At 49.7% G+C, this 230,686-nt stretch carries 212 protein-coding genes and 6 tRNA genes (1 of these 218 running past the window's edge); 99 read left to right on the forward strand and 119 right to left on the reverse strand.

Going from position 1 to position 230,686, the window contains the following annotated elements; all coding sequences use genetic code 11:
* Positions 1–72: 72 nt before the first annotated feature.
* Complete coding sequence (gene ald / locus JTN23_RS11170) at positions 73–1,209, reverse strand: alanine dehydrogenase (RefSeq protein WP_247234909.1); 1,137 nt, start codon at positions 1,207–1,209, stop codon at positions 73–75.
* 187 nt (positions 1,210–1,396) lie between these two features.
* On the opposite strand from ald, the gene JTN23_RS11175 reads away from it, so the two are divergent.
* Positions 1,397–1,855, forward strand: a complete 459-nt coding sequence (locus JTN23_RS11175) for an Lrp/AsnC family transcriptional regulator (RefSeq protein ID WP_247235203.1) — start codon at positions 1,397–1,399, stop codon at positions 1,853–1,855.
* A gap of 87 nt (positions 1,856–1,942) precedes the next feature.
* The gene (locus tag JTN23_RS11180; protein WP_247234910.1) at positions 1,943–2,179 is read left to right on the forward strand and encodes a hypothetical protein; all 237 of its coding nucleotides are present in this window, start codon (positions 1,943–1,945) and stop codon (positions 2,177–2,179) included.
* A gap of 26 nt (positions 2,180–2,205) precedes the next feature.
* Here the strand turns inward: JTN23_RS11180 and JTN23_RS11185 are convergent, their stop codons facing one another.
* Positions 2,206–3,330 carry an NAD(P)/FAD-dependent oxidoreductase gene (locus JTN23_RS11185; RefSeq protein WP_247234911.1) on the reverse strand — a complete coding sequence of 375 codons (1,125 nt, stop codon included), beginning with the start codon at positions 3,328–3,330 and terminating at the stop codon, positions 2,206–2,208.
* A gap of 372 nt (positions 3,331–3,702) precedes the next feature.
* On the opposite strand from JTN23_RS11185, the gene JTN23_RS11190 reads away from it, so the two are divergent.
* The 6 genes from JTN23_RS11190 (at position 3,703) to lepB (ending at position 9,355) form a co-directional block, all read left to right on the forward strand.
* Positions 3,703–4,725, forward strand: coding sequence for a radical SAM protein (locus tag JTN23_RS11190; protein WP_247234912.1), 1,023 nt, complete (start codon positions 3,703–3,705; stop codon positions 4,723–4,725).
* Between the two features lie 163 nt (positions 4,726–4,888).
* Positions 4,889–5,686 carry a ParA family protein gene (locus JTN23_RS11195; protein ID WP_247234913.1) on the forward strand — a complete coding sequence of 266 codons (798 nt, stop codon included), beginning with the start codon at positions 4,889–4,891 and terminating at the stop codon, positions 5,684–5,686.
* A gap of 35 nt (positions 5,687–5,721) precedes the next feature.
* Positions 5,722–6,645 (forward strand): ParB/RepB/Spo0J family partition protein, encoded by a 924-nt coding sequence (locus tag JTN23_RS11200; RefSeq protein ID WP_247234914.1) that lies wholly within the window; start codon positions 5,722–5,724, stop codon positions 6,643–6,645.
* An 83-nt stretch (positions 6,646–6,728) separates the two neighbouring features.
* Complete coding sequence (locus tag JTN23_RS11205; protein WP_247234915.1) at positions 6,729–7,316, forward strand: DUF5683 domain-containing protein; 588 nt, start codon at positions 6,729–6,731, stop codon at positions 7,314–7,316.
* Between the two features lie 45 nt (positions 7,317–7,361).
* Positions 7,362–8,081 carry a 4-hydroxy-tetrahydrodipicolinate reductase gene (gene dapB, locus JTN23_RS11210; RefSeq protein WP_247234916.1) on the forward strand — a complete coding sequence of 240 codons (720 nt, stop codon included), beginning with the start codon at positions 7,362–7,364 and terminating at the stop codon, positions 8,079–8,081.
* A gap of 122 nt (positions 8,082–8,203) precedes the next feature.
* Positions 8,204–9,355, forward strand: coding sequence for a signal peptidase I (gene lepB, locus JTN23_RS11215; protein WP_247234917.1), 1,152 nt, complete (start codon positions 8,204–8,206; stop codon positions 9,353–9,355).
* Between the two features lie 133 nt (positions 9,356–9,488).
* Here the strand turns inward: lepB and JTN23_RS25915 are convergent, their stop codons facing one another.
* Complete coding sequence (locus JTN23_RS25915; RefSeq protein WP_310586717.1) at positions 9,489–10,280, reverse strand: hypothetical protein; 792 nt, start codon at positions 10,278–10,280, stop codon at positions 9,489–9,491.
* Positions 10,281–10,708: 428 nt separating this feature from the next.
* Here JTN23_RS25915 and dprA point away from each other — a divergent pair, with 428 nt between their 5' ends.
* Entirely contained in the window at positions 10,709–11,836 is a 1,128-nt protein-coding gene (gene dprA / locus JTN23_RS11225; protein WP_247234918.1) for a DNA-processing protein DprA, read from the forward strand.
* Positions 11,837–11,842: 6 nt separating this feature from the next.
* Complete coding sequence (locus tag JTN23_RS11230) at positions 11,843–12,481, forward strand: RNA-binding domain-containing protein (RefSeq protein ID WP_247234919.1); 639 nt, start codon at positions 11,843–11,845, stop codon at positions 12,479–12,481.
* A gap of 52 nt (positions 12,482–12,533) precedes the next feature.
* On the opposite strand, the gene JTN23_RS11235 is transcribed toward JTN23_RS11230, so the two are convergent.
* Together JTN23_RS11235 and proS are read right to left on the reverse strand one after the other, a co-directional pair.
* Positions 12,534–12,965, reverse strand: a complete 432-nt coding sequence (locus JTN23_RS11235; protein WP_247234920.1) for an FKBP-type peptidyl-prolyl cis-trans isomerase — start codon at positions 12,963–12,965, stop codon at positions 12,534–12,536.
* A 76-nt stretch (positions 12,966–13,041) separates the two neighbouring features.
* Entirely contained in the window at positions 13,042–14,517 is a 1,476-nt protein-coding gene (gene proS / locus JTN23_RS11240) for a proline--tRNA ligase (RefSeq protein WP_247234921.1), read from the reverse strand.
* A gap of 179 nt (positions 14,518–14,696) precedes the next feature.
* Between proS and JTN23_RS11245 the strand changes: the two genes are divergently transcribed.
* Positions 14,697–16,037: a hypothetical protein gene (locus JTN23_RS11245; protein ID WP_247234922.1), complete on the forward strand. Its 1,341-nt coding sequence runs from the start codon at positions 14,697–14,699 to the stop codon at positions 16,035–16,037.
* 138 nt (positions 16,038–16,175) lie between these two features.
* Positions 16,176–17,720, forward strand: coding sequence for a hypothetical protein (locus JTN23_RS11250; protein WP_247234923.1), 1,545 nt, complete (start codon positions 16,176–16,178; stop codon positions 17,718–17,720).
* 96 nt (positions 17,721–17,816) lie between these two features.
* On the opposite strand, the gene JTN23_RS11255 is transcribed toward JTN23_RS11250, so the two are convergent.
* The 3 genes from JTN23_RS11255 to JTN23_RS11265 form a co-directional block, all read right to left on the reverse strand.
* Entirely contained in the window at positions 17,817–18,323 is a 507-nt protein-coding gene (locus tag JTN23_RS11255) for a shikimate kinase (protein ID WP_247234924.1), read from the reverse strand.
* 8 nt (positions 18,324–18,331) lie between these two features.
* Positions 18,332–19,426, reverse strand: a complete 1,095-nt coding sequence (locus tag JTN23_RS11260) for a BT_3928 family protein (protein ID WP_247234925.1) — start codon at positions 19,424–19,426, stop codon at positions 18,332–18,334.
* A gap of 80 nt (positions 19,427–19,506) precedes the next feature.
* Positions 19,507–20,052, reverse strand: coding sequence for a DUF1599 domain-containing protein (locus JTN23_RS11265; RefSeq protein ID WP_247234926.1), 546 nt, complete (start codon positions 20,050–20,052; stop codon positions 19,507–19,509).
* Between the two features lie 13 nt (positions 20,053–20,065).
* Between JTN23_RS11265 and folP the strand changes: the two genes are divergently transcribed.
* The 6 genes from folP to JTN23_RS11295 all read left to right on the forward strand — a co-directional run bounded on the left by folP (position 20,066) and on the right by JTN23_RS11295 (position 28,520).
* On the forward strand, positions 20,066–20,941 hold the full coding sequence (gene folP, locus JTN23_RS11270; protein ID WP_247234927.1) for a dihydropteroate synthase: 876 nt from the start codon (positions 20,066–20,068) through the stop codon (positions 20,939–20,941).
* Positions 20,942–20,982: 41 nt separating this feature from the next.
* Positions 20,983–21,792 carry a diadenylate cyclase CdaA gene (gene cdaA / locus JTN23_RS11275; RefSeq protein WP_247234928.1) on the forward strand — a complete coding sequence of 270 codons (810 nt, stop codon included), beginning with the start codon at positions 20,983–20,985 and terminating at the stop codon, positions 21,790–21,792.
* Between the two features lie 169 nt (positions 21,793–21,961).
* Entirely contained in the window at positions 21,962–22,219 is a 258-nt protein-coding gene (gene rpsT / locus JTN23_RS11280; protein ID WP_247234929.1) for a 30S ribosomal protein S20, read from the forward strand.
* 95 nt (positions 22,220–22,314) lie between these two features.
* Positions 22,315–25,113 (forward strand): S9 family peptidase, encoded by a 2,799-nt coding sequence (locus tag JTN23_RS11285; protein WP_247234930.1) that lies wholly within the window; start codon positions 22,315–22,317, stop codon positions 25,111–25,113.
* Positions 25,114–25,258: 145 nt separating this feature from the next.
* A complete protein-coding gene (locus JTN23_RS11290; protein ID WP_247234931.1) occupies positions 25,259–26,533 on the forward strand; it encodes a lactonase family protein in 1,275 nt (424 codons plus the stop codon).
* A gap of 361 nt (positions 26,534–26,894) precedes the next feature.
* Complete coding sequence (locus JTN23_RS11295) at positions 26,895–28,520, forward strand: ABC-F family ATP-binding cassette domain-containing protein (protein ID WP_247234932.1); 1,626 nt, start codon at positions 26,895–26,897, stop codon at positions 28,518–28,520.
* Between the two features lie 53 nt (positions 28,521–28,573).
* Here JTN23_RS11295 and JTN23_RS11300 read toward each other — a convergent pair whose 3' ends face one another.
* From JTN23_RS11300 to JTN23_RS11310, 3 genes are all read right to left on the reverse strand, one after another.
* A complete protein-coding gene (locus JTN23_RS11300; protein WP_247234933.1) occupies positions 28,574–29,974 on the reverse strand; it encodes a T9SS type B sorting domain-containing protein in 1,401 nt (466 codons plus the stop codon).
* A 154-nt stretch (positions 29,975–30,128) separates the two neighbouring features.
* Entirely contained in the window at positions 30,129–30,764 is a 636-nt protein-coding gene (locus JTN23_RS11305; protein ID WP_247234934.1) for a gluconate 2-dehydrogenase subunit 3 family protein, read from the reverse strand.
* Between the two features lie 37 nt (positions 30,765–30,801).
* Positions 30,802–32,544, reverse strand: coding sequence for a GMC family oxidoreductase (locus JTN23_RS11310; RefSeq protein WP_247234935.1), 1,743 nt, complete (start codon positions 32,542–32,544; stop codon positions 30,802–30,804).
* 397 nt (positions 32,545–32,941) lie between these two features.
* Here JTN23_RS11310 and JTN23_RS11315 point away from each other — a divergent pair, with 397 nt between their 5' ends.
* Positions 32,942–33,220, forward strand: a complete 279-nt coding sequence (locus JTN23_RS11315) for a hypothetical protein (RefSeq protein ID WP_247234936.1) — start codon at positions 32,942–32,944, stop codon at positions 33,218–33,220.
* A 248-nt stretch (positions 33,221–33,468) separates the two neighbouring features.
* Positions 33,469–34,425, forward strand: a complete 957-nt coding sequence (locus JTN23_RS11320) for an L-threonylcarbamoyladenylate synthase (RefSeq protein WP_409049447.1) — start codon at positions 33,469–33,471, stop codon at positions 34,423–34,425.
* Positions 34,426–34,449: 24 nt separating this feature from the next.
* Here the strand turns inward: JTN23_RS11320 and JTN23_RS11325 are convergent, their stop codons facing one another.
* Complete coding sequence (locus tag JTN23_RS11325) at positions 34,450–35,877, reverse strand: ATP-dependent DNA helicase (protein WP_247234938.1); 1,428 nt, start codon at positions 35,875–35,877, stop codon at positions 34,450–34,452.
* A gap of 144 nt (positions 35,878–36,021) precedes the next feature.
* Between JTN23_RS11325 and JTN23_RS11330 the strand changes: the two genes are divergently transcribed.
* The 4 genes from JTN23_RS11330 to coaD are packed head-to-tail and all read left to right on the forward strand — an operon-like array spanning position 36,022 to position 38,435.
* Complete coding sequence (locus JTN23_RS11330; protein WP_247234939.1) at positions 36,022–36,462, forward strand: CBS domain-containing protein; 441 nt, start codon at positions 36,022–36,024, stop codon at positions 36,460–36,462.
* Between the two features lie 60 nt (positions 36,463–36,522).
* Positions 36,523–37,020 (forward strand): NUDIX domain-containing protein, encoded by a 498-nt coding sequence (locus JTN23_RS11335; RefSeq protein ID WP_247234940.1) that lies wholly within the window; start codon positions 36,523–36,525, stop codon positions 37,018–37,020.
* 18 nt (positions 37,021–37,038) lie between these two features.
* Positions 37,039–37,947, forward strand: coding sequence for a DUF3822 family protein (locus JTN23_RS11340; RefSeq protein WP_247234941.1), 909 nt, complete (start codon positions 37,039–37,041; stop codon positions 37,945–37,947).
* Positions 37,948–37,964: 17 nt separating this feature from the next.
* Positions 37,965–38,435 carry a pantetheine-phosphate adenylyltransferase gene (coaD, locus tag JTN23_RS11345; RefSeq protein ID WP_247234942.1) on the forward strand — a complete coding sequence of 157 codons (471 nt, stop codon included), beginning with the start codon at positions 37,965–37,967 and terminating at the stop codon, positions 38,433–38,435.
* Here the strand turns inward: coaD and JTN23_RS11350 are convergent.
* The 3 genes from JTN23_RS11350 to JTN23_RS11360 form a co-directional block, all read right to left on the reverse strand.
* Positions 38,432–38,839, reverse strand: a complete 408-nt coding sequence (locus JTN23_RS11350) for a DUF983 domain-containing protein (protein ID WP_247234943.1) — start codon at positions 38,837–38,839, stop codon at positions 38,432–38,434. The genes coaD and JTN23_RS11350 overlap by 4 nt on opposite strands.
* Before the next feature lie 64 nt (positions 38,840–38,903).
* Entirely contained in the window at positions 38,904–39,212 is a 309-nt protein-coding gene (trxA, locus tag JTN23_RS11355) for a thioredoxin (protein ID WP_247234944.1), read from the reverse strand.
* 92 nt (positions 39,213–39,304) lie between these two features.
* Positions 39,305–39,997 carry an NUDIX hydrolase gene (locus JTN23_RS11360; protein WP_247234945.1) on the reverse strand — a complete coding sequence of 231 codons (693 nt, stop codon included), beginning with the start codon at positions 39,995–39,997 and terminating at the stop codon, positions 39,305–39,307.
* Positions 39,998–40,096: 99 nt separating this feature from the next.
* Between JTN23_RS11360 and JTN23_RS11365 the strand changes: the two genes are divergently transcribed.
* Both JTN23_RS11365 and pyrE read left to right on the forward strand, forming a co-directional pair.
* Complete coding sequence (locus JTN23_RS11365) at positions 40,097–41,401, forward strand: hemolysin family protein (RefSeq protein ID WP_262918507.1); 1,305 nt, start codon at positions 40,097–40,099, stop codon at positions 41,399–41,401.
* Positions 41,401–42,054, forward strand: a complete 654-nt coding sequence (gene pyrE, locus JTN23_RS11370; protein WP_247234946.1) for an orotate phosphoribosyltransferase — start codon at positions 41,401–41,403, stop codon at positions 42,052–42,054. The genes JTN23_RS11365 and pyrE overlap by 1 nt, the downstream gene beginning before the upstream one ends.
* 85 nt (positions 42,055–42,139) lie before the next feature.
* Here the strand turns inward: pyrE and JTN23_RS11375 are convergent, their stop codons facing one another.
* A complete protein-coding gene (locus JTN23_RS11375) occupies positions 42,140–43,162 on the reverse strand; it encodes an aldo/keto reductase (RefSeq protein ID WP_262918508.1) in 1,023 nt (340 codons plus the stop codon).
* Positions 43,163–43,325: 163 nt separating this feature from the next.
* Here JTN23_RS11375 and ppk1 point away from each other — a divergent pair, with 163 nt between their 5' ends.
* Complete coding sequence (gene ppk1, locus JTN23_RS11380; RefSeq protein ID WP_247234948.1) at positions 43,326–45,467, forward strand: polyphosphate kinase 1; 2,142 nt, start codon at positions 43,326–43,328, stop codon at positions 45,465–45,467.
* Positions 45,468–45,487: 20 nt separating this feature from the next.
* The gene (locus JTN23_RS11385) at positions 45,488–46,225 is read left to right on the forward strand and encodes an SOS response-associated peptidase (RefSeq protein ID WP_247234949.1); all 738 of its coding nucleotides are present in this window, start codon (positions 45,488–45,490) and stop codon (positions 46,223–46,225) included.
* Positions 46,226–46,296: 71 nt separating this feature from the next.
* Here the strand turns inward: JTN23_RS11385 and JTN23_RS11390 are convergent, their stop codons facing one another.
* Positions 46,297–47,223 (reverse strand): ROK family protein, encoded by a 927-nt coding sequence (locus tag JTN23_RS11390; RefSeq protein ID WP_247234950.1) that lies wholly within the window; start codon positions 47,221–47,223, stop codon positions 46,297–46,299.
* Between the two features lie 118 nt (positions 47,224–47,341).
* On the opposite strand from JTN23_RS11390, the gene JTN23_RS11395 reads away from it, so the two are divergent.
* Positions 47,342–47,809 (forward strand): redoxin domain-containing protein, encoded by a 468-nt coding sequence (locus JTN23_RS11395; RefSeq protein WP_247234951.1) that lies wholly within the window; start codon positions 47,342–47,344, stop codon positions 47,807–47,809.
* Between the two features lie 169 nt (positions 47,810–47,978).
* Positions 47,979–48,572: a TetR/AcrR family transcriptional regulator gene (locus tag JTN23_RS11400; RefSeq protein WP_247234952.1), complete on the forward strand. Its 594-nt coding sequence runs from the start codon at positions 47,979–47,981 to the stop codon at positions 48,570–48,572.
* A 38-nt stretch (positions 48,573–48,610) separates the two neighbouring features.
* Here the strand turns inward: JTN23_RS11400 and epsC are convergent, their stop codons facing one another.
* Positions 48,611–49,435: a serine O-acetyltransferase EpsC gene (gene epsC / locus JTN23_RS11405; protein ID WP_247234953.1), complete on the reverse strand. Its 825-nt coding sequence runs from the start codon at positions 49,433–49,435 to the stop codon at positions 48,611–48,613.
* A gap of 433 nt (positions 49,436–49,868) precedes the next feature.
* Between epsC and JTN23_RS11410 the strand changes: the two genes are divergently transcribed.
* Positions 49,869–50,768 carry an alpha/beta fold hydrolase gene (locus JTN23_RS11410; RefSeq protein ID WP_247234954.1) on the forward strand — a complete coding sequence of 300 codons (900 nt, stop codon included), beginning with the start codon at positions 49,869–49,871 and terminating at the stop codon, positions 50,766–50,768.
* A gap of 158 nt (positions 50,769–50,926) precedes the next feature.
* Here JTN23_RS11410 and JTN23_RS11415 read toward each other — a convergent pair whose 3' ends face one another.
* The 7 genes from JTN23_RS11415 to JTN23_RS11445 form a co-directional block, all read right to left on the reverse strand.
* The gene (locus tag JTN23_RS11415) at positions 50,927–52,135 is read right to left on the reverse strand and encodes a glycosyltransferase family 4 protein (RefSeq protein WP_247234955.1); all 1,209 of its coding nucleotides are present in this window, start codon (positions 52,133–52,135) and stop codon (positions 50,927–50,929) included.
* A 147-nt stretch (positions 52,136–52,282) separates the two neighbouring features.
* Positions 52,283–53,029, reverse strand: a complete 747-nt coding sequence (locus JTN23_RS11420; protein ID WP_247234956.1) for a glycosyltransferase family 2 protein — start codon at positions 53,027–53,029, stop codon at positions 52,283–52,285.
* Complete coding sequence (locus JTN23_RS11425; RefSeq protein ID WP_247234957.1) at positions 53,026–53,592, reverse strand: WcaF family extracellular polysaccharide biosynthesis acetyltransferase; 567 nt, start codon at positions 53,590–53,592, stop codon at positions 53,026–53,028. The genes JTN23_RS11420 and JTN23_RS11425 overlap by 4 nt, the downstream gene beginning before the upstream one ends.
* A complete protein-coding gene (locus JTN23_RS11430; RefSeq protein ID WP_247234958.1) occupies positions 53,549–54,475 on the reverse strand; it encodes a glycosyltransferase family 2 protein in 927 nt (308 codons plus the stop codon). The genes JTN23_RS11425 and JTN23_RS11430 overlap by 44 nt, the downstream gene beginning before the upstream one ends.
* A 36-nt stretch (positions 54,476–54,511) precedes the next feature.
* Positions 54,512–55,663 (reverse strand): glycosyltransferase, encoded by a 1,152-nt coding sequence (locus JTN23_RS11435; protein ID WP_247234959.1) that lies wholly within the window; start codon positions 55,661–55,663, stop codon positions 54,512–54,514.
* Positions 55,664–55,669: 6 nt separating this feature from the next.
* Positions 55,670–56,827 (reverse strand): glycosyltransferase family 4 protein, encoded by a 1,158-nt coding sequence (locus tag JTN23_RS11440; protein ID WP_247234960.1) that lies wholly within the window; start codon positions 56,825–56,827, stop codon positions 55,670–55,672.
* Positions 56,827–57,750, reverse strand: coding sequence for a hypothetical protein (locus tag JTN23_RS11445; RefSeq protein WP_247234961.1), 924 nt, complete (start codon positions 57,748–57,750; stop codon positions 56,827–56,829). Before JTN23_RS11445 ends, JTN23_RS11440 begins: the two co-directional genes overlap by 1 nt.
* Positions 57,751–57,898: 148 nt before the next feature.
* Here JTN23_RS11445 and JTN23_RS11450 point away from each other — a divergent pair, with 148 nt between their 5' ends.
* Positions 57,899–59,596, forward strand: a complete 1,698-nt coding sequence (locus tag JTN23_RS11450; RefSeq protein ID WP_247234962.1) for a hypothetical protein — start codon at positions 57,899–57,901, stop codon at positions 59,594–59,596.
* A gap of 63 nt (positions 59,597–59,659) precedes the next feature.
* Here the strand turns inward: JTN23_RS11450 and JTN23_RS11455 are convergent, their stop codons facing one another.
* The 14 genes from JTN23_RS11455 to JTN23_RS11520 form a co-directional block, all read right to left on the reverse strand.
* On the reverse strand, positions 59,660–60,961 hold the full coding sequence (locus JTN23_RS11455; protein WP_247234963.1) for a hypothetical protein: 1,302 nt from the start codon (positions 60,959–60,961) through the stop codon (positions 59,660–59,662).
* 42 nt (positions 60,962–61,003) lie between these two features.
* A complete protein-coding gene (locus tag JTN23_RS11460; RefSeq protein ID WP_247234964.1) occupies positions 61,004–62,344 on the reverse strand; it encodes a hypothetical protein in 1,341 nt (446 codons plus the stop codon).
* Between the two features lie 308 nt (positions 62,345–62,652).
* Complete coding sequence (locus JTN23_RS11465) at positions 62,653–63,627, reverse strand: hypothetical protein (protein ID WP_247234965.1); 975 nt, start codon at positions 63,625–63,627, stop codon at positions 62,653–62,655.
* 22 nt (positions 63,628–63,649) lie between these two features.
* On the reverse strand, positions 63,650–64,378 hold the full coding sequence (locus JTN23_RS11470; RefSeq protein ID WP_247234966.1) for a DUF5672 family protein: 729 nt from the start codon (positions 64,376–64,378) through the stop codon (positions 63,650–63,652).
* The gene (locus JTN23_RS11475) at positions 64,378–65,364 is read right to left on the reverse strand and encodes a glycosyltransferase (protein ID WP_247234967.1); all 987 of its coding nucleotides are present in this window, start codon (positions 65,362–65,364) and stop codon (positions 64,378–64,380) included. Before JTN23_RS11475 ends, JTN23_RS11470 begins: the two co-directional genes overlap by 1 nt.
* Entirely contained in the window at positions 65,361–66,581 is a 1,221-nt protein-coding gene (locus tag JTN23_RS11480; protein WP_247234968.1) for a glycosyltransferase family 4 protein, read from the reverse strand. The genes JTN23_RS11475 and JTN23_RS11480 overlap by 4 nt, the downstream gene beginning before the upstream one ends.
* A 68-nt stretch (positions 66,582–66,649) precedes the next feature.
* A complete protein-coding gene (locus JTN23_RS11485) occupies positions 66,650–67,309 on the reverse strand; it encodes an acetyltransferase (protein ID WP_247234969.1) in 660 nt (219 codons plus the stop codon).
* Between the two features lie 2 nt (positions 67,310–67,311).
* Positions 67,312–68,010 (reverse strand): WbqC family protein, encoded by a 699-nt coding sequence (locus JTN23_RS11490; protein ID WP_247234970.1) that lies wholly within the window; start codon positions 68,008–68,010, stop codon positions 67,312–67,314.
* Between the two features lie 35 nt (positions 68,011–68,045).
* Complete coding sequence (locus JTN23_RS11495) at positions 68,046–70,076, reverse strand: glycosyltransferase family 39 protein (RefSeq protein ID WP_247234971.1); 2,031 nt, start codon at positions 70,074–70,076, stop codon at positions 68,046–68,048.
* 9 nt (positions 70,077–70,085) lie between these two features.
* The gene (locus JTN23_RS11500) at positions 70,086–71,162 is read right to left on the reverse strand and encodes a DegT/DnrJ/EryC1/StrS family aminotransferase (protein ID WP_247234972.1); all 1,077 of its coding nucleotides are present in this window, start codon (positions 71,160–71,162) and stop codon (positions 70,086–70,088) included.
* The gene (locus JTN23_RS11505) at positions 71,155–72,411 is read right to left on the reverse strand and encodes an ABC transporter ATP-binding protein (protein WP_247234973.1); all 1,257 of its coding nucleotides are present in this window, start codon (positions 72,409–72,411) and stop codon (positions 71,155–71,157) included. The genes JTN23_RS11500 and JTN23_RS11505 overlap by 8 nt, the downstream gene beginning before the upstream one ends.
* Before the next feature lie 17 nt (positions 72,412–72,428).
* On the reverse strand, positions 72,429–73,256 hold the full coding sequence (locus JTN23_RS11510) for an ABC transporter permease (RefSeq protein WP_247234974.1): 828 nt from the start codon (positions 73,254–73,256) through the stop codon (positions 72,429–72,431).
* Positions 73,257–73,266: 10 nt separating this feature from the next.
* Complete coding sequence (locus tag JTN23_RS11515; protein ID WP_247234975.1) at positions 73,267–74,340, reverse strand: GumC domain-containing protein; 1,074 nt, start codon at positions 74,338–74,340, stop codon at positions 73,267–73,269.
* 6 nt (positions 74,341–74,346) lie between these two features.
* Complete coding sequence (locus JTN23_RS11520) at positions 74,347–76,869, reverse strand: polysaccharide biosynthesis/export family protein (protein WP_247234976.1); 2,523 nt, start codon at positions 76,867–76,869, stop codon at positions 74,347–74,349.
* Between the two features lie 252 nt (positions 76,870–77,121).
* On the opposite strand from JTN23_RS11520, the gene JTN23_RS11525 reads away from it, so the two are divergent.
* Both JTN23_RS11525 and pheA read left to right on the forward strand, forming a co-directional pair.
* A complete protein-coding gene (locus JTN23_RS11525) occupies positions 77,122–78,996 on the forward strand; it encodes a DNA topoisomerase IV subunit B (protein WP_247234977.1) in 1,875 nt (624 codons plus the stop codon).
* Positions 78,997–79,035: 39 nt separating this feature from the next.
* The gene (gene pheA, locus JTN23_RS11530; protein WP_247234978.1) at positions 79,036–80,109 is read left to right on the forward strand and encodes a prephenate dehydratase; all 1,074 of its coding nucleotides are present in this window, start codon (positions 79,036–79,038) and stop codon (positions 80,107–80,109) included.
* Positions 80,110–80,121: 12 nt separating this feature from the next.
* On the opposite strand, the gene JTN23_RS11535 is transcribed toward pheA, so the two are convergent.
* The 8 genes from JTN23_RS11535 to JTN23_RS11570 form a co-directional block, all read right to left on the reverse strand.
* Complete coding sequence (locus tag JTN23_RS11535; RefSeq protein ID WP_247234979.1) at positions 80,122–81,051, reverse strand: bifunctional riboflavin kinase/FAD synthetase; 930 nt, start codon at positions 81,049–81,051, stop codon at positions 80,122–80,124.
* A complete protein-coding gene (gene truB / locus JTN23_RS11540; protein ID WP_247234980.1) occupies positions 81,051–81,773 on the reverse strand; it encodes a tRNA pseudouridine(55) synthase TruB in 723 nt (240 codons plus the stop codon). The genes JTN23_RS11535 and truB overlap by 1 nt, the downstream gene beginning before the upstream one ends.
* 2 nt (positions 81,774–81,775) lie before the next feature.
* Entirely contained in the window at positions 81,776–82,555 is a 780-nt protein-coding gene (locus tag JTN23_RS11545) for an undecaprenyl-diphosphate phosphatase (protein WP_247234981.1), read from the reverse strand.
* Positions 82,552–82,767: a DUF3098 domain-containing protein gene (locus JTN23_RS11550; protein ID WP_247234982.1), complete on the reverse strand. Its 216-nt coding sequence runs from the start codon at positions 82,765–82,767 to the stop codon at positions 82,552–82,554. Before JTN23_RS11550 ends, JTN23_RS11545 begins: the two co-directional genes overlap by 4 nt.
* Before the next feature lie 52 nt (positions 82,768–82,819).
* Positions 82,820–83,701, reverse strand: coding sequence for a cell division protein FtsX (locus JTN23_RS11555; RefSeq protein ID WP_247234983.1), 882 nt, complete (start codon positions 83,699–83,701; stop codon positions 82,820–82,822).
* A gap of 183 nt (positions 83,702–83,884) precedes the next feature.
* Entirely contained in the window at positions 83,885–84,481 is a 597-nt protein-coding gene (locus JTN23_RS11560; RefSeq protein ID WP_247234984.1) for a bifunctional nuclease family protein, read from the reverse strand.
* A gap of 222 nt (positions 84,482–84,703) precedes the next feature.
* Positions 84,704–85,672 (reverse strand): electron transfer flavoprotein subunit alpha/FixB family protein, encoded by a 969-nt coding sequence (locus JTN23_RS11565; RefSeq protein WP_247234985.1) that lies wholly within the window; start codon positions 85,670–85,672, stop codon positions 84,704–84,706.
* A gap of 42 nt (positions 85,673–85,714) precedes the next feature.
* Positions 85,715–86,452: an electron transfer flavoprotein subunit beta/FixA family protein gene (locus JTN23_RS11570; protein WP_247234986.1), complete on the reverse strand. Its 738-nt coding sequence runs from the start codon at positions 86,450–86,452 to the stop codon at positions 85,715–85,717.
* 95 nt (positions 86,453–86,547) lie between these two features.
* Between JTN23_RS11570 and JTN23_RS11575 the strand changes: the two genes are divergently transcribed.
* The 4 genes from JTN23_RS11575 (at position 86,548) to JTN23_RS11590 (ending at position 89,205) form a co-directional block, all read left to right on the forward strand.
* Positions 86,548–86,877, forward strand: a complete 330-nt coding sequence (locus JTN23_RS11575; RefSeq protein ID WP_247234987.1) for a tetratricopeptide repeat protein — start codon at positions 86,548–86,550, stop codon at positions 86,875–86,877.
* A gap of 58 nt (positions 86,878–86,935) precedes the next feature.
* Positions 86,936–87,661 carry a DUF3891 family protein gene (locus tag JTN23_RS11580; RefSeq protein WP_262918509.1) on the forward strand — a complete coding sequence of 242 codons (726 nt, stop codon included), beginning with the start codon at positions 86,936–86,938 and terminating at the stop codon, positions 87,659–87,661.
* 76 nt (positions 87,662–87,737) lie between these two features.
* Positions 87,738–88,697 carry a YihY/virulence factor BrkB family protein gene (locus JTN23_RS11585; protein WP_247234989.1) on the forward strand — a complete coding sequence of 320 codons (960 nt, stop codon included), beginning with the start codon at positions 87,738–87,740 and terminating at the stop codon, positions 88,695–88,697.
* A 154-nt stretch (positions 88,698–88,851) separates the two neighbouring features.
* On the forward strand, positions 88,852–89,205 hold the full coding sequence (locus JTN23_RS11590; RefSeq protein ID WP_247234990.1) for a hypothetical protein: 354 nt from the start codon (positions 88,852–88,854) through the stop codon (positions 89,203–89,205).
* A gap of 63 nt (positions 89,206–89,268) precedes the next feature.
* Here the strand turns inward: JTN23_RS11590 and JTN23_RS11595 are convergent, their stop codons facing one another.
* Complete coding sequence (locus JTN23_RS11595) at positions 89,269–90,573, reverse strand: Gfo/Idh/MocA family protein (protein ID WP_247234991.1); 1,305 nt, start codon at positions 90,571–90,573, stop codon at positions 89,269–89,271.
* Positions 90,574–90,794: 221 nt separating this feature from the next.
* On the opposite strand from JTN23_RS11595, the gene JTN23_RS11600 reads away from it, so the two are divergent.
* Entirely contained in the window at positions 90,795–91,124 is a 330-nt protein-coding gene (locus tag JTN23_RS11600; protein ID WP_247234992.1) for a hypothetical protein, read from the forward strand.
* 74 nt (positions 91,125–91,198) lie between these two features.
* Here JTN23_RS11600 and JTN23_RS11605 read toward each other — a convergent pair whose 3' ends face one another.
* From JTN23_RS11605 to JTN23_RS11620, 4 genes are all read right to left on the reverse strand, one after another.
* Positions 91,199–92,020, reverse strand: coding sequence for a purine-nucleoside phosphorylase (locus JTN23_RS11605; RefSeq protein ID WP_247234993.1), 822 nt, complete (start codon positions 92,018–92,020; stop codon positions 91,199–91,201).
* Positions 92,021–92,071: 51 nt separating this feature from the next.
* Positions 92,072–93,394, reverse strand: a complete 1,323-nt coding sequence (locus JTN23_RS11610) for an acetylxylan esterase (protein ID WP_247234995.1) — start codon at positions 93,392–93,394, stop codon at positions 92,072–92,074.
* A 106-nt stretch (positions 93,395–93,500) separates the two neighbouring features.
* Positions 93,501–94,730 carry a BaiN/RdsA family NAD(P)/FAD-dependent oxidoreductase gene (locus JTN23_RS11615; RefSeq protein WP_247234996.1) on the reverse strand — a complete coding sequence of 410 codons (1,230 nt, stop codon included), beginning with the start codon at positions 94,728–94,730 and terminating at the stop codon, positions 93,501–93,503.
* Between the two features lie 89 nt (positions 94,731–94,819).
* On the reverse strand, positions 94,820–95,695 hold the full coding sequence (locus JTN23_RS11620; RefSeq protein ID WP_247234997.1) for an HAEPLYID family protein: 876 nt from the start codon (positions 95,693–95,695) through the stop codon (positions 94,820–94,822).
* A gap of 239 nt (positions 95,696–95,934) precedes the next feature.
* Here JTN23_RS11620 and JTN23_RS11625 point away from each other — a divergent pair, with 239 nt between their 5' ends.
* A complete protein-coding gene (locus tag JTN23_RS11625; protein ID WP_247234998.1) occupies positions 95,935–96,990 on the forward strand; it encodes a DNA/RNA non-specific endonuclease in 1,056 nt (351 codons plus the stop codon).
* An 83-nt stretch (positions 96,991–97,073) separates the two neighbouring features.
* On the opposite strand, the gene JTN23_RS11630 is transcribed toward JTN23_RS11625, so the two are convergent.
* Positions 97,074–98,357 (reverse strand): asparagine synthetase B, encoded by a 1,284-nt coding sequence (locus JTN23_RS11630; protein ID WP_262918510.1) that lies wholly within the window; start codon positions 98,355–98,357, stop codon positions 97,074–97,076.
* A gap of 75 nt (positions 98,358–98,432) precedes the next feature.
* On the opposite strand from JTN23_RS11630, the gene JTN23_RS11635 reads away from it, so the two are divergent.
* Together JTN23_RS11635 and JTN23_RS11640 are read left to right on the forward strand one after the other, a co-directional pair.
* The gene (locus JTN23_RS11635; protein ID WP_247235000.1) at positions 98,433–99,677 is read left to right on the forward strand and encodes an ABC transporter permease; all 1,245 of its coding nucleotides are present in this window, start codon (positions 98,433–98,435) and stop codon (positions 99,675–99,677) included.
* Between the two features lie 76 nt (positions 99,678–99,753).
* Positions 99,754–99,837 (forward strand) — tRNA-Leu (locus JTN23_RS11640).
* A gap of 122 nt (positions 99,838–99,959) precedes the next feature.
* Here the strand turns inward: JTN23_RS11640 and JTN23_RS11645 are convergent.
* Positions 99,960–101,168: a hypothetical protein gene (locus JTN23_RS11645; protein WP_247235001.1), complete on the reverse strand. Its 1,209-nt coding sequence runs from the start codon at positions 101,166–101,168 to the stop codon at positions 99,960–99,962.
* 368 nt (positions 101,169–101,536) lie between these two features.
* Between JTN23_RS11645 and JTN23_RS11650 the strand changes: the two genes are divergently transcribed.
* The 3 genes from JTN23_RS11650 (at position 101,537) to JTN23_RS11660 (ending at position 103,579) form a co-directional block, all read left to right on the forward strand.
* The gene (locus JTN23_RS11650; RefSeq protein WP_247235002.1) at positions 101,537–102,277 is read left to right on the forward strand and encodes a dioxygenase family protein; all 741 of its coding nucleotides are present in this window, start codon (positions 101,537–101,539) and stop codon (positions 102,275–102,277) included.
* Positions 102,278–102,350: 73 nt separating this feature from the next.
* Positions 102,351–102,848, forward strand: coding sequence for a hypothetical protein (locus JTN23_RS11655; RefSeq protein ID WP_247235003.1), 498 nt, complete (start codon positions 102,351–102,353; stop codon positions 102,846–102,848).
* An 8-nt stretch (positions 102,849–102,856) separates the two neighbouring features.
* Positions 102,857–103,579 (forward strand): pirin family protein, encoded by a 723-nt coding sequence (locus JTN23_RS11660; RefSeq protein ID WP_247235004.1) that lies wholly within the window; start codon positions 102,857–102,859, stop codon positions 103,577–103,579.
* Here the strand turns inward: JTN23_RS11660 and JTN23_RS11665 are convergent.
* Together JTN23_RS11665 and JTN23_RS11670 are read right to left on the reverse strand one after the other, a co-directional pair.
* Positions 103,565–104,263: a LytR/AlgR family response regulator transcription factor gene (locus JTN23_RS11665; RefSeq protein ID WP_247235005.1), complete on the reverse strand. Its 699-nt coding sequence runs from the start codon at positions 104,261–104,263 to the stop codon at positions 103,565–103,567. The two genes, JTN23_RS11660 and JTN23_RS11665, sit on opposite strands and share 15 nt — an antisense overlap.
* Positions 104,264–104,332: 69 nt before the next feature.
* Positions 104,333–105,436, reverse strand: coding sequence for a sensor histidine kinase (locus JTN23_RS11670; protein WP_247235006.1), 1,104 nt, complete (start codon positions 105,434–105,436; stop codon positions 104,333–104,335).
* A 301-nt stretch (positions 105,437–105,737) separates the two neighbouring features.
* Between JTN23_RS11670 and JTN23_RS11675 the strand changes: the two genes are divergently transcribed.
* On the forward strand, positions 105,738–107,183 hold the full coding sequence (locus JTN23_RS11675; protein ID WP_247235007.1) for a S41 family peptidase: 1,446 nt from the start codon (positions 105,738–105,740) through the stop codon (positions 107,181–107,183).
* Between the two features lie 66 nt (positions 107,184–107,249).
* Here JTN23_RS11675 and JTN23_RS11680 read toward each other — a convergent pair whose 3' ends face one another.
* Positions 107,250–108,740, reverse strand: coding sequence for a hypothetical protein (locus JTN23_RS11680; RefSeq protein WP_247235008.1), 1,491 nt, complete (start codon positions 108,738–108,740; stop codon positions 107,250–107,252).
* Between the two features lie 142 nt (positions 108,741–108,882).
* Between JTN23_RS11680 and JTN23_RS11685 the strand changes: the two genes are divergently transcribed.
* Positions 108,883–109,854 (forward strand): ABC transporter ATP-binding protein, encoded by a 972-nt coding sequence (locus JTN23_RS11685; RefSeq protein WP_247235009.1) that lies wholly within the window; start codon positions 108,883–108,885, stop codon positions 109,852–109,854.
* A gap of 14 nt (positions 109,855–109,868) precedes the next feature.
* Here JTN23_RS11685 and JTN23_RS11690 read toward each other — a convergent pair whose 3' ends face one another.
* The 7 genes from JTN23_RS11690 to JTN23_RS11720 form a co-directional block, all read right to left on the reverse strand.
* Complete coding sequence (locus JTN23_RS11690) at positions 109,869–112,382, reverse strand: DUF5686 and carboxypeptidase-like regulatory domain-containing protein (protein WP_247235010.1); 2,514 nt, start codon at positions 112,380–112,382, stop codon at positions 109,869–109,871.
* A gap of 53 nt (positions 112,383–112,435) precedes the next feature.
* Positions 112,436–113,074, reverse strand: a complete 639-nt coding sequence (locus JTN23_RS11695) for a SanA/YdcF family protein (RefSeq protein ID WP_409049446.1) — start codon at positions 113,072–113,074, stop codon at positions 112,436–112,438.
* 84 nt (positions 113,075–113,158) lie between these two features.
* Positions 113,159–115,879, reverse strand: a complete 2,721-nt coding sequence (locus JTN23_RS11700) for a DNA gyrase/topoisomerase IV subunit A (protein ID WP_247235012.1) — start codon at positions 115,877–115,879, stop codon at positions 113,159–113,161.
* Positions 115,880–116,005: 126 nt separating this feature from the next.
* A complete protein-coding gene (locus tag JTN23_RS11705) occupies positions 116,006–116,635 on the reverse strand; it encodes an NUDIX hydrolase (RefSeq protein WP_247235013.1) in 630 nt (209 codons plus the stop codon).
* A 67-nt stretch (positions 116,636–116,702) separates the two neighbouring features.
* Positions 116,703–118,289, reverse strand: a complete 1,587-nt coding sequence (locus tag JTN23_RS11710) for an NAD(P)/FAD-dependent oxidoreductase (protein ID WP_247235014.1) — start codon at positions 118,287–118,289, stop codon at positions 116,703–116,705.
* Positions 118,290–118,361: 72 nt separating this feature from the next.
* On the reverse strand, positions 118,362–118,703 hold the full coding sequence (locus JTN23_RS11715; RefSeq protein WP_247235015.1) for a DoxX family protein: 342 nt from the start codon (positions 118,701–118,703) through the stop codon (positions 118,362–118,364).
* Positions 118,704–119,663 (reverse strand): tryptophan 2,3-dioxygenase family protein, encoded by a 960-nt coding sequence (locus JTN23_RS11720; RefSeq protein ID WP_247235016.1) that lies wholly within the window; start codon positions 119,661–119,663, stop codon positions 118,704–118,706.
* Between the two features lie 114 nt (positions 119,664–119,777).
* Here JTN23_RS11720 and JTN23_RS11725 point away from each other — a divergent pair, with 114 nt between their 5' ends.
* Positions 119,778–120,941 carry an acyl-CoA dehydrogenase family protein gene (locus JTN23_RS11725; RefSeq protein ID WP_247235017.1) on the forward strand — a complete coding sequence of 388 codons (1,164 nt, stop codon included), beginning with the start codon at positions 119,778–119,780 and terminating at the stop codon, positions 120,939–120,941.
* Here the strand turns inward: JTN23_RS11725 and JTN23_RS11730 are convergent.
* Positions 120,934–121,854 carry a sterol desaturase family protein gene (locus JTN23_RS11730; RefSeq protein WP_247235018.1) on the reverse strand — a complete coding sequence of 307 codons (921 nt, stop codon included), beginning with the start codon at positions 121,852–121,854 and terminating at the stop codon, positions 120,934–120,936. The genes JTN23_RS11725 and JTN23_RS11730 overlap by 8 nt on opposite strands.
* 228 nt (positions 121,855–122,082) lie before the next feature.
* Positions 122,083–123,579: a helix-turn-helix domain-containing protein gene (locus JTN23_RS11735; protein WP_247235019.1), complete on the reverse strand. Its 1,497-nt coding sequence runs from the start codon at positions 123,577–123,579 to the stop codon at positions 122,083–122,085.
* A gap of 197 nt (positions 123,580–123,776) precedes the next feature.
* Between JTN23_RS11735 and JTN23_RS11740 the strand changes: the two genes are divergently transcribed.
* A complete protein-coding gene (locus JTN23_RS11740) occupies positions 123,777–124,739 on the forward strand; it encodes a DNA/RNA non-specific endonuclease (RefSeq protein ID WP_247235020.1) in 963 nt (320 codons plus the stop codon).
* Positions 124,740–124,792: 53 nt separating this feature from the next.
* On the opposite strand, the gene JTN23_RS11745 is transcribed toward JTN23_RS11740, so the two are convergent.
* On the reverse strand, positions 124,793–125,320 hold the full coding sequence (locus JTN23_RS11745) for a collagen-like triple helix repeat-containing protein (protein ID WP_247235021.1): 528 nt from the start codon (positions 125,318–125,320) through the stop codon (positions 124,793–124,795).
* 138 nt (positions 125,321–125,458) lie between these two features.
* Between JTN23_RS11745 and JTN23_RS11750 the strand changes: the two genes are divergently transcribed.
* Positions 125,459–125,992 (forward strand): dihydrofolate reductase family protein, encoded by a 534-nt coding sequence (locus tag JTN23_RS11750; protein WP_247235022.1) that lies wholly within the window; start codon positions 125,459–125,461, stop codon positions 125,990–125,992.
* 5 nt (positions 125,993–125,997) lie between these two features.
* On the opposite strand, the gene JTN23_RS11755 is transcribed toward JTN23_RS11750, so the two are convergent.
* Both JTN23_RS11755 and JTN23_RS11760 read right to left on the reverse strand, forming a co-directional pair.
* On the reverse strand, positions 125,998–126,297 hold the full coding sequence (locus JTN23_RS11755; RefSeq protein ID WP_247235023.1) for a hypothetical protein: 300 nt from the start codon (positions 126,295–126,297) through the stop codon (positions 125,998–126,000).
* A gap of 159 nt (positions 126,298–126,456) precedes the next feature.
* Positions 126,457–126,996, reverse strand: coding sequence for a collagen-like triple helix repeat-containing protein (locus JTN23_RS11760; protein ID WP_247235024.1), 540 nt, complete (start codon positions 126,994–126,996; stop codon positions 126,457–126,459).
* 373 nt (positions 126,997–127,369) lie between these two features.
* Here JTN23_RS11760 and JTN23_RS11765 point away from each other — a divergent pair, with 373 nt between their 5' ends.
* Complete coding sequence (locus JTN23_RS11765) at positions 127,370–127,570, forward strand: hypothetical protein (RefSeq protein ID WP_247235025.1); 201 nt, start codon at positions 127,370–127,372, stop codon at positions 127,568–127,570.
* Positions 127,571–127,657: 87 nt separating this feature from the next.
* On the opposite strand, the gene JTN23_RS11770 is transcribed toward JTN23_RS11765, so the two are convergent.
* Positions 127,658–127,957: a hypothetical protein gene (locus JTN23_RS11770; RefSeq protein WP_247235026.1), complete on the reverse strand. Its 300-nt coding sequence runs from the start codon at positions 127,955–127,957 to the stop codon at positions 127,658–127,660.
* 305 nt (positions 127,958–128,262) lie between these two features.
* Between JTN23_RS11770 and JTN23_RS11775 the strand changes: the two genes are divergently transcribed.
* Positions 128,263–128,598 carry a hypothetical protein gene (locus JTN23_RS11775; protein WP_247235027.1) on the forward strand — a complete coding sequence of 112 codons (336 nt, stop codon included), beginning with the start codon at positions 128,263–128,265 and terminating at the stop codon, positions 128,596–128,598.
* Positions 128,599–128,725: 127 nt separating this feature from the next.
* Here the strand turns inward: JTN23_RS11775 and JTN23_RS11780 are convergent, their stop codons facing one another.
* The 8 genes from JTN23_RS11780 to JTN23_RS11815 form a co-directional block, all read right to left on the reverse strand.
* A complete protein-coding gene (locus tag JTN23_RS11780; RefSeq protein WP_247235028.1) occupies positions 128,726–129,403 on the reverse strand; it encodes a glycoside hydrolase family 19 protein in 678 nt (225 codons plus the stop codon).
* Between the two features lie 448 nt (positions 129,404–129,851).
* A tRNA-Ser gene (locus tag JTN23_RS11785) sits at positions 129,852–129,938 on the reverse strand.
* 48 nt (positions 129,939–129,986) lie between these two features.
* Positions 129,987–131,060 carry an asparaginase gene (locus JTN23_RS11790; protein WP_247235029.1) on the reverse strand — a complete coding sequence of 358 codons (1,074 nt, stop codon included), beginning with the start codon at positions 131,058–131,060 and terminating at the stop codon, positions 129,987–129,989.
* A gap of 27 nt (positions 131,061–131,087) precedes the next feature.
* A complete protein-coding gene (locus JTN23_RS11795) occupies positions 131,088–131,861 on the reverse strand; it encodes a TatD family hydrolase (RefSeq protein ID WP_247235030.1) in 774 nt (257 codons plus the stop codon).
* A 39-nt stretch (positions 131,862–131,900) separates the two neighbouring features.
* Complete coding sequence (locus JTN23_RS11800; RefSeq protein WP_247235031.1) at positions 131,901–132,905, reverse strand: glycosyltransferase; 1,005 nt, start codon at positions 132,903–132,905, stop codon at positions 131,901–131,903.
* A 50-nt stretch (positions 132,906–132,955) separates the two neighbouring features.
* Positions 132,956–133,579: a polysaccharide deacetylase family protein gene (locus JTN23_RS11805; protein ID WP_247235032.1), complete on the reverse strand. Its 624-nt coding sequence runs from the start codon at positions 133,577–133,579 to the stop codon at positions 132,956–132,958.
* Between the two features lie 31 nt (positions 133,580–133,610).
* Positions 133,611–134,747: a glycosyltransferase gene (locus JTN23_RS11810; protein ID WP_247235033.1), complete on the reverse strand. Its 1,137-nt coding sequence runs from the start codon at positions 134,745–134,747 to the stop codon at positions 133,611–133,613.
* Positions 134,740–135,744: a lysylphosphatidylglycerol synthase domain-containing protein gene (locus JTN23_RS11815; protein ID WP_247235034.1), complete on the reverse strand. Its 1,005-nt coding sequence runs from the start codon at positions 135,742–135,744 to the stop codon at positions 134,740–134,742. The genes JTN23_RS11810 and JTN23_RS11815 overlap by 8 nt, the downstream gene beginning before the upstream one ends.
* On the opposite strand from JTN23_RS11815, the gene ruvC reads away from it, so the two are divergent.
* Positions 135,743–136,366 carry a crossover junction endodeoxyribonuclease RuvC gene (ruvC, locus tag JTN23_RS11820; protein WP_247235035.1) on the forward strand — a complete coding sequence of 208 codons (624 nt, stop codon included), beginning with the start codon at positions 135,743–135,745 and terminating at the stop codon, positions 136,364–136,366. The genes JTN23_RS11815 and ruvC overlap by 2 nt on opposite strands.
* A 100-nt stretch (positions 136,367–136,466) precedes the next feature.
* Here ruvC and JTN23_RS11825 read toward each other — a convergent pair whose 3' ends face one another.
* Both JTN23_RS11825 and JTN23_RS11830 read right to left on the reverse strand, forming a co-directional pair.
* Entirely contained in the window at positions 136,467–138,491 is a 2,025-nt protein-coding gene (locus tag JTN23_RS11825; RefSeq protein ID WP_247235036.1) for a thioredoxin domain-containing protein, read from the reverse strand.
* Positions 138,492–138,519: 28 nt separating this feature from the next.
* Positions 138,520–140,166, reverse strand: coding sequence for a T9SS type A sorting domain-containing protein (locus tag JTN23_RS11830; RefSeq protein WP_247235037.1), 1,647 nt, complete (start codon positions 140,164–140,166; stop codon positions 138,520–138,522).
* Positions 140,167–140,270: 104 nt separating this feature from the next.
* Here JTN23_RS11830 and JTN23_RS11835 point away from each other — a divergent pair, with 104 nt between their 5' ends.
* The 3 genes from JTN23_RS11835 (at position 140,271) to JTN23_RS11845 (ending at position 142,215) form a co-directional block, all read left to right on the forward strand.
* Positions 140,271–140,720: a hypothetical protein gene (locus JTN23_RS11835; protein ID WP_247235038.1), complete on the forward strand. Its 450-nt coding sequence runs from the start codon at positions 140,271–140,273 to the stop codon at positions 140,718–140,720.
* 86 nt (positions 140,721–140,806) lie between these two features.
* The gene (locus JTN23_RS11840; protein ID WP_247235039.1) at positions 140,807–142,120 is read left to right on the forward strand and encodes an MFS transporter; all 1,314 of its coding nucleotides are present in this window, start codon (positions 140,807–140,809) and stop codon (positions 142,118–142,120) included.
* Between the two features lie 20 nt (positions 142,121–142,140).
* Positions 142,141–142,215 (forward strand) — tRNA-Val (locus tag JTN23_RS11845).
* Positions 142,216–142,286: 71 nt separating this feature from the next.
* Here the strand turns inward: JTN23_RS11845 and JTN23_RS11850 are convergent.
* The 3 genes from JTN23_RS11850 to JTN23_RS11860 form a co-directional block, all read right to left on the reverse strand.
* Positions 142,287–142,565 carry a hypothetical protein gene (locus JTN23_RS11850; RefSeq protein ID WP_247235040.1) on the reverse strand — a complete coding sequence of 93 codons (279 nt, stop codon included), beginning with the start codon at positions 142,563–142,565 and terminating at the stop codon, positions 142,287–142,289.
* Between the two features lie 115 nt (positions 142,566–142,680).
* Positions 142,681–142,986, reverse strand: a complete 306-nt coding sequence (locus tag JTN23_RS11855; RefSeq protein WP_247235041.1) for a hypothetical protein — start codon at positions 142,984–142,986, stop codon at positions 142,681–142,683.
* Positions 142,987–143,073: 87 nt separating this feature from the next.
* On the reverse strand, positions 143,074–143,307 hold the full coding sequence (locus JTN23_RS11860) for a hypothetical protein (RefSeq protein ID WP_247235042.1): 234 nt from the start codon (positions 143,305–143,307) through the stop codon (positions 143,074–143,076).
* A gap of 257 nt (positions 143,308–143,564) precedes the next feature.
* On the opposite strand from JTN23_RS11860, the gene JTN23_RS11865 reads away from it, so the two are divergent.
* Positions 143,565–143,906 carry a hypothetical protein gene (locus JTN23_RS11865; protein WP_247235043.1) on the forward strand — a complete coding sequence of 114 codons (342 nt, stop codon included), beginning with the start codon at positions 143,565–143,567 and terminating at the stop codon, positions 143,904–143,906.
* Positions 143,907–144,050: 144 nt separating this feature from the next.
* Positions 144,051–144,770: a hypothetical protein gene (locus JTN23_RS11870; RefSeq protein WP_247235044.1), complete on the forward strand. Its 720-nt coding sequence runs from the start codon at positions 144,051–144,053 to the stop codon at positions 144,768–144,770.
* 11 nt (positions 144,771–144,781) lie between these two features.
* Here JTN23_RS11870 and JTN23_RS11875 read toward each other — a convergent pair whose 3' ends face one another.
* The 9 genes from JTN23_RS11875 to rpe form a co-directional block, all read right to left on the reverse strand.
* Entirely contained in the window at positions 144,782–145,843 is a 1,062-nt protein-coding gene (locus JTN23_RS11875) for a hypothetical protein (protein ID WP_247235045.1), read from the reverse strand.
* Positions 145,844–145,848: 5 nt separating this feature from the next.
* Positions 145,849–148,533 carry a hypothetical protein gene (locus JTN23_RS11880; RefSeq protein ID WP_247235046.1) on the reverse strand — a complete coding sequence of 895 codons (2,685 nt, stop codon included), beginning with the start codon at positions 148,531–148,533 and terminating at the stop codon, positions 145,849–145,851.
* A gap of 5 nt (positions 148,534–148,538) precedes the next feature.
* The gene (locus JTN23_RS11885) at positions 148,539–149,288 is read right to left on the reverse strand and encodes a glycosyltransferase family 2 protein (RefSeq protein ID WP_247235047.1); all 750 of its coding nucleotides are present in this window, start codon (positions 149,286–149,288) and stop codon (positions 148,539–148,541) included.
* 71 nt (positions 149,289–149,359) lie between these two features.
* Positions 149,360–150,484 carry an acyltransferase family protein gene (locus tag JTN23_RS11890; protein ID WP_247235048.1) on the reverse strand — a complete coding sequence of 375 codons (1,125 nt, stop codon included), beginning with the start codon at positions 150,482–150,484 and terminating at the stop codon, positions 149,360–149,362.
* A gap of 8 nt (positions 150,485–150,492) precedes the next feature.
* Positions 150,493–152,187, reverse strand: coding sequence for a hypothetical protein (locus JTN23_RS11895; RefSeq protein ID WP_247235049.1), 1,695 nt, complete (start codon positions 152,185–152,187; stop codon positions 150,493–150,495).
* A gap of 493 nt (positions 152,188–152,680) precedes the next feature.
* Positions 152,681–154,423: a glycosyltransferase family 39 protein gene (locus JTN23_RS11900; protein WP_247235050.1), complete on the reverse strand. Its 1,743-nt coding sequence runs from the start codon at positions 154,421–154,423 to the stop codon at positions 152,681–152,683.
* Positions 154,424–154,512: 89 nt separating this feature from the next.
* Entirely contained in the window at positions 154,513–156,591 is a 2,079-nt protein-coding gene (locus tag JTN23_RS11905; RefSeq protein ID WP_247235051.1) for an OmpA family protein, read from the reverse strand.
* Between the two features lie 98 nt (positions 156,592–156,689).
* Positions 156,690–158,036: an apiosidase-like domain-containing protein gene (locus JTN23_RS11910; protein ID WP_247235052.1), complete on the reverse strand. Its 1,347-nt coding sequence runs from the start codon at positions 158,034–158,036 to the stop codon at positions 156,690–156,692.
* Positions 158,037–158,195: 159 nt separating this feature from the next.
* Complete coding sequence (gene rpe, locus JTN23_RS11915; protein ID WP_247235053.1) at positions 158,196–158,855, reverse strand: ribulose-phosphate 3-epimerase; 660 nt, start codon at positions 158,853–158,855, stop codon at positions 158,196–158,198.
* Positions 158,856–158,982: 127 nt separating this feature from the next.
* Here rpe and ligA point away from each other — a divergent pair, with 127 nt between their 5' ends.
* The 14 genes from ligA (at position 158,983) to JTN23_RS11985 (ending at position 177,464) form a co-directional block, all read left to right on the forward strand.
* Positions 158,983–161,070, forward strand: a complete 2,088-nt coding sequence (ligA, locus tag JTN23_RS11920; protein ID WP_247235054.1) for an NAD-dependent DNA ligase LigA — start codon at positions 158,983–158,985, stop codon at positions 161,068–161,070.
* A 74-nt stretch (positions 161,071–161,144) separates the two neighbouring features.
* The gene (dapA, locus tag JTN23_RS11925) at positions 161,145–162,038 is read left to right on the forward strand and encodes a 4-hydroxy-tetrahydrodipicolinate synthase (RefSeq protein ID WP_247235055.1); all 894 of its coding nucleotides are present in this window, start codon (positions 161,145–161,147) and stop codon (positions 162,036–162,038) included.
* An 83-nt stretch (positions 162,039–162,121) separates the two neighbouring features.
* Positions 162,122–162,646, forward strand: a complete 525-nt coding sequence (locus JTN23_RS11930) for an ABC transporter permease (protein WP_247235056.1) — start codon at positions 162,122–162,124, stop codon at positions 162,644–162,646.
* Between the two features lie 64 nt (positions 162,647–162,710).
* Positions 162,711–163,193 carry a hypothetical protein gene (locus tag JTN23_RS11935; protein WP_247235057.1) on the forward strand — a complete coding sequence of 161 codons (483 nt, stop codon included), beginning with the start codon at positions 162,711–162,713 and terminating at the stop codon, positions 163,191–163,193.
* A gap of 284 nt (positions 163,194–163,477) precedes the next feature.
* Positions 163,478–165,136 carry a TldD/PmbA family protein gene (locus JTN23_RS11940; RefSeq protein WP_247235058.1) on the forward strand — a complete coding sequence of 553 codons (1,659 nt, stop codon included), beginning with the start codon at positions 163,478–163,480 and terminating at the stop codon, positions 165,134–165,136.
* 20 nt (positions 165,137–165,156) lie between these two features.
* Positions 165,157–166,473 carry a TldD/PmbA family protein gene (locus JTN23_RS11945; protein WP_247235060.1) on the forward strand — a complete coding sequence of 439 codons (1,317 nt, stop codon included), beginning with the start codon at positions 165,157–165,159 and terminating at the stop codon, positions 166,471–166,473.
* A 237-nt stretch (positions 166,474–166,710) separates the two neighbouring features.
* Positions 166,711–168,351 carry a TldD/PmbA family protein gene (locus tag JTN23_RS11950; protein WP_247235061.1) on the forward strand — a complete coding sequence of 547 codons (1,641 nt, stop codon included), beginning with the start codon at positions 166,711–166,713 and terminating at the stop codon, positions 168,349–168,351.
* Between the two features lie 27 nt (positions 168,352–168,378).
* Positions 168,379–169,716, forward strand: coding sequence for a TldD/PmbA family protein (locus tag JTN23_RS11955; RefSeq protein ID WP_247235062.1), 1,338 nt, complete (start codon positions 168,379–168,381; stop codon positions 169,714–169,716).
* A gap of 149 nt (positions 169,717–169,865) precedes the next feature.
* The gene (locus JTN23_RS11960; protein WP_247235063.1) at positions 169,866–170,483 is read left to right on the forward strand and encodes a DUF4159 domain-containing protein; all 618 of its coding nucleotides are present in this window, start codon (positions 169,866–169,868) and stop codon (positions 170,481–170,483) included.
* A gap of 2 nt (positions 170,484–170,485) precedes the next feature.
* Complete coding sequence (locus tag JTN23_RS11965; protein ID WP_247235064.1) at positions 170,486–171,460, forward strand: AAA family ATPase; 975 nt, start codon at positions 170,486–170,488, stop codon at positions 171,458–171,460.
* Between the two features lie 16 nt (positions 171,461–171,476).
* Entirely contained in the window at positions 171,477–172,343 is an 867-nt protein-coding gene (locus tag JTN23_RS11970) for a DUF58 domain-containing protein (protein ID WP_247235065.1), read from the forward strand.
* The gene (locus tag JTN23_RS11975; RefSeq protein WP_247235066.1) at positions 172,343–173,584 is read left to right on the forward strand and encodes a BatA domain-containing protein; all 1,242 of its coding nucleotides are present in this window, start codon (positions 172,343–172,345) and stop codon (positions 173,582–173,584) included. Before JTN23_RS11970 ends, JTN23_RS11975 begins: the two co-directional genes overlap by 1 nt.
* Entirely contained in the window at positions 173,581–175,788 is a 2,208-nt protein-coding gene (locus JTN23_RS11980; protein WP_247235067.1) for a DUF4175 domain-containing protein, read from the forward strand. The genes JTN23_RS11975 and JTN23_RS11980 overlap by 4 nt, the downstream gene beginning before the upstream one ends.
* Entirely contained in the window at positions 175,785–177,464 is a 1,680-nt protein-coding gene (locus JTN23_RS11985; RefSeq protein WP_247235068.1) for a hypothetical protein, read from the forward strand. Before JTN23_RS11980 ends, JTN23_RS11985 begins: the two co-directional genes overlap by 4 nt.
* 3 nt (positions 177,465–177,467) lie before the next feature.
* Here JTN23_RS11985 and JTN23_RS11990 read toward each other — a convergent pair whose 3' ends face one another.
* The 4 genes from JTN23_RS11990 to JTN23_RS12005 form a co-directional block, all read right to left on the reverse strand.
* Positions 177,468–178,250 (reverse strand): LytR/AlgR family response regulator transcription factor, encoded by a 783-nt coding sequence (locus JTN23_RS11990; RefSeq protein WP_247235069.1) that lies wholly within the window; start codon positions 178,248–178,250, stop codon positions 177,468–177,470.
* Positions 178,231–179,280 (reverse strand): sensor histidine kinase, encoded by a 1,050-nt coding sequence (locus tag JTN23_RS11995; protein ID WP_247235070.1) that lies wholly within the window; start codon positions 179,278–179,280, stop codon positions 178,231–178,233. Before JTN23_RS11995 ends, JTN23_RS11990 begins: the two co-directional genes overlap by 20 nt.
* Positions 179,281–179,355: 75 nt before the next feature.
* Complete coding sequence (locus JTN23_RS12000; protein ID WP_247235071.1) at positions 179,356–179,880, reverse strand: hypothetical protein; 525 nt, start codon at positions 179,878–179,880, stop codon at positions 179,356–179,358.
* 193 nt (positions 179,881–180,073) lie between these two features.
* The gene (locus JTN23_RS12005; RefSeq protein WP_247235072.1) at positions 180,074–182,587 is read right to left on the reverse strand and encodes a M14 family zinc carboxypeptidase; all 2,514 of its coding nucleotides are present in this window, start codon (positions 182,585–182,587) and stop codon (positions 180,074–180,076) included.
* A 266-nt stretch (positions 182,588–182,853) separates the two neighbouring features.
* On the opposite strand from JTN23_RS12005, the gene JTN23_RS12010 reads away from it, so the two are divergent.
* The 4 genes from JTN23_RS12010 (at position 182,854) to JTN23_RS12025 (ending at position 185,413) form a co-directional block, all read left to right on the forward strand.
* Positions 182,854–182,925, forward strand: a tRNA-Glu gene (locus tag JTN23_RS12010).
* A gap of 450 nt (positions 182,926–183,375) precedes the next feature.
* On the forward strand, positions 183,376–184,422 hold the full coding sequence (locus JTN23_RS12015; protein ID WP_247235073.1) for a hypothetical protein: 1,047 nt from the start codon (positions 183,376–183,378) through the stop codon (positions 184,420–184,422).
* A gap of 241 nt (positions 184,423–184,663) precedes the next feature.
* Positions 184,664–184,735, forward strand: a tRNA-Glu gene (locus JTN23_RS12020).
* A 201-nt stretch (positions 184,736–184,936) separates the two neighbouring features.
* Positions 184,937–185,413, forward strand: coding sequence for an FKBP-type peptidyl-prolyl cis-trans isomerase (locus tag JTN23_RS12025; protein WP_247235074.1), 477 nt, complete (start codon positions 184,937–184,939; stop codon positions 185,411–185,413).
* Between the two features lie 110 nt (positions 185,414–185,523).
* Here JTN23_RS12025 and JTN23_RS12030 read toward each other — a convergent pair whose 3' ends face one another.
* Positions 185,524–185,727 carry a hypothetical protein gene (locus tag JTN23_RS12030; protein WP_247235075.1) on the reverse strand — a complete coding sequence of 68 codons (204 nt, stop codon included), beginning with the start codon at positions 185,725–185,727 and terminating at the stop codon, positions 185,524–185,526.
* A gap of 298 nt (positions 185,728–186,025) precedes the next feature.
* On the opposite strand from JTN23_RS12030, the gene ubiG reads away from it, so the two are divergent.
* Positions 186,026–186,829 carry a bifunctional 2-polyprenyl-6-hydroxyphenol methylase/3-demethylubiquinol 3-O-methyltransferase UbiG gene (gene ubiG / locus JTN23_RS12035; protein ID WP_247235076.1) on the forward strand — a complete coding sequence of 268 codons (804 nt, stop codon included), beginning with the start codon at positions 186,026–186,028 and terminating at the stop codon, positions 186,827–186,829.
* An 89-nt stretch (positions 186,830–186,918) separates the two neighbouring features.
* The gene (locus JTN23_RS12040; RefSeq protein ID WP_247235077.1) at positions 186,919–187,968 is read left to right on the forward strand and encodes a ScyD/ScyE family protein; all 1,050 of its coding nucleotides are present in this window, start codon (positions 186,919–186,921) and stop codon (positions 187,966–187,968) included.
* A gap of 259 nt (positions 187,969–188,227) precedes the next feature.
* Here JTN23_RS12040 and JTN23_RS12045 read toward each other — a convergent pair whose 3' ends face one another.
* Positions 188,228–188,650, reverse strand: a complete 423-nt coding sequence (locus JTN23_RS12045; RefSeq protein WP_247235078.1) for a response regulator — start codon at positions 188,648–188,650, stop codon at positions 188,228–188,230.
* A 368-nt stretch (positions 188,651–189,018) separates the two neighbouring features.
* Between JTN23_RS12045 and JTN23_RS12050 the strand changes: the two genes are divergently transcribed.
* Positions 189,019–189,090, forward strand: a tRNA-Glu gene (locus JTN23_RS12050).
* 198 nt (positions 189,091–189,288) lie between these two features.
* Entirely contained in the window at positions 189,289–189,519 is a 231-nt protein-coding gene (locus tag JTN23_RS12055) for a hypothetical protein (RefSeq protein WP_247235080.1), read from the forward strand.
* 15 nt (positions 189,520–189,534) lie between these two features.
* Here JTN23_RS12055 and JTN23_RS12060 read toward each other — a convergent pair whose 3' ends face one another.
* The gene (locus tag JTN23_RS12060) at positions 189,535–190,272 is read right to left on the reverse strand and encodes an SDR family oxidoreductase (RefSeq protein ID WP_247235081.1); all 738 of its coding nucleotides are present in this window, start codon (positions 190,270–190,272) and stop codon (positions 189,535–189,537) included.
* Between the two features lie 229 nt (positions 190,273–190,501).
* Between JTN23_RS12060 and JTN23_RS12065 the strand changes: the two genes are divergently transcribed.
* Positions 190,502–190,720, forward strand: coding sequence for a hypothetical protein (locus tag JTN23_RS12065; RefSeq protein ID WP_247235082.1), 219 nt, complete (start codon positions 190,502–190,504; stop codon positions 190,718–190,720).
* 97 nt (positions 190,721–190,817) lie between these two features.
* On the opposite strand, the gene JTN23_RS12070 is transcribed toward JTN23_RS12065, so the two are convergent.
* Complete coding sequence (locus tag JTN23_RS12070; RefSeq protein WP_247235083.1) at positions 190,818–192,824, reverse strand: hypothetical protein; 2,007 nt, start codon at positions 192,822–192,824, stop codon at positions 190,818–190,820.
* A gap of 233 nt (positions 192,825–193,057) precedes the next feature.
* Here JTN23_RS12070 and JTN23_RS12075 point away from each other — a divergent pair, with 233 nt between their 5' ends.
* From JTN23_RS12075 to JTN23_RS12085, 3 genes are all read left to right on the forward strand, one after another.
* Entirely contained in the window at positions 193,058–193,441 is a 384-nt protein-coding gene (locus JTN23_RS12075; RefSeq protein ID WP_247235084.1) for a hypothetical protein, read from the forward strand.
* Between the two features lie 28 nt (positions 193,442–193,469).
* Positions 193,470–193,754 carry a hypothetical protein gene (locus JTN23_RS12080; protein ID WP_247235085.1) on the forward strand — a complete coding sequence of 95 codons (285 nt, stop codon included), beginning with the start codon at positions 193,470–193,472 and terminating at the stop codon, positions 193,752–193,754.
* Between the two features lie 1,001 nt (positions 193,755–194,755).
* Positions 194,756–195,001 carry a hypothetical protein gene (locus tag JTN23_RS12085; RefSeq protein WP_247235086.1) on the forward strand — a complete coding sequence of 82 codons (246 nt, stop codon included), beginning with the start codon at positions 194,756–194,758 and terminating at the stop codon, positions 194,999–195,001.
* 88 nt (positions 195,002–195,089) lie between these two features.
* Here JTN23_RS12085 and JTN23_RS12090 read toward each other — a convergent pair whose 3' ends face one another.
* The 4 genes from JTN23_RS12090 to JTN23_RS12105 all read right to left on the reverse strand — a co-directional run bounded on the left by JTN23_RS12090 (position 195,090) and on the right by JTN23_RS12105 (position 199,445).
* Entirely contained in the window at positions 195,090–197,237 is a 2,148-nt protein-coding gene (locus tag JTN23_RS12090; protein ID WP_247235087.1) for a hypothetical protein, read from the reverse strand.
* A 75-nt stretch (positions 197,238–197,312) separates the two neighbouring features.
* Positions 197,313–197,972: a hypothetical protein gene (locus JTN23_RS12095; RefSeq protein ID WP_247235088.1), complete on the reverse strand. Its 660-nt coding sequence runs from the start codon at positions 197,970–197,972 to the stop codon at positions 197,313–197,315.
* 30 nt (positions 197,973–198,002) lie between these two features.
* Positions 198,003–198,638 carry a DUF4136 domain-containing protein gene (locus tag JTN23_RS12100; protein WP_247235089.1) on the reverse strand — a complete coding sequence of 212 codons (636 nt, stop codon included), beginning with the start codon at positions 198,636–198,638 and terminating at the stop codon, positions 198,003–198,005.
* 42 nt (positions 198,639–198,680) lie between these two features.
* Complete coding sequence (locus tag JTN23_RS12105) at positions 198,681–199,445, reverse strand: SDR family oxidoreductase (RefSeq protein ID WP_247235091.1); 765 nt, start codon at positions 199,443–199,445, stop codon at positions 198,681–198,683.
* A gap of 97 nt (positions 199,446–199,542) precedes the next feature.
* On the opposite strand from JTN23_RS12105, the gene JTN23_RS12110 reads away from it, so the two are divergent.
* The 3 genes from JTN23_RS12110 (at position 199,543) to JTN23_RS12120 (ending at position 201,363) form a co-directional block, all read left to right on the forward strand.
* Positions 199,543–200,445, forward strand: coding sequence for a histone deacetylase family protein (locus JTN23_RS12110; RefSeq protein WP_247235092.1), 903 nt, complete (start codon positions 199,543–199,545; stop codon positions 200,443–200,445).
* 61 nt (positions 200,446–200,506) lie between these two features.
* The gene (locus tag JTN23_RS12115) at positions 200,507–200,875 is read left to right on the forward strand and encodes a hypothetical protein (protein ID WP_247235093.1); all 369 of its coding nucleotides are present in this window, start codon (positions 200,507–200,509) and stop codon (positions 200,873–200,875) included.
* Positions 200,876–200,937: 62 nt separating this feature from the next.
* Entirely contained in the window at positions 200,938–201,363 is a 426-nt protein-coding gene (locus tag JTN23_RS12120) for a PPC domain-containing DNA-binding protein (protein ID WP_247235094.1), read from the forward strand.
* A gap of 51 nt (positions 201,364–201,414) precedes the next feature.
* On the opposite strand, the gene JTN23_RS12125 is transcribed toward JTN23_RS12120, so the two are convergent.
* On the reverse strand, positions 201,415–201,969 hold the full coding sequence (locus JTN23_RS12125; RefSeq protein ID WP_247235095.1) for a DUF6580 family putative transport protein: 555 nt from the start codon (positions 201,967–201,969) through the stop codon (positions 201,415–201,417).
* Positions 201,970–202,235: 266 nt separating this feature from the next.
* Here JTN23_RS12125 and JTN23_RS12130 point away from each other — a divergent pair, with 266 nt between their 5' ends.
* From JTN23_RS12130 to JTN23_RS12150, 5 genes are all read left to right on the forward strand, one after another.
* The gene (locus tag JTN23_RS12130) at positions 202,236–202,793 is read left to right on the forward strand and encodes a DinB family protein (protein ID WP_247235206.1); all 558 of its coding nucleotides are present in this window, start codon (positions 202,236–202,238) and stop codon (positions 202,791–202,793) included.
* Positions 202,794–203,138: 345 nt separating this feature from the next.
* The gene (locus tag JTN23_RS12135; protein ID WP_247235096.1) at positions 203,139–203,816 is read left to right on the forward strand and encodes a response regulator; all 678 of its coding nucleotides are present in this window, start codon (positions 203,139–203,141) and stop codon (positions 203,814–203,816) included.
* A gap of 50 nt (positions 203,817–203,866) precedes the next feature.
* The gene (locus JTN23_RS12140; protein ID WP_247235097.1) at positions 203,867–205,177 is read left to right on the forward strand and encodes a HAMP domain-containing sensor histidine kinase; all 1,311 of its coding nucleotides are present in this window, start codon (positions 203,867–203,869) and stop codon (positions 205,175–205,177) included.
* A gap of 86 nt (positions 205,178–205,263) precedes the next feature.
* Positions 205,264–205,968 carry a sensor histidine kinase gene (locus tag JTN23_RS12145; protein WP_247235098.1) on the forward strand — a complete coding sequence of 235 codons (705 nt, stop codon included), beginning with the start codon at positions 205,264–205,266 and terminating at the stop codon, positions 205,966–205,968.
* A 290-nt stretch (positions 205,969–206,258) separates the two neighbouring features.
* Complete coding sequence (locus tag JTN23_RS12150) at positions 206,259–206,591, forward strand: hypothetical protein (RefSeq protein WP_247235099.1); 333 nt, start codon at positions 206,259–206,261, stop codon at positions 206,589–206,591.
* Between the two features lie 118 nt (positions 206,592–206,709).
* Here the strand turns inward: JTN23_RS12150 and JTN23_RS12155 are convergent, their stop codons facing one another.
* The 5 genes from JTN23_RS12155 to JTN23_RS12175 form a co-directional block, all read right to left on the reverse strand.
* Positions 206,710–207,795, reverse strand: a complete 1,086-nt coding sequence (locus tag JTN23_RS12155) for a mechanosensitive ion channel family protein (RefSeq protein WP_247235100.1) — start codon at positions 207,793–207,795, stop codon at positions 206,710–206,712.
* Positions 207,796–207,817: 22 nt separating this feature from the next.
* Positions 207,818–208,636 carry an N-acetylmuramoyl-L-alanine amidase-like domain-containing protein gene (locus JTN23_RS12160; RefSeq protein ID WP_247235101.1) on the reverse strand — a complete coding sequence of 273 codons (819 nt, stop codon included), beginning with the start codon at positions 208,634–208,636 and terminating at the stop codon, positions 207,818–207,820.
* 57 nt (positions 208,637–208,693) lie between these two features.
* On the reverse strand, positions 208,694–210,934 hold the full coding sequence (locus JTN23_RS12165; protein ID WP_247235102.1) for a bifunctional alpha,alpha-trehalose-phosphate synthase (UDP-forming)/trehalose-phosphatase: 2,241 nt from the start codon (positions 210,932–210,934) through the stop codon (positions 208,694–208,696).
* A gap of 471 nt (positions 210,935–211,405) precedes the next feature.
* The gene (locus tag JTN23_RS12170) at positions 211,406–212,950 is read right to left on the reverse strand and encodes an MFS transporter (protein WP_247235103.1); all 1,545 of its coding nucleotides are present in this window, start codon (positions 212,948–212,950) and stop codon (positions 211,406–211,408) included.
* 12 nt (positions 212,951–212,962) lie between these two features.
* Positions 212,963–214,708, reverse strand: coding sequence for an alpha-amylase family protein (locus JTN23_RS12175; RefSeq protein WP_247235104.1), 1,746 nt, complete (start codon positions 214,706–214,708; stop codon positions 212,963–212,965).
* Between the two features lie 193 nt (positions 214,709–214,901).
* Here JTN23_RS12175 and JTN23_RS12180 point away from each other — a divergent pair, with 193 nt between their 5' ends.
* The 5 genes from JTN23_RS12180 (at position 214,902) to JTN23_RS12200 (ending at position 221,093) form a co-directional block, all read left to right on the forward strand.
* Positions 214,902–216,833 carry a glycoside hydrolase family 13 protein gene (locus tag JTN23_RS12180; protein WP_247235105.1) on the forward strand — a complete coding sequence of 644 codons (1,932 nt, stop codon included), beginning with the start codon at positions 214,902–214,904 and terminating at the stop codon, positions 216,831–216,833.
* Positions 216,834–216,969: 136 nt separating this feature from the next.
* Positions 216,970–217,551: a DinB family protein gene (locus tag JTN23_RS12185; protein WP_247235106.1), complete on the forward strand. Its 582-nt coding sequence runs from the start codon at positions 216,970–216,972 to the stop codon at positions 217,549–217,551.
* A 197-nt stretch (positions 217,552–217,748) separates the two neighbouring features.
* Positions 217,749–218,189 (forward strand): Xre family toxin-antitoxin system antitoxin, encoded by a 441-nt coding sequence (locus JTN23_RS12190; RefSeq protein WP_247235107.1) that lies wholly within the window; start codon positions 217,749–217,751, stop codon positions 218,187–218,189.
* A gap of 3 nt (positions 218,190–218,192) precedes the next feature.
* Positions 218,193–218,642 (forward strand): RES family NAD+ phosphorylase, encoded by a 450-nt coding sequence (locus JTN23_RS12195; RefSeq protein WP_247235108.1) that lies wholly within the window; start codon positions 218,193–218,195, stop codon positions 218,640–218,642.
* A 366-nt stretch (positions 218,643–219,008) separates the two neighbouring features.
* A complete protein-coding gene (locus JTN23_RS12200; RefSeq protein ID WP_247235109.1) occupies positions 219,009–221,093 on the forward strand; it encodes a tetratricopeptide repeat protein in 2,085 nt (694 codons plus the stop codon).
* A 10-nt stretch (positions 221,094–221,103) separates the two neighbouring features.
* Here JTN23_RS12200 and JTN23_RS12205 read toward each other — a convergent pair whose 3' ends face one another.
* Entirely contained in the window at positions 221,104–221,961 is an 858-nt protein-coding gene (locus JTN23_RS12205; protein ID WP_247235110.1) for a TspO-related membrane protein, read from the reverse strand.
* A 323-nt stretch (positions 221,962–222,284) separates the two neighbouring features.
* Here JTN23_RS12205 and JTN23_RS12210 point away from each other — a divergent pair, with 323 nt between their 5' ends.
* Together JTN23_RS12210 and JTN23_RS12215 are read left to right on the forward strand one after the other, a co-directional pair.
* The gene (locus JTN23_RS12210; protein WP_247235111.1) at positions 222,285–222,944 is read left to right on the forward strand and encodes a porin family protein; all 660 of its coding nucleotides are present in this window, start codon (positions 222,285–222,287) and stop codon (positions 222,942–222,944) included.
* Positions 222,945–222,986: 42 nt separating this feature from the next.
* Positions 222,987–223,676: a YiaD family glycine zipper/OmpA-like lipoprotein gene (locus JTN23_RS12215; RefSeq protein WP_247235112.1), complete on the forward strand. Its 690-nt coding sequence runs from the start codon at positions 222,987–222,989 to the stop codon at positions 223,674–223,676.
* 457 nt (positions 223,677–224,133) lie between these two features.
* Here JTN23_RS12215 and JTN23_RS12220 read toward each other — a convergent pair whose 3' ends face one another.
* The 8 genes from JTN23_RS12220 to thrS all read right to left on the reverse strand — a co-directional run.
* Positions 224,134–224,958: an SDR family oxidoreductase gene (locus JTN23_RS12220; RefSeq protein WP_247235113.1), complete on the reverse strand. Its 825-nt coding sequence runs from the start codon at positions 224,956–224,958 to the stop codon at positions 224,134–224,136.
* Between the two features lie 2 nt (positions 224,959–224,960).
* Positions 224,961–225,170, reverse strand: a complete 210-nt coding sequence (locus JTN23_RS12225) for a hypothetical protein (RefSeq protein WP_247235114.1) — start codon at positions 225,168–225,170, stop codon at positions 224,961–224,963.
* Positions 225,171–225,334: 164 nt separating this feature from the next.
* Positions 225,335–227,254 (reverse strand): molecular chaperone DnaK, encoded by a 1,920-nt coding sequence (gene dnaK / locus JTN23_RS12230; protein ID WP_247235115.1) that lies wholly within the window; start codon positions 227,252–227,254, stop codon positions 225,335–225,337.
* Positions 227,255–227,680: 426 nt separating this feature from the next.
* Positions 227,681–228,310, reverse strand: coding sequence for a hypothetical protein (locus JTN23_RS12235; RefSeq protein ID WP_247235116.1), 630 nt, complete (start codon positions 228,308–228,310; stop codon positions 227,681–227,683).
* A gap of 148 nt (positions 228,311–228,458) precedes the next feature.
* Positions 228,459–228,803, reverse strand: a complete 345-nt coding sequence (rplT, locus tag JTN23_RS12240) for a 50S ribosomal protein L20 (RefSeq protein WP_247235117.1) — start codon at positions 228,801–228,803, stop codon at positions 228,459–228,461.
* Between the two features lie 109 nt (positions 228,804–228,912).
* Entirely contained in the window at positions 228,913–229,110 is a 198-nt protein-coding gene (gene rpmI, locus JTN23_RS12245) for a 50S ribosomal protein L35 (RefSeq protein ID WP_247235118.1), read from the reverse strand.
* A gap of 127 nt (positions 229,111–229,237) precedes the next feature.
* Positions 229,238–229,789, reverse strand: a complete 552-nt coding sequence (infC, locus tag JTN23_RS12250) for a translation initiation factor IF-3 (protein ID WP_247235119.1) — start codon at positions 229,787–229,789, stop codon at positions 229,238–229,240.
* A gap of 99 nt (positions 229,790–229,888) precedes the next feature.
* Positions 229,889–230,686, reverse strand: partial view of a threonine--tRNA ligase gene (gene thrS / locus JTN23_RS12255; protein WP_247235120.1) — the final stretch only. 1,158 nt of this gene lie beyond the right edge of the window; only the last 798 of its 1,956 coding nucleotides appear in the window; its start codon lies off the right edge, out of view; the stop codon is at positions 229,889–229,891.

Consider the following 230,686-nt stretch of genomic DNA (forward strand, 5'->3'; position numbering starts at 1 on the left):
TATTTTTAGAAAATAAAAAAGCGGCCAGGTCCAGGACCGGCCGCTTTAGCTTGCTGATATGAAGTGAAAAATCTATTCGGTTACCGCAGTAGGTTTGTTAAGTACACTGGTAACGTCTGTATAGGGCAGATTGAAAGCATCGGATACGCCTTTGTACACCACCTGTCCCTGTACTACATTGAGCCCTTTGCGTAGCTCTTCGTTGGTGAGGCAGGCTACCTGCCAGCCCTTGTTCGCCAGTTGCAGCGCGTAGGGGAGGGTGGCGTTGGTAAGGGCCAGGGTAGAGGTATAAGGTACGGCCCCCGGCATGTTGGCTACACAGTAGTGTACAATGTCATCTACTACATAGATAGGATCCTGATGGGTAGTAGGGTGCGACGTCTCAAAACAGCCTCCCTGATCAATGGCAACGTCCACCATTACAGTACCGGGCTTCATGAGCTTGAGCATATCTCGCGTAATGAGCGAAGGAGCCTTGGCGCCGGGTATCAGTACTCCACCCACGATCAGGTCTGACGTCTGGATGAGCTGGCGAATATTGTACTCATTGGACATTACGGTATCCACATTGGCGGGCATGATGTCTTCGAGGTAGCGCAGGCGCGGCAGGCTGATATCTACTATAGTTACGTTGGCGCCCAGACCGGCGGCCATCTTGGCGGACTGAGTACCTACTACACCACCGCCCAGTACCAGTACATTAGCGGGCTTCACACCGGCTACTCCACCCAGTAGTATGCCACGTCCACCCATGGGTTTTTCGAGGTACTTGGCACCCTGCTGGATAGCCATACGACCGGCCACTTCGCTCATAGGTACCAGCAGGGGCAGGCTGCGATCCGCTTTTTCTACGGTCTCGTAAGCCAGACACACCGCCCTGCGCCCGATCATGGCGTGGGTAAGCGCCTCTGAGGACGCGAAGTGGAAGTACGTAAAGAGTAGCTGGTCTTCCCTGATCAGGGCATACTCTCTCTCGATGGGCTCCTTTACTTTGATAATCATTTCGGCGATAGCATATACTTCCTCAATGGTAGGAAGTACTACGGCTCCGGCCTGTGTATATTCTTCATCCGAAAACCCGCTACCCTGTCCGGCAGTGGCCTGTACATAGATGGTATGGCCCTGCTTTACAAATTCGGTAACACCAGCCGGGGTGACGGCTACGCGGTTTTCGTTATTCTTGATTTCCTTCGGTACGCCTATAATCATGATCTATGATTGGTTTAGGTAGTGACTTGGGTTGCTATGCATTTGCTCTGTACAAATTTACCAGTTGTAGTAAAATTTGTTTGGATGAGCTGGAATAACAGCAAAGTTTCCTGCTGAAAGTACTAGTGTCAAAAAATATTTCTGTTTACGGCAGTTGAGTTTACCTTTGCTAAAAAAAACTTCTGCCATGCATCTGGATGCTACGGATAAAAAAATACTGGGCCTGCTCCAGAACAATGCTCAGCTTACCATGAAAGAGATTGCTTCCCGGATCAATCTTTCGCTTACACCCGTACATGACCGGATCCGGAAGCTGGAACGGGAAGGGTACATAGAGAAGTACGTGTGCCTGCTCAGCCGGCGCCGGTTGGGCAAGTCATTGCTGGTGTACTGCAACGTCACGCTGGATAAGCAGCGCAAGGAAAGTTTTGAGGAGTTCAACGCGGCCATCAGTAGTATGCCGGAGGTGCTGGAGTGCTGTGTGGTATCGGGTAATTTTGACTACCTGCTGAAAGTAGTCGCCAACGATGTAGAAGCATATAACCAGTTTTACCAGCAAAAACTCTCAGTACTTAATAGTGTACTTCACATTAGTAGTTTCTTCGTAATGTCTGAGGTTAAAAGCACTACGGAGCTTCCCCTTTGAGCAGATCGCTATTATTAGGGCCTGAATGGTATGCTTTTTTAGCTGTAGTAGGGGAAGTACAAGTTTTTTCACTAACCCAAAACTACTATGGCTTATAAAGCGAAAAATTTGGGAGGTGCCAATAAGGGGGCCCCTACACAATCAGAGAAGTCGAAAGCGGAGGTGAAGGTTGTTGATAGTGACACCCTGGACCAACGTCAGGAGATAAGCGACAAATATACCATTGATGATGCCGAACCAGATCCACGGGTAGTACCGGTATCACATCCAAATCGTAACCTCAACAAAGAGCATACGGACAGACCCGGCTACGGTGGTACCTGATAAGTAGGTACCTTTGAATACGTATATTAACTAGTAATAAAAGGTTTTCCGTGGGTATTACGGATAACCAGCCGCAATAAGGGAGGAAGGAGCCCAAAGAAGTGAAGTGCAAACTCCGAGAGGGTTTCGTTGCCAAACATTCGCTGTACGTTCCTTCCTACCCACAAGCGGGTCGAAAACTGCTCATTCCACCGCCGGGTATACCCATCTTCCAACCGCTTCCGGTTCCGGTGCTTCTTATAATATTCTATAATTTCCTGTGCTGCTATCCAACCGCCATGTATGGCCATGGCCATTCCGTTTCCACATAGGGGTGTAATAAGGCCGGCTGCATCGCCCGACATGAGTATATGATTTACTACGGCTTTCTTGGGAGCAAATGATATCTCATTAATTACCTCCGGGCTATCGTACAGAAATTTGGCTTCTTTGAGTATGGTATAAATGTGCGGATTCTGAGCCAGTACCTGTCGTTCCATCTCGGGTATACTCCCGTACATCTTCACATTGCTCCGCTCCGTCAGGTAGCACATACAGTACTTATCATCTTCAATAGCCGATATACCACAGTAGCCATTCCGGAAATTGTGCAGCGCTATGGTATCTTTAGGAAAGTCATACTGAATATGGTACTTCACCCCCATGTAAGGAGAGGTCTGCTGCATAAAATCACGGTGCAGCTCCCGGTCCAGACGGGCCCGCTTTCCGTAGGCACCCATCACTACTTCGGCCTTATACTCATCACCCGCTGCGGTTTGTACGGTAAAATGGTCCTCGTTCCAATGTACTTCCGAAACGGAAGTATTCAGCAGGAACTCCACACCCGATGCCTTTGCCAATTGGTACAGTTGATCATCAAACAGGTACCGGCTGAGGCCAAACCCACCCAGCGTCAGGGGCGAGTCAAGTATATGCCCCCTGGGGGAGGTAAACCGGAAAGAATTGATTTCGGCCGCGCCCAATAGCGTTGGGTCAAGTCCTAGTTTTTTTAAATATGGCCTAACTTCGTTGGATATGTATTCACCACATACTTTGTGATGCGGGTAGTTTTTTCGCTCAATCAAGAGTACCCGAATACCTGCCCTGGACAGTTCGATACCAGTGGTGAGTCCGGCCAAACCACCACCTATAATTAGGACAGGGTACGTCATTCTGCTGGGATTTGCTTAGTTTCGCATGTATTAAATAAAGCATTCTGCTACCCAAATGTTTGAAAATTGTCTGTCTGGATTTGTCAGCAGCGTATTGACTGTGATTCTCTGCAGCATAGATAAATGGACCTGGGGGTGTATAAGGGGCTGGATATAATTCTCTTAGTAAGCGGAAAAGGGTCCGGTAGCTCAATCGTTGATCTTACTGTTGAGGCGTAGGGGGAGGTTTGGTGCCAGCTCATACTACTAAACAGTTTGTGGCCTGCCTTGTTGCTTTTGCAGTTGTGAACCACAAATGGGGCAGAGTGGGTGAGGGCACGATAAATAAATACTACATAGAATAAATACTACATAGAAATAGAATAAGTACTGATGAATAGAAACTGGAAGGATGGATTGAATCTGATGTCGAAGGTGACGCCCCGCCGGGCCTGGAATGCCATGCAGATACTGGGGAGCTACTTTTATTCCCGCTATTCGGGCAAAGCTACGCACTGGGGCATGCCGGTAGCCATTTCCTTCGAGCCTACTACTTCCTGTAATCTGCGTTGTCCAGAGTGCCCGAGCGGGTTGCGATCATTTACGCGACCAACGGGTATGATGGAAGAAGACCTTTATAAAAAAACCATTGACGAGCTGGCCGAAACGCTGCTGTACCTGATCTTTTACTTTCAGGGCGAGCCTTACCTGCACCCCAAGTTTTTTGATCTGGTACAGTATGCCCATAACAAGGGCATCTATACGGCTACCTCTACCAATGCCCACTACCTGACCGACGAAAAAGCCCGCCGCACCGTAGAGTCCGGCCTCGACCGGCTGATCATCTCCATCGATGGTACTACGCAGGATGTATACGAGCAGTACCGCATCGGAGGCAAGCTGGAGAAGGTACTGGAAGGGACCCGTAATATTATCAAATGGAAAAAGACCCTAAAATCCAGCACGCCCCATACGGTATTCCAGTTCCTGGTTGTGAAGCCCAACGAGCACCAGATCGATGAGGTGAAGAGGCTGGCTAAGGAGCTGGGAGTAGATGAAGTAGGACTCAAGACCGCCCAGATCTACGACTACGAGCAGGGATCTCCTCTGATCCCTACCATTGATAAGTACTCACGGTACAAGCCTGAGGAGGGAGGTACCTTTTCGATCAAGAATGAACTGCTGGATCACTGCTGGAAAATGTGGCATTCGTGTGTCATTACCTGGGATGGCCTGGTAGTACCCTGCTGCTTCGATAAGGACGCCCACCACCGCCTGGGCGATATGAAGCGGCAGAGCTTCCGGGAGCTGTGGCGGGGCAGTGACTACCACCAGTTCCGTGAGACACTGATCCGCTCCCGTTCGGAAATAGAAATGTGCAAGAACTGTACCGAAGGTACTAAAGTGTGGGCGTGAAACATCCCGACCCCAAATGCTTCCGATCGGAGCTTTCAAAAAAATAATATGGAGCAACTGTCTGATTTACAGATGCGAAATATTATTATCAAAAACTCCGTGGAACATTTGTTGTGTATTTGAGGCGAATACCTGAAATTTGGAACTGGTAACTCAAAGAACAATGGGCAAAGTAATTGCAATTGCAAACCAAAAAGGTGGAGTAGGCAAAACAACCACGGCAATAAACCTGGCTGCCAGTTTAGCCGCTCTCGAATTCCGAACCCTCATCGTTGACGCTGATCCTCAGGCTAACTCTACGTCCGGCCTTGGCTTTAACCCCAAGGAGATCGAGTACAGCATATATGAGTGTATGGTCGAAGGGATTCGTACCCGGGACATCATCATCCAGACCGACTTCCCTAATCTGGACCTGCTACCTTCTCACATTGACCTGGTAGGAGCGGAGATCGAAATGATCAACCTCAAAAACCGCGAGGATCGGATGAAGGAAGCCATGGAGGGCATTCGGGACGACTACGACTTTATCATCGTAGACTGCTCACCTTCGCTGGGTCTGATTACGATCAATAGCCTCACGGCGGCCGATTCGGTCATCATCCCGGTACAGTGTGAATACTTTGCCCTTGAAGGACTAGGCAAGCTGCTCAACACCATTACGATCATCCAGTCAAGGCTGAATACCAATCTGGCTATCGAGGGTATTCTGCTGACTATGTACGATCTGCGTTTGCGCCTGTCCAACCAGGTAGTCAATGAAGTAACTACCCACTTCCAGTCGCTGGTATTTAATACCATCATTCCTCGTAATATCCGTCTTAGCGAGTCGCCCAGCTACGGCTTGCCCGTACTGGCTCAGGATGCTGACAGCAAAGGTGCCATCAGCTACCTCAACCTGGCCCGCGAGATACTTACCAAAAATGGCCTGCTCTCACAGGATCAACCCGTTGGGATTAGCTAGTGCCGAGTCAACCCTTAGATTTACACTTGTGCAGTATGGAAAATAAAAATAAAAAAATGGTGGGGCTAGGCCGCGGCTTAGGTGCTTTGTTACAGGATTCTGACTCAGTAAATGCTCCACGGACTCCCACCGCCCGTCCAACACCTTTTGAGACTATAAGCGCCATGAATGAGATTGATGTCAATCTCATTGAGGCCAACCCCTTCCAGCCCCGTTCCAAGTTTGACCAGGAGGCTCTTCAGGAGCTCGCTGACTCAATCCGGGTACAGGGCATTATACAGCCTATTACCGTAAGGCAAATCAGTAAGGATAAGTATCAGTTGATTTCGGGAGAGCGTCGTCTGCAGGCTTCCAAGTCAATTGGTATGGGTAAGATCCCGGCCTACATCCGTACGGCTAATGATCAGCAGATGCTGGAAATGGCGCTGATCGAGAACATCCAGCGCGAAAACCTTAATGCCATCGAAATCGCCCTCAGCTATCAGCGGCTCATGCACGAGTGTAGCCTAAAGCAGGAGGAACTGGGTGAGCGGGTAGGCAAAAACCGTACTACCGTTAATAACTACATCCGGCTGCTTAAGCTGCCTCCGGTGATACAGGCTGCCCTGCGCGACAACCAGATCAGTATGGGTCACGCCCGGGCCATCATCACCATCGATAGCCCCGATATCCAGCTGAAAATCTTCAAGAAGATCATTGAAGAGGGCTGGTCGGTACGGAAGGTAGAAGAGGAGGTACGTAAGCTATCTCTCGTAGCCGAAACACCCGAAAAGGAACGTCGCCCCCAGACAATCAAGCAGGAGATCCGGTCGTTACAGTTTAGGTTATCATCCTTCTTTGGATCAAAGGTATCTATCAAAAGTGATGACAGCCACAAAGGTGAGATCAAGATTCCTTTCACTTCACAGGAAGAACTTGACCGGATATTGGATACTCTGAATTTCGAAAAGAAAGCTTGAACAGGTGGCTTTGGATAGGGTTAATGGCTCTGAGTATCGGAGGGGCCCAAGCACAACGTGTTACTACGGATAGCTTAGGGAAAGTGGTATTGCCCATTGTAAAGGGTGATACCATCAGTCCTGTGGCTGGTACTACCCTGTCTGTTGATTCACTGCTAGTTCCAAAGGAAGAGAAATTCAGACCTGTTCCTCGCAGAGCTACCATTTTTGCCATTGCTTTTCCGGGTGGTGGTCAGATCTACAACCGTGACTACTGGAAACTACCGCTGGTATACGGTGCCTTTGGAAGTGCTGTATACGCCATACGCTGGAATACTCTGCGCTACAACGATTTTCTTACTGCCTATAAGGCATTCTATGATTTATCAACGGGGCGGCCACGTACTGATATCACCACGTATCCGGTATATCTGCGTGGAACCGGTGAAACCCGGGAGCTTACCCTGGATCAGGTAAAGCGGGGGCGCTCAGCCTACCGTCGCTACCGCGACTACTCATACGTAATATCGGTGGCGGTGTACGCGCTGGCGGCCGTCGAAGCCAACGTTGCGGCCCACCTGAAGACATTCGACATATCCGAAGACTTATCCTTACGCGTTGAACCATCACTTTACCAGCCCCATGTGCCTGGCCCCACGGCTGGTGTCAGGCTGGTATTCGGGATAAGATAAACCCAATAAATAAGCTGTTTATACTTTTACTTTTATTTACGATTTATGAATATCCTGCTGTTAGGGTACGGCAAAATGGGCCGGACTATTGAACAGATAGCTCTGGAAAGGGGGCATCGCATCGTTGGAAAGATAGATGTGCAGAACCGGAACGAAATGGACACGCTTACCAGAGAAGATGTAGACGTAGCCATTGAGTTTAGTTCACCGGAGGCTGCCTTTGACAATATCACCTATTGCCTCCGCAAAGGCTGGCCCATCGTGAGTGGTACTACGGGCTGGCTCGAACACAAAGCCGAAATTGAAGCTCTTTGCCGGCAGCAACAGGGGGCCTTCTTTTACGCTTCCAATTACAGCATTGGTGTTAATCTGTTCTTCCGTCTGAACCGCTACCTGGCTCGCCTCATGAAGGGACAGCCGTATGATGTGTCGATGACAGAAATCCACCATATCCATAAGCTGGACGCTCCCAGCGGAACCGCCATTACTCTGGCCGAAGGTGTCAGTGCGGAGAATGATAGCATCCAGGGCTGGACTTTGGCACCTGATACCAAAGAAGGCTACCTGCCCATTACATCGGAGCGGGAAGGCGAAGTGCCAGGTACCCACATCATCCGCTACGACTCAGAAATCGATACCATCGAGATCAGCCACACCGCGCACGGCCGCAAAGGCTTTGCTTCGGGGGCGGTAGTATCTGCCGAGTGGTTAGTAGGCAAGGCCGGAGTTTTTGGCATGGACGATCTGCTCGAGAACCTGGGATAGTAGGGAAAGAAAAGACCGGTTGAGGAGAAACTTCATTCTGGAAGCTTAAATTTTATTAAATTAAGAATAAAAAGTAGTAAATAGTTGTTTCAGTTACATTATTACTTATCTAAAATTCTAAAATGACCACTAAAAACAGGACATTTGAAAGGGAAGTAGAGCGAAGAAATACACCTAATGGCAAAAAGAAATCTGCGGCACGCGAGTGGTTTGATTCAGTACTGTTTGCGGTAGTAGCTGCCACTCTTATTCGCTGGCTGTTTTTCGAAGCCTTCACCATTCCCACGCCCTCGATGGAGAACAGCCTGTTGGTAGGCGACTTTCTGTTCGTGAGTAAGCTCCACTACGGTACTCGCACACCCAAGACTCCTCTGCAGGTACCTTTGACCCACCAAACTATCTGGGGAACTAACCTGTCGTCCTATTCAGACGCAGTTCAACTACCGCAGTACCGCTTACCGGGTTTCTCGGAAGTAAAGCGGGGCGATGTGGTGGTATTTAACTATCCTCCCGAGCTGCAGCATCCGGTGGACCTGCGTACTAACTATATCAAGCGTTGTGTAGGCTTACCGGGTGACTCATTGGTAGTACGTGATGCACAGGTATACGTCAACGGGCAGGCTATGGAGAATCCCCCTCGCATGGAGGATGAGTACTTTGTAGCTACTACTACGGCGGTGAATGAGGACAAGGTGTTCCGCGAAAATGGTATCTCGGAGTTTTACAGCTATTCCGAAACCTTTAATGACTCTATCCCTGGTAATGACGAAACGGGTTACATTGTATATACTACCACCGCCATTGCCGCCAAGCTCAAAGAGTACGACTTTGTGAAGGATGTGCGGGTGGTGAAGGCTTCCAGCGGATACGTTGAGCCGGGTCTGTACCCACAGTCAGCGCTCTTCAAGTGGAACCGCGATAACTACGGGCCGGTAGTGATTCCTGCCGAAGGAATGACTATACAGCTGACCCCGGAGAACGTAGCCCTGTATAAAGATGTCATCAAGAACTACGATGGCAACGAAAATGTAGTAGTTGACGGCAACCAGATCACTATTGGTGGTAAGGCAATTACGTCTTATACTTTCAAGCAGGACTATTATTTCATGATGGGAGATAACCGGCACAACTCCGCCGACTCACGCTACTGGGGTTTTGTACCCATGGATCATATTGTAGGGAAAGCGGTATTTGTATGGATGTCAATTGATCCTAATCCGACCAGCGTTGCCAATAAGATTCGCTGGAGCCGCCTGTTCCGGGTAATCGAGTAAGAGAATACTCTTGTATGAACGCATAAAAAAAGAGTCGCCATTCGGCGACTCTTTTTACTATCAGTCAGTTGAAATGGGCTGGATTATAAAAGTCGTCTACTTTCTGGATCCTGCCTCCAATTCATAAAGACTGTTAGTATCTATCTTTATCTCTGTCAGTAGTACCGAAACGGTCGCTATCTGTGTTACCGTAGCGGTCGCTGTCGGTAGAACCCATTGAACCGGTAGAGCCGGTAGTTCCCGAGTAGCCGGTAGTACCTGAGCTGGTATATCCAGTTGTACCAGTTGATCCGGTTGTGCTGGTATTTCCGGTATTACTCCATGAGCCGCTGTCCCAGCCGGTGTGAATATTTTCACCACGGTATGATCTCCACTGATCGGAGATAGTCATTCCTTCTTCGCGGCTGCGTGGTTTAACACCCACTACAATACCACCTTCCTTGATGCTGCTTTCGTACATTTCGGCACGATCCTTAGGAATACCTGATCCAACCAGTGCACCAATGATACCGCCCGTCAGACCACCGGCACCTGCACCGGTAAGGCCAGCTACGATAGGACCTGCTACAACCAATCCCAAACCGGGAATAGCTACTGCTGTACCAAGTGCAGCAATGGCGCCAATGATAGCACCCGCAGTACCACCAATCGCAGAGCCAATACCTGCTTTCTCCATAGCTTTGTTGCCAAGCTCTGACCGGTCGTCTTTGTCAACACCTTTAAAGTGGTTGTCACGGGTATCGTTCGACATCAGAACGGAAATTTCATCCCGCGAATAACCCATATCAATCAGTGACTGATAGGCTCTCTCAGCGTCATCTTTGTCTCTGAACACGCCCGTAATGGTACCCGTTTCGTGATTGAAGTCCGAATCGTGGTGGGATGTTGATCTGTAATCGCGGTCTGAATCTCTTAAATTTTCCATAACAAAAAAGGTTTTTGGGATTGTTTATTGTAAATAATTCCGTCAGAAGAGAGTCAAATAATCATACCAAGAAGTCACCACTTATAGGTACAAGAGCCCCGGACCAGGTACTGGCGACTACTGTACCGTATACTTGTTTAGTACTTTTTAAACTATGGTAAGGCTTTAAAGTGAGCAACTTAAAGGTGGTATTGGAAATAATATTGATGTTACATTTTGGTTACTATTTTTCAGTGGATAATGAGGTGCTGTGCGGTCGGTTACAATTTCTCACTCTGTGAGAAATTATATGCACAGATAGGGCTATGCCCCATTGATACTACCATTGAGCAGGTTAGGAGCAGTAGTTGTTATACTAACAAGTGTTATCAGCGACTCCGAAAAAATTGCCTAACTTGCCTTAGCTAAGAGAAAGGAAAGTTTTCTGTATGCAGGAAAAGGAAGAGGATTACATACACACGCTGGCCCTGGTATTTACGCCCGGCATTGGATCAGTCATGATCAGGCAACTGATCAGCTACTGCGGTGGGGCTACCAACGTATTCAGGGCTGATTATAAAAAGTTAATAAAGATACCGGGCATTGGCGATAAGGCAGCGCGGGCTATACTCCTGAAGCAGGGCGTAGAGCTGGCTCAGAAAGAATGGAGCCGATGCCAGCGCGAAGGGGTACGTCTGCACTTTTATACGGATGCTGATTTTCCCCGCCGCCTGAAGCCACTGTATGACTCACCACTGGTGCTGTATAGCCAGGGGCAGATGGAACTGAATGCACACCGGACGGTAGGTATAGTAGGCACCCGGCAGGTAACCGACTACGGCAAGACGATCACGGAGTCGATCATCAGAGACCTGGCTCCTTACCATACGCTGGTGGTGAGTGGACTGGCTTATGGGGTGGACATCACTGCTCACCGGGCTTGCCTGAAGCACCAGATCCCCACGGTGGGGGTTATGGCCAGTGGTCTGGATGTGATTTATCCGGCGGTACATAAGCGAACGGCTCAGGACATGCAGCAGAATGGCGGCATCCTGACTGAGAACCCCCTGGGTACCAAACCCGATGCCAAACGATTTCCGGCCCGTAACCGAATCATAGCCGGCCTGAGTGATGTTACCATTGTGGTAGAGTCCACCCGTAAGGGAGGGAGCCTGATTACCATTGAGTATGCGATGAATTACCACCGGGAGGTATTTGCGGTACCGGGGCCGCTGACAAGTCCACAATCGGAGGGCTGCCATCAGTTGATCAAAGACAACAAGGCGGCGGTATTTACTACGGTGGACGAAATGGCCGAGGCGTTGGGCTGGAAACGGGGTGAAATAGCAGAGGCAGATACATTACCTGCTCAGCCAGATGCCACACCCATCTTTGATGGTTTTACGCAGGAAGAAGGGCAGGTACTTTCATTACTAAAGCGCCAGGGTGATATGCAACTGGACGAGCTAAGCTGGCAGAGTGGGATACACCTAGGAAAGCTGGCAACTTTATTACTAAATCTGGAATTTCAGGGTATGGTGCGATCATTACCCGGCAAAAAATACGCACTGGTTTAACAATCTATGGCAAATGCTTCTAAAACAACACTGGAACTGATCCAGATGGGGGAGGGACTCACTATCGAATTCAAACGTAGTATTGATAGTCCCTTCCGAATTGCCCGTACCCTGGCTTCTTTTGCCAATACGTCGGGGGGAACCCTGCTCGTAGGAGTGGCTGACAACAGAGAAGTGATAGGGGTACTTTCGGAACTGCGGGAAATGCAAAAGCTGGAAAAAGCCTGTACGCAGCTGGTCGATAAAGAACTGATTATTCAATACAAAGCCATTCGGTTAGGTACTAAGCTGGTACTGCGGGTAGAGATTGAAGAAAGTGAAGATAAGCCACACTATGCTATTAATGAAAAAGGGGAGCGAATCATTTACATCCGGACCAAAGACAAAAGCGTACCTACCAACCGCCTCATGTTACCGGGCGAAGGGGATGTGGATACGGACAAGCTGCTCGCGTCCAAACAGGTCAAAAGTATCATTCAGTACCTGAAGCAGAATGACCTGATCACGGATAAGATTCTTTCGCAGATGATCAATATATCAGAGAAGAGAGCCTCCCGGATGCTGAATGATCTGGCCGAGAAGAATATACTGATTCGCCTGGGCCATTACAAGCCCATTGCTTACAGTCTGAAGCTGGCTGAATAGCAGAAAAGGGAGGCTCATAGAGCCTCCCTTTTCTGCTGATGATTATTATATGCTACTGGATATCTACGAGTTCCAGTTCGAATATCAGGTCCTTACCAGCCAATGGGTGGTTAGCGTCAAGTACCACAGTTTCTGCGGTAACTTCTCTTACAACTACAGGAATCACCTGACCATTTCCTTCCTGATGCATGTTCAGGGTAGTACCGATTTCCAGAGGAATTTCGGCAGGAATCTCCTTACGATCAAAGTTGATTACCAGATCTTCATTTATATCTCCGTAGGCTTCGTTGCTTGGAATATGAATGGTTTTCTTTTCACCCACTTCCATACCAGTTACGCCTTCGTCAAATCCTTTGATTACTTGTCCGCTTCCCAGTTGGAATGAAAGAGGATCACGTCCGGCCGAAGAATCGAACAGTTGACCGTCAGGTAGTGTGCCCGTGTAGTGCACTTTAACGGTGTCACCGGATTGTGCTTTTTTCATGTTGTTTTTCTTTTGAGTTGTAAAAAACTATAAACAATAGGTAAAGCCTAAATTGTTCACCATTGTTCTGATAAAATTAGTAAGAACGTGCAAACATAACCCGTCGGCTGGAAGGCTTACCGGTATAGATACAGGTACCTTCTTCTTCGGGAGCATTGAGAGGTATACAACGAATGGTTGCCTTGGTCTCTTCCTTGATCTTCTCTTCGGTTTCAGGAGTACCATCCCAGTGGGCGAGCACAAACCCAGCTTTCCCGTCCAGTACTGCTTTAAATTCCTCGTAGGTATCAACCTTAGTAGTATTCTCCTCCCGGAAGGCCAGCGCCTTGTTGTAGATAGACTGCTGAATGTCATCCAGCAGATTGCTGATGTAGGTAGAGATACCTTCCAGTGATACCGTCTCCTTGGTTTTGGTATCGCGGCGGGCCACTTCAACGGTACCATTTTCCAGATCGCGCATACCCATCGCCAGGCGCACAGGTACTCCACGAAGCTCGTACTCGGCAAATTTCCAGCCGGGCTTGTTGGCGTCGCTGTCGTCAAACTTCACACTGATGCCCATCTTCTTGAGCTCCTTCCGGATCTCGTCGGCCTTCTTGCGCAGTTGGCCCAGTTGTTCGTCATTCTTGAATATAGGTACGATCACCACCTGTATGGGAGCCAGCTTGGGTGGCAGTACCAGTCCGCTGTCGTCGGAGTGAGCCATGATGAGTGCCCCCATCAGGCGGGTACTTACACCCCATGAGGTACCCCACACGTGCTCGAGCTTACCGTCGCGGTCCTGGAACTTCACATCAAATGCCTTGGCGAAGTTCTGGCCCAGGAAGTGGGATGTACCGGCCTGCAGCGCTTTGCCGTCCTGCATAAGTGCTTCGATGCAGTACGTTTCCAGTGCGCCGGCGAAGCGCTCGTTAGGCGTTTTTACGCCACGCACCACAGGTACTGCCATCCACTCTTCGGCGAAGGTAGCGTATACCTCCAGCATCTGCTCCGTTTCGGCTATGGCCTCCTGAGCAGTAGCGTGCGCTGTATGGCCTTCCTGCCACAGAAACTCCGCCGTCCGCAGGAACAGACGCGTGCGCATTTCCCAGCGTACGACGTTGGCCCACTGGTTGATAAGTAGCGGCAGGTCGCGGTACGACTGGATCCAGTTTTTATAAGTACTCCAGATAACGGTCTCCGATGTAGGCCGCACAATTAATTCTTCTTCTAATTTTGCATCAGGGTCTACAACCACTCCCTTGCCTTCGGGGTCATTCTTCAAACGGTAGTGGGTAACGACGGCACACTCCTTGGCAAAACCCTCCACGTGGTCGGCTTCTTTGCTAAGATAGGATTTTGGGATAAAAAGAGGAAAGTACGCGTTGGTATGGCCGGTCTCCTTGAACATGTCGTCCAGAGCCCGCTGCATTTTTTCCCAGATTGAGTATCCGTAGGGTTTGATAACCATGCAACCGCGTACGGCTGAATTTTCGGCCAGGTCGGCCCTTCTTACCAGTTCATTGTACCATTCGGAGTAGTTTTCGCTACGAGAAGGTAAGGCTTTACTCATGAGTAGTAGTAGTTAGTATACAATAGGTGACGTATTGCCAGGCAAATACAGTTAAAGGTTGCAAAGATAGTTTTTTATGCTATATTTGTACTTAGCGAAGTTCCTCAATCGTTGAGTAAAAAACAGGAACATATTTAGGAATTTTATAGTTAATTAATAGAATATAACCCGATTGTGCCATGACTACCTTACGAAATGTGAAGTACTTGTCGGTGGTTGCTCTCATAGGGGTTTGGGGTTGTTCCTCCAACCAATATGCATCGCGCTCCGGGGTAGAGTATGATGACCTCTACGGCAACTCATCTGATGTTGAGGTAGCCGTGAGAAATCGTCCTGCCAACGAAGCCCGTAGTCGCTACGACAATCCTGATTTCCAATCTACTGATGGTGTTGCCGCTAACGAAGGTACCACCGATTACTATGATGAAAACTATCTGTCATCTCGCAAGGTGCAGCGTCCTGTTTCGGATGAAGTAGGATATAACGCTGGTTTCCGCGAGGGCTATATAGCCGGACAGACTGCCGTTTTTGATCCATTTTTCATGAATTCCTACGGAGGCTTCTGGCCCGGTAGCAGTGCGGCTTTCCGCATGGGCTTCCAGGTAGGTGTCAATCGTTCTATGCGCCTCGGATTTAGTCCGTTTATCGGCATGGGTGGCATGTACGGTATGGGCCGCATGGGGTATAGCCCCTGGGGTATGTATCGTCCGTGGGGCTTTGATCCGTTCTGGGGGTCTTCAATGGCCTATGGCGGATTTGGTATGCCTTATGGCTATGGCATGTACGGAATGGGTGATCCTTTCTGGGGCATGAACAGCTGGGGTAGTCCATTCGGTGGTATGTATGGAGGCATGTATGGGTATGGTTTTAACCCATGGGCCTACAACCGTCCGGTGGTAATTGTAAACAATAACAGCGATCGTAACGAGTATCGTCGTACTTACGGACCCCGTGGAAGTGCCACCGGCCGCAGTACTGATACCTACAACCGTGGCTTTGTAAACACCACCCGTAGCAGCCGTAACGCTAACGCCAATGCCGCCGGTCGTCAGGGAGCCAATGCCGGATACGATAATTCAGCAGCTACCAACTCCCGTGGTACTACCAGCAGCGATGCTTACTACGCTCGTCCTAGAAGCAACAGCAGCGGAACCTACTACGGAGGTAACAGCAGCACAGGACGTTCAAGTGCTGAAGGTACTTCTACCTACTCAGGCAGCGAGTCCCGCAGGTCTTCGTCCAATGGTGATTACTACTATTCACGTCCTCGCTCCAACAGCAGCGGAACCTACTCGGGAAGCACCGGAACGAGCCGTAGCTACGGTACCAGCAGCCAGCCATCGTCCAGAACCTACGATAGCGGAACGCGCAGTAACTCTACCTACCAGGCTCCTTCGCGTCAATCTTCTCCTTCGTGGGGAGGCCAGAGCAGCCCGCGTAGCAGTGCACCAGCCTCTATGCCATCCGGTGGCGGCGGCGGTGGTGGAAGCAGTGCTCCGCGATCACGTGGTCCAAGATGATAAGAGTTGAGTGAAAATAGGTGAAACAAGATTCACCGAAGTGAGTTATATACAAAGACCCCGTAGAATGTGATATTTTGCGGGGTCTTTCGTTTTTATATCAAACAGCTTTTTGAACTACTATACTAAATAAGGTCCATGAAAAAAAAAGGAAAATGGCTGGGAGGTCTGGCGGCGCTGCTGCTGTCTCTGCCCACTCAGGCACAATATGCGTACGATGCGTTACGGTTCTCCGAAATGTTTCAGACAGGTACGGCGCGCTTTCAGGGAATTGGCGGTAACCAGGCCTCACTGGGTGGAGACGCCAGCTCAATCGCAGGAAACCCGGCAGGTCTTGGGTTTTACAATCGCTCAGAGTTGAGTATAAGTCCGGCCTTTACCAACATCAACACCCGCGGTAGCTACATCGGACAAACTACTACCGATGGAAAGACCACACCTAATCTGGCTCATGCCTCGCTCGTTATAGCCGGCAACCCCCAGAGCTATAACCGTAAGTGGAAGCGTACCTCTATTGGTATATCCTTCTCCCGTCAGCAGTCATTCCAGAACCTGTTTACGTACCGGGGAACCAATAACCGCTCGTCTTTCGGCGACTACGCAGTAGAGCAGGCCAATGCCCGTAACATCTCGGCGGAGCGTCTGGATGCCGACGATTACAATCCTAACGTCAATGAGGCTTACTCGCTGGAAGGTGCCTACTACCAGCTGTATCTTCTCAATCCCTCTACGGCAGTAGGGCCACCGTACTTCCGCTATGACCGCAATAGCCCCACCGACCAGATGGGTACTTTTGAGTCAACCGGCGCCCATTCGCAATGGAACTTTGCCTACGCCGGTAACTACGCCGATAAGCTGTATATTGGACTTTCGTTAGGATTCAACCGGATCAACTACAGCTACACGCATACCCTGAATGAACGCTATACGGCGGGACAAGTATTCAGGGGGCTCACCCACAGTGAAGACCTGAACGTGACCGGCAATGGATTCAATGGTACCCTGGGAGTTATTTACCGGGCTACACCAGCCTTACAGCTCGGTGGATCGATTACATCACCTACCTTTATGGGATTGCGCGAAACCTTCAATGAGGTGGCCTCAGTGGATGTAATAGGTATACCTGCGGATAATCAGACAACCTTTGTACCGGATATCACCCGGATCCCACTGGCTCCCAACGATTTTGAGTATAATATCACCAGCCCGCTACGGGCATCGGGTGGAGCTACCTACTTCTTTGGTACCAATGGCTTCCTGACCGGTACCGTTGAGTACGTTGGCTTCCGGGGCATGCGTGTCAACTCGCGTAACCTGAGTGGGATTGATAACACGAACTTCCGTAATGAGAACAACAACGAGATCAGAAACACGTTCAACAACACCGTCAATGTACGGTTGGGTGGAGAGGCTCGTATGAATCAGTTCCGGGCCCGCGCTGGAGTGGCTTACCTGGGTGATCCGTATCGTACCATGCTGGATGGTCTGGACCGGAGCAAGCTGCTGTTCTCGGGTGGAGTGGGTTTCCGTAGCGAACGCTTCTTTATTGATGTTACAGGTACCTACTATACCTTCAAGTCGACGTTTACGCCTTACGTGCTGAACAACCCCAATGACTATGCATCGGTAGACATCAGCAATCGTAATACCAACATCATAGTGACACTGGGTACGTTCTTCTGAGAACAAAGTAACTTTGATAAAGTATAAACAGGAAGGGCTCCCGCCATACGGGAGCCCTTCCTGTTTATCGTAAGATTGTATAACGATAGTAAAAAGCTACTGTAAGTACGGCCTGATCAGGTACAGGAGCGTGTCAATGTCCGTTTCGCCCGATACGGTGAGGTCGGCCCGGGAGTAGTAGGGGAGCCGGGCTTCGTACTTCTGGGAAAGCTCATTTTCCAGTGACGAAACCCCTGACAGCAGCGGGCGATCGTCCTGACCGTGGCTTTCAATCCGCCGGGCCAGTACAGCAGGCGGTACATCCAAGAATACGCTTACTCCGTTGTCTTTGATAAAATCCATGTTGTCAAAAAAACAGGGTACTCCGCCTCCGGTCGCTATTACTAATCCGCGGTTGGGTAAGGTAGCTTTGAGGATGCGGCTCTCCACCTCCCTGAAGTACCCTTCTCCCTTCTGAGCGAAGATCTCGGGGATACTCATCTGCTGATCTTTGACGATGAGCTTATCCATATCTACAAACCGGTACCAAAGTTCCTTGGCCAGCTTTTTGCCCAGAGTAGATTTGCCCGATGAAGGCATGCCTATCAGAAAAATATTCTTCATCGACGCTATTAGCTGTTTGCTTTCTCTACTACTTCTTCCGTGGTAGGCGTATCGTTGTAGTGCCACTTGCCTTTGACGGTACCCTCGCTGAGCAGCCATATGCCCGGGTTTGAGCGGGAGATGGTCTTCAGTACGGTAGCATCCGCATAGTAGTAAGGTACATTGAGTTGCTGCGCTTTGATGAACTTCTCGATATCGCTACCACTGGCCGAGGTCAGGATAACTGGCTCGATACCCTGCGCTTTTACTTCTGTCACCAGCTTGCGAAGATCCGGGAATGCCGCCAGGTTCAGGTCTTTCAGGTTCTTGATAATGATAAACAGCTTCTTGCCTTCGAAGGTAGCCTGCGTAAAGTCTCCTTCGTCGTTCCAGGTGCGGTAGTCGGTAATCTTGGGCTTGGCGTTCTCGTTCAGCACTACCATCTCCTTGAACTTGTAGGTAGTATCCGACGGGAACTGCTCGTACTCGTATTCCTTACCATCCTTTTCAAATACATACTTGTAGCGGAGTGGCTCCGAGGGCTGCATCTGCTGCGGGATGTTAGCTCCCACCTTGTAAGGAAGCAGGTCCAGAATGGGCAGGTGCCGGATGGCATAGAAGGCAATACCCAGCGAGAATACCGTAGCTATAACGACTATTATACCCGTAGGGAGCGCCCTGAACTGGTGGCGTTGCCAGAGGATCAGCAGGATCAGGGCCAGCAGGAATATATCCTTGCCGAAGGAAGTCCATGGTTTGAGCTTAATGGCATCCCCGAAGCAGCCACAGTCGGTGACCTTATTGAAGTAGGCTGAGTAGAACGTCAGGAACGTAAAGAACACGATAATGATCAGCAGCAGCCAGGATACCGTTTTGGGCTTGTAGCTGACCAGCAGGGCTACGCCCAGAATCACCTCGGCCGCGCAAAGGAATACGGAGAGGTACAGGGCATAGGGTACGAGCGCTATGAAAAAGTCATGCAGGGCAGGTACATCGGCCGCAAATACTTCAAAGTACTCTTCCAGCTTGATCTGGGTACCAACGGGATCGTTCAATTTGATCAGTCCCGAGAAAATAAATATGACTCCTACTACTATGCGGGCTATTTGAGCAACAATCTTCATGATAGAATCAAAGAGGGTTTATATAGCAAAGTACAAACCGGCTGATTTATTGCCGGAGGTGTTCAGAAATCTGTAGCTGTTCAATTCGTGTGCAGCGCGTTGGACTTGATCAGACAGAATACTGAATAGTTGATGATATCCTGGTAGCCCGACTTAACCCCCTCCGATACCAGCGTATGCCCCTGGTTGTCCTCGATCTGCTTGATGCGCAGCAGCTTCATCAGGATGATGTCCGTCATGGAGCTCACGCGCATATCCCGCCAGGCCTCACCGTAGTCGTGGTTTTTGTTGAAGAGTAGTTGTTTTACTTCTTCTACTTGCTCGTTGTACAGGCGGCTGAGTTCATCGGAGCCAAGTTCGCCGGGCTTCTGGTCCAGGGCGATCTGGATCAGGGCCATCACGCAGTAGTTGATGATGCCGATAAACTCCCCCGAGATATTATCCTCCACTTTCTGGACTCCTTTTTCCTGAATGGTGCGGATACGCTGGGCTTTGATAAATATCTGATCGGTGATAGATGGCAGGCGCAGGATCCGCCACGAGGTACCGTAGTCTTTGTTTTTCTTTTCAAAAAGGTCTTGGCAATGTCGGATGATCTCCTGATATTCCGCTTCGGTAGATTTCACAGCAGTTAAAAGTATGAGTAGCGATTTAAAGATTAATACGTCGCAAGATATAAAAAAAACGCTCAATGTAGGGGGACGACTGGTGGAGCTTTCACCACCTCTGATCATGGGTATTCTTAATATTACACCTGATTCGTTTTTTAAGGGAGGCCGGGTCAGCACCAGTCCGGATGAGGTACTGCAACGGGCAGGAGGGACGTACGAGCAGGGCGCTGCTATTCTGGATATAGGGGGCTACTCCACCCGCCCCGGTGCGCTGGAGGTAAGCCAGGCCGAAGAGCTGGACCGGGTACTGCCGGTGATCCAAAGCATCCGTAAGCATGTACCGGATGCGCTTATTTCGGTGGATACCTTCAGAGCGGGCGTAGCCCTAGAGGCGGTACGGGCCGGTGCTGATATCATCAATGACGTGTCGGGAGGTACTCTGGACGCGGCTATGTTTGATACCGTAGCGGCCCTCAAAGTACCTTATGTATTGATGCACATGCGGGGTACTCCCCAGACCATGACCAAGCTTGCCAACTACGAGCGGCTGGTACCTGATATCCTGAAAGAGCTACAGCAAAAACTGGTGGAACTACGGCAGAAAGGAGTGGCCGATATCATCATTGATCCGGGCTTTGGATTTGCCAAGACCGTAGCGCAGAACTTCAGACTCATGCGGAGCCTGAGCGAGTTTCATCAGCTCGGGTGTCCGCTGCTGGTGGGCGTTTCAAGAAAGTCAATGGTATGGCGTACGCTGGGTGTAACAGCCGAAGAGGCCCTGAATGGTACTACTGTATTGAATACCCTGGCTTTGCAGCAGGGGGCGGATATATTGCGGGTACATGATGTGAGAGAAGCCGCCGAAGCCGTTAAACTTTGGCAGCTGACAGTGTCTAAGGATTAGAAAAATGATAATTTAGGCCCATAATTAATTTCCACATCACTATGCGCATTGGCTTTCTGTCTGTTCAATGGACCGACCTGCTTGATATACTACTAGTTGCATTCTTACTTTATCAGATTTACGACCTCGTTCGGGGCAGTATTGCCAGCCGGGTATTCCTGGGGTACCTGCTGGTGTATATCTTTTACCTAATTGTCAAAGGGTTGGGGCTGGAGCTGCTGACGGCCATTCTGGAATACTTTATGGGAGTGGGAGCTATTGCTCTGATCGTGATCTTCCAGCAGGAGATCCGGCGCTTTCTGCTGATTATCGGCAAGTCTACGGTATTTTCTAACAACCGACTGCTCGCCAGAGTATTCGGAGCCGCCGAAGCCAGTGTACACACCCAGACCCTGAAAGAAGTAGTAGACGCGAGCCGTAACATTTCGGCTGACTTTAGTGGTGCCCTGATTGTCATCAAGAAGAAAGACGACCTCGAGAAGTTTATCCTGACCGGGGAGCAGCTTGATGCCCGGGTGTCCAAGCCGCTGCTGATCTCCCTATTCAACCAATATAGCGCACTGCACGACGGTGCCGTTATTATCGAGGAGGGGCGGCTTAAGGCGGCACGCTGTGTACTGCCTGTGGCTGATGGCGACGATGTACCGTCGGCACTGGGATTCAGGCACCGGGCTGCCATCGGTATGAGCGAAACAACCGATGCGGCCGTGGTGGTTATATCGGAACAGACCGGACGTATTTCGCTGGCGGTAGAAGGGGAATTGTACAACAACATCCCGCCCTCTGAGCTGGAGATACGACTGAAAGAATATCTGCTGTCAGACACACAGCGTCCGCCCACTAAGAACTAGCCAGGATAAGCCGCTGAGATATAAAGGCCTTAGGAGAGGGGAGGTCAGAGGGGAAGCAGCTGGGGTAAACGTTGAAAATAGAATATAATTGCAATCAAAATTTTGCATTTAAGGTAGATATGCCTATTTTTGCAGACCTTTTCAAGAATAGAAAAACATCATTTTAAAAATGGCAAATCATAAGTCTGCATTAAAGCGTATTCGTGCCAACGAAACCAAGCGTCTGCGTAATCGTTACCAGCACAAAACTACTCGTTCTTATATCAAGAAACTAAAGGGAACTCACGAGAAGGAAGCTGCTTCAGTACTATATAAGACAGTATCTTCTATGCTGGATCGTCTGGCTAAGAAAAACGTGATTCACAAGAATAAGGCTGCTAACCAGAAGTCGAAGCTGGCTAAGTTCGTAAACTCACTAGCTGCTTAATACAAGCACTACCAGATAAAGAAATTTGGACCCCGACGGCTTATTGCTGTCGGGGTTTACTGTTTTATTCATTCACCAACCCAAAGACCAATACCATGAGAGTTGTTTACCTGCTTGTGCTACTCCTGCTCGGCTCGGCTGTGGAGGCACAAGTTGCGAAGCGAAGTTTAACCCACGCTGACTATGACCACTGGAAAACCGTACAGCGGAGTCAGTTATCCCAAAAAGGAAACTGGGTATCCTACGAGATAAACCCCCAGGAAGGTGACGGTGTACTCGTTGTAGAGTCGCCGCGACAAAACCGTAAGTATAGGATTGAAAGAGGCCATTCGGCTCAATTCTCCCCGGATGAAGCCTACCTGATAGCCCGGATCAAGCCTAAGCATGAAGACAATCGTCAGGCGAAAAAGAAGAAACTAAAGGCGGATCTGATGCCTAAGGATAGCCTGCTGGTACTCCGCCTCGACAACGACCAGCGCCGCTACTACCGCCATATCAAGTCGTTTGCCCTGCCCAAAGAAGCAGGTAACTGGCTGGCCGTACTTGTCGACGCCAAAGCACTGACGGCAGCTGATACCACCAAAAAAGCAGCCAAGGCTCCAAAAGGCAAAAAGGCACCCAAGGGCGACCGCCTTACCCTGATGCAGTTGGATGGAACGGGCGCAACCCATTTTGACTTTGTCAGCGAATACCGGATGGCCGAGCGGGGAGGCGCGGTGGTGCTGGCGCGCGAAGCGCTGCATGACTCGTCACAGGTTAGGGGGGTATTTGCTTTCCGGACCGGTAACAAGTCCCTGGTGCAGCTGGATACCAGCTCACGCTTTAAGCAGTACAAGAATCTGGCGGTAAATAAGGCCGGTGATCAGGCTGCCTGGATGGCCTCGGCCGATAGTGCCAATGCCGAAGTAAAGAAGTTTGCCCTGTACTTCCGCCGCTTGCAGGATGCCACTGCACTCCTGGTCGCCGATACTACCACCAAAGCCTATCCGGCGGGATGGTCGGTATCGGAGTACCGCGAGCCGCGCTTTTCGGATGATGGCCGACGGCTGTACTTCGGAACGGCTCCGCTGGCACTGGCTTCGCTGAAAGATACTACCCGATTGGACGAGGAGCTTTCGCGCGTGGATGTATGGAGCTGGACTGACCCTAAGCTACAGCCCATGCAGGCAAAGCAGAAGAAGCAGGAAAGTGAGCGCAGCTTCGTGGCCTTTTATGATATCACCTCCCGCAAAATGGTACAGGCCGGTAGTGCGGAGGTACCTACCGTGGAGGTGGATTACAGGAACAACCATCCTTACCTGCTGGGTACCAGCAACCTGAGCTACCAGCGCATAAGCTCATGGGACCTGGGGCATACCGACTTCTACCTGATCAATACCAATACCGGCACCACTACGCTGATTGCGCAGGATGTGGTGGGACAGGCCGAACTATCGCCTGCTGGTAAGTACGTGACCTGGTTTAGCGAGCGGGATACCGTATGGAAAGCTTACGACATAAAGTCACAGAAGACCATTGAACTAACGCGGGGGCTGCCGGTGGCATTCCAGGACGAGGAGCACGATTCCCCCAGCTTTGCCAGCGCCTACGGTGCCGCCGGCTGGACCAGGGACGACCGGTACTTCTGGGTATATGACCGCTACGATATCTGGCAACTGGATCCTACCCAGAAGGAGAAGCCCAAAGTCATTACAGGAGACTACGGACGTAAGGAAAGAGTAAAGCTGCGCTATGTACATCTTAATGAAGAAAATCCCACCATTCCGGCTGATCAGGAGCTGCTGCTGGCGGGAATCTGGGAAAAGGATAAGCAAACGGGACTGCTGAACTTTAAAGCAAATACGGCACCTGCTCTGATCGTGAAAGAAGCTTTCTACTACCAGCCCAGCTCCATAAGCAAGGCCAAAGAAGAAAAGGTGTACCTGTTTCAGAAAGGAAATTACAATCAGGCCAACGAACTGTACTACGTGGGTAAAGACTGGAAGCAGCCCCAGAAGCTAACCGGCCTGACCGCCCAGATGGATAGTATCCGTTGGGGGAACGTGGAGCTGGTGTCGTGGCTCAGTGCGCAGGGAACCCGGCTGGAAGGTCTGCTCTTCAAGCCCGAAGGCTTTGACCCTGGTAAGAAGTACCCCATGCTGGTGTACTACTACGAGCGTAACGCCGAGACGCTGCACATGCCGCGTAACCCTTCGCCCAGTCGCTCTACCATCAATATACCCTATTGCGTATCGAACGGGTACCTAGTATTTGTGCCGGATATAGTATATAGTGGCGGTACACCCGGCAAGAACGCCTACGATTGCATCGTTACCGGAGTACTGGACCTGATCAATAGGGGCTACGTTGACCGGGAAAGAGTAGGTATTCAGGGGCAAAGCTGGGGCGGGTACCAGACCGCCTACCTCATTACCCAGACCAACATGTTCAAAGCTGCTATGGCCGGGGCTCCGGTAGCCAACATGACCAGTGCCTACGGCGGTATACGCTGGGGTACCGGTATGAGCCGGATGTTCCAGTACGAACAAACCCAGAGCCGCATAGGTGGTACCCTCTGGGAGAAACCCATGTACTACCTGGAGAACTCTCCCCTGTTTTATGCGGACCGAATCCAGACCCCGTTGCTCATGATGCATAACGATGCCGACGGAGCAGTACCCTGGTACCAGGGGATCGAGTTTTTCTCAGCCCTGCGTCGGCTTAACAAGCCGGTTTGGATGCTGGTATACAATGAAGAAGACCATAATCTTACCAAACGGCCTAACATGAAAGACCTGAGCATCCGAATGTATCAGTTCTTTGATTACTACCTCAAAGATGCGCCTCAGCCAGCCTGGATGAAGCAGGGACGAACCGTGCTGGATAAGGAAAGATGGGACATGAAATACGAGTAATTGTTGGTTTTTAAGAGCTTTTTTTGATAGATTGCAATAATGACAGCCTTGTAGTCGTGTAACTAAAGCGACTACAAGGTTTATTTTGAGTGGCTAACGTAGCTTTAATTCTTTACACAATTAACACTAAACCATTCCTGATTGTATGAAAAAAATTGCAATGCTAGCAGGTCTTGTGGCAATGGGAGCCGTCCCGGCAGCTGCTCAGACTTCGCCGATTACTTTTAATGCCCGAGGCATGGTGGCTATATCCGATGCGGATATGGCAGCTTCGGCTTTTATTGATGGTAAACTTCTTCGGGATAACGCCGTAAAAGACAAACTGACCTCGATCAAGTTTCCTTTACAAAGAGGAGGTAAAACCTTCGAAAGTATCATAGTTTCCAATTCAGCACTGACTTATAGCAAGAGTATAGCAGTACCCAAAACAGGAGGCTTAGCCTTTGTTCTGGATGCTCGCGTGAGTCCTTCAGAAGATGTTTCTGAGTACAAAGATGCCATGAAGGAGTTTCCGGAAGGTCAGAAACTCACCGTAGTGGATATCGTCAATCTGGCAGCTCCCAAGCAGAAGTTTGCGTTTGCCGTGGGTAAAAATCCTACTGCCATTGACATCAACAAAAATGAGCTGATGGTAGCTACCAGCGAAGCCGGTAAAGAACTGGTATTCCTGGAAGTAAACGATGACGGAAAACCAACCCGTCTGGCGCACCTGCCGGCTCAGCTTGATAGTGCCCGTATCATTGACCTGTCGTTCCATCCGACCGGAAACTACCTGGCCGTGACCCTGGATCAGACCAAAGAAGTAGGTCTGTACCGTATTGTTCGTGATGGTGGTAAGCTGAAGAACATTGAAATGGTAGGTAAGCCTTTCAAAGCGGGCGATAATCCTGCCACTGGTAAATTCTCTGCTGATGGCAAGCACTACTTTGTACTGGATACCAAAGGCGCGGTAGGCAAAGCCACCGGCGAAGGTGAACTGATGGTTGTTGAGTTCTCACTGGATGGCTCGGCTGAGCATAAGGTAGTTAGCAAAACGCCCGTTGGGCTTAACCCCGGAGCATTCGCGATCAATCCGGAAGGTAATATGATCGTAACGGCTAACGTGGGTAAGAGTGTCCAGCCCTGGACCGAAGCCAACGCAGGTGGAGGTAGCTCACTGACACTGCTGAAAGTAGGCGCTGACGGAGCTATGACCAAAGTAGCCGACTATCCCGTAGAAGGTATCATGCCGCAGAGCATTGCCTTTGATAAGGACGGGTCTAACCTGGCGGTAGCTATCTACGAATACCTCGACTTTGGTGACCGTACCGGTGGTATCGAGTTCTGGAGCGTAAGCAAGGGCGATAGCCCCAAGCTGACCAAGCAGCCTGGCAAAATCAGCGTAGAGCGCGGATGTCACACCATTCGTGTGATTCCCTGATCTGATCAGGATACTTTATATAAAAAGGCCGATGGATCATCCATCGGCCTTTTCTGTTTCATACTGGCAGTACCGCCTTATTAGGTTATAGGTATGTTAAACGATAGCGATTTGTATGCTTTTTGGAGCTGTTGTTGCAGTACTATGCTTCACCGGATATAAGGGAGGATATAACTCATTTACGCTAAGTTTCGGCCTGATACTGAACCTTATTTTAGTGAAAATTGCTACATATAAGGAGTACTTTAGACCCAATTGTATATCATCTTCTTAAAGAAAGGTTTAGGATAGATAAAGGCTTATTTTTTACTCCAGTTTTTAGTAAATTTGCACTTTCATACATTAAAAAATACAACTATACATGATCACGGTTCAGAACGTATCGCTACGGTACGGAAAACGGGTGCTTTTTGATGAAGTAAATATAAAGTTCGTCCCGGGCAACTGCTATGGTGTTATCGGAGCCAATGGGGCGGGTAAGTCTACCTTTTTGAAAATATTATCAGGCGAGATAGAAGCGCAAACGGGCACAATAAGCATGAATCCGGGTGAGCGTCTGGCCGTTTTGAAGCAGGACCAGTACGGGTATGATGAGTATACCGTTATGGATACGGTGATACTGGGGCATGAGAAGCTGTACCGCATCATGAAGGAACGCGAGGCCATTTATGCCAAAGAAGATTTTACCGATGCCGATGGTGAGCGTGCTGCTGAACTGGAAGCTGAATTTGCGGATGTAAACGGCTGGGATGCTGAGAGCGAAGCGGCTCAGTTACTAAGCGGGCTGGGTATCTCCGAAGAGTATCACTACACCATAATGGGTGACCTTAATGCAAACGACAAAGTAAAGGTACTTTTGGCGCAGGCCCTGTTTGGAAATCCTGATGTACTACTCCTGGATGAGCCTACCAACAACCTGGACATCGATACGGTGCTCTGGCTGGAAAACTTCCTGGCCGATTTCAGAAATACAGTAATCGTAGTATCGCACGACCGTCACTTCCTGGATCAGGTGTGTACGCACATTGTGGATATTGATTTCAGTAAGGTACAGATGTACACCGGTAACTATACCTTCTGGTACGAGTCGAGCCAGCTGGCTCTGAAACAGCGCCAGGATGCTAACAAGAAGGCCGAGGATAAGCGTAAGGAACTCGAGGAATTTATCCGTCGATTCAGTGCCAATGCTTCCAAGTCCAAGCAGGCTACGTCACGTCAGAAGTTGCTGGAGAAGATTTCGGTGGATGATATCAAGCCTTCATCGCGGAAGTACCCTTACGTGGCGTTCAAGCCTGAGCGTGAGGTAGGAGACCAGATCCTGCGGGTGGAGGGCCTGTCTAAGAAAGCCGAGGACGGAACGTACCTGTTCAAGAATCTGAGCTTTACCGTAAATAAGGGGGACAAGATTGCTTTCACCGGCCGTAATATGCTGGCGGTAAGTACCCTGTTCGATATCATCATGGGTGAGCAGAAGGCTGACTCAGGTACCTTCACCTGGGGGGTGACCGTAACCAACGCCTATTTCCCGAAAGATCCTACTGAGTTCTTCCAGACTGACCTGAACCTGGTTGACTGGCTGCGTCAGTACTCAACCGAGAAGGACGAGAGCTTTATCCGTGGCTTCCTGGGACGTATGTTGTTCTCAGGCGAAGAATCCCTTAAGAAGGCAACGGTACTGTCAGGAGGTGAAAAAGTACGTTGTATGCTGTCACGCATGATGCTTTCGGGTGCCAACGTGCTGGTAATGGACGACCCTACCAACCACCTCGACCTGGAGTCAATCACGGCGCTTAACAACGGCCTGATTGACTTCTCTGGTAATGTACTATTCTATTCACATGACCACCAGTTCATACAGACCGTAGCAAACCGTATCATCGAGATCGCGCCTAAGGGTATGCTGGATAAACTGATGAATTACGACGAGTTCCTGCAGGATGCTACCGTGAAGGAGCAGCGTCAGGCGCTTTATGGCGTACCTGCCTAAGGTACGGCTGATACATTATCTAGCAGAAAGGGGACCTTGTAAGGTCCCCTTTTTTATTTTATGATCAGTACAGTACCCGTTCTTCGGTAGTCATTCCCTTTGGCATCTCTGATCCGGATCACGTAAGGGTACTGGCCGGGAGGTAGGGGAGTATCCTGACTCTTGCCGTCCCAGGAGTTAGCCGGATTGGTCGAGTGATATATGATAGTCCCCCACTGATTATAAACCGACAGATGGAAGTCGGCAGGTAGTTCGCCCTTGATCTCAAAGTAGTCGTTGACTCCGTCGTTGTTGGGGCTGAATGCTTCCGGAATGTATAAAGTGGATGTACTACAAAAGGAAGTAGGCGTCCTGCGACAGCGGATGGAAGAAGTTATAATGGAAGTGGAGCTTACGATCCGTAGCTGGTAGCAATGTTCCTTACCACAGCTAAGATCTGTGTCATCTACTGTACGGGTTGCTCCCGCTGACGTGACCTCCTTCCAGAGAGCACCATCCTTCATCAGTTCCATTCGCTGATTTGTAGCCGCCTGTCGGGTTTGCCAGGATAGCTGGGTATGCTCCGGTTGTTCGGTAAGATCAAGTACCGCTGTACATACTACTTCGGATTGGTAGGTACCGGCCAAGCAGGCATCGGATGCTTCCAGACGAAAGCAGGTACTTTCTAAAGCATTAGTAACACTCACCTTCACTTGATCTTTCTCCCTCCGCGTCTTTACCCCCGTTGATGCAAAGGTACCATCAGGCCTTTCCAGCATTACCGTCACCTCGGTAGCCAGCGGATTCTCAATTACCAGCTCCGCTTGGGTACTGCTGGCGGTACTTAGCTCCTTGATTAGGGGTGGAGCAATGGGTTGAGAGGGCGAATACTGTAAGAAGGCCATGCTGCCTTTACACATCCCGAGCCGCTGCACTCCCCATGCCGCGATGGTGTAGGAACGGTTGTTGCTGTATCGATGGCTGGTAGTCTTATGCGAGCCGGGTACTTCCGAAATGGTACCATCACCCCAGTCTACCCAGTACGCGTAGTACTGTGAGGGCTGGTTGGCATCGAACAGGACCTGTACCGTACCATCTGTACAGGCGGATAGCCGTACCTTCGGGGACAGGGTATCGTTGACTACTACTTTGGCACATCCAATCAGTTTAACGCCCTCTTTCTCCGACAGTTGTACCAGGGTGTAGGTTCCGGGGCGGGTATAAGTATGGATGGAGTCCGTTTTGAGATTTTCCGGACGCAGGGGGCCTCCCTGGTAGTCGAAGATGGTTCTGACGTTGGTAACGCCCTCCAGGGTAGGTCTGGCTTTTATCTTGCGCGGCAGACACTCCTCTATATCTATGACGGCAGTAGTACCGGTACCGTAGGTGAATAAATCGGGGATAGTACTTGGGCACTGGGCATAGCCGTAGGAGGCTCCCAGTTGCAGGCTGGTCAGGAAAATGAAGATAACCATGAGTAGTCGAATTGACCACTCCCGATGTGTATAGACCCTCCCCGTCACTTGTCTCCAGTTCAATACTAGCTCATCCAGAAATAATAATTGAAAGTAAATAAAAAAGCGGAGAATAATTATTCTCCGCTTCTGATATAAGTAGGATTGGCTTTACCTATGAGTCGTAGCTAACGCCGTACTGCTTCAGAACGTCGGCAGGTACACCTTCCCACTGGTTAGGCGTATTTCCCATGTAGCCGATATCCTTGATACCCATCTGGCTGGTGTAAAAGCCAGTAGCCGTAAAGTTGCGCATCAGGCTAAAGAAAGCTACTCCCTGGCTCATCTCGGGCTTGGCTTTTCCGGGGTAGGCTATATCATCAACCAGTTGAATCTGCTGGGCCTTGGTAGCTCCCGTAAAGGGTTTGTTGAAGCGCTTACGCGACTCCACATCCAGCCAGCGCAGACCTCCGCGCATGGGCGTCTGCCACTGGGGGAGGTCCTTCATCATGAACTCGATAAAGGCAGGTACACCCGCCTGTGAGGCACTACCTGACTTGCTATCAGCCGGAATAATGATATCAGCGAGTACAGTTACCGTAGCCAGCTCCTGAGGAGTAAAAAACTTCTCCTTCATGAGTTTGGCATCCCGGATTGCCTCTTCTTTCTGACGGCCACCGGGTACTTTTATGGGATCGTCAGGAAGCGAGGTTTCCAGCTCTCTTCTTTCAGCCAGTGTCTCCTGAGGATTGAGCCCTACCACGCCCAGCGAGCTGATAGTAAGGGCTTTTAATGAATCTCTACGTTTCATCTTTTATATGATTTAGAATAGCTCAACCAACGTGATATTACAAGTTCTTCTGCTTTACCTGATCGATGATGTAATCGGAGGCACGCATTGACAGGGCCAGGATCGTCCAGGTTGGGTTCTTGTCAGCCTGTGATACAAACGAGCCACCATCCACTACGAACACGTTTTTGGCGTCGTGAGCCTGCGAGAACTTGTTCAGGGCTGATGTCTTGGGATCGTTACCCATTCGTGAGGTACCTACTTCGTGGATAATTCGTCCCGGAGCAGCCAGACCGTAGTTGCTTTCAGGACCCGGTTTGCTGCCTGATAATATTCCACCCATGGCAGTAAGGATTTCCTCGAAAGTATCCTGCATGTGCTTGGCCTGCTTTATTTCGTAGTCAGACCACTTGTAGTTGAAGCGCAGTACCGGGATACCGTATTTGTCTACTACGTTAGGATCGATCTCACAGTAGTTGTCGGCAGACGCCACCGCTTCACCACGGCCCGACATACCTACGTAGGCACCATAGAAACGGCGGTAGTCTTCTTTCAGCGAAGCACCGTAACCACCGGCTGGTTTCATGGTACCATCAGGCATGGGGTACTTACCATTCATGCCTTCGATACCCCAGCCAAATCCGTAGCTGGGCATTCCCATACCACCCCAGTACTCGATGTGGTAACCACGGGGGAAGTCCAGCTTTTTGTTGTCAAGCCACCAGGGCGAGTATACGTGGGCTCCACCTACACCATCTTCGTTGTACCGCTTGCGGTTCATGAGGTTAGGCATGAAGGCGCTGCGTGAGGCACCGGTAGAGTCGTGCAGGTACTTACCAACTACTCCGCTTGAGTTGGCCAGACCATTCTGGTGGTAAGCCGACTTGGAGTTCAGGAGCAGACGGGCTGATTCACCGGCACTGGCCGCCAGGATAACGATTTTAGCCTTAACGGTATGCTCGGTTAGTTTTTCTTTGTCAACGTATGATACACCCGTTGCCTGTCCGGTGGTCGGATCAGTAAGTACCTCCCTGGCCATGGCATTGGTAAAGAGGGTAACGTTACCCGTCTTCAGTGCAGGTATCACCAGTACTGACGAAGAGGAGAAGTCGGCGTAGGCCTGACAACCGCGGCTACACTGGCTACAGTAGAAACACTGTCCCCGTTCGTTATTAATAGCTTTAGTAAGGATAGAAAGACGCGAAGGTATTACAGGTACATTGACCTTCTTGGCGGCATTCTTAATGAACAGCTCGTGCAGACGGGGCTTGGGCGGGGGTAGGAATATTCCATCGGGCTCGTTACGCATATTTTCGATGGAACCGAATACCCCAACCAGCTTATCTACCTGGTCGTAGTAAGGTTTTACGTCGTCATACGTGATAGGCCAGTCTTCTCCCAGGCCATCAATGCTTTTGCGACGGAAGTCATCAGGTCCGAAGCGTAGCGAAATACGCCCCCAGTGGTTGGTACGGCCACCGAGCATACGTGAGCGGAACCAGTCAAACTCGGTTCCGTTTTTACGCGTATAAGGCTCGCCTTCGATTTCCCAGCCACCCCAGGCAGCGTCAAAATCACCGAAGGGACGGGTTGTGCTCGCACCACGACGTGGCGACTCCCAGGGCCATTTGAGCTGTGTGATGTACTTAGGATCGGCCGGGTCGAAGTACCCGCCTGCTTCAAGTAAGGCTACTTTTGCACCTGCCTTCGAAAGCTGGTAGGCGGCCATACCACCTCCCGCGCCGGAGCCAATGATGCATACATCAAAAACAGTTGGCTGTTCTTTTATCTGAAAACTCATAGTGATGGTTTATGAATATAGGATTTGACTTTGAGCAATAAATATAAGTTGCCACATAAGTATATCTACTATTGTGGAAGAGTTTTTTAAAAAATATTAATAAGGTATGGACTGTTCTATCTGAAACTTGCTCCTCCCTTATAAAAGGGGCTGTAATGGCTGTTAATACCGCCTCATCTTCACGCATCGTCATTACTAATCAGGGGAGACTGGATAAGTTATGTGCCTGAAAAGAGCTGAGGAGTTAAATCCCTATGTTGTGATATTTTGCCGCGCTGCAAATTACAAAAAAATGCTTGTATAGTACTAGTTATATAGAGGTATAGGTTTTGTAGCCTCTGCTGCGGGTATTTAAAATGCCCATATACTTATTATTTCACAACAAACCTTTATTACAATGGCAACTAACCAAAACAGCGGAAACCGCGGTGGAAACAGCGGTCAGCAAAACCAATCGGGACAAAGGTCAGGCCAGCAAAATCAAGGCGGTGGACGTCAGGGATCACAAGCCGATCAGAACCAGCGCGGTGGGAGCCAGCAGGGATCAAGAGATCAGGGAATGGACGATGACATGATGAATCGTGACATGATGGAGGACGATGATATGCAGCGGAGAAGTGGTGGATCACACGGCGAAGATCTGGGTACAACAACATCCGACCGGAACTCATACTAGCCTTGGGCTGATATATATCTGATACTAATCTAAAAAAGCTCAGTACACGCTCTAACTGTGTACTGAGCTTTTTTTATTGGAGCATCTATCACTGACAGATAATATACTATACATAGATGTACCCACTACCTCCACTATAAATTCAATTATCACAACGGAGAAGCGACTTCAGTAAGCTGCACTAGTATCTGAGTATAGTAAGAGAAAAGCTTTTACTTACCTTTGTAGCCCAAAATGCTCTGATGACCTTGGCTATCACTGGAAAAGATACTGAATTAGCAAAATCCTATCTGGAAAAGGGGCAGTTAGTTGCCATACCTACCGAAACTGTATACGGACTGGCCGGCAATGCGCTGGACCAGCAGGCGGTACTCTCTATATTTCAGGTAAAGAACCGTCCTTCGTTCGATCCGCTTATTGTTCATATCGATAGTTTCGAGAAGCTGAGCCTGGTGGTAGCTGAAGTACCCGAGCAGGCGCGACTGCTGGCCGAAGCTTTCTGGCCCGGCCCCCTGACGCTGCTGCTACCTAAGCAGCCGGTTATACCTGATCTGGTCACATCGGGGCTGGATACCGTAGCCGTTCGCGTTCCCAATCATCCGCTTACTTTAGAGCTATTACAAAGTCTGGATTTTCCGCTGGCGGCTCCCAGTGCCAATCCGTTTGGGTACATAAGTCCCACGCAGGCGCAGCACGTAGAAGCGCAACTGGGTGATAAAATCCCTTACATACTGAATGGAGGCGAAGCCGGAGTAGGGATTGAATCCACCATAGTTGGATTTCCGGAGGGAAAGCCGCTGGTATATCGTCTGGGAGGATTAGCTGTTGAGGAAATAGAAAAAGTGATCGGCCCGGTACAGTACCTGCCGCACTCTACCTCCAATCCGCAGGCACCGGGTATGCTCAAAAGCCACTACGCGCCCCGTAAGCCGTTCCGGTTGCAGGAGAAAGTAGATCAGGCGGCACCAGTAGCCGATGGACATACGGGCTATCTACTCTTTGACAAGTACCTGGATGGAGTTCCTGAGAAATACCAGCGGGTACTATCCCGGGAAGGTGACCTGCTGCAGGCGGCGCATCACCTGTTTGCGTACCTGCGGGAGCTGGATACCCTGAACGTGCAGGAGATCCGGGCCGAGATGGTACCCGATACCGGATTGGGCAGAGCCATCAATGACCGCCTCCGGAGAGCCGCTGCTCATTAGGTACTATAGCCTGATCGCTTCTACTTACTTAAAGAAGTGCGGGTGAAAGTTCATCAGGAATACTTCGTCAATAGAGCGGGTAATTGCCGTGTACAGCCAGCGGATAAATTCGTTGTTGACCTGCTCTTCGGGTAAGTACCCCTGGTCTATGAATACCGCGCTCCACTGTCCACCCTGTGACTTGTGGCAGGTAAGAGCATACGCAAACTTCACCTGTAGGGCGTTGAGGTAGGGGTCCTTTTTGAGGGCTTCGGTACGGTCTTTCTTCGATTTAATATAGAAGTATTCCTCCATCACACTCTCGTACAGCTGTCGGTTTTCGTCATTGGTAAGCGAAGGGGTAGCCGAGTGGAGGGTGTTCAGGATGATCTTGGCGTCAAAAGAGGGCTGATCTTCGTAGTCAGTAAGGCGAAGCGTGGCATCCGCAAAACGAAAGCCGTGGATCTCCTCAATCTTTTTTATCTTCAGGAGTTCAACAAAATCACCATTGGCAATGAATCCGGCGGGAGAGTCCTCTTCCAGTACCGAGTAGTTATTACGGACTACCATCAGGCGGTCGCCGGCATCCAACTCTTCTTCACTAAAATTGATCGTACGCCGGATATACTGGTTGTACTGTACCGCGGCCTTATTGGAGCGCGTAATCACAATGGTATTCTCGGTGCCGTACTTGTTGTAGGCATAGCGCAGACCTTCCTCCAGTTTATCTCCCGTCATCTTATAGATATCCCGGTAGGTTCTGGTGGTAATATTAATTTCGGGCTTTTGCAGGCGTATCTGATCCCTTAGTCCGGTAGCGTTGTGCAGGATACCCGACTGCTCGTCCTGACGCATTACCTCGGTCAGTTCTTCCTGCATGACCGACATGTAGAAGTTTTTTTCGAGGTAGTCTTTATCAAGCGCGGGGCTGAGGTCTTTACCAACGGGTGGTAGCTGAGCCATATCCCCCACAAACATCATCTTATTACCGGGATTCTCGTAGACGTACTCGATCAGGTCAGCCAGCAGGCTGCGGCTGCCAAAGTCAGCGTCGTCGCTGATCATGGAGGCTTCATCTATGATAAACAGCGTGTACTCGTGGTAATTTTTCTGCCGCTCAAATACAAAGTTGCCCGAGTAGGAGTCGGAGGTTTGCTTGTAGATTTTTTTGTGGATCGTAAGCGCCGGCTTTTTGGAGTAATTAGACATTACCTTGGCCGCCCGCCCGGTAGGAGCCAGCAGTACGGCCTTGTAGCCAAACTTCTTGACTACCTTGATAAGGGTACTTATAATGGTTGTTTTACCGGTTCCAGCGTATCCTTTCAGGATGAAGCAGTCACGGTATCTTTCCAGGCCATCCTCTTCCAGCAGAAAGCCATCCATCTTCTCAAACAGCCGTACCTGACTCTCAGTGGGCTTGAACGGAAACCTTTTAAGGAGATATTGTGAGGGTGTTACTTCTTCAGCTTTCATAACTACGAATCTACTCTAATAGAGTATAAAAAAAAAGCTGTTAAAATAGTTCTGTCTATACTTGCTCCGGGGGCTGGACTTTTACAAATCTATCCGATATATTAGATTCGTCGATTGTCCCCAATCCTAAACCCCGTCAATCTTATGCTCGTACACCAGATCCTCTCCCAGAAGAGAAGCGCCACCATTTGGTCGGTCGCACCCGACACCACCGTGTATGCGGCTCTTGAACTCATGGCCGAAAAAAATATTGGTGCTGTACTGGTACTTGAAGGTAGCAGGCTGGCGGGGATATTCTCGGAGCGTGACTACGCCCGGAAGGGGATTCTGAAAGGTCGGGCCTCGCAGCATACGCTAATCCGGGAGGTGATGACGAGTGAGGTCATAACCGTTGAAACTGAGCAGCGAATCGAGGAGTGTATGCAGATCATGTCGGACCTGCACATCCGCCATTTGCCCGTAACGTACCGGGGCGAGCTGGTCGGAATCATCTCTATCAATGATATTGTAACGGCCATTATCACCGAACAGAGGCACCTGATCCATTCCCTCGAAAACTACATTTCGGGGGGTACTTACCAGTAAAAATACCTGGGGTATCCAACTGTATCTTATTCGTTGGTTATATTTGCACTCCAAAAACGAATGAAATCATTGGATCCCGCAAGAGAGGAAGTTTTCAGACTCTACGGTAATCGTCTCCGTACCAGAGTCTGCGGTATTTGTATCATAGATGACCGCCTGCTGATGGTCAGACATAAAGGTATAGGCCCTACCGATACCTTCTGGTGTCCGCCCGGCGGAGGTATTCAGTTTGGCGAAAATGCACTGGATGCTCTGAGACGGGAGTTTCTGGAAGAGACCGGACTGGTAGTAGAACCCGGTGAGTTACTGTTTGTGAATGAGTTTATGCAGCCTCCGCTGCACGCCATGGAGCTGTTTTTTACGACCCGAATCCTGTCTGGTGATGTGAAGCTGGGGATAGATCCGGAGATGACGGATGGCAACCAGATTATCTATGAAGTAAAGCTCATGACGATGGAGGAGATCAAGTCGTTTCCCCAAAAGGAGGTACATCATATGTTTACGTACTGCAACACGATGGAAGATATCTTCCATCTGAAAGGATATTTAAAACACTAATTTTTAACAATACCCCCATTGGCACTAACCGAAACCATAGCTAAGGAGATACAGCCCACTGTAAAAGTGGCTGATGAGTCGTTTGGAATTAATGATACGCAGCTATGTACACTGAGTATTGAGATTGACGAGCTGAGGTTCCGCTTTTGTGCGGTTCAGGATGACAACAGGCAGTGCCGGTGGCTGGAAGACTACGCGTCAGATACTTTTCTGAATAAGGGCGAACTGCTCGAAAAGCTTAAGCAGATTACCGTCGAGCACCCTTTCCTGGGGGCTGACAGCTGGAAGAGCATCAGCGTTGCCGTCAATACCAACGCCTTTACACTGGTACCCGCTCCGCTTTTCCGGAAGGAGTATGCTGCCGAGTACCTGCACCTGGTACTGGGCCGGACTGTACAGCCCGAAGACCGGGTCATGCACCACTACCTGGCCCAGGTTGATGCCTATAATGTATTTACGATACCGTCGGAGTGGTCGGAGTGGCTGATGGGGCAGTACCCTTTCCAGACCATTGAGTTCTGCCACCTGACCAGTCCTTTGATTACCGGCGCACTGGCCAGCCATAAGGAGTACAACGAGCCCCGTATCCTGTCGGCCTGCTTTGAGGAAGAGTACGTGACGCTGCTGTTTTCCGAAGGCGGAAAGTTACTCTTCTGCAACCGCTTCCGGTACAGCAATGCGCAGGAGCTGACTTACCTTATACTCTTTACCCTGAATCAGCTCAACTACCAACCGGAGAACGTCAAAATGTATCTGTACGGCGAGATTACCCCCTACGCCGATACCTATACCGAGCTGGCGCGTTTTATCCCTCACCTCAATTTCGGGCAGAATCCCGGAGCCCTGCGGTATACCGCTGATTTTGAAGATATACCCGGACACCGTTACTTTGGGCTGCTGAATACCTGCCTGATGCCCCGCCAATAACCGCTTTTGCCTATCCCATGAAGAAAATTGCTTTGTTCCCCGGTTCCTTTGATCCTTTTACCAAAGGACATGAAGATATCGTTCTGAGAGGATTGAATATATTCGACGAGGTAGTGATTGGGATAGGGAAAAACGCCAACAAGAAGCGCTACTTCCCGCTGGAGACGATGAAGGAACTCATAGAAGGTACATTTTCTAATCGTGAAAATGTCAAAGTCATTACATATGAGGACCTGACGGCTCGGATAGCGCGGGAAGTAGGAGCTAAGTTTCTGTTGAGGGGGCTCAGAAACACCACCGATTTTGAATACGAAAACGGTATATCACAGGTGAACCGGTATGTATACGAAGAAATAGAAACGGTATTTCTGATCACCTCCCCGCAGCTAGCTCCCATCAGCTCGAGCATTATTCGAGACCTGCACCGGTACGGGCAGAACGTGGACGATTTTCTGCCCTATAACCTGCCTAAACCCAGTATCGTCTAGGCTACTTCCGGCTTTCTTTGCCGGGCCTGCTGAGCCCTCTGCCGGTTGTATCGCACGAATATATTGATCCAGATCAGGCGAGCGGTGCGGAAAGATACCGGCAGAAGGAAAACGAACGCTGGTAGAAGTACGTAGAGAACCGAAAGTACATCACATCCAAGTAGCACCACAAACAGCACAAACGTCACGACAGTCAGCGCCGTGGATAAAGCGTAGCTGATGTACATGGAGCCGATATAAAAGCCGGGCTCTCGTACGAAGTTTTCGTCGCAGCAGGGACAGCGGTCATGAAGCTTGTCAAAGTTTTTGAGATCATACGGGTTGCGAATTTGAAAGAAGTCGCCCTCATGGCACCGGGGACACTTGTTGGCCAGGATGCTGTAGATCTTTGTTCCTTTGAGCATGTCGTGACTATGTTACAGATAGAGGTAGGGTAGTACTGATCAGATCACTAAGAACCGTCACTCGTTACTGGGCAGTAGCTGTGACCTTCTGTATGACCTGGTTGAGCTGCCGGGCATCCATGTATCCTGACTGTCTCCACTTGATCTGACCCTTCTGGAATATCATCAGGGTAGGTACGCCTTGTATGCGGTACTGAGCGGCTGCTTTGGGATTCTTGTCTACGTCTACTTTAAGTATACGTATCTTATCCCCCCATTGCTTCGAGAGATTCTCGAGTACCGGCTTCATCATCTTACAGGGACCGCACCATTCCGCAAAAAAATCAACCAGCACGGGCTGATCGGATTCTATTATTTCTTTAAAGTTTGCCATATCGATCGTTGTTTATCATCATTGGTACTTCTACCAGATAAACAACGAAAAGGAGCCTTTTGTGCACTTAGGCCCGTAAAAGAGTAGTACTACTACAGGCGCTCGGTGACGTTCTGCATCTTCTGCAGGCACTCTACCACATAACGTATCGAACTGTACGAGTTGATTAGTACGGACTGGGCCTCCCGCGGAGAAAGCCATTCCAGTTTCTCGATATCTTCTTCTGCCTGTGGTGCCAGTCTGGTATCGTCGGTGCAGTCCAGCAGGTACCATTTGGTCCGCTTCAGGATGCGGCTGTTATTGAAGGTATAGGTATGCCAGGTGGTACAGATTCGCTCCCGCAGTACGGCCTTTACGCCGGTTTCCTCCTCAATTTCCCGGATGGCGGCATCCCGTGACTTTTCACCCTTGTCGAGCTTTCCCTTGGGTAGGTCCCACTTCTTGCGGCGGTACATGAGCAGCCACTTGTCTTTCTTCACAACTACTCCTCCGGCGGCCTTGATAACCTTATAAAGGCCTTTGATCTTTTCGACTACCGCGGTTTTATCGCTCGTGGCTATCGTGATGGAGAGCAGTTCCTTCGGTGGCTCTGTCTGCAGCATTTCGATGATCTGTAAAGCCACTGAGCTGGTCGTGTTGAGCAGCAGTACGTGGCCGGTCAGGTACACCGAGCGCAGCTTAGTGAGGCGGATATCAATGATATGGTCAAAATGGGAGGTATCAGATTGAGTAAGTTCGTTGGTACGAACAATGGTAACCGGACGGTCGTCAAAAAATATAATCATGTACAATGCAGGGGTTGCGGTTGACAAAATTAAGTAAAGAGTTTATTTTAGACAGTAAGTATTATTGATAAATTTGTACCCACATCAATCCATGATTACTTGGAACTAATCATCATACTAGTATTGGTGCTCCTCAATGGCGTGTTTTCAATGTCGGAGATTGCACTGGTATCTTCCCGGAAGTCCCGCCTTGAGGCATATCTGCGTAATGGCAACAAGAAAGCCAAAGCCGCTCTTGACTTAGCCAACTCCCCCAATCGTTTTCTTTCTACTGTTCAGATTGGTATAACACTGATCGGTATCCTGACCGGTGTGTACAGCGGGGACAAACTCACTTCGGACCTGGAGGCCTCGCTGGCTGCCATACCGCTGATTAGTCCATACAGCCACCCGATCGCCGTAACGCTGGTCGTGCTGCTGATCACGTACCTGTCACTGGTACTGGGCGAGCTGGTACCCAAACGCATCGGAATGGCCAATCCTGAGGTCATAGCCATGAACCTGGCCAAGCCGATGAACATCCTTTCCAAGATTACCATGCCGTTCATTGCCTTGCTGAGCTTTTCGAACGACCTGATCATCCGGATCCTGAATATCAAGCCCAGCGAGAGTTCGGTGACGGAAGAGGAGATCAAGAGCCTGATCCAGGAAGGTACTACCGGAGGGGTATTCGAAGAGATAGAGCAGGAGATCGTACATAACGTGTTTCAGCTGGGCGACCGAAAGGTGACCTCCCTGATGACCAACCGGCAGGAGATCGTGTGGCTCGACATCGAGGATAGTGTAGAAGTGAACAAAGCCAAGGTATACGAAACTAAGCACGCCATATACCTCCTGTGCCGCGAAACGGTTGATGATGTGCTGGGACTGATCTACATTAAAGATCTTATCGGTGATAACATTGACGAAAATCTGGCTAATCTGAACGCCATCAAGCGTGAGCCTCTGTTCCTGCCCGAAAACAACCGGGCGTATCAGGCCCTGGAGCGGTTCAAAGACCAGCGGGTATACTTTGGTATTATTGTAGATGAATACGGCGGAGTAAAGGGCGTAGTGACGATGTACGATATCATGGACGTGCTGGTGGGGGATATATCCGAAGCCGATGAGTTCGAAGCCGAAATTACCCAGCGTGAGGATGGCAGCTACCTCATTGATGCGCAGCTTGCCTTCGACGACTTCCTGCACTACTTTGATATTACGCTGCCGGAGTCGGAGCGGAAGGAGCTGGTAGGATTTAATACTTTGGGAGGCTTTGTGCTGCATGTCCTGGAGGATATTCCGGTAACGGGAGAGAAGTTCAGCTGGAAACAGTTCGGCTTTGAGGTGGTTGATATGGATAAAAGCCGTATTGATAAGCTTTTGGTAACAGTAAATAAAGACGCAGATACCGACGACTACTAATGATTGAAACACAAGAAACTACAGCCCGGAAAGTGGCTGAGATGCTTCTGGAAGCCAAAGCCATTAAACTAAGCCCTGATCAGCCTTTTCAGTGGAGCTCCGGCTGGATGTCACCTATTTATTGTGATAACCGGGTGGCCCTTTCGTACCCTGACATTCGTACCTATATCAAAGAAGCACTGGCCAATCTGGTACGTGAACACTACCCTAATGCCGAAGCCATTGCCGGCGTAGCTACGGCCGGTATAGCGCAGGGAGCTCTGGTAGCTGATCTGCTGGATCTGCCCTTTGCCTACGTTAGGCCTGAGCCCAAAAAGCACGGTATGGGCAATCAGATAGAAGGCCGCCTGGAAAGGGGACAAAAGGTAGTACTGATGGAAGATTTGATCTCTACGGGTGGTAGTTCGCTGAAAGTGGTAGATGCCCTGCGTCAGGAGGGGGTAGAAGTAGTAGGTATGATCGCCATATTTACCTACGGATTTGATACCGCAGTGGCTAATTTTCAGGACAAAGGCGTGTCGTATAAAGTACTTAGTACCTACAACCACCTGATCAATGCCGCGCTGGAAAAGCAGTACGTTACCGAAGATCAGCTGCTCAACCTCTCTGACTGGCGGAAAGCCCCGGATACCTGGGGACGTGTAGCTGGTTAAAGTAGAATCCTATATAAGTAGTTAAATAGCAACAAAAGCCTGAGCATCAAGCTCAGGCTTTTGTTATCAGGTACATGTATGATTATTACTTCCTGTGGTTATCCAGGCTGTAGTACATGCTGCCAAAGGCATTCTCCTTCACTCCGTCGGAGCTGAGGAAGTCATGGGGGAAGCCCATCTCGATCTTGCTTACTTCATTTAGCTTTTGCATGTGCTCATCTGGTAGCTGGAACGACAGACAGCCCAGTGAGTCGTTGAGCTGGGTAGTGGTGCGGGCACCAATAATCGGGACCATCACCTGATCGCGCTGGCGGGTCCAGTTGATGGCTACCTGAGCCGGAGTTACGCCCAGTTCGGTGGCAATATCTACGACGGACTGCGCAATCACCATACTCTGCTCGCTCCGGCGCGCGCTGCCTTCGGTGATACGGCCGGTTTCGCCTTTCAGGTACTTTCCGGTCAGTACACCGCCTCCAATGGCTCCCCAGGGAGTCACCGCCAGATCCAGCGCTTTAGCCATCGGTAGCAGGTCACGCTCCGGCGTCCGTTGAATGAGTGAATATTCAATCTGCAGGGCTACGAAGGGATTCCATCCCCGGAAGTCGGCGATTGTATTGGCTTGAGATACGATCCAGGCCGGCGTATCCGAAATACCTATGTAGTGCACCAGCCCCTGGCTGATCAGATCATCCAAGCCCCGCATGACTTCCTCGACGGGCGTTGTAAAATCCCACATATGTACCCACAGCAGGTCCAGATAAGAGGTCTTGAGTCGCTTGAGGCTTTCCTGAACCGAGCGGACCAGGTTTTTGCGGTGGTTGCCCGCGAAGTTAAGGTCGTTGTTGCGGTCTTTGAGGGTGTACTTGGTGGCCAGTACCCAGTGGTCGCGGTCGGCTTCAATAAAATCCCCCAGAAAACGCTCCGAAGTACCTCCCGTATAGAAGTTAGCGGTGTCAATAAAATTACCTCCGGCGTTACCGAATGCTTCAAACATCTTGAGGGATTCCTCCTGATCGGCCCCCCAGCCCCATTCGGTACCGAAAGTCATCGTTCCCAGGCATAGTTCCGATACTTTTAATCCAGAACGCCCAAGTAGCTTATATCTCATAAGAAGTAAAAAGAGTAGATTGGAAATAGCGATTACTCCACAGTTAACAGATCAACCCCTGAAGTAGTTTGCGAATTTTTTTTACGTTCGTCAAGTTAAGTTGCCTTAGCCGCCAATTGTGGTTATATTGGATGAAATTTCCGTTAAAGTTTTGGCCTAACCCATGATCGACGTATCCCATCCATACTTTGATAATAACCTTAGCTGGCTTTCCTACAACTACCGGCTGCTGCTTGAGGCCAAAGACGATACCGTACCCGCCCGTGAGCGGCTGCGATTTCTGGCCATTTACTCCTACCATATCGATGAATTTTTTCGGGTGCGCATACCCAGCTTACTCGCTATGCGGGAGGTGAGTGCCGATATACTCGAAAAATTGAATCTGTATCCGGAGCCACTGCTTGAGCACATCAACGAAACGGTCGAAAATCAGCTAAGTGAGTTTGGAGATGTACTGGCCTCCATGGTAGTACCTGACCTGAGGCAGCATGGGGTACACCTGTATTTCAAGGAGAACTTCAGTCCCGAACATCAGGAGTACGTTCGTAAATATTTTGTCGATAAAGTTTACCGGTACATTCAGCCAGTATTCCTGAATGGCCGCCGGAGCTCCAAGATTACCCTTTTTGAGCCCAACCACCTGTACTTTGTGCTCAGGCTGGTAAGGCGGAGCGAGCCTAGTGAAGTATGGTATGCCTACGTCAATATCCCCTCCAAGCAACTGGGGCGCTTTGTAGAGCTACCCGATCAGGACGGGGCCAAGCAGGTAGCGTTTCTGGACGATATTGTCCGCTTCAATCTGCCGGATCTGTTTCCGGGCTACGAGGTCCTTGACTGCTTTGCCGTCCGGACGGAGCGGGATACGGAGCTGTCTTTTGAAGATGATTACCCACCGGCCATTGCTCAGAAAATAGCTAAACAGCTGGAAAAGCGTAATTTTATTCAGCCTCATCAGTTCTTCTATGAGATGGGCATGCCCCTCGAAATGAAGGAGTACCTGGCCGCCCGCGTAGGGCTGATGATGTCCGAATTTCACGAGCGTGGTCGGTACCTGTACTACCAGGACCTGGCTACCTTCCCGACTATATTCAAGAAGCTGGATTATCCGGCTCAGAAGGCCGTTAGTCACGTTGAATTGCGACGGGGCGAATCGGTATTCGAAACGCTCCAGCGTAATGATCAGATGCTGCACTTGCCCTACCACTCATATGATCCGGTCGTGCGGTTTTTTAGTGAGGCCGCGGTAGATCCCTACGTGAGGGAGATTTTTGTTTCGTTGTACAAAATAAGCGCAAACTCGTTTATCGTCAACTCCCTGATTAGTGCGGCCCGCAACGGTAAGCGGGTAGTGACGTTCGTGGAGCTGAACGCGAAGTTTGATATTCAGGAAAGTCTGCAGTGGGCCCGCAAGATGAAGGAGGCCGGGGTGAAGATTATATTCAGTATGCCCGGACTGAAGGTACATGCCAAGATAGCGCTGGTGAAGCGTAAGGTCAAGAAAGGGTGGGAGCGATACGCGTACCTGGGTACCGGGGGATTCTACCGCCTAACTTCCCGCGAATTTGTGGATCACGCGCTCCTGACCAGCCACCGCGACATTACCAATGAACTGGAGCTGCTGTTTGGCTACCTGAGTACCCGTGAAGAGCCCAAGAAATACAAGTACCTGCCCTTTAACTACCTGCAGGTTTCGCAGTTTAACGGTATTAAAAAGATCGTTGAACTCATAGATCGTGAAATAGCTAATAGCAAAGCCGGACTAAAGGCAGCCATTACCATCAAGCTCAACCAGCTACAGGACCAGATGCTGATAGGAAAGCTGTACCAGGCGGGCAGGGCAGGGGTAGAGGTCAATATCATCGTCAGCGATTGCTGTTGCCTGATCCCCGAGCTACCAACGATCAGTGACAATATCACTGTTATACGGCTGGTGGACCGGTACCTGGAGAACACCCGCATTCTCCATTTCTTTAACCGGGGCAAAGATGAGATTTTCCTTTCGAGCGGTGACTGGACCTACCGTAACCTACACCGGCGCATTGACGTGACGTACCCTCTCCTGGATGAGTACCTCAAGTCGCAGATAAAGCAGGTACTTAAAAACTACCTGACTGATAACCAGAAAGCAGTGCGGCTGGATACCTACCAGCACAATGTACAGCTTACAAGTGAGGGTACCGGTACCAAAGTACGGGCGCAGGAAGCCAACTATCGCCTCACCGAGCGCCTGGAACACCGTACCCCTAGTCTTTTTCCGGAGGTAAGCACCGGAAAGGCAGTGGCTACCGTACCGGAAAATGTATAGCGACTAAAACCCGCAAGGCCATGTGTTACCATAACTCCTTAGATGCTACAGTCGAAGAACTGGCCAAACGATACAAGGCTGAGGTAGCAGGTCTAACAGACTACCAGCCAGCCTACCATACCAGTGGATTTGAGTTTGGTAAGTGGCCGGTCCTGACATCGGCCCGACCCGATCAGTTACAGTACCTGCGGTGGGGGCTCCTGCCGCACTGGGTCAAGGATGCTACCAAAGCGCGCCAGCTCCAGAGCAGTACCCTGAATGCCCGTTGTGAGTCACTTCACGAAAAGCCGGCTTACCGGGAGTCGTACCGGAAGGCCAGACGCTGCCTCATTCCCTCCACCGGATTTTTTGAGTGGCAGAAGGTGGGGAAGAAGAAGTACCCCTATTACGTATCGCTGACCAGCACCAGGATATTCTCGATGGCGGGGCTTTGGGATGAGTGGACAGACCAGGAAACAGGAGAGGTTATACAGACCTATACCATGATTACTATTCCGGCTAATCCGCTTATGGCTCGTATTCATAATACCAAAGAGCGAATGCCGGCCATACTGACACCCGAAAACGAAAGTAAGTGGCTGAACCCGGATACAAGCGACGAAGAGCTTAAAGAGGTGCTACTGCCTATATCGGACACTGTCATGCAGGCTTACACTGTTAGTCCGCTGGTAACGTCACATACTGCTGATAGTAACACAAGGGCTGTGATCCAACCGTATTCCTATCCGGAGCTTACCCATCAGCAATCGTTGTTTTAAATAGATGTACCTCATCAAAAAGGGCAGAAAGCTTCGTGCTTCCTGCCCTTTTTGATGAGGTTAACGCTGTACTATTTGAAAGTAAGCATCGCCGCACCAAACACTCCGGCTGAGTCACCCAGCTTGGGTCGCAGGATGGGAGTTTCGAAGCTATGGTTAAAGACGTACTTCGCTGCCCGTTTGGGGCCTTCGGTATAGAGTAGATCAATGTTACCTACGCCACCACCCAATATAATTGCATCGGGATCCAGCACATTTACTATCACAGTAATGGCCTGTCCAAAGTACTCCAATAAACGCTCAATAGTCTCGGTAGCATGGGGATCGTTGCCTTCGTGGTATCTTTCTACGATCTGGGGGAGTTTGAGCGCTGTACCGCTCTTTTCCTGGTAGTAACGCTGTAAGGCCGGTCCCGATAGTACTTGTTCAACACAGCCGCGCTTGCCGCAGTAGCAGTCGTAGCCGTCCGGCTCAAGTATATTATGTCCCCATTCGCCACCAATCCCCTGCATCCCGTTCAGCACGAAGGGCTGGCCATCGTTGCCACGGAGTACAATACCTCCCCCGACGCCCGTACCCATGATCACCCCAAATACCGATCTGAAATTAGGAGCCACGTCTTTTACGCCTCCCATCAGCGCTTCGGCCAGGGCAAAGCAGTTGGCGTCGTTGGCAATGGCTATCGGCATGCCCAGTTTGGCCTCAAGGTCTTTATGCATGGGCATCCCGTTGAGGGAGGTAGTGTTGCAGCCCTTCATTGTCTGGCGACCGGGATCCACCGTACCGGGAGTACCAATGCCCAGCAGGTCAGGTTGGTAGCCTGTTTCGGCTTTCATGATGTCTACCAGCGTAGCAATACGCCCCATGATATGTTCATACCCTTTATGAGATTCGGTGTCAATGCGGTGACGGAATACAACCGCATCGGGCGATGGACTTGATAGTATTACACCTTCTACTTTGGTACCCCCCAAGTCAATTCCCCAGTAAGTTTGCATATGTGTAGTAGTTCAAAAAATAAAACGAATCTAATCATGAAGAAACCATAGCCGGGTAGGGCTGGTTCTTGCATATAAACATACGAATCATACCCAAAACACAAAAATCATTTCTATAATGGCACTCAAAAAGGGCGAAAAGGCCCCTTCCTTCAGACTTTACAATACAGACAGAAAAGAAATAACCCTGGAAGATTTCCGGGGCAAAAACCTGATCATTCATTTCTTCCCTCTGGCATTTACCGGTACCTGTACCACCCAGCTTTGTACCATGCGGGACAATCTTTCGATTTATCAGAACCTGAATGCAGAGGTAATAGGTATCTCGGTTGACTCTCCCTTTGCCCTGGCGCGATTCAAAGCTGATCAAAACTATAACTTTGATTTACTGTCAGATTTCAACCGGGAGGCATCCCAGGCTTACGGGGCTTATTATGAAGAATTCGTATTAGGTCTTAAGGGAATATCCAAACGGGCGGCCTTTGTAGTAGATAAAGAAGGAGTAGTACAATATGTAGAAATTTTAGACAATGCCGGAGAACTTCCGAATTTCGGTGCTCTTAAGGATACATTAGAAGCTATATAGCTAATATGTAGATGGTTAGCAGGCAGGTGGGCTCCTTTACATGAGCTTATCAGTGTTAGACGCAGCAAAATAGCTTGAAAATAAAGGTTAACAGCGTTTGGAAAGCCCACCTGATTTTTTATATTTGAAAGCAATTACTCTAATCCATCAAAAATACGAGAATTGCTGAATGGGAATCATCGAACGCCGCGAACGCCTTAAAAAACAGGTACGTTCTGACATTGTTAAGACGGCAAAAGAAATTGCCCGTGAGGATGGCTGGCAAGCTGTCTCCATCCGAAAGATCGCCGATGTTATTGAGTACAGCCCCCCAATCCTTTATGAGTATTTTGAGAGTAAAGACAAATTACTCGAAACGATACGTGCCGAAGGTTTTGCCGCGCTACGGGATGAATTTGAACGGATTAAGCATGTGTATCGTCAGCCTGAGAAACAACTGGCTGAAATCGCCCAGTGTATCTGGAATTTTTCGGTAGAGCAGCCTGAAGTATTTCAGGTAATGTTCAATCTGGAAGGGGCCTACTGCCAGTCCAAGCAGGTGTACATTCAGGAAATGAACATTATCAAGAACCCTGTGTGGGAGATGATCGCGACGCTTCGGCCCAAGTCCGGAGAAATGGTAACCAAGACGTATTACGAGTGGTGGTGCCTGACGTATGGTTTTATTAGTATCACAATGACAACACAGCCGCGCCATGCGATACCTCACGCTGAACCCATCTATATGGAAGGTGTAAGGCGATTTATTCGCAGCGTAATGTAATAAAGAAAAAGGGACGCCTCCGCGTCCCTTTTTCTTTATTAAGCTATCTGTTGTTTTACTTCTACTTTGCTCTGGTGGTATACCTGTGAGTATGGCGGTACGCTCTTGGTAAGCCAGGCATTACCACCTATCACTGAGTCATGCCCGACTATGGTATTACCACCCAGGATGGTGGCATTGGCGTACACCACTACATTATCTTCAATCGTAGGATGGCGCTTGTGTGAGGCCAGTGATTTGGCTACGTAAGTAGCCCCCAGCGTCACCCCCTGGTATATCTTCACATTGTTTCCTATGTGGGTAGTTTCTCCAATAACTACACCCGTACCATGGTCTATAAAGAAAGACTTACCGATGGTAGCACCCGGGTGAATATCAATACCGGTTTGGCCGTGGGCAAATTCAGTCAGCATACGCGGCAACAAGGGTACCCCGCAGGACATGAGCAGGTGAGCAATCCGGTAAGATGCGATGGCCATGAAGCCCGGATAAATAGCAATGACCTCTTCAATACCTACCGAAGCAGGGTCATTATCCGTAATAGCCTGAGCATCCATCATCAGCAGATCGTACGTGTCCGGTAGCTGTGAATAAAAGTCTTCAACGATTTCCTCCCGTTTGCGCTCAAGCTGGGGTTCCAGGGGTTTGAGAAGGCAATCAAGCTGCTTCTGTAACTCCGTATAGGCTACAGGTAGTCGGGCTGAATTATAAGACTCCTTACAATCCTGGCAGATTGGGAAAAGAAAGTTGATCAAACGCTGTAAAAAATGACCGCAATCGTGCCGGGAAGGCAATCGGTAGCGGTATTTTTGATTCTGATCGGCTAATCGCTGAAAGAAAATCTCTTGCTGTTCAATAGTCATCGGGTGGTGCTGTGTAATGATACTAACCAAGTCAGCTACTGTTTTTTTTGTTAAACAAAGATAGCTGCGAAAAGATTGTTTAAAGCTACTACTTTATCAGGCATTCCCACAATTTTCGAAGCCCCCTCACTATTTCCTGAATCTTGTGGAAGTGCATTGTCCAGAAACTGTACCAAAATTTACCCACGTGCCTCAATTCGTGGACTTTCTAAAGTTGATTTTGTACTCTTCACTCAGTCGAAACGTACCGTTCACGAAAAGAGAACCTATCTGAAACAACAGCAATGGGTTGAATTATAGCTAATTGGTCTTTTTTTATTGATCAGAAGGTATGAATATTTAACATATGACGTTAAGTATTTGTAAGCCAGCCTACTTATCTATATATTGTTGTTGATTGCGAATAGTATGTGCTTATAAAACCTAAACCTGTATGAAGTTTATTAAGTCTCTTTCATTATACATCCTGTTACTCTTCGTTCCAGTATTTTTTACATCCTGCTTTTCGAAGTACCGAACAACCGCCAGGGAAGTAAGGAGGCACTATGCCAATAAAGAAGTAAAGCCTACGGTAAAATGTATAGAGAATGATACCATATGTGTACAGGTAGCAACCGTAGGAGCCGATACATTGCCGATGTTGTTGCTGATACACGGTGCTCCCGGGGCGTGGTGGGGATACATGAACCTGCTGGATGACCCCGATCTTCAGAAGCGCTTCCATATTGTGTCAGTTGACCGGCTGGGCTATGGCAAGTCCAGGTGGAAAAAGCAAAGACATGTCACATCTATTGAGATGCATGCCCGTAGTCTGCTGCCGGTGCTGAAGCTTAATAAATCCAAGGAAAAGGTAATAGTACTCGGGCGGTCATATGGCGCCCCTATTGCGGCACACCTGACTGTATTGGCTTCGGAGGAAGTAAAGCAGTTGATCATGGTGGCGCCCGTCATTGATCCGGATCGGGAACGCTTCTACTGGTTTTCGAAGTGGGGAAACAATCGACTTGTACAGCTTTTTCTGCCCCGCGAATTCAACGCAGCTACTGCTGAGAAGTACTCGCATGCGGCTGAGCTGAGACGGATGGTACCCATCTGGCAAAACCTTACGGTACCTACTACCGTCATTCAGGGGGGCAATGATTGGATTGCTGATCCGGCCAATATTGAATTTGCCAAGAAGCATATACCCAGTACCCAAGCTCAATATATATTTCTACCCAAGGCAGGTCATATGATCACGCACTCCCACAAGGATATGATCAAGGAAATGATCCTGAAATCCAGCATGTACGTGGATCGAAACATTACCGTTGATTTTGCATCGGGTAGATAATACTTATAGCCCTACAAGCAGAAAAGCCAGGTCAAAGTACCTGGCTTTTTGTATTCTGAGGTAATGGTATCTTTTTTTACTCTTGAGCTTTTACTTACTACCTTGATGGCTGTTCATTAAATGAGCTTAAGGAGTACTAAAGGCTGCTCCTGTGTATCTTACAGATCCTTCAATATCTTCTTTGTCATTGAGATATTCTGATCAGAGAAAGATGCCGTTTGTACCAACTTCTTTTTCTCCCTTTGTTCAGTCGCTCTTTTCTTAAGCACATAGGCCACTCCCATGTAGACGAAGAAAAGGCCAATGTAGATGTACAGGGATACTGTATTAGAGTAGTCGCCGTGAAACAGGAAAAAAAGTGTAGTATTGATGATGGTAACCATCCAGAGTGAAAATGAAGCCTGGAAGTGGGTAAGTCCATTATCAATGAGTATGTGGTGCATGTGGTTGCGGTCAGCCACAAAGGGTGAGCCTCCCTTTACGATGCGTACGATAAAGACCCGGAGCGTATCGAAAATAGGTACAATGAGCATTACCATCACTACGATGGGAGCATTGAAGAAGGCATTGGGGTCATTGCGGTAGCTGATATTGAGGCGCAGGAAAGCAATGGCAAAAAAGGATAGTAAGAACCCAATGACCAGTGAGCCGGTATCGCCCATGAATATTTTACTGGTCTTTGAGAAGTTGAACCGTAAAAAGCCTAGCAGTGAACCTGACATCGAGAACGCCAAACATGCAAAGGTATAGTGCTGGTTGAGCAGGAACCAAAAGCCTAATCCCATACCCGCAATCAGACTTATTCCTCCGGCGAGGCCATCAATACCGTCGATAAGGTTGATGGAGTTAATAAGGGCTATAAATATAAAGATAGTCAGAGGTACACTGGCCCAGTCGGGTATGTAGTACCAGCCAAATATGCCGTACAGATAATCAACTTTGAAGTCGCCCATCACGACCAGCGTCAGGGAGGCACAGATCTGGACCAGGAGCTTCTTGGTAGAGTCCAGCGCCAGAATATCATCTTTCAGGCCCAGGAAAAACAGGATCGTAAGACCCACCATGGAGAGGTTGGTCAGGTTAGAATCTTTGATTTCGGCAGCGTGAGGCCACAAAAAAAACGCGATCAGGGTAGAAGCATACAAAGCAATACCTCCCAATGTAGGAGTATCGGTATGGTGGGAACTTCTGAAACCTGGCTTGGCGGTAAGATTGAGCAGGGCCGAAAGGTTGATGATAATGGGTATGGATACAATGGAAAGGAAGCAGGCAATCAGGAAAGATAATGCGCACTGGTAAACCTCATGGTCAAGTAGGCTTACCGAAAACCCTCCAAATAATGTATCTGCTAGTATGATATGATTCATGGCCGAACGGATGTGGTGCTATGCTTGAGCATAGTTATAGAAAACGTATTTCTATACAAGCTCAAATATCGTACTTTTTGTGTGTATAATTGATAAAATTCCTCCTTATGATCTAAAAAGTTAGTGAACGGTTGCGACAACATCCTGTTATTTATTTACGAACTGCATGACTTTCCGGATTGGTTTCAGCCAAAGCGTAAAGAAATAAGGCTTCAGCTCATTAACCACCCAGGCTTTCCGGTCACTTTTATTGGCTTTGATACGATTCAGAATACTCTGGTTGCTTACGCCTCCTATTCGCATCTTTATCATAACTCGCGGGATATAGCTAAGGTTTGCCTGTTGTTTATGAATCATTCGTAACATCAATTCATAATCGGCGGCGCTGCCCATATCCAACCGAAAGCTACCGTACTTCTGGTACCACTCTTTTCTCAAAAAGAAGGTAGGATGAGGTGGCATCCAGCCCCAGCTAAACATATTTTTCCTGTACTTGCCGGATATCCACCTTCTCCTGATTTGAGTCAGGGTGGGATCCACGTACACCAGGTCACCATAGGCCCCGTCGGAACCTTCACGACTAATGGCCGCCACTACATCCGAAACAGCACTATCATACGCATAGAGATCATCGGCATTCAGGATACCTATCAGGTCACCGGTGGCATAGCTGATGCCTTTGTTCATGGCATCGTATATACCTTTATCGCGCTCCGAAACTACCTTTGCAATTTTTGAGCCATACGAACGAATAATATCTACTGTTGTATCCGAAGAACCGCCGTCTATTAGTATGTATTCAATATGGGGGTAGTCCTGCCGGAGTACCGACTCAATACTATCCCGGATGGTCTTTTCGCCATTATATACTACGGTGATTATAGATACCTTCACTTTTTGAATACTCTGGTTTTTATAAATTCGGCTGGATTGCCACGATAAATGCTATACGCTTTCAAATCTTTGGTAGCTACTGAGTTGACGGCCAGTACCGCATGCGAATGAACAGTTACACCCGGAGCGACAACTGACTTGGCTCCAATCCAGGCACCATCTTCCAGAACGATGGGTCTGGTAATCAGGTCAAAGGTGGTACTTGTGAAGTCGTGGTTGCCGGTAAGTAACATGGCTCCCTGCGATAAGCATACATTTTTACCCAGCCTGACATCAGTTAGATTATCAATCCACACGTGTTCGCCAATCCAGACATAATCTTCAATCGTCAGAAACCAAGGGTACTTGATATTGACTTTGGGCTTGATGGTCACGTGATGACCAATGCGAGCCCCAAATAACCTAAGTACCAGCGCTTTCAGCGACATGGGGATCGGGAGATAAGTATTGATAAACACCCGACCGCATATATACCACAGGAGTCGCTTGATACCACCACCGGGCTGGTACCAGCTGTTATCATACTTTGACAGATCTGTTCGCGGCGCGAAGGTCTTTTCCATATTCTGTCATAAAGTGAGCAATAATATCTTCTTTGTTTCTGCCGGCTCGCTGGTATACCTCGTACACCTTGGCGTCGACCAGGAAGCGGTACCAGAATCCCTGCAGAAAGTGCCAGATGATGCCTTTCTTCCCGTCGAGGAAGCCTAATTTTATAAAGTACCTGAACAAAAAGTACATGACCGGCCGGGTGAACAGCGGGAGGGAGGCATATTTTACCTTAAGATACCGCTTGCGTTGTTCCTGGGTACCCCAGAACGCCGGCGTAACGGTCTCCTTTTCATCAAAGTTATACTTAATGTTCAGCAAGTCAATGACCTCCCGTATTGCATAATTGTTATGCTTTTGGGTCCACCAGGTCAGGTTGTTCAGGTTATGATCCACCAGGTCGTGATCCAGGTTCAGGGTTTGACCCTGGGTCAGTTTGATGTGTTCATCCATCCACAACTCTTCGCAGATCCCCTGTCCGTTTCGCCAGACCCGCAGGAGCCAGGTAGGGTAGTAGCCCCCGTTTTTGATCCACTTGTTCATAAAAAACACTCTTCGCTTAACGTACAGGCCGGAGACGTCGGCGGGAAGGCTGCCAAGCTTCTGATTTAGTTCGCTGGCCAGCTCGGGAGTGATGTACTCATCGGCATCCATGCGCATGAGCCACTGGGTCCGGAATGGGTTCTGCTGAATGCCGTAGTTGAACTGAAACGCATACGAAACCCACGGATTCTGCACGACTACCGCCCCCAGCTGCGTAGCGAGCTGCACGGTGTTGTCAGTGGAGTAGGAGTCGACAATGAATATCTTATCGGTAACAGGAAGCAGACTCCGTATGCATCGCTCGATGTGCAGAGACTCGTTGTGGGTAAGAATTATTACCGATAAATCTACCATACCAGGTTCTTAGTTCGGGTGGGATTGGCTACAAAGTTATTGAGCCCTGCTTATTTTTACATACTCATCCAGTAATCGTTTTGCTACTACCTGGATGTCAAAGTTCTCTTTTACCATATTGAAGGCCTTTCCGGCAATCTCGGCGCAGTACGTACTATTTTGAAGGGTTTTGAACAGTCCCTGAGATACACCCTCTACTGTCAGCGGGGTAATGCAGGCTGAGTCGTACTGCCGGAGGTAGTCACCAAACCCGATACGATCCGAAACCAGAGTAGGTACGCCAGCCGTCATGGCTTCGAGTACAGCTATCGAAAATCCCTCGGAATAGGAGGGTAGCACAAACAGGTCCGCATCGGCCAGAGCGGCCTTCTTAACCTTATCCGTCAGCATACCTACCATCCTGATGGATGATTCCATTCCTTTTTCCCGGATAAAGGCCTCTGTTTTTTCCTGGTAGCCATCGTCGGGGCCCGCCAGGATCAGGATAGTGTCCTGGTGCTGGCGGTTGTATTCTTCAAATGCCGGAAGCAGCAGGTCCAGGCCCTTCTTGATGTTGAGCCGACCCATAAAGAGCAGCAGCTTCTTGTTGGCCGGTACTTTAAACTCGCTACGGAAGGTACCTTTGGTTGGAAGGTTTGTATAGTCAGCCATTTTCATCCCGTTGGGGACAATGACCATATTGCGCGGACGGTACCCCAGGTACTGAATTACATCCTCTTCTTCGTCCGTATTGTTGATCTGAATGAGATCAGCTTTGCCCAGTAGTTTTTTCTGGTAAAGAAAGGTCACCAGCTGTTTCTTCCACTGGCTATGGCGGATAGCCCACCGATCCAGCAGACCGTGGATGGTGATGACCTTGGGCACTTTGTTTTCGATCAGAAAAGGAGCCAAGCTTCCAAAATGCCAGATACCATGGATATGGATAACATCGTAGCGGTGGATGTTCTTTTTGAGGTAGTCGTACAGCTCTGTCGAAAACTCACGGTAAATCTTACTCAGGAACGGGGTGCGCTTACACTCAATAAGACGTGCCCCCTCGGGTACGGGATAAGACTTCTCACCGGGAGTCATCGGACTCAGGATATCTACCTGATGGCCGTATTTGAGTACCTCTGTTGTATGATCGTAGATAATTCGGGCAGGACCACCAATGGCCCAGGTATAAGCGCAAATATTCAGAATTCGCATAAAAGCCTACTTTGTTTCGGATAAGCTGCGGTAGGTGTTGACCATTTCGCGCGCTATTTTGGTAGATGAGAAGGGGGCAATAATAGCCCGGGATTGCTCACCCATGGGTTTAAGTTTATCGGGATTCTTGATATAGTACGACATGATTTCTTCCAGCTCTGCCTGATTAGTTGGGTCAAACTGATGTCCATTCACCCCCTGCTTCACCAGATCGTCGGCACAGCCGCATTTCTGGGAGACAATCACTGGCATCCCACATACCATCGCTTCATTGACTACCAATCCCCAGGGCTCCGACAAGCTGGGCAGTACCAACACAGTACTCTGCGCTAACCACTCGGGTACTTTGTGCCAGGGAAAACCACCGGTGAAAGTAACTCCGGAAACCTCATTTTGGTTAACGTATTCGGCTAAATTATTCTTTTCGGTACCGTCTCCTATGAACATCAGCCCCCAATCTACGGCCCCTGCCACCGTGTTTTTTACTTCCTTAAAAGCTTTAGTCAGCAGCAGCAGGTTCTTCTCGGGAGCAAGGCGCCCGACGTACACAAAGTGGTAGCGGGGCAGATTGGGTAGCATTGGACGTAGCTCCGTACCGCGCTGGTAGGCATTCAGGATAACCTGCTCGTCTATCACCGCCGCCTGCCTGACCGCAATTCGGGAGTCAGGTACTCCTAATGTCTTGAGGTACTCCGCCGAAGAGCTGCCAAAGCAGAAATAGGCATCGGCTGAGTTGACAATAAGAGCCTTCAGACGTTCTTTGATACCGGAGCGGGGCCGGTCCATGCTGGATGACTCCGACGATAGCACAATCTTTACGCCCTGTGCCTTGGCGTACAGCATCAGCAGGATCTGCGCCCAGTCAAAGTAGCCGGTAATGTTAAGTACCGTAGGCTTATAGGCGTGGTACGCCTTCATTAAACCTTTCAGACGATCCGCAAAACCCACCGAATCCAGACTGGTTTGGTACAACACCTCGTACGGGTACTCGTACCGGATGCTCTCGTCATCCTTCATTACGGCCCGGCTGGCCTCATGCAGGGCTATGTGCACTACTTTAAAGTCAGCTTTGGGGTGGTTGGCCCTCAGGTTGTTATAGATTTCGCTGAAAAGCTTGGATTTGTAGTGAGCCCACAGCTGATTATGTATAATAAGTACACGCATCAGTGAGAGGGGCTTAGGTGGCTAAGGAAAAGGGGATACAACTGATTGGCCAGGAATAGCTGTCCGCTGGAGTTGTAATGGACCAGATCGCCCCGGCGGTAGTACACTTTGGAAGCACCTACCTCTAATTCTTTGATCAGGCGAATCCCATTTTGCTGGGCAAACTGAATGATCTCCTGTCCCTGACTATTATAGTTACCCTGCTCAATCTCTAAGGTCTCAGGGTGCAGAAATATGAAGAAGGGTATTCCGTTCTGGCGTGCGATCTCGGCCAGCTCCATAAAGCCCGGATTAAATCCCTCGCCGTTTTTTACAATGCCGGTAGTCGGGCGGTCCTTCTCGGGTAGGGGAGCAAAGTTGGCACTGCCTTCTATGTATCTCAGCAGGTTCTTTAAATTTACCTTGCTTTCCCACATGTATTCAATCATCCACTCGTACCGTACCCATAGTTCCTGCAACGCCCAGTCAAATTGCTTGTCCGGCAAGTTGGGGTCTATGCCTACTACGGGCTCATGCCCCATAATATCATGGGCATCGTGGCTACTCGCTACCAGGCACATCAGATTCGCGTTGAAAAGGCCGTGCTTCCGTAGGTAGGCCGCAACATTATCAGGGCCCCATGATCCAGCCGAGATGTTAAGTACCCGCACGCGCCGGCCCAGCGTCTGGGTCAGCCGTTTTTCCAGCATAGTGGAGGCCAGGCTATCCTGATCGGTAAGACTACCGCCGTTTACGACTGAGTCGCCAACTAGAAGTATGACGGTGGTGTCAGACGGATTGACTGGATCATTGCGCATGGAGAAGCTGTTGGTACGGATAGTATTACCAAACCGTTCGATTTCCTGATTGGGAGCATAGATGTATTCATAATCAGGATTAGCTACGTACAAAGGCGCACTAAGAAAGCCATATTTGTAGCGCAAAACCAGTTCTGCCGCTACCACGGCAAGGATTAAAAAAATAATAATTCCTAAAACAATTTTACGCATCAAGCTTTTCTAATTTTGTGCCTTCAACACCGCAAATTTATAATTACTTTTGGTTTAAGTAGCCTGGCCTGAAACTTTCCCTATGTTAAATACAAAAAATACTCAATTACTGACCTTTCTTGTACTTTCCGCAATTTGGATTTATACCTTCTACGTCAGTGTTGTTTCTCCTCCCTTTTTTTCCTACTACACCGTTGATGAGAATTCTGTAGCTGATTCAGGCGTTTTTCTATGGTATGGCATTACGCCGCGCTGCCTCGACTGGCCTGCTACACCTACTGCCCTGATATTCTTTCTGATCTATGGTGTAGATGTACTTATCACCCTTTTAAGTAGCATTGGTACGTACGATAGTCTGATCGGAGTATTCGAAAAGTTTGATTTTGCCGCGTATCAGTACCTGATCAACCGCGAACCGTATATACTCATAGCCCGTACCATTCAGCTGGTAGTCATTGGGCTTTTTCTGTTTCTGACGGTGCGCTTTATTTACCGGCAAAACCACCCCCTGCTTACTCCGGTCGTTCAGGCCTGTCTCTCTATACTTATTGTTACTTCCTACGTAGTCTGGTTCAATGCGCCGGTCCTTCGTCCGGAGGCTATTTCGGGATGTATATTCCTGTATATATTAGTACAACTCGTTTTCTCCTCCCAGGTTACAGCGCATAGAGCCCGGGAGCTGTCCATACTCTTCGCTGTCGTAATAGCTGAACGGCTGCTGTTCCTGTTTGTTTCGCCGATTTTCTACCTGAGTTTATTCTTCCTGCTGCCAAAGCAGGAGCGCTGGCGGGTAACCCTCAATTCCATGGGTACTACTTTATTGGTCTTTGTAGCGCTCTGTCCGTTCCTACTAACTGACCCGCTAGTAGTTGCCAAATCGTTTGTGGGTGGGATCATCGCCAAGATGAACGATAAGCCCATGGAGACCTTATTCAATCAGGAATACATCGGGAGTTATTTTGATAACCCTACGAGCTATCTTATTATAATCCTGTCATCGCTGGGCACGTATGTACTGCTCAGGCAGAAGAAGATTCAGTACTGGGTAGTTGTTTTTAACTGGTTATTCTTTCTTTTTCTGGTACTGCGCTCGGCCAAGATATACGATACCCATGTGCTACCTGCCGGAGTCATAACGCTGGTGATGGCCGGATTGGGAGTAGGCTTTGTGTACCAGCAGAGCCGTAAGGCAGGAGGTGTGGTCAGCTTGGTACTGGTGCTGGTTATTGCAATTTCAAATCAGTGGCAATACTATACATTTCAGGAAGGAGGACATAAACGTATCAATGTGTTCTCGGCCTACGATTGGGTACAAACGTTACCAACCGACTCAAAGCTCCTGGTACCAATTGACTTTGAATTTTATCTCAAAAAATCGGGACAGGCCCTACTACGGAATCAGGAGCAGCGGAAAGATACTACCCTGATGGTCCGTAAGCTGAACTACCTGTTGGGCAATAAGGAGGGCAACGAAGTGAACAATGCGGGGCTAGCCGTGGTAGCTAAGTCGTTTGCCTTTGAAGATGAGGGACTCTATGACATCCAGTACCAGATATTGCTCCGCTACAGCGACCGCAAAGATGTGCCAAAATACGATTATGACGTGTATATGGATAATGTACTCCTGACCAGCCACAGCGTAGAGTGGGAGAAGAGTCTGCAGGACTTCAAAGCAGGCAAATACAAGTACCTGATTACTGATAGGGCAGTTGATGGGTACAGCCCGATCAAAGAGTTCAAAGGAGAAGAAGGCTCAGAAATGAGAGTGTACCAAAATTAAAGGGAGCTTTTACAGCTTCATGTACCTCGGTACTGATACGTAAGACAGAAATGAAAAAGGGGGTTAAGCAACAACCCCCTTTTTTAGTATCCATAGCTGGAAGGCTTTTCGGATCACAATGTAGTAGAACACAATACAGTACCCCAATACAAACAGACTGCTGAAAAAGGCATACTCGATGGTATCGTCAATGAAATGCTTGTAGGCCACCGGAAAGAGCATAAGAATACCAGCTATGCCGTAATACCAGCCAAGTATCATCCCCTCTTTCCTCCATCGCATAGCCATGTACACGATGAGAGGCTGCATAGCCATATTGTTACGGTCAAGCGAGCCGGTAAGAAGGGCCACACACAGGAACAGCAGCAGGATCGAAAGCAGGAAAATGTCCGCAGGGATCAGGTTTTTCAGGAAAGCTGCCAGCAGTATCACCGTGATCAGGCATAGAATGGTAGTACGGATAGTTTGCCAGTTCTCCGGAAACGTCCGGTAGAACACAATCCAGAGGGAAGAGTGGTTGGGGGCATTGTCTATATCGTACAGGATCCGCTCATTTATGATGCGGGCAAAGTCACTGGCATAAGGTAGGTAGATGACCAGAAACAGGCCAACCGTAGCCAGGGTGTATAGAATAGTCTTTCTGAGCCGATCAGCCGGGGTGAATAGCTCTTTGACCACCGTTTGCCATTCTCCGGTCTGCAGGAAGTGGTCCTTGCCCAGTACATAGTAAGCCAGACATATGGGCGCTACGAGGGCACCTATGGCCTTAAATCCAATGGAAAAAGATAGGAACAGACAGGCCCAGAAGAAGCGGCGGTGAATCGAAAACCATAGTGACAGCAGGATCAGCAGGACCTGAAAGCCCTTGTCTTCGGGAATAAAGGTACCATTGAGCAGGAGGGCGGGTGAAAGGCTGCTCACCAGTAGTACAAACACAATGGATAGAAGATTAATGGGCAGGCTCATCAACTGGAAAAAGAACAGGGTAGTGATGTACCCAATGCAGGAATCCAGAAAGGCGTAGGCATACCGGTAATAGTACACGTTACCATCAAAGAAAAAGTCCAGGAATCCGTTGAAAAGCAGGTTGAAGGGAAGGTTGTTGGCACTATGGTAATTCCAGATGTGCTGGTATGAACACAGCCAGAAGTTGTCGCCAATGGCATCCAGCCGTAGTTTCTCCCTCAATTCTACATTATCTTCAAAATCATACGGGTTGATGCCGTTGCTTATCATCTGGCCTCCATTGACCAGGCAGGATATATCTGCGAAGCTATTGGAACCGGGGGTGAAGTTAATGATTATAACACGAACGATGAAGCTTACCAGGAACACAAGTAAAGCAATCTGTTGAACTCGTTTCATGTACTAAAATAGGTAATGCTGGGTATAATGGTAAATTATAGATCAGGCGGTTGCCGTTGCCAACTTAGGTTGTTTGGGAGCTACATCCAGGTACTTTATACCCAGGAACCGCACCATCAGGATGAAAGAAAACCAGTAGGTAATGTCGTAGGGACGCCCACCCGTTGCCATCTGTGGTATGGTATAGACGTACAGGTAGGCCACAAACAGAGCGATACCCGTAGTTTGTCGCATCACCTCTCTGTAGGTGTATATAAACAGATAGAACAAGAAGCCATCAAAGAACAGGAAGCCTAGTATTCCGTGGTTGATAAGGGCTTCCAGGAAGGGTACATCCAGGAAGGTCGCCTTATATCCAAGACCCAGGAGCATGATTTCCAGGTTGCCCAGTGAGTTGAAAAACAGCTCAAAACTAGTAACACGTCCCATCGAAGAAGCATCAATGGTAGACTCAGCTTCTAGTTGTACGCCGGTAATAGTATAGTATACGTTGTAAAAACGAGCGAAGAGTACGTCACCATAATTCAGGATGATGGCGTAGATGTCGTAGTACTTGCTGAGGAAGTAATTAGCTACCAGTAGTATGATGATACCCACCAGGAGGGTCTTGAACGAAAAGAAATTATAGATGGTACTTCCGATTTTCTTGAGCGAGAAGTTGGCGTATACATAGAACATCACCATCAGGATCAGCGCCAGGAAGGTTGACTTAGTCTGGGTCAGAATGATAATGGCTACACTGAAAATAATCGAAATGTAGAACAGGGTTTTCAACAATATACTTCGGCTTTGCCAGATCAGTACTCCTGATGAAATAATACAGACAATGGCATTACGAGCGGCAGCATGCGGATTACCCCCCGACTGCGCATTCTCATTAGCAAAGGTGATCGCCGCTCTCATACCCAGGGTCCAGTTAGGATCGACCATGAGCGAGTAGATCAGGGAGAAGTTTGAAAGCAGAGACATGATATAGATAACAGGTATCAGAGTCTCTTTAACTGTATTAGGGATCTGAACAATCAGGATCAGGTAAGCAAAAATAAAGAAGTAGTTACCGAGCTCTGTTACCATGCCAGCCCCAGATGAACCAGGAAGCATGTAGTAAAAGAAAGCCAGCAACAAAAACATGACACTCAGGTTGAAGAGGACCGCATTGGGCCGGTATATGCGCAGAAAGAGGTTAGCGGGAAGCATAAACACCAATCCGAGCATCCAGAAAGCAGCTGTCCATGTACTTGAAGCAGGACCAATACCCAATGTATCACGAACAAAGAAAATAATCGGGAATCCATTGAATAGCATATAGATACCAATGGAATACCTAAGGTTATTAAAGTTTTTGAGTGGATTAAAAACGGCTAAGAATTGTGAAACATCCATGTTTTATCTTTTCAACCTTTTATTCTTTCGTAAAAGTAACAATACTGTAAGTGATAGTATACTTCTGATCCGATTACAAAGATACCTTTTTTAACTTACTGAGTGATAGTGACAGTAATTATTGTACTTTATTGTAGTACTGTAAGATACTGACTATCAGTAGGTGCTTAGATATCAGTACTAATTAAATACTATTTCTTTACATATTTGCCCCAGACCTTACCACACAACGTCCTGATTCACATTTACCATATACGCCTTTCCGACTTTAGCCTCTGCTTGGGCCGCTCACTTGTTGCTACACAGGATCAGGAATTAGCTCCCTGACCTATCTCATACCTATCGATCTGGCTGAGTACCTTTTTCAGGTTGGATACCATCCCCTTTCTCATTGTCCTGTTTCCTTTGATAGCTGGTGTCTGACCAAAGGCCGGAGCATTCTTGATCCTGTACGTTTTGTATTGTTCCAGGTACTGAACGTATTGGCGGTAGAGCTGCTCAAATGACCGGTTGTGTTTCAGCAGACGCTCATGATCCGACCATACGGGGTGGTAACTGGGCAATCCGGCAAAATCAGCCGATATAAGCGGAGCTCCATTAACCTGGAAGGCTCCATTCGCTACGGTAAGGTCTCGCTGGGTGATGGAGTGCAGTCCCAGGTGCCAGCCGGGCAGACTGAGACGGGAGGTGTTGCGGACCCAGATGGGGGCAAAATTGAGCCACAGCTGATCCATGCACATGCCCTGGCAAAGGTCAAAGTGAGCCCGATCAAAGGTTCGCAGCTTCCACCAGATCAGTAGCTGCTCGGTTTCGGTACCTCGGCGAAGCATCCAGGCGCCGGCATGGTACATACCTATATTCAGAATTCTTTTATCATCCAGCTCAGTACCTACGGGCAGCGGCTGAGTCATGTGTGGAGTCAGGAGCAAGTCTGCGTCGGGTAGACTCTCAAAAGGGACCGCCTGATACAGAAACGTAGTAGGTGCTAAAAAGATGAGCCGACTGCAGTCAAGGTTGGTCTGCAAAATATAGTGAGCAAACCACGGACGACAGGCTGCTACTAGTTCAAAGTCATAGTAGCGCTCATACATGGTCGCCCAATTAGGGATGGCAACGACCTTCACCGACAACCGCAACATATCCTCGGGTAGGGAAGGGACGGGTGCTTCATCTACCCATCCAATGATCATCTGAGCTTCCGGATGGTATTTTTTTACTGTACTCCCCAGCGCAATGGCGTTGGGCAGTTCAGTGCGATTACAAATGGTAAAAAATATATTCATGTAACTGTAATAGGCAAGGAGGCTAACTCAGGTGGTAGGTATCATTTTCGGTCAACCCCGTTAGAGCGAACGGCTTTATGGCCTCAATTGTTTTGGAATTTGCGTATAAGGCGAAGCGATCACGTACAATGGGTGTTGGTAGCTGCAGGTAAGGCCACACCTTATTGACTTCTGTTTCCCAGAATAGAGAATCATTTTGGGCGGATTCTGGTCTTTTCCTGAACTGATAGGCTTCCCGTTGGTACTTTTTCAGTGCTTTCTGCAGCTTTTCCACTCTCCTAAGTGATATACCGCTCGTTTTCAGCTCAGCCACCGCAGGGGCAGACAGGGCTTTGGGCTTTATAATATTCAAGGCGGGTTGCCAGAAATTGGGCGAGCGATCCAGGTCGGCAGGCGCTGCCTGGATGAGGTCATACCCCTGGTGGCACCAGTAACGCAACTCATTCCGGTATATGTAGCTGTTGCACTCAAAGAGCAGGATGAACTCACTCCAGTCGAAGCGTTCGTAGAAGTCTTCCCTCAATAACAGACTGGATAAGGTAGTACGGTTCTGGAAATACTTGCTGTCAAAGGTATAGTGCGTACAGTCGGGATATTGGTCTTTCAGGGCCGAAAGGTCGAGCCCATCTCCACTGATGAACAGGAGCGGAAAGTCTTCGAGTGTAGTGGTACACTGCGCCAGCATTTTCTCCTTAAAGGGCGTTAACTGGCTGTTGTAAACAGGTACCACCACGGTCACAAGTTCTTTCATCAGATGGTATCTATTTTGTCAATCAGGTACTCCACCGGCTTTTTCAGCCATTTTCGCACCCGCTGGTACCGAAGTACCTTAGGCGGCTTGATGTAGCAGCAGGGAAACTTCCGGTAGTACTCATTCCCGTTCCGGATCAGGCTGTTGCGGTAAATATCAAAAAGGGGTGTCAGATCCGGCCGTTGCGATAGTTCGAACCGGTCCTGGTACTTGGAGAGTACAGCAGGTTTGGCCGGGTCATAGCCACTGTAATGGAAAAATACCAGGGGATGATCCGTGTTGACCAGGTGGGTACCATCCGGACCCACCGAGAACTGCCGTTCGTGCAGGTTCCAGTACGCGGCATTATAGCCGGGATCGCGCTCGATGTAGGTATTTTCGACAAAAAGCGGCAGAAAGTTCATCCAGTTCTGATCCACGAACAGGCCGTCGCAGAGCGCGATCAGGCACTCGTAGCGGAGCTTTTCTTCCCACCACTTGATGTACTGCCGCGTCTGATCTGTCTTCCGGAAAGCCACAAATCCCAGATTATAGATACCTGTATTCAGGTGATGCAGTTCGTTGGGAGTTTGACGGTCCTCAATCGGAGTACAAACGTGCGGCGTCAGTACGGCCTCGTGTGTATCCAGTGACTGCAGCAGGTGCGTAAGCGGCTGATAAACAATAATGTCGGGGTCAAAGTAGATGACTTTATCAGCCTCAGGGTACTTGTTAAAGAAATACGTAAAATAAAATGGCTTTACGGCCGTATTCAGCTCCGTGATATTGTACCGCTCACACATCTCCTCGAATCCTTCAATGCCAATGGCATGTATCTCAACCAGCGGGAAGTCTGGGCGGTAGGAGTCATCAAAGCTAACACCTTCGAGGCGATCTACTAAGCCTACAAAATACTTGATATCCGGATTGGTAGCTGCCAGCGAGTCACCTAAGGTGCGTGCCTGAGCCAGGTAATTAATGGAGCAAATTGTAAAAGCAATGGTCATTGATCATGGGTTTCGGACAGCGGCAAAGTTAGGTACCTTTGTAATATTGATAGTACTTTCTTGACGCTGGTACGTGTATCATGTCTTTTCAGGACTTTTTCGCGGGCTTTGCGTCCCATCGCCTGACGTTGCGCCGGATCTACAATGAGCTGAATAACGGCCTCCGAAGCCGCCGAAATATCCATGTAGGGTACTACAAATCCGGCATTGTGCTCAACCAGCTCAGGAGCTCCACCGGCCTTATCAAAGCACACGATGGGTGTTTCGTTAAGAGCGGCCTCCAGTACTACCAGCGGATAAGGGTCTTCCCGCGAAGTAAGCAGCAGTAGATCAAACCGGCTGATCAGATCGAGTGCGTTGGGGGTAGGAGGTATAAGAATAATCTTGTCCTGCAGTTCCATGCGCTGAATATCGCTGATGAGCAGGTTGTAAATCTCATGTTCCGGACCGGCACCTACCCATACGAAGTACACCGGGAGCGGTGCTGTTTTCTGGAGTACGATCCGGGCAATCCAGTTAAATATATCGTTGCCTTTGCGTAATTCGGCGTTGCCGCAGCCACCAATGACTATTGCATCCCGGGGGATGTTGTATTGGGTTTCCAGCAGGTGATGGTCCGCTACCTTCAGGCATTTGTCAATAGCCTCGTGGTCGATGAGGGTAAAGGTACTTACCTCTTCTTCCGGAAAGGCAAATTCCCTCGTGTAGTAGCTGGATACCGCGTGGGAAACGGCAATCAGATGGTTGGTCTTCTGGATAAGGAAAGACAGGTCGGGCCGTTCGGTATACATTTCAGCCGACATCTGCAGCTCGTGTGCAAAAAGTACTACCGGGAGGTGGTGCAGGAAAGTAAGCTGCCGGTGGTACAGCTCGGCATTGGCGATCGAATTCACAAATACCAGACCTATATCCAGCCCTTTCAGCTCTGCTTCAAACTGCTGCTGCTTTTTCCGTTGTTTTTGCTGCTTCAGCCTCCGGAATATACCTGCCCTTGAGAGTACCTTATCAATACGTGCACCCAGCAGCACATCCTGGCTACCCGGTACAACGGTGGTAGGTACTACCTCTCTGAACTCCGATTCAATGCTGCCTCCGTCGCATAGCAGCAGGTGCATAGGTACTCCTTTTTTCTTGAGTAGCCTAAGCAACTGGAGCAGCAACAGCTGGCTACCGGCCCGGTTGGCATCGTGACTTATAAACAGTACTTTCTTGGACATTTCTCCTCTTCTTACAGGGCGCACTAACTACTATGACAAGTAGAAAGACCTACTTGTTATAAAATATACTAATAAGCTTCGTGGCTTAGCTTACCAGGTACTTTCTTGGCGGGGTTTCCGATATAGATTCCCCACTCTTCAGTATCCTTGGTGATAGCGGCGGCCATACCTACCAGCGTACCCTGCGCGACATGGGTATAGTCGCGGATAGTACTGTTGACTCCAAAAAATGAATAAGATTCGATCACACAGTGGCCCGACATCACTACGTGCGAGGTAAAGAACACGTGGTCCTTGATCTGCCCGTGGTGGCCGATGTGGTTACCGCTCCAGAGTACTACATTGTTTCCAATGGTCGTAAACGGCTGAATGGTGTTGTCTTCCAGAATAAAACAGTTGTCGCCCACGACACTTTTATCCAGAATGGTGGCATGGGAACTTATGTAGGAAATAAAGCTATACCCTTTGGCCTTGACTTCGTTATATATCTTCTCCCGATTGCGGTTCATGTTGCGGCCGGTCATGGGCGCAAAGAACTGGTACTCTTGGGGGGGGAAAAGGGTCTCTACATCTTCAAAAGCCACCAACGGAAGTCCTCTGAATGACTCTTCCCGCAGGTACTCCCGATTGACGGTAAAGGCTACAACTTCGTGTTCCGAGTCGTGCTGAAGGTAGTAGTGGGCCAGTTCGGCCGTGTCCATTATTCCGAATATGATAACTTTTGCCATTCCTAGATAAGTTCGTATGCGGTTAGTAGTTCGTGTATGGTGCTTACTTCATTGAACATCAGCACGTCCAGCATGGACAGCCAAGGTACAAAGTCATTCTTGAACTGAGGGTATGTAACGGATGAAGATTTTATAAAGAATAACTCAATGCCTTCATTAGCAAACTTCTGTCTGTCGTACAGCTCCATACCGCCAATGGGATTAATGTAGCGGGTGGCTTGCTCCTGCTGACAGATGTCCAGTATACGATCCTGCGCTTTCAGGTCTGCATTAGTATAGACGGTAGAAGAGGGAACAATCTCCGTATCTATACCCAGGTACTCATTGACCTGAATCAGGCTCTGAAGAGCCAGTTCAGAAATGGTATTGGTATCGTATTGGACTATACTCTCTATCACCGGGAATACACTCGAATAGCAAGGCGCCTTCTGGTACGACTGCTGTATGGTTTTCAGTAGCTTCTTGCGCCATTGAGCATCATCCGCCAGTGTTACTTCATGGATTAGTTTATTCTGGCTAGCATCTTTCAAAGGAATGGTAAACAAGTGCGCTTTACCACCTACCAGGATGTTGTTCCGGTTGATCCAGCCCCGGTTGATGTAGTTGACATCATCATACATCACAAACTTATCAACTGCTTTGATGAGTTGATAATACCCGATGTAGGGTAAAAAGTAAGGCTGCATGATGGCTATGGTCATAGTATGTCCGATTAGTTAGGTAATAGGTAAGCTGGCTACTTAAGCTTACGCAGGTAATAATCTTCTCCTTTGACAATCAAGTCTGTCATCGTGGTGTCTGATCCCAATCTGATATCGCCCGGCTGTGGCTTGATAACACTCTTCGCAAAAAACAGATAATCAGCCTCGGGGGGAATGGGTTGAACGCCCTTCTCAAAAGGATTGATCGTAATCAATCGGCGAGTCAGCTTCTCTCCATAGAGAGGGTACTCAAAGTCGTCGTTGATGGTACCTAAGGCTACGGTAGCATCCTGAGGTACGATGGAGTCATAGGCAAGGTAGGCGGGTGTAATGTCAGGACGCGCAAAGGTCATAAAGCGAATGCGCTCCGCTGTAAACGCCGACTCGTACCCATACGCCGAAAAGGGTAGTGCACGTGTGTTGAGAAACACCGACATCAGTGCCGATATTGAGCCCAGTACCACGATCAGCCCGATATACCCCTTCCATAGCCAGCGGTGTGGCTTGAGTATTGATAACCGGTGGTGCGTGAAAAGGAGCACTAAGAACAGGACTCCAAAGAGACCCGTCTCGATAAAGTACCTGCCTTTGAATGGGTCGTAGGGAGCCGAGTAGGAAATGGCTATAAAATGTAAGACAATAGCCAGTGCCAGGAACCAGTGGGGCCGCGACCAGATGATCCTGAAAAAGACCAGCAGTACCAGTGGGAGGGTCAGGGCAAACCCGAACACGCCCCAGTAGGGATTGGCATTATAAAACTCAAACCGGCGCTGGAAAGCAAAGGGAACAATAGAGAAATCAGTCTCCTCGTCCAGTCGCATATGCAGTTTGTCTTCCAGCATCACGATCGGCTTCCTTACCAGCGTATTGAGTTCGTAGCCCCACTGCGCGTTACGGATACCATCCAGGTTGAAGAAGTCGTAACTGTACCGGACTACATTGCGGCTGCCCTGTTCAAACAGGTTACGCAAAGTACCTGCCCGTTCTACGGACTGGTGCTTCAACGCTGTAGGAGGACCAATCGGGTGACCAAATACCTGGATGTTGCGGATATAGCCGGTAGGCAGGGTATAGATGAGCATGGCAACTACTATAGCCACACCCAACCGCCAGACCCGGTTAAAGAAGGTCTTAAAATCCTGCGCAATGAACACCGTGTACAGCATCACCGCAAACACCGAGGGGAGCAGCAGCGTAAAGGTGATCTTATGCCCATATACGACACCAAAGGCCAGGCCAGCCAGGTACAGATACTTGTTCTGACGGGTAGCGTGGTACGAAAACAGGAAGTACAGCAGGCAGCTCAGGTAAGCGGTAAGTACTATATCCGTCTCGGTGGTAATGGCCTGCATCAGGAAGTCGAGGAACATGCTGTACGCCAGGGCACAGAAAATACTCGCCGAGAGGTTACGGCTGATCCGCTGACTAATCCCGAAAATAGAAATGATACTGATCCAGTAGGCAGAATGATGAATTAGCTTCATGGCATTCTCGATCTTACCACTGATGAGGTAGGTATATATCTGTATGGCCGTAACACTCTTGGGATAGGTGTCCATGTTCCAGTTAGTACCTCCAAAGTGCGCCATGGTACCATGCTGGATGTAGCGGATCACCCGGTTGAGGTGGCCCGTCATACTATCCCACTCATTGGGCACTGTGAACAGGACCAGCAGCAGATTGGTAACCGCAATGATCCCCAACGTGCCGAGCATGGTTATGAACAGAAACTTCAGGTAGGGGGTAAGATCCCGCATCCAGTTTTTTAGCGTCTGTATACGGTCACGAAACAGGGACCTGACAGAGTAGGCTGGGGGAGCAGGTACCAAACGAGGCCACACCAGATTATAGATGGCCAGCGCTATAAATACGCCAATGATCCAGGCCCAGGGAGTAGCGGTCAGATGCAGACCTGAAAGTATGAAACCTGTAGGTATAATGCACCCTACAAAAAAAAGAAAGGAAACAATGATCCACTCCGTTAAAGAGGAGTCAGCGACCTTTTTTGCAGTAAATCCAACACCAATTACAAACGCAAGAAATGAAATCCAATAAAGTATGGCCATGACGGGGGGTCACAGGTTTTTGTTGATGATCTTACTTATACGTTCTATGTCATCCTGAGGCAGGCCAACGTACAACGGTAAGCTTAGAACACGCACAGATATATCTTCGGATACCGGGCAGGCGTATGTACGTGGCATAAAGGACAGGGAATTCAGCGAAGGATAAAAGTACCGGCGTGGTATGATATCTTCGGCTACCAGGGCTGCCTGCACCTTCTTGAGTACCGCTTCGGACTGGAACACTACCGGATAGTACGCATAGTTGTACTCAATGTCCTGGCTTAGCTCAGGTTTGAACAGTAAGTCCCAGTTGAGTAGCTTGTCATACAACTCAAACACCTCCTTACGAGCCTGAATAATAGCAGGTACATGGGGAAGATTACAAAGCCCCATAGCCGCGTGGAATTCGGAGTTCTTTCCGTTAATACCCGCGAAACGGTACTCTTCATCGCCTCGGTGTCCAAAGTGACGCAGCAGGTGTAGCTCTTCGTGCAGCTCCGGTATATTGGAGATAATAGCTCCTCCTTCGATAGAGTGGAATACCTTGGTCGCGTGGAAGCTGCATGTACTTACATCCCCATAGGAGAACAGAGAGCGGCCTTTATAGGTCACACCAAAGGCATGCGCGCCATCATAGATCACGCGCAGGTTATACTTTTGGGCAATGGCTTCTATCTTTTCAACATCGCACGGATTCCCATAGACGTGCGTAGCCATGATGGCGGTAGTCTGTGGAGTGATGGCCTGCTCGATAAGGTCAGCGTTGATATTGAAGGTCAACGGATCTATATCAACAAAAACCGGCGTGCAGTTTTCCCAGATGATGGAGTTGGTCGTTGCACAGTAGGAAAATGGAGTCGTGATTACATCTCCGGATATTCTCAGAGCTTTGAGAGCTATCTGCAGAACTACCGTACCATTGGTACAGAAGTAGAGATGCTGTACATCCAGAAACTCCTTAAGTTGCTTTTCGAGCTCCTGCAGTAAAGGGCCATTATTTGTCAGTTGTACCCTATCCCATATTTCATGGATGTATTGTATGTATTCGGCCTTATCTGGGAGAAAGGTCTTAGTGACATTAATCATTCACTACGGGTTCTGTTTGACGAATAGAAAAGTTAAGTTGAGGACGAATAAAGCCAGGCCACTTGCCGTACCAGGTTACCCCTTCGCGGTAATCTTCCACGTCGAAGCTCAGAGCTTCTTCCATGTTGTAGACTACGGTGCTGGTATCCTTCACGATCATCATAGATACCACGTAGGAACCATCATTAAGGAAGTGCCCGGGTATTTCGCAACTGCCCGTTACCAGCCCTTTCGCAAAGTTTTGTGAGGTAGTACCTACATTGAAGATACACTCGCCAGTGTAGGAGTACAGGTGCATGCTCAGGTTGAGGTTGGCCTCTTCTTCCAGATTCCAGAATTCAAACTGAAACTGCATGGGTGTACGTACATCGATATGCATCAGGTTGTCCTGGTATTCCGGAATCAGCTTGAAGCTTTTGATTCGGACCTGATCGTTGCCCGGTGCTTCGTTGAGGCTTTCCCACTGGCGCTCCAGGTTTTTCTGTGATATCTTGCTGAGGTAGGTAGTTACGATGTGTGTCGTATCGCCCTGATCCACCAGGGTACCTTTTTCGAAGAAGAAGGCTTTGTTACAGAGCGCCTGTACCGCCACCAGGTTGTGGCTTACAAACAGGATCGTGCGGCCACTGTCCGATACATCCCTCATTTTGCCGAGGCACTTTTTCTGGAATTCGGCATCCCCTACGGCCAGTACCTCATCGATGATCAGGATCTCGGGTTCCAGGTGGGCCGCAATGGCAAAGCCCAGGCGGACGTACATACCCGAAGAGTACCTTTTAACAGGAGTGTCCAGAAATTTTTCAACACCGGCAAAGTCTACTATGGCGTCAAAGGATCTCCGGATTTCATCCTTATTCATTCCAAGGATAGCACCATTGAGAAAAATGTTCTCACGGCCGGTCAGTTCAGGATGGAAACCCGTACCTACCTCCAGAAGGCTGGCTACTCTACCGCTGATCTTTACCTGTCCGGTGGTAGGGTTGGTAATACGGCTTAATATCTTCAGAAGGGTGGATTTTCCGGCACCGTTATGTCCGACTATACCTACGCGGTCTCCCTGCTGAATCGAAAAGTTAACATCGCGTAGTGCCCAGAACTCCTCTTTACCCTTGCTGTTTTCCTCTTTGTTAGGTTTGAAAATACTATCAAATGTGTCTGACACCAAGTCACGGATACTGTTCGAGCGTTTTGAGCTCTTGTGATCTATGATGTATTTCTTACTAATATTTTCGGCAGTAATTACAGACATGCTAATGGATGTGGTTTCTATATGTGGTCAACGAATGTATTTTCCTTTTTACGAAAGTACATAACCGATATGGACAAAGCTATCAGAGAAACAATAATAGTAGAATACAAACTGGCTGGATTGAAGAAGGCCTGGTCACCCAGTAAACACCAGCGGAACCCATCAATAATACCAACCAGCGGGTTCAGATTGTAGTACTTATACCACCAGGAGTCTTCAACCAGTCGGCTGCTGTAAGCAATAGGGCATACATAAAAACCAATCTGAATGATGAAGGGGACCAGTTGACCTATATCTCTGAACCTAACATTAACTACTGCAAAGAATAAGCCAAAGCCCAGCGAAGTCATAAATGTCAGGAAGATAAATAGCGGCATAAAGACAATCTGCCAGCCCGGTGCATACTGGTACCATACGCAAAGGATGATAAACAGTACCAGTGATATCAGAAAATCTATAAAACCAACAGCTACTGCACTCAACGGCATGATCAGCCGGGGAAAGTATACCTTCGTGACCAGATTAGAGTTAAGCGTAATGCTACTGCTTATCTGCGAAAAAGTATTTGCAAAGAACAGCCAGATGGTAAGTCCACCCAGTACCATGAGTGGGTAGGGGACCCCTGGATCAGGTCTGAGCTTGGCTACAAAACTGAACACAAACACCATTATAAGCATGGTCATCAAAGGGCGTACAACGCTCCATGCCATACCTAGTAATGTCTGCTTATACCGTACTGATATATCCCTTTTGGAAAGGATCCACAGGAGTTGCTTGTTTCTCCACAGATCCTTCCAATAATCTTTTTCTGATCCGTCAGCCTTTATCGTTACTGAATGAGACATAAGTTATAGGTTAGACGCGTGGATCTGCCATAACGTTGGCATAGACATCCTTGATGTAAATAAAGAATAAACCAAATACAAAGCCAATGAGCAGACCGACTTTCATGCGCTGGCCGGTGTCGATGTTCATGTCCAGCGGGCTTTTAACGGGTTCAATGATTGTAAACAGTGGTGCCTCTCTGATCAGCGAAACCCGGGTATTCTCCACGTTTCTCATGGTCTCCATGTAGAGTCCCTGGATGAAGGTCGTATTACGTTCCAGCTTGTTGACCGATACTTTTCCTTCAGGTACTACGATCTGAGTACTATAATCCATTTCGCGAGCCAGTCGAGCCTCTGTACGTCCCAGAATCACCGCCAGAGAGTCCGCACGTCTTTGTAATAGCCGAAGCGTTTTACGGGTCTTGAAGGTCTGGTTTTCGGTATAGACTTCCTCTACTGTTTCCAGAAGCGTATTGGCCCAGGTTTTGGCCAGCGTGGAGTTCTGAGAATTGGTTGTAAGCTGTGTAAACGACGACTTGCGATCAAGGGAAGCTACGGTGGTTGCTCCTTTGGTCCGTTCTACAATCTGGTTTAGTACCAGTCTTTCCTGAAGTGAAAGCTTTTCCAGGTCATTGGTCGTAAAACGAAAGTTGATCAGATCTTTGGCTTCTGCTTCTTCCCAGTCTTTCTTGATACCACTTGAATCAATGTAGAAGTTGGCGAAGAGTATTTTTTGACCATACACATCAACTTCCTTCATCAGGGCTCTTTCAATTACAGGCCTTGAGGTAACAAAGTAAAAGAAGTTTTCGCCGGTAAAGATATTCGCATCGGGTGCTCCACCACCAAGTCCCAACAATCCAGCCATTTCATTGGCAGGGCCTGAACTTCCACCTCCAAGATTGAAAACTACAGTAGCTTCGTACGTGGCAGGCTTCTTCATGTAGATATCTAGTACATATCCTATACCTGCCCCTAGCACAATGAAAAGTAGCAAGATCTTCCAATTGCGGAGAAGGGTATTTTTGAAGGCTACTACCTTCAAGACTATCTCCTTGGGCGAGATCTGATCTTCAGGAACTGTCTGGATTACTTGTGACATAAATTCTTATCGGATATTACGGAAAGCTAGTACTGAAAGGATTAGTGTGAATAGAGTAGATGTAATACTTACACCCTGCTGTAAGGCCTGCTGAGCAGTGATTTCGTTGCCAACTTTCATAGGAACATAGATTTCAGAACCTGGCTCCACTTTGGGATACACATTAAAGGCAAGGAACTTGCGGGTTCTGTCCACTGATCCGTTGGGATACTTCACATAGGCGCTTCTCTTCAGAGATTTTCTGGTAAAGCCACCAGCCTGCGAAATATAATCAATGAACCGCATACCACGTGTAAACTTCACCGTAGTAGGGTAGAGAAGTTCTCCCTGTACCTGTACGGTCTCAAGTCTTTTAGGAATACGGATCAGGTCACCTTCCTGAATGATCAGGTCCTCGTTAGAACCGGGGTTTCTCAGGATCTTCTGTAGATTAATACCGATCAGCTGCTCAGATGACTCCTGTACCTGTACATCCAGGGATCCTTTCTTAACATCACTGGCAATGTTCTGCAGAGTTTCGTTCTTCTGCTGAGCCTCGCTCTGCGATATCACTACCTGTCTTACCAGCGTAGCTCCGTCCGGGTAAGCCAGATCAGTAAGTCCGCCGGCGCGCTGAATGATGTCAGAGATCTTTTCGTTCTTGGCGATAATGCCGTAGAAGCCGGGGTTAAGTACTTCACCCTCGATGGCCACAAAAGTCTGCTCACGATAGTTGGGAGCCCGTCGTACGATTACCTCGTCGTAAGGCTGAAGGGCAAACTCCTGACCATCCTGACGGAGGTTAAGGTCACGGCTTACATCAAAAATATAGGTTTCAGAGATCTTGGCGTCGGCAGCCAGTATATTGATATCACGCTTTCTTCTTACTACTTCTACCTGGGAAGCCTTGGCTGATTCTTTAAAACCACCAGCCTTCAGGATGAGGTCTTCCAGGGTCATATTGGCCATATAGGGATAAGTACCGTCTCCGGCGCCCGTGTTGGGGCTGTTAACTTCACCCTGAATACGTACGAAGGCAGGTTCAGCCAGGTCAAATTTTGATGTAATCGACACTACATCCATTCTCTTTAACTTGATATCTTCGGCCGTCCCGTTAATGATATCGGCTACATTGAATGAGATATTCTGAACTGACAGGTCATCGTTGGTCCGGATTATGCTCCCACGGCCGGTAAAGGCATCTTCTCTCAGACCATCAGCATTTTGGATCAGTGACTTAAGGGTAGGGTTGCTATCGATTGAGTACTCACCGGGGCGCATTACCGAGCCCTGGATGCTTACAAGGTTCTCGAAGCGATCCAGTACCACCTGTACCTCTACTTCATCGCCTGACTTAAGATCAAAGCTGCTGAAGCCTGGTTCGCGAACTTCAATGATGCGGCGTTCTCTGGGAGTTACACGGTATACCCGTACACGCTCAGTATAAGCATTGTCTGAGAATCCTCCGGCATATTCCAGCAGGGTAGCCAGGTTTTCTTCGGGCAGTAGTTCAAACAGCCCTTGTCTTTTTACCTCACCTGTCAGGTCAACTCTTTCTTTGTATACACCTACTATGATATTATCATTATCCTGCAGGCGGATATCACCTCTGGCGGTACCATTCATTAGCAGTTCGTAGAGGTCCATACGACTTGCTACTTTACCATTTCTGACAACCCGTACATCACGGAAGGTACCCAGTTCATTAGGACCACCAGCCAGGTACAGCGCGTTGAAAGCCGAGCTGAGCGAAGTAAGCTGATAACTACCTGGATTCACCACTTCACCGGTTACGAATACGTTGATACTGCGTACCCGACCCAGCGTAACAGTTAGGGTACTTTGAGCGCGTCCGTTCGTACCTAGCAGGCCAGGAATAAAGGCGCTTAATTTATCTATTAATATTTTACGTACTTCCTCAATAGTCTTGCCGCTCACATAGATAGAACCGGCCCGAGGTAGGGTGATGAAGCCATCCCGGTTAACCAGGATGTTGTTGTATGTGATCTGGGCGTAGCCGTATACATAGATATCCAGTTCATCTTCCGGCCCTACGGTGTAATCGCGTGGAGTAGCGATGTTCAGGTCGGGGTTTGGCTGGAAAGTCTTGTTGGCGAAGATGGAATATCCAAAGATTCGCTGGCGAAGGGCCAGTCTTTGCTGCTCAGCCTGAGTCAGCTTTTGATTAGCTTCGGCTTCGGCCTGAAGCTCAGCATTAATTCTTTCCTGATTCGCATTGGATTTAGTGTCCTGTAGCACTTCTCCCTGCTGATTTGTGTTATTAGTAGGGGCGTTGTTGGCATTGGGAGTGTTTCCCTGCGTACCAGCGGCTCCTCTATTGGCTGGGGCTCCTTGCTGAGTACCGGTTGTACCCGTAGTACCTGTTCCGGTCGTTCCGGCGCCGGTGGTACCTGCTCCTGTTGTTCCTGTTCCTGTTCCAGTGGTGGGTGCGGGGGCTACTTGAGATAGAACGGATGATAAAGGTGTAGAGACAATCAGAAAAGAAATCAATACTATTTTACTGATTTCCATCAGTTTCTTAGTGTTCATAGAAAATGATTTATACTTGGAAGTTGTCTGTTAAGGATTATTTCAAAAAAATCCCTAAATTGTGCTCACTCTAATAAAAGTACAATAAGGTAAAACGGGCCTATCGAAGAGCAAAGTAACGTAGATTTTTCATTTTTTTTGACAGAATCTATTTTTTTTGGAATTTTTAATGATATGGTTTATCCGTTTTCTAAACGAAGCCTTCACTAAAACATTATATATACAGTATTGTTAAAAAATTGGTAGTTTTTTATGGCAGATAATGCAAATGTACAATACGACGAGAGTAGTATCCGCTCACTGGACTGGAAAGAACATATCCGGCTAAGGCCAGGTATGTACATTGGTAAGTTAGGTGACGGAGCCTCCGTTGACGATGGAATATACGTACTTGTCAAGGAAATCGTCGATAACTCTATTGACGAACATATGATGGGTAATGGAAAAACCATCGAAATAAAGATTTCTGAGCACCGGGTAGAGGTACGTGACTACGGTCGGGGTATTCCTTTGGGCAAGGTAGTTGATTGTGTTTCAAAAATCAATACCGGAGGAAAGTATGATTCCGGGGCATTCCAAAAATCCGTTGGACTTAACGGGGTAGGTACCAAAGCGGTTAATGCCCTTTCCAATTACTTCAAGGTTCAGTCATTCCGGGATGGTAAAACCAAGTGGGCTGAGTTTGCCCAGGGTGAGCTGGTGAAAGAATCGGTGGAAGAAGATACCAATCAACGAAATGGTACTTTAACGATATTTGAACCTGATAATCTCATCTTTAAAAACTTCCGGTACATACCTCAGTACCTGAATAACATGATGTGGAATTACTGCTACCTCAACGCAGGTTTGACGGTTAATTTCAACGGGCAAAAATATTTTTCGCAGAATGGTCTGCTCGATCTGCTGCGTAGTAAAACGGATGTGGATGCAATCAGATATCCGATTATTCATATTAAGGGAGATGATATTGAATTTGCTATTACGCACGGTAATCAGTACGGTGAAGAGTACTATTCCTTTGTGAACGGTCAATATACAACGCAGGGAGGTACGCACCTATCGGCATTCAGAGAAGGAGTAGTAAGAGCGGTACGCGAGCATTTCAATAAAGAATATGCACCCGAAGACGTACGCTCATCCATTATCGCGGCGGTAGCCATCCGGGTACAGGAGCCTGTGTTCGAATCGCAGACCAAGACCAAGCTTGGCTCTACTAACATTTCTCCTGATCCTAACAGCCCAACGGTACGTACCTTTGTCAACGACTTCGTCAAGGAGCGTCTGGACAACTACCTCCACATGCACCCCGAGTCGCGCGATGCCCTCAAGAAGCGCATTGAACAGTCGGAGCGGGAGCGTAAGGAACTGGCGGGTATCAAGAAACTGGCCAACGACCGGGCTAAGAAGGCCAACCTGCACAACCGTAAGCTCCGGGACTGCCGGCTGCACCTGGCGGATGTAAAGAACGAGCTGCGCCTGGAGACTACCCTGTTTGTGACGGAGGGGGATTCGGCCAGTGGATCTATCACCAAGTCCAGAGATGTACAGACTCAGGCAGTATTCAGTCTGAGGGGAAAGCCGTTGAACTGCTTTGGACTGAACAAGAAGGTAGTATACGAAAACGAGGAGTTTAACCTGCTGCAGCACGCGCTGGATATCGAAAACGGCATCGAGGGTCTGCGCTACAACCGGATTGTAATTGCTACCGACGCCGACGTGGATGGTATGCACATTCGCCTGCTGTTGATGACATTTTTCCTGCAGTTCTTTCCGGATCTGGTGCGTAATGGCCATCTTTACATCCTCGAAACTCCTCTGTTTAGGGTTCGGAATAAGAAAGAGACGATCTATTGCTACTCCGAAGAAGAAAAGAAGCAGGCGGTAGCTAAACTGGGAGGTAAACCTGAGATTACCCGATTTAAAGGATTAGGTGAGATTTCGCCCGATGAGTTCGGGAAATTCATTGGAGAGGACATGCGCCTTGAGCCCATCATCCTTCAAAAGGAAATGTCGATTCAGAAGCTGCTGACCTACTACATGGGCAAAAACACGCCGGATCGTCAACGCTTTATTATCGATAATCTCAAAATCGAGAAAAACGTTGAGGAACTGGCTCTGGTGAGCTAGTTTTGCAATCCGATCAATTACCATACCCACTTACCTTCTGTGGATTTACAAGATTTAAGAAAACACATTGATACCCTTGATGACCAACTCCTCCAGCTCCTCAACGAGCGGATGGAGTTGGTCAAAAAAGTAGGTGAGCTTAAGCGAGCTAACAAGACGATCATCTATCGACCCGAACGGGAAAAGCAAATTCTGGATCGCCTCGAGAAGCTAAATAAGGGACTGCTGAGCCGGTCGGCCATTGAGGCTATCTTCCTTGAAATATTTGCTGTATCCCGCAATCTGGAACTTCCCGAACGTATCGCCTACCTGGGACCCGAGGGGAGCTTTACCCACCAGGCCGCCGAGAGCCGCTTTGGGGGTATGAGCGACTACCTGATGCTTCCTACCATCCGATCCGTTTTTGACAGTGTAGATACCGGTCGTGCGCGCTTTGGGGTAGTACCTATCGAAAATAATCAGGAGGGTGTAGTAAGTGAAACCATGGATTTGCTCCGGGAAAAAGAGCTGCTTATAGCCGCCGAGGTGTTACTGCCTATTCATTTTACCTTTGCTTCCCAATCGGACTCTGTACACGAGATCAAGCGTATTTATTCGAAAGATATAGCCTTCCGGCAGTGTAGCAAGTTCCTGAGGGAGTACTTTGAAGAGTTGAATGTAGAGCTAATACCGGTAGAGTCAACCTCCAAGGCTGCGAAGCTAGCCGCTCAGGAGCCCGACGCCGCGGCTATCTGTTCGCACATAGCGGCGCGGTTGTTCAGTGTACCTGTGCTATTTGATAATATCGGGGATGGAGATCAGAACCGAACGCGTTTTGTAATCCTGTCCAAAGACTTTGTCAACCAGAAGAGCCAGTCTGATAAGACTACCATCATCGCTAACTTACCGAATACGCACCGGCCGGGTGTTCTTTTTGAATTCCTGAAAGACTTCAATGACCGCGGTATCAACCTGACCAAGATCGAGAGCCGTCCGCTTCGGGATGGATCGACTTTTAAGTCATGGTTCCTGATTGAATTTGAAGGCCACCACGACGACCAGCCCGTGCAGGAGATATTCCAGAAGTACGGTACCCACCTCAAGTGGCTGGGCAGCTACGTCAGAATAGCTTAATCAAAGCATGCGTTACTTATTGAGGTAGGCAAGGGACTTTTCCTTGTCTGCCTTAATCTGCTGCATCAGACTATCCAGGCTGTTGAACTTTTGTTCGGGCCGCAGGTAGTGAAGTAGTTCTACCTGTAGCTTCTCCCCGTAAATTTCCTTGTTAAACTCAAACAGATTGGCTTCAATGGTACGTGTAGTGCCGTCTACCGTAGGCCTGGTACCAATATTGAGCATACCTCCGTATAAAGTACCGGCATGCCGGGCCTGAATGGTATATACGCCGTTGGCCGGTATTAGCTTATAGCTTTCCCTAACCAGTACATTGGCCGTAGGAAAGCCAATGGTACGTCCAATTTGTTTTCCTTTTACGACGGTACCCGAAAACTCATACGGGCGCCCCAGCAGCTCATTGGCTTCCTTGACGTCACCTTCCAGCAGTGCGTTGCGTATCCTCGTTGAGCTGATTGCCAGCTGGTCGATGTCCTGACGGGAGATCTCTTCTACCTCAAAGCCATACTGACTGGCATTCTGCTGCAGAAAGTCAAAACTCCCTTCACGATTACGGCCAAACCGGTGGTCGTAGCCAATAACCAGTTTTTTGGTACCTATGCGGTCTACCAGTACCTGGCGAATAAATTCATCCGAGGAGAGTTCAGAAAAGGAGCGGGTAAAGGGTACTATCACCAGGTGCTGTATACCCAGATGCGCCAGCAGCTCGGTTTTTTCGTCAATGGTTGAAAGTAATTGAAGCCCCTGACTATCTTCCGACACCACCATGCGCGGATGTGGCCAGAAGGTCAGTACTACGGTTTCGCCGCCGCTGTTGGCGCTGATTTCACGCAGGCGTGACAATATTTTCTGATGCCCCAGATGTACTCCATCAAAAGTACCGCTTGTCACGACGGCGTAGGGGAGCTTTTCAAACGACTCGATGGAGTTATAAACTTTCATTATTCATTAGGTAGGTCAAGCTGGGCTCTCTTTTGCTGAATATAATCAGATAATGACCAGGCATCCGCCAGCAGAAAGTTGCCGATACGGGTGCGGCAGAGCGAACTGAGGTAGGCGCCGCTTCCCACCAGTTGTCCAAAGTCCCTTACGATACTCCGTATATAGGTACCCTTGGTGCACACGATCCGGAAGTGGATTTCGGGAAACTGATCAGCATCTATCTCGAATAACGAAATAGTAACCTGACGGGTTTTGATTTCGGCTGTTTCGCCACGGCGGGCTTTTTTGTACAGCCGCTCACCATCCACGCGCACAGCGGAGTAAATAGGGGGGATTTGATCGATAGTGCCGGTAAGAGCCTGACGGGCTTTATCGAGTAACTCAGTAGTTATATGGTCAGTAGGGTACTCCGCGTCAAACTCTGTCTCGAGATCCACGGAGGGGGTAGTTTTCCCAAGTACCAAGGTACCGGTATACTCCTTTTCCTGGGCCTGATAGGTATCTATTTCCTTGGTCTTTCTGCCCGTACACAGAATCAGCAGGCCCGTAGCCAATGGGTCCAGGGTACCGGCGTGGCCAATCTTCTTGAACTTACAGGCTCGCTTGAGCTTATTGGCCACATCAAAGGAGGTCCAGGTGAGGGGCTTGTCAATCAGGATTACTTCCCCATCGTCTGCCGGCTGATTCTCTTGTTGGGGTACTTTGGTAGTACTGGTAGTCATTCTTACACGATATCAAGCTTGTAGCCGGAGGCCAGTAAGCCGAGTAACACCAACCCTAGTATGATACGGTAGTAACCAAATACCTTGAAACCATAGCGGGTTAGAAAATTAATGAAAAAGCGGATGGCCAGCATGGCTACAATGAAGGCTACCAGGTTGCCTACCAGTAAGGTTTCGATGTCTTCGGGCTGGATGCTTTGGTAAGTTTTCAGGAATTTATAACCACCCGCGGCAGCCATGGTAGGCACCGCCAGGAAGAACGAAAATTCGGCTGCCTGTTTACGGGTAAGTCCCTGAAACATACCCCCGATAATAGTAGCCGCTGACCTTGACACACCGGGGATCATGGCTATGCACTGAAAGAATCCTACCTTCAGCGCTTCGGGATAAGTGATTTCGCGGTCCTTGGGGTACTCGTTGGCAATTTTGTCAATAAATACCAGTACAATGCCCCCTAGCAGCAGCGAAATAGCCACGACCCAGACATTCTCCAGCATAGCATCGATGAAGTCGTTGAGCAGGAAGCCAATAACAGCGGCCGGTAAGAAAGCTACAAATAGTTTGTAGTAGAAGTCACGCGTCTGCAGGAAGCGACGACGATACAATACAAGCACAGAAAGAATAGCACCGAACTGAATATTGACGGTAAACATCTTAGTGAATTCCAGGTGGCTGATCCCCATCATAGAGGATGCAATAATCATGTGACCAGTTGAAGAAACTGGTAAAAATTCGGTAATACCCTCGACAATGGCGAGTATTACGGCTTGCCAAAAAGTCATTTGTCAGAAGGTTTGCGTAGAATAGCCCAGAACTCAACAATAAATCCACTGATGGCAATAAGAGGGCCAATAGTCAGGCCCAGCAGACCAAAGCCAAACTCTTCTGTGTCAAGATTCATAATAAAAAAGCCTCCCAGAATCAGCGCCAGGCCTATGAGCATCCAGCGGTAATTGGCTGATGAGAAAGGTAATGGATTTTTAGTTGTACTCATTGCAAAAAATCTTTTGTATAAATAGGTATTTAGAATATTCAATGCGTTAGTCTCAGTACAGATCGTCGAGTGACATCCGCAGGTACCTCGCTATGGACTGATAGGTACTGGTGATACCTATCATAAGGCCCAGTATCAGTACACACACCATCAGGATGATCAGCTTGTCGTACTCCTGTAACATGTATAGTCCCTCCACATTCCGGACAGCCACCTGCTGTAACAACACCAGCAGGCCACAGGCCAGTATACTACCTAACAGGCCCTGCAGCGCCCCCCGCAGTATAAAGGGTTTCTGGATAAATCCGTTGGTAGCACCTACCAGTTGCATACTTCTGATCAGGAAGCGCTGTGAATAGATAGCCAGCTTGATGGTATTGTTGATCAGCAGTACAATGATGATCAGCATGATGAGCGCGAAGCTGGACAGGATGATGTATATTTTGGTAATGTTGCGGTTGATATTATCCGCCAGGTTTTCCTGGTACACGGCTTCGTACACATTATCCATTTTTTCCAGATCTTCCCGGATCTGCTTGAGCTTTGCCTCTTCAAAATAATCTTCCTGTACCTTTACGCGGTAGCTGTCTCGCAGGGGGTTTTCGCCCAGAAAGGTCGTAAAGTCCTCTTTGGTACCCTCAATGAATTCCTTGGCGGCTTCCTCCTTGGATACAAATATGATAGCTGGCCCCTCAGTACTTGCCTGTAGGTAAGGCTTTTTCTGGATGGCCTGAAGAAGGGAGTCGCGCCCGGCTTCGGTAATCGTCTTCTCCAGGAAGACCCGCACTTCAATGTTCTGGCGGATGATGGATACCATCTTCTTTGACTGTATGACCAGCATTCCACAAAAACCAATCAGGAAGAGAGCGGCCGTCAGGCTGACTACAATCATGGTATTAGGATAACTACCAATCTTCTTCTTCTTTCTGGGCATACGCAGGAGTAAATAGTAAGGTTACTTGATGAGCCTCTAGATGGCCCGGGCTTTGACAGCACTCGCTGCAAAAATAAGGATAAATACCATTAGTAGGGTCTGGCGGGACCCGTGTTAAGGATTTTTAACGAAAAAAGCGTCCGGAAATCCAGACGCCTGTATAGTAATGAGGCAATAGCTATGTTAGTTACGACGGCCCAATTCATCCCGGATTTTAGCCGCCTTTTCGTACTCTTCGTTTTTTAGAGCTTCGTCCAGCAGTCTTTGCAGCTCGTCATTAGGTAGTTCTTTGAGCTGCTCAGTCAGGGTACCTTTGGGACGTATAGTCTCACGTACCAGGTCATCATCTTCGTCTTCCTCTTCCGACATGGCGCTTGATACGATACCGGCCTCCGAAAGTATAGTTTCGTAGGTATAGATCGGGGCGTTGAACCGCAGTCCGATAGCGATGGCATCCGAAGGACGTGAATCAATCTCTACTTCGCGCAAATCATCACTGCAGACGATCTTAGCGTAGAAGATACCTTCCCTGAGGTCCGAAATAATGATCTCTTTAAGTTTGAAGTTCAGGGCATTGGCAAAAGATTTGAACAGGTCGTGCGTCATGGGCCGGTTAGGGACAATGTTCTCGATCTGAACCGCTATGGCCTGAGCCTCGAATACCCCAATGATAATAGGCAGCCTCCGGTTTCCCATCTCTTCGCCCAGTACCAGTGCAAAAGAACCCGATTGGGATTGACTGGGGGATAGTCCTAATATTTCAAGCTTTATTTTTTTCACGTTATTTTACTAGTTTTCTTTCAACATGCTCGACTTACTGGCGATGCCATGGGGTAGCTTTGGTGGCATACGTATCCACTTGCGCCAACAATTTTTCTACTAAATTTATTCCAGAGCTGCTGTGGCAGGTGGTATTTAGACAGAAATAGTTTTCAAAAATACAAAAATAAAAACCTGCCCTGTATAAAAAAACACAGAGCAGGTCTACAAAAGGTATCATCACTACTTTGAGGCCTCTATTGCTTTGGTAAGACGGGGCAGAACTTCAAAAATATCGCCCACAATACCGTAGTCGGCGGCCTTGAAGAAAGGAGCCTCGGGATCTTTATTGATGACTACGATACACTTGGAACCGTTTACTCCGGCCAGATGCTGTATAGCTCCCGAGATACCGCAGGCTATGTACAGGTTAGGCGCTACTTTGATACCTGTCTGGCCTATGTGCTCGTGGTGAGGGCGCCAGTCGAGGTCCGATACAGGTTTGGAGCAGCCGGTAGCTGCACCCAGTGCCTTGGCCAGGTCGAGCAGGGGTTGCCAGTTTTCGGGGCCTTTCATACCACGACCACCCGACACGATAATATCTGCCTCGGTCAGTGAGAGTTCAGCGTTGGACTTCTCCACATCGGTAACCTTAGCCGTAAAGTTAGCGTCGTTAAGTGCCGGTGAGAATGTCTCTACCGTAGCCATGTTGCCCGTTTCGGTGGCTTCTACGGCATTCTTACGGATAGCCAGTATCTTTATTTCGGAGCGTATGTCTACTGTAGCAAAGGCTTTGCCCGTGTAGATGCTGCGGGTTACCTTAAAGCTGTTGCCATTAATCTCCGGCAGGCTTGTTATGCCTGAAATCACACTGGCTTTCAGCTTGGCCGCGGCGCGTGCCGCTACGGCATCCCCCAGTCCGGACTTGGCCACTATGATCACCTTGCTACCTTCCTGATGAGCAGCCTGTACCAGTACATCGGCGTAGGCCATGCTGTTTTCGTGGGTCAGCTTCGGGTCAGAGGCATGCAGTACCTTGGTAGCACCAAAGCTGCCAGCCTGCGCCAGCGCCGACTCATCGGCTGCCCCCAGGGCTAGTACTGTGGCCGTGGCATTGATCATGCGGGCTACCTCGGCTCCGTAGGTAATGGCCTCTTGGGATAATTTCTTGATAGAACCGTTATCTATTTCTACAAAAACTAGTACTGACATAGTTTTTAGGGAAGTTAATAGTTAATAAATACGTCGAAAGGCTTACAGCACCTTGGCTTCGGTACGTAGCAGTGTGATCAGCTTTTCGACCTCTTCCACCGGAATCATCTTGCACTGGCCCTTAGGGGCAGGCTGTGAGTACCTTTCGTTGATGGCCAAGTCTTCGACGGCTACGGGCTCCACTACCTGTAAGGGTTTGGTACGGGCCGTCATGATTCCGCGCATGTTGGGTATCTTCCACTCGGCAATGGGCTCTTGGCAACCCAGTACCAGGGGTAGGGGGGCTTCCAGGTACTCTTTGCCACCATCTATCTCGCGGGCCAGTTTGGCCGTTGTGCCTTCGATGTCCAGCTTCATCACCGGCGAGAACGAAGGTATTCCCAGCATCTCACCAACCAGTCCGTGTACTACGCCACTGTTATAGTCGATGGACTCGCGGCCCATCAGGATCAGGTCGTAGTTATTTTGCTGGGCTATATGAGCGATCTGAGCAGCTACGAAGTAAGAGTCGGTGGGCTCAGCGTTGACACGTATGGCGTCGTCGGCACCGATGGCCAGGGCTTTCCGGATCTGGGGTTCGCCTTCGGCTTCTCCTACGTTGAGCACCGTGACAGTACCTCCGTGTTGTTCTTTGAGTTCTACGGCACGGGCCAGTGCATAGTCATCATAGGGCCCTATTATAAATTGAATACCCGTTTTGTTGAGTTTGGTATCGCTGTCGACAAAAGCGATCTTAGCGGTAGTATCGGGTACATTCGTAATACAAACAAGTATTTTCATAGTAGTTTCTGAATGTTGATTCTAACTTTTCAGCAAATGCTTTGTTTTGCGAATATAAAGAAATTAGTAAATAGTATGCAAGCATAATAATATTTATGGACAATCCTCTACTCAAAAACCTCCTGGACTTTTACGAAGAAGATCCCCATGATCCCTTCAATATCTACGCATTAGCCCTTGAATACAGAAAAACCGATATCGGTAAAGCAGAGGCCTTGTTCCGGAAGCTGCTGGCAGAGCATCCCGACTACCTGGCGGCCTACTACCACGCCGCTCAGCTGTTTGGGGAAGTAGGCAAGTCGGAGGAGGCACACGCTACGTACCAAAAGGGGATAGAGCTGGCGCAGCAACAGGGTAATACCAAAACGCACCAGGAGCTGGTACGGGCCTATCGGATGTTTCAGGATGAGGAAGAGGAATGGTAAAATGCCGCAGATGGCAGAGTTAAGCAAGACACTAATCAGTTAATAAAGTAAGGGGCAGATGATCGTAAAAACAATACCAGAAGGTTGGGAGGTGATTTATCAGAGAGCCCACGGACTTCTGGCCGCTCAACTGGCCAATCAATGGAAAGTAGTCGATCGCCCTCCCTACTGGACGCATACTCTCATCGCTATCGCTGAGCATGATGATGGAATGGCGGAGTCGCAGTCGCAGGAGAATCTGACCGAAGCAGGTGCGCCCAAGCACTTCCAGCTCCTCAAGTATAGTGCTACTCAGTACCGCAATGTGATGGAGATAGCCGCTTCAAAGAGCCGCTGGAACGCTCTCATGACCTCACTGCACATGTCCTTCCTGTACGAAGGGATCAAACATGAGGATAAAGAACTGGAGCAATTCATAAAAGAGCAGGACAGGTATCAGAAGCAGCTCCTGAAAGAATTACTTATTGATAGGAAAGTAGCGGAGCAGGCCTACCAGTTTGTGGAGTGGTGCGATGCCCTGTCGCTGCTGCTGTGCATGGACCAGGTACAGTCAGACCAGCGGCGGATGGATATAAGTAAAGGCCCCGACGGTATTATGTACCAGATTTGGCAGGATACCAAGGGTACTTTGCGAGTAGATCCCTGGCCTTTCGAAGCCGGCCAGTTCGAGGTGGAGGTCGAGTACCGGCACCTGCATCAGTTACAATTCAAAACGGTGGAACAGTTAAACCGGGCTCTTAATGAGGCAGAAGTACAGGCCAGGAGCTGGGAATTTAGAAAATAATGTGTGGTGCAAGTAACTGGTGGCATGGTACTTTAGTAAAGCCTTAGTGAAACCAAAGGATTACTAATACCACACTATGAAGAAGATTCAACTCAAGGACTACTGGTCCATGGTCAAAGATTCGGCATCTGAATTTATAGAGGATAATTGTGTAAAACTTGCCGCCGCACTTTCATACTACACTGTTTTTTCGCTTGCTCCCATGCTGCTGGTTATCATTTCGGTAGCTAGTATTTTCTTAGGGAGAGAAGCCATCCAGGGCGAATTATTCGGGCAGATCCAGTCTCTGGTAGGGCAGAGTGTAGCTGTTCAGCTACAGGAGATAATCAAAAATGCGGAGCTTTCCAATAAATCAGGGCTTGCTGCAACCGTAGGTATTGGTACCCTGGTAATAGGTGCCACCACGCTATTTGCCGAGATGCAGGACTCAATCAACTTTATATGGTCCATTAAGGCGAAGCCCAAGCGTGGGTGGCTCAAATTGCTAAAGACCAGGCTTATATCGTTTTCCCTGATTTTGTCCCTGGGTTTTCTGCTGATCGTTTCACTGGGTATCAACGCCCTAGTCGAACTACTCAGCAACCGACTGGAGACTTATTTCTCGGAAGTATCAGTTGTGATTTTCTATATTGTTAATCAAGTCGTTGTACTAGCTATTATTACGCTGCTTTTTTCAGTTATTTTTAAAGTTTTGCCCGATGGTGAACTGCGCTGGAAAGAGTGTCTGGTAGGAGCCGCCTTTACCGCGTTTCTGTTTTTGATCGGTAAGTTCCTGATTACGTTCTATCTAGGTCAGTCCGACCTGGGCGCTACCTACGGTGCTTCTGCTTCCATTGTAATTCTGCTCACCTGGGTATACTACTCATCCATTATCCTGTACTTCGGTGCGGAGTTTACCAAAGTATACGCTCGCTACGACGGATCGGCCATTATACCTCACGGTCATGCCGTTATGATAGTGAGACAGGAGCGGGATATACATACGGGCGAAGTAATCTCACATAAAGACATGAAGGAGACTCAGAAAACTGATTAGGTAGTACGGGAAGATTTTCGTATCTTGCATCTTTATGTGAAAGATGAGGGGGCAATTTTTACCTTTTGATCCTCCAGCCTCCATTCAAATAAATCTTCCAACCTATTCTTTACGTCTTTCCTGGAAGCAGGAGAGTCCAAACTATTCTTATATCATGGAAAAAGCAGGATTGATTCCACACGTTATAACCTGGGCCAGGAGCCACGGCTTCGACAACATCAAGGCCAATATAGAAGGCTACGAAAAGCCTATATCATACGAAAGATCGCAGGACAGCGAAAAGTTTACACCGGATGTAACAGCTGTTAATATGTATACTAATCACTACCTCGAAGTGGCCATGAAATCGGACTCTAACCGAAGTAGTATATCCAAGTGGAAACTTCTGAGCGAACTGGCCGGCATGAAGGGCGGGAAGCTGTACCTGATGGCTCCACGCGGACACGTGAGATTTGCCCGGGATATGGTATCGCAGTACAATATACAGGCAGAGGTAGTTCAGATGTAATAAAAGAAAAAAGACGTGATGACTCACGTCTTTTTTTGTATCGGTACGGGGGAGGTTAGGTACTTATACCTGTGGGTATTTCCATTCACCCCGGTACTCTCTCGACAGCAGCTTATTGGCTTCCGGATCATTAGCGATAATTTCCTTCTCTCCATCCCATACAATACTGCGTCCCAGCTTGTACGAAAGCATGCCCAGCAGCGCCATATTAGTTGATCGCTGTCCTATCTCAATATCACTTACCGGTAATTTGTTGGTCCTGATCGAGGTCAGGAAGTCGGCCCAGAGCTGTTTGATGTTCTGGTCGTCCGGCTTGTTCAGGACGGGGTCCTGGTGGATAATGGGCTTATTGGGATTGGTGGGGTAGAAGGTCCAGCCGTCCAGCCAGCCCATATGGAAAGTACCTTCGGTACCGTAAAAGTAGGCCCCTACCGCCTGCTGTGGATGTGTCTTCTCGGCGTTGTTGCCGGCAAACTGGCGGTGCTCCCATTCTACCGTAAAGTCTTCGAAGTCATAAACGGCTACCTGATGGTCAGGCGCATTGGTATTGTCGCGGCGAATAGCGCGGCCACCGGTTGAGTAGACTTTCTTGGGATGCTTCTGCTCGGTCCACCATAGTACCTGATCCAGCCAGTGAATACCCCAGTCGCCTAGGGTGCCGTTGGCATATTCAAGGTAGGAGCGGAAGCCCCTCGGATGAATGGACTTGTTATACGGAACCATGGGAGAGGGACCACACCACATATCCCAGTCGAGGCCTTTGGGGGGCTCTTCGGTAGGTACCATCTGACCGGCGCCTCCTCCGTAGTGTACAAAGGTACGTATCATACCAATCTTACCGGCCTTACCGGATTTCAGAAACTCCATACCCGATACATTGTGCGGCGAAACGCGCCGGTGAGTACCTACCTGTACCGTACGACCGTGCTTGCGGGCCGCGTTGACCATGGCGCGTCCTTCCCGGATGGTGTGGCTGATGGGTTTCTCCACGTACACGTGCGCACCCGATTCGATGGCAGCTATACAGCAGAGAGCATGCCAGTGATCAGGAGTGGCTACTATCACGATCTCCGGTTTCTCCCGGGTAAGCATCTCACGGTAGTCACGGTATACCTTTGGGCGGTCAGAGGTAAGTTTACCAACCTCTTCATTGGCTTTCTTAATCTGGTTCTCGTCCACATCACACAGCGCTACTACCTTGGATTCGCCCGCCGCGATGGCTTCGCGCAGGATGTTCATTCCCCACCAACCCGAGCCAATCAGGGCGGTACGGTAGGGGGCTACCCGCTTAAACGAACTAAGCAGGGGCAGAGCCGAAAAGGCGGCACCTGTTACCGCCGCATTTTGTATAAAGGTTCGTCTGTCCATGAAAGGAAATATATCTGATTTTTTATAAAAGTGAAATGTAGCCTTGGTTTACTAATGTTTTTCTAATCGTGATTAGTTGGGGGGGCAGGCCTGTTACTCTATTTTTGTATACATGACGTATTAGAAAATCCAAAATTGTAATTACCAGGGAGAAGCATCAGCAATTGTTTTTCAAAAATATACTAACGAGTGGTTGTGGTAAAATATGAAAAACAGCAGGAATGAAAGATAAACTACATCAGTCGGTCAACAAGGCCTTATTTCGGTTTTGGGTAGAAACAGATGTTGTATTAGTTGAAGACTTGAGAGGAGAGGTTTCCGTCACGGTCGATGCTTTGCAGGTATACAAGTATGTAGAAAAGCAGCTGGGCTCCCTGGAAGGTAAAACCGTAATATGGCAGGACCTGATGGGGGAGTGGGATGGCATGGAAATGGAGAACGGTGAGATACTCTTTTTCCCGATTGGGTGTCGATGTCACGTAGAGGCAATTGAAAAAGTAAATCAGATGGAGGCGTTAGGGCAGAGATCTGATCATGGTTCAGGAGAATAAACCAGTCCTGGGGTGAAACCAGGACTTAGGATATAACAGAGCAAAGGCAACTCCAACGAGTTGCCTTTGCTGTTTTACAGGGTACTGAGCAGATCTTTTATAATTGTAGTCATGCCTGGTTCGGCCTTCATGGCCGCGGCTATGATCTTTTGAATATCTGCCTTTTCGAGCGTTTCAGGTATACCCATATCAGTAATAACGGACAAGCCAAAACAGGTCAGGTTCATCTGCCGGGCCACGATTACTTCCGGTACGGTACTCATGCCTACGGCATCGGCTCCGACCTGGCGCAGCAGCCGGTACTCGGCGCGGGTTTCGAGCTGCGGGCCCGGTACGCTGGCATACACACCCGCGTAGGCTTTCATCCCGCGCTGCTGGGCTATGTCCAGCGCTTTCTCTACCAGCTTCAGATCATACGGATCACACATATCGGGAAAGCGGTCGCCGAGGGTATCCAGATTGGGGCCGGTGAGTGGGTTATGAGGCAGGAAGAAACTGATGTGATCGTTGATGATCATCAGGTCGCTTACTTCATAGGCGGGATTCATTCCACCGGCGGCGTTGGATACAAACAAGGTATGGATACCCAGCAGCTTCATCACCCGCACCGGGAATGTGACCTGCTGCATGGTGTACCCCTCGTAGTAGTGAAACCGCCCCTGCATACATACGACCCGCTTACCCGATAAGGTACCGAATATGAGCTTGCCTTTATGAAACTCCACCGTCGACACCGGAAAATGCGGGATAGCTTCGTACGGAACGGTATAGGCTACCTCTATGTCGTTGGCCAGTGACCCCAGCCCGGTACCTAGTATAATGCCAAAGTCAGGCGCGTAATTATGGGTTTGTTGTTGTAAGTACTCAGTAGCTTCCTGTATTTGCTGTAATGTCATGTGTAAATCGGATGAGTGTATAATGGCCGCCAATATGCGTATTTATACCATTTACTTCACACTGGTAGCTTGTTTTTTTGCGTTCAGGCGGCTTACCAGCCATTCATTCATCTTGTCACGCTGCTCAGGGTAGGTCCAGTGGCCGGTGTCCAGGGCCAGGTACAACTCCTTAGGTGCTTTGATAACATTGTACGAGGCGTACATGGAGGTAGGTGGGCAGGTTTCGTCATTGAAGCCCCATGAGTAGTTGCCCGGTACCTTCACCCGCTTGGCAAAGTTGACTACGTCGTAGTAGCCGGCAGTCTCAATCTTTTCCTTTTTGTTGTTAAAAGCCAGGTTGTTGCCGGTAAAGTAGTGAGGCCAGCCACCCGCGCGGCCATTGAGGTAGCCTGTTACATCGCTCAGGGCCGGATAGAAGGCACCCAGCCACTTTACCCGCTCGTCCAGTCCGGCGGTAACGATGGAGAGAGCTCCTCCCTGGCTTCCTCCGGTAACGGCCAGGTTGCTGCCATCGTACTGCGGCAGGCTCACCAAGAAGTCGTTGGCCCGTACACAGCCCAGGTACACCTTCTTGTAGTAAAAGCGGTCTTTGTCGTCGAGGTTGTAGTTCCAGTACTGGTCCAGTCCGGCGGCCCGCAGGTCGTTGTATACGCCGGCATCCATGGTGACAGGTACCCCATGAATACCGATTTGCAGCGTTATGATTCCTTTCTCGGCGTTGGCAATGTCGCCAAAGTACGGACGTACGCCCGCGCCGGGTACATGCAGCAGAGCCGGGTACTTACCTTCTTTTTTAGGCATGGACAGGATACCGTAGATACGAGATCCGGGCTGGTGGTTCTGGATGCTGACGTGGTACACGTTTACACTTTCGGTACTACGCTCGGGTAGCAAGGTCATTCTGACATCCATGGGTACTTTGGCCAGATCGGCTTTGGCCTTAGTCCAGAACTGGTCAAAATCGGCCGGATCAGCTACCGTTGGCTGAATCTTTTCGGGCTCAAAGCCTGCCGTAGCCAGTCCGCGGTATTCGATACCATCTACTTCTGCCACGGCCACGCAACGCAGGAAGCCCGGCGTCTTGAGGGTACCTCCGTCCAGTATCAGCGAGCCATTGGTCAGCGTTTTGGTTTCTTTGGTAGTAGCCGGCATTTTCTCCGGACCGATCTCATACTTTACCACCGCATTCTTGACTGGATTGCCATTTTGTAATACACTTACCGTAAACTTTGCTTTTTCACCGGTCCGGTAGGTCCAGTCGGTGTGGTCGGGAGCGACAAGTACCTTTACAAAGCGCTCGACGGGTTGAGCCAGCAGGGGAGCCAGGTACAGGCATAGGGCCGCCAGCGTAAGCAGCAGGGAACGTTTTTTCATGCGTAGATCAGGATTTAGCGAATTGGAATAGAATTGAAAAAGCGTGCTTTAACTCTATAAAGCACGCTCCCCGGCAGATTTATCTATTCTAGCAGTTAAACCCTCATCACGATCTTCCAACGGCTCGCCCCGCTATGTAGCCGGTAGTCCAGGCGCTCTGGAAGTTGAACCCTCCGGTGATGCCATCAATATCCAGTACTTCCCCGGCAAAGTACAGTCCCGGTACCTGCCTGCTTTCCAGCGTAGCCGCGTCTATATCAGAGAGTGATATACCTCCGCAGGTCACAAATTCTTCCTTATAGGTACTCTTGCCCTTCACCTCAAACTGGCTGTTGGTCAGTAGCTCGGTCAGGCGGTTGAGAGCCTTGTGGGGCGCGTCGCCCCAGCGCAGGGTATCTGGTATCTCGGCTTGCTCGGCAAAGGCTTTCCATAGTCTGAGGGGCAGGCCAAAGCGGGCGTGGGAGTGGATCTGCTGCTTGGGGGTGTTGGCTTTATCGGCCATCAGCAGCTCCCGTACCTGCTGTTCGTTAAGGTCGGGCAGCCAGTTGATCTTACAGGTAAACTGGTAGTTATTCTCGGCTAGTTCGCGGGCGCCCCAGGCCGAAAGCTTAAGTACCGCCGGTCCACTGAATCCCCAGTGGGTGACGAGCAGCGGCCCCCGCCACTCGTGCTTGGTACCTTGTATTCTGACGAAAGCATCTTGTACCGCTACCCCTGCCAGCGGCAACAGGTAGTTGCCGGGGGTATTGAAGGTAAACAGCGAAGGCACAGGCGACTCGATAGCGTGTCCGTGGCTGGACAGCCAGTCAAACCCCGAACGCTGCGGTTGACCACCCGTGGCAATAAGCAATCGATCCGCCTGTATGGGGGCACCTTCGAGCAGGTGTATGACAAAACGGGGACCGGCAGGCGCATCGGACCAGCCAAATGTCTTGACACCCGTACTGGTCAGTACCTGTATACCGGCCCGCTGGGCAGCCCGCATCAGGCAGTCAATAATGGTCTCGGAAGAGTCCGTCACCGGAAACATCCGGCCGTCCGGCTCCGTTTTTAGCTTTACGCCCCGGTTCTGAAACCAGTCTACAGTAGCCTGCGCATCAAACTGAGTGAGTAGTTTTTTCAGAAGCCTGGCTCCACGCGGGTAGTTTTTGATAAAGTACCTGAGTTCGCTGGGGGAGTGGGTGACATTGCACCTGCCTCCACCCGATATACGTACCTTGTTCAGGACCGACCGGTTTTTTTCGAGAATAGTAACCCTGGCCTTAGGGTAGGTTTCGGCGGCGGTAATAGCTGCGAAAAAGCCGGCTGCTCCACCGCCGATTATAACAATATGCATGAGGTGTCAACGTGGGTATTTGCTTCCAAAGATACATGTTTAGGAAGCAACAAGTTCCGGCAGCCGTACTGCTTTACCTGGTCATGGATTTACCCCCGGTGCCTGGGCTCGTATATGAGCCGGACAAAGCTACTCAGGCGCTCGTTGTTACGGTTTACGGGTATACCTGTCACAATACCGATCAGGAAGTTTTCGGCAATGCCTAACCTCATCTGCGGACGAATGACCATATCAAAGGTACCGTGGGATATTTCCTTATTAAGTTCTATACCTATGAAGTTGCGGGTACCAGGCAGCATGTAGTGGAAATTAGAGTTGATCTGAAAGGCTGTATGCATGCGGGACTGGTTGCGGAGGTGCTCAATGCGGGGCCCGGTATACAACAATGTATGGAAGTTGTTGCCCCAGCGCTTAGCGGCAATAAAAAACGGATTGTAGATATGCCCTTTTAATATATTTCCCCGCTCCAGTTTTTTCAGATCTACCAGTTCCAGTTCGTAGATACCTCCCAGCGCAAGGGTAGTTTTGAAATGCTCCGACACCAGGAAAGACCATTGGAATGCACTCTTAAACGATTCTATCCGGTTAGACGGTAGAGCTCCGTTTCTGCTTCTTGAGTTAGAACTGTATAAGGTAACAGGTACTTCAAACTCCACCCCCAATCGGTTGATCGGCGCAAACTCATACTCAACCAGTATGCCGTAACTATCGTAGTTAAGACGATCAGTAAGTCCCATTCCTACGTTCCATTCGGCTTCTCCTTTGCGCGCGCCTAGGTCACGGATCAAATCAATGTACAAGGGCTCAGCGTGCAGTACCTTATCGGGTTCGCGCTTGTCCTGTACCTCAAGGATATACAGTGAGTCCAGAACCTGATTCTCATTAACCAGGGTATCAGAGGTAGTCTGCGCAAATGAAAATGAGGCAATGAGTAATAATACAAAAGTTAATACGGAACACTTCATGGTTAAACTACAAAATTAGATACAAGCAATTTGGTAATATTGATAATAGATAATAGTAATCATACCAGTAACCTGATAATGGCAGGGTAGGGTTAAAATTTAATATTGTTCTAATATAGCACGGGGCTTAACTGGGTTAATGACTATTACAACGCAATATTATATACGATCAGCAGAAAGGTTGTTTACGTCTATATTATGAATCAGCTACCTTTGAAAAAAATAGTACGTTTATATCTATGACAAAATTCCAGCGCAGAGGTGTCAAGTGGAACAACAACACCCTGCTTCTCCTGTTCGTTTTTTTTATCGTGGGTCTGTTTCTTCACTACGGAGGACAGCCGCAGCCGGTTTTACAGTTCTGGGAGGATGTAAAATCCATTTTTACCACCTCCTCTTCTTCGGATCGAGAAAAAGACAATCCGTATAGATCACCCGAGCCAGACCAACCGGGGACAACTACCGATAAACAGTCCCAGGAGGACGATAATGTAGCTACGGATAACCGGAAGTCGCAGAAGCCTCTGCCGGACTTTGATCGGGGTACTTCGGAAGGAAGTACTGTCGAGGCGGGCTCCATGGAAGAACTGACCCGCATCATTCGTCAGCGGGATTTTGTACTGCCAGCCTTAGAAAGAAACGATCAGATCGTCCGTCACACCGGCTATGCCCTGAAGTACGTGGAGCGCTATGAGCAGGCCGCCTGGGTGGCGTATGAGCTGCCGGGTACTCAGGTCAAAGGAAACCAGGAGCGCGAAAATACCTTCTATGATGATCCTTCCGTGAAGAGTGGCTCCGCCGTGCATGCCGACTATACCCGCAGTGGCTATGATCGGGGGCACCTCGCGCCGGCCGCTGATTTCAAGAACAACCGGGTCATGATGAAGGAGTCATTTTATATGAGTAATATCAGTCCGCAGGCACCTGACTTTAACCGGGGGATCTGGAGCGACCTGGAACAACTGGTACGGGTGTGGGCTATCCGGTACAAGAAGGTATACGTAGTGACCGGACCGGTACTTAAGCCCGGGCTTCCTACGATCGGGCGACTAAATAAGGTGGCCGTACCGGAGCAGTACTATAAAGTCATTCTGGCGGTTACTCCGCCTACTGTCAAAGGCATTGCTTTCCTGATGCGGAATGAAGGCTCCACGCAGCCGCTTTCCAGCTTTGTAGTGTCTATTGATGAGGTGGAAAAAGTCACCGGGATTGATTTCTTCCCGCGCTTGCCCAATGCCATTCAGGACCAGGTAGAAGCTCAGAGTAATCAAGGGGATTGGTACCGGTTGAGATAATTTCTATAGAAAGCGTCCACAAAGTAAAATGGGCAGGTACTTAGTACCTGCCCATTTTACTTTGTTTATAGAATGTAATAGCCTTAGGTCTTCATTTTTTTCTTCTTCGCGGCCGGGAACAGAATGTTGTTCAGGATCAACCGGTAGCCAGCCGAGGTGGGGTGCAGGTTCAGATCAGTAGGCTCTTCACCGATGCGGTGCTGGTAGTCTTCAGGATCGTGACCCCCGTAGAAGGTAAAGAATCCCTTGCCGTAGGTGCTGTGGATGTAACGAGCTTCACCCGCTGACTTGGTTTCGGCCAGTACTATTACTTCGGGCTTGATGTATTGCTTTTTGTAAGCGGTAGTCTGTCCCAAAAATCCTTTGATCATGGTCATGTGGTTTTGGGTAAGCATGGTCGGTACCGGATCCCACTTGGCCGAAAACTGAAACAGGGTAAAGAAATCGTTCGACTCATTAAGGCCCCGCTGCTCGGGCTGATTGTCTATATCCGAAAACTCTATCTCGTAGGGATTGGTAATAGTCTTGAAATTATGGAATGCCATGGTTTTGGTATAATCCAGCTTCTTATTAGCATTGGGATCAGCCGGGTCGCCATCGTACATCGCTTCCACTATGTCGACTCCATTGGCAGCCAGTGCTATGTCGAAGGTGTCCGTCGCGTTACACATGGCAAACATATAGCCTCCTCCCGACACAAACTCCGCAATCTTGCGGACTACCGCCAGTTTCATCTGGGGTACCTTAGCAAAGCCAAACTTTTCGGTAATACTCTCGGCCTCCCGCTTCTGGTCGCGGTACCAGGGGTAATCCTTAAACTGGTAAAACTTGCCGTACTGACCCGTAAAGTCCTCGTGGTGGAGGTGAAGCCAGTCATATTCGGGCAATTTGCCTTTGAGTACTTCTTCGTCAAAGATGACATCATAAGGGATTTCCGCGTAGGACATCACCAGTGTAACGGCATCGTCCCAGGGTTGCTTTGCCTTGGGTGAGTACACCGCTACCTTAGGTGCTTTCTGTAGCTTCACAGCGTCCATGTTAGCATCTGGCGCCGCTACCTCCGACAGGATCTGATTTCCCTGAGCCTCCGAAATAACCTCAAAGCTGACGCCCCGGATGGTCATTTCAGTAGCGAACTTCTGATTGTACGGCACCATAAAACTGCCTCCCCGGTAGTTGAGCAGCCAGTCCATTTCGGTTTCGTAAACTTTCAGTATCCAATAGGCTATACCATAGGCTTTCAAATGATTTTTCTGGGACTCATCCATCGGTATGAGGAGTCGGTTGGCCCAGGTCTGGCCCGAAAGCGCTATAAATATGATAAACGGAATAAAGAACCGTATCACTGGTTTGAATCTTTCACCCATCGTTTGCAGCTTTACTATATGAAAATGAAATAACGTAATATATACAAATTTTATGCAAACTGGTGCCGTAAGCCGATGAATATAAAGGAAAATGTAAGCGAAGGATTGCGCTCTATTCAGGCCAACGTGCTTCGTACCGTACTGACTGCCTTGATCATAGCCATCGGTATTACCTCACTGGTAGGCATACTTACGGCCATTGAAGGAATCCAGAGTTCGGTGAACAGTAGCTTCGCTGATCTGGGCGCTAACACGTTTACCGTGCGAAATCAGGAGGACAGGGGGCGTAGAACGGGCGGACGGTCAGGAAAGCGCTATCCTGACATCAACTACCGGCAGGCAGTAGCCTTTGCTACCCAGTTCGGGCAGCAATTTGATGCGACGGTGTCACTATCGGCTCCGGTGGGCGGAGCTGTACAGGTCAAGTACCTGTCCCGGAAGACAAACCCCAATGTTTCAGTGGTTGCCGCGGATGATGCCTACCTGAGTATCAATGGCTACAAGATAGACCTGGGGAGGAATTTTAGCAGAACGGACCAGGAAAAGTCACTAAATGTGGCGATAATGGGGCAGGAGGTGGCCCGAAACCTTTTTGAGGGGCGCGATCCCGTCAACCGGCAGATTACACTGATGGGCGCCCGGTTTACGGTCGTCGGGGTATTGGAAAAGAAAGGCTCGCTCGGCGGGGGCACCGGCGCGGACCGGATCATCCTGGTGCCGCTGGACACGGGCCGGGGGCTCGCCGCTAACCGGTCGCTCACTTTCAACATTACGGCTTCGGCGCCTGATATTGCGGATAGTGAATATGTCATTGAAGAGGCTCGGGGAGTGATGCGGCGCGTCCGCAACGACGCCCTGGGTACTCCGGATTCGTTTGAAATACAGCGGGCCGATGCCCTGGCCAAAGACTTCGAGAATATAAGTGGCTACCTGCGGCTCGGAGGCTTCGGGATTGGGATCATTACGCTATTGGGAGCGGCCATTGCCCTTATGAATATCATGATGGTATCCGTTACGGAGCGAACCCGCGAAATAGGCATCCGCAAATCACTGGGAGCCACTCCTAAGGTAATCAGGCTACAGTTCCTGATCGAGGCCATTGTGATCTGTATCATTGGCGGCCTGGGCGGCCTGCTGTTTGGTATCCTGATCGGCAACCTGATCTCCAATACCATCAGCCAGGAGAGTAATTTTGTGGTTCCGTGGCTCTGGATGCTGATGGGAATCCTGGTCTGTGTGCTGGTGGGAGTAATTTCGGGTATATATCCCGCCATAAAGGCCTCACGCTTAGATCCCATCGAAGCCTTACGGTATGAGTAGGCTAAATATTTTGCACAGATAACTTGACAAATCTGCTTTTCTACCTATTTTTGCCATCCCAACACCCAGTTGATAGGCCCAGATGGCGGAATTGGTAGACGCGTTGGTCTCAAACACCAATGGGGTCACACCCGTGCCGGTTCGACTCCGGCTCTGGGTACTTGGGAAGCCTTCCAATCGTAAGATCGGAAGGCTTTTTTATTTTACTCCCTGGTTAAATCTTCTCCTGAAGCTTTCACAGAACATCTTCATACAAAGGTTTATAACTCAATGATTCAAGTCCTAAAATGCGGTAAACTGCGAGGCTAGTACTTTAAGCTGGTGAAAGTTGAAAAGTGAAAAGGAACTCTTGCCCAGGAAAAACAATGTAGGACTTATAAATGATATGGTAGTAGCTAAGAGTGCGATAGCAGTGGCTACTCGGTATTCTGTATTCTTTCCGACAAGGATTATCGCCAGGAGTATCCATAGGTAGGCATAGGTTAGGCTTCTTGTTACATCCAGAACACTGTATGATATACCCCAGCATAAGGTGAATAGAACTACTGAACAAACTGCATAGGTTTTGGAGGAATTATTCCATAACCAGATGAGTGAGAGGATGGGAAAGATCCAATACCCATCAAAGGTGTTGAGTAGTGAATGGGGCATTGACTGCATATTCACCAAAACCATTTTGATTCCTACCAGAGAGCTGAATCCAACCGGAATACTCAGGTGAAAGAGCCAGCCTAATGACAATCTGATGCTGATATATAGCCCTATTGTTAGCAGATATAAGAGTGCTACCTTCTTCCAAAGTGGATAGGTTTCTGTTTGGCCTTGTTTGTCTTCAATCAATGGGATCCAGAAGAGAATAACAGGTGAAACGATTATAGACCTTTCATCGGTCCAGAAAGCAAGGCTGAGAAACAGTGGTACAAGCCAAAGCCGTTTCATTATCAATGAATAAGTGGCGGCAAGCAGAGAGAATAAAGCAAATCCATCAAACCAGCCATATGTATCCCAGAAAAAGGCATTGCCCAGATAAATAAATGGAAGTCCCAGCGTCAAAATCATAGCGTAGGCCTTCATGCCGCTTAACTGATGTACTAGGGTGAGGAATAAATAGAAGAAGGCAAACCCCAGGGCGTGCTGAAGAAAGAAAAGACTTCGGATAAAAGTGTCTAAACTAGTATGGGGTAGTAGTTTGCCTACTAGAGCCGGAGCCAGTCTGAAGGCTCTTTTGGACCGGTGAGTAGATTCTGTATGATGCTGAGGAGTAAGCGGATGCAGGCTTTGATCATAAATGGTCTTCCAGTTGGCTCTATAATCAGAAAATTCCCAGTGGTAAGAGCTAGTGGAGTAAAAGCTTAGGTAGTCCGGGTTATTCAGAAGGATACTTGTGAAAGTACATATAATAGCTGTAGTCGTTTTCCATCTTTTGTATGAAGTGGCTAACGAAAGGAAGTGAAAAATACGGTTAAAGGAATTGTAAATGATCAGATTCATACTAGTGTGGGTTAAAATAATGTGGATGCTTCAGTCAAGCAGGTAGTAAGACAGGAATAGTCTATGGTGCCTGGCTGTCAATACCTTATTTTCAATTGGTTACATAATTATAGGGCATCCAGTATCTAGATGCAAAAAATTTTATTTAACGGAGTAGCCGAAGGTTATCGAGCGGCTGTACTTGTGCTTACTGCAGAAATTTTCTTGCGTTTAAACTACTATCTTAACCTATCCTGAAAGACAAAAAGTTAGTGCACTAGTGAAGGGAGTTTTTCTCATCCACACAATCTACCTCTTTACCGATACTTCGTTGTTAAGGCAAGTAAATAGGATCAACTTCGTTCTCATTATAAGACGAAGCATGATTCATGGAAAGAAAAGGATTTCTTAAAAGTTTACTTTTCGGAGCGGTAGCTGCTCCCACCGTACTGACAGCCTGCGACAAAAGTAGTACGGGTATTATCCCCACCGAAGGTACCCCTGGTACTACCGGCTCTGTCACCAACCCCGGCACCAGCTCCACGGCTTGCGCGGTAGCGCCTACCGAAACAGCAGGCCCATTCCCGACCAAGAGCCCCGCCTCCTTCGTCAGAAGCGACATAACCGACGGACGTACCGGTTATAAGATGACGGCGAAGATCACCATCGGCAATACCAACAATGGATGTGCGCCCCTGGCTGGAGCCATTGTAGATATCTGGCACTGTGATGCCACCGGCAACTACTCTGAGTACGGCGGAACCGGTATGCAATCCACAAACTACCAATCGGTGCACTTCCTGCGCGGGCGGCAGGTGACAGACGCCAACGGACTGGTAACCTTCACCACTATATTTCCCGGCTGGTATTCGGGCAGGGCTACCCACATTCATGTTCATATCTACAATGACAACGGTACTTCGCTGAAAGTAACGCAGATTGCTTTTCCTGAAGGTGAAAGTTCGGCTGTGGCCCTAGTGAATGGGTACTCCAAGGGGATGTCGGGCTATACTACCAATGCGCGGGATAATGTATTTGGTAATGACGGTGGGGTGAATCAGATAGCTACCGTATCCGGCAACACCACGGACGGCTTCGAGCTCACGATCCAGATGAATGTATCCGCTTAGTACTTTATTATACACCCTAATACATCAATCCGGGCGCTGAGGGATATTCTTCTGGCGCCTTACCCATTCCTTTATGCAGGTAAGTACCATCACACTATGTTACCGCAAAATAGTAGATGCCACCTCTACGAAGCCGTGGGACCAACTGGTTTTTGAAGACAGCTATCAGGAGTTCAGGATGCAGGCACAGCTCTACAACCCGGACAAGAAGTACCGGACTTTCGGGGAGCTACTGCAGCATTCGCCCGGAGCGGAGCAGCTGCACTTCCTGGTGAGCGCCGCCGTGATCGGGTACCTGCAGCAACTTCACGAAACCATACCTGACATTGTAAATAACCTGGGAAAGCATTTCCTGAAGTTTAACCGCTACCGGTTTGAAATCATTAATTCGGATGTACTGGACAAGACCAGGCATCAGGTAGCAATAAATTTTTTCTCTGAGCCACTGGTATGGCATGATTCTATTGGTGACTACCTGCTGGTATCGGACAACACAGAAACGGAGGGCGAAGTACTGACACATCTGTTCAAGATACAGCCCTACCTTAGTATTTATTCATTGACAAACTGAGGCCAACGATGATCAAGCAAACACCTGGCAAAATATTTCTTTCAGATCAGCGCGGACAGGTACAGACGCCGCAGCTTAATAGATATAGTACTCTTAATTTCGAACACTATTTTGATGAACATAAGACCCCGCTTGGTAGACTGTATGCTGTCAACGAAGAAACCGTAGGCGGTTTTCAGACGGTGGAGTACCGGGCACCACGGGCGTCACACGTGATACTTATACCGGTCACCGGTGCCCTTGATTTTATTTTTCATACTGGCTCCCTCGCTACCGTGGATGTCGAGGAGCTGTTTGTCTATACCGTAGCGGCGGGTTCTACTTTTGAAATCAGAAATCCGTACCCCGTACAGAATATCAGCTACCTGCAGCTATGGGTAAGTGCTGAGGAGCCGGAGGTAAAGCCCCGGGCCCGCGTATTCGGGTTTGAGTTCTCAGCGTTGGAAAATCAGCTCCACGAACTGGTACCCGGCGTTAGTAAGGCCACTACCTTACCTTTCTCTCTGCATCTGGGCAAGTTTGACGGGCGGAAAGAAGCTACCTATCAATTGAAAAGGAAAGATTCACTTATATTCACGTTTGTACTTGCGGGGGCTTTTGAAGTGGAAGGCCGGCTACTGCACGAAAAAGACAGTCTGGCGCTATGGGAGCTGGAAGAGGTAGAACTGGAGGCGCTGAGCAATAATGCGCTGGTACTGGTACTCGAAGTAGCCCAATCAGCTCTTCTTTAAATCATTAATAAAGCCGCTGTACGTGTCGCTGATGGGGAGCTCCTTACCAGACAGGAGCTTTACCTTTCGGTGCACTATAGCCTGTATCTGCTGAATGGGTATGATGTAGCTGCGGTGTATCCTCCTGAACCGGTCTTCGGGTAGTTTTTCAAGTACCTTCTTCATGGTCATCAGCGTCATGACAGGCTTGTCGCCTTGTCGGTGGATCCTGATGTAGTCTTCCAGACTTTCTATGTACTCAATATCTCTGAGCGGTATCTTCACTAGCCGGTACTCTGAGTGCACAAACAGGCTGTCATCGGCTTCTGCTTTGGGCGTTTGCCTGCTTTCTAGGTATTCAATGGCCTTCCGGACCGCTTTGGAAAAACGCTCAAACTGGATGGGCTTAAGAAGGTAGTCCAAGGCATCCAGCTCGAATCCTTCGAAAGCAAAGTTGCGGTAGGCCGTAGTAAAAATCACGACGGGCTTCTGGTCCAGAGAGCGTACCAGGTCAATGCCGGTAATGTCCGGCATATTAATGTCTACGAACAGGATATCGCAATGGCTGCTTTTGAGGTACTCCGAGGCCGCTATGGAATCTTCAAAGGTTTCTACCAACTCCAGCGCCGGAAATCGGGATACGTACTGATCAATGATCCGCAGAGCCAGGGGTTCGTCGTCAACCGCCACACATCTCAGAGCCATACAAGAGGGATATTAGTTACTGGTAAAGGGAATAAAACAGCAGTCTTTCACAAAAGGGGGTATAAGTACTTAGCCAAACAGCTCTAGGTTTACAGTATAATAGTCATCCTCCTGTTGGATATCCAGCCGGTACCTGTTTGGGTACAGGTGTTCCAGCCGCTCACGGGTATTGCTGATGCCAATCCCTCTTCTTTCCAGACTGTTATTTTTCTGGAAAATTCTGTTCCTGCAAAAAAAGCGGATCCTGTCTTCTGCGGACACCAGCTGGATCGTGATCAAGGAGTGGTGGTGGTTGCTTACTCCATGCTTGAATACATTTTCGATAAAAGTCATCAGGATCAGGGGCGCTATACGCTTACCTTCCAGTTCACCCTCAATGGCTACCTCCAGCTGTACTTTCCGGCCCAGGCGTAGCCGCTGCAGGTCTATATAATCCTGTATGCAGGCTACCTCATTTTCGAGGGCTCCGTATTCAACACCTGCCTCGTCGGTGACATACCGCATAATGCTCGAGAGCTTCATAATGGCCTCGGCCGTATGCGGATCGTTCGATATAGCCAATGAATATATATTATTAAGGGTATTAAAAAGAAAATGCGGATTGATCTGGGCCATCAGAAACGAAAGCTGCGCGTTGGCCTTGTCCGCCTCGGCCTTCATGGCTCGCTGCTCGGTACTGCGCAGGCTCCGGGTACTTTCCACTGCCAGACTCAACGCCACGACCATAATAAACAGGAATATACTGGTAATGTCCAGTCGTATCGGGCGGCCCTGGGGCGGTGCGAATGGTTCACCTGGGGGTGGTGGGGGCATCCTTCTGGTAGGATCGGCTCCGGGATGTGGGGCGTGTCGGGGAGGAGGCCCTCTCCGGCCTACCCTGGATATAAGCATGTCGAAGGGTTTCAGCAAGAATATTCCTCCAAAAAGGGCAATGACTATAGCCGTATAAGTAAGGTACCTCCGGCGGATGAACAGCCGGGGGATTAGCCAGTACGTATGAAAGTAAAAAAGAACGATGTAGCATACTCCAAACAACCAGAACGTAGGGGAACTGACGATGGAGATAATCCGTCGGGATCTGCCATCGTGGGAAAGAAAAAACACCGGCAGGCTGATGAATAGCAGCCACCCGATAATATGCGTAATAATGATAAAAGATCTTGAACGAAACATACCCGAAATAACGTTTTTTAAGGGAGAAGTTGATGCAGGTACCGTTGAATAACCAGTTTGTGTGGATGAAACGAAATAGCGAGAAAGTGTCTGGTTGCTACATGAAAAAAGGACTTACTTACTCAGAGCTATCTGTACATTCTGCCCATTCATCTATACCTGATCTCACAGGTGCAACACAACTTCTTCTTTCTGCGTACGTACCAGTGATTACCCAAGCTTTTGAGTTTCAATAATAGGCCGGTAGCCAATCTGCCAGCACAATGCATTTTTTAACCCTATACAATATACCATACATACTATGACATTTTCGAAATCTATATTTCGGTCGGGCTGGGCGGTACTTTTACTGCTGGGGTTCTGGTCCTGCAAAGAAGACCTGGACGTGATCACTCCGGTAGAGACAGAGCCTACCCCCACTACTTCGACTGCGAATAGCCGTACGGTAAATGAGTGGATTCTTTCCAATATGAAAGATTACTACTACTGGAGCAGCAAGATACCCGCCAATCCGGATATGACGAAGGCACCATCCGATTTCTTCAAATCCCTCCTGTACTCGTACGATGCGGCTGCCCGCCCCGATGGAGACCGTTTCTCCTGGATTCAGGAGGATGCCTCAGAGCTTAGCGCCAGCCTGAGTGGACAAACTACCACGACCGGTATGGAGTATGCCCTGTACCTGCGTTCATCGGGTTCCAGTGGAGTAATTGCCCAGGTACTTTACGTACTGCCAGGTTCACCGGCTGCCAGGGCTGGTATGAAGCGGGGTGATATCATCACCAAGGTCAATAGCCAGTCCCTGACCACCAGTAATTACGGAAAATTACTCAATGGTACTACGTTCACCTTTGGGCTGGGAACTGTCAATGGCTCTGCCATTGTGGATACCGACCAGACCCGCTCAGTGACAGCTACCGTTTTTCAGGAGAATCCGGTATTCATGGACTCCATCTATACCGTAGGAGGAAAAACCGTGGGTTATCTGGTGTACAACCAGTTTATACCCGGCGCTAATGGAAGTAACGCCAAAGAGTACGATGCTCAGATAGATGCCATCTTCCAGAACTTCAAGAATAAAGGGGTGAATGAGCTGGTACTTGACCTGCGCTATAACCCCGGTGGATATACTTCATCGTCAACGAATCTGGCCAGCCTGATCGGGCGCGGCGTGAACAGCTCCAAGCTGTATTTCCGCGAAGAATGGAATGAGGTACTAACCCCTTATCTGAAAAAAGAGTACGGTGATAGCTACTTCGAGGAGAAGTTTGTTAATAAAGCCCAGAATATCGGAGGTAACCTGCAGCGGGTATATGTACTGACCACCGACTGGACCGCCTCCGCCAGCGAACTAATAATCAATGGTCTGCGGCCTTACATGCCGGTCATCACCATTGGTACCAAGACGTACGGCAAGAACGTAGGCTCTATTACCCTGGATGACGAAACGGGTAAGATCAAGTGGGGCATGCAGCCTATTGTTTTCAAGAGCTTTAACAGCCAGGGACAGTCGGACTATGCAGCTGGTTTTGCGCCTACTATTGAAGTAGAGGAGCCCCTGCAGCTACTACCGCTGGGTGATACCCGGGAAGCGTTGCTAAGTGAGGCGCTGCATCAGATTACGGGCGGAGCCGTGGCCCGCAGAGGAGCCCGCGAAAGCAATCCGCTGAATAATGTAGGCGTGTCGCTGCGCAAAAAGGCCGGTAACAGCAACATGTTTAAGGCTGACGTAAAACTGAATATGTAGATTGCATAAGTAAATCAGTACATCAAAGCCCCACTGCCGACAGCAGCGGGGCTTTGTTTTTTTCTACTATTTCTTAGCCGCGCTGCTCCGTATCACCACTACCTTATCACTGCTGCTTTCGGGCACGGACAGCAGACCGTTCGTAACGGTGGTGGTTTTGAGCTTTTGTCCCGTCACCACATCGGTCCACTCAGCCTGGTAGGTACCTTTGGGTACGTTGAGCGTGAGTGGGTATCCCTTGACCGATAGCTGCTCTACATAGATAACCCACTGCGAGCGGCCATCGCTAAGGGCGTAGGTGGTACTACCGGGCGCGGCCTTCACTACCAACTGGTCGGGCCGTAGGGAGACGAAATCTATTCCTTCAAAGAAAGTACGTAACGTCTTGAACTGGGCCCGCAGAGCCGGACTGCCCCCACCGGGAGCCTCGTAGGAAGTATCCAGCCCGTCTTCCGCGCCTACCGAGTAGGAGTAGTCGAGGTGGTTGAAGAGGCCACCGCCTGCCATCATAAACCGCCAGGCCTGGCGACGGTAGGTTTCATCCTTGGAGCCCGCAAAGCCGGTTTCGTTAAAGCCAATGACCCGGTTGAGGTGGTAGTTGGCATACACCGCCTCCGGAAACGCGTAGTGGAAGGTAAAGATGGATATGTTAGGGTCGGGCTCCGTTATGGGATAGCTGAAGTTGCTGATGTTCTGTGAGATCAGATGCTTCTTGGGCAGTTTCTTCTCTTCGTCAATGATCCATTCGGCTACCCGGCGGTGCCAGTCGTTAGACTTCTGCGAGACGACCTGGTGCTGCATCCGCCAGTCGTCGGCCGGGCCGTATTCATTACGGGTCATGACCTTGTCGGGGCTTTCGGCCCACGGCTCATTCTGTATCTCAAAGTAGATGTTGTTGTACCCGTTCAGTTCCTGTACTATCTTCCGGACGTACTTCTCCTGATAGGGCAGTATGTTGCCGTTGTCCAGGGTATTGACCAGCACCGACGCTACTTCATTGGTATTATTGACGTTGTTCTTGGGGTTGAAGGGGCTGTAGTTCCAGCCAGCGCCGTAGTGAGCCGAGAACAGACACACCTCCACAATCACGCCATTCCGGTTGGCCTCATCCATGAAGTCTTTCAGCCGGGCAAAGTAGGCGTCATCCCACTGCTCCAGGTCAAATTTGTTGCCACCCAGGGTATAGCCGGCTGTATTGCTGCGCTTCCAAGGCAGGATGGCCCGCCCTTCCGCCGGTGCCAGCGTGTTCTTTTTGATGCCAAAGTCACCCAGTTTTTCGATGTATGCGCCCGTAAATAACCGGGTGGTATTCATGCCGTCCCGGGCCGTAGCCTGCAGGTACTTGCGGTAGTCAAAGTCCAGGTTGACCACGGCGCCGTAGTGCTCCCCTGAGCCCACGATCACCGTAGGTTTATTCTGATACAGGAAGTAATGCGGGTTTTGGGGATGGAGCCGGAGGGGCCCTGATGCCTGGCCTGCTACATCTGAATACCCCGAGAGTACTACCAGGGTCAGTAGCGAAAGAGCCAGCTTTGAAAGTGATGTACTGAATTTCATGGGGTGAGTAGGTTAATGCTGTACTACCTACATAAAGCCACTGAGCCCGATTTTCTTGGTGTTTGGGGCAAAAGCTTTTTCTTCCGGTACGGGGCCGTATCTTTACCTGCCTGTACTACGAACTACCCACTACTACACAAATATGACCTTACTGCGTGCCCGAGCCTTGTCCAAACTATTTGAAGATAACCAGGTACTGAGCGGTGTATCCTTTACGCTCAGAAAAGGCCAGTGGCTGGGTATACTGGGGGAGAGTGGTTCGGGCAAGAGTACCCTACTGCGCATCCTGGGACGATTTGCGGATCAGGATGAGGGAGAGGTACTATACCGCAACGAGCGGCTGACGCCCGTCCGGGATCAACTGATACCGGGGCATAAGGCCATCAAACTGGTCCATCAGGAGTTTGAGCTGTTTCCGAACCAGACGGTACTTGAGAATATTTCCTACTCCCTCCGTTTTTATGACCCCACATATCGTCAGGAACGTGTGGAGGAACTGATGCAGCTTACCCGGCTCCACCACGTGCAGGATCACAAGGCCAAGCTGCTTTCAGGAGGAGAAAAGCAGCGGACGGCCATTGCCAAAGCCCTGGCGGAACTGCCGGATGTACTGCTCCTGGATGAACCCTTTGCCCACCTCGACAATCGCAATCGCCAGGCTATGACGGAGGCCATCAGCCGACTTCGCAAGAAGGAGGATATGGCCTGTATATTCGTCACCCATGAAGCTTCCGATGCGCTGGCCTGGTCCGATGAGGTAGCAGTACTTCGCGAGGGAAAGATCATTCAGATAGGTACTCCGCTGGTGGTATATGACCAACCCGCTGATGCTTACGTGGCCGAACTTACGGGAAGTGTCAACTGGCTGGGGCGGACTGGCTCTGGTAGCAGGAGATTCATCCGGCCTGAAAAGATCAAGATTACCCGAAATCAAGAAAAAAGTAAATGGGAAGGGGTAGTAGAGACTATCCGTTTCCGGGGGAGCTACTGGGACTACCAGTGTACCAATAGCAAAAAAGAAAGGATCGCCTTCTACCGGCAGAAGGCCGACCTGGCCGTCGGGGAAAAGGTACTTCTTACGTACTCAGAGCAGGATGTCCGGCTGGTGGACTAAGTCGCTACTATACCTTACAGATTGAACCAGAACGACACCTTTACGCCAAATCTAGAAACATTGGGGCTGTCGCGGAAGGTAAGGCGGTGGATGGCATCGATCCTGCCCACTTTAAAAATATTATCTATCCCGTATCCAACTTCTACGTACGGTACATCTCCAAAGGATTTAAAGGTTTCGATGGGATTACCGGCATTATCCACCTGGGGGGTAAGCGAGAGGTTAGAGTCTCTGACGCCCCCGTAGAATACCTTACCGGTAGCCAGCATACGCCATTTTAGCTTACGGATGGCTGGGATGCGGTTCAGGATAAAGCCCTGAAAGTTGTGCTCCAGGAACAGCGTAGCGTAGCGGTCACTGATAAATTCGAAGTAGTTCATCAGGTTAAAGGCGCTCCCCACGTAGAATATGGACTGGTTGCCCAGGGGTGTGTACAGCAGCGGGTAGGGCAGCGTAGATGGAATGTACCCCAGCGTCAGGTCATAGTTGGTGCGGCCCAGGATGCCGGTCCGGAAGCTTTGCCTGACGTTGAACGCAATCTTGTGGTAGGTGAAGTCGCCGTCCAGAAAGCCTTTAATTCCGGCGGTATAGCGTAGGGTAAAGGCCGGGCTGTTGCCGTTGCCCATACTGATCCGCTCGTTGTCGTTCTGCAGGAAGAGCTCCTGGCGGGCCAGCCGTGTTTCGAAGGTCAGTTCGGTCACTTCAAATTTACTCCGGAGGGGCGAGTCCATGCCCATATCGGGAGCAGTCCGGTACACAAAGGGGAAGAGCGGATCAAAGCTGCGTTGGCGGAGTGAAATCTGTTGGGTCAGCCCCTTTACTACTTCTCTTCGGATGTATAGGTTCGTCTCATTCTGGAGGTACCCTCTCCGGTAGGTACCAAAGCGGGCAAAAGCTTCAAAAAGGTAGTTGCTCCCCAGTAGTTCACGGGATATGCCCAGCTGCTCCAGATCATAGCGGTAGGAGGCGCCGGCTACGGTCCAGGGCTTTCGGGAGAGAATGTAGTCAATCCCCCCACCGTACTTAAAGCGTTGGTCGCGGGTACCATAGGCGCCGTACCCGTTTAGGACCCACTTGCGGCTAAAGCCGGGGTCGGTACGAAAGCCTACCCGTATCCGATGCCCTTCGATATTGTTGTTGGTATACAGGTACAGGTAAGGGCCCAGGTCTATGTTCCAGCGATCTAATTTCTTGTAGCCGTTCACCGCTATGTTAAGTACCTCCGTATAGGTATGTATGACCGGCAGACTTTTGATGGAGTCGACCAGGGCATAGCTCAGCTTTTCGCTTTCAGAAAGTACCTCCGGCCGGTTCTTTTCCCAGTACGAGTTGTCATGCTCCCGGTACTCTTCACTAAGTTCGATGGTTGTGTCATAAAATTTCAGGGGCTGGGGGGTATGCAGGAGGTAATTGCGATTGGCCGTGTAAAACTTTAGCAGCATTCCTGCCGACTGGTTAGAGATCTCGGCTACATCGATCAGGACGCGGGTCTTGGCAGGCAGCCAGGTACTATCGTCATCGTGCAGCTCGTACGACTGTTGTATCTTGATCTTCTCGATGAAATTCAGATTGGCACTTTTATCTACGTTTGCGTCCATTTGGGTCAGGGCAAAGCTGGTACCCTCAATCCACATCGTGCCCGAAAACGCCAGGTCCTGTTTGTGTTTGGGTTCAAATTCAATCTGATAGTCCCAGTTGGTTCCGTTGTACACGCTGTCGGCCAGGTAGTACTCGTAGAATACTTTCCAGCTTTCCGAAATAGGCGAGACAAAGTCTTTTTCGAGCAGGTTGAGCCAGTTGGAGTAAAAGTTGTACTGCTGAAACGTTGACCCCACTACCTGCGACACCAGGCTTCCGTCCGTAAGGCCTACGCCGGTAACCTTCGTCTTCTGGATAATCTCTTTCTTTTTTCTGGGGTTGTTCCGGAAGTAGACATCCGACACCGACTCCGAGATAAAAATGGGTATGATCGTCTGTCCATCTTCCCCTTTGATCTGATCATACTGCTCTACGATATGGGTGATCTTGCCAACGGCCCGGCTTTTCCTGAACTTCTCCGAGATGTTATCAATGTCTATCTGGATCTTGTTGTAGCTCTCGTACTGAAAAGCATCCAGATTGTCGGTATTGTTCTTTTTCTGGTTGGCTACTACCTTGCGGATAATGGCATGTGCCGGGTTTTCGCCCGCGTAGATTCTGACTTCCTGCAATTGGAAAACATCGGGTGAAAGCTGGAAGTCAATCGTTTGCTTAACTTGGCTAAGTGCAATTGGCTTCGAGCGGGTGGTGTAGCCTACATAAGTAACCGTGAGGGAGTCGGCAGGGGACTTAACCTGTAGTTGGTAGTGTCCTTCGAAGTCGGTGGTAGTGCCAGAAAGTGAGCCTTTTACAGAAACGTTGGCAAAGGGAATCGGTTCTCCGGTGGAAGCATCAGTAACACGACCCGTAATGGTTACATTTGACTGGGAGTACGTATGAGCTGAAAGCAGGAGTAACAAAAAGACTTGAAATAGTACAGATCTTCTCATGGTCATGGCATAGTATTGCCAATATAACCATATATTTTAGTTAAAGAAGTTTTCTACCGTCTTTTTATCTCAATGTTAGAAGTAAGATCTGCCTCTGGACGAAGCAGGTGCACATCCAGTACGGCTTTGGGGCGGGCCAGGTACTCCCTGATCAGGGTCTTGACAGAATAACCCGCCGGTACATCCTGCGCCGCAAACGAGATAGCATTAATACCCTCCTGGTGGGCAATGTACAGAGCCCTCGCATTGTGGAAGTTCTGGGAGATAATAGTGAAGCTGTTCTGATTAAAAACCTCCTTACAGCGCACCACCGAGTCGAAGGTCCGGAAGCCGGAGTAGTCAAGCGTCATAACGTGGGCAGGTACACCCAGGTCCAGCAGCGCCCTCTGCATATCAAGCGGCTCGTTGTAGTACTCCGAATCGTTGTTGCCGCTCAGGATGATGTACTTGATCTTGCCTTCCTTGAACAGGCGGGCCGTAGCCTCCATCCGGTACTTAAAGTACAGGTTCATCTTGCCCCTGACAATGTTGCGGCTAGTACCCAGTACCAGCGCTACATCGTTGGACGGAAGCTTGTCAACGGCAAAATAGTTGTATTGCCTTGTGCTGTATACTACCCAGAGATTGCATAGTAGCACAAATACGATTCCTGAAAATAAAAGCCCGGTAAGTAATTTAATAAGTCGTTTCACCTGCCGAAAAACTATTCGGGAGGTCGATTCGACCTCCCAGTTTTGTTCTTTTGATGTAAACAAAGACAAGCCCATCCTACTTGCTTATTCAAATAGTCCCAGTTGGCTCTTTTTGGCTTCGGCTAAATCTACTCCCAGTCGGGCCGCCGCCGCGTCTTTGGCTTTGGTAGCGGGAGACTCTGCCTCCTCGACCGTCGCCAATGCCTCCGGTTCTTCATGGGTAGCTACTACTTCGTTCAGCGGTTCATCCGAGCCCGAACCATCGTCCGGATCGTTCTCTTCGGCCTCCGGAGCTTCTGCTTCTTCCGGCAGGGATTCCAGCCATACGACATCCTTCAGCTTATCGCTGGTCAGCTTGTTTCCCTGGGCTTTCCAGCCTCTTACATCGACCAGTTCCTCGGCCAGTAGTTCCTCCTTCTCAACAGCGCTCTTACTGGTTTTCTGAATGCTCAGCTCCAGACGCGGGTGCTTGTCAAGGCTGGCCAGTACCAGCCGGCTGCCTTTGGTATCGCTGATGAACAGGAACTTCTTATCAACCGTCGAGGTCTCGATGGTGAATCGCTTGATGAAGTACAGGCGCTGTATTCCTTCGTAGTAGATAGCCGTGATCACACGCTCCGGTTCAAACTTCCGTAGCAGCAGGATATCATTGGGCTCGTAGTGGTTGGTCAGGTCGAAGTTGGTCAGCTCGTAGGTACCATCTTTGTAGATGACCAGGATGTTGTCCTTAGCCTCGAAGTTACCCAGGTACTGACCCCGATCGTCACGGTTGAGGCGACCAATGGTACGGTCGTACCACATATCCACACCACCCAGGGTAGATACACCGGCCTGCTTCATGATGATCTTACGGACGGGGTACTTCGTCAGGATGTTTCCCATCGCGTTACGGTTCTTGATAGCCAGGTCGGCAAAGTTGAAGTCAAACTGCTTGACCTTCGCCTTGCTCTGGGCCGTGAGGCTCACGTTGATGATCTCGGCCTCACCGTTGTCATTGGCCGTAAAGTACGTCACCTTTGAGCGGGGAGTACCCTGCGTCAGGTCGTACTCACGGTCGCGGGTAACGGCAGTGATCTGGAAGCGCTTCACGTATGAAGCTCCCGACTTGCCATCCAGGTACACCATGTTGTACACCTGGCGCTCGTTGTTCTTGAGGAATACGGCGCAGTGTATGATGTCCTTACCGACAAATACTTTCTCCTGAACCTTCGTAACTACGCAGCAGCCATCCCGACGGAACACAATGATATCGTCAATGTCGGAGCAGTCCATCACGTACTCATCTTTCTTCAGACCGTAACCAATAAAGCCTTCGGCCCGGTTGACGTACAGTTTCTGGTTGTTGGCAGCCACTACGTTGGCTGATATCTGATTGAAGGTACGTATCATGGTACGGCGCTCGCGCCCTTTACCGTACTTCTTCAGCAGGTCTTTGTAGTAGTCAATCGCAAAGCGAATGATGTTGGCCAGGTTGTCCTCGGTTTCGGCGAGTTCCTCCTCCCATTTGCGCATTTGCTCCTCCGCCTTGAAGGCATCGTACTTGGAGATACGCTTGATCTTGATCTCAGTCAGGTTCAGGATATCATCCTCGGTGATCTCCCGGTAGAACTGTGGCTTGTACGGGGTCAGACCTTTATCGATGGTCTTGATTACATCTTCGAAGGTTTCGCACTCCTCGATATCCCGGTAGATGCGGTTTTCGATGAATATTTTCTCCAGTGAGCCGTGCAGGATCTTTTCGAGCAGGGCCGCCTTCTTGATTTCCAGCTCCTGTTTCAGCAATTCCACCGTTTGCTGGGTGTTGTACCGGAGTATATCTGTGACACCCACAAAGTGCGGCTTATCCTCAATAATCACACAGGCATTGGGGGATATAGACACCTCACACTCCGTAAACGCATAGAGGGCGTCCATGGTAATGTCAGGTGATACACCCGTAGCCAGGTAGATCTGAATCTCTACATCGGCAGCGGTGTTGTCCACTACCTTCTTGATCTTGATCTTACCGGCATCATTGGCCTTGATGATCGAGTCAATCAGGGAGGTGGTAGTAGTACCGTAGGGGATATCGCGGATGACAAGCATCTTCTTATCCTCCTCCTCAATACGGGCCCGTACGCGCACCTTGCCGCCCCGGCCACCATCGTTATAGTTGGAAATATCAATCTGTCCACCTGTCTGGAAATCGGGGTAGAGGATGACCTGCTTGCCTTTGAGTATATCAATGGAAGCCTCGATCAGCTCAATAAAGTTGTGAGGCAGGATCTTGGTTGAAAGACCTACCGCAATACCTTCCACGCCCAGCGCCAGCAGCAGTGGGAATTTGACAGGAAGGGTAACCGGCTCGCGCTTACGTCCGTCGTAAGACAGCTGCCAGTTGGTAGTATCATTGTTGAATACAATATCCTTGGCAAACTTGGAGAGCCGGGTCTCGATATAACGGGCGGCAGCGGCGCTGTCACCGGTTCGGATATCTCCCCAGTTTCCCTGCGTGTCCAGCAGGAGTTCTTTCTGACCAAGGTTGACGATGGCATCGTAGATGGAAGCATCACCGTGCGGGTGATACTGCATAGCCGAACCTACTACGTTGGCTACTTTATTGAAGCGACCATCATCCATCTCATTAAGGGCATGCATGATGCGTCTCTGAACGGGCTTCAGTCCATCCTCAATGGCCGGTACGGCACGCTCAAGAATTACGTAGGAAGCATATTCCAGAAACCAGCTCTCATACAGACCTGATATGGGAATCTGATCATGAAGTTCGCTATCTTCTAAATGTATTGGTGTTCCGTTTTCATCCATAAACAGACGAGGATACTTAGGGTTAAGTATTCAGTAAAAATAAGAAATTTTTAAGAGAAAAACACGTTTCCTGTCCCTAAAAATGAAGAAACATGTAATTTTTTGCAGGCAGCTTACCGTGCGGGATCAGGATTCTATGACCGTCAGCAGCTCGCTGATCATCATGGCAGTGGCTCCCCATATTTTGTAGTTCTGGACCATGTAGTGCGGTGCCTGTATCGTCATGCCCCTGACCTGAATTTCGCTCTCACCGATGATGGATTTATCCATAATCTCCTGCAGCCGTACCTCAAATACTTTTTCTACTTCACGCGGGTCCGGATAAAATTCGGGACGATAGGGCATAGAAGCAACAACAGGCAGCACAAAAAAATTGCTGGCCGGAATAAAAAGTTCGCTCAGTACTCCCAGCACTTCTACGTCCGTCAGGCGCAGGCCTATTTCTTCCTGCGCTTCGCGCAAGGCGGTGCGGATCAGGTTCTCGTCGGTGCGTTCAAACCGCCCGCCCGGGAAGGCCATCTGCCCGGCGTGTACACCGTCGTAGGCAGGTCTCAGGATCAGCGGGAAGTAGATCTCCTCCTGGTACGGATAAAACAGAATCAGTATGGCGCTCTTACGCGTCCGCTCATTAGGGGTAGTGCTGAGCCTGAGGCGCGACTGTGAGACCATACGCTGGTGGGCAGCCTCACCGGGTAAGGGATTTTTTAATCGGGCAGCAAGAGATTCTGTAAAATCAGTAAAAGTTAGTTCAGGCATGTACTTTCTACGGGAGGAAATATAATATTACCGTGAAAGGTCAATGATACTATTTTTTTACTGACAATCAAAATCGGCTGTGCGGTACGTATAGCTTCACCAGCTGCTCGGCACAGCGTTCCCCGTCCATAGCCGCCGACATGATTCCCCCCGCGTAGCCGGCTCCTTCGGCACAGGGAAACAGGCGCTTTACTTCCGGATGCTCGCAGGTATCGCGGTCACGCGGAATACGGACGGGGGAGGAGGTACGGCTTTCGACCCCAATCAGTTGAGCTTCGTTGGAAAGGTACCCTTTCATCTTCCGGCCAAATTCCTTTAATCCATCGCGGAGCGGGTAAGCAATATGGTGGGGAAGTACCTCGTACATGTCCATCGACACGAGGCCCGGCTGGTAAGAGGTATCCAGCAATTCCCTCGAAATTTTTTTGTTGGTAAAGTCCATCGCCAGCTGGGCCGGGGAAGTCTGACCACCTCCGGCCAGGCAACAAGCCTTTTGCTCTACCTCTTTCTGTAGCTGCAAGCCGGCCAGTACCCCGTACTCCTTGTAAGGTCGGATGTCTTCTTCCTGTATAGCTACCACCATGCCCGAGTTGGCAAAGCGGGAGTCGCGGCGGGAGGGAGACATGCCATTCACCACCAGTTCGCCGGGAGCCGTAGCCGCCGGAACGATAAAGCCACCGGGGCACATACAGAAGGAGAATACCCCCCGCTGGATGCCTTTATGGTAGGTCTGGGCCACGAGGCTGTACGACGCCGCGGGCAGGTAGGGGCCACGATCAGGACCGCAGTGGTACTGTACCGAATCAATGAATGACTGAGGATGCTCGATCCGGACGCCCATGGCAAAGGGCTTAGCTTCCATAAGTACATCGCGCTCCTGTAGAAGTTCGTAAATATCGCGTGCCGAATGGCCCGTAGCCAGTATGACTCCGATACCGGTGTGCTCTTTACCATCGGCGGTAGTTACGCCCTTGATCTCTTCGCCTTCCAGCACTAGATCCGTCACCCGGGTGTCGAAGTGGATTTCTCCCCCGGCGTTAATGATGCTTTCGCGCATTTCGGCTACGATACGGGGTAGCTTGTTGGTACCTATATGCGGATGCGCGTCCACCAGGATCTGTTCGGTGGCTCCGTGAGCTACAAATATCTCCAGTACCCGCCGTACGTCACCCCGCTTGTTGGAGCGGGTGTACAGTTTGCCATCGGAGTAGGTACCCGCGCCGCCTTCGCCAAAGCAGTAGTTGGAGTCGGGGTTAACTGTATGTTCCTTGTTGATAGCAGCCAGATCGCGCCGACGCGTCCGGACATCTTTCCCCCGCTCGAGCAGAACGGGCTTTATACCGGCCTCGATCAGACGAATGGCCGCAAACATACCCGCAGGACCACAGCCTACGATGATAGCCTGCTGGCTCTGGCTCACGTCGGGGTAGTCTTTGCGATACTGGATGATGTCTGGTGGTGCTTCGCCTACGTATACTTCAGCCTGTACGTTGACCTTGACCTGACGGCTGCGGGCATCGATAGACTGACGGATCTTACGAATGGTAGGCTGATCGCTCTCTTTAAGTCGGAGCTCACTTAGTATATGCTGACGAAACAGGGTTTCGTTCATCGCCGTATGCGGCGGGAGTGTCAATTGAAGTGTACGTTGCATTAGGGGAAAGGAAGTTAACCTTTAACGGTGCAAAGATACAACGTTTTTAAGAAGAAAAAGAATCCAGATCTATCAGCGGGTATACTGGTAAGCCCACCAGATCAGCAGAAACTGTAGCGGCAGACGCCCCCAGCGTACCAGGGGCGACAGGTGCTGGAACTTGTCGGCATAGGCCATGTAGATATTGGCAGGAAACACGGCGATCAGCAACAGGATAATTCCCCAGGCGGCCCAGCTACGGGTGGCCGGGAAGAACATAGCCACGCCCAGAAGGATCTCGGCCACACCACTGAGGGCGACCAGCAGCTGATGGGCCGGTAGGAAAGGCGGCATGATCCTGAGGTAAAACTTTGGGATGACGAAGTGCAGGATCCCCGCTACGATATATACTCCACCCATTATGAAGTTGCCCATTTAGCTGTTAGTTAGTTTGGCCATTTTACCCCATTCTTTGAGCTCTTCTTCATTCCACAATCCCGGGAAGAACCTGACCTGCTGCCGGATGGGAGGGAGGTACTGCTGCCAGTTGGTACCCCCGGTCGCTTCTATCACAACGGGGTCGTTTTGCAGGTACTGTACCGCAGAGCGCAGGTGCGACAGCTTCCACTGGATATTGAGCAGGTGATCGAAGCGCCGGAGCTGCATGATCAGGTCCTGATTGCTCTTGTCGGCCTCATCCAGGTGCTGGTACCGTTGCCAGAGGTTGCAGTTTCGGTATTCTTCGCCCAGTTGGATGAGCTGCTGGCTGTACTTCCGCTCAAACTGCCGGAGCGTCAGGGTTTTCTGCTGGGTAGCCAGTTCGGTTGCACCTTTTTTCCAGTATATAGCTTCGTACACCGCATCGACCGGACTTTTTGCACTAAGTGTACCTTGATCATCCGGTAGTACCAGATTCACCATATCCGTAGACATGATCTCTATCATCCGGTACTGCACCGACTGAAATCCGCTGGAAGGAAGCAGGGCCATTCTGAATTTCAGGAACTGATCCTTCTCCATCCCGTGCACCATCACGTCGTACGAGTCGATCAGCAGGCTGACGTAGCGATTGATACGTTTGAGGCGTGCGGTAAAGAAAACGGGAGTAAGTGCTTCATGAAAGGCTATTTGCCGGATCTCGTGGATGATCAGCTTGAAGTACAGTTCCGTGATCTGGTGGTAGGTGACAAATATCAACTCATCCGGGAATGGAGTCCGGGGCTTCTGGAGGGAAAGCAGGGTGTCCAGTTCTACGTACTCCCAGTAGGTAAGGTAGTCGGCGTAGAGGAGGCCGTCGAGGTAGGAAGTCAGGTCCTGACCCATGGCCGCGAATTTTTCTTCCAGCCGTTGCAGACGCTCCGCTACGTCGGCCTGGTGAATGGGGGATGGCTTCATGAGGTTGATGAATATCCTTTTCGAATGCCTTAACTTACGAATAAATTAGTAACATAGCAGTACTACGACTGGTTTGAAAAAGAGTAGGTACTGCATCAAAAACAGACTTTGAAAATGATCAACAGCGATTTTTACAAGATAGATGAGCTACTGACCGACGAGCAGCGTATGATCCGGCAGGCGGTCCAGGAATTTACCGACCGTGAAATAAAACCCATCATGGAAGACTACGCCCAGCGGGCTGAGTTTCCCCGGCACCTGGTCCGGAAGTTCGGTGAAGTAGGTGTCTTTGGCTCTACCATACCTACCGAATACGGGGGAGGCGGCTCCGACTATATCAGCTACGGGCTCATCTGTCAGGAGATCGAGCGGGGCGACTCGGGTATGCGTTCGACGGTGTCGGTACAGAGTTCGCTGGTAATGTGGCCCATCTATCAGTTCGGCTCCGACGAACAAAAGCAGAAGTACCTGCCGCGCCTGGCTACGGGTGAATGGTTAGGCTGCTTTGGCCTCACCGAGCCAGACTTCGGCTCCAACCCGGCGGGTATGAAAACCCACTTCACTGACGAGGGCGACCACTACCTGCTCAATGGCTCCAAGATGTGGATCTCTAACTCCCCCTTCGCTGACCTGGCCGTAGTGTGGGCGCGTAACGAGCAGGGGCGGGTACAGGGGCTGCTGGTGGAGCGGGGCATGGAGGGATTCACTACGCCCGAGATCCATAATAAATGGTCGCTGCGTACCAGTGCCACGGGCGAGCTGGTGTTTGATAATGTGAAGGTGCCTAAGGCGAACCTACTACCCCATGCCCTGGGACTGAACGCCCCCCTGCAGTGCTTGGATAATGCCCGCTACGGGATATCGTGGGGAGCCATCGGTGCGGCTATTGATTGCTACGAAACGGCTGTCCGCTACGCTGCTGAGCGTATCCAGTTTGAAAAGCCGATTGGGGCCTTTCAGCTTACGCAGAAAAAACTAGCCGAAATGCTTACCGAAATCACCAAAGCCCAGCTACTGAGTTGGCGACTGGGCGTCCTCAAAAACGAAGGCCGGGCTACAACGGCGCAGATATCCATGGCCAAGCGAAATAACGTAGACATGGCACTGAATATCGCCCGCGAAGCCCGGCAGGTACTGGGAGGTATGGGCATAACGGGGGAGTACCCCATTATGCGCCACATGATGAACCTGGAGTCGGTAATTACCTACGAGGGTACCCATGATATCCACCTGCTGATCCTGGGGGCAGATATTACGGGGCTACCCGCCTTTAAGTAGTTACAGGCTGAGCTGCCTTCTGCTTGGCCTGGGCCGCTTCCCGTTGCAGTTCCTTGCTGGTCTTTCTGGAGCCATCCGGCGACCAGCCCGGCTCCCGTAGCAGGTACTTCAGTTTGGTTTTCCAGTTCTTGTTTGTACGAAGGTCCTGGCCGATTTCCTGCCACTCGTGGAAGATCGTATAGCTGATACTAGGATTTTCGGACGGTTTAGTCACACCGTAGCGGGGAGGTACATCCGGGAGCTCTTCCTGAAAGGTACCGAACAGCTTGTCCCAGATGATCAGGCACATGCCCATGTTCTTGTCGAGGTACTCTACATTGGAGGCGTGGTGGACCCGGTGGTGGGAGGGCGTAACCAAAATATGCTCGAGCCAGCCCAGCCGCTTAATGGATTCGGTATGGATGATAATACCGTAGATCTGGGTAACTGAGTACATAATCACGATATCCGCCGGATGGAATCCTACTAAGGCCAACGGTATGAAGTAGATAAACCGGTACAGAGGCTGAAACACCGAAGAGCGGAAGCCGGTGGTCAGGTTGAAATGCTCGGAGGAGTGGTGGGTAACATGTACCGCCCAGAATAGCCGGCAGTGGTGATCAACATAGTGCAGCAGGTAAAAAGCAAAGTCTTCGGCCAGAAATAACAGGAACCAGTACAGCATCGGGTTGACGATGGGATCTGTAAGCCGGTGCATGTAAAACCACAGCAGAATACCTACGTATGTGGTTCGGAACAGCAGGTCAATGCCCCCGTTCAGCAACATCAGCAGGGTATTGGTAAGGGTATCTTTAAGGGAGTAAGACTGACGGTGTTGTGAGTGAGTGAGAAAGAGTTCCAGGCCAATCAGCCCAAGATAAAAAGGAGTTGAAATACGTATGATCAACTCTTCAAACGCATAGGTAGACAGCATAAAAACTAATATTTTTGCAGAAAGCCAATCAGGCACCTATACCTCATGCAGCTGAGGTTATATGATTGGACAGATAGTAAGGTTTACGTCTTCAAGAGCCAGTTTGACTCTTGAAGACGCAGCAAAAATATATCAGGAGCTTATCAAATGCCTTAAAGCAGAGAGTTTCTAACCTATTTCTAATATCGGAAAAATTCTATTTAATGAGCGTGAGTAACTTGCGGTGATTTAGTTTTCCTGAATCATCCGGTGTATCACTTTTCGGAGTTCCTCGTTCTTACGACGCTTCTGAAGTACGGTAGGCGCGGCCATGCGTTCCTTACAGTTGAAGAGGCGGCAGCGCTCGCAGGTCTCGTTGACTTCACGGCGACGGATGGTGGGATCGTCCAGAAAACGGATGACCTTCCGGGTATCTTCGTCCAGGTAGATCCCCATCGTTACGCTCACGTTCAGGTGCTCAGAAGTTGCCATGCCCTTGGCAAAACTCACCACAAAGTAGTCGTCGGCGGTATCTACATAGTGCGAGATCTGGCTCCGGCACAGGATGGAGGTGGAGTCCTTGGCAGGCTGCTGTTCGGCTAGTTCCTGCAGGATATTCAGGGCTATCCAGCGGCGGCAGTAGTGCTCGTCCTTTACGGTATGCGGGTTGTGCTTGCGGGCCAGGTGCATCTCCTTAGTCATCTCGAAGCGGTTCTGGCCGGAGAAGTTGCTAAACCGGAGGAAGAACAACTGCTTGATGCCGAAGTGGCGGGGCAGTACGTTGCTGAGGCGGTAGCAGAAGGTCTCAGGGGTTGTATTGAAGTACCTGATCATATCGACCAGTACGTCGGGTTGCCAGGTATCGAGGGCGAAGAAGCCTTTCAGCTTCTGGACCAGCAGCGTACGCTTGATGATGATGGCACCGGCAAAGTAGGAAGCCTTGAAGTTATTCAGGAGCTGCTCAAACGACTCAGCCTCCACCAGGGCAGTAGTATGCAGGCGGTTTTTCAGTTTGAGGTACTGGTACCCGATTTCCCGACCGTACTCAAAAGCCCGCTGGATGGAGGTCAGCTGGGAGTTGATCAGGATGCGGTTGGCTTGCGGGCGGGGGATAATCAGCGAGCGCACTCCGTGCAGACCGGGGTGGGTCTTGTCGTTGATATCTTCGATGCTGTACCCAAAGTCCTTACGCAGTACATCGGCCAGGTACCTCTCGTCCAGGATCATCTCATCGCTAATACTGCGGTCGGCCAGGAACTGCTCGGCGGCTATCTCGATATCTTCAAAGTAGTTGTCGTGCATTTCCTGGTAGGTACGCAAGGCCGAGAAGTAAAACTGCTCCACCGACATGTTGTAGTTGCGGGCTATCTCGATTAGGGTGCCTATAAAGGCACTGATTTTGGTAGGAGCATCCGAGAGGAGTTCGAGCAGGTTGGCGGGGTCGATACCGAATAGTTCGAGGGGGAGCTCGGTCAGGATATTAGAGCTAAGTAGTTCCGAAATGGGCTCGAGTCGCTTGCTGAGCTTGATGGATACCAGCGTATCGTAGTCCACATCCATGGCCGCCGCCAGGGCTACTATTTTATCCGATTTGGGGTATTTTTTACCTTTTTCAATTTCGTTGATGTAAGATATAGAGAGGCCTGATTTCTGCGAAAGGTCGCTGAGCGACATTCCCTTATCCAGGCGGAGTTGTTTGAGCTTTAAGCCAAAGACCAAACGTATATTCTCGGTATTAAGAGCCACTGATTCACGATTTTATATAAAGTGCAAAATTACCACTTATTTAGGGTTCACAGCAAAGTACCCCAAATAAAGTAGATCTCCAAGCTCAAAGGCAGGCTCCAAAGCATCAGTGTGGACAAAAAAGTAGGTGTACGTGGCTTACCTTTTTGTACTGATCAGGTACTAACTAATGTACTAACAGCCTATACCTTTGCCGCATGAAAAAACTACTCCTCCTGTTCGTACTGGCGTGGAGCCTCGGGGCCTGTGACTTTGACCTTTTTTCGCCGGGTACCCATTCGGTGCATCTTGCTCTGGGTAATCCTTCGGATGCCAACCGCCGTGACGACAACAACTACCTGCTCCTGAAAGATGAAATGGCAATATCCTACAACCGATCCAAACTGGTACCCAACTGGGTGGCCTGGCACCTGGATGGGGCGTGGATACGGGCCAACACCGAACGGGAAGGCTCGTTCAGGGCTGATGAGTCACTGCCTAAGAAATGGAAGAAAGCTATGTCCGACTACTACACCCGCACCGGCTTTGACCGGGGCCACCTGTGCCCGGCCGGCGACCGCACCCGCAGTACCGACAGTCAGGAGGCTACCTTTGTGATGACCAACATAGTACCCCAGGCCCCGGCGCTGAACCGGGGGCTATGGGTAGAGATAGAGAAGGAATGCCGCAACGAGGTGCAGAAGGGCAACGAGCTGTATATTTATTCTGGTACACAGGGCATAGGTGGTAAAGGCAGCAGTGGGTTTGCTGAGCTGTTGAAAGGGGGAGTGGTGGTGCCGGAGTACCTCTGGAAGGTGATCGTGATACTACCGGAGGGGAATTCGGATGCGGTCCGTGTGGATGAAGGTACCCGGGTAATCACCCTGCTGGTGCCAAACCGGGAGGAAGCGGGCTCAAAACGAATGGATGAATTTGTCATCACGCTATCCCAACTCGAACAACTGACGGGGCACCACTTTCTGCCTGATAACTATGGGATGGAGGTACTGAAAGAAAAACGTTACAACTTTCAGAAGGAGCTGGGTACCTCTGCGGCCGATAAGCCCTGCGGTAGTTATAACTCCAAGGTGACGTACCTGGGCTCACGGGGCGGTTGCTACTACCTGGGTACCTCCGGCGATAAAGTATACGTGGGGCAGGAGTATTGTAGCTGCAAGTAGAGAGCTCTTGTAGATATGAAAACTAAAAAAGCCGGGTACTACCCGGCTTTATGTTATTCTGGCAGATTAAAGGCCTTTCTGACTGCTTCGTAATTTTTCAGATCTAGTTCGGCGCTGAGTCGGGCGTTAAGAGCCGGTACTACTACTACCCGTATATCCTGGAAGTTTCGCTGTGCGGTCTCGCTGGTTTGCAGCAGGAAAACATTCAGATTCTGACCTTCCATGCCGTAGAAAAAGCTATAATTAGATACCTGATTATTTCCAAATAGAACAATACCGGGTAGTGGGAACCACAGGTTCTGACTTTTGGCGTAGATCAGGATGACACCTTTTTCAACACTGGCTACCGCATCGGCCGGAAGATCTTCAAGGGCAAAAACTACATCGCCTGATTCGTCGGTATCGGCGGCTCCGGTTGAGAACTGAAAAGCTCCGGCTGTACCTGGCTCGCCCTGCTCACCCTGAACGCCCTGAGGTCCCTGAGGACCTTCCGGACCTATTTCACCCTGAGGACCTTTACAAGCTGAAAAACCCAGGCCGATCAGGACCACTAGCATTGAATGTAGAATAAGTTTGCGCATAACGTAATGGGAATAGTGGATAAGTGGATAAATTGAATTCAAAGTAAGTTAGGTACACTTTTAGATATACGCAATACAAACTTGATCGGTGGCACCAATCTGTATTAATTTATAGACCTGAACCCAAACACTGACCCTATGCGCAAGCTCATACTCTACATCGCGACCAGTCTGGATGGTAAGATAGCCCGTAAAGACGGGTCTATTGACTGGTTGCCCGATCCCAGCAGTGAAGACTACGGCTATCAGGAATTTTATGACTCCATTGATACAGTTATTATGGGCTACAAGACCTACGAAGTGTGCCTGGGATTTGGGGAGTGGTACTACAAGGGTAAAGCCTCCTATGTACTTTCCAGACACCCGGATCGGGAGGTACTTCCCGACGTGCAGCTAATTACCGCTGATCCGGTGGCCTTTGTACGTGGGCTCAAAGCAACCGAGGGGAAAGATATATGGCTGGTAGGGGGAGGAGAAATCAATACGCTCCTGCACGATGCCGGACTGATCGACGAGTACATCCTGGCGTACATACCCCTGGTGCTGGGGGAGGGGATAGAGCTGTTCCCGGCCGTTACCAGACAGGAGAACTTGAAGCTGGCCCAGCATGCTATTTATCAAAATGGAGTAGTAATGATGTACCTGATCAAGGAGGACAGCCAAGCTTCCTGACTACGCTAGTGCATAGTAGTAGGAGCCAGCTGCCCCTTTTTTCTGAGCGCTTCGATTACGGGCTGTAGGCGGCTGCGAAAGTTCGACTCCACATCCAGCGTCTTGCCTCCCTTCTGAAAAAATTGCAGCGTTTTCTGCGTAAACCTGAGGTAGTACCTGGTCTTGAACCACTCGGACGAGGATTCGTTCAGGCATTTGAGGTACAGGCTGGCTTTGGCCACTTCATCGTTGGCGAAAATGATCAGGTCAACCAGATCCAGGGTTTTGGCCTTGGCTATAAAGCTGTCTATGTCAAATCGTTTCATGCGGGAGGTCTTTATTTGTAACCAAATTATATAATTTCTGGTAATAGTACCTTACCGTTCACGAAACCGAAGCGGCCAGACTGGATTTTCGGGGCTGGCACAAAAAAAGAGCAACCTTTCGGTTGCTCTGCAATAGGTACTGCTTACTGCTAATCGGGATCAGAGATTGTAGTCCTTTTTCAGGTTGGCATAATCGCGGTACCGCTCCATATCCAGACGTGCAGCAGGCATTCCCTTCAGTACCACCACCCGGTATCTGAACGCGTAGTTCTGCGGGATGTTGCTGGTGTTGGTATTGATGTTCAGAAACCTGGGTGTATAGTCAAACGTCAGATCCAGCGAAATCAGGTTTTCCCCATCGGCTGTATAAGCCGTGCTCCGGAAAGGCAGCATACTGTACTGATTGGCATCTTTCTGAATATAAACCAGCACAAAATTGGTAGAATCGAGCGCCGTCGGGAAATCAAAAGTGGTAAAAAGTCCGGAGTCAAACCCTGCCGTAAAGTCATAGATTTGCGGGCTGGCGCCAGGCTGTCCGATGGGCCCCTGTGGTCCGGCGGGCCCGGCAGGACCTTGTGGTCCGGCGGCTCCGATTGGTCCGGCTGGCCCGGCGGGGCCCTGTGGTCCGACGTCACCCTGTTCGCCTTTACAGGCAGCCAGTAATACCAGAACCGTACAAAACAGAAGTAGTTTTTTCATGTGTTTTTTGAGCGATGGTGAGAATTATGAGCAATGTAAGACAATTTTCAGTGTTTAGTGACCTGTAAGCCATCCGGCGGCAGCCAATTCCCTGCCACTAGTACTTGGTCTGATGGTTTCTACAGGTACTACTCCGTAAAAGGCTCCCTGGTTTAAAAAGTACCCACTTCGACTCAAAGAACGTGTTCAAGCGCTTGCCTATGTGATGTTATTATTGTTTTTCAAGGAATTACTACCGTTTAGTAAAAAAATACGTTACATTTACTTATATTTTGCTAAACACAATTCGGGGGTACCACCAGTCGCCGTAGGGTGCCCGTTAGTTATGTGGATCAGAATGTAGTTTTCTTCACCCTAAACTACCATAACTAGCATGGCCGATCTCATCAAACATCCGTCCCTGGAAGAATTCGTTGATCTTAGCATGGTCAATGCCGTTCTTCCTGACACTAATCCGGAAGGACAGCCCCTAGTCATTTTCTTGCAACTGAATAAGAGCAAGAAAAAACAAATTATCTGGAAATTCGAAAGTCAGGAGATCCGTAATCACTTTCTCTGCCAGTTGCAGCAGTAGTCTTCGCTTCCTTACCACATCTATTCTTCCGATTGCCTCCTGCTTTATCTCCTTTTAGATCATTTTGTACAAAAGTGAGAAAATAGGCTAATCCGTTACCTTCTGTTGTTCCATCAGTTTTTGGGCCATTGGCAGCAATTCAGCATCCGGAATAAAATCTTCACAAATCATGAGCAACGAGTAAAGCGATCGCCTGATCAGAGCGGGATCGGCTTTATCCTGCTGCAGTGCCGCTTGTACCATGTGGATCGAAAGATCCGCCAGTAAATATTTACGTTTTTCGAGCCACTCAGGGCTTCCTTTGATCGCCTGCTGTTCGAGGTAACACTGCTCAGTTAAGGCGTGTGCTTCTTGGCAGTGCTCAAGTATTTGCTTCTTTTTATCCATTGGGAGAAGGAGGTGAAAGTAGTAATTAGGTAAAGGTGGTAAAGAAGCTGTTACGAGGCAAGGGGAAAATCAAAGAGTAGAACATAGTAAGTTCTTGAAGTGGGGGAGGTATGGGGACTGGTACTCAATATAATTTATTTAATAGTATATGTTTATATATGGTTCATATACAGCCGGTTGGCATAATACGATTAGGCTTTTTACTTGATAGTAAGAATATTATAGCAGAAGGTGCTGGCTGGTTGGTTTTTGGCCTGAAAATTGCTGCAATTAAGGCGGCTAAGCCCTCCTCTATTATAATGTATATGTTAAATCTTTGCCGCACGGACAACGGAAAGATCGTTGGTAGCTGCGAGATCAATGGTCAATTGATTGTTAGTAAGCCTCATTCCGAACTACCTGACGTATTGGATGAGGTTCTGTACATGGCAGCCTTTACTGATCAACCACTTCTTCCCGAGCCCGTTTTTGATGTGGTATGGCTCAACGAGGAAGAGGAAATCAAGTGCAGCGGCTGCCAGCACATTCTGCCTCTGAATCATCTAAAGGAATGCCGGACCTGCGGCAAGTACCTATGTAGTATATGTAGCTGCACCCAATGCCACTCTTTGACCAGCACCTACCGGGCCATCAACAGATAGTTCAGGTACTTGAGTAGTCATACCATTCCAATATAAAAGGCCCTGCTGGCTTTGCCAGCAGGGCCTTTATTGATTATACTTTCAGGCAGAGCTTTTAAGTAGCTTAAGATGAAAGGTATACAACTCTCTAAGCTAACCCATCCTTACTACCGTCGTTAAGGAGCAGATCAAAGAGGGTAGTTCGTTCTTTTAGTCCGGTCAGCCCTCCGTTGATGATCTGGGTAGACCTGATTACATCCTTCTGATCGGCCAGTTTATTGAGGCCGTTGGTTTTCCAGAACCAGGCCGCCGCCCACATACCAAAGCGGGGAGTAGCTACCAGGTCAGGCGCTTTGACAAAATCAATGCCCAGTCCTAATCCGATATCCCGGGTAAGGGCCGCGTAGTTACTTTTGCCGGTGATCATCTTTGGACCCCGTCCCCGGTACCTCCACCCGTCGCCACTGGCCTCGTTCCCATTGCCCAGTCGGTTGGCGTAGACATAGTTGGCCAGGCGCTCCGGATTTTTGGCATAGTAAGCCGGATTACGCTTGCCGTCGGCAAACACAGGTACATCCCGACGTTCACCAACTTTGATAGCCCGAAACCGTTTCGGCCATACCTGAGGCAGTCGGGCTTCGCTGTAGTTGAGGTTCTCCACAAAGCAGGTAAACCTGGCGCATTCGTGCCCGGTCTGCGCCCAGAACATCGACTCCCGCTCGGGCGTGTTGATTTCGGCATACTCAAAAATCTCCTGCGCAAAAGGATAGTAGTCGGCAATGGAGGAAGCCGGAAATCTGGCAATAAGGGTATTGGTTTGAATCATGGTGATAAGGTAGTTAAAGTATGGATGGGCAGGAAGCAAACGCACAGAACGGCCCAGGCTGTGGCCGTATCGAAGTACTTTACGATCAGAAGTATATTCTTTGCTGATGCCATTCCCGTTCCGGGTTACTTACATCAGACAAAACAAGAAGCGCTACGAGAAGATCAAGGAAGTCTACTCCTTGTATAGTAAGTACTGGCTATTAAACGTGTTAAGATACAGATAGTTACAGGTATTTGCAAGTATAAGTTATCAAATTATATTGAATGGTTACTTGTTCTGATAGTAGTTTGAAGTAGAGACTGAGATGCTGCGAATATGGCTACTTCTTAGGAAGAGATGAGAACAAGACTAGTCCTGTGATACGTAAAGCCTTTACTGGAGTAGAAAGTGTACTTTGTTGGAAGAAACAAAAAAAGCCTTATCCTGAATCGGACAAGGCTTTTAGCAGAGAGGAGGAGATTCGAACTCCCGATACCGTTGCCGGTATACACGCTTTCCAGGCGTGCCCCTTCAACCACTCGGGCACCTCTCTATACGGGAAAGTGGCTGCAAATATAGCGCAAATACCTATCTGTGCAAATCAAATACTCATTTCGCCGCGCAGGGGAGTGGAGAGCAAGTCGCGGTAGTGCTGGCTATCCAGTTCGGTACCAAACACATACATCATTTTAGTAATAGCAGCCTCGGCCGTAATATCTGAGCCACTTACTACGCCAATCTGCTTCAGGTACTTGCTGGTCTGGTACTGGCCCTGGGTAACCCGGCCGCCGTCACACTGCGAGACGTTGTACAGGATGAGGCCCCGCTCAATGGCCATCCGTAGCTCATCCAGAAACCAGTGATCCGTAGGGGCATTGCCCGCACCGAAAGTCTCGATCACTACTCCCTTTAGTCCTTCTATTTCCAATATAGAGCTGACCACCTTGCGACAGATCCCCGGGAACAGCTTCAGAAATGTCACGTTACGATCCAGTTTGGTATGGAGCCGCAGCGACGAGCCAGGCTGGTAGGGAGCTATGTAGGGGTGGTTGTACTCTATACGCACTCCAGCGTTGGCCAGGTGGGGGTAGTTTTGCGAATGAAACGCGTTGAAGTCGGAGCTCTCCTGCTTCTTGGCCCGGTTGCCACGCAGTAGTACCGAGTTGAAGTAGATACACACCTCCGAAATGATCGGATGCCCCTGCTCGTTGGTGGCCGCGGCGATCTCCAGGGCAGTAATGAAATTTTCGCGGGCATCGGAACGCGCTACCCCAATGGGAAGCTGCGCTCCCGTCAGGATCACCGGTTTGTTGAGGTTCTCCAGCAGGTAGCTCAGGGCCGAAGCCGTATAGGCCATGGTATCGGTACCGTGCAGGATCACGAAGCTATCGAACTCAGCGTACTGATTGTAGATGATCTGAGCGATCTCCACCCATATGGCCGGCTTCATGTTGGAAGAGTCGATGGGCTCGGTGAGGGTAAGGAAGGTAATCTCAAAGTCGAGCCTGCGGATCTCAGGTACTTTTTCGATGACCTGCTCAAAATCAAAGGGTACGAGCTGCCGTCCTTTGGTCTCAAACACCATTCCCAGTGTTCCTCCCGTATAGATAACCAGCACAGACGCCCGGGGAGGCTCGGGTGAAACGGGATTGATGTGTACTTTTTTATACTCCATAGTCAAAACATGGGTCGGAAGACCTGATTAGTGGGCCACCTTGGCGGGCAAAAAGGACTGGGCATTGCGCGTGGTTGCTGCTATTACCTCGGCTTTGGATATCTGCTTCAGGTCTGCGACGCGCTGGGCCACCAGGTCCAGGTACAGGGGTTCGTTGCGCTTGCCCCGGTAGGGTACCGGCGCCAGGTACGGGCTGTCCGTCTCCAGTACCAGATGTTCCAGATCCACGTGCGGCAGTACCTTATCCAGGCCACCATTCTTGAAGGTAACTACCCCGCCTATACCCAACTTAAAGCCCAGTTCTATGGCTTTATTGGCTTCTTTCAGTGTACCCACAAAGCAGTGGAAGATACCCGTCAGCTCTGGATCGGCAAATTTTTCGATCAGGGCTACGGTTTCCCAGAAGGCGCTGCGACTATGAATGTCGATCCAGAGGTTATGCTTGCGAGCCAGTCCGCACTGTACCAGAAAGGCCTCTTCCTGCTGAGCCCGGAAGGTCGTATCCCAGTAGAGGTCCATGCCTATCTCACCCACAGCCAGGAAGGGGTACTTGGCCAGCCAGTCTTCCACGATCTGTAATTCCTTCTCGAATCCCTCTTTTACATAAGTAGGATGCAGGCCCATCATGGGCAGACAGCGTTGGGGGTACTGTTCGGCGAGTTGCATCATGCCTTCGATGGTACCATGGTCGCAGTTAGGCATCCATATCTGTTGTATACCTGCCTGCCAGGCGCGCTGGAACATCGCATCACGTTCTTCCGCAAACTGCTCATCGTATATATGAGCGTGTGTTTCAATCATTTCTAATTCTATTCTTTATAGTACTCACTAATTTATATCTTAATTAGCATGCGAAAACTGCCTGCCTTTCCAGACCGTCGGACTGGGCAGGTAGTAGTTGACCAGCATGCAGGTAAAGTTGCCCATGGTATAAAACCAGAATACCGGCACTACCTTTAGGAGGTCCCACTGCCGGAGTGCGACTACAATAACACCCGCCGCGAAGGTAAGGTGGAGGTAGTGGTTTATCGCTATTCTCAGACTCTCCTCCGGGTACCAGAATGCCATAACTACCAGAGCCGGTAAGAGCAGAGCCGTGATAAAGGAGAATAGCCGCAGGGGCCAGGCGAGCTTCATGGCTCCTACAGTCCAACGTTTCCGTTGCTTCATCAGTTCGCCATAGGTAGGTACCGGTTCCGAGCGGGCCAGTATTCCCTCCTCAAATGCCTGGACAAACCGGTACCCACTCCGGACTATGGTGATGAACAAGGCGTAGTCTTCCACTATACTAAAGCCGATGCGCTCGTAGCCACCAATCTGGCGGTAGGCCTCGGCCGTCACAGCCATATTATTGCCCATACCGGTAACGGGTATTTTGAAAAGGGCCAAAAACCGCACGCCGCCCATAATGAACATCCACTCGAGCGACTGCAGGTCGGAGAAGTAGCCGGTGGATTGCATGCGGGTTACGCCTACTACTATACCTACCTGGGGAGTGAAGTGCTTCAGGATATTAGTCACCCAATCAGCAGGTACCGTAATATCCGCGTCGCAGTACAGGAAGTACCGGCCGCGGGCGTGGTGAGCGAGCTGCGCCAGCACGTTGGCTTTGGCTTTGAGTCCGGCTACCTCCTGCTCAATGAGGAAGTACCTGAACTGGGGTTTATCAGCAATGAACTCCAGTATAATTTGGGCGGTGTTATCAGTGGACTGGTCGTCGCCAATCAGGATCTCGATCTGCTGGTGCGGGAAGTGCTGTTCATACAAAGCCTGCAGGCAACGTTCGATGTTGGCTTCTTCGTTGCGGGCAGCAATCAGTACACTTACCTGTATATTCTCTTCCAAAGTTGATATAGATCTATTTGCAGACAGAGCTTATAAAACTGTACCATGACTCACTGCATGGGTAGTGCCTCAAAGGTATAGCCTGCTTCCGAAAAATGCTGCAGTATCCTGGGCACAGCGTATTGCATGTTGGGAGCCGCTTTGATACTATCGTGAAAAAGCAGGATGGACCCGACTCTGGTGTGCCGGAGCGTCTGGCGGAGGCAGGTTTGGGGGCTTACCTCCTTCGAAAAATCCCCACTAAGTACATCCCACATCACTACCTGTCTGTCAGCAGTTACTACACGAGCCTGGCTCCTTTTGATCCGGCCGTAGGGCGGGCGGAAGAGTCGGGTAGGCAGGTGGAGCTGTCGGCCGCATTTTTCGATGTTGGCCAGGTAGGTGGCATCTTCGGTTTTCCAGCCGTTGAGGTGGTTGAACGTATGATTACCTACGGAGTGCCCCGCCGCCAGTACTTTCTGGTAGATAGCCGGATGTTTGCCGACATTGTCCCCAATGCAGAAAAAAGTAGCCTTAGCCCGGTACTGGGCCAGTGTGTCAAGTACCATCTCGGTAATGTCCGGAATGGGGCCATCATCAAACGTAAGGTAAAGCTTCTTCTCCCGGGTAGGCACGTGCCACAGGTACTTCGGAAAAATAGCTTTCAGCCAGAAGGGAGAATAATGCAAAAACATGGACTATCTGAATAGTTAATACTTCTATAAGCTACACCAGCTTGCGGCCCTTCCACTCGTACTCGGGGCGCTGAACGGCCAAACCAAAAAACGTTACGTAGAATGGGTAGATCAGCTGCACCAGCGGGATGTAGGGTATGGACCCCCGCTTCTTGAGGAACCAGAGTACCCGGCCAATAAAAAACCACTCAGGTACCCACTTCAGCAGCAGCATGGCCAGCAAGGTAGTGGGCCCTATAAATCCAGCCAGTGCCAGTAGGGGAGCTACCAATAGAGCGGCATTACAGCTAAAAACGTACAGCGCCAGTATCACAGGCGACTTGCTCTTATAGTGTTTCCACTTGCTGGCCCAGCGCTTCCGCTGCCGGTAAAACTGCTTCCACTGTCTGTGCGGCCCTGTTTGTACAATGGATTCGGTCTGCTTCAGAAACTGGACGTGGTCGGGGTAGCGGGAGGCGATCTTGTGCAGCAGAAACTCATCATCGCCGGATGCCACGTGCCGGGTACCTTCAAAGCCTTCCACTTCAAAAAATACTTCCCGGGTATAGGCGAGGTTGGCACCATTGCACATGGTAGGCTTACCGGCGGCTATGGTACAGGCACCACTACCAATCAGGCTCGAAAACTCCACCGTCTGGAGGTGATCGGTGAGGGAGGTTTCGGGGGTAAAGGTGACTGGTCCGCTGATCAGGCGGGCTGAGGACTGTTCGTAGCAGGTGGCAATCGCCTCCAGCCAGCCCGCCCCAACACGGCAATCACCATCGGTGGTAACGATCAGGGTACCTTTGGCTATATGAATGGCGGATTCAATAGCCCGTTTTTTAGGTGACTCCGTAAAGCTATCGGTAAGGGGAAGCAGGTGTACCCGGCAGTCTGTACCTGACTGGAACGTACGTACCAGTTCGGCGGTAGTGTCCGTTGAGGCATCATCTACAATGATTACCTCAAATTGGTGGTAGGGGAGCGACTGCCTCTCGAGGTCCCCTAACAGGTGGAGGATATTAGCGGCTTCGTTTCGCACCGGTATAATCACCGAAAGAGTGGTGGAGGTAGTCTTTCCATCCATCTTGTTCTTCGGAATGGATCGCCACAGAAACAACAAACCAAACGTAAACAGGGAGTAACTCCCAATAAGTACCCAAAGTATATCTACAAGTATTTCAATCATGTCGGGAAATCCATTTGTGCTGCCACACCAGTACGATACCTACCAATAGCGGTCCAAGGATATTAATCGCCCACACCAGCAGCGTAGCCGTAATCACCTGCTCGGAAGGCAGACCGTAGTGGCTGAACAAAAATAGGGCAATAAACTCCCTGAGTCCGAGATCGCCAAACAGATTAATGGCCGGAATGATGGTTTTGGCCAGTAGGATAAGCCCTACGCAGGCGCTAAGTTCGATGAGGGAGAGGGGGAAATCAAATAGCGTTAGCGCCAGTACAAACTGCAGCATGAACACCAGATAGCGCAGCAAGCCGTACAGGAGAGGTGTCAGCAGGTCGGTCGCGTCGTATTGGCTTATCACCTGAAAGTAGGGGGAAATCTTCTGTATAAAGCTATTTTTCGTTTTCCAGCGCGTCAGCGGGCGGCGAAAGTAAGCCACCAGTGGCCCCAGCAGCACCAAAAACACCAGGACTCCTGTAATAACAGCCGATACCATAGGCGTAACCGGAACGGCACTACCGACCAGTGACCAGCTCACCAGCCCTACCACCAGCGAGACATAAAACTGGATACCGTTGGAGACCACTGCCGCCCCAATGGCTAACAGGCGCTTATCAGAACGCAATGAGGCTACCCGCCCCAGAGTATCACCCAACTGGGCCGGCACGGCCACTCCAACAGCCAGACCGGTAAGGGTACTTCGAAATGCCTCGCTAAAGGTGATAGGTACTGCCTTCTGGGCGAGGCGCTTCCACTTCAGGCTCTCCAGTGCCCAGTTGGCCGGTACCAGCAGGAGCATGGTTAGTATTGTGAAGATATTTTCTTTTACCCATAGTTGACCCAATACTACACCTATGGCCTGTACGCCTTTCTGCTCCGACTGAAGAGTCGAAAATATATAGCTGAGTACAAGTCCGGTTACGAAAAATTTAAGCAACCACCACAGCTTTCGGGAAACTGTTTTTTCGTTTGGAAGTGGTAGTTGTTTATCTTGCACCATGATGAGTCAAAAAGGAGTGGGAACCGGCGTAGTAGCCACCAGCGTAGTAGCGACCGAGAAGATTATTATTGGGGTAGATCCGGGTACGCAGGTAACCGGATACGGGGTTATTATGATCAAAAACCAGCAGATTAGTTTGGTTCAGTACGGGGTCATCCATCTCAGCAAATATAGTACCCATGAGTTGAAGTTAAAGAAAATCTTTGAACGCATCAGTCAGCTTATCGACGAGTACCTGCCCGACGAAATGGCCATTGAGGACCCGTTTTTCGGTAAAAATGCCCAGTCGATGCTCAAACTCGGACGCGCTCAGGGAGTGGCCATGGCAGCGGCTCTCTCACGTGGTATACCCATCGTTGAGTACTCCCCAAAAAAGATAAAGCAGTCAGTAACAGGCAATGGGAACGCTACCAAAGAGCAGGTAGCCTACATGCTCGAGAATATTCTCAAAATGGAGCTTAGCCGGGAGTTTATGGATGCTACCGACGGTATTGCCATTGCTATCTGTCACCACTATCACGCCACAGCTCCTGCTTCGATAGGAGGCGGAGGCTCGGGCAAGAAAGCCAAAAAAGGAGGTTGGGGAGCTTTCATTAACGAGAATCCGGAACGACTCAAGTAAGTGTAGAAGTTGATGAGTGTATAGTTTATGAGTCACTCTGGTTTATACTCCATAAATCTAAAAGCTACTGATAGCCTAACTCTCCACTATTAATACCTACCTACATACTCCTTGCCTCTTTTAGCTGCTGCAGGGCTTCCTCTACTGTCGTAACAGGTAGCTGGCAGGTTTTGTTAAAACAGACATAAATGGCAGTCTTATCCTGAATGGTAGTCCGACCTTCCAGCAGAGGCAGGATAGAGGCAGTCGGGGTACCCGCTACTACTTTATTCGGTATAAAATAGTACTCTATCTCCTGGCGGAACTGATCCGCATCAGGCCCCACCAGTACGATCTCAGCCGTGGGGGTGACGCGGGTACAGTACAGGGCCGCCCAGTTGGTCACCCACTGCACATCCGTCAGCATAATCTTCCGCATTTTGGACAGCATCTTATCCGAAACAGCCTGGTAGTCTTCCCGGTCCAGCAGTACCCCCAGTGTATACAGGTTGTGAGCCATGATGGAGTTGGAGGCCGGAATGACATTGTCAATGATCTCCTTCTTACGGGCTATCAATGATTCACCGGCAGCGTCCGTAAAGTAGAAGTACTCGTCGTGCGGATCGTAGAAGTTGGCCAGGGCGTAGTCACAAAGTACCTGCGCTTCCAGGAGCCATTTCTCGTCAAAGGAGATCTGGTAGAGTCCCAGGTACCCTTCGGCTACGGCCGCGTAGTCTTCCAGAAAAGCCGTGATGGTGGCTTTCTCCTGCTTATAGCTGTGCCAGAGCCTTCCATTTTCGGTCATGCGGGTGAGAATAAATTCGCCTACACCCAGCGCCGACGCCCGTACGGATTCATCTCCTAATGCCCGGTACGCGTCCGTGAGCCCTTTCAGCAGCAGTCCATTCCACGAGGCCAGTATTTTATCATCCAGTCCGGGGCGTACCCGCGAGACACGAGCCTCTGCCAGCTTTTTGAGAGCCTGCTGGTATTTCTGCCTAAAATCATCGGTATAAATACCCTTTAATTTTGCGGTGTCGTCGGCCGGGTGGGTGAGGTGCAGGTGGTTGTGGCCATCCTCCCAATTGCCCTCCGTACTGATAGAATACAGCTTAGTGAACCAGTCGAAATCCGGCCCCAGTACTTCCCGTAGTTCGGCTTCGGTCCAGATGTAGTACTTGCCTTCTACACCTTCACTGTCTGCATCCAGTGCCGAGTAAAAGCCACCTTCCGGCGATTGCATTTCACGCTGCAACCACTGGATGGTTTGCCTTAGGCGATCGGCATACAGAGGTTTACGGGTAAGGGTGTAGGCTTCGGCGTAGACGCTCAGTAGCTGGGCGTTGTCGTAGAGCATCTTTTCGAAGTGGGGGATAAACCATTCGTCATCGACGGAGTAGCGGGCCCATCCACCTCCTACATGGTCGTAGATACCTCCCAGAGCAATGCGATCCAATGTGGTTTCCAACTGGGCAATGGCTTCGGGATGCTGGGTAAGGTCATAGTACCTGAGCAGAAACTTGTAAATAGAAGGCATCGGAAACTTGGGCGCGCGGTTCATGCCGCCCTTGGCTCTATCAAAGTTGCGCCTCAGTACTTCAAACATGGTATCCACTTCGTCCTCCGTATAGGAGTCAGAGGTAGTAGCGAGGCCGTACTTCTCGGTTTCGCTCATGATCATGTTCTGCACGAAGCCCTCCGCCGATTCGACCAGCTCTTTGTGGTGATCGGTAAAGGCAGTTTTGATACTCAGCAGCAGGTTGGCCCAGTTCTGGGGGGGGAGGTAGGTAACTCCATAGAATGGTTTGGCATCCGGCAGCAGGAACACATTGAGCGGCCAGCCCCCGCGGGTACCCATCGCCTGCAGAGCATCCATGTATACGGCATCAACGTCCGGTCGTTCCTCCCGATCCACCTTTATACACACGTAGTTGTCGTTCATGATGGCCGCGATCTGCTCCTTCTCGAAGCTCTCCCGCTCCATCACATGACACCAGTGGCAGGCCGAGTAGCCAATACTAACCAGGATGGGCTTGTTTTCTTCCCGGGCTTTGCGGAGTGCTTCATCCCCCCACGGGTACCAGTCTACCGGGTTGTGGGCGTGCTGGAGTAAGTAGGGGCTGGTTTCGTTGGCTAATCTGTTCACACTGCTTTGGGTCAAGTTATTGGAAATACTACTTGGCGATCACGAGCCGCCGGGTCAGGACTTTGTCCTTGCCCGCTATACGAGCTATGTACACACCGGGAGCCAGGCCAGGCAAGTTGAGCTCGTGGCGTGAGTCACCAGGATATACCTGGTACTTGTTTTCCAAAATAACTGTACCTCGTACGTCAGTCAGTGTGAAATCTACCTCCCCGCCGCCTACTCCCGTAAGGATCATGTAGGCTTGCTCGCTGGTCGGATTGGGATACAGTCGGGCATCGGCCAGGTAGGTTTCGTCGGAGGCGATAATATCGTTGAGGTCAAAGCTGCACAGGAATACCTCGCGGCCTTTGAGGGTGATAGTCCGGTACCAGTTGCGGTAGGCTACCGTTACCTCCGTTTCCTGGGTTTCGGTAGCGTAGGTATTCTGAGCGGCAATCAGGATGCGGTCACCCTTAACCACCCCCCGCCAGATCGGATTGCGGAGCTCCATGTGGTCCCGCGCCGACTGGGGGATCACCAGCTCGTAGTTGCCCTGAAACATATCGGCATGCTCCGAGAGCCGGTAAAGACCATAGATAAAGTGCTCGTAGGTGGAGTAGTTTTCCTGACGGTTGCGTTCGTATTGAAGACTTTCCCATAGCCACAATCCCTTAGCACCGGAGAAAAAAGGGAAAATAGCGGTGGCCTGAGCCATAAAATCAGGAATCTGATTGGCCTCTGGTGAGAAGCTGGTATGGTAGCGCAGCCACACAAAAGGTACAATGGGCTTGTCACTCCAGGCTCGGTTTACCTCCACCTGAAACAGCAGGTACGAGAGGTAGTCCTTACCCAGGGGATTGGTGTACGGATAGAAGTAGTAAGCGGAGGGAGTCAGCAGGTCCATTTGCTCATAGAACGGGCCGCCTACTCTTCCACTATTATCCTGCATCAGGTAGTGGGTACGCTGTGGATTGGTGGTCCAGTCCTGCCAGTTGTTGGCGGTGATGTTCAGCCAGGTACCCCGAACGGGTACATCACTGTAGCTGGTTATTTTAGTAGACGGGTCCAGGCCTTTGCTTTTGAGGTGGCGTACGGCTTCGCTATACCACCAGCGGATATCCTGCTTGTAGGTACTTAGGAACTCAGCATCCGGGAGGGAAAGAAACGGCTCAGGTACACGGCGATCCGTTTTAAGTCTGAGTATGTCCCGGTCCTCCTCCTGCATACGTTCCACATCCAGGCATATGATATCGGCCCTGGGTACCCCGGTACCTCGCGAATTGTCAAACTGGTTGGCCAGCATACCCAGGTAGTTGTTCCAGTAGTTTCGGTACAGAGTCGTATCGTTGCCCCAGGGGCTTTCCAATAGGTAGATGGACCAGGGCTGCTTGTTGTCAACGGTAGCTACCGAGTTCCACAGAATGGCCCGGTTCTGTACGGGCAGGGTACTCCCTTCGGCCCCGCTGAAGTGGGCCAGGTGGCTGAATCCGTGCCGTAGTGGTCGGGATTGTGTATCACCAAAGCGAGGACCTTCGTAGATGATGGTAAAGGGTACTTTGAACTCGGGAAACTTGGACCACTCAATGGTATTGCTGGTTTTGACGGGATCCAGTTTATAAGCGGGCTCGCAAAGCTGACACAGCGCTTGCTGATGCACGAGTAGTATGACCGTAAAAAGTAGAATTCGTTGGTACATTTTTTTAAAGTTCACCACTTAATAAGATTTGACCGCATTCATTCGTTACTTTTGCAAAAATCTTTAACATTGCCGGGAATCCCTAATAAAAACTGTCCGACTATATGAATCGTTTTCTGACTTATTTAACGGTTTTGGCTTTTGTAGGCCTTTTTGCCGCCTGCAATAACTCAAACCCGGAGCCTGTAAATCAGACGAAGGACAAAGTACTTGTCTCTAACCCATGGCGTTTGAAATCCGTTACAGACATAAACGGGAAGGCCATTCCGTCTAATCAACTGAATTTTGAGACTCAGGCTATCTATCTGTTTGATATCCAGTTTTTTGATAATAATGTGACCAAAGCCCTGGATCGCACTACCCGCCAGGTAGTGAACGGGGGAACCTGGTACCTCAAAGATGACTCACAGGTTCTGGACATAGAGGTAAGCCAGTTTAAGGGAGCTTTTGGAGTAGTGGAATTGTCCCGTGCCAAGATGACCCTGAAGAACCGCGTACCGGTCAGTGGCGTACAGCAGGATGCTCACCTGGTGTTTGAACCGGTGATCCAGTAAGAAATCAGCCAAAGAATAGTATTTGGAAACAGGAGCGGCAGGTAATACCTGCCGCTTTTTTTATATTGCGTCCAAATATTTCCCTCATGCAGAAAAATAATCCTCGCACCATCAATGCATGGTGTATGTACGACTGGGCCAACTCAGTTCACTCGCTGGTAATCGTTTCCAGTATATTTCCTGTGTACTTCAGCGCTACGGCCCGGAATGAGCAGGGAGGCGACACCATCCAGTTCTTAGGCTTCTCCATCAAGAGTTCCGTACTTTTTTCCTATTCGGTTTCCATTTCCTTTCTTCTGGTAGCTTTTCTAATACCGTTCTGCACGGCCATTGCCGACTATGCGGGCCGCAAGAAGCTGTTCATGAAGATATTCTGCTACACCGGAGCCGCCAGCTGTGCCTTTCTGTACTTCTTTACCCGCGACACCCTGACCATCTCGGTACTGGCCTTTATGCTGAGCCTGATCGGGTGGAGTGGGAGTATCGTGTTCTACAACTCATTTCTGCCGGAGATTGCTACCGAAGAGAACTTCGACCGCTTCAGCGCCCGGGGCTTTTCGATGGGGTACATTGGGAGTGTGCTGCTGATGGTATTTAACCTAACGATGATACTTTTCCCGGATATGTACGGCATTACCGACCCTTCCCTGCCGGCGCGTATCTCTTTCCTGACGGTGGGGGTATGGTGGATCCTCTTTGCGCAGATCCCGTTTCGGTACCTGCCCGACAATACCTACAATAAGAAAAGTGAGGGCAACTGGATATTCAACGGATTCAGGGAGCTGAAGAAAGTATTCGGGCAGGTACGTACCCAGGTCAACCTGACCCGTTTCCTGCTGGCTTTTTTTATCTACAATATGGGGGTACAGACGGTCATGTATGTAGCTACCATATTCGGTGCCAATGAGCTGAAGCTACCCGATCAGAGCCTGATCATGACGATACTCATCATTCAGTTGGTGGCTATCGCGGGTTCGTACCTGTTTGCTTACCTGTCGGGAAGGCTGGGTAATATTTACGCCCTGATGATCGGCGTGGCCGTCTGGATTGGGATCTGTACCGGTGCCTACTTCATTACTCAGGAAATGGAGTTTTTTATACTGGCCGGAGTAGTAGGCATGGTGATGGGAGGTATTCAGTCGCTGTCGCGGGCTACGTACTCCAAGCTCCTGCCCAGCGATACGCAGGACACCGCCTCTTATTTTAGCTTCTATGATGTCACCGAAAAAGTCTCCATAGTACTGGGTACACTGGTGTACGGTCTGGTTGAGCAGGTTACCGGTAGTATGCGTAACAGCGTGTTGGCTTTGCTGCTGATCTTTGTGGTAGGGCTGGTATTGCTTTCCCGTATACCATCACAAAAAGTATATCGCATCCGTTTGGACAGTACCGGAAATTAGTATATTTGCCAACCAAGCGCAGGATGTTAGCTCAGTTGGTTCAGAGCGCCGCCTTGACAGGGCGGAGGTCAGCGGTTCGAGCCCGCTACGTCCTACAGTATATGTCAAAGCCTCCAAATCCTTAGATTTGGAGGCTTTTTGCTTCTCATATTGTCGCTACTAATAATTACAACAGACCTGGACCTCCTCCGGTGCCGCCAGTGTATTCAGGTACTTGTTTTCCATATTCACGTACCAGCCATCCGTACACATAGTTACACTCTGCTTCATCAATAAATTTCCAGGTTGCAATCGGAAAATGGTCGAAGGTAGTATTGGCTGTCAGTGTCTTGTTGAAGAGGATACTGTGCGTGCCATCATTAGGGCTCACATAGAGGGTGATGGATTCAACCTGATCGAGATTGACCACAGGTGTCGCATCGTTGAGCTTTATAAAATTTGTCATGATTTGGTTTATTTAGTTTCTTCTTTGTATCAACATAAACACTGGTCCTGGTCAGTAATAAAGTAGGCAAGCCCCGAGACTATATTATGGAGAGCAGTCATTGTCAATTCTCTGACTAATGATTATGAGCTTGTCCTTTGAGTGGGTCAGGCGTGTGCAGCTTTTCAATAAATGTATCTATGGAACTTGGGTATGTGATACCATAGGTTTTAACCAGATCATCCAATAGCTTTTCGGCTTCTATTACTTCATTGAATTGCCACGAAGCAATAGGAGTTTGATGGATATGATCTCCTATCGGGATAAGCTTGATAAAGTGAATAGTACCGCCCCCACCTTCACCTTTCGAAAGATGGATAAAGTCTACCTGGTCGAGGTTTACAATATTACTCTGATGTTTGTGATGAACTAACTTTGCCATAGGGTCTTCTATTTTAGTGATTAAAAGTGTTGTGAACAATATGCGTCAGACAGGCTTACAGGGTACCTGAACTATTTATATTATAACCTACTTTGTAATATTCGGATCGTGCTCCGGCGCAATGGGCGGGAGTGGCTCCTCCGAAGACTGTAAGGTTGAGCTTTGGTGACAGTTGGGGCATTCCATGGCAGGTACTGCCTGATTGTAGAAATGATAATCATCCTTTCCCGGCTGGTTAGCTAGTACATGTCCGCAGTGCTCACACTCCGCATCATAGCGGAAGTCTTCTCCCTGCCAGTCGTATGTTTTTGTGATTTTCATGGATGTATATGTTTTTAGCCTCAAAGATACCGGGGCCTCTTGTACCTGTGTCTTTTATAAACTCCATAACCTTTGCCAGTGTTAGAAGCTTTTTGAATGCTACCCTCGTGAGGGGCATTTTCGGGAGCATCAAATGGTGTAAGATGTGGTACTTCGACTACCTTTGCCAGTAAATATACCGTTAGCTAATTGTATTGTACTTATAGTCAAACAAATAGTGTTATTGCTGGTTATACAGGTAAGATGCCAAGATAATCATGTTTGAAATGTACCGATTGGAATTAGAGCGCACTGGTGGGAAGATCATAGGTAGATGTGAAATAAACCACAACCTAATCGTGAGTAGGCCGAAAAAGACTCTTGATAAGGTCATTGATGAAATTAGGCATGTCGCTGAGTTACTGGATGTACCTGTTCATGAAGACCCGGTGTTTGAGGTGGTGTGGATAAAAGAGGAAGTAAAAACAAAGGGCTGCGCCGATGAAAAAGATAATTTCGGGTATATAAGCAGGGAGATGAACGAAATGGACTCTGATTGCCTGGAAATAACTTCACCCCAAGTACTCCCATGGCCGCATAATAGGAATAACGACAACTAATAGCAGCTATCCAGGTGATCTGAAGAGTATTTTCTTTAGGATTTAACCCTGCCTTCTTATATTGCTGCACTCCTTAGTGTATCTACTTTATAGGGAGCATAAAGTTACATTGGCTGATCCGACGTCAATCCACTTCGCATATTTATGAATAAAAACTATCTGGCAGTTGCTACCATGACCTGGGTACGGGATGCTCAGGAGGAGCAACTGATGCGGGAGGCTATGCAGCACCTGGCCGAACTGGACGTTCCGGTATATATTACTGACGGAGGCTCCGGGGAAGAGTTTCTCGCCTACTTGTCAGGTTTCTCCCACTTCACAGTACAGCGGGCCGACGAGCCTGGTGTATGGCCGCAGGTAAGGCAAAGCCTCAGTGCTATGGCAGACTCGGTACCATTTGTACTATATACTGAGCCCGATAAGGCCGAGTTTTTCTGTACTTCTTTACAGGATTTTATTGATAAGGCACCCGACTCGGATCAGGTGGGGGTAGTGCTGGCTAGTCGCTCGCAGGATGCTTTCGCTACTTTTCCGGCGTTTCAGCAGCATACCGAAACTACCATTAACCGCTGCTGCGCCGAGATTACAACCAAGCTCTTCGATTATACCTACGGGCCTTTCCTGTTCAACCGGAAGCTTGTACCGTACCTGGCCCCGCTGGAAAAAGAAATAGGCTGGGGGTGGCGTCCTTATGTGTTCTGTCTGGCCCACCGGCTGGGGTATGACGTGGAAAGCCAGGCCCTGGAAGTACCCTGTCCGGTAGATCAGCGTCAGGATGACCCTAAGGAGCGTATCTACCGGATGCGCCAGCTGAACCAGAATATCCAGGGTATAGTACTGGCGGCTACCGTACCTGTGGAGTAGCCTGACCTTACTTAGATACTTGTTATCTTGTTGGCAGGCCTGGGTGAGGCGGAAGGAGTATTGACCAGCTCCAGAATCAGCTTATTTACTTTTTCAAGCCATAGGTACTGCCCCTGGCAGGTCCAGTGTGAGTCGCCCACCAGGTACGACTTTTCTTTGATCTTTCTAAAATCTTCCAGTACATCCACGTAAGGGATCGGTAAGGCCGGATGGTTGTAGACCCGCTCGATCAGGCGGTTGTAGTTATAAAAATGGGGGATCAGTACGGAGCTCTTGTTGGGGATGATCGACAGTACTACGTGGTCAAAGCCCATGTCCTTAAAGTGGCGGGTACTTTCCGTAATGTTATGTACCAAAGTATCTACCTGGATGTTCCGGATGTGTGCGTAGGAAGATGTAATGCTGGTGGTATCGGTATCCAGGTAATAGACTACGTGCCTGCCATCTTCCGAGACGGTTACCTTATCATTGGCGCGGTCAAAAAAGCGGTAGTTAAAGCTCGCTTTGAGCTCTTTGAGAGCCAGGATAGGATCGTACTGAAAGAGCAGTAGTTCGAGCCGGTCTTCGGTCTGTACTGACGAAAACATATTGTCTATCTGGCCCATGAGCCGTGGGTCTTGTGGTACTACCTTGTAGGTAGCGCTGTCAGGTACCAGACTGGTGATCGGGGCTGTGGCCAGGTGTTCGCGGAAGTGCCGCTCTACCGACTCGAGCAGGAGTATATTGGTAGCCGTAGTATCCAGCTTTACATGCAGAATGTCGGCCCAGTGTACATACTGGTAGCTATCCACCGGGAAGTCCTGCTTACCGACCCGCTGCGCTTCGGTAAAGCTATCGCCAATGATGTACAAGTGAATCTTTTTGTCGGCAGGTTTGGTAGGTGGCGTATACTCCCGACAGTCCTGTCGCTGGTCCCTGAACTGCGGAAGGTTGGAGAGCCGGTACAGGTCGCCGTAGCGGTAGTCGTCGGGTAGTACCTCTACCTGGGCCAGCTGCTGCATAATGGTACGGCTGCATCCGGCTAGCCAGAAGAACCCGAATAAGGTAAGAACTAAATAGCGAAGAAATTTCATACTCTTTATCTAAGCTTTATAGACCAAGTCTGAATTTTGGTGCCCGAGCGGCTAAATACAAATAATTTATAAAAGGCTGGCTGGTACGTAATACCTACTGGCTGGTCGGATGGAATGGGCTTATCGCCCAGACGGCGCCCCGACAGGTCAAACACGGAGGTAAACCCGCCCGATTGAACAGATATAAAACGATTATCTACTCCAAAAAAGTGGTACTGAATGGCAGAGCCGCGTTGCAGGTTCTTTACCTCAAATAGTTCTTCCCCTTCTTTGTTAAGAATGGCCATCCGGGTATCCGAAGCGCGAATAATCAGCCAGTCCAGCGAGTTTTTGTCGAAGAGTAGCTTAAAACGGGTTGATGACTCGGGACGAAGTAACTGCTTTCGGGAAGTGATTTTACCCGCCATATCAATATAGATCAGCTCTCCGAGAGCACTTACTCCTACCAGTTCAGGCTGGTTGGTGGCCGGGTTTTGTGACCAGGCAAACGGACTTTCGGTACGCGTCAGGATATCGGCCGGGAAGCCCTGCTTCACCATGCCGTCTTCTTTAAAAAGGTAGATCTTGCCGTTGCGCTGCGTAACGATAAAGTGCTTGTTACCCAGCTGATTCAGGGCTACTACCGGGCTTTGAATATCTTCCAGTTTGATGAACCGATTGATCCGCCTGGGTGAGGTACCTGCCCGATCCCACACAAAAAGGTCCGAAGCAGGGGTCTTGAGCACGAAGCGACTACTGCCTTCGGTACCTCCATCCACCCGGTACAGGGCATTTATTGACTGCCCGTCAAGTAGTGTAGTGGACAAGGGCGTTACGATACCTTTTTCATCTTCATCAATGGCGTATACACGGTGCGGGGTAGCTATGATGCGCTGCTGACGCCCGATATTCAGGAAGTCAACCTTATAGGAAGTGGTCGACAGCGGGCCGTCCAGTCGGGTCAGGGGAATTACCTTACCTTCTTTAATGTCATTGATCTTGAACAGCGTATTCGTCTTGTCCGTAAGCAGGATTTCGGGGCTGCCGTCCTCGGGGTTCTGAAGGGTGGCTAGTTCCTGATCGTATAGTTGGGGCCACTGAATATCCGTATTCAGAAACGTACGGTTCAGTACCTTGCTGGGGGTACGTTGCTTTTTGGGGACCAGCGCCAGCTTGGGATACGCCTTGGAGCCGTCGAAGCGGCACTCGTACACCATGCTTTCCATCTTAAGAGAAAGGTCACTGTGCAACCCCGGGGCAGCGCTGGATACACCCGACTCTGCCTTCCTTACATTGACGACCAGTGCCAGCTGCGCTACCGACGACTGGTCGGTGAGCAGGCTGTCGTAGTCAGGAGACTGCTTCCAGGTGAGCTGGTTTTCGTAATCTACTATGTAGTTGCGGAGCGCCTGGCTATTGTTGCTGAGTACCAGGTACGGGGCCACGTAGGTAATGTAAGAACGGGCAAATCCGCTGAAAAGGGGACCATACAGGCCCGCCGGTAGTTCCGGTACAGCCACCGAGAAAAGGTCATACCCCTGAAATTGATCAAGTGATACTCCAGTCTCCGGGGTGGAGAGCCGGGCCAGCCGCGACAGCAGGGGCCGGATCTTATCGTAGTTGGATAGCTCCACCAGGAGTACCTTTCCGTCACTGATGCTGTTGCTTTCCTCCAGCTGGCAGAGGATCAACTCGGAGCCGGTGTTTTCGGTTAGTCGGTTACTCTCGCTGCCAATGTAGTAGTTCAGCTTGGCGCGTGCTTCTGACGTGTTGGTCTGGTTCCAGGCCAGGTACTTTTCCTTAAAAGCTTCCCGGTCTTTACTTGCGATCCGGTACAGGTAGGAGGTCTGCTGCGATATGTGTCCGTGGTGACTGAATGGCATCCCATCCTGCCCCGCAATCCAGGACGTCAGGTAGTTGTCTTCGGGATCACACCCCATCGACTCGAAGGCTATTACTTTGCTCTTCTCCGGCTGGATCAGGTGGTAGTCCTGCAGGCCGGGGAACAGCTTCGCAAACTCGATCAGATTGACCGGGTAGGCCGACTTGAGCAGCAGATTCTGCCAGGCTCCTTTTTTGACGTACAGGCTAAACCCATAGTCGGCGTCATTGGCGTACTCAAACTGCGACTGCAGCAGAAACCCCTGCAGCTTGGATGACGACTTACGGATTACATCTTCAATAAGGTCACCGTACCGGCTAATGATCAGGTAGTCGTCCTTGACCAGGTAAGAAAACAGGTTGCGTGAACGGGTATCGTTGATATCCGTGATCTCCTGGTTCTGAAACGTATGGTGCAGTACCCTGATATCCGAGCGCCGCGGTGAGGCCAGCCACTGCCTTTCCTGGTCGTTGGCAATAGGGATGTACATAATAATACCAGCTCCCGCCCCCGAACGAGGGTGGTAGGAGTAGGTAATAGTTTTATTGTGAAGAAATACCGCTACCTGGGACGCATCGGGCGTAAACCAGTTAAGTACCCCCAGGTTTTCGCTGGCGGCATCTATAATGGGCAGGTTCTTCAGGTTGATCTGAGCGTCGGTGGCTACATATACCGAGTCCTGCAGCTTGTTACTGCTGATAACGGCTAACGTATTGGAAGGAATCAACGTCCAGGCGGCTTCGGAGCGCCCCCAGCCTCTGAACCCAAGATAGCCGGCCACGGCCAGTACCAGTACAATCAGTAAGGCTAACGTATATTTCCTCCGCACAGTTATCAGGTAGTTGATCGAATCGCTCTCACTTTATCATTCAGGTCCATACGGAAACGCAGCAACTCGTTAAAGGAGCGGATACACACCTTCCACAGGTTCCACTTCACGATGGATACGGTACCAGTTGCGCGGTCTTTGTGCGTAATGGGTATATTGAATACTTCCTGTCCGGCTTTCTTGGCCATAACCGCCAGGAAGATATTAGGGGCAAATGGCTCCGGATCGGGTAGCTGCGCCATGAGCTTACGCAGGAACGAACCCTTGATCAGACGGAATGGAATATTACTGTCCAAGATATACGTTCCGTACACCGCTGAAATGGTACCCCGAAGTACTTTGGTGATAAAAAGGCGTACCGACGCATCGTGGCGTACTTCGCGGTAACCCAGGATAAATTCGGACTGGTTGCGCTTAGCCCAGAGCTTGTCAAAATCGCCCGTCTCAAACTGGTCATCACTATCGGTCTGGAATACATACTCCGAATTGAGCTCAAGGGATTTGCGGTACCCGTTTACTACGGCATTACCATGGCCTCCGTTTTTCTGGTGTACTACGGTCAGAAGTGGATTGTTTACCTTTATCTTATCCAGCAGTTCTCCGGTCTTGTCTTTGGAGCCATCGTTGATAACGATAAGGGTAGTTTTATCATTAGGGAATCTATTTCTTAGGAAATCAGTCCAGTTTTCCACCACTTTTTCGATACAATCCTGTTCGTTGTAGGCGGGCATTACAATGCTCAGTAAATAAGCCATTAATGTGAAGTTTGTTTGAGTTGTTCAAAATTAAGTAAATAGCGCATAACAGCACCTATTGTATCTATATTTTAGTACGCATAACGATCCTTAAGGTTATTTATGGGCTTTTCGATAAAGTGCCATGATAGTGACGCCACTAAGGTTGTCAGTGCAAAAAACAGTACAAGTTCAAATACCATATTACCATTCAGCGCCGGCAGGTACTGGTATATTTTATTCAACAGGCGGATCGTAGGATGATTAGGCGAGCTATGGAAGTGGTTGTACACGAAGTTGTGGTATACGTACAGACCATAGCTGATCTTGCCCAGGTAGTTGCTGACCGGATTTTCCAGAAACCACCTCATACCTCCTTCGAAACCCAGTACTGACTTGCCAATCAGGAAAAAACAAAAGATTGAGCCGAAAAAGCGCTCCCATACATCATTGGCTACATTGTGAATCGTACGCGGGTCATTGATATCCGCGTTGGTCTTGGACCAGGTTACTACCAATACCCAAGAAGCCAAACCCAACCAGATCCAGATTGTTTTGCTAAATACCTTTTTAAACGTTTCGACGCGGTAGAGCTGTAGCCAGGCCATAAAGCCTCCCATGGCAAACGAGTCCAGACAGGTAGGCATGGATACGTAGTTAACGACCCACTCGTAGCCCTGGTAGTAAAAGTAAGCACGCAGTGCCACGCTGAGTACCGTCATGAAGATCAGGAAGGGCACCAGCCACTTGCGGGGCAGGAAGAAGATCACGAACGGGAAGAAAATGTAAAACTGCTCTTCCACGGCCAGCGACCAGAAATGATCAATTACCCCCAACCAGCGCTGGTTGACGGCCACATAGATATTGGTTGCGTACAGGACACACCACCAGATTGTTTCGCGGACGGGCGGTACGTTGAGTACGTACAGAACAAAGATCGACAGGTAGTATACCGGAAAGATCCGGAGGGTACGCCGGATGAAGAACTTCCTAAGGTAACTACCCAGACCTCCTTCCTTACCGGCCGTTTTTTCCTTACTGACCAGCAGGATCCGGGTGATCAGAAAGCCGCTCAATACAAAGAAGAGGGTAACTCCGAGCGGCCCCAGGGGAATCTTGTTGATGGCAGCCAGCCAGTGATCCACCAATACGAGGGCAACTGCTACGAATCGGAGTCCGTCTAATTGAATAAGATAACCATTTGAAACTGTACGCATATCAGGACTTACCAATTCTTTCGGATAATTTCTTGTTCTACTGCTTTTGTTGTTATTGAATCTTTGCCAAAATAGATTCCTACCCGTTCCCCCTGCTGTCTAACCAATCCCACTGCGTACCGTCCTGCCTCAATTTCACCAAAGGGAATATCTACACCAAAGCCGGATGCAAAGTAATGCTGTTTCAAAAATAGCTGCTTCCGGTTGGTATTTCGGGTTCTGTAGGCGGGGTAAAGATAATACCGGTTTTTGGAGCTGAGAAGAATATATACGCCACTATCCTGTAACAGCTGACTTGTATACTGCTCATTCCTGACCTGAATGGCATCGTTAGTGGGTTGTATGGTGGTCTGGTTGTACAACTCTACCAAGCCTCGGGTAGTACCGGCAAATTGCTGCCGCGACGCTACCGGAACCATGTGCAGCCACTTCTCATAAAATACCGGTGTGTCTGCTACCAGATTAGCCACAAATGAGGTGTCCTTATCCGGCCGCAGATTTTTGGTTAAGATTGTATTATTAAACTGCATCGTAACCAATTGCTTTCTCAGGTTAAAAGCATCTACCAGATGGTAGTGGTAGCTGAATATATTGTACAGTACCGTCAGGAATACGATACCCGATACGTAAGGCGAAAGGAAGCTTCCCCGAATCGGGATGACTACGTAAAGGTACCCAATGATCAGCAGCAGGAACGAATAGATCTTGTACCGGCTCGTGATCAGTGGACCAACCCCCAGGTCAGCACGGGAGTATACTACGATGGCAGCAGTACCTAGGATGAACAGTAGCGTACCCAGGCAGATAAGATCTGTTGTACGGGCAGCCTGGTACTCGTAATGCCCCAGCAGGATCCGGAAGAGGTTGGTGGAGATGATCGAAACAGCCACCAGAAACAGTACCACGCCCATGATGATGCAGATCTGCAGGTGATCCTGGACCGGAAACGCCTCCGCAAACGAACCCAGGAACGCCATGTACCCTTTCACCATATCCAGCAAACTGGCGTGGTGGGTAGTGTTGGAGTCGGGAGTAGTGTACGTATGGAAGTACAGGTAGGCATACACTCCGCTCATGACCAGCCAGATGCCAAACCGGCTGCCCTTCTTAGCCAGGAACAGAATCACGGCTCCGATTGGCAGTACCAGTAAACCGTTGCCACTGGTAACGACGGTAACGCCCAGCAGGATGATCGACACGATAAAGTACCCAAACTGAGGAGCTACGCTCAGATAAAGTACCCAAAGTACCAGCACCACCACCCCGAAGTTCTGGATAGCGGCCATGCCCCAGTACATGTTCTCCCAGGAGGCCAGGGTGAGCCAGATAAACGGAATGGGCAGTAGAGTATAAAAAGGCTTATTGTTGGCACGCAGGATCAGCCAGCACAGCAGGATTACGCCCAGCAGCATGATGTTTCCGACCAGCATCAGGTGCACGTAGTTGAGCGCTCCGAAGATCTGGAAGTCGACCAGTGCCACCAGCCGGGTCAGCATGATGCGGTGCTCGTTGTGCTGCTTGGCCAGGGCCGCCCAGCGCTCGCTCCAGGTAGTAGCCTGTGAATATTTTAGTAGAAATTCCTTGAGGGTATGATCATCCCACTTCGGAATGTTAACGGCGTAAAAGTCGAATACCCAGAAGTAGACAAAGATGGGTACCAGAATGGCTAAAAAAACAAATATATGTAGAGCCTTACGAGGCATACGTGGTTTCAGTGATCGTTAGAATAGAGGCAGTATTGAATAATAACCTGTCTTATATAGTAGGACTAAAGATGGATCAGAACCAGCTACAGTCCGCTGTACCAGGAGAGGTCTGGATGTATCATGGGGTATACGAGTGGCGTATTCAGGAGGATACATACAGGTTAGCCCAGAAAAACTACGACTTTATGAAAGAATGCGATGGCAGGTGTGAGCAGTACGTTCAGCTTGATTTCTTTCCGAGAGTATGGTAGTGTATTCGCTACTGTGGACATCATAGGTAGTTTACTATTGTGGTAGTAGGGTGGAATAAGGATTCCATAGTGCTCAACTCCAAAAATGGGGAAGTTGTTGCCAAAATCTTTCAGCGACTTCCTATTTCGTTGATTGAACTTTTTCAGGAATCATCGCAAAGGAAGCAAGAATTTATTAAAATACCTTACGAACCACCGGCCGTCTTACCGACCGGTAATTCGTATAGGTTATATACAGGTCAGTACCGGTAGGTTAACCCCTTGAAATCAAAGATCAGGGTACGGCTGCCATTCTTATGTTTGATGAACACCTTATCCGGCTCGTCCATATCAATCCGCTGGATGATCCGGGCGTCTTTAGGCAGGTACAGATTAATGTACTGCGCATCCGTAATACCCTTCGTACGCTCTTCTCCCACGACTCCCGAGTACAGACTGCTGTTCTGGGAAGGTATTAGTACCGTATCTCCTTCGCTGTATAATTTTGTGATTCGGTCAGCCGTCAGGTGGTAAGGGTTAGGCATACGTGGCTTGCCGAAGTAGGTGTACTTGGGTGATGTATCCCGCACGATGTTCACGTTGGTCCGTAGCAGGTGGTACCCTTGCAGCAGCAGGAAGCAGACCGTCAGTACCTGTACCACCATACCTTTTCGGAAGGCCTCCCGCAGACCAATGGCATAGATAATAATCACAAACGGAATACTCATACCGATGTACCGCTGCGACAGACTGGTAGTATGTCCTGATTTAAGTGCGTCAAAAATAATGTAGGCCATTGGGAGTATGTACATCAGCACGGCTAGCATCACCATCTTTAGAGCACTGCTTTCCAGATTGTGGTAGCGATCTTTCAACCAGCGTATAAAGAGTAGCAGGATATAGTACGAAAACAGGACCAGGAACAGATCCAGCTTGGAGCCGGTGTACAGAAAGAACATAGCCACCGCCGGCACAAGCGCCCCCAGCGCATGGATCAGTCGGGCGTTTTTGATCCGGTTGGCAATGAAGAGGATCAGACCAAAGAGCAGCAGCGAGACAAAGAAATTCCGGATGCCCATGACCGAGTTGTACAGGCCGTTGGACAGAGAGTTCATGTCGTAGAAAATATCTACTACCTTGGTCGACACACTCTTGAAGTTGATCGGATCTACGATGCCACGGAGGGGGTTCTGGTCCTGGGGCATGTGAGCTATCTTGTAGTGCAGCGCGTTTTTATCCTCCAGGAATTTCAGTGAATATTGTCCTCCGCCAGCAGTCAGCCACCAGATCAGTACGCCACCACTTACCACACCGGCAATGCTCATCAGTATCCAGTTACGTGCTCCCCGCTCGTACATCAGACAGATCAGCGCGTGCGAAACCAGGATCAGGAAGTTGAGGTAATGGTTGAGCAGCGACATGGACGCCAGTAGTGTATATACGACCAGGTACAGTACCTTGCGGTTGTTGCGCTGCTCTTTAAGCAGTAGCAAAAAGATGTAGGAAGCAGCCACTACCAGAAAAAACGAAAGGGTGTAGCTGCGGGCCATGTGGCTTTGGGCTACGTTGAGCGGCTCTACCGCCAGTAACAGGGCCGCAAACAGAGCGACTGTGTTGGAACGCAGGAAATGCCTGACCATCATAAACAGGAGCACGATGGTCAAAGTATTGATCAGAGCACTGAGCAGACGAACGTAAAAGTCTGACAGCCCGAACACCTTGATCCACTGGTGAAGGAGCAGGTTGTAGACAATATGAGTACCGAAGTCGGAACGGGCTACCGCGCCAAAGAAGTCTTCGAGCTTTTTGGGTTTCCAGAAGTCCTGCGGGGTAAAGTAGGTATTGTTGAGTATTTCGGGCTGATTTGCTCCGCCTACACTGACTCCCTGAGCATTCAATAAAGTGAATTTTTCGTCGACGTAGGGGGCATAGTCTCCCAGATTATACACGCGCAGCAGCAGACCCAGGGCCACGATAAGGCACAAGGCAAGGTAACGTTTCATCAAGTCAGGTTTCTTTATATAATAAAAACACTTGTGGGGGTAAAGGTAGCAGGCAATCGCTAAACTTCACTTTATTTCGCCCACCAATGCTATATTTTCAGGATCGTGAACTCCACCCGGCGGTTCCACTGGCGGGTTTGTTCGGTCAGGTTACTGGCAATGGGCTTGGCCGGCCCCCAGGCTTTGGTCTGAATGCGGCTATGGTCAATGCCATGCTTAATCAGGTACTTCTTCACCTCAATAACCCGATCCTCCGACAGCTTAACATTCTTCTGCCAGTCACCCTGGTTGTCGGTATGTCCTTCCAGCATGATTTCCATGGTGGCGTACTGCTTCATCATGGTCACGATCCTGTCCAGTTCGGGGTAGGAGGAGTTGACCACATCGGCACTGCTCTGGGCAAACATGATCTGGTTCAGGCGGATACGCTGTCCTTCCTTGATCGGGATAAGCGCCAGGTTCTTGCGGATAGTACGGAAGTTGGTCTCCCGGGAAAGATCAATTTCTTCGGTGACCGGGAAGAAGCCCTCGCGGCTGGCGGTGATCCGGTAGGTTTCCTTCAGGGGGAGTATCAGTTTAAATTCTCCCGTTTCCGGTTCAAAAAGGATCTTGCTGATCTCCTCGTTGGTACTCTTGATATCCGTGACGATCTGTGAACTCACCATGAAGTTGGTTTCGGAATCTATCACGTTTCCAGATACGATGGCTACCGGCTCCGGCTTGATCTCGGGGTATAACCGTATGCGGAAAATATCTTCTTCGCCCAGTGAATTTTCCATCGAGCTGAAATAGGCATAGTCGCCGGCGGCCGGAATGTTGAAGTACCCGTCCCACTGGGGCGTATTGATGGCAGGTCCCAGATTTTCGGGCTCTGACCAGTTGGTCCAGGTATCATCCAGGCGGCGTGAAACAAATATGTCGCCATTGCCATACCCACTTTGCCCGGCGGAGGTAAAGTACAGGGACTTGTTGTCGGAGGCGATGAAAGGGGAGCCCTCGTAATCGGCTGTATTGATCACTTTACCCATGTTTTTGGGTTCCGACCAGGTATCGTCCGGCCGCAGAAACGAAACGTACAGGTCTTTGTTACCTTCGGTATCGCGCCGCTGAACGGATAGTAGCATCACGTTACCCTTGGGCGAGAAGGCAAACTCCGTGAAGTTCTGTTTATGTTCATTGTAGTGATTCATGATCCGGCATTCTTTCGGGAAGCTCCACCCATCGCGGATGCGGTGCGATTTGGATAAACCCGTTACCATTGTACCATCCGGACGGTACACATTAATGAGGTACAGCGTCTTGCCGTCAGGCGAAATGCCCGTAATGGCATTATCACCCGCGTTGTTGATCGGAGCATTCATATTGACAGCTTCGCCCCAGTTGTTAGTATTGTCCAGGGTAGATACCCACACGTCCTGCTTAGTGGCCGAGCCAATGTTGGTAGGGTACTTACTTCGGGTAAAATAGAGCGTCTTGCCATCGGGTGAGATCACCGGTGCTACTTCCTGCCCTTTGCTGTTGATGGTCTTGCCCAGGTTTTCCTTGACCAGTTCTTTGGGAGCTTCGGGTGATACGCGTATGGTAGCCTTGATAGGGGCAACGTCATCGGAGATGCCAATGGCATCAATCTGATTGTATCCACTCACGCGGCTGGGCAGAAGTACTACCTTAATGGCATTGGCAGAAAAGATACTATCCTTCGGGAAGATGTTTAGCATCCGGCCTACTTCTCTGGCCGGGGCAGAGGCATTACCCCGGCCTCCTTCCTTGGTGGGAGGGGCAGGAGGTGTGTATTGATAGATCAGTACCTCCTTGGCGGAGGCATCAAAGGCGTATACTCTGCTGATGGCACCCTGGTTGAAGTTTTCGGCAATTGCTACCTGACGCAGCGGAATGGCTTTATCAAAGCCTACCTTGATCCACTCTTCGGCGGTTCCGTTGGGCAGTGATGGAGCCCAGGCGCAGGGGCTGTCCCCCACATCGGGCAGCTTATTGGGCTTACCCAGGATCTGAGAGGCCCGGTACTCCTGACCGTACGAGCCCGGCCGGTACTCTGAGGAGTACCCCAGTACCTTACTGGCCCACAGTACCTGCTGAGCCATTGCCTTGCTCTGAAGCGCTACTAACAGAATAATAAGCTTTGTAAACCTCTGTATGTATCCGATCATTCCTTTTGAAACGTTACAAAAAGCTGTATTCTGAATCAACATTTCCATTAAAACGAAACCGTGTACAGGTACTGTACAAACAAATCTGATGGCTGTATTTACTTGGGTGCGTTCCCAATTAATAGTATCCAGTCCCACTCGGGTTGCTCAGCCGGAGGGGCTATTTTCTGATTGGTACCGGTGGGGTAGTGGCCACCCAGCCACCTTTTGCCGGTGCGGGGGCTATACCATACCGCCCGAAAGTACTCCCCTTCCAGTTGGGTCAGGTCTACTTCCAGTTCCCTCGAAGCCGGGATGTACATGACCGCCATACGATGATTGGGCAGGTAGTTGCAAGTAATGTAACTCGAGTCGCCCCATACTGTTTGTCCATTCACCAAAAAGGAAAGGCTGGTATCGGCCTTCATCAGGTACCAGGGAAACCCTTTGACAATGGTTGTTATGCGGGTCATATTCGTGACGCCTTCTTCCTTCAGCCGGTTTTTCCAGTTTCGGGGAAAGTTACTGACCTGACTGCGGTAGCAGTAGCCCATTCCTCCCTCCATCAGCGACCAGTACGCCTGCTGACGCGATAGCACCCTAGGTGCCACGGCCGACGTATCGGTGGAAAGTTCGGCCATTACAAATGGCTTCCGGTCGGCTTTCAAACTTTCATGTCGGGCTACAAGGTAGCTATACGGTACCTCCGTACTGGGTACTTCCGTACTGGGTACCTCCGGACGGATTGCGGTTCCCTTCTGACTGGCGAAATACGAATTAATCAAGCCAAAATCAAGCCAAGTTTGATCAGCGGTTACTTCGCCCGTACCACCCGTAATGGTGGGCATTGTGGCAGCTACAAGATGCCGGGGAGCTAGTTTTTTGAGGGCTAGTGCAAACTCCCGGTTGTTCCGGTTCCGGCTGTTTTCATCCACAATCCAGACTACATTGGTCGAGGTGGCAAAGCGCTTACCCAGATACTCACCGAGCTTCTGGTAGGCGGAGGGGGCTGATGTGGATGAACTACCCTCAGGCCAGTTTACAACCAGCCCGACCAGAATGTTCCGGCTGAGAGCCGCCTGCACTACCTTATAGATGTAGTCGTAGTAGGCCGGATTGGGCTTCGAGAGATCATTGGTCAGGAAGGGGGCCTTGCCGTTTTTGAGGGTACCAACTGCCTGGTCAGGAAGAAGGTTAAGAAGTACTGTATTAAACGACTGACTCTTCCGGGTATCCAGGTAGGTGATGGTTTCGTCGTAGGATAGTTTGCTGAGCAGGGGCAGACATACGTCACCCATCAGCAAAAAAGCACGATTGGTTTTATCCACCAGATAGGTATGGCTGGCGGCTACTTTCAGGGGAAACTGGTAAGGCGCGGGAGCTTCGGTATTGGCTCCAATTACACTACTACATACTACAATCACTAACAAAAGCCCGGCTATCAAAGATCTGATTGACTCTTTCATAGGGTATCGCAGGGCTTTGTCAGGTAGGGTAGGTGAAGGTTTGAATAGTGAGTAAGTAAAGCAGGTGCCAGTACCTGGTACCGACAGGATTGACTATTTATTTTCATAGCTGTAAATATTGAGAGTAAGGGTTGATTACAAGGCAATAGGTTGGCCGGACTAGGCTACCCGGGTAGCCTGCTTCAGCTCGGCAATGGTAGCCAGCGGTTCTTCGGCATTGAATACAAAGCTACCGGCTACCAGTACATCCGTACCGACCTGTGATAGCCTAGCGGCATTCTGGGTACTCACACCTCCGTCTACTTCGATCATAAAGTCCAGACCCTGTTCTTTACGCATCTGGTCCAGCTTCGCGATCTTGCGGTAGGTGTTTTCGATGAACTTCTGCCCTCCGAAGCCGGGATTGACGGACATGATCAGTACCAGCGACAGGTCCGGCAGGATGTCCGTAAGCAGCTCCACGGGCGTGTGCGGATTAAGAGCTACGCCCGGCAGGGCGCCCAGTTCTTTAATGTGCTGTACGGTACGGTGCAGGTGCGTGCAGGCTTCGTAGTGGACCGTGATGATGTGTGCGCCGGCTTTCCGGAATGCTTCCAGGTAGCGATCCGGCTCCACGATCATCAGGTGTACGTCCAGGGGCTTCTGGGCATGTTTGTGGGCGGCTTCGCAGACAGGGATGCCAAAGGAGATGTTGGGAACGAACATACCGTCCATGATATCCACATGGATGTAATCGGCTTCACTCCTGTTGATCATCTCGATATCCCGCTGAAGATTGGCAAAGTCGGCGGCCAGTATGGAAGGGGCTATTGAAGACATTGGTTGATGAATAATATCTGTATTTTTGGGCCAAATTAGTTAATTATCGAACGAATTAGGCACTCTTTTAGTCTATATGCCTTATTCGTCTGCGGTAAGCGTTTGATATTCAATAGCCTTTACTCCTATGACTCCTGAGCAACAAATTAACGAACTGGTCGAAAAGCTGAATTATTACAACCACCGGTACTACCAGGACAGTGTCTCCGAAATAACCGACCAGGAATTTGATGAGTTGCTCCACGAACTGATCCTGCTGGAAAAGGCCCACCCCGAACTTAAGCGGGATGATTCGCCCACGCAGCGGATAGGAGGTACCATCAGTAAGGTATTCCCGACGGTGTACCACCGCTTTCCGATGCAGTCGCTGGACAATACCTATAGTGAGCAGGAGCTACGTGATTTTGATGATCGGGTACGCCGCGGACTGGGTGGCGAATCCTATGAGTATATATGTGAACTCAAGTTTGATGGTATCTCCCTTAGCTTTACCTACGAGAACGGGGTACTGCAGCGGGGCGTCACGCGCGGCGACGGTACCCGTGGCGACGACATCACCCATAACATAAAGACCATCCGCTCACTGCCGCTGCGCATTAAGTCGGATCAGGTACCTCCCTTGTTTGAGATACGGGGCGAGGGCTTTATGCCGTACAGCTCCTTTGAGAAGCTCAATGCGGACCTAGAGGCCGCCGGTGAGCAGCCCTTTGCCAATCCGCGCAATGCGGCCTCGGGCTCTTTCAAATTACAGGATTCCAGCGAAACGGCCCGCCGCGCACTCGACTGCTACATTTACTCCTTCCTGAGTGACGAGGGCATATTCGAATCCCATGAAGATAGCCTGCTGGGGCTGAAAGAGTGGGGCTTCAATGTGTCACCCGGCTGGCGCAAGTGTCAGAACATCGAAGAGGTACTTCACTATATCCACGAGTGGGAGGAGAAGCGCTTCCAACTGCCGCTGGCTACGGATGGTATCGTGATCAAGTTGAACTCGTACGCCCAGCACCGAGAGTTAGGTAGTACCGCCAAGAGCCCCCGCTGGGCTATAGCCTTTAAGTACAAGGCAGAGAACAAACCGGCCGTACTACGGAGCGTAGCCTTCCAGGTTGGCCGTACGGGAGCTGTGACGCCGGTGGCGAACCTATCGTCGGAAGCCGAGCGCGACAAGCCCTACGACAAGGTACGGGGGGTACACCTGTCGGGTACTTACGTCAAACGCGCGACGCTGCACAACGCCAACGAACTCGAGCGCCTGGACCTGCACATTGGCGATACGGTATTTGTGGAGAAGAGCGGGGAAATTATCCCGAAGATCACCGGTGTAGACACCACCAAGCGGGGCCTGTTCAGTACCGAGCCTATACATTTCCCTACTCACTGTCCCGAATGTGGGACTGAGTTGATTCGCAGAGAGGGCGAAGCGGCGCACTATTGTCCCAACGATAAGATATGTCCGCCGCAGCTTAAGGGCAAGATCGAGCACTTTATCCACCGTAAGGCCATGAATATCGAGAGCCTGGGTGAAGGCAAGATCGAGCTGCTGTTTGATAAAGATCTGCTGCGCTCCCCAGCCGACCTGTACGACCTGACCTATGACAGCCTGCTGGGCCTGGAGAAGGTTATCGAGAACGAAGAAACCGGCAAGACCAAGAAGATAAGCTTCCGCGAGAAGACGGTAGAGAATATCCTGAAAGGGATCGAAAATTCCAGGTCGGCACCCTTCAAGAACCTGGTGTTCGCGCTGGGTATCCGGTACGTAGGGGCTACGGTAGCCGAGAAACTAGCCAACTACTTCCGAACCATGGATGCTCTGGAAAGGGCTACCTACGAGCAGCTCCTGGCAGTACCCGAAATCGGTGACCGCATTGCCCGTACGGTAGTGGAGTACTTTGCGGACGAAGACAACCGGGAATTTATCGAAAGGCTCCGAAAAGCGGGGCTTACCCTGCAGACGGACGACCAGCCGGTAGAGGTGGAGAGTAATTTACTGGAAGGAAAAACTTTTGTCATTTCCGGGGTATTTCAGCATTTTGAACGGGATGACCTCAAGCAAAAGATAGAAGCTAACGGTGGTAAAGTGCTGAGCGGCGTTTCGGGTAAGCTGAATTTCCTCCTGGCCGGAGACAATATGGGGCCTTCCAAACTCGAAAAAGCCCGTAAGCTGGGAGTGACCATACTGTCTGAAGAAGAATTCCTGCGAATGTTGGAAATCTAAAAGAGAATGTTCGGCAAGCTCTTTACCTTTGCATTCCATTGTGAACCTTATACCATTTTTAATTACAATCTGACATGGCGTTGGACGAACGTTTTAAAGGAGTAGGAGTGGCCCTGGTTACTCCCTTTGATAGTAACCATCAAATAGATTTCGACGGGTTAAAAAAGCTTATAGATTTTGTATCGGAAGAGGGCGTAGACTACCTGGTAGTACAGGGAACCACTGGCGAAACGGCTACTACGACTACTGACGAAAAGAAGGCTCTGCTGGAATTTACCAAAAAGAATAATCCCAAGGGACTACCCATCATATACGGCTGCGGTGGCAATAACACCCAGGTAGTACTGGATACTATTAAAAATACTGATTTTGATGGAATTGACGCCATCCTGTCGGTGTGCCCGTACTACAACAAACCATCGCAGGCGGGTATCATCGCTCACTTTAAAGCCATTGCCGATGCGTCACCCGTACCGGTACTGCTGTACAACGTACCCGGACGTACGGTCGTAAATATGAAGGCCGACACGGTACTTGAGCTGGCGAAGCATCCCAATATCATCGGTCTGAAAGACGCCTGCTCTTCGATGGAGCAGTATATGGACATTGCCTGGCGGGCTCCTAAGGACTTCCTCCTGCTCTCCGGTGACGATAACCTCGTAACGCCTATGATCAGCGTGGGCTGGCACGGGGTAATATCGGTTATTGCCAATGCCTTCCCGCGTGAGTTCAGAGATATGACCTGGCATGCCCTGGAAGGTCGTTTCCCGCAGGCGGCGGCCCTGCAGTTCTCCTTCCTGGACTTTGATCATCTGCTGTACGTTGAGGCTAATCCGGTAGGGATCAAAAAGTGTCTGGAGATCAAAGGGATCTGTAGCTCGGAAGTACGCCTGCCCCTGGTGAAGGCGACGGATGAGCTGGGCACGGCGCTCGAAAAGGCAATGAAGCGGGAAGGGTTTCTGCAATAGGCTAGCCCGAGGGTGTATGGTCCAGATCAGCAATCTGGAGGAATCTGAAATAATTACTTTTCTAACCATAAACACGATTGCTTATGAAAGCACTACTACCCTTGCTATGCCTTTTAGTGAGTACTGCTTCCTTTGGTCAGGCCTTTTTGGACGTGGCCGAGGACAAGCCCACCGTTGATAACGGGATTGAGTACTCCTATGCCATTACCAACGAGCGCGACGAGAGCGACTACTCCCGCTATGAGGTAAGTATCTTTGCCCGTAACAACAGCGGCTGTCAACTGATCTACCTCCAGCGTAACGATCTGTCGACGCTGTTTGAGGGGGATCCTTCAGCCATTGCCCGGTTTGAATGTTTGAATGCTACCGGCAAACGACTCACTTCTAAGGGGGCTAATCTCAAAGCCCGTCCCTTTACTGTACCCTATCGCCAGCCCGAGAAGAACGCCGAAGGCAAGACTGTTTACCGCAATGTCAACGTACCGGCAGGATACCTGCTGCGCAACGGAGAGAGCGTAACCAACACCCTGATCGTGATAGTACCCAAAGGGGAGCGTCCGCGCTTCAAGTGCCGCATCCAGCGTTTTTCGGAGCTGGCTTACGAGTAGTGACCTACGGTCAATTCTTTAATGAGTATTTAGTTAGTATATAATTCTATTTCACCCTCCTTACATGAAAGTATTTTATTTGTTTATCTTTTCCCTTATACTGTTTCATTCAGGTTCAGGCTTTGCTCAGATACAAAAAGATTCGATTGAAGTGAGAAAGAAGGGAGGTACCAAGTTTTTGTTGAATGGGAATCCATTAACTCCCAAACAGCTTTTACAACTTACGAGTAATAACCCAGCGGCTTACCAGCATATGAAAAGGGCCAGGAGCAACCAGGGAGTAGCTTCTGTTATAGCCTATGCTGGTGGTTTTTTGGTCGGATGGCAATTAGGATCCATGATAGGAGCTGGTACTCCTAACTGGACTATGGCGGGAGTAGGAGCCGGATTAATTGGGGTATCAATACCTTTTTCATCTGCTTATACCAAGCACGCCAAAGAAGCAGTAGCTCTTTATAACTCCAATCTGTATGCAGCTACTCCACCTAAAGTAGATTTCCGAATGGGGCTATCTCTAAACCAGGTTAGTTTGAAGTTGTCATTCTAGTAAGGAATATCAAACTGACTGGCACATTCGCTAAATTTAAAGGGCGCACCTACATGCGCCCTTTTTCGTGCCCTAAGAATTAGTATATTAACTTTTGCTACTTTAAGAATAATCAGTAGCTTCACAGCTTGTTTTACAATAGAAAAGCATGTTAGAGAGCAGTAGTACGAGCTTTTTTAGCTATTTTGTTTTAATACTATAGCTCATTTATAAGTACAAGCTGACATACAAATACGTTATATCACTTCCTTAATCCAAACTAACTACCAAAGTACTTTACGTGCATGAATAGAAGATATTTTATCCAGTTGTCAAGTCTGGGACTGGGTGCCATGATGGTTCCCTCCGCCTTGGAGGCAGGGGTACCTGTACTGGGCCGGTCGGTAACCGCTGAGCAACTGCTGGAACCGGGCGCCGATGTAGCCATCAAGAAAAAGATGGCCGACGTAGCCCTCAATGCCGCCAAATCCAAAGGAGCCACCTACGCCGACGTACGCATCGGACGCTACCTGCAGCAGTACCTGTTTACGCGGGAGACCAAAGTCCAGAATATCGTAAACGCTGAGTCGTATGGTGTGGGTATCCGGGTGATAGCCAACGGTACCTGGGGCTTTGCGGCTACCAGCGACGTGACACCCGAAGGCATAGCCAAGTGCACCGAAACGGCCGTGGCCATCGCCAAGGCCAATTCCAGAATCCAGAAGGAACCGGTACAACTGGCCCCGCAGAAGGGAGTAGGGGAAGTAAGCTGGAAAACACCGCTGACCAAAAATGCTTTTCAGATACCCGTACAGGAAAAGATAGATCTGCTGATGAAGGTAAATAGTGAGGCCATGAAAAACGGGGCCGGCTTTGTTACATCTAACTTATTCTTTATTAATGAGCAGAAGTACTTTGCTTCCACCGACGGCTCCTACATTGACCAGGATGTACACCGCATTTGGCCGACCTTTACCGTAACGGCCATAGATAAGCAAGCCGGAAAATTCAAAACCCGCGATGCCCTGAGCTCACCCATGGGTATGGGCTACGAGTACCTGGATGGACTGGCTTCGGAAAAGATACCCGGCCCTAACGGACTGGTAGGCTACCGCAAGTCGTATGATATGGTAGAGGACGCCATTATGGCGGCCAAGCAGGCACGCGAGAAGCTCACGGCCAAATCTGTACAGCCCGGCAAGTACGATCTGGTACTTGACCCCAATCACCTGGGTCTCACCATCCACGAGTCAGTAGGGCACCCGCTGGAACTAGACCGGGTACTGGGCTACGAGGCCAACTACGCCGGTACCAGTTTTGCTACGCTGGACAAGTGGAAGACCAAAAACTTTAACTACGGCAGCAAGCTCGTCAACATAGTAGCGGACAAAACGCAGCCGCATACCCTGGGCGCCGTAGGCTACGACGATGAGGGAGTACCTACCAAGGAGTGGGACCTGATCAAAGACGGTATACTGGTCAACTACCAGGCTATCCGCGACCAGGTCGCCATCATTGGTGAAAAAGAATCACACGGATGCTGCTACGCCGACGACTGGAGCTCTATCCAGTTTCAGCGCATGCCTAATGTATCTCTAAAACCAGGTACCGAAAAGCGGAATGTAGCGGATATGATCAAAGGCGTAGACAAAGGCATCTATATCATTGGTCGGGGCTCGTACTCCATCGACCAGCAGCGGTACAACTTCCAGTTTGGCGGGCAGCTATTCTACGAGATCAAAAATGGCGAAATAGTAGGGATGCTGGATGATGTGGCCTACCAGTCCAACACGCAGGAGTTCTGGAACTCGTGCGCCCAGCTGTGTGACCAGGACGACTACCGCACCTTCGGCTCATTCTTTGACGGAAAGGGACAGCCTTCGCAGGTGAGTGCCGTCTCGCACGGTAGCTCCACGACCCGTTTCAACGGCGTCAATGTCATTAACACCGGAAGAAAAATATAACTCCTCGACAAGTAATCACTATGGCGATCTTAACCAAAGAAGAAGCTAAGCAGATCATAGATAAAGTACTGGCTTTCTCTAAAGCCGACGAAATGAGCGTGAACCTGAATGGTAGCCGCACCGGCAATATCCGCTACGCGCGCAACTCTGTTTCCACCAGTGGTGAAACCAACAATCTTTCCTTGTCTATTACGGCGGTATACGGGAAGCGTTCGGGCACAGCCACCATCAACGAGTTTGATGATGCCTCGCTGGAAAAGACCGTACGGCGGGCTGAAGAGATAGCCCGGTTGGCACCCGAGAACCCGGAGTATGTACCTATGCTCGGACCGCAGAAGTACCTCGAAACGCCTACGTATTTCGAGAGTACTGCCAAAATAGATCCCGCATTTAGAGCCCAGGCCGCTTTTGACAGCATTGATCCCTGCAGCAAGAAAAACCTTACCGCAGCGGGTTATATGGAGGATACAGCGGGATTTTCGGCCATCGGAAACAGCAAGGGCCTCTTTGGCTACAACAAAGCTACCTCTGTTGACTTTTCTATCACCGTTAGAACCAATGATGGACTGGGCTCCGGCTACGCTAAACGGGATTTTAACGACGCGGCTCAACTCAATACCCGGTCCGCTACCGAAGTGGCCATGCAGAAAGCCCTGACCTCTACCACCGCCCGCGCCCTGGAACCTGGTAAGTACACCGTTATCCTGGAACCGGCGGCTTCCATTGACCTGCTGCAGAACATGATGCGGAGTATGGATGCCCGCAACGCCGACGAAGGCCGGAGCTTCCTCAGTAAGCGAGGAGGAGGTACCCGACTGGGAGAAAAGCTCTTTGATGAGCGGGTGAATATTTACTCGGACCCCACCAGCGTCGATAATCCGGATTCGCCTTTTGCGGGAGACGGACGACCGCAGGAGAAAGTCATGTGGGTAGAGAATGGAGTCGTTAAAAACATGTTCTACTCCCGGTATTGGGCGCAGGAAAAAGGCGTGAAGGCTGTTCCCTCTCCGTCGGGCATTATCATGGCCGGCGGTACGCAGTCACTTGCTGATATGATCCGAAATACCGAGAAAGGAATTCTAGTCACGCGTCTATGGTACATCCGGGCGGTAGATCCGCAGACGCTCCTGTATACCGGCCTTACCCGCGACGGTACGTTCTACATCGAAAACGGTAAAATTAAGCATCCGGTCAAGAACTTCCGCTTCAACGAAAGTCCGGTCATCATGCTCAACAACCTCGAAGCCATGGGCAAGCCTGTGCGCGTCAACGGCAGTATGGTACCTCCGTTGAAGATCCGCGACTTTACCTTTACCTCTCTTTCTGACGCGGTATAATCAGAGCCGGCTGAGTGGTAGCCATCAAGCCAGATGGCTGCTGCTCTGCTGATTGGGAGGCATACCGTTCACAGTCAGAATAACCCATATATACTTTTATGATAGCTGCCTCTGCTATTTTTGCTTAAACTAGATGGTTAATAGCAGGCAGATAACCAATTTAGAATGAGTAGGTTGATACTTTGATGTAGTAGCAGCCTGATCCTTAACTATAAACATAAACACGAAAACCTAGCCGTGAATCGTCGAGATTTTATCCAACTAGCCGGTATGGGGGCCGGAGCATTCATGCTTCCCACTATACCTGTATCCGGCCGTCCCGTTAGTCCGGAGGAACTCTTAACCTCTGGTGTGGACGTAGCCATAAAGAAACGCCTGGCTGACGCTGCCCTGAATGCAGCCAAGGCCAAAGGAGCCAGCTATACCGACGTACGCATAGGTCGCTACCTGAATCAGTACGTCATGACCCGCGAAGACAAAGTGCAGAACATTGTCAATACTGAGTCGTACGGAGTAGGGGTACGCGTAATCGCGGATGGCTGCTGGGGCTTCGCAGCAGTAGTAGATGCCAAGAATGAGGCCCAGACCGCCCGCGCCGCTGAGGAAGCGGTAGCCATCGCCAAAGCCAACGCCAAGCTTATGAAAGAGCCGGTACAACTGGCCCCTCAGAAAGGCTACGGCGAGGTAAGCTGGAAAGCGCCCATCCAGAAGAATGCCTTTGAGGTACCCATTCAGGAGAAGGTGGACCTGCTGCTGGGGGTAAATGCCGCCGCCATGAAAAACGGTGCCAACTTCGTCAACTCGGTGCTCTTCATGGTTAACGAGCAAAAGTACTTTGCCTCGTCGGATGGCTCCTACATCGATCAGGATGTTCACCGTATCTGGCCGGTATTCAACGTTACTTCCATTGATCCCAAATCGGGCAAGTTCGAGACCCGTCAGTCGCTCAGCGCTCCCATGGGTATGGGGTACGAGTACTTACAGACCAATCCCAAAGACAGAGTGACCGGTATCACGACCCGCTACGGCAAGGGGTACGATATGCTGGAAGATGTCATAGCCGCCGCTCAGCAGACCAAGCAGAAGCTAACGGCCAAGTCGGTAGAGGCCGGCAAGTACGACCTGATCCTGGACCCCTCGCACCTGTGGCTCACCATCCATGAGTCGGTAGGGCACCCGCTGGAACTGGACCGGGTACTGGGCTACGAAGCCAACTTTGCCGGTACCTCGTTCGCTACCCTGGATAAGTGGAAATCCAAAGACTTTAACTACGGCAGCAATCAGGTAACTCTATTTGCCGATAAAACCCAGGAAGGCTCGCTGGGTGCCGTAGGCTGGGACGACGAAGGTGTAAAGACCAAGCAGTGGGATCTGGTGAAGGATGGTACCCTGGTCAACTACCAGGCCATTCGGGATCAGGCGGCTATCATTGGTGAAAAAGAGTCGCACGGCTGCTGCTACGCCGATAGCTGGGGCTCGGTACAGTTCCAGCGGATGGCCAACGTTTCGCTGGCGCCGGGCAAAGAGCAGTTGTCCGTGGAGGATATGATTAAGGATGTGAAGAAGGGCATCTACATCATCGGGGACGGCTCTTTCTCCATCGATCAGCAGCGGTACAACTTCCAGTTTGGCGGGCAGCTATTCTACGAGATCAAGGATGGCAAAATAGCCGGTATGCTCAAAGACGTGGCCTACCAGTCCAATACCCAGGAGTTCTGGAATTCGTGCGTGAAGGTATGTGATGAGCGGGATTATCGCCTGGGCGGGTCATTCTTCGACGGAAAAGGCCAGCCCATGCAGGTGAGTGCCGTGTCACACGGTAGCTCTACCGCCCGTTTTAACGGTGTTAACGTAATTAATACCGCTCGTAAGATCTAATTCCTTAATCCCAACATCAGCAACAACATGTCTATCATACTATCAGAATCGGACGCTAAGGCACTCCTGCAGAAGGTGCTCAGCTACTCCAAAGCCGACGAATGTGTGGTGAACCTACTGGGTGAGCAGCGGGGCAACCTGCGCTATGCCCGTAACGAAGTATCAACCAGTGGATCAACGACTAATCACAACCTGTCGGTCCAATCGGCTTTTGGTAAAAGAGTAGGTGTCGCCAGCATTGATGAATTTGATGAGGCCTCCATCGAAAAAGTGGTACGCCGGTCGGAGGAACTGGCTCGTCTGGCCCCTGAAAATCCGGAGTACGTAGGGGTGCTTGGCCCCCAGCAATACCTGAAGTCGAATGGTTTCTTCGATTCTACCGCCAGTATAACCCCGGCTACACGTGCGGATGCCGTGGCTAAGAGCTTGCAGTTAACCCGGGATGCTAAGCTGACTGCGGCGGGGTTCCTGCAGGATATCCGTGGCTTCTCAGCCATGATGAACTCCAAGGGCCTGTTTGCCTACTACCCCAGCACCAATGTCAACTACTCGCTGACGGTACGTACCGAAGATGGAACCGGCTCGGGCTATGTAGCCCGCGGATACAGTGACTTCTCCAAGCTGGATACCGCCGCCGCTACCCGCATTGCCATCGCGAAGTCGCGGGGATCAGCAGGAGCCAGAGCTCTGGAACCGGGCAAATATACTGTGATACTTGAACCTACCGCGGCCGCGGTACTCCTGGAGAATGTCTTTTATAACATGGATGCCCGGAGCGCTGACGAAGGACGCTCCTTTCTGAGCAAGACGGGCGGTAAGACCAAGCTGGGGGAGAAGATCGTTGACGAACGCGTGAACATCTATTCAGATCCTACCCATCCCGAACTACCGGCTTCGCCCTGGTCGGGTGACGGGCGTCCGCAGGAAAAGGTAAGCTGGATTGAGAATGGCGTGGTAAAGAACCTGGCCTACTCTCGCTTCTGGGCCCAAAAGCAGGGGGTGAAGGCGGTACCTAATCCGAATAATGTAATCATGGCGGGAGGAAATCAGTCGCTGGAAGATATGATCAAATCCACCCAGCGGGGTATACTGGTTACCAAGCTCTGGTACATCCGCTCCGTAGATCCGCAGACGCTACTCCTTACGGGCCTTACCCGTGACGGTACGTTCTACATCGAAAACGGCAAGATCAAGCATCCGGTCAAGAACTTCCGTTTCAACGAAAGCCCTATCATCATGCTCAACAACCTGGAAGCCTTGGGTAAGCCGGAGCGGGTCGTAAGTACCGAGACCGAAACCAACTACCTGATCCCGCCCATGAAGATCCGGGAGTTTACCTTTACCTCCCTTTCGGATGCGGTATAGTAGTAGCTTTAATGGTAGAAGTATTATTGCAAGAATATCAAATAGTTATATAGTTAAAGTTGCTATAAAAACTAGTATCTGAATAAGAGCGGGTACACATCCATCGTTGCTCTACTGAGTAATTCTTATTCATAAAAGAGTAGTCTGTTTTGAAGCCGTTTTTCTTTACCCGCATACAATACAATTCAGGAAACTGGGATACTGATCAGCGGATGCCATCCAATCTGATGCATTCGCTGGTGCAGTATACCACCATACCGGTTGACCAGAAGGAGCGGGTAGTACAGCTTAGCAGTAATGATATTTTCAGGAGTCCGTTCTGCTACCTGAGCGGCCATAAGCTGGTGGAGTTTTCGAGTCAGGAGCGGGAGCACTTCCGTCGCTACGTACAGAACGGGGGCTTTGTGTTCGTGGACGACTGCAACCATGATATTGACGGTCTGTTCGCCAAATCCTTTGAACAAGAAATGTACCGGACCTTTGGCCCGAAGGCCCTGCAGAAGATCCCTAATACTCACCCCCTGTATACCTGCTTTTTTAAGTTTGAAGAGGGGCCGCCTACTACTTCTTTTGAACTCAATGGCTGGGGCGACGACCTGGTCCATGACTACCTCAAAGCCATTACCATCAACGGCCGCATCGGAGTTCTGTACAGCAACAAAGACTATGGCTGCGAGTGGGACTACGACTTCCGGAACAAACGCTTTCTGGCCGAAGACAATACTAAATTTGGTGTCAATATTGTCACCTACGCACTAACCGTATAATCGTGGAAACCCAGGAACTGACGCATTATAAATCTCTGGTAGGAAAGCTACCGCTGTTAAGTAAGGAAATAGGTAAGGTGATAGTTGGGCAGCAGGATGCTATTAATCAAATACTTATCTCATTGCTGGCCGGTGGGCACTGCCTGCTGGAAGGAGTACCCGGCCTTGCTAAGACCCTAATGGTCCGGACGATGTCGGAGGCCCTGGATATGAGTTTTAAGCGTATCCAGTTTACCCCCGACTTGATGCCGGGCGATATAGTAGGTACCGAGATACTGGAAGAAGATCACGAGACCGGAAAGAAATTTTTCAAGTTCAACAAGGGGCCCATCTTCGCCAATGTAGTACTGGCCGATGAGATCAACCGGACTCCACCCAAAACCCAGGCGGCCCTGCTGGAAGCCATGCAGGAGTACAAGGTGACCTACGGAGGGAATGACTACCCGCTGCCCCGGCCCTTCCTGATCATTGCTACCCAAAACCCCATCGAGCAGGCTGGTACCTATCCGCTACCCGAGGCCCAACTCGACCGATTCCTGTTGTACATCAAACTCAGCTACCCCTCCGAGCAGGAAGAGCTGGATGTACTCCGAACTACCACCGGTACCAAAGTACCCAGGCTCCAGACCATTCTGACTGATCAGGAGATCGCGGACCTGCAGCAACTGGTCCGGCAGGTGCATATAAGTGAAGAATTATTGACCATGATCAACCAGCTGGTCCGGGCTACTCGTCCTGAGGGTACTACCTCGGCCTTTGTGAAGCAGTGGTGCAGCTGGGGTGCTGGTCCAAGGGCGGGGCAGGCGCTGGTACTTTGTGCCAAAGCCCGGGCGGTACTACATGCCCGCTACGCAGTAGTTCCGGAAGATATCCAGACACTGGCCTATCCAGTCCTGCGGCACCGGATCGCGATGAACTTCCGGGCCGAGGCCGAAGGCATCACAACCGATGATGTAGTAAAGGAGTTGTTAAAGTAAAGGTTGAACGAGAAGCATGGCACTACTGGCATCGGAACTGATCAAGCTGAATAACCTGCAACTGGCCGGCAAACTGGTCAGTGACGAGCTGATGCTGGGTATTCATGCCAGTAAGCGCTCGGGATCAGGTACCGAGTTTGAGCAGTACCGCCACTACGAGCCGGGCGACGACCCCAAGCGAATCGACTGGAAGCTATACGCCCGCACGAATAAGCATCTGGTGCGGGAGTCGGCCACGGAGAGTAACCTGCACATTCGCTTTCTGCTGGACCTGTCGGGCTCCATGAACTACGAAGAAGAGGGCATAAGCCGGTTGCATTACGCGAAGCTGATCATGGCCTCACTGGCGTACCTGGGCTACCGTCAGAGCGATCAGATGAGCCTGTACACCCTGCACCAGGGAGACCTGCAGACCTTAGTGCCTGTAGGCAAACAGTCGTTTCAGAAAATACTTTACGCCCTGGAAAACGCGCAGGCCTCGGGCCCATGGCTCCATGCCAATCCGGCTTTTCCGGACTTTCAACAGAAGCAGAAAGAGCTGCTCGTTATGGTGTCAGACTTCCTGCAGGTAGGGGACGAATGGTTGCAGCTGATCCAACATATCGCTGGACCGCGGAGGGAGATTGTTATTTTTCAGCTGCTGGGTGAGCAGGAGCTGGACTTCCGGCTGAGCGGGTTCTACCGCTTCCACGATCTGGAGACAGGACGGGAGGTGGAATTGCAAGCTGAGGCCGTGAGAGCTTCGTACCAGCAGGCCGCGACGGAGTACCTCAGCAAGCTGGACGAGTCGCTGCACCTGCCGCACGTTCACCTGATCCGGGTACGACTTACCGATCCGGTAGCCCTGGTACTAAAAGACTTTTTGACCCGACGCCAATTCTGATGGAGCTTTTACAACCGGTCATGCTGTGGGGAGCGCTTGCAATAGCCATTCCCATCCTGATCCACTTCTGGCACCAGAAGCGGGGAAAGGTACTGGCTTGGGCTACTACCCAATGGCTCCTGACCAAAAACCAGCAGCAACACCGTGGGCTCAGACTGGATAACCTGCCGCTGCTCCTTCTGCGGTGTCTGGTACTGCTGGTACTGACCCTGCTCCTGAGCCGTCCGGTACTGGACCGGTGGAGTACAACCCCCATTTCCCAACAAATTCACCTGGTACAGCCCGATCCTTACGTGACCGACAACTACCGCTTTGAGCTGGAAGAGGCCCTGAAGAAAGGGGAGAAGGTGTACTGGATACATGCCCCTGTAAGCGAAGTACAGGAGCTCACGGCGCTGCCAGAAGCACAAAGCCTTAACTCGCTACAGATTCAGGCGGCTATTAACCAGCTCCGACAAACAGAGAGGCTTGATAAAGCGGCTGAACTACACCTCTATCTGCTCAACCAGCAGGAGTTGTCTAGTCTGCCATTCATTCAGGTACCTTCCGGATTTCAGCTTCACGCCGTAGCCGATACTTCCCGCCGACCAGTACAGGAGTATGTAGAGTTGTCCAATGGTCAGAAATTATTTATAAATACAGACAACCGGCTGACTACCGGACCTACACTACCCGCTGCCAAACGTTTTCAGGTTAAGCCTATTCATAGAGGAAGTCTGGCAGTAAGGCTGGACTATACGGATCAGGTTCAGCAGCGAATAGTGGAGGCCGCACTGAAGGCCCTGACGGAGGTATTCAACCTGCCCATGGCAATAGATAAAGAGCCGCAGTCTCATAAAAGATACGACTGGGTGTTCACGGACCGAGCCCCTGTTACCCCTCCTGTCGGGTCTATTTACGTGGTTTCTAACGGTGGTAAAGAGTATAACATCGGAAATATCTCAATAAATACCCTTCCGAACGTGGTGTACACGGGAGAATCACTGCATCCCCAAACTTCCGAACTGGTAGCCAACGGACAGCTACCCGAGTGGCTGGGTGAGCTACTGGTAAGCCAGTATAGCCTCCAGAAAAGGGTACGTTCGCTGAGTGAGCGGGAGCTGAAGGCCCTCTTTGTAAAGAGTGAAAGGGATGAGGCTCTGACTGCCGATTCTGGTGAACAGGTACAGAAAGCTTTACTGTTGCTGTTCATCCTGCTGGTGGGGCTGGAGCGTTGGGTAGCTTTAACAAAAAACGCATGAAAGAGCTGCAACGCAGTATAGCATCCATTCAATATCAACTGTACGCGCAGGCGCTGTTAATCTGTATCCTGTTGGCGCTGTCGATCGGTCTGGTTGCCTCGGCCTTTACGGATTCACCCTTTGTTATCGGAATGGCTGCTTTAGTGGGCTTGGCAGGGGGCGTGTACCGGAGCAAGATCTACCAGAACAAAAAGCCGCTGGCAGTACAGATCCTGCACCAGAAGGTGGGGGATACTGAGTACAGCCTGCACCTGCTGGAAAAGCCGGAGCTTAACATTGCTGAACAGCTTCAGCTGGAACGCCTGGTGGAGAGAACACAGGGAGTACTGCTCCCCAATGTACTTTTTGCGGGTGTAGGTCCTTTTGTGGTCTTCCTGGTGGTGGCGGTAGCACTGCGTATATCGGTACCTATACTCAAAGATCAATCTTCCGTAGCGACCGTAAACCAGGTAGAAGCCCAACAGGCAACCGCGAAGCGGGGTGAAAAGGCACCTCAGTTTCGATCTGCCAAGGTACTGGTACAACCACCCGCCTATACCGGACTTCCTTCACAGGAATCATCTGAGCTGAACATTTCGGCTCTAAGTGGCTCCTCCCTGACCTGGCAGCTTCGGTTTACAGGCCAGGAGCAGCTCGTGGTCAGGCTGGCCAATGGGCGGGGGGAAGAGGTGCCTTTTGCTAAAAAAGATGACCACTTTGAATACAGGGACCGGCTGGTTAGTCCTGGCCTGTACTCTATCAGGGCCTACTGGCGGTTACCCACCGGAGGCGATTCCCTGGTGTACCAGTCGGAGTGGTACAGGCTGGAAGCGCAACCTGACCTGAGCCCGCGTATTGAGCCTACATCAAAAGAGTTGTACGCTTACCACTTCCTGAAGGACCCCAAAACGGTCACGGTTTCCGCTCAGATTTCGGACGATTTTCTGGTAAGTCAGGCCTTCATCGTTGCTACCGTAGCACGGGGATCGGGTGAAAACGTCAAATTCCGGGAGGTGAAGTTCCCGCTTGCACCCGCTAACTTCAAGCAGGCCCGTCTAAGCAAAACCATTGACCTGAAAGCCTTGGACTTTGCACCCGGTGATGAACTATACTACTACTGGGCCGCTTTTGATAACCGGGAGCCCGAAGCCAATTTTGCCAAATCGGATACCTACTTCATCGTGTACAAGGATACTGCGCGCCTGGAAGAGTCGGAACTGGCTACCATGGCGGTGAATGTCATGCCGGAGTACTTCCGTAGCCAGCGCCAGATCATCATTGATACCGAGAAGCTGATTGCGAAAAAGAAAAAGCTCACGAAGCAGCAGTTCAACAGCGCCTCCAACGAGATAGGCTTCGACCAGAAAGTACTTCGGCTACGTTACGGACAGTACCTGGGTGAAGAGTTTGAAACATCGATCGGGGGAGGAGCAGCCTTTCCCGAAGGGGCCGAAGGAGACTTGCTGGAAGGATTCAGGCATGCTCACGATTCGGGAGAGGAGGACCATCATGTACCCCAGGCCGAGCCGCATGCTCACGAGCATCACGACAGTCACGCTGAAGAGCAGCAGGACCCTTTGGCGGCCCTGATGGAGCAGTATGTGCACGCGCACGACGATGGGGAGCTCAATACGTACTACGAGCAGTCGACGCGCAGTCTGCTCAAAATGGCGCTGGAGCAAATGTGGCAATCGGAACTGCACCTGCGGCTGTACGAACCGGAAGAAGCCCTGCCCTTTGAGCATAAAGCGCTGGAGTACCTCAAGTCGGCCCAGCATAAAGCCCGCACTTTTGTGAAGAAGAGTGGTTTTGACCCACCCCCCATCAAAGAAAAGGAAACCCGCCTGACCGGTGAGTACAATAAGGTAAACGCGCTCTTCGAACAGGAACACAAATACGATCAGGAGCGGCTGGCCCAACTGGCGGGTGAGGTACTGGGTATGGTGGATAGCGGAGCTGGCCAAAAAGGTTTATCACCGCAACAAAAGCAGAAAGTACTACAGCTAGGTAATCTGCTCTCTGCCCGCATCACCACTGGAGAGCTGCGGGGATGGTCGGTACTGGCGGGACTGCAAAAGCTATCGACCGGCAGGGAGCTATCGGCTTCGGAGGTGCAGGAACTGAAATTACGATTGTATACGTTGATTGGCCCCATGGCGCCCGCTCAGGCATCCCATACAAGTGAAAAGAAGCTGCAAAAAGCATTCTGGAATAACTTAAAATGATCCAATTCGATTTTATACATACGTTTGATTCCTCGGTTCCTATAGACTGGCTCCTGGTACTATTCCTGCTCCTGCTGCCCGTTGTGCAGGTAGGGTTGGTACTCCGCCAGAGAGCAATGAACCCCAGACGGAGGTGGTTACGCATAGCCCTCAACCTGACGCTGTGGCTGGTGCTGGTAGGGTACGTATTTCAGCCCGTTTGGACCACCTATACCGACTCAGATCAGGTACTCCTGGTAGCAGATGATGTACCGGCTGATTTTGTCAGGTGGGTACAGGATAGCCTGGGGATTGGGGAAAGCCTCACGGTGGATGAGTTTCTGGAGGCACAGGAAAATGGCGGGGCAGCAGATTCGGTAGTACTGGTAGGTCAGGCATTCCCGCCAGAGGTACTGGGGCAGCTCAGTGACCGGTCGCTCCGCTGGGTACCCTACATGGGACCGGATCAATGGCAGGACCTGGGCTGGAAGGGTGTAGTCAGGAGGGGGGATAAGCAGCGTGTTCAGGGTTCTATTCTGTCTTCCAAAGAACAATGGCTCCGGCTTCGCTTCGGCAACCACACGCTGGATAGTGTACGGTTAGAGAGGGGAGAAAATACTTTTCAATTGGAATTTCCTGCTTTTTCGGAAGGCCGAACCGAAACCCTGCTTGAGCTGGATGATCTGGTACTGGATACGCTCCGATACTACAGCCGACCAGCCCTACCTCTCCATTTCCACTTCTTACTGGATAGTCCTGATTTTGAAAGCCGGACCCTGGCCCACTGGCTGGGAAAGCAGGGGCATCACGTACAGGTAGCCGCCACGCCTTCCAGGGACATGCGCAGCAGCCTTCGCATCAATACTGCCGGTAAGGGGGAGGTCGATGTCGTTATCACAGATCCCGGACATGCGTCGCATCCCTTGGTCAGAAAGGCCATGGCCGACGGCAGGAGCGTGCTGTTTATGAATTTGATCGATCCGGCCAGTGAAACCAATACCCTCAATCGCTCGCTGGGTACTTCGTGGAGGGTCAGGAAGACGAGCAATGAAAGTACCGTTAGCGTAGGTACCAATCTGACGGCCCTGCCGTATACATTTGGTGAATCCTTGCTTCAGACCCAGGTACCAACGCTTCCGGTGGCGGTTCAGCGTACAGCCGGAAAGGTAGGAGTGAGTCTGCTGACCGAGACCTTCCCCCTGCAGCTAAGTGGCGATAGTACGGCCTACAAAGCCCTATGGACAGCGGTATTTGCCGAGTTACAACCTTCCGGCAAGGAGAATATCCAGGTACAGGCACCCCTTTTTAGCGGCATCCGACAACCTTTGTATTTCAATAACTTCGCTAAGCCGTCTGCTACGGCCCAGCTAGGAGCTGATACGCTGCACCTGCACTATTCTCCCCTTAATGCTCTCACGGCAGTAGGTACTTATCTGCCCGGGCAGCCGGGTTGGATGAGCCTGCCGGATTCTACGGAGATATATGTAGAGCATAAGGAGAGCATGGCTCAGGTACGACAAACGCGTCAGGTGCGGGAGTATCTGCGTGCTCATGCGCAGTACCGCCCGGCGTTATCCACAACACAGTCCTCCGGTCAGCGGGACAGGTTGGCCAGGGTACCCGACTGGCTGTGGCTGGTGCTGCTGGTGCTCTGCTTTACGGCTCTGTGGGTGGAGCCCCGCTGGCGGCCTGCGTAAGCTCTACCCGCCCAGCCAGCTTCTGAATTCGGTGGCTTTATCCCGGCTGATGATCACCTCTTCGTCCGGGGCGGGCGATAGAGCTACTTTGAGTTTACCGTTAAAGTACGGATTCAGTCGGTTTACGGCTTTAAACTCTACAATAAACTGGCGGTTGGCCCGGAAGAAGTGCCGGCTGTCCAGCGACTTCTCCAGCTCATCCATCGTGAAGTCTACCAGGTACTGCCGATTTTCGCGGGTACAGGCGTATACGAGCCTTTCCTTCGTAAAGAAGTAAGCTACTTCACTGGTCGTAATGGGGAACATGCGCTGCCCCTGCTTCACCAGGATGCGGTCCCGGTAAGTGGTACTGGAGGGGGAGCTGTGTGCTCTTAACTCCTGCAGTAAGGCTTCAATGTTCACCTGAGCCGGTTGCCTGTCCGCGTAGATACTTTTTAGCTCCCTGAACTTTTGAAGGCCTCTTGCCAGATCCTTTTCCTGAATGGGCTTGAGCAGGTACTCAATGCTGTTGACCCGAAACGCTTTAATCGCATATTCGTCGTAGGCGGTGGTAAAAATGACGGGACATTTGATCTCTACTTGATTAAATATCTCGAAGCTCTGACCATCTACCAGTTCAATGTCCAATAGCATCAGGTCGGGCGCTGGATGCTGACGAAACCAGTTGACGCTTTTCTCAATGCTATCAAGTACTGCCACTACCTCGATGGCAGGGTCAAGTTCCTGTACCATTTTGTGCAGACGACGGGCGGCAATGGATTCGTCTTCAACGATGACTAAGTTCATGACGGGCAGGGGTGAGTAGGGGAATGATTACCTGAAAATGCGTGTCCGTTTCGCTGATAATAATATCCGGCTGATTCAGTAACGCGTACTTGGCCGAGATATTTACCAGTCCGGTCTTGTGGGATTGGACGCTAGCCTTCCGCTTCTGCAGATTATTGGTGACAATGAGGTTGTTGGCTTCGTCGGTGTAGATTCTGATATAGAGTGGCTTTGACTCAGATATCATGTTATGTTTTACGGCATTCTCAATCAGGATCTGCAGGGTAAGCGGCGGGATCAGGTAGTCGCACAGGTCGGGATCTATTTCTTTGGTGAGGTACAGCCCTTCCTCGAATCGGGTTTTGAGCAGGTACATGTACGCATCAATAAAGTCCAGTTCCCTCGAAAGCGTCGTCAGCTCCTGTTCATTGCTTTGCAGCAGGTACCTGTAAATCGCCGAAAGCTCCCCAATAAACTGAATGGCCCGCTTGGGGTCTTCCTCCACCAGCGCCGTCAGCGAGTTCAGACTATTGAACAGGAAGTGGGGGCTAACCTGGTTTTTCAGAGAGTCCAGCCGGCTTTGTAGGGCCCGTTTTTCCAGCTCTTCGGACATAAGTACTGATTTCTTCCACTGTTCAAGGTAGTAGAAGGCCTCGTATACACACGCAATCAACTGACTGAAGAACAGCGTCATGCCTATGCTGTACAGGAAGTTGTAGATTGTCTGCTTTTCCACCGGCCAGAACCCCAGCCATCGTTCCATCCACACATGCCAGCTACCTACCCCTACCGCCACCAGGAGCAATAGGGCGGCCAGGGCCAGAATACGCTGACGAATGGGGTTGATACCCGGATAGCGGCTGCGGGTGATGCGGATAGCCAGGCGCGTACTTTCCCAGATGACGGCCACGAAGAGGAGCTGCCAGCCGATGACTTTGAGCGCCGGTTCCCCCCGCTCCACGATGAGCCGCAGGTAAAAAAACAGGAAGAAGATCAGGTTCTGGACCAGCATTCCGATTAGCCGGAATCTGTTATCATGTAGCTTTTCCATCCGGAGCTTTACCATAGGGGCCGTAGCAAAAATTCATTATCAATGAGCTGTTGAATACACCGAAAGTACAATAGATCAGGCTATTTCAACAGGAGTGGGCTTATATATTTGATTGTATTTTTCCTGTTTTTCACTTTTACGTTTTGCTACTGCCAGACTGATAATGATAAGCAGGGAAGCAGCAGTGGGAAGAAGGGCCAGCGGGTTCAGGAAGAAAGATGGGAAGATCAGTACAATTTGTAACCCATTCATTCTGACTATCGACTTATAAAGGTGCCAGTTGCCACGACTCAGTTGTTTAATACAGGCGAGGGTGTAGCCATTGATTAAGGCAAAAACCACCCCGTACAACTGGAGCGAATACGTGCGGAAGGTGTAGATAAAGGTACCATCCTGAATGCTCAAATACGTAAAGATGCTGATGGCTACGATGTGCCCGATCATATTGATCAGGGGGTACATGGCCAGAAAGGACAGGTACATGATAAAGCCCTTCTTCTGGTTGAACAGGGGGTGCCGGTACAGCCTAAGGCAGAAGATAGGGGTGACTACCAGTGTAATCAGAAACAGAAGTAGGTCAGTGTTCTCTTTGTTGATCATGGCTATTGGTGTTTGATAGTGGTGATGCAACAAAGGTGGTAGGTACCTCCGTAAGTTGAAATATTACCGTGCGCCAATCGTCGGATGAACAGCCCGAAGGGTAGGATCAGCCCCGCAGAACGTAGTACCTATCCGGATAAAAAAATACCCCTGCCCGGGTGGAGCAGGGGTACGGTATCAGTACGCTACTATATTATCTAAAAACTGCGTTACCGAACATCAGCTTGCCGTTGTACCAGAAGCCACGGAAAAGCGGATTGTCAGTCATGAATATTGCCTGCCCCTCTCCCATTTCCTGAGCGCCCAGGATCAGTGTATTCTTGAGTTGCTGACGGGCGTTGCGGCCTACAAAGCCAGCCAGGTAGGAGTTGTCGTTGAGGTAGCCTACGTTCCAGCCGTCGGTGAGGTAGTCGAGGTTATAGGTATTACGAACTAATCCGTAGTAGCTATCTCCGTAGCCAAACGCCAGCGGGTGCGTAGGGTCCAGTTTTACCCGGAAGATACTACCGGGGGTTTCGTCGCTCACGGCTTCGCGCTCGCGGTTCGCATACTGCTTCAGCGGATTTTCACCGTCCTTTTTATCATCTGACTTCTTACGCCTCAGGTTGAAATCCGGCTTATCCACGAATGCATTGATAGCACCTTCCATCGCGATCAGCTTACCTCCCTGACGTACCCAGTCTTTCAGGTCGCTCAGTAGTTTGTCGTTCAGGATGCGGCCGTAGTTGCCGGTAGGGAGTATCAGTACGTCAATCTGGTTGAGGGGAAGGCGACCTAGTTCTTCTCCTTCTACTACGGTGAGCGGGTAGTGGATCTGCTGCTCAAAGAAGTGCCATACTTCACCAAAAGCCATAGCCGATACGGCATCGCCCGATACGGCCACTACTTTGGGAGCCCGCATGGCGGGTACATCGTACGAGCCGAAGTCCGAACCCTGACCCACAAACCCGGTAGCAGCCGGGACAAGGGCTACCTGGTACTTATTAGCAATGTCAACCAGCGTACGGTCAAAGTTCGTACCCAGGGCTTCGTTGCCTTTACGCGTAATGACCAGAGTACCGGCGTCGTACTGCTGTCCATTGATCTCAAACGGAACGTTAGAGGTACGCAGACGGATGTTCTTCTTCATGAGTTCGGCCAGGAACTGCAGGTCTCCGAACGACTTCCAGCGAGCCAGATACGCGTAGGGAGGTGTTGCGGGTACTGAGTTAGTGGCTTTGTCAGCGGTATACGCTACCGGGTTCATACGATCTTTCAGGCCGTAGGCTCTTAGCCCATAGGCGTAGGCGAGTCCCCAACTGGTAATATCGTAGGTAACGGAGTCTTCGAGTTCAGGGCGAGCTTCGAAGAGGATCTTTAGCAGGGTCGACTTAGGCTGGTAAGCGCTGATCATGAGGTCTTTGCTTTCCAGTCTAATGTTTTCGTCCGATACCGTAGCCAGGTTTGTTCCGCGTACATTCTGGTCCTTACCTACCATCCCGTAGCTGATTCCCTGCTTGTCCAGGAGTTCGCGCAGCGCATTCACCCGGCCTTCGTCACCTTTGGTCTTTACTACGTAGGTCTTATAGATACCGATCGGGTTGGTACGAGCCGTTTCGTGGTACTTTACAAATTCACTAACGGTCTTCTCGGCGCGGGATGAGATAGCTTCCAGCGTAGACATACTGGTAGCGAAGTGGTGAGCAATGCGATCGGTCAGCGTCAGGGTATCGGCTTCGTTGGGGCGGGCCAGGGCTAAGCCGGCACGTCCACCGCCGCCCTGCTCGTAGGTCATACCGATGGCTCCGTTGTAGGTAGGCCAGGTGTCGCCGTAGCTGGGGTAGAACAAGTCGTAGTTGTTACGGGTAAAGTACAGCCAGCTGTTCTTATCAAAATACTTGCGGCTGTATTCGCCCAGCGTGTTGTTAAACTCACGCTGCCAGGAGGTAATATCCTTGTGGAAAGGACGCGCGGCCGGGGGGAAGTAGTACGAGCTACCCGAGCCCATTTCGTGAAAGTCGGCGTGCAGGTGGGGCATCCACTGGTTGTATAGCTTCACACGCTCCTGCGACTCTTTCTGCTGTTGCCAGGCCCAGTCACGGTTGAGGTCAAAGTAGTAGTGGTTGTAGCGTCCGCCGGGCCAGGGCTCGTTGTGCTCCCACGAGAAAGGCGTAGCATCCGATCCTACGGCCATCACGCGGTTGTACCACTGCGCGTAGCGATCCCGACCATCGGGGTTGATACAGGGGTCCAGGATCACGACCGTGTTCTTCAGTACTCCCTGGGTAGTAGGGTTGCTCTTGTTGAGTAGCTCATACATGACCTGCATTACGGCTTCGGACGATACCGCCTCGTTACCGTGTACATTGTAGCTCATCCAGGCTATGGCAGGTACGGGGCCGGTGGCCTTGCCTTCCAGCAGGCCAATGCTCTTAAGGTTGTTGGTACGGATGGTTTCGATACGGGCCAGATTCTCGGGAGTGGCGATTACCGCTACCAGCAGAGGGCGGCCTTCGTACGAAGTACCATAAGGGATTAATTTAACCTGGGTCGGATTTTTCTCCGCCAGGGTACGCACGTAATCAACTACCCGGTGATGAAATGTAAACTTACTACCTAAGGTATACCCCAGGTATTCTTCCGGGGTGGGGTTCTGGGCGGCAGCCTCGGTGAAGACTGATCCCAGCAGGGTTAATAATAGGAAAAAGCTAAGAAGGGGGTGTTTCATGTGTTAATTATATGAAGTGACATTTGAATTTTCAAAAGTACAAAAAAGTAGGTCAGGGTAGGGCAGGTGGCCTTTACAGGCGCCCAAAAAAAGTTTGTGTGGCAAATATCTGAGATTGAGGAAGTAGGAAAAAACTTGTATTTTTTTTTAGAAGAGGGCTTGCATAATACATTTCAACCCCCCATATTTGCACCACGTTTTCAGGGAAACGAAAACGAAACCAACTAAGGAGTGCCCTTCAAGGCAAACGAAGTAGGAGACCAGCCGGCCCATTCGTCTAGCGGTTAGGACACGACCCTTTCACGGTTGAAACAGGGGTTCGATTCCCCTATGGGTCACGAAGCCCCGCAGAAATGCGGGGCTTTCGTGTTTTTAAGCTACTCTCAATACATTATCCTCATTGCTAGACTATTCCTTTATTGCTACTTATCGAACTATAATTTCAATCTTTCCTATTTATCTAATTATACAAAGCTCTTTCACAATTAAGAGATACAGACGGTATTAGAAATAGGTTGTTTGTTAATACCTAGTTAATGTATCTGGTATTGAAGTTCTGCTGGTTTCATCGTCTAAGTATAATATAATAGATCCTTCTAAATAGTTGCCCTCAACTATTGCCTCTAAGTCAACCGTTTTATAAAATGATGACTAACTGTCATAAATAGTACCATTTGATAAATTTCTATAAAAATTTATATAAAAAAGTTTCGCCTGTTTGTATAAATGCTTTACTATGCACTAGTAAATTATTTTTTACTATACGTTCACTATACTCACTTATTATTATGAAAAAAATCTTCAAGGCCGTGGTAATCACCATGGTTGGGGCATTCCTGTGGAATTGTCAAAACACTAATCTTGATGTAAACACAGATCAGTCAGATCTGACAGCTACCAAAGGGGCTCGAACTGCCACAACCACCCCTAATGCTTGCGAAACAATTACATTTGAGGGCTTAGCCCATGGTACCAGAATCTCAACCGTTACTACCACAAGTGGAGTTGTAGGTGTACTTGGATACAACCCCAAATTTCCAACTGTAAATGCTGCAACTATATTTGACTCAAACAAAAAAACAGTCGAAGATCCTGATCTACAGACCCCTGGTTATGGCCCTGGCAATACTACTAAGTTAAACAACATCCTCATTGTTCAGGAGAATCCTAATTCATCGACCCCCGATGATGCTGCCCTGGCCAATACTCGTCTTGAGCTCAACTTTTCGACATTCGGTGGAGTTAACATTTACTCCATGAATCTGATAGATGTGGAGGGGGGCGAAGTAGGGGCTAATGTTAAGTTTTATGATGCTGCGAATATGCAAATTGGGGCTACTGTAGCACTCCCAAGTACAGGTGATAATGGTGTAAAGCTAATTACCTTTACAGGTGCTATAGGGGTAACCAAAATGGTAGTAACGCTGAATGGCTCCGGTGCAATTGATAACATCGGGTTTTGTGTAACGAAGTACAATCCTAAGCAGTGTACTTATACTCAGGGGTATTGGAAGAATCATACAAGTGTTTGGCCGGTAAAAGGTTTGTACCTAGGATCTAACTACTATACAAATGCAGATCTGATAAAAATACTCAATACATCTGTTGCCGGTAATGGTTTGATTTCATTAGCACATCAGCTCATTGCGGCAAAGCTAAACATAGCTAATGGAGCCAATCCAACTGCCATCACTAAGTGTATGAGTGATGCGGATAAATTGATAGGTAGTAAAAATATTCTTAAAGATAAAGTATCACCAAGTACTACCAGCTCATTGGTGGAAACTCTAACTAAATACAACGAAGGAAAAATAGGTCCTGGACATTGTAAATAACAAGGATGCTGTTTGAATGGGTGCTGTTTGACTTTAGTAGAAGGCGGCCTTGGAGCCGCCTTCTTTTATTAGTATCATGCAATCATCCAATCATGCTCCCTCATTAAATAAGGTTAAAATTTATTTATCGATTTCTTGCATAATAAAATTTAACCCTGCAATCGTGCACCACGATTCCAGGAAAAGGAAGCGAAACCAACTAAGGAGTGCCCTTCAAGGCAAACGAAGTAGGAGACCAGTCGGCCTATTCGTCTAGCGGTTAGGACACGACCCTTTCACGGTTGAAACAGGGGCTTGATTCCCCTATGAGTCACGCACTGTGCGAGCAAGCCCCTCTAAGCTAACGGCTTAGAGGGTTCCTTGTTTTGTTACGGTGCCACTTTTCAGTTATTTCACAAGAGCAGCGTTCAGGGGGCTTAATTCTATGATCAAACTACTACAGGCAAACCATCATCTATCCCGATGGTTAAAACCAGGTATGACTACTTTATTAACATCAACTACAACTATGGGAATGAAAAAGAACGGACTACTACTACTTACCTGGATGTTCATAGCTACCAGCTGCCAGAAAGGGGATCCGGCTGATTGTGACCTGCCTATCCCAACCACAAAGGCACCTCAGAGTGAAGTAGCTGCTCTGAAACAACATATCGATACGTCAGGTATCAATGCCACGGCTGACGAAAGGGGTTTCTATTACACCATTCATTCCCCGGGCACAGGAGCCAAACCCGCTCTATGTTCTGATGTGACGGTTAACTATATGGGTACGCTGACAAATGGAAGTACTTTTGAAACCGCCGATGATGTAAGCTTCAATTTATCCGGGCTCATCCTCGGCTGGCAGCAGGGCATTTCCCTGATTAGTCCCGGTGGAAGTATCACGTTGTATTTACCACCCAGTCTGGCTTATGGGTCACAAGCTCAACAGGGGATACCGGCTAATTCGATTCTCATCTTCAAGATTGATCTTATCTCCATTGATTAACTGTCGCAAAGCATTAGCGTAGGTACTTCTCAGGGAATAAATCGAAAAGTGTAGCCTGCAGGTAGAACCCTGTGGCTACACTAACTAGTAAAGAGCATGCCTTTCGGAGCTTATTCCTCATATAACCCAAGCCCCTGCAGAATCATTTCTACCCCCCATTGCAACAGCTCATTAGAGCCTTCGTTGCTAAGGCCGTTGACATTCTTGTTGGCACTCAGTGGCTCTATACCCGCAAGTACCGTAATGATCTTTTTTAATCTGTTCGTATTTTCAACTCCTATCTGATTGACATAGGGCTGCAGCACTGCTTCCAAAGCTGCTGGTCGCCTGGCTCCCCTTAATGAAGCCGATTATCCCTTCTGGATTGATTCACTGAGTCCCTAGTTGCTCCATTTGATGGCTCCCAGCTATTGAACGAGTCATTTTATAGGATAATTTCCACCTTTTAACTTAGACGGAACAATAATCCACCTTTTCGGAACAGGTGTCCACCTGCTTCAGCCACCACTCCTAATAGATTTACGAATCTGTTTTCAACCTGAGGATAAACCGGTACCTCAGCTATTGCCCCATCACACACATCAAAACAAACCAACTTAACATAACGGAACTATGGAAAAGGTTACAGCCGAAGTATATAGCCAGATAGACAACGATGTCTACAAAAAGGAAGGCGACATATGGTGGAAGCCTGACACGGTATTACATATTCTGAAAACGTCAGTCAATCCCTGGCGGGTTGGCTATGCCAGGGAAGTAATACAAAAACTACGCATCCGCGCTACTGACCAGTCTGCGCTTGAAGTAGGTTGTGGAGGAGGTATACTCACCGAAGAAATCCGCAGGATGGGATTCGCTACCACCGGAATTGACCCGGCAGAAGAGTCGATCCATACGGCTCGTAATCATGCCAGGTCCGAAAGACTCGACATTCGGTACGAAACAGGTTCGGGCGAGCATATTCCCTATCCTGATGCTTCTTTTGATGTCGTGTTTTGTTGTGATGTTCTTGAGCATGTTGAGGATCTGCCTAAGGTAATATCCGAAATTTCCAGGGTACTCAAGCCAAATGGTGTATTTATCTACGACACCATCAACCGGACCTTTATAAGCAAGTTGGTTGCCATAAAAATCTGGCAGGAATGGAAACGCTGGGCATTTATGCCTCCCAACCTGCATGTCTGGAACATGTTTATCCGGCCCGATGAGATCAAGGCGCTTCTGCAAACCCATGGACTGGAATGGAAAGAACATGTAGGCTCCAAACCTAACATATCCATTCCCAAAATGCTGAGCTTTCTCAGAAAACGGGTAAAAGGCGAGTGGACCTTTGTGGAGTTAGGAAAGAATTTCCGTCTGGTCGAGGACTCCGATATGAATATTCTCTACGGTGGCTATGCCATCAAAAAAGGATGAGTAGGGCACACTCTGCAATACCCTCTACCCAGGATCTTTTGTAATTCTATTCAAACCATACTTAATAACCACTCCATTTCCCTTTCATTATGACTACCAATCACACTATTTTCCGCTTCTTTCAGCCCTTTATGCTGGTTAGCCTTTTCCTCTTTGGATTAGCAGGCTGTACCCTAACGGATCACCAGTTTCCGGCTGCCACAAAGCTGGAGCCCGTACAAGGCCCCCCGTTGGCTTCCGGGCTCAAGTTTCCCATTGGAATCACCGAAGACCCAAAAGGTAATGTGTGGGTAACCGAAGCCGGTAGCGGAACCGCAAACGATGGACAGGTTTCGATTATCACTCCCTCAGGGGCGATCTATCCTGTCATTACCGGTTTTCCATCCATCATGAGTCCGGAAGGCTCCCCCGAAGGACTAAACCACTTGCTGTATGACAACGGGAAATTATACATCCTGCACGCTACGGTAGACAAATTGTACATAGCCGACGTATCGGGTTTTGTGCCCGGTACAACGCCTGCCGTAGACGCTGGTTCCTTAATGAGTGAAGACATTGGTACGTTTGTTCGGGCGGCTCACCCTAATGCGCCCGACGCTCCTGATTCAAATCCATACAATCTTACGTTCGGTCCCGACGGCGATTTGTATATTGTTGATGCGGGGGGCAATGCGGTAGTGCGTCGAAAGAAAATTGATGGTAGTCTGAGTATTTTCGCTACGTTTCCCGATGTTCCTAATCCTAGTTTTCCAACCGTAGGGCCGCCAACATCCGATGCTGTACCGACAGGCATTGTATACAACGGAACCGATTTTCTGGTTAGCACCCTAACTGGCTTTCCATTTCCGGCAGGGCTCTCAAAAATCTATAAGTTGAGTACTACGGGTACAGTAACCCTCTACAAAGATGGCTTTTCGGGCCTAACCGACATATTATTAATGCCTAGTGGTAAAACGCTTGTGACGGAGTTTGGCTTTTCGACTCCCGGACGCATTGCCAGTGGTGAAGATCCGGCCATGAGTTTATATTCACCCGCCATCACACCAGTCGATATTTTATTGAGCAATGCCAACGCCGATACGTATTATGTACTGTATTACGGTCCGGGTTTGCTCATGAAGTTCAAGGCGACAAACTAATTTTAGGCTACGTAGTACGTGGGTTAAGTTATTTAACTTTATAAAAGTTGAGACACTTAATTTATCAATAATGGTATTTAAGGATATTATGATCTAACTATATTCACACTATTTATTTTGATAATCTCTGCTGACGGTTCAGCAGAGATTTTTTTTGCCATACCTACACATGGGAGATCGATACTACAAAATTATGTGCCTTAGATCGAAGAAGCTACTGCATAGCCTGCTTCCCCGTCAGTAAGCCTGTCAATGATGACTATACCACCTCCGAAAAGTACGGACTCAGACACTCATGTTTTTTTAGGTTTTCCAGATCCTGCGCAGCAAGAGGTTTATTGATAAAGGCAATAACACAGGGAGGAATGGTAGCCTTGACTTCTTCACTTGGGTTCAGGGAAGATAGTACGCATATATGAATAGTAGGCAGTAAAGGAAGAAAGTGCTGAACGAACACGTCCAGAAATTTCCAGCCGTTCAAAAATGGCATGTTCAGATCCAGGAATACCAGTTCCGGGACCTCCTGGTCGCCAGAAGCAATGAGCTCTTCAAAGTAAGGTATGGCTGAAACACCATACCCCGGGGTAAGTACATTTGCTGCAAAATCTGATTTTAGTATCCGACGCTTGGTAACAAAAATGGATGTTTCGTCATCGTCAATAATCAGGACGTTTTTAATCATCAAGTAAATCGTAAAGTAGGGAAGAAGGGGTAAATATTCATTATTTGTTTCTAAATAAGCAAAAGGGGCGGCAAATATACCTATCACTGAGTGCTTGTCCCCGGAGTGAACTATCTTAAGTAGCAGGAGCAAATGGGAGGGGAGTATCAAAATGCAGAACAAGCCTGGTATTGCTTAAAAAGTAGTTGGTTGATTGTCAAAAAGGTAGGTGCCGGGTCTGGTCTTTTTGGTAATATTTAAGAAATAAATTTTCAGAGAAGGCTTGCATAATAAAAATAGACCCCCCATATTTGCACCTCGATTCCGGGAAATGGAAACGAAACCAACTAAGGAGTGCCCTTCAAGGCAAACGAAGTAGGAGACCAGTCGGCCCATTCGTCTAGCGGTTAGGACACGACCCTTTCACGGTTGAAACAGGGGTTCGATTCCCCTATGGGTCACGAAGCCCCGCAGAAATGCGGGGCTTTCGTGTTTTTATTTTGTCTGCCTACACCTACTCATTCTCACTACTTTCCGTTCAAAAAGCTTCACTTCTGTATTCTAAAGGGCCTATTTCTTACCTACTTTCCTTCCAAAAACTTCAAACAAAAGCATAGACAAGCGGTTAATAGATGCTGGCATGACAAAACGGTAGCTTAATGAAGTTCCTGACCACAAAAGGTAAAATCATAACGGGAGACTCTCCACAGGAGATTCTTGAAAACTTAAAAAATTCATCTCCCTATGATCGGAAGAAAAAGATGGATAAGTACCTCGAGACCCTATCAAGTAGGATACGCCTGTACGACCGGGCTGAAATAAAGGGGTATGGCCACGTAGAGATCCTGATGCAACTCGAGGAAGTAGGATTTCTGCTGCGCCTCGAATAGGTGGCCTCGCGTGTCCTACCTGCTATTGATCCGGCTAAAAGCCTCGTTCAGTTCGGCCCGGGAAGCGTTACGGACTATTTCGGACGTACCATAGCCAATTTCAAGTTCACCCGCCTGCAGGCGCTGCATGACCGCATCGGCAAAGTCATCCAGAGGAGCCCCAAACGTATGCAGCCCCGGTCCACCCAAATCCGTATTAACCGCTGGCGGCGCTATCTCTACTACCTGAATCCCTATTGGAAGTAGCTGGTGGCGCAATGACAGCGTAAATGAGTGAAGAGCCGCTTTGGTGGCACTATAAATAGGCGCGAAAGCCGCCGGGGCAAAAGCCAGCCCTGATGTGATGTTGATGAGTACTGCATTGGGCTGCTGACGCAGCAGTGGAATAGAGAGCATAGACAGGTGAATCGGTGCCTCCAGATTAATAGCAATCTCCTGCTGGTGGGCCGTCCACTCTTCCTGCGTATTGATCAGCTGGGTACGTTTTTGGATACCAGCATTGTTGATCACTACATTCAGGTGCGGAAACTCCTGACAAACCCATTGTACAAGGCTAACGCGCTCGGATTCCTGCGCTAGGTCGCATACACGCGTGTGAAGGGTAGGGTACATTTGCCGGGCTTCCTGTAATTTATCTTCCCGGCGACCACATATGATGACCTCGCTGCCTGCCTGTAAAAATCGTTCGGCCAGGGCCAGTCCGATACCCGAAGCTCCTCCTGTGATCAGAATTGTATTACCTGCTAAATTCATTTTTAAAAAGATGGTTACAGGCTCTAAACTACATGGAGTCCGAAATGATTAGAGCTAGCCGGATTTTTTGCCTCCTAAGGTGCACCGGAAGCAGGTGAACCAACGGGCTGACTATCAGAAGTACTATGATAACAGGTAAATAAATTTATTCGACAAACGCTAAATGGGCTTTTTCTTTTGCCGTCCTTTTTGAGATATTTGCTTCTGTTCACTTCAATCAACTCATCCCATGGGGCCCAACTCCGACAGACAGATAATGCTTGACAACAAGCGGTATGATTTGCACGGTCTTCAGTTAAAGTACAGAAAAGCGCTGGACGGTGGTACCTCCCAGGAGGATATTGAGCAGCTGCATAGAAGAATTATTACCCTGAAAGAGGAGATCAACTCTCTGATCGTAGTCATTGACTTTCCGGGACTGAACCGAACCGGTTTCTCAGATAATTGATTGAGTACGTACTTAGCCCAGTCGACAGTTTCCTGGTTAGGCTTGAGTACTGAGGCTGTACAAGCCAGTTAGCAAGTACCTTTCTGCATTGCCTTATCTACTTCCAGAAGGGCAGGTCATCCTGAATAATTTTTACCTGCCTGTTGAGGCTTCCACCGGCTCTGTGCCACTTGTTATAGAACTGATCCCCTTCGGGGTTTTCAAGTGGGACCGTTATGGTTTCCGAGGGAAGAGGCTCTGGTTCTTTTTCAATCATCTCTTTGCGCAGGTAGTACAGTCCGCGAGCCAGATCCGGAATATGGTTAGGGCCAATATCCCCGTAACTGAAAGCCATAGCCAGGTGCAGAATAGAGCCGCCCCGGCGGAAGAAGCTACCCCCGTAGTTGGTCAGGACGTCGGAGCTGAGAGGCTGTCCGGGCTCATGTCCACCCTGAACGGACAAGTCGTGCGGATCAAACTCAATGGCATTGAGAGCTCCCGAAAATGTACCGGCATTCACATCGGTGGCCATGAGCTTGCGGTCGAGTGAAACGCTCTCTCCTTCGCTGCTGTATATCACATCACAGCCCTCAAAGATAGCTTTAAGGTTATAGCTCATGTACCAGGCCGACTGCTCTCCGCCGGCATCGGCATAGAAACCCGCTACCCTGATCTTACCGTTACTGCCTGCCTTGACGGCATCCCGGAAGTTGACATGGAACTCCCTGAGTCCTTTGGTCATGAACTGGTACCAGGCTCTTCCTTCGCGGGTCTGGGTCCAGAGGGTACGGGTGCTCCAGGGCATTTCGGACGGATCAGGTACCGGGGGCGCAATGGTACCCAGCCCTTTGGACTGAGCAAATTCTTTCCAGGCTACTTTATTGGCCTCTGAGTAGCCGGTTACCTCCGTCCAGCGCCAGGGGTTGGTCTTTGTAATGCCGGGGGAGAAGTACTCTTCGGTATCTCCGTAGGCCATGCTCATGTACACCAGGTCGCTGGCATAAGGCGCCAGTACCTGACTCATGTGCCGGATAGCCCGCTGGAGCTTTTCGCGCCCGAGCCGGGAGTACAGGTCGGGCTGGCAAAGGTTGTTTTCAAACGTAAAGGGAGTACCCAGCATACCGCGGGTCCATTCCGACTCGGGCAGGAAATGATCATCCTGCAGCCGGAAGGGCCAGAAGCAAATAGCCAGCTTCAGATTATTGGCCTTGCACCAGTTGAGGGCAGCCAGAAGTGCCTTGTCGTTGTACTGACCTTCCTTTGGCTCGTAATCGTACCAGCGTACCAGCAGGCGGAGCCCGTCCACCGCCTGGAACGGCTGCCCCTGGTAGGTGAGGCTGTTAAATGCTTCGGCGCGTCTGCGCCAGGGCTCAGCAATGCCGGTTTCGTCCTGCCGGTCAAACCCCCATGCTGTGGTATTCATCAGGATCATCCGCCCGGTGTGGTTACTCAGGCCCGCCTTGCTGTGGTTGGCGTTATCTTCCCTGATCGTTACCCTTTGCTGTACCTGACAGGCCGGGGCGTCTCTGGGCGTGATCTGTAAGGTAGCGGGTCCGGCAGTGGTAGCCAGGTTGGGTAGTCGGATGGGTTTACGACCCTTATAGGTAACATTACGCCAGGACCACTCGCTCTCCCCCTGAGTCAGGACTATATCGTAGCGGGCTTTATTAGCTGGTTGCTGATGTAAGTCCAGCTCAAGCGATTGCTGGAGCTGACGGTAGCCGCGTAAGAACAAGGTACAGTTGGGTGGGGGAGGTAAATGGGCTGTCGACTTCAGCTGTACGGTATGCGTAGCAAAACATCCGGGTTTGCCTACTGAAATGAGTTTTACGGTGGCGGTTCCGGCGGTGGTGATGTTGGGAATAGTGAACCTCCGGTGTGACTGGTGGTGCATGTTTTTCCAGGTCCAGCTTACCTCTCCCTGGCTTAGCTCTACATCAAACGGGATCAAACCACCCTCTGAGGCATGGATATCCAGTTCCAGGTTATGGTCTTTCTGCTCGTAGGACAGGATCACCAGATCGCAGCTTGATAAGGAATCACCTGCTGACTGACTAGCTGTCTGAGCCAGGGAGCAATAGCCTAATAGCAGGCTGACGAGCAGAAAAAGGAGTTTTATACCCATGTAGTTTAATGACTAAAAGTCTTTAGCTAAGATGTATTACTTGGTAAAGTCAGACTGTCTGCTCATTTATCCTGACTACCCTTTGTCCTATATTTTATCCGCCTGTCACAAAATTTCTATCTGTCAGCGGGTTGCTGAGTCATTTTAAGAAATAAAAGGACAGAGCTGGGGTAGCCTTGATAACTGATACCAATTAAAGTGCCAAAGCCCCGGTAAACTCCTGTTAACAAGCCATGAAAAATATTCAAAAGTTTGAACTAGCCGAATTTGCTAATTTGGCAGCCGGTATTTCCCGTTTCAGGGAGGCGCCCCGGGCCATGCTGCTCAGCAGAGCCCCTGGATTTCTGCACATCGATCCCGTGGTTTTTCCGGAGTCGCTTCGTCCGGATTGGGAGCTAATTATGGAGAAGCTTACCCAGCAGGAGGCAAGATTTCGTACCTTTGAGGATAAGCTGCTTGACCGCATGGTGCATTCCATCCTAACCATGTCAGATACCGAATGTCGTATGCTCGTCAAGCAGATACTCGATCTGTACCAGCACTTGCAGGAAAAGCAGGTAGTGCCGAACGTGCTGGCTCTGCGACGTCGCTGTTTTCCGCTGATGGTTACGGAGTAGACCCCCTTTTTTTCTCCCTCCAAAGTATATGAGTAAGACATTTGTTGAACGTGTGCAGGAAGTAGCCAGTCCGGATGACTTTGAACGCAACCGCCACCTGCTGGATGAAGTAAAGCCCCAGGACCAGGACACGTTTCTAGACTGCCTGCAGTCAGGGCTTCACCCAATAGGCGCGTCGGTACGGATGGCTCCGCTGATGGGTAATATTCTGGAAAGGTTGACTAAGGTACAGGATGTGGAGTCAGTCGCCAATCAGCGAATACTCTGGCAGCAGTATGTCGCGCTGGTGCAGGCTTCCCAGACTAGAAACTAAGCCGGTAGTACTACTAGACCAGGAGGTGGAGGCACTGAAAACTCTTGTATTGGGATGACACCAGGGGAGGCCGGATCAGTTATTCCACATGCAGAAGGACCTGATTAGTAAACCAGGTCCTTCTGCATGGAAATATCTATAATGGTGTGGATAATATGTAAAGGTATACGGGAGTTATTCTTAAATAACTATTCCATCCGGTTGAAAAGGTAACGCCCTCTCCAGTATCTGGGGAGGGCGTTTTTTATTACTCCTGGATAGGTAAGCTTTATGGGTTGTATAGGTAATCAGTTCTGTGCCAGTGATACTACCTGTAGGTACATGGTGTTCTTGAAAGTCACCCGTACTGATTGCAGCACGGGTGAGATACATTATTTACACCATAATAAACTTTAAATCGTAACAAATATGAAAAATATATTACATATACGCAATGTTGATGTGGAATATTCTCCGCAACCCGCAGTGACAAAAGTGTGGAGTATGGTCTACGATTATTAGGGATAGGTGTGGATTTAACAAAAAAGGCCCTACCCGGAGGTAAGGCCAGTTTTCACTGTATATGTCTTGAAATGGTGTGGACATACACCGAAATCGTATGTACATAAAAAACAATAATGCCACGCAGGTGCCGGTTCTCTGCCAACTGGACTCGCATAGTTTTTTAGCGGTATGGGAGAGTTGTTAGCTGCTTCACACCATAAACCTAAGCCCTTAAAAAATTAATGATACTTCGTGAAAAGTGGAAGATTCCCCTGATGCTATTGTGTGTGATAGTCCTGTATCATTGTATGGCTTACCTGGTAGTAAGCTTTCTACAGGCACCATCCACCCAGTCAGTAGAGGCAAGTCCATTGCCTGATTCTACCAGAACGTACGATGCCATACCTACACTGATTAAGCAGGAGGGCAGCACCTCCCGCCAAACAGAGTAGAGCTGGCTAACAAAGCGACCCTTTAAAGTGTATATCATTTAATACATCTATAAACCAATAACAGCTATGTCACAAAACCCGGATAATATCAAAGTTGGCGAATTAGTACGAGTAAAAACCGGCGGTCCTACCATGCGTGTATTAGAGATCTCTGACGAAGGACGCGCTACCTGCGAGCCCATGGCAGTGGATCCGGAGAGAAGAGTAGGAAGCTACGAAGGTACCACTACCGAAACCTATGACGCTTCGCAGCTGGAAAGAGCCGAACATAATACAACAGATGAGGGGATTGTAGATATGACAGGGATATAGGTCTGGAAAGACATATTACAAAAAAGAGGGCTCACCCAATGTACCGGGTGAGCCCTCTTTTTTGTATATTCTTCAATGATGTTATTAACTATAACTCCCCCCGGTACAGCGACGGCCAGTTTCCGTACAACTGTATGGTAGTTTCTTTTCCATTGGGTAGCCTGATCTGCACCTGGCGGTTTTGGTGTGGCTCCTGAAAACTATCGATGGCCAGTACTGCTATCTTATTGCCTTTGACAACCGAGGTCACAAACGGATCTTTTCGCATAGCTGACAAAGCTACCTGCTCGGGACGCGGCTGCTGCCACTGTCCATCCGCCTTATAGGCCAGGTCCTGAATGGTACCTCCCACAATGATATCCTCTACCTGCTTGGCCATCCAGTTACCCAGCACAAAGTACTCCGTCGGATAATCCCAGTAACGGGGCGATTCGGGTGTATTAGGTTTTCTCCTGAATGTTTCTGTTCCCGAGCGGCCATCTGCCGGGTACCACTCCATCCCTCGGTTAGAATCATACGAGTAGTTAGTAGTGCCTCTTCCGTACGGCTGCGAATCATGCCATAGGTAATAGCCGTCGCTGGTGATCAGGGAGAATAGTGAGAAACCAAGAGCCTGACTAGCCGGCATAGTGATCAGATCCGTAACGACCAGCTCACCGTTGGGGTCGTTGGTCTGTACGTGCCAGGGGTTAACAGGGTCTTTGTACAGGGGCATATAGCGGTTCCAGCCAAACCATACTACCTTATTATTTTTCTGGAATGGAATCTTCTTGTTGATGCGCGACGTATGCAGGGCCGACAGCACGAGGTAGTTGGTAGGCGTGTTATTGTCTTCATTGGTATAGAAGAACGCCTTGGGGTAAATATCCACGTGCGTGATATTCATATAATCTCCCAGCGACTCCCCATTGGGTAGCTTATCAAAGTTGGTATGATTGGCCGTAGGATTCTGATAATCCTTGACAAATTCACCGGGTTTGATGCCCGAACTACTCCAGAAGTTTTTGTTATGGTAGGCCGATCCGCCCCAGTAGTCAAACATGTTGAGGGAAGGATTGCGCTCCTTGAGTCGCCGGGCAAACCAGATTAGCCGCTGCTTTACTTCCGGCGTATAGATCTGATGCCAGAACTCAAAGTCGAAGGCATATACATTAAGTGGCGTGATGCGATCCGCAAATTCCTCTACCTGCTGCTTGGTAAGACTGCCAAACCAGGCCTGGTCTTTATCATGGAAAAAGCTGGGGCCTTCGGTCCAGTGTTGTCTGGCGTAAGGTACAGTACTTTCTTCCCAGCGGGGCAGGTGAGTAACACCACGCTTCAGGTAGTTCTGTGCCGGTACGTCGGCATTGAGCCGGTACTGCATGGCAAACTTACCCGGTATGGGATCAAACTCCGGAAACTTAGTATCAAACTGTACATTGAAAGTACGGGAAGGGCTAAACCACGACGGGATGTCTACCTTGCGCAACGCTGCTGACTGGGGCGTAGAGGTAGCGATGGCATTATTGGCTATCCATACGTTTTGCTGCCGGATACTCCTGAACCGGAGGTGATTCCACCATTCGGAGTAGGGGGCATCAATCCAGCAAGTGACTATCGAGTACAGGTACCCGGGTTTTACTTCAATACCTTTGTCCAGATCCTTAACGATGATATTATCAATAAGATAGACCCTGGTACGGCCGTCGTTGTAGTTGGCGAAGTCTTTCAGGTACAACTTATTGCCTCTGATCTCCGGCCGGACATCCAGCCAGCTATCCTTACTGCCGTGCCGGATCCACCTGGAGGGGTTCAGCGCACTCGCAGCCATATTGGCGTCGTAGTTGATTGAAGCCGTAGTTTGGCAGCCCGGCTTGCCATCACTCTTGATCATAACCGTGGCGGCACCACTGGCCAGATTTACGGTAGGAAGAGTCAGCCAAACCCCCATCCGGTTGGGCATGGACGGGAAGCGCTGAGTTTTGCCCCGCTGGGTGATTTCAACGGTAAAAGGAGCCAGTCCCGACTGGCTGGCGTAAAGCTCAAACTGTAGTTCACTGCCAATTTGCTTATAGCGCCTTACCTCCAGGTCACATACGGCAGAAGTAGTGGACAGGGTACGAGCTACCGGAAGCTCAGGAGGTATATACTGATAGCGACGGGAGTCGGATGGACCATAGCGATACCACACCCATGATCCACCCAAAACACCAATCGCCAGTAAAGTACTTAACCAAAGTAGGGTTGTTCTTGACAATCGTATAACCGACAAAATGTTGAGATTAGATGTACTTCCTGATTAGTTAACAGGCTGAATTTACGAATCAATCTGTTACCACCAGCGATAAAATAATCCAATGGAGCCATTAAGAGCCGAAATGCCGCTGGTTATGTAATCGTAGTTGTAGGGCGTCTGGGTATATTTGACCCGTAAGTCCATTCCAACCGAACCGTCACGCTTGAATAGTACCTTGGTACCTGCCCCAACTCCGTAGGTAAACGCAAACTTTTGCTGCTGGTCCGCCAGGTTGCCCCAGTATAAGGTGTAGTCAACAAAACTACCTCCGGCACTCAGATGTACGTAAGGACGAACCATTGCGCCCGAGCCGGCAAAGTGGTAGTTGACAAATCCCTGGATCGGATACTGGGTAAGGGTGCGGGTCTGCACGGCCGACACTTCCTGTTCGCCCAACTGATACATCTGCCGGGGCAGGCGCTGCTGGAAAAAGTTTTTGCCGACTTCACCTCCAACTGAAAGGTTGCTGCGGAGTATCCATTCCAGTGACAGAGAGTAGTTCTGTGCGGAAGATCTGTCTATATAGTTATCGGCAAACGCACCAATAGGAACAGCCGCGGTAACCCGGGCCGTAGCCAGGTAGTGGGTGTATCGCTCGTAGGGAGATGGCAGATCGTACAGGTTAGATCCCTGCTGGGCTAGTACCTGAGCCGATACGAATAGTACCAGCGCCATTACTGAAATATATTTTCTCATTCGTGTTTACAGTTTTAAAAATAGTGACTTTTAGTTCGAGCCTAAATAGGCTGATTGTTTGAATACCGAATCAATGACGTTACTGACTTGCTGAACATCAAAAAGACCGGCACCCCGTATTTCGGCACTCCATACTACGTTCAGCTTCTGGTTAGCTCGGTCAGGATTTTTGAAGTCCACCATTTCCAGGTACCAGTAGTTTTCGTTGACCTGGTAGTAGGTATAGTAGGAGGGATACCCGTACCCCCAGCCACCTAAGCCTCCACCATAAAATCCGCCGCCCCAGTAGTTGCCCAGGTAAGGGGACATGGGCTGAGACACTACGTTGAGGTAGCTGTTACGAATCTGGGCTACGTTGATACCCAGGTCTGGACTGTCTTTGGGATTGACGTACCGGTAGCCCAGTTGCTGCATATTAGCGACCACACGGTTGAGTACCTGCATGTCTACATCCGACAGGGAAGTACCCGTGCCCCGGTTGCCTAGTACAATCACCGAGTCCACAATACTGAATGTTTTATACTGGTTGAAGTCGGCCGTCTTGTTGCGGTTAGTTATAAATACCTGCGATTCTTCGACAGATAAATCACTTAGTGGGTCATTATTACAGGCGGCCAGCAAAGAGGCCCCTAGTAGTATAGCAAGAAAGGATGTTTTAAAGGTCATGACTATAATTGTTAAAACAGTTGTTGTTATTAATAACGAATATCATACGTAAATCATTTTACGGGTCATTCCTCCATCCACCATGAAGTTCTGGCCCGTTATGAAACTATTGCGGTCATCAAGCAGGAATATGATCATATTGGCAATATCCTCCGCACGTCCAACCCTCCCGGCTGGATGCTGCTCGTGATCGGCTTCGGTCAGGTGTAACTCCTGGGCCGCTGCACTCTTCCGGATGGACGATACTTCGATCCAGCCGGGGCTAATGGTATTGACCCTCACTTTGGGTCCCAGGCTAATAGCCAAGGCATGCGTCAGAGAGTAAATACCACCCTTGGAGGCTGAGTAAGCCTCGGTATCTGCTTCGGACATGAAAGCTCTGGTTGAACACATATTGATAATACTACCCGACTGCTCCTGCAGGTAGGGAGCAGCATACTTGGCGCATAGAAAAGTACCCGTCAGATTAGTATCGATGACGGCCTTCCACTCATCTAGTTCTAATTCATGGATGGGTTTATTAGCCGAAATGGCCGCGTTGTTGATGAGGTAACTAGGGCTGCCTACTTCAGTAGCTGTTTTTTCGATCCAGGCTTTTACCTCTTTTTCAATGGCTACGCTGCCCTGGTACAGGTGAATACCGTCGGGCAGGAAGCTATTTTTCCACTCCTCAATCGCTTCCCGATCGTACTCCAGAACAGAAACCCGGTACCCTTCGTGATGGAGGCGTTCGGTGACTACACGGCCAATTCCCTGGGCGCCTCCGGTGATCAGTACTACCGGGCTGTTCTCATTGTCTTTTAACATTGGCTTACTTTATGTGTTTTTTGGAATAGTAGTGTGTGTACATGACCTATCGTACAGCAAAAAGGTTGTGCCAAGTTCTTAATTTACCCTCAGATCAATGCTCAGAATCGCTTTTTGCCCGATTTATAGCCATCCTTTACCCGAAGGGCACCGCTTCCCCATGATTAAGTACGAGCTGATACATGAGCAGCTCATCTACGAAGGTACCTGTACACCCGACAACTTTTTCTGTCCGGACGAGCTGGACGAGAAATGGATTACAGACATTCACGATGCCACCTACTGGGAAGACCTCAAGCACCAGCGACTGAGCCCCAGGATGGTCCGCAGGATCGGCTTTCCGCTGTCAGAGCAATTGGTAAAGCGGGAGATCATTATTGCGCAGGGGACGGTAGACTGCTGTGGATACGCCCGCCAGTACGGCGTCGCCATGAACGTAGCCGGAGGTACCCACCACGCCTATGCCGATAAGGGCGAGGGCTTTTGTTTGTTGAATGACGTGGCCATCGCCTCCAACTACCTGCTCAAGCAGGGGCTAGCCCAGCGCATCCTGATCATTGATCTGGATGTGCACCAGGGCAATGGTACGGCCGCCATCTTTCAGCAGGAGCCCAGGGTATTCACATTCTCCATGCACGGGAAAGACAACTACCCACTGCACAAGGAGCAATCGGACCTGGATATACCGCTACCTACCGGTACCGGTGATGAGGAGTACCTCGCCGTCCTGAGGCAGACCCTGCCGCGACTGTTTGAGGAGCACCAGCCCGACTTTGCCTTTTATATTTCGGGCGTGGATATACTGGGTACTGACAAGTTGGGACACCTGAAGGTCAGTCCGGATGGGTGTCGGCAGCGGGATGAGTTTGTATTTACTACCTGTCAGCAGTACGATATACCGGTAGTAGTATCTATGGGAGGAGGGTATTCGCCCCGTATCTCCCATATCGTGGAAGGTCACTGCAATACCTTTCGCGCCGCCCAAAAATTGTATTTTTAACGCTTTGGTGCTTGTTTTTTTAGAATTTTGCTTAAATTTTGCATGGATAACCCCTCTATACATGCAACTATCCCTGGTTGATCATTTGCCAGAATTTGACAAACGGATCTTTCTGGATGTATTCGCCAAGATGACACTTGATCCTCGTACACGCCTACCGGTCCTCAAAACCATTGAAGGACAGTATGTTCCGTGTGAGCTGAAGGTACGGTGTGATCGGAAAGTTATTACCTGTTTTCCCGAAGGAACCATCTACAAGCTCGACGCCCGCCTGGTCCAGCACAAAGGGCGGAAGCCGTACTTCACGGCTATACGTAGTAAAAGTATCCAACGAGCCCTTGAATTTTTTGAACATAATCTGCAGCTCCAGAAGGGAGGAGGAATACCTCGCAAAAAGGTAAAGCCTAAAGCTGTTTTTGTTCCCCATTAAGTATGCGACAATTTCCCGGGATTATCCTACTGATAGTACACACTAGTTATTTTTTAGAAGCCATGGCCCAGGCACCGGTTGCCAGTACGAACATGCAGGTCTATTCGTTACGTCTCGAGCCCGGTGATGATCTCAAAAAGTCGCTGCACGCTTTTATCACAGCCAATCATATCGAAGCCGGTTTTATCGTGACAGGGGTAGGCAGCCTTACCCAGGTACACCTGCGCCTGGCCAATCAGGAACAGGGAGAGTACTACCGGGGCCACTTCGAGATAGTTTCGCTGGTAGGTACCTTGTCGGTACATGGTTCGCACCTCCACGCCTCCGTTTCTGACTCTACCGGGCGTACCATTGGCGGGCACCTGCTGGACGGCAATCTGATATATACTACGGCCGAGTTGGTACTTGGCGTACTGCCGGATGTCAGGTACCTGCGGGAGCCCTGCCCCAAAAGCGGCTACAACGAACTGAAAGTATACAAAAAGTAAGAGGCAACCGGTACACCGGTTGCCTCTTACTTTTATGTCAAATCTGTTGAATTAAGCTTCAACAGTATCAAGTGCCGGAGCTTTGGTTTTCAGCCACTCAAAGCATCCCACCATCAGGGTAGTAAAGAACAGATCCCCCATTACCGTATTCAGGAACAGGTTACCAAAAATATCCTGCTGGTAAAACTGCAGACCCGCTACGTAGCTGGCGATAAGCCCCATGAATGTCTTAGGATAGAGACTGCCCGGGTGCATCCATACCGCAAAATTGGTGATCAGGAAGAACAGTACTGACGAGAGCGTAGAGGCAGCCAGAATCCGACCCACGGTGATCTTGCGAAGCAGTACCATACCCAGCACCACGATCAGGATAAATGAGCCATACACAGCCCACATGGAGCTATGGAAGCCCAGGATCAGGTCACTCACCAGCATAGCCAGCAGAGGTACCACAAAAGCCCATGCCTTACGGGTGAAGTAAGCACCGCCAAATAGTGCCATGGCACCGATAGGAGTGAAGTTGAATGGATGGGGAACCAGTCGGCAAAGTGCCGCAGCCAGTACAATAACCGCCAGCGTTACAAAACGTATATTCGTTACCTTCATGATCTGTTAAGTATAATAATGTTGTAAATATACAAGACAACACGCAAGGCTGCAAAACTGACTACTCATCCTGCACAAAAAGTACATAAAAAGGGTGTATGGTCAGGTAGGCAACAGCCCGTACCTATGAACAGCAGGTAGGAGAAAATCAACCTGTATGACGGGCTGAGAAAGACGGGCATAAGGAGAAGGAACGGTTATTTACTTTTAAATAGTATACGCTGTACGTATATTTGTCAAATTATTACCGAGTGAACGCTACGATTATGGATACTAAAGAAGAAATTCTGCGCATTATAGATCTCCTGAACGATACGTACGAAAGTGAGCAGGCCTGGCACGGACCGTCGGTGGTGGAGGTACTACGAGGCGTATCGCCCCGCATGGCGGAGGCCAAGTTGACCCACAATACCCACTCCATCGCTGAGATCGTCTTCCACATGACCACCTGGCGCATCTTTGTGGTACGGAAGCTACAGGGCGATGCGGCCTTTGATATCAAAACAAAGGAAAAGAACTGGAAGACATTCCCCATTGTGGATGAGATCGAGTGGGAGACCCTACAGATGGAGCTGAGCCTTTCGCAGGAAGAGCTGATCAGTGAAATTGAGAAAAAGGCGAGTGATATGTTCCTGGAAGATATTGTACCCGGACGTGACTACACCTATTATACCATGATTCACGGGCTTATCCAGCATGACCTCTACCACGCCGGTCAGATCGCCTTGCTGAAGAAGGCGCTGACACTCAGCGTACCTGCCGATGATGATTTCAATAATTTCAGGGATAGCAGCAATTTTGATGACGACTTTGATGATTTTTAATCAAATTTTAAGATCATTTTGTTTAATTGTAATTAAAATTTTCCAACTTTGCATTCAAGATAAGTTCAGCCGTCCTAGGCTGTTCTTTTAATGGTGTGGATATATGTCGGAAAGCCACTCGAGTTCTCGGGTGGCTTTTTTGTTTTCTATCCAGCCTCAATGGCAGCACCCTGATTTTATTCTTCTACTGGTTAAAATTTGATGATTGGTAACTAGTTGAAGACGTGTGTAGTACTCTGCTTTTATACCTGTAAGCCTTCCTGATAGTTACAACTTCCTATCAAATACATTGAAGTCAGAGCGCCTTTTTTATATTTTTGGCCGATTCCTGTCTAACAAGCAATTATGAGAGTACTTGTTGTTGAAGATGAGCCCAAGCTGGCTAGTTTTATTCAAAGAGGTCTTGAAGAGCAAACCTGGGAAGTAGAGGTGGCCTACGACGGACGCATGGGGAAGTCGCTGGCGATGTCCAATCCGTATGATATCATTGTCATGGATATAAACCTGCCGGTTATCAACGGCTTTGATCTGACCGAGCAACTCCGCCAGGAGGGGATCACTACGCCCATCCTGATGCTGACAGCGCTGGGGACGGTGGAGGATAAGCTGCAGGGCTTTGATTCGGGGGCGGACGACTACCTGGTGAAGCCATTTGAGTTCAGGGAGTTTCTGGCCAGACTAAAAGCACTTACCAGACGCGGATCGGTGACCGAGGGGAAGGTACATATGTTAAGAATTTCGGATCTGGAGCTGAATCTGGACGAGCGCATAGCCCGTAGAGGAGGAAAGCAGATAGACCTGACGGCTAAGGAGTTTGCGCTGCTGGAGTACCTGATGCGAAACCGCAACCGGGTAGTATCACGGATCGAGATAGCCGAGAAAGTATGGGATATCCATTTTGACACCGGCACCAATGTCATAGATGTATATATCAACTTTCTGCGCAAAAAAGTTGATAAGGATTTTCCTTCAAAGCTTATTCATACTGTAGTAGGCATGGGCTATATATTCAAGGAAGAATGAACGTAAAAGTCCGCCTGACACTGATTTTTACCTTGATAGTTGCCTCTATCATGCTCATTTCCCGTATAGGGAGTTACTATTATTATGATCTGGACAGGGAGCAGCAGATTCTGTCCTACTTCAAAAAAAGAGCTATTACAATCGCTCAGCAGCTTAAATCCACCAATCAGGTACCCGATGCAGATAAGGAAGACGTCAACAAAATCCTTGGTAGTATGCTGCTGAGTGAACACATTAAAGTGTTCGATAGTAAAGATGAAGTTATTTTTGACAGCAGCGATGAACCGTTGCCCATTACCAGCCAGTTACTGGCACAGGTACGGGATGGGCTCGATGTGAAGGTAAGGCAGGGAGATCTGGAGATAATTTTGATCAGGTATGTTCATCAGCCCAATCAACCGCCCTGGGTGGTGGCGTATGCTTCGGAACTGAATGTACTCAATAGGCATGACCGCTTACGTGATGTACTGGCTATTGGCTGGCTGATCAGCCTGATACTGGTAAGCTTTGCGGGGTGGCTGTTTGCGAGAGATGTGTTCAAGCCTGTTGCGGATATTACCAATCAGGTCAATAACATCTCCGCCGGGAATCTGAATAAGCGGCTAACAATAGGGCCGCAAAAGGATGAATTATCTGATCTGGCACAGACATTTAATCTCATGCTCAACCGGCTCGAACAGGCCTTTACCGCTCAAAAGAATTTCGTGTCTCATGCTTCCCATGAATTACGTACTCCCCTGGCTGTGATTATGGGTGAAGTGGAGGTGACGCTACTGAAAGAACGATCACCAGCGGCCTATGAGGAGTCTCTTACGCGGGTTCTTAACGAAGTTAGAAATCTAAACGATGTAGTAAATGGCCTTCTGGAACTGGCACGAGCCGAATCGGGAACTTCTGGTACATTTCAGAAAGTCAGGATTGATGAGGTACTATGGGACTCTCAGGCCCAGGTACTGCATAAAAATCCGGAGTATAAAGTAGAGATCCGGTACGAAAAAATCCCGGATAATGTAGAAGAGCTTCAGCTCATGGGAGACGAAACGTTACTGCGTACTGCCTTCACCAATCTGATGGACAATGCCTGTAAGTACTCCGGCAATCATAGGGTAGAGGTACTTCTGGAAGTAGGAGCAGATACCTTGAGTATACATTTTCAGGATCAGGGCGTAGGAATAAGTGAGGAACAGCTACCGCAGCTATTTAATACGTTTTACAGGGGCTCCACTGCCCAGAATACCCCCGGATATGGTATAGGGTTGGCACTCGTCAAACGTATCATAGATATTCACCAGGGACAGATACATATAACTTCCCAGCCAGGTACCGGAAGTACCTTCACCGTCAAACTCCCTTTATTTTAACTGGTTTTTAATCTGGTCTTAATTCCCTTTTAACGGCCCTTAGGTTATTTGCAACTTTGGACAATTGAACTGTCAAGTTAAAAAAGATGCCTAAGTTTAACCGGTTCGAATTGGCAGTCATTGCACAAAAGAACTTCGTATCTTATGCCTCGCATGAATTGCGAACTCCGCTGGCTGTGATCATGGGTGAGTTGGAGGTGACACTACTTAAAGAACGATCACCAGAAGCTTATCAGGAGTCACTCACGCGCGTTCTGAATGAAGTCAGGAATCTGAACGATGTAGTGAACAGCCTTCTGGAGTTAGCACGCGCTGATTCTGGTACTTCAACTGCCTTACATAAAGTTAGAATTGATGAGATACTATGGGAGGCTCAGGCCCAAGTATTGAATAAGAATCCGGAATATAAAGTAGAGATCCAGTTTGAAAATATGCCGGATAATGAAGAAGATCTTCAGGTTATAGGAAACGAAATCCTACTGCGTACTGCCTTCACCAAATTGACGGATAATGCCTGTAAGTATTCGGACAACCATAGAGTGGAGGTACTTTTGGAAGTTGGAACTGATACCATTAGGGTACATTTTCAGCATCAGGGCGTAGGTAGTGAAGAACAGCTGCCGCAGCAGTTGACTACCTTTTACGGCGAATCAGCCGCCCAGGACACTCATAGCGATGGTTTAAGTTTAGTGCTTGTTAAACGCATCATTGATATTCACCAGGGGCAAATAGATATAACCTCCCGACCAGGGGCCGGAAGTACCTTCACCATCAGGCTCCCCTTAATTTAACTGGTTTTTAATTCGGTCTTAATTCCCCTTTAACGGCGCTTTAGGTAATTTGTAACTGTAAAGAGCTAAACTGTCAGGTTATGAATTAAACCTCTAGAGCAAGTACCGAATGGGTTGTGATGTCTCACGATCCGATCCAACTATTGCATTTCCGAACAAGCTGCCTTGAGCCATTCCTCTTACCCATTGTTCCGCACCAGGTGCTGACTATAAGTAATATTGGGGTTTACGAAAAGCCTGTAAGTGATGATTTGTAGTCATTTCCTAATTAGTAACACCCAAAGATTAAAATGCAGTTTCTGACCATACAAAAAAACAATAAAGTAGGGCTAGCCTACATACCCGAATTGTCCTATGAGCAGTTCTACGAGCAAGTACTGGACTACTTACAGGATCCCTCCAACCAGATAGTAAGCTACTACGGAATAAAGAAGAACGAACGTATAAGCATGTTCTGTGCAATTGCCAACGACCAGACCGAGACTATTTATATAGCGAGCTACTCGGTTGCGGACGAGCCCGGAGTCGTGCTGGCGTCTCTTAGTCTGTTTCATCTGGATGCTTTTTACTTTGAATACCAGATTCAGAAAAAACTGGGAGTGCTTTTCAACTTTCCAAACTGATCAGGCTGGATATACAATACCGCGGGAGCAATCATAAAAGTAGTCCAATGAACAAATGATGCTGATTGAATAATCATAAAATACATAGGAAAGGGGGCTCCTGATTGGGAGCCCCCTTTTAATTTTTCAGGATTTCTTCATTCACCACTCCGGTGATCCGGAAGCCCGGCAGGGACTCGGGGTACTCAGTACGGATGTATTCGATGAGCTTTTCACGGATCTGGCAGCGGAGGTTAAATGTATCTCCGGCGTTGCGGGCCGACATGATACACCTCACCACGATAAACTGCGCCTGGGTATCAATGACCTGCAGGTTGCATACCTGGCCGTCCCAAAGCGAGTTGTTGTTTACGAGGTCGAATAGCTTTTCCCGTAGCCTTTCTACCGGTGTGTGGTAGTCGAGGTACAGGAGTACATTGCCAATGATACTGGCCTGGTTGCGGGTCCAGTTCTGAAAAGGAGTCTCGATGAAGTACGTAATAGGCAGCACCAGCCTGCGCAGATCCCATAGCTTCACTACTACATAGGTCAGGTTGATCTCTTCAATATGCCCCCATTCGTTCTCTACCAGTACGGCATCGTCGATCTTGATGGGCTGCGTAAAGGCTATCTGGATACCTGCCAGCAGGTTAGCGAGGGTCTTCTGAGCCGCAAAACCCAGAATCACACTGACGATACCAGCGGAGGTAAGTATACCCACCCCGTACTGCCGCACCCTTTCGAAGCTCAGCAGCAGGATGGATACTCCGAGAATGACTACAAAAATATTGACTATCCGCCTGATAAACTGCACCTTGGTATATACACGACGGGCGTTGTAGTTGTCCGGGTTGTTGAGGTCGAGATTTAACAGGAGTACCTTCTCAAATATAGCCACTACCCGTACCGTCAGCCAGGTACTGATGGCAATGAGCAAGGTCTTGAACAGGTGGAAAAACCAGTAGTCCCGCGGGAAATACACCCGGTAGTAGTAAGACACCGCCGCCAGGAGGAGTACCGGAAAAAAGAAGTAGAGGACGCTGGTCGTATTGGAAGAAATAATCCCGAGTATGTTACCCCCCTTTCGGTTTCTGCGTTTGTAGGCGATAACCTTAATCAGAGTAATCACTCCCCATGCCATTACCAGCCCCACCCCGGCCGTAACCAGATAGATCAGCCACGGTGGTCTGTTAAAAATATACTCCTTGATAAGTGCTACATCCATAAGTTTAAAAGATCCAGAAGTATCATTCAGCCAGGCGGGCGACTATAATACCCGTATGCTTTTTGATAGAAGCGACGTACTCAGCCAGGGGCTGGGTACTCAGTACTACTTTCTGGGCAGTAGTGGAAGCGTGTAAAAGATAAGCCCGATTACCGATTTTGGTAATGATTCCCTGATGGTTGCAATCCAACCCTTCGATGGAAGACGTTATACCAACGATGTCGCCGTCGCGCAGGAGCGGCTCTACCTTCCGGATCGAATACTGAGGGATGTAGTAGTACTTCCGGGAGTTAATGTCCTTTTCGATTTCCTTCACCTTTTCCCACTGGTCCTCGGATTCCAGGGTAGGGTACAGGTCCGGATGGTTGGACATAAAGTGAATTTCCTTCGAGTAAGGTACCCCTCCCAGTTGCGCGGTCACATCTGTCAGCAGGCCCCGCTCCTGATTTTCGTGGAGCCAGTCCACAAAGTAGTGCAGTCGCGACGTGTAGCCGTTGATCACACCGTCGCGGTACCTGAGTTGGGTCAGTTCCTGCTGAAATCCGCTGTAGTCAAGGCCTTTCTGCTTGGCTACGGCCAGGGCTAGGGCGTTTTCTACCAGAGTAGTACAATCGAGTCCGTCGAACCGACACACCAGTACTTCCTTGGGATTGCCTTCCAGGGTATGCGCTACGTAGGGTGTACCCAGAAACGACCGCGCCATCCTCTGTACCAGACTGGCCATGGTGCCGCCTACAGGCTGCTCCATCCGCTTCCGGAATACCTTCTGGAGGTCTTCCTGGGCGGAGGCATATCCTATACCTGTCAGGATCACTATGAACAAAAAGACCGGGCGAAGCATAGTGATAGTATGATTTACGAATAAAGATCAATTAATAACATAGAAACAAACGCTGGTCTAGCTGGCTATAGTCTGACCATCCCGAATGGATTTGAGCAAAACTATAACATCTGCCTGACTTCGGATGTGTTTTCGGGCTACGGATAGGGCATCACCTACCTTGATGGTGTAGGCCGTTTCGGGTAAAGCCTCAAACATATCTTCATCGGTGGTATCGTCACCCATGGCCAGGACAAAATCATAATCGCCTTTATCCAGGAACATACGAGCCGCCGTCCCTTTATTGAAAGCTGTCTTTTTTACTTCAATCACCATATTGCCCTCAATCACCTGCAGGTGCATTTCCGGCTGAATAAAGTTCTTCAGCTGCCAGGCCAGCTCCTGGGCCCTGCGCTGCGCGTACAGCTGGTCATCGGCTGTACGGAAGTGCCAGGCCAGCGAAGTCTCCTTCTCTTCAACAAAGGCCCCCGGGCACCGCTGCACGTACAGATCCAGAATAGAACGGATGCTTTCTTTCCAGCCATCCTCGTAGCTTTCATTCATGTTCCAGTCGCCGCTTTCGCGGCTTTTGATCAGGGCACCGTGTTCGGCTACTATATGAACCGGCAGGTCACCCACTACACCTTCAAGAAACGCCTTATCGCGGCCACTAATGATCACGACCGTATTGCTCTGCGCCAGGTCACTTACCAGTTCCTTCATCTCTTTGGTAATGATAGCCTCGGATGGCTCACGCGTGATAGCTACCAGCGTACCGTCGTAGTCGAAGAAAAATATCCGATTGTTAGCCTGGTTAAAGCTCTGGCTGATTGCCTTCATATCCCGCTGCGTGATAAAGTCATGTCGTAGTCGGTTTTGCTCTTGTTCCATCATAGTCATTTGGGTAAAAAAATCATTGGTCCACGCAAATACATCGTATGCTCTTAGCCTGTTCTGCATGGCTCTGATGCGTTTGGCCTGTTCATTCACGGGCATTTCCAGCGCATTGCGGATGGCGTTGGCAATTTCCAGATTATCCGTAGGGTTGATAATACAGGCTTCTCCCAGCTCGGCGGCCGCGCCAGCCATTTCGCTCAGGATAAGTACTCCCCGCTGATCTTTACGGCTGGCGACGTACTCCTTACATACCAGGTTCATACCATCGCGTACAGGAGTGATGAGTGCCACGTCGCTGACGGTGTACATACCTACCAGCTCATCAAAAGGCATAGAGCGGTACTGATAAATGATGGGTTGCCACTCGATACTGCCGTAGGTTGCATTGATCCGACCGACCGTCTGATCAATCTCGGATTTCATTTGCTGGTACTGCTCAATGGTATCCCTCGACGGCACCACCACCATTACAAATGATACCTTACTGTGCCACTGCGGGCATATTTCCAGAAAACGCTCGTAACCGTGCAGGCGGTGCAGCAGCCCCTTGGAGTAGTCGAGCCGATCTACCGAAAAGATGATCTTCTCCTTCAGGGAGTGACGGGCGTCGGCCCTTACCCGGGCTACTTCAGGTTCGTCAAAGGCCTGGTTAAACTTGGCGTAATCAATGCTGATCGGGAAGGAGTCGACCTTTACGATCCGGTTGTTGAGGTGGACGTAGTGCATCTTATTGCCGTAACCCAGTATCATTCGTACCGCCTTCAGGAAGCTCTCCACGTAATCGTTGGTATGGAATCCGACCACATCCGCTCCCAGCAGACCTCTTACCAGGGACTCGCGCCAGCGGCGCGGCAGCAATCGGAATATCTCAAAAGACGGAAAAGGGATGTGGAAGAAAAAGCCGATCTTATTGTCAGGGAACCGCTGGCGTATCAGGTCGGGCAGGAGCATGAGCTGATAATCATGCACCCATATGGTATCATTGGGCTGGATAATGTCAGCAAGCTGCTGAAAGAAGAGATCATTGGCTTCCTGATAGGCATCCCAGTAGCGCTCTTCAAACTTGGCCAGCGACGGGAAGTAGTGGCAAAGGGGCCAGATCAGGTCATTACAAAAACCTTCGTAGTAGTCGTTATTGAGCTCCTCGGGTATGAATACCGGATGAGCTTTGAAGTTTTCGTTTTCAAGTACCTGTCCTTCCAGTTCTTCGCGGCTATTGTCAGTATAGCCTGCCCACTGTATTTTTCCTTCAAACTGGGAGTCCGTATTCTGTTTTCCTTGCGCTAAAGACAGCACGGCCGAAACCAGACCACCGGAATTCTGGAAGAGATTGATGGTGTCGCCTTCCTTTTTGATCTTAAATGGTAACCGATAGGCAACTAGTATAAGTCTCCCTTTCTGAGTCGTTGTAGACTGTTCCATATGTAAGTTGCGTCCCGTATAATTCATCTGAGAACTATACAATTAAGATTCCAGATTGTTTTGGTGAAGAGCGGAATGGGACGCGAAGCAGAATAATGTTTGGTTAAGGATGCCCCAATATAGGGAATGACTACCTAACTACCCAATCAGATGTCATAGTGGCAGTATAAGATTGGTACGGGGAGTAGTCCGTATAGGCTTATTCTCAGAAAGCTACCGGATTTTTGGCCTATTCAACTTTTTTTGAACTAAAAGGGAGATCAGTAGTGAAAGCTGGGACAAGAAAGGAGAGTCAGGTAGTAGTAATGAGAGTAAAGTAACCACTTTGTAGTTAATGGGAAATTGGTTCTACGAACTGAGGAGTGAACCGCAGGTACATAGCTCACCAGAACCCTTTTAAATAAATAAGAGCAGGTAGTATAGCGGAATGTACTACCTGCTCTATGGATTATTGAAAGAGATTACTTTACATCAGTCCCGATCATTGACCCGCAGACTAAGTAGTCCGGCCAGTATCATGGAGACACCTCCCAGCACCAGCGCATAGATAGGCTCACCTCCAAACAGTACCTTGACCAGAAAGCCCAGCAGGGCGGCAGCCACTATCTGAGGTATTACGATAAAGAAGTTGAATACTCCCATGTAGTAGCCCATCTTGCTGGCGGGCAGTGAACCAGCCAGCATGGCGTAGGGTACCGATAGGATGGAGGCCCAGGCTATCCCAATGCCCACCATCGATACCATCAGGTAGGTAGGATCCGTAAGGAAGTAGATAGAAAGCAGGCTTACACCCCCCGCTACCAGACAGACCAGGTGCGCGACGCGGCGGCTAGTCTGCCGGGCCAGCACCGGTATACCAAAGGCTACCAGAGCGGCTACTCCATTATAGATACCCATACAAAGCCCTACCCAGTCAGCTCCGTCGTTATAGAGCTTGGAGGTGGTGTCGGTGGTACCGTAGACCCAACTCGTTACGGCTGGTGTCATATAGATCCACATGGCAAACAGCGCAAACCACGAGAAGAACTGCACGACGGCCAGCTGCTTCATGGTTATGGGCATGTTCTCGAAGTCGTTCATGATGGTGACGAAGCCATTCTCAAAACGACTAGTCTTCTGCAGGTAGCCCGAAGCGATAAATAGCAATCCAACGATAGCGGTACCCAGTGAAAATACGTACAGCTCCTTGTTGAGGTCCTGGGTAGAAAGCCATACCGTCAGGGCCAGACCTAGTACTGTAATGATGCTACCCTTCCGGATTTGCTTCTTACCCGTTGCCTGGTATATGGTAGTAGATGCCCCGGGTGAGGCGGCGGCTGGAGGTACCTCGTTGTTTTCTTCGAAGGCATTCAGCTCCTGGGGACTATACTCTCTGGATTTTACTACCGTCCAGAGTACCGCTGCTAGGAATACGGCACCACCCAGATAAAATGACCATTTCACGGAATCAGGAATGATACCCTCTCCGGCCTGATTAGGTACATCAAACCAGTTGGTCATGATGTAGGGCAGGGATGAAGCCACGATGGCTCCGGTACCGATAAAGAAGCTCTGCATGGCAAAGCCGGTGGTACGCTGGTCGGAGGGAAGATTGTCCCCCACGAAAGCCCGGAACGGCTCCATCGTAATGTTGATGGAGGCATCCATGATCCAGAGCATACCGGCCGCAAACCAGAGGGTAGGCGAGTTGGGCATTACAAAAAGGGCCAGTGAGGCCAGAATGGCACCAGCCAGGAAGTAGGGACGACGGCGTCCCAAACGGGTCCAGGTGCGGTCGCTGAAGTACCCGACGATGGGCTGAATGATCAGGCCCGTCAGAGGAGCGGCTACCCATAAGATGGGTATGTCATCCACGTTGGCACCCAGGGTTTCGAAAATCCGGCTGACATTAGCATTTTGTAGCGCAAAGCCAAACTGGATTCCCAGGAAGCCAAAGCTCATGTTCCAGATGTCAAGGAAGCTAAGCCGGGGCTTCTGCCGGTGTGACACCTGGGAGGAAGATGCTGAAACTGCCATATATGAGGTATATTATTTTTTTAGGATCTCAAATATCCGAACCGAAACAGGGGGCAGGCTCACCTGAACTCCCTCGGAGCCCATAGCACTACCCGTAACCACCTCTGAATGATCGGCGGCCGGGAATACCTGCTTAAGCTGATACTGAGCCGCCAGGTCCAGCCCCAGCGTATCCCTGACTACCCCCTCCGGTATGCGTACCGATGTATCGATTGTCCGGCTCTTGTCAAAGTTGTATACACAGAGCAGCTTCTGGCCGTCGGTGTACCGCAGGTAGCTGTACACGCGGGTCTTGTCGTAGTCCGGGCTTTGGCCGTCTACATTGATATACTGAAGGTCAAAGAACTTACCGCGGTGGATAGCCTCGTTGTTCAGTACGAAGTGGTTAAGGCGCTGGTAGAAGCTCCGCAGTTCTTTCTGCTGCGCAGTCAGCTTGCTCCCGTCAAATTTGCCACCATTGACCCACTGCTGAAACTCCGGTACCCCCCAGTAGTCAAATATGGTAGTACGTCCGTCTTCTCCCTGAAAGCCTTCGGCCTCCGTGGGGTTGACACCCACCTCCTGACCGAAGTAGATCATCAGCGGCCCCGTATGCAGGGTAGCGCTCAGCGTCATGGCCGGAATGGCCACAACCGGATCACCCGCAAAGTACTTCGAGGCAATCCGCTGCTCGTCGTGGTTTTCGAGGAAGCGGAGCATGTGCCGGGCTATGTCACCCGATTCGTTCTGCCATACCCGGGTGATGTCTTCTACGGTACCCTTGCCTTCCATAAGCCGGCGCAGCGCGTCGTACAGGCCCACTTTATCGTACAGGTACGTAAACTGCCCGTTGCGGATGTAATTGTGGTACTCAGCCGGGTTGTAGATCTCGGCAATGAAGATAATCTTCGGGTTTACCTTTTTGATTTCGGGGATCACCCACGCCCAGAACTCCACCGGTACCATTTCGGCCATGTCGCAGCGGAAGCCATCTACACCCTTGCGCGTCCAGAAGGTAAGGATATCGCGCATCTTCAGCCAGGTCGAGGGGATCGGATCAAAGTGTTTGCTGCGGCCATTCTGGTAGTCGACACCATAGTTGAGCTTGATGGTCTCGAACCAGTCGTTGATCGTGGGCTGGGCCTGGAACACATCATTACCCGTTGCCCTGGCGGGACTCTCGGTGTATGGAGCCGCGAAAGCTACGGGTGCCTTCACCCCCTCAGGTACCTTAAAGTCCTGCCCCGGAATGTAGTAGAAGTTGTTGGTAGCGGCAAAGGGCACGCTGGTATTGTCTTCTTCCCCGAAGTCCTTCACCCCGGCGGGCTTGGCATCCGAGTGGTACTGCCGGGCTACGTGGTTGGGCACGAAGTCAATGAGTACTTTCAGACCGTTGGCGTGCGTACGCTCCACCAAGGCCTCAAACTCTTTCATTCGGTCCTTTACATTCACCGCCAGGTCCGGATTAACATCGTAATAATCTTTAACAGCGTAAGGTGATCCGGCTATACCTTTGACAATCAGCGGGTGGTCCTGCCGGATGCCATTTTGGGTATAATCAGTCATGGTAGCGTGCTCGATGACACCCGTGTACCATATATGCGTAATGCCAAATGCTTTTAGCTCTTTCAGCGCGGCAGTGGTTATATCATTGAACTTCCCCACGCCGTTTTCATCATGGGTACCGTAAAATTTGTTCGTGGTGTTCTGGTTGCCAAATAGTCGGGTGAAGATCTGGTAGATCACTAGTTTGTCGTGATCCTGTACTTGTGTAGTCATAAGTTGGTTGGACTTGTTGTCATTACTGGTACTACAGGCTTCTAGCAGAGCCCATGGTAAGAGGAGCACCAATATCAACAGCTTTTTTAACATTTTTGAATTAGGTTAAGAAATCAAATGTAAACAGGATTAATTTGTGAAAAAATAGACCATATACTTTCTTTTTTATAGTTAATCAAGCTTTCAGATACCCATGAAAATGACCATCCGGATGTTGTTCCGCAACATTCTTTCCCTTTTACTACTCGTATTATTACTAAACTGTTCAGTCTCTGCCCAGAACCTGCAGGTACGGCGTGTCGAGCCTACCAACTGGTGGGTCGGGATGAAGGAACCACGACTCCAGTTGCTGCTGTACGGGCAAAACCTGGCCGGTAGCAATGTTGAAGTTAATTACCCGGGGGTACGACTGGAAAAGGTAAATTCTGTCGAAAACCCTAACTACCTGTTTGTGGACCTAACGGTAGGCCCCGATGCCCGACCCGGTACTTTTAACCTGGTACTGACTAAGGATGTACAGGTCCGGAAAGGCAAGCGTACCAGCTCACAGAGGTCAAGTACCGCCGTATCCTACGAGTTAAAAGCCCGTACCAATGAACTAAAAGCGCAGGGGGTAGATCAGTCAGACTTCATCTACCTGGTGCTGCCCGACCGGTTTTCCAACGGTGACCCTTCCAATGACCGCTATGCCGACATGGCCGATACTAAAGCCGACCGGAACAACCCGTTCCTGCGCCACGGAGGCGACCTCCAGGGTATCATCAACCACATGGATTACTTTAAGGAAATGGGCGTAACTGCCTTATGGTTAAACCCTGTCATTGAAAATAATCAACCGCTAACCGACGAAGGCGGAGCTATGCGGAGCGCCTACCACGGCTACGGATTTACGGACCATTACCAGGTGGATAAGCGACTGGGCGGTAATGCCGCCTACAAAAAACTGGTGGAGGTAGCCCACGCCAATGGCCTCAAGGTAGTTCAGGACGCGGTCTACAACCACGTCGGCATCAACCACTGGTTTATCAAAGACCTGCCCATGAAGGACTGGCTGCACCAGTGGCCCACCTACACCAATACCTCCTACAAGGATCAGCCGCTGGTAGACCCCTACGCGTCGGCCATTGACCGTAAGGTAACGGCCGAGGGTTGGTTTGTTCCTTTTCTGCCCGATCTCAATCAATCCAATCCGTTTGTGGGGAACTACCTGCTCCAGCACGCCATCTGGACTGTCGAGACGTTCGGCATTGACGCCTGGCGGATTGATACCTACATGTACAATGATCTTGAGTTTATGAATCGCTGCAACGCGGCGCTGCTGGAAGAGTACCCCCGGCTGCATATATTCGGCGAGAACTGGGTGAACAGCATCCTGAACCAAGCCTACTTCCAGCGTAATAACCTGCAGCTCTCCTTCAAGAGCAACCTGCCCGGCTCTGTCGACTTCCAGCTGCAGTTTGCCATGATGGACGCTCTGAACCAGAAGCCCGGCTGGAACGAAGGCATACAGCGCCTGTACCAGACGCTGGGTCAGGACTACGTGTACGAAGACCCCACCCGGCTGGTAACCTTCCTGGACAACCACGATATGGACCGGTTCCTGTCGGTAGTGGGAGAGGATATCCGGAAGTACCGGATGGGAATTACCTGGTTGCTGACGACCCGGGGCATTCCGCAACTCTACTACGGGACCGAGATCCTGATGAAGAACTTTAAGAACCCATCCGACGCTGAAGTACGCAGAGACTTTCCGGGAGGATTTGCGGGAGACCGGGAAAACAAGTTTGTGGCTACCGGTCGTACCCAGGCCGAAAATGAGGCCTTCAACTTCGTGAAGAAGCTGGCTACCTACCGGAAGAATACGCCGGCCCTGCACTCCGGAAAGCTGATGCAGTACCTGCCCGAAAATGGGGTGTATACCTACTTCCGGTACGACGATAACAAGACCATCATGGTAATCTCAAACACCGGTGACAGTACCCATGATCTGCCGACTACCCGCTTTTCGGAGCGAATCAAAGGCGCTACCAAAGGTCGTAATGTGATTACGGACGAGACTATTTCGGTAGTAGGCAGCATTCCACTGGCTCCCAAGTCAGTCTATGTCCTGGAGCTCATACCCTGATTCGGGTTTTGCATAGGAGGCAAAAGGGTGAGCTGCTCACCCTTTTGCTTTTTTATAAGGCTTTTTCTTCCTAACTAGAACACTATTTCGAGTCACTAAACCTTCCTCTGATCAACTTAAAAGTACCTGGCACTTCATGAAAACTGAATACATTATCTCTGACCTGGTGGATGAGCTCACCTATAAACATCAGGATATCCTCTCCATCCTTACCATGCAGCTGGCTCCGTTGTCAGATGCTCAGAAGGTCTGGAAACCGGCCCCTACCAGCTGGAGCATTACGGAGTGTCTGGCTCACCTCAACCTTACCCATACGTACTACATCCGGCAGATCCAGAAGAAAGTAGACGATGTACCGCATACGGTACAGGGTACTCCCGACCGGCGCTTTATAATGAGTAAGAACGGCAGACTTATGCTCAAAGCACTCGATCCGGCTTCTACCTGGAAGCTACCGGCACCGGCCATGGCACGACCACGCACCAATCCTGATCCGGATTCGGTCTTCGATCGATTTGTGGAGTTGGAAAACCTGTTTCTGGAGCTGCTCCCACAAACGACTAAGCTGGATCTGGAAGGTTCGAAAGTAATTTCACCCTTTTTCAACTGGCTGAAGTTCCGGGCTGGCGATGTACTTATTTTTGTCACAGCGCATACCCAGCGGCACCTCAATCAGGCCCTGCGGGTTACCCAGCTTCCTGGCTTCCCCAGGTCGTAATCAGGCGCATTCTGCCCTTTCTAACACCAGTAGGTTTACTAACGGATTGTAAAAGGCCAATTTTATCAGATCGTATATTGGTTTGAGAATGAATATGGCTCATCTGAGTGACTATCATCGGGTACACTATTTTGAGTTTCAAAATAATTAGATATCTTTACGTGCAGTTGACAGTTTTAGAATAATCATTTGAAAGTATGCAGGTGTCGGTCAGTCAGGTTGTAGCTATACTGGGAGGAAAGAAATCCTTGCAGGTAGGAGTGGATAATACCCTCGATTTTATTCGTGCCGCCGAGAAGGGGTTTTCCATTTCGGTAGCGCAACGCGTACAGCAGCGCCTTGATCTTTCCAACAAGCAGTTTAGTCGCTTATTGAACCTGTCCGAAAGTACTTTTCAGCGCCGGATCAAGAACAAAACGGCTCTCTCATCCGAAGAGAGCGAAAAGGTCATTGAGCTATCCTCCATCATAGCCAAGGGACTGGAGGTGTTTGAAGACGAGGAGGCTCTTAAATTCTGGCTCAATACCCCCATCCTGGCCCTCGGCAACCGCAAGCCCGTAGAGATACTTAACTCGTCTCTGGGTCGTGAAGAGGTAATGGACATCCTGTTCCGGATCGAGCACGGCCTCTATTCATAGTATATGCTGCTTTACCGCATCACCAGAGATACCTATGCGTATGATCTGATGGCTACCGGCTGCCTCTATGGCAATGGCCGCTGGCATCGCCGGGGTACGCGGGTACTCTATACCTCCGAGCACGTGTCGCTGGCCAAGCTGGAGGTACTTGCCAACTCCCTGATTCTGCCCAAAAATCAGGTACTGGTTACTATAGAAGTTCCGAACGACGCTACCATTCAGCTACTCACCCCCAACCTGCTCCCCCAGGACTGGTGGAACTTCCCGTATCCCGATGCCCTGGCTGATTATACCGAAGAATGGATTCGCGCGGGTGATAGCTGGATACTCAAAGTACCCTCCGCCCAATCCACAACCGAATACAACTATCTGCTCAACCCATTGCACCCGCAACACAACCTGGCCAAGGTAGTAGGAGTAGAGCCTGTTCAGTTCGACAAGCGTCTTAAGTAGCAGGTGGGATATGTGTTATGACTTCCTTTTTAAATGTTGGTACTAAAATTGCTAATAACATATATTGAATAAATAATTGGACATTAGTAGTAAAAATGCCCTCTGATGTGCCTGCCGGTTGATATTCATTATATTTTGTAGTAGGTTAGAGTGTCGGAAGTTGATTACAACATGGGGAGGGAAAACATTAACTTAAGGAATGTTTTGGTGGCTGGGCTTTTCCTTCTGTGCGTGTGCCATCGGGCTACTGCGCAGGAGTTTCGGGAGTGCCAGCAGATATTTGAGCGTCTTTTACCAATTTTCAACCAATCTTTTGAGGAGCATAATCCAGCACTGCTGCATACCAAAGAGTATCGCAGAGGGCTGATGGAACTTCAGAAGGCCTACGAAGCCTACCACCGTATAAACTACGACCGTAACGACTCTCTGCAGCGAATTAATAACGAAGCGGTACTGCAGGCTTTGTCAGGTAACCACAGCAAAGGCCTGTGGCTCATGGAGTCCATGGAGACTACGGAGGGCAATCCCAGGTACATCTACAACCGGGGACTGATCCGTTTACTCAGCCGCCACTACGCAGCCGCGCGGGGCGATCTCAACAACAATCCCGAAAGTAACTACGCAGCCCTGAATACGCTCGTATCCTATGGGCTGGAAGGTCAGTATGAGGAGGGGCTGGCCTATGCCTCCCAAACGCCCCGCAGCAATACGGCCGGTAAGTGGAACTACAATACCGCGCTATTCTACAAAGCCGCTAACCGAGCTGAGGAGGCAGTGGATGAACTAACGGCCGCCATTCGGCAAAAGGATAAGCTGATTGCTTACCGCCTGCAGCGGGGTGACCTGCTGATGCAGCTGGGTAAAGACAAAAGGGCCGTTAACGATTTTGAGAAGGTGGCCCGGCAGCATCCCAAAGCCCAGATCCGGTACGCCAATGCCTTGCTTTCTTTGAACCGCTTTGGTGCGGCCCGGCACGTATTTGAGCAGTATATTGAGTCGGAAGACCGTACCTTCCGTGGCAATGCCTACCTCGGACTGGGCCACGCCCATTACGGCTTGCAGCAACTCAACGAGGCGCAGCGCTACTACCAGCTTGCCGCCACTGCCCTCAAGGACGACAAAGCAGCCTTGTGCGGACAGGGCAACGTACTGCTGAGCAAGCACGAGTACGCCAAGGCCAAGGGTATTTATGAGCGTATACTACATTCCGATACTACCTACTTGTCGGCCTACTTGGGGCGGGCCCTGGTACATTACGGCATGAAGCATTACGATCTGGCGCTCGAAGACTTTGCCCGGGCCGAGCCACTGATTGATGAAAATAACCGCGCCCTGGCGGATGTATTTGTCAGCAGGGGGTACAGCCACTACTATACCCGCAAGGCAGCCGCTGCCCAGCAGGATTTCCAGAAAGCCATCCGACTGGATGGAGCCCGCTACGAGGCTCTGGCTGGTATGAGTGGGGTACTGATCGATCAGAGGCGTTTTTCTGAAGCCGGGCAGTACCTGAGCAAGGCCCTTAACTACGAGAAGACCTACGACCGGATGTGGAGTAACTACGGCAACCTGCTCATGCACTTCGATATGTTCACCAAGAGCTACGACGTGTTCAAGAAGGCCATCCGGCTGAATCCGGCCAATCTCAAAGCGCAGAATGGCTGGGGAGTAGTTATGCTGGAAAATGATCAGCTGGATAAATCCGTAACCCTGTTCGATAGCCTCATCAAGGAGAACCCGACTATCCCTTACCTCCTGAACAACCGGGGTATCGTACAGGCGTATCTGGGTAACCGGCATGAGCAGCGGATGCAGCGTCTGGATGCCGATATCCGGTACCAGCAGGCCCAGAACGACTTCAACGAAGCCATGCGCATGGCACCCAGCCGTAAATTTTACAATGTAAACCAGGGCAATGTATACCGCTACTGGGAAAAGTACGACGAGGCCCAGCAAAGCTATAAAATCCACCAGGACAAGAGCGCCCTTAACAATACAGGGGTACTATACGCGGGTATGGAACGGATGAAGGATGCCAAGTACTACCTGGGGGTAGCTCTGGAGATCGATTCCGCCCATAAGGTATTTCAGTTTAATATGGCCTTGCTCCAGAACGGTAAGCATAAGGAACTGGCTAAGGCCGTTGCTTCGGCCAGAGACGATGGCCCCTATTCCGACATCAGCATCAAGTACAGCCGTGACGGATTTGTGACCATCTACCTCTACGACTACGAGTATGACACCTTGTACTTCCCCGGACGGCACTACCTTCCGCTGCCCGTTGACACCTATACCGAAGACTACTTTATACCGGAGTTTGATTTCAAACTGATGCCCTACGCGCCCAAGAAGTTTGGTATCCGGCGGGAGAAGAAGCCCAAGTACAAGTCACAAAGGGTAAATATGCCGGGGCGCTCCCGCAAGTCAGGTACCCGTTGCCCGATCATCTTCTAGTATATTGATTCTAGTGGGCGGTGTGTCTTAGCTTGTTGCTCTCCTTTGGAGCAATGAATAAGGCATATACAGAATAGACCGTCAGCAGTACCGCTCCGATACCTGCCAGAATCATCAGCGATCGGGTATCTTCGGCGCTGGCGGAGCGTTTGAGATAAATACCTACCAGAGCCCAGGCCACCGCCAGAGAAATGTACCCGTTCGACAGGGCCACCGCTGTATAGAGTCCGATCAGCATACCCAGCAGGATGACGATAAAGGCCCAGGTTTCAGGTCCCAATCCGGAGCCTTGCCAGTTGATGGCTACCAGCCAGGCAGTGATGTTGGCAATGGTGGCAATACAAATCCAACCCAGATAAAGTCCGAAGGCAGCCTTGGTAAGGAAGCGACCCGTGGCAGACAGGTAGGGCTGGATGTTAAAGAGCCCGAAATTAATCCGGAGCAGACTCACCAGGAGCATCAGCATAATGGCCAGCGATACCGGAAAAAGCTCATAATGCCAGGCTACGATCCAGGAGGCATTGAGCAGAGAGGTAAAGAAGTACCACCCATTCATACTATTCACACTAAGGGTCACATCCTCCCGCTGTTTGCCTACAAGCGGCAGGGCCTGATACACTGTATAAGCTCCCAACGCCAGGTAGATAACGCCCCAGATCGAAAAGGTAACGTCGGCGGGAACAAACAGGTTGGGGTACTTGTCCGAGAGTTCGCCCGTAGTCTGCCCATTTATGGGAACTGCATTCGCCAGATAATTCATCACAACCATCCCGGCAAAGCCCACCAGATTGAGCACCTGCCATAGTTTGGTTGAGCGGTGAGCAGCAGCCGGATTCTGCTCATTTTGTACATAGGTCTGCTTTTCCATGGTTCTTTTTTCATGACTATATCTATACCATTATCAAACATATTCCACCTTGTTTGTGAAGCCGGCAGCCTGAAAGGTGGGTACTTCCTTCCCCTGCTTCTCACACAATTCCCCGACTTTTATATAGATTTTGAGCCTAGGAAAAGTCCAAGTTCGGCTGGGCTGGCGGCGGCGCGGTGAAGAGAACTACTGTGGCTATACGTAGTATAGGTCTATATTTTAATGGGTTAGCTGTTGTTCAACAACCTCCTTATGTCCAAAAAAAGCGGTCGTGGAACAGATATTTGATTATGGGCTATATGTTCTAACCTATTTAATCATCTATGAAAGCAGGAAGATTATATCTAGTAGCCATTGTACTGCTTATGTCAGTTGGTACTTCCATGGCACAGCGTTCGTTCAAACTAGGCTTAAAAGGCGGAGCCAACCTGTCTACCTTACGTGGTGGAGACGTATACAATGCCAGTGACCCAACTATACGTATAGGCGATAACGAAACCCGCCTGACCGGATTTGTGGGTGGTGCCTATGCCCGCTTTGGTAACTCGCTCTTTATTCAGCCCGAGCTGCTCTTCTCACAGAAGGGAGGTACCTTTAATGTATACCGTGATGGTATCACCAATGACCAGAACCGGGTGGATGTACGATTCACCAATATCGACGTTCCGGTACTGTTAGGGATTCGCATTGGTCAGGTACTTCGATTGAATGCTGGCCCGATCGCTTCCTTACAGGTAGCCCAGAACCAGGGACTGCGCGAAGCCCTGAACGAAGTAGGAGCACGCTCAGCGCGTGACAATCTCAACCGGGCGGCCCTGGGATACCAGGCGGGGGTAGGATTCGACATCGGCAACCTTAGCCTAGACCTGCGCTACGAAGGCAACCTGAGTAATGTAATCAATACCACTGACTCAAATCTGAACTCGCAGTTGATGCGGAAAGGTAACCTGTGGCAGGCTACTCTCGGATTTGCTATATTCTGATCAGGCACGCCCGACGGGCGTGTTACGTAAACTTGTGAAGCTATGAAGAAAGTAACTTTTGTATTAACGGCGGCTGTACTGATCGGTTCTACGATGACCGGTTGTAAAAACAGCAAACTATCAAAACAGGAAAAAGGAGCCATAATAGGCGTGGGGGCCGGAGGGGCCGCCGGGGCTATCATTGGCAAACGATCAGGTAATACAGCCGTAGGTGCCATCATAGGTGCGGCGGTGGGAGGCTCGGCCGGAGCTCTGATTGGAGTATATATGGATAAACAGGCGAAAGAGCTGGAGCAGAAAGTCGAGGGAGCCAAAGTAGAGCGGGTAGGTGAAGGTATCAAGATGACCTTCGAATCAGGCTTCTTATTTGGGTTTGACTCAGAAAAGATCAATAGCGAAACTCGTGCTAATCTGGATCGGATGGCAGAGGTACTCAAGAAGTATGAGGATACCGAAATCCTGATCGAGGGACATACCGACAGCAAGGGTAGCGACGACTACAACCAGCGGCTGTCTACCCGCAGGGCCGAAGCGGTAGCTGCCTACTTGCGTTCAGCTAATGTATCCCGTAAACGTTTGCAGACTGTTGGCTATGGAGAAAGTCAGCCCGTAACTACCAACGATACCGAAGCTGGAAGACAGCAAAACCGTCGGGTGGAGGTAGTGATCGTGGCTAATGAAAAGTTGAAAAAAGAGGCAGCTCAGGGTAAAACCTCTATGTCACTTCGATAATCGATAAACTAGTTGTTTAAATATAAGAGAGCCCGCTACGACACAGATCGTAGCGGGCTTCTTTTTCATTAGGTAGTTAGCTATGTAAAACGTGATAGGAATTCCTTTTGACAGGAAACGGACCAACTACCCAGCCTCTACCTCTACAACCTGATCTAAGAGCAAAGTATGAGTAGTAGAAAGGTGGCAGAAGGTAAAGCCGAGCTAAATATTTTAAGTACTTACTAGTAGCAAAGTAGCAGATTACGCTAGCACGAGAAGGTAGAGTCAATGTATCTCTATATACTTACTCATCTCACGAACTCAGCGAAAGCATAGCAGGAGAGGAGGCCTTGTCAACGTACTGCTAATAGAAAGTAGGGGCATAAAAAAAGCCTTGGCTAAAACTTGCCAAGGCTTTAAAACGACTGGTTGTTCACTCATAATCACTCATACACTCATCCTCAGTGCCCAGCCGTTAACCATTATCCGAAAAAGCCGGATATAATGTCATCCCACCATCGATGTACAGAGTCTCGCCGTGGACGTAATCTGAATCATCAGAAGCCAGCCAGGCTACCGCTTTGGCTACATCTTCGGGGGTTCCTATCCGCTGATAAGGTATCAGCTCCAGGAGTTCTTTATATTTTGACTCGTCGGACCAGACCTCCTTATTAATAGGGGTCTTGATTGCTCCGGGACTCACAGAGTTGATCCTAATCTTATAAGGAGCCAGCTCCTGAGCGATTGATTTCATCAGCATGAGCAATCCACCTTTGGAAGCAGCGTAATTGATGTGACCTGCCCAGGGAATTATATCATGTACTGAACTCATCATTACTATCTTTCCGATGGCTCTTTCGCTTCTTTCCTCAGCGGCCGTCGCCCGACTCTGTCTGATAAAAATCTTTGATGCTTCCCGGGAGCAGAGAAACTGACCCGTCAGGTTCACATCGATTACCTTCTGCCACTGCTCAAGAGTCATTTCCAGAAAAGGCGCATCAACCTGTAATCCTGCATTGCTTACCAGTATGTCCAGTCTACCAAACGTATCAACGGTCTTAGTAAATAGGTTCAATATCTCTGGCTCTTTGCTTACATCTGCCTGTACTGCCAAGCCTTCGCCTCCTCGTTGTTTTATCTCTTTTACGACCTCTTCTGCCTCTTCTTCGCCACTATGGTAGTTAACTACTACCTTAGCGCCAAGGCTTCCCATATGAATCGCGCATGCCTTTCCCAAACCGCTACTAGCTCCCGTCACAATGGCTACCTGATTCTCAAATTTTCCACCGGTTGCGCTCATATCTACTCTTTATCAGCTGATTTAAGACGCTTCCATACGCGACGGTTCACATTCTTAACCGCCCAGTTCTTTGCCATTGAAATAGCCATTGAAACAGCTTCTTTGGGGGACAAACGATGACTTGTCACGAGTTGCTGAGCTATAATGAGTGCTCTTTCACGCGTTGTAGGCGACAAATACGTTAGTTCCGGAGAATTAATATATGGTTTCATAAGCTATTCGTTTTTTTACTTACTATAATTAAAAAACAGTACCATGGCTGAGAATGAGTGAAGTAGGCTTATGATGTAACCAATTTTTCACAATTCAGTGGAATTGGGTAAAAAAAAATCCCCACCAGCAACGTGGTGGGGATTCTACAATAGTCGAAGGGGAATTATTTTACCTCTTCAAAATTCACGTCGGTTACATTGTCGCTGCTGGTGGCGCCTTCGTTGGCAGCACCGTTAGCGGCTCCATTAGCAGCACCGTTTGGTGCACCTTCCTGAGGACCAGCGGCGTAGATCTCCTGAGAAGCAGCCTGCCATGCGGCATTCAGTTTCTCCATGGCCGAATCAATACCGGTCAGATCCTGGCTCTGGTGTGCAGTGCGCAACTCACCAAGGGCACCTTCTATATTAGACTTGCTGCCGGCCGACAGTTTGTCGCCGTACTCTTTCAGCTGCTTCTCAGTAGAGAAGATCAGCGTATCAGCAGCATTGAGTTTTTCAATTCTTTCACGCTCTGCTTTATCAGCCGCTTCGTTGGCCTTCGCTTCTTCGCGCATACGGGCGATTTCAGCATCGGTCAGACCGCTGGAAGCCTCGATACGGATCTTCTGCTCTTTACCAGTTCCCTTATCACGGGCTGATACGTTGAGGATACCGTTGGCGTCTACGTCGAAGGTTACTTCGATCTGAGGGATACCACGTGGTGCTGGCGGAATATCCGACAGGTGGAAACGTCCCAGGGTACGGTTCTGACTGGCCAGAGGGCGCTCACCTTGCAGTACGTGGATCTCTACGGATGGCTGGTTGTCAGCAGCGGTAGAGAACGTTTCAGTCTTCTTGGATGGGATAGTAGTATTTGCCTCGATCAGCTTGGTGAATACACCACCCAGTGTTTCGATACCCAATGACAGCGGGATAACGTCAAGCAGAAGTACGTCTTTTACTTCACCGGTTAGTACACCACCCTGGATAGCGGCACCCACGGCTACGGCCTCATCAGGGTTAACGCTCTTGGACGGCTTCTTACCGAAGAATTTCTCTACTTCTTCCTGAACCCTTGGTATACGGGTAGAACCACCCACCAGAATTACTTCGTCGATATCACCATTGCTCAGTCCGGCGTTTTTCATAGCCCGACGGCAAGGCTCCATCATGCGCTGGAACAGCGTGTCGGCCAGTTGCTCAAACTTAGCACGTGAAAGTGTACGTACCAGGTGCTTGGGGATACCATTCACCGGGAAGATGTACGGCAGGTTGATCTCAGTCTGGGTAGAGCTTGAAACTTCTACCTTAGCTTTCTCGGCAGCTTCTTTCAGACGCTGCAGGGCCATTGGATCCTGAGTCAGGTCTACTCCTTCGTCTTTTCTGAATTCATCTGCCAGCCAGTTGATGATTACCTGGTCGAAGTCGTCACCACCCAGGTGCGTATCACCGTCGGTAGATTTTACTTCGAATACACCATCACCCAATTCCAGAATAGAAATATCAAAAGTACCACCACCCAGGTCAAAGACAGCGATCTTCATATCCTTGTGCTGCTTGTCAAGACCATAGGCCAGAGCGGCAGCAGTAGGCTCATTAATGATCCGTTTTACATCCAGACCAGCGATCTGACCGGCTTCCTTAGTAGCCTGACGTTCCGCATCGTTGAAGTAAGCAGGTACGGTAATAACGGCTTCTTTTACTTCCTGTCCCAGGTAGTCCTCAGCCGTTTGCTTCATCTTCTGCAGGATGAAGGCTGAAATCTCCTGTGGTGTGTACTGGCGGTCGCCAATACGTACGCGGGGTGTATTGTTAGGGCCTTTTTCAACATCATAGGCCACGGTTTTCATTTCACTGGAAACATCATCATAACGCTTACCCATAAAGCGCTTGATGGAACTGATAGTGTGCTTAGGGTTGGTAATTGCCTGTCTTTTAGCTGGGGCACCTACCTTACGCTCACCATTTCCATTGTCCATAAAGGCTACCACAGATGGAGTTGTACGCGCACCCTCGCTGTTAGCGATCACTACGGGTTCATTCCCTTCCATGACAGCTACACAGGAGTTGGTAGTTCCTAAGTCAATGCCAATAATTTTTCCCATTGTATATAAGTGTTTATGCTGTTCAATAATATACCTATACTTATCAAAAAGCCCGTACCAATACCGTCAGTATCTATCTGCGCTGACAAATTGACATAGCGAATTGCAGGTTTAGCAGCAACCGTATACGTAAGCGACTGGTATAGATCCGAAGAGGCACTGCCCCTGACAGGGTACTTGGGCTTAGGTACTGAAGAATGACAGACAACCAGAAGTAGCAGCCTTAGATAAGTACTATTGTGATGGATGAACGGTGAATTGGTTTAGGATCAGGCTACTAGAGGTGGATGGGCCTGGATGCTACCGTAGCAGGTGAGCTTAAAACAAAGAAAGTACTCCATCATAGCATGTCCAGGCTCAGGACAAGATGACAGAATACTTTCTTTTTTATTGACGCTACTGACAGCCTGTGCAGCTTGGCCAGACTTATTTTCCTCCAAATAAACCACCCAGCAGGCCACCCAGCCCACCGCTGTTCTGGTTGCCCTCAGACGAATTGGAGTTACCGCCAAACAGACTACCTCCAACGCGCTTCAGGTCGTTCATATCAAGCTTACCGTCAGCCATGGCATAACCAATTTCGTTGAAGTTAACGCCTTTACCCTGAGAAGGGGCCGCGCTGGTATTAACACTACCACTACCACCGCCCATTAAGCCTCCCAGGACACTATTGAAGTCCATGCTTGAATCATTCGGGTTGCTTGTCTTGTTGATCATGCGGCTCATGACCTGCGGGAGTACCGCCGCTACAATACCGTTGGCAATGGCAGGCGACAGTCCAAAACGTTGCACGATGTTGGATGTAGCTATCTGAGCGATGGAAGATACAATAGGATTTGACATCATGCTGGTACTACCGCCCTGTACCGTACGGCCCGAGAGAAGCCCCATGACTCCATCCAGATTGCCTCTTTGTACTTCCTGCTGCATACCTCCCGTGATGGAGCTTGCCACGGTCTGCATTACATCCTTGTTATACTTATCGGGAACGGCCGGGTTTTTCACCACGGCATCCTGTGACTGGTCCTGGATCAGGTTGAAAAGTTGATCTAACATACTAGTAGTGTTGGTTTGTTGGTGACGGCCAGGCTCAGCATAGGGCTGGCTGGCGGACTACTACCAATAACTAACAGGTACTACTATATTGTTATCATTCAGAGGGAAGGAGCAAAAAAAATCCCCACCGAAGTGGGGATTTGCTGTTTTATTTCACTTTATTGACGATCGCTGTGAAAGCTTCCGGATGATTCATTGCCAGGTCAGCAAGTACTTTCCGGTTCAGCGTGATGCCTGCGGCATTAAGTTTACCGATGAATGCTGAGTATGACATTCCGTTCTGACGGGTACCGGCGTTGATACGCTGAATCCACAGAGCACGGAAGTTACGCTTCTTTTGCTTACGACCGATGTAAGCATACTGCAATCCACGCTCAACGGCGTTTTTCGCTACGGTCCAAACATTCTTACGGCGACCAAAGTATCCTTTGGCCATTTTCATAATTTTCTTGCGTCTTGCACGTGACGCTACGTGATTTACTGAACGTGGCATAATATACCTGTTTTTTGACGGTCGGTGCTCTTTATTAAGTGAGACTTATTTTTGAACCGACAATCGGGTTGAACAAAAAACCAATTATTTAAAAAAAATAAAAGGGGCCTTACTTTACGGCCAGAAGAGCAAGTACGCGACCTTCGTTAGTCTCATCCACCATAGCAGTCTGTACCAGGTTGCGCTTACGCTTGTTGGACTTCTTGGTCAGGATGTGGCTGTGAAACGCGTGCTTACGCTTGATTTTACCAGTACCAGTAAGCTTGAAACGCTTCTTGGCGCCGGAATTCGTTTTCATTTTAGGCATGATAAAAAACGTCTAAACGGTTAATAAAAATAAAACAGCCCGCAAAAATACGTATTTATTTATAAAATAAAAAATCGTGAGGCAGAAGCTTTTGAGCTCTGCCACACGATTTAATGGTACTTGTATATTATTTGCCTTTGGGGGGGAGCGGAGCCAGAATAACTGTCATACGCTTTCCTTCCAGCTTGGGCTCCATTTCTACTTTACCGTACTCAGTTAGTTCTGCTGAGAAACGATTTAGCAGGTTTTCGCCACGTTCCTTGAATACAATAGTACGACCTACGAAATGTACATAGGCTTTCACCTTTGAACCCTCTTTCAAAAAGTTGATGGCATGCTTAACTTTAAACTCAAAGTCGTGGTCGTCAGTATTCGGGCCGAACCGGATTTCCTTGATAACAACTTTCTGGGCCTTGGCCTTGATTTCCTTTTGCTTCTTCTTCTGCTCGTACTTAAACTTCGAGTAGTCTACCACTTTGCATACCGGAGGGGTAGCAGTGGGAGCAATCTCCACAAGGTCAAGGTTTTGAGCTTCGGCCATTGATCTTGCCTTATTAATATCAAATACGCCTTGCTCAACGTTATCGCCAACCAGACGAACCTGCTTAGCTGTAATACGCTCATTAATACGATAAGGCTCTTCAACAACTTTAACTCGACGTGGGGGTCTTAATGCCATATTTTATGGTTTGGTGAGTACTTTGTTTAGGTGAAAAATCAGGTTTAACCTATGCTAACTACAAAAATAATGCCTATATAATTGATTACTAACAGAAAATCAAAAAGTTGCTATAATATTTTTAATTTCATTCTGAAAATACGCAGCAAACTCTCCGATTGTCATAGATCCAAGATCACCTTCTCCTTTCCGGCGTACTGATACCCGGCCCTCTGCGGCTTCTTTTTCACCTACAATGAGCATGTAGGGTACTTTGGTAACTTCGGCATCACGGATCTTACGGCCTATCTTCTCGTCGCGATGATCTACAAATCCGCGGATATCCGTATCCTGTAACTGGAAGAATACCTCATCGGCGTAGTCGGCGTATTTTTCGGAAATAGGCAAGATGGCGATCTGATCGGGAGACAGCCACAGCGGGAACTGCCCGGCGGTGTTTTCGATCAGGATAGCAATGAAACGCTCCATGGACCCAAAAGGTGCCCGGTGAATCATAACGGGACGGTATTTCTGGTTGTCGGAGCCTACGTACTCGAGGTTGAAGCGCTGCGGAAGCTGGTAGTCTACCTGAATGGTACCCAGCTGCCACTTACGGCCCAGCGCATCGCGTACCATGAAGTCCAGCTTGGGACCGTAGAAGGCGGCTTCGCCCAACTCGGTAACGGTAGATAAGCCACGCTCAGCCGACGCTTCAATGATGGCCTGCTCGGCTTTGTCCCAGTCTTCGTCTTTACCGATGTACTTCTGCTTGTTCTCAGGGTCACGCAGGGAGATCTGGGCGCTGTAGTCGTTAAAGCCCAGGCTGCGGAATACGTACAGTACCAGATCAATTACCCGGATAAACTCTTCCTTCACCTGATCGGGACGGCAAAAGATATGGGCATCGTCCTGCGTAAA

It is taken from the genome of Telluribacter roseus, from assembly GCF_017355915.2.
Taxonomy (GTDB): domain Bacteria; phylum Bacteroidota; class Bacteroidia; order Cytophagales; family Spirosomataceae; genus Telluribacter.

Coding starts and splice junctions, on each gene's coding strand:
- ald (WP_247234909.1), bottom strand. CDS start 1,209: ATGATTATAGGCGTACCGAAGGAAATCAAGAATAACGAAAACCGCGTA.
- JTN23_RS11175 (WP_247235203.1), top strand. CDS start 1,397: ATGCATCTGGATGCTACGGATAAAAAAATACTGGGCCTGCTCCAGAAC.
- JTN23_RS11180 (WP_247234910.1), top strand. CDS start 1,943: ATGGCTTATAAAGCGAAAAATTTGGGAGGTGCCAATAAGGGGGCCCCT.
- JTN23_RS11185 (WP_247234911.1), bottom strand. CDS start 3,330: ATGACGTACCCTGTCCTAATTATAGGTGGTGGTTTGGCCGGACTCACC.
- JTN23_RS11190 (WP_247234912.1), top strand. CDS start 3,703: ATGAATAGAAACTGGAAGGATGGATTGAATCTGATGTCGAAGGTGACG.
- JTN23_RS11195 (WP_247234913.1), top strand. CDS start 4,889: ATGGGCAAAGTAATTGCAATTGCAAACCAAAAAGGTGGAGTAGGCAAA.
- JTN23_RS11200 (WP_247234914.1), top strand. CDS start 5,722: ATGGAAAATAAAAATAAAAAAATGGTGGGGCTAGGCCGCGGCTTAGGT.
- dapB (WP_247234916.1), top strand. CDS start 7,362: ATGAATATCCTGCTGTTAGGGTACGGCAAAATGGGCCGGACTATTGAA.
- lepB (WP_247234917.1), top strand. CDS start 8,204: ATGACCACTAAAAACAGGACATTTGAAAGGGAAGTAGAGCGAAGAAAT.
- JTN23_RS25915 (WP_310586717.1), bottom strand. CDS start 10,280: ATGGAAAATTTAAGAGATTCAGACCGCGATTACAGATCAACATCCCAC.
- dprA (WP_247234918.1), top strand. CDS start 10,709: ATGCAGGAAAAGGAAGAGGATTACATACACACGCTGGCCCTGGTATTT.
- JTN23_RS11230 (WP_247234919.1), top strand. CDS start 11,843: ATGGCAAATGCTTCTAAAACAACACTGGAACTGATCCAGATGGGGGAG.
- JTN23_RS11235 (WP_247234920.1), bottom strand. CDS start 12,965: ATGAAAAAAGCACAATCCGGTGACACCGTTAAAGTGCACTACACGGGC.
- proS (WP_247234921.1), bottom strand. CDS start 14,517: ATGAGTAAAGCCTTACCTTCTCGTAGCGAAAACTACTCCGAATGGTAC.
- JTN23_RS11245 (WP_247234922.1), top strand. CDS start 14,697: ATGACTACCTTACGAAATGTGAAGTACTTGTCGGTGGTTGCTCTCATA.
- JTN23_RS11250 (WP_247234923.1), top strand. CDS start 16,176: ATGAAAAAAAAAGGAAAATGGCTGGGAGGTCTGGCGGCGCTGCTGCTG.
- JTN23_RS11255 (WP_247234924.1), bottom strand. CDS start 18,323: ATGAAGAATATTTTTCTGATAGGCATGCCTTCATCGGGCAAATCTACT.
- JTN23_RS11260 (WP_247234925.1), bottom strand. CDS start 19,426: ATGAAGATTGTTGCTCAAATAGCCCGCATAGTAGTAGGAGTCATATTT.
- folP (WP_247234927.1), top strand. CDS start 20,066: ATGAGTAGCGATTTAAAGATTAATACGTCGCAAGATATAAAAAAAACG.
- cdaA (WP_247234928.1), top strand. CDS start 20,983: ATGCGCATTGGCTTTCTGTCTGTTCAATGGACCGACCTGCTTGATATA.
- rpsT (WP_247234929.1), top strand. CDS start 21,962: ATGGCAAATCATAAGTCTGCATTAAAGCGTATTCGTGCCAACGAAACC.
- JTN23_RS11285 (WP_247234930.1), top strand. CDS start 22,315: ATGAGAGTTGTTTACCTGCTTGTGCTACTCCTGCTCGGCTCGGCTGTG.
- JTN23_RS11290 (WP_247234931.1), top strand. CDS start 25,259: ATGAAAAAAATTGCAATGCTAGCAGGTCTTGTGGCAATGGGAGCCGTC.
- JTN23_RS11295 (WP_247234932.1), top strand. CDS start 26,895: ATGATCACGGTTCAGAACGTATCGCTACGGTACGGAAAACGGGTGCTT.
- JTN23_RS11300 (WP_247234933.1), bottom strand. CDS start 29,974: ATGGTTATCTTCATTTTCCTGACCAGCCTGCAACTGGGAGCCTCCTAC.
- JTN23_RS11305 (WP_247234934.1), bottom strand. CDS start 30,764: ATGAAACGTAGAGATTCATTAAAAGCCCTTACTATCAGCTCGCTGGGC.
- JTN23_RS11310 (WP_247234935.1), bottom strand. CDS start 32,544: ATGAGTTTTCAGATAAAAGAACAGCCAACTGTTTTTGATGTATGCATC.
- JTN23_RS11315 (WP_247234936.1), top strand. CDS start 32,942: ATGGCAACTAACCAAAACAGCGGAAACCGCGGTGGAAACAGCGGTCAG.
- JTN23_RS11325 (WP_247234938.1), bottom strand. CDS start 35,877: ATGAAAGCTGAAGAAGTAACACCCTCACAATATCTCCTTAAAAGGTTT.
- JTN23_RS11330 (WP_247234939.1), top strand. CDS start 36,022: ATGCTCGTACACCAGATCCTCTCCCAGAAGAGAAGCGCCACCATTTGG.
- JTN23_RS11335 (WP_247234940.1), top strand. CDS start 36,523: ATGAAATCATTGGATCCCGCAAGAGAGGAAGTTTTCAGACTCTACGGT.
- coaD (WP_247234942.1), top strand. CDS start 37,965: ATGAAGAAAATTGCTTTGTTCCCCGGTTCCTTTGATCCTTTTACCAAA.
- JTN23_RS11350 (WP_247234943.1), bottom strand. CDS start 38,839: ATGCTCAAAGGAACAAAGATCTACAGCATCCTGGCCAACAAGTGTCCC.
- trxA (WP_247234944.1), bottom strand. CDS start 39,212: ATGGCAAACTTTAAAGAAATAATAGAATCCGATCAGCCCGTGCTGGTT.
- JTN23_RS11360 (WP_247234945.1), bottom strand. CDS start 39,997: ATGATTATATTTTTTGACGACCGTCCGGTTACCATTGTTCGTACCAAC.
- pyrE (WP_247234946.1), top strand. CDS start 41,401: ATGATTGAAACACAAGAAACTACAGCCCGGAAAGTGGCTGAGATGCTT.
- JTN23_RS11375 (WP_262918508.1), bottom strand. CDS start 43,162: ATGAGATATAAGCTACTTGGGCGTTCTGGATTAAAAGTATCGGAACTA.
- ppk1 (WP_247234948.1), top strand. CDS start 43,326: ATGATCGACGTATCCCATCCATACTTTGATAATAACCTTAGCTGGCTT.
- JTN23_RS11385 (WP_247234949.1), top strand. CDS start 45,488: ATGTGTTACCATAACTCCTTAGATGCTACAGTCGAAGAACTGGCCAAA.
- JTN23_RS11390 (WP_247234950.1), bottom strand. CDS start 47,223: ATGCAAACTTACTGGGGAATTGACTTGGGGGGTACCAAAGTAGAAGGT.
- JTN23_RS11395 (WP_247234951.1), top strand. CDS start 47,342: ATGGCACTCAAAAAGGGCGAAAAGGCCCCTTCCTTCAGACTTTACAAT.
- JTN23_RS11400 (WP_247234952.1), top strand. CDS start 47,979: ATGGGAATCATCGAACGCCGCGAACGCCTTAAAAAACAGGTACGTTCT.
- epsC (WP_247234953.1), bottom strand. CDS start 49,435: ATGACTATTGAACAGCAAGAGATTTTCTTTCAGCGATTAGCCGATCAG.
- JTN23_RS11410 (WP_247234954.1), top strand. CDS start 49,869: ATGAAGTTTATTAAGTCTCTTTCATTATACATCCTGTTACTCTTCGTT.
- JTN23_RS11415 (WP_247234955.1), bottom strand. CDS start 52,135: ATGAATCATATCATACTAGCAGATACATTATTTGGAGGGTTTTCGGTA.
- JTN23_RS11425 (WP_247234957.1), bottom strand. CDS start 53,592: ATGGAAAAGACCTTCGCGCCGCGAACAGATCTGTCAAAGTATGATAAC.
- JTN23_RS11430 (WP_247234958.1), bottom strand. CDS start 54,475: ATGGTAGATTTATCGGTAATAATTCTTACCCACAACGAGTCTCTGCAC.
- JTN23_RS11435 (WP_247234959.1), bottom strand. CDS start 55,663: ATGCGAATTCTGAATATTTGCGCTTATACCTGGGCCATTGGTGGTCCT.
- JTN23_RS11440 (WP_247234960.1), bottom strand. CDS start 56,827: ATGCGTGTACTTATTATACATAATCAGCTGTGGGCTCACTACAAATCC.
- JTN23_RS11450 (WP_247234962.1), top strand. CDS start 57,899: ATGTTAAATACAAAAAATACTCAATTACTGACCTTTCTTGTACTTTCC.
- JTN23_RS11455 (WP_247234963.1), bottom strand. CDS start 60,961: ATGAAACGAGTTCAACAGATTGCTTTACTTGTGTTCCTGGTAAGCTTC.
- JTN23_RS11460 (WP_247234964.1), bottom strand. CDS start 62,344: ATGGATGTTTCACAATTCTTAGCCGTTTTTAATCCACTCAAAAACTTT.
- JTN23_RS11465 (WP_247234965.1), bottom strand. CDS start 63,627: ATGAATATATTTTTTACCATTTGTAATCGCACTGAACTGCCCAACGCC.
- JTN23_RS11470 (WP_247234966.1), bottom strand. CDS start 64,378: ATGAAAGAACTTGTGACCGTGGTGGTACCTGTTTACAACAGCCAGTTA.
- JTN23_RS11475 (WP_247234967.1), bottom strand. CDS start 65,364: ATGACCATTGCTTTTACAATTTGCTCCATTAATTACCTGGCTCAGGCA.
- JTN23_RS11480 (WP_247234968.1), bottom strand. CDS start 66,581: ATGTCCAAGAAAGTACTGTTTATAAGTCACGATGCCAACCGGGCCGGT.
- JTN23_RS11485 (WP_247234969.1), bottom strand. CDS start 67,309: ATGGCAAAAGTTATCATATTCGGAATAATGGACACGGCCGAACTGGCC.
- JTN23_RS11490 (WP_247234970.1), bottom strand. CDS start 68,010: ATGACCATAGCCATCATGCAGCCTTACTTTTTACCCTACATCGGGTAT.
- JTN23_RS11495 (WP_247234971.1), bottom strand. CDS start 70,076: ATGGCCATACTTTATTGGATTTCATTTCTTGCGTTTGTAATTGGTGTT.
- JTN23_RS11500 (WP_247234972.1), bottom strand. CDS start 71,162: ATGATTAATGTCACTAAGACCTTTCTCCCAGATAAGGCCGAATACATA.
- JTN23_RS11505 (WP_247234973.1), bottom strand. CDS start 72,411: ATGTCTGTAATTACTGCCGAAAATATTAGTAAGAAATACATCATAGAT.
- JTN23_RS11510 (WP_247234974.1), bottom strand. CDS start 73,256: ATGTCTCATTCAGTAACGATAAAGGCTGACGGATCAGAAAAAGATTAT.
- JTN23_RS11515 (WP_247234975.1), bottom strand. CDS start 74,340: ATGTCACAAGTAATCCAGACAGTTCCTGAAGATCAGATCTCGCCCAAG.
- JTN23_RS11520 (WP_247234976.1), bottom strand. CDS start 76,869: ATGAACACTAAGAAACTGATGGAAATCAGTAAAATAGTATTGATTTCT.
- JTN23_RS11525 (WP_247234977.1), top strand. CDS start 77,122: ATGGCAGATAATGCAAATGTACAATACGACGAGAGTAGTATCCGCTCA.
- JTN23_RS11535 (WP_247234979.1), bottom strand. CDS start 81,051: ATGAAAGTTTATAACTCCATCGAGTCGTTTGAAAAGCTCCCCTACGCC.
- truB (WP_247234980.1), bottom strand. CDS start 81,773: ATGACTACCAGTACTACCAAAGTACCCCAACAAGAGAATCAGCCGGCA.
- JTN23_RS11545 (WP_247234981.1), bottom strand. CDS start 82,555: ATGACTTTTTGGCAAGCCGTAATACTCGCCATTGTCGAGGGTATTACC.
- JTN23_RS11550 (WP_247234982.1), bottom strand. CDS start 82,767: ATGAGTACAACTAAAAATCCATTACCTTTCTCATCAGCCAATTACCGC.
- JTN23_RS11555 (WP_247234983.1), bottom strand. CDS start 83,701: ATGCCCAGAAAGAAGAAGAAGATTGGTAGTTATCCTAATACCATGATT.
- JTN23_RS11565 (WP_247234985.1), bottom strand. CDS start 85,672: ATGTCAGTACTAGTTTTTGTAGAAATAGATAACGGTTCTATCAAGAAA.
- JTN23_RS11570 (WP_247234986.1), bottom strand. CDS start 86,452: ATGAAAATACTTGTTTGTATTACGAATGTACCCGATACTACCGCTAAG.
- JTN23_RS11575 (WP_247234987.1), top strand. CDS start 86,548: ATGGACAATCCTCTACTCAAAAACCTCCTGGACTTTTACGAAGAAGAT.
- JTN23_RS11580 (WP_262918509.1), top strand. CDS start 86,936: ATGATCGTAAAAACAATACCAGAAGGTTGGGAGGTGATTTATCAGAGA.
- JTN23_RS11585 (WP_247234989.1), top strand. CDS start 87,738: ATGAAGAAGATTCAACTCAAGGACTACTGGTCCATGGTCAAAGATTCG.
- JTN23_RS11590 (WP_247234990.1), top strand. CDS start 88,852: ATGGAAAAAGCAGGATTGATTCCACACGTTATAACCTGGGCCAGGAGC.
- JTN23_RS11595 (WP_247234991.1), bottom strand. CDS start 90,573: ATGGACAGACGAACCTTTATACAAAATGCGGCGGTAACAGGTGCCGCC.
- JTN23_RS11600 (WP_247234992.1), top strand. CDS start 90,795: ATGAAAGATAAACTACATCAGTCGGTCAACAAGGCCTTATTTCGGTTT.
- JTN23_RS11605 (WP_247234993.1), bottom strand. CDS start 92,020: ATGACATTACAGCAAATACAGGAAGCTACTGAGTACTTACAACAACAA.
- JTN23_RS11610 (WP_247234995.1), bottom strand. CDS start 93,394: ATGAAAAAACGTTCCCTGCTGCTTACGCTGGCGGCCCTATGCCTGTAC.
- JTN23_RS11615 (WP_247234996.1), bottom strand. CDS start 94,730: ATGCATATTGTTATAATCGGCGGTGGAGCAGCCGGCTTTTTCGCAGCT.
- JTN23_RS11620 (WP_247234997.1), bottom strand. CDS start 95,695: ATGAAGTGTTCCGTATTAACTTTTGTATTATTACTCATTGCCTCATTT.
- JTN23_RS11625 (WP_247234998.1), top strand. CDS start 95,935: ATGACAAAATTCCAGCGCAGAGGTGTCAAGTGGAACAACAACACCCTG.
- JTN23_RS11630 (WP_262918510.1), bottom strand. CDS start 98,357: ATGGGTGAAAGATTCAAACCAGTGATACGGTTCTTTATTCCGTTTATC.
- JTN23_RS11635 (WP_247235000.1), top strand. CDS start 98,433: ATGAATATAAAGGAAAATGTAAGCGAAGGATTGCGCTCTATTCAGGCC.
- JTN23_RS11645 (WP_247235001.1), bottom strand. CDS start 101,168: ATGAATCTGATCATTTACAATTCCTTTAACCGTATTTTTCACTTCCTT.
- JTN23_RS11650 (WP_247235002.1), top strand. CDS start 101,537: ATGGAAAGAAAAGGATTTCTTAAAAGTTTACTTTTCGGAGCGGTAGCT.
- JTN23_RS11655 (WP_247235003.1), top strand. CDS start 102,351: ATGCAGGTAAGTACCATCACACTATGTTACCGCAAAATAGTAGATGCC.
- JTN23_RS11660 (WP_247235004.1), top strand. CDS start 102,857: ATGATCAAGCAAACACCTGGCAAAATATTTCTTTCAGATCAGCGCGGA.
- JTN23_RS11665 (WP_247235005.1), bottom strand. CDS start 104,263: ATGGCTCTGAGATGTGTGGCGGTTGACGACGAACCCCTGGCTCTGCGG.
- JTN23_RS11670 (WP_247235006.1), bottom strand. CDS start 105,436: ATGTTTCGTTCAAGATCTTTTATCATTATTACGCATATTATCGGGTGG.
- JTN23_RS11675 (WP_247235007.1), top strand. CDS start 105,738: ATGACATTTTCGAAATCTATATTTCGGTCGGGCTGGGCGGTACTTTTA.
- JTN23_RS11680 (WP_247235008.1), bottom strand. CDS start 108,740: ATGAAATTCAGTACATCACTTTCAAAGCTGGCTCTTTCGCTACTGACC.
- JTN23_RS11685 (WP_247235009.1), top strand. CDS start 108,883: ATGACCTTACTGCGTGCCCGAGCCTTGTCCAAACTATTTGAAGATAAC.
- JTN23_RS11690 (WP_247235010.1), bottom strand. CDS start 112,382: ATGAGAAGATCTGTACTATTTCAAGTCTTTTTGTTACTCCTGCTTTCA.
- JTN23_RS11700 (WP_247235012.1), bottom strand. CDS start 115,879: ATGGATGAAAACGGAACACCAATACATTTAGAAGATAGCGAACTTCAT.
- JTN23_RS11705 (WP_247235013.1), bottom strand. CDS start 116,635: ATGCCTGAACTAACTTTTACTGATTTTACAGAATCTCTTGCTGCCCGA.
- JTN23_RS11710 (WP_247235014.1), bottom strand. CDS start 118,289: ATGCAACGTACACTTCAATTGACACTCCCGCCGCATACGGCGATGAAC.
- JTN23_RS11715 (WP_247235015.1), bottom strand. CDS start 118,703: ATGGGCAACTTCATAATGGGTGGAGTATATATCGTAGCGGGGATCCTG.
- JTN23_RS11720 (WP_247235016.1), bottom strand. CDS start 119,663: ATGAAGCCATCCCCCATTCACCAGGCCGACGTAGCGGAGCGTCTGCAA.
- JTN23_RS11725 (WP_247235017.1), top strand. CDS start 119,778: ATGATCAACAGCGATTTTTACAAGATAGATGAGCTACTGACCGACGAG.
- JTN23_RS11730 (WP_247235018.1), bottom strand. CDS start 121,854: ATGCTGTCTACCTATGCGTTTGAAGAGTTGATCATACGTATTTCAACT.
- JTN23_RS11740 (WP_247235020.1), top strand. CDS start 123,777: ATGAAAAAACTACTCCTCCTGTTCGTACTGGCGTGGAGCCTCGGGGCC.
- JTN23_RS11745 (WP_247235021.1), bottom strand. CDS start 125,320: ATGCGCAAACTTATTCTACATTCAATGCTAGTGGTCCTGATCGGCCTG.
- JTN23_RS11750 (WP_247235022.1), top strand. CDS start 125,459: ATGCGCAAGCTCATACTCTACATCGCGACCAGTCTGGATGGTAAGATA.
- JTN23_RS11755 (WP_247235023.1), bottom strand. CDS start 126,297: ATGAAACGATTTGACATAGACAGCTTTATAGCCAAGGCCAAAACCCTG.
- JTN23_RS11760 (WP_247235024.1), bottom strand. CDS start 126,996: ATGAAAAAACTACTTCTGTTTTGTACGGTTCTGGTATTACTGGCTGCC.
- JTN23_RS11765 (WP_247235025.1), top strand. CDS start 127,370: ATGGCCGATCTCATCAAACATCCGTCCCTGGAAGAATTCGTTGATCTT.
- JTN23_RS11770 (WP_247235026.1), bottom strand. CDS start 127,957: ATGGATAAAAAGAAGCAAATACTTGAGCACTGCCAAGAAGCACACGCC.
- JTN23_RS11775 (WP_247235027.1), top strand. CDS start 128,263: ATGTTAAATCTTTGCCGCACGGACAACGGAAAGATCGTTGGTAGCTGC.
- JTN23_RS11780 (WP_247235028.1), bottom strand. CDS start 129,403: ATGATTCAAACCAATACCCTTATTGCCAGATTTCCGGCTTCCTCCATT.
- JTN23_RS11790 (WP_247235029.1), bottom strand. CDS start 131,060: ATGGAGTATAAAAAAGTACACATCAATCCCGTTTCACCCGAGCCTCCC.
- JTN23_RS11795 (WP_247235030.1), bottom strand. CDS start 131,861: ATGATTGAAACACACGCTCATATATACGATGAGCAGTTTGCGGAAGAA.
- JTN23_RS11805 (WP_247235032.1), bottom strand. CDS start 133,579: ATGTTTTTGCATTATTCTCCCTTCTGGCTGAAAGCTATTTTTCCGAAG.
- JTN23_RS11810 (WP_247235033.1), bottom strand. CDS start 134,747: ATGATTGAAATACTTGTAGATATACTTTGGGTACTTATTGGGAGTTAC.
- ruvC (WP_247235035.1), top strand. CDS start 135,743: ATGATGAGTCAAAAAGGAGTGGGAACCGGCGTAGTAGCCACCAGCGTA.
- JTN23_RS11815 (WP_247235034.1), bottom strand. CDS start 135,744: ATGGTGCAAGATAAACAACTACCACTTCCAAACGAAAAAACAGTTTCC.
- JTN23_RS11830 (WP_247235037.1), bottom strand. CDS start 140,166: ATGTACCAACGAATTCTACTTTTTACGGTCATACTACTCGTGCATCAG.
- JTN23_RS11835 (WP_247235038.1), top strand. CDS start 140,271: ATGAATCGTTTTCTGACTTATTTAACGGTTTTGGCTTTTGTAGGCCTT.
- JTN23_RS11840 (WP_247235039.1), top strand. CDS start 140,807: ATGCAGAAAAATAATCCTCGCACCATCAATGCATGGTGTATGTACGAC.
- JTN23_RS11850 (WP_247235040.1), bottom strand. CDS start 142,565: ATGACAAATTTTATAAAGCTCAACGATGCGACACCTGTGGTCAATCTC.
- JTN23_RS11855 (WP_247235041.1), bottom strand. CDS start 142,986: ATGGCAAAGTTAGTTCATCACAAACATCAGAGTAATATTGTAAACCTC.
- JTN23_RS11860 (WP_247235042.1), bottom strand. CDS start 143,307: ATGAAAATCACAAAAACATACGACTGGCAGGGAGAAGACTTCCGCTAT.
- JTN23_RS11865 (WP_247235043.1), top strand. CDS start 143,565: ATGTTTGAAATGTACCGATTGGAATTAGAGCGCACTGGTGGGAAGATC.
- JTN23_RS11870 (WP_247235044.1), top strand. CDS start 144,051: ATGAATAAAAACTATCTGGCAGTTGCTACCATGACCTGGGTACGGGAT.
- JTN23_RS11875 (WP_247235045.1), bottom strand. CDS start 145,843: ATGAAATTTCTTCGCTATTTAGTTCTTACCTTATTCGGGTTCTTCTGG.
- JTN23_RS11885 (WP_247235047.1), bottom strand. CDS start 149,288: ATGGCTTATTTACTGAGCATTGTAATGCCCGCCTACAACGAACAGGAT.
- JTN23_RS11890 (WP_247235048.1), bottom strand. CDS start 150,484: ATGCGTACAGTTTCAAATGGTTATCTTATTCAATTAGACGGACTCCGA.
- JTN23_RS11895 (WP_247235049.1), bottom strand. CDS start 152,187: ATGCCTCGTAAGGCTCTACATATATTTGTTTTTTTAGCCATTCTGGTA.
- JTN23_RS11900 (WP_247235050.1), bottom strand. CDS start 154,423: ATGAAACGTTACCTTGCCTTGTGCCTTATCGTGGCCCTGGGTCTGCTG.
- JTN23_RS11905 (WP_247235051.1), bottom strand. CDS start 156,591: ATGATCGGATACATACAGAGGTTTACAAAGCTTATTATTCTGTTAGTA.
- JTN23_RS11910 (WP_247235052.1), bottom strand. CDS start 158,036: ATGAAAGAGTCAATCAGATCTTTGATAGCCGGGCTTTTGTTAGTGATT.
- rpe (WP_247235053.1), bottom strand. CDS start 158,855: ATGTCTTCAATAGCCCCTTCCATACTGGCCGCCGACTTTGCCAATCTT.
- ligA (WP_247235054.1), top strand. CDS start 158,983: ATGACTCCTGAGCAACAAATTAACGAACTGGTCGAAAAGCTGAATTAT.
- dapA (WP_247235055.1), top strand. CDS start 161,145: ATGGCGTTGGACGAACGTTTTAAAGGAGTAGGAGTGGCCCTGGTTACT.
- JTN23_RS11930 (WP_247235056.1), top strand. CDS start 162,122: ATGAAAGCACTACTACCCTTGCTATGCCTTTTAGTGAGTACTGCTTCC.
- JTN23_RS11935 (WP_247235057.1), top strand. CDS start 162,711: ATGAAAGTATTTTATTTGTTTATCTTTTCCCTTATACTGTTTCATTCA.
- JTN23_RS11940 (WP_247235058.1), top strand. CDS start 163,478: ATGAATAGAAGATATTTTATCCAGTTGTCAAGTCTGGGACTGGGTGCC.
- JTN23_RS11945 (WP_247235060.1), top strand. CDS start 165,157: ATGGCGATCTTAACCAAAGAAGAAGCTAAGCAGATCATAGATAAAGTA.
- JTN23_RS11955 (WP_247235062.1), top strand. CDS start 168,379: ATGTCTATCATACTATCAGAATCGGACGCTAAGGCACTCCTGCAGAAG.
- JTN23_RS11970 (WP_247235065.1), top strand. CDS start 171,477: ATGGCACTACTGGCATCGGAACTGATCAAGCTGAATAACCTGCAACTG.
- JTN23_RS11975 (WP_247235066.1), top strand. CDS start 172,343: ATGGAGCTTTTACAACCGGTCATGCTGTGGGGAGCGCTTGCAATAGCC.
- JTN23_RS11980 (WP_247235067.1), top strand. CDS start 173,581: ATGAAAGAGCTGCAACGCAGTATAGCATCCATTCAATATCAACTGTAC.
- JTN23_RS11985 (WP_247235068.1), top strand. CDS start 175,785: ATGATCCAATTCGATTTTATACATACGTTTGATTCCTCGGTTCCTATA.
- JTN23_RS11990 (WP_247235069.1), bottom strand. CDS start 178,250: ATGAACTTAGTCATCGTTGAAGACGAATCCATTGCCGCCCGTCGTCTG.
- JTN23_RS11995 (WP_247235070.1), bottom strand. CDS start 179,280: ATGGAAAAGCTACATGATAACAGATTCCGGCTAATCGGAATGCTGGTC.
- JTN23_RS12000 (WP_247235071.1), bottom strand. CDS start 179,880: ATGATCAACAAAGAGAACACTGACCTACTTCTGTTTCTGATTACACTG.
- JTN23_RS12005 (WP_247235072.1), bottom strand. CDS start 182,587: ATGAAACACCCCCTTCTTAGCTTTTTCCTATTATTAACCCTGCTGGGA.
- JTN23_RS12015 (WP_247235073.1), top strand. CDS start 183,376: ATGAAAAAAATCTTCAAGGCCGTGGTAATCACCATGGTTGGGGCATTC.
- JTN23_RS12025 (WP_247235074.1), top strand. CDS start 184,937: ATGAAAAAGAACGGACTACTACTACTTACCTGGATGTTCATAGCTACC.
- ubiG (WP_247235076.1), top strand. CDS start 186,026: ATGGAAAAGGTTACAGCCGAAGTATATAGCCAGATAGACAACGATGTC.
- JTN23_RS12040 (WP_247235077.1), top strand. CDS start 186,919: ATGACTACCAATCACACTATTTTCCGCTTCTTTCAGCCCTTTATGCTG.
- JTN23_RS12045 (WP_247235078.1), bottom strand. CDS start 188,650: ATGATTAAAAACGTCCTGATTATTGACGATGACGAAACATCCATTTTT.
- JTN23_RS12055 (WP_247235080.1), top strand. CDS start 189,289: ATGAAGTTCCTGACCACAAAAGGTAAAATCATAACGGGAGACTCTCCA.
- JTN23_RS12060 (WP_247235081.1), bottom strand. CDS start 190,272: ATGAATTTAGCAGGTAATACAATTCTGATCACAGGAGGAGCTTCGGGT.
- JTN23_RS12065 (WP_247235082.1), top strand. CDS start 190,502: ATGGGGCCCAACTCCGACAGACAGATAATGCTTGACAACAAGCGGTAT.
- JTN23_RS12070 (WP_247235083.1), bottom strand. CDS start 192,824: ATGGGTATAAAACTCCTTTTTCTGCTCGTCAGCCTGCTATTAGGCTAT.
- JTN23_RS12075 (WP_247235084.1), top strand. CDS start 193,058: ATGAAAAATATTCAAAAGTTTGAACTAGCCGAATTTGCTAATTTGGCA.
- JTN23_RS12080 (WP_247235085.1), top strand. CDS start 193,470: ATGAGTAAGACATTTGTTGAACGTGTGCAGGAAGTAGCCAGTCCGGAT.
- JTN23_RS12085 (WP_247235086.1), top strand. CDS start 194,756: ATGTCACAAAACCCGGATAATATCAAAGTTGGCGAATTAGTACGAGTA.
- JTN23_RS12095 (WP_247235088.1), bottom strand. CDS start 197,972: ATGAGAAAATATATTTCAGTAATGGCGCTGGTACTATTCGTATCGGCT.
- JTN23_RS12100 (WP_247235089.1), bottom strand. CDS start 198,638: ATGACCTTTAAAACATCCTTTCTTGCTATACTACTAGGGGCCTCTTTG.
- JTN23_RS12105 (WP_247235091.1), bottom strand. CDS start 199,445: ATGTTAAAAGACAATGAGAACAGCCCGGTAGTACTGATCACCGGAGGC.
- JTN23_RS12110 (WP_247235092.1), top strand. CDS start 199,543: ATGCTCAGAATCGCTTTTTGCCCGATTTATAGCCATCCTTTACCCGAA.
- JTN23_RS12115 (WP_247235093.1), top strand. CDS start 200,507: ATGCAACTATCCCTGGTTGATCATTTGCCAGAATTTGACAAACGGATC.
- JTN23_RS12120 (WP_247235094.1), top strand. CDS start 200,938: ATGGCCCAGGCACCGGTTGCCAGTACGAACATGCAGGTCTATTCGTTA.
- JTN23_RS12125 (WP_247235095.1), bottom strand. CDS start 201,969: ATGAAGGTAACGAATATACGTTTTGTAACGCTGGCGGTTATTGTACTG.
- JTN23_RS12130 (WP_247235206.1), top strand. CDS start 202,236: ATGGATACTAAAGAAGAAATTCTGCGCATTATAGATCTCCTGAACGAT.
- JTN23_RS12135 (WP_247235096.1), top strand. CDS start 203,139: ATGAGAGTACTTGTTGTTGAAGATGAGCCCAAGCTGGCTAGTTTTATT.
- JTN23_RS12140 (WP_247235097.1), top strand. CDS start 203,867: ATGCTCATTTCCCGTATAGGGAGTTACTATTATTATGATCTGGACAGG.
- JTN23_RS12145 (WP_247235098.1), top strand. CDS start 205,264: ATGCCTAAGTTTAACCGGTTCGAATTGGCAGTCATTGCACAAAAGAAC.
- JTN23_RS12150 (WP_247235099.1), top strand. CDS start 206,259: ATGCAGTTTCTGACCATACAAAAAAACAATAAAGTAGGGCTAGCCTAC.
- JTN23_RS12155 (WP_247235100.1), bottom strand. CDS start 207,795: ATGGATGTAGCACTTATCAAGGAGTATATTTTTAACAGACCACCGTGG.
- JTN23_RS12160 (WP_247235101.1), bottom strand. CDS start 208,636: ATGCTTCGCCCGGTCTTTTTGTTCATAGTGATCCTGACAGGTATAGGA.
- JTN23_RS12165 (WP_247235102.1), bottom strand. CDS start 210,934: ATGGAACAGTCTACAACGACTCAGAAAGGGAGACTTATACTAGTTGCC.
- JTN23_RS12170 (WP_247235103.1), bottom strand. CDS start 212,950: ATGGCAGTTTCAGCATCTTCCTCCCAGGTGTCACACCGGCAGAAGCCC.
- JTN23_RS12175 (WP_247235104.1), bottom strand. CDS start 214,708: ATGACTACACAAGTACAGGATCACGACAAACTAGTGATCTACCAGATC.
- JTN23_RS12180 (WP_247235105.1), top strand. CDS start 214,902: ATGAAAATGACCATCCGGATGTTGTTCCGCAACATTCTTTCCCTTTTA.
- JTN23_RS12185 (WP_247235106.1), top strand. CDS start 216,970: ATGAAAACTGAATACATTATCTCTGACCTGGTGGATGAGCTCACCTAT.
- JTN23_RS12190 (WP_247235107.1), top strand. CDS start 217,749: ATGCAGGTGTCGGTCAGTCAGGTTGTAGCTATACTGGGAGGAAAGAAA.
- JTN23_RS12195 (WP_247235108.1), top strand. CDS start 218,193: ATGCTGCTTTACCGCATCACCAGAGATACCTATGCGTATGATCTGATG.
- JTN23_RS12200 (WP_247235109.1), top strand. CDS start 219,009: ATGGAACTTCAGAAGGCCTACGAAGCCTACCACCGTATAAACTACGAC.
- JTN23_RS12205 (WP_247235110.1), bottom strand. CDS start 221,961: ATGGAAAAGCAGACCTATGTACAAAATGAGCAGAATCCGGCTGCTGCT.
- JTN23_RS12210 (WP_247235111.1), top strand. CDS start 222,285: ATGAAAGCAGGAAGATTATATCTAGTAGCCATTGTACTGCTTATGTCA.
- JTN23_RS12215 (WP_247235112.1), top strand. CDS start 222,987: ATGAAGAAAGTAACTTTTGTATTAACGGCGGCTGTACTGATCGGTTCT.
- JTN23_RS12220 (WP_247235113.1), bottom strand. CDS start 224,958: ATGAGCGCAACCGGTGGAAAATTTGAGAATCAGGTAGCCATTGTGACG.
- JTN23_RS12225 (WP_247235114.1), bottom strand. CDS start 225,170: ATGAAACCATATATTAATTCTCCGGAACTAACGTATTTGTCGCCTACA.
- dnaK (WP_247235115.1), bottom strand. CDS start 227,254: ATGGGAAAAATTATTGGCATTGACTTAGGAACTACCAACTCCTGTGTA.
- JTN23_RS12235 (WP_247235116.1), bottom strand. CDS start 228,310: ATGTTAGATCAACTTTTCAACCTGATCCAGGACCAGTCACAGGATGCC.
- rplT (WP_247235117.1), bottom strand. CDS start 228,803: ATGCCACGTTCAGTAAATCACGTAGCGTCACGTGCAAGACGCAAGAAA.
- rpmI (WP_247235118.1), bottom strand. CDS start 229,110: ATGCCTAAAATGAAAACGAATTCCGGCGCCAAGAAGCGTTTCAAGCTT.
- infC (WP_247235119.1), bottom strand. CDS start 229,789: ATGGCATTAAGACCCCCACGTCGAGTTAAAGTTGTTGAAGAGCCTTAT.